Origin of the sequence: Pantoea ananatis PA13 (assembly GCF_000233595.1) — a bacterium.
Lineage (GTDB): Bacteria > Pseudomonadota > Gammaproteobacteria > Enterobacterales > Enterobacteriaceae > Pantoea > Pantoea ananatis.
On record NC_017553.1, the window covers coordinates 1 to 230,686 of the forward strand.

197 protein-coding genes, 9 pseudogenes and 1 riboswitch (1 of these 207 cut by a window edge) are annotated in these 230,686 nt (G+C 52.1%); of the genes and pseudogenes, 111 read left to right on the forward strand and 95 right to left on the reverse strand.

Translation table 11 applies throughout. The annotated features are described in order from the left end of the window. The first annotated feature begins 99 nt into the window (after positions 1 to 99). From PAGR_RS21555 to PAGR_RS21565, 3 genes are all read left to right on the forward strand, one after another. Positions 100 to 1,029 (forward strand): RepB family plasmid replication initiator protein, encoded by a 930-nt coding sequence (locus PAGR_RS21555; RefSeq protein WP_014604568.1) that lies wholly within the window; start codon positions 100 to 102, stop codon positions 1,027 to 1,029. 1,866 nt (positions 1,030 to 2,895) lie between these two features. Beyond that, on the forward strand, positions 2,896 to 4,095 hold the full coding sequence (locus tag PAGR_RS21560) for an AAA family ATPase (protein ID WP_013028020.1): 1,200 nt from the start codon (positions 2,896 to 2,898) through the stop codon (positions 4,093 to 4,095). A 7-nt stretch (positions 4,096 to 4,102) separates the two neighbouring features. Next, complete coding sequence (locus PAGR_RS21565) at positions 4,103 to 5,074, forward strand: ParB family protein (protein ID WP_013028021.1); 972 nt, start codon at positions 4,103 to 4,105, stop codon at positions 5,072 to 5,074. Positions 5,075 to 6,130: 1,056 nt separating this feature from the next. Here the strand turns inward: PAGR_RS21565 and PAGR_RS24460 are convergent. From PAGR_RS24460 to PAGR_RS21575, 4 genes are all read right to left on the reverse strand, one after another. Next, the gene (locus PAGR_RS24460) at positions 6,131 to 6,313 is read right to left on the reverse strand and encodes a hypothetical protein (protein ID WP_444850725.1); all 183 of its coding nucleotides are present in this window, start codon (positions 6,311 to 6,313) and stop codon (positions 6,131 to 6,133) included. 2,272 nt (positions 6,314 to 8,585) lie between these two features. Next, positions 8,586 to 8,822, reverse strand: coding sequence for a hypothetical protein (locus tag PAGR_RS23400; RefSeq protein WP_014333012.1), 237 nt, complete (start codon positions 8,820 to 8,822; stop codon positions 8,586 to 8,588). 396 nt (positions 8,823 to 9,218) lie between these two features. Next, positions 9,219 to 9,593 carry a RidA family protein gene (locus tag PAGR_RS21570; protein ID WP_014604569.1) on the reverse strand — a complete coding sequence of 125 codons (375 nt, stop codon included), beginning with the start codon at positions 9,591 to 9,593 and terminating at the stop codon, positions 9,219 to 9,221. 20 nt (positions 9,594 to 9,613) lie between these two features. Further along, a complete protein-coding gene (locus tag PAGR_RS21575) occupies positions 9,614 to 9,946 on the reverse strand; it encodes a hypothetical protein (RefSeq protein ID WP_014604570.1) in 333 nt (110 codons plus the stop codon). A 335-nt stretch (positions 9,947 to 10,281) separates the two neighbouring features. On the opposite strand from PAGR_RS21575, the gene PAGR_RS21580 reads away from it, so the two are divergent. Continuing rightward, positions 10,282 to 11,010, forward strand: coding sequence for a YoaK family protein (locus PAGR_RS21580; RefSeq protein ID WP_014598206.1), 729 nt, complete (start codon positions 10,282 to 10,284; stop codon positions 11,008 to 11,010). Positions 11,011 to 11,379: 369 nt separating this feature from the next. Further along, entirely contained in the window at positions 11,380 to 11,574 is a 195-nt protein-coding gene (locus PAGR_RS21585; RefSeq protein WP_013028028.1) for a hypothetical protein, read from the forward strand. 88 nt (positions 11,575 to 11,662) lie between these two features. Here PAGR_RS21585 and PAGR_RS21590 read toward each other — a convergent pair whose 3' ends face one another. The 4 genes from PAGR_RS21590 to PAGR_RS21605 all read right to left on the reverse strand — a co-directional run bounded on the left by PAGR_RS21590 (position 11,663) and on the right by PAGR_RS21605 (position 13,283). Further along, on the reverse strand, positions 11,663 to 11,917 hold the full coding sequence (locus PAGR_RS21590; RefSeq protein ID WP_014604571.1) for a biofilm/acid-resistance regulator YmgB/AriR: 255 nt from the start codon (positions 11,915 to 11,917) through the stop codon (positions 11,663 to 11,665). Positions 11,918 to 12,059: 142 nt separating this feature from the next. After that, a complete protein-coding gene (locus PAGR_RS21595) occupies positions 12,060 to 12,347 on the reverse strand; it encodes a hypothetical protein (protein WP_013028030.1) in 288 nt (95 codons plus the stop codon). 169 nt (positions 12,348 to 12,516) lie between these two features. Next, on the reverse strand, positions 12,517 to 12,762 hold the full coding sequence (gene ycgZ / locus PAGR_RS21600; protein ID WP_013028031.1) for a regulatory protein YcgZ: 246 nt from the start codon (positions 12,760 to 12,762) through the stop codon (positions 12,517 to 12,519). Positions 12,763 to 12,992: 230 nt separating this feature from the next. Beyond that, the gene (locus tag PAGR_RS21605) at positions 12,993 to 13,283 is read right to left on the reverse strand and encodes a hypothetical protein (protein ID WP_013028032.1); all 291 of its coding nucleotides are present in this window, start codon (positions 13,281 to 13,283) and stop codon (positions 12,993 to 12,995) included. 358 nt (positions 13,284 to 13,641) lie between these two features. Here PAGR_RS21605 and PAGR_RS21610 point away from each other — a divergent pair, with 358 nt between their 5' ends. From PAGR_RS21610 to PAGR_RS21650, 9 genes are all read left to right on the forward strand, one after another. Next, complete coding sequence (locus PAGR_RS21610) at positions 13,642 to 14,517, forward strand: metal ABC transporter substrate-binding protein (RefSeq protein ID WP_228525948.1); 876 nt, start codon at positions 13,642 to 13,644, stop codon at positions 14,515 to 14,517. After that, positions 14,514 to 15,335, forward strand: a complete 822-nt coding sequence (locus PAGR_RS21615) for a manganese/iron ABC transporter ATP-binding protein (protein WP_014333019.1) — start codon at positions 14,514 to 14,516, stop codon at positions 15,333 to 15,335. Before PAGR_RS21610 ends, PAGR_RS21615 begins: the two co-directional genes overlap by 4 nt. After that, positions 15,332 to 16,192 (forward strand): iron/manganese ABC transporter permease subunit SitC, encoded by an 861-nt coding sequence (gene sitC, locus PAGR_RS21620; protein WP_014604573.1) that lies wholly within the window; start codon positions 15,332 to 15,334, stop codon positions 16,190 to 16,192. The genes PAGR_RS21615 and sitC overlap by 4 nt, the downstream gene beginning before the upstream one ends. Next, positions 16,192 to 17,019, forward strand: a complete 828-nt coding sequence (locus PAGR_RS21625) for a metal ABC transporter permease (protein WP_019106861.1) — start codon at positions 16,192 to 16,194, stop codon at positions 17,017 to 17,019. Before sitC ends, PAGR_RS21625 begins: the two co-directional genes overlap by 1 nt. A gap of 216 nt (positions 17,020 to 17,235) precedes the next feature. Beyond that, positions 17,236 to 17,724 (forward strand): (2Fe-2S)-binding protein, encoded by a 489-nt coding sequence (locus tag PAGR_RS21630; protein ID WP_014333021.1) that lies wholly within the window; start codon positions 17,236 to 17,238, stop codon positions 17,722 to 17,724. Further along, on the forward strand, positions 17,721 to 18,713 hold the full coding sequence (locus PAGR_RS21635) for an FAD binding domain-containing protein (protein ID WP_013028038.1): 993 nt from the start codon (positions 17,721 to 17,723) through the stop codon (positions 18,711 to 18,713). The genes PAGR_RS21630 and PAGR_RS21635 overlap by 4 nt, the downstream gene beginning before the upstream one ends. Further along, entirely contained in the window at positions 18,710 to 21,046 is a 2,337-nt protein-coding gene (locus PAGR_RS21640; protein ID WP_014604574.1) for a xanthine dehydrogenase family protein molybdopterin-binding subunit, read from the forward strand. The genes PAGR_RS21635 and PAGR_RS21640 overlap by 4 nt, the downstream gene beginning before the upstream one ends. A gap of 2 nt (positions 21,047 to 21,048) precedes the next feature. Further along, the gene (locus tag PAGR_RS21645; protein WP_014604575.1) at positions 21,049 to 21,648 is read left to right on the forward strand and encodes a nucleotidyltransferase family protein; all 600 of its coding nucleotides are present in this window, start codon (positions 21,049 to 21,051) and stop codon (positions 21,646 to 21,648) included. Beyond that, positions 21,645 to 22,616: an XdhC family protein gene (locus PAGR_RS21650; RefSeq protein ID WP_014333023.1), complete on the forward strand. Its 972-nt coding sequence runs from the start codon at positions 21,645 to 21,647 to the stop codon at positions 22,614 to 22,616. The genes PAGR_RS21645 and PAGR_RS21650 overlap by 4 nt, the downstream gene beginning before the upstream one ends. A gap of 55 nt (positions 22,617 to 22,671) precedes the next feature. Here PAGR_RS21650 and PAGR_RS21655 read toward each other — a convergent pair whose 3' ends face one another. Next, complete coding sequence (locus tag PAGR_RS21655) at positions 22,672 to 23,808, reverse strand: ABC transporter substrate-binding protein (RefSeq protein ID WP_014604576.1); 1,137 nt, start codon at positions 23,806 to 23,808, stop codon at positions 22,672 to 22,674. Beyond that, complete coding sequence (locus PAGR_RS21660; RefSeq protein WP_088900765.1) at positions 23,795 to 25,924, reverse strand: TonB-dependent siderophore receptor; 2,130 nt, start codon at positions 25,922 to 25,924, stop codon at positions 23,795 to 23,797. Before PAGR_RS21660 ends, PAGR_RS21655 begins: the two co-directional genes overlap by 14 nt. A gap of 500 nt (positions 25,925 to 26,424) precedes the next feature. Here PAGR_RS21660 and PAGR_RS21665 point away from each other — a divergent pair, with 500 nt between their 5' ends. The 5 genes from PAGR_RS21665 (at position 26,425) to PAGR_RS21685 (ending at position 32,113) form a co-directional block, all read left to right on the forward strand. After that, positions 26,425 to 27,303, forward strand: coding sequence for a MurR/RpiR family transcriptional regulator (locus PAGR_RS21665; protein ID WP_014604578.1), 879 nt, complete (start codon positions 26,425 to 26,427; stop codon positions 27,301 to 27,303). Between the two features lie 289 nt (positions 27,304 to 27,592). Continuing rightward, positions 27,593 to 29,569 carry an autotransporter domain-containing esterase gene (locus PAGR_RS21670; RefSeq protein ID WP_014604579.1) on the forward strand — a complete coding sequence of 659 codons (1,977 nt, stop codon included), beginning with the start codon at positions 27,593 to 27,595 and terminating at the stop codon, positions 29,567 to 29,569. Positions 29,570 to 29,777: 208 nt separating this feature from the next. Next, positions 29,778 to 30,650, forward strand: coding sequence for a 23S rRNA pseudouridine(2604) synthase RluF (gene rluF, locus PAGR_RS21675; protein ID WP_014604580.1), 873 nt, complete (start codon positions 29,778 to 29,780; stop codon positions 30,648 to 30,650). Between the two features lie 15 nt (positions 30,651 to 30,665). Then, a complete protein-coding gene (locus PAGR_RS21680) occupies positions 30,666 to 31,181 on the forward strand; it encodes a GrpB family protein (protein WP_014604581.1) in 516 nt (171 codons plus the stop codon). 260 nt (positions 31,182 to 31,441) lie between these two features. Further along, complete coding sequence (locus PAGR_RS21685) at positions 31,442 to 32,113, forward strand: hypothetical protein (protein ID WP_014333033.1); 672 nt, start codon at positions 31,442 to 31,444, stop codon at positions 32,111 to 32,113. A 47-nt stretch (positions 32,114 to 32,160) separates the two neighbouring features. Here PAGR_RS21685 and PAGR_RS21690 read toward each other — a convergent pair whose 3' ends face one another. Beyond that, positions 32,161 to 33,957: a sensor domain-containing phosphodiesterase gene (locus PAGR_RS21690; RefSeq protein WP_014604582.1), complete on the reverse strand. Its 1,797-nt coding sequence runs from the start codon at positions 33,955 to 33,957 to the stop codon at positions 32,161 to 32,163. Between the two features lie 690 nt (positions 33,958 to 34,647). Between PAGR_RS21690 and PAGR_RS21695 the strand changes: the two genes are divergently transcribed. Together PAGR_RS21695 and PAGR_RS21700 are read left to right on the forward strand one after the other, a co-directional pair. Next, complete coding sequence (locus PAGR_RS21695; protein ID WP_014333035.1) at positions 34,648 to 35,841, forward strand: diguanylate phosphodiesterase; 1,194 nt, start codon at positions 34,648 to 34,650, stop codon at positions 35,839 to 35,841. A gap of 486 nt (positions 35,842 to 36,327) precedes the next feature. Then, positions 36,328 to 37,098, forward strand: coding sequence for a DeoR/GlpR family DNA-binding transcription regulator (locus PAGR_RS21700; RefSeq protein ID WP_014333036.1), 771 nt, complete (start codon positions 36,328 to 36,330; stop codon positions 37,096 to 37,098). A gap of 267 nt (positions 37,099 to 37,365) precedes the next feature. Here PAGR_RS21700 and PAGR_RS21705 read toward each other — a convergent pair whose 3' ends face one another. Beyond that, complete coding sequence (locus PAGR_RS21705; RefSeq protein ID WP_014598192.1) at positions 37,366 to 37,605, reverse strand: hypothetical protein; 240 nt, start codon at positions 37,603 to 37,605, stop codon at positions 37,366 to 37,368. A gap of 802 nt (positions 37,606 to 38,407) precedes the next feature. Between PAGR_RS21705 and PAGR_RS21710 the strand changes: the two genes are divergently transcribed. Further along, positions 38,408 to 40,174, forward strand: coding sequence for a sensor domain-containing phosphodiesterase (locus PAGR_RS21710; RefSeq protein WP_013028054.1), 1,767 nt, complete (start codon positions 38,408 to 38,410; stop codon positions 40,172 to 40,174). Positions 40,175 to 40,282: 108 nt separating this feature from the next. On the opposite strand, the gene PAGR_RS21715 is transcribed toward PAGR_RS21710, so the two are convergent. After that, the gene (locus tag PAGR_RS21715; protein WP_014604583.1) at positions 40,283 to 41,713 is read right to left on the reverse strand and encodes a 6-phospho-beta-glucosidase; all 1,431 of its coding nucleotides are present in this window, start codon (positions 41,711 to 41,713) and stop codon (positions 40,283 to 40,285) included. 29 nt (positions 41,714 to 41,742) lie between these two features. Then, a complete protein-coding gene (gene ascF, locus PAGR_RS21720; protein WP_014604584.1) occupies positions 41,743 to 43,191 on the reverse strand; it encodes a PTS cellobiose/arbutin/salicin transporter subunit IIBC in 1,449 nt (482 codons plus the stop codon). Between the two features lie 312 nt (positions 43,192 to 43,503). Here ascF and PAGR_RS21725 point away from each other — a divergent pair, with 312 nt between their 5' ends. Further along, entirely contained in the window at positions 43,504 to 44,511 is a 1,008-nt protein-coding gene (locus PAGR_RS21725; protein WP_014333042.1) for a LacI family DNA-binding transcriptional regulator, read from the forward strand. Between the two features lie 5 nt (positions 44,512 to 44,516). Here PAGR_RS21725 and PAGR_RS21730 read toward each other — a convergent pair whose 3' ends face one another. Beyond that, positions 44,517 to 45,275, reverse strand: a complete 759-nt coding sequence (locus tag PAGR_RS21730; protein ID WP_014598188.1) for a DeoR/GlpR family DNA-binding transcription regulator — start codon at positions 45,273 to 45,275, stop codon at positions 44,517 to 44,519. A 36-nt stretch (positions 45,276 to 45,311) separates the two neighbouring features. Continuing rightward, the gene (locus tag PAGR_RS21735) at positions 45,312 to 46,571 is read right to left on the reverse strand and encodes a DUF1479 domain-containing protein (protein ID WP_014604585.1); all 1,260 of its coding nucleotides are present in this window, start codon (positions 46,569 to 46,571) and stop codon (positions 45,312 to 45,314) included. Positions 46,572 to 46,794: 223 nt separating this feature from the next. On the opposite strand from PAGR_RS21735, the gene PAGR_RS21740 reads away from it, so the two are divergent. Next, a complete protein-coding gene (locus tag PAGR_RS21740) occupies positions 46,795 to 47,616 on the forward strand; it encodes a Cof-type HAD-IIB family hydrolase (RefSeq protein ID WP_014604586.1) in 822 nt (273 codons plus the stop codon). 289 nt (positions 47,617 to 47,905) lie between these two features. Here the strand turns inward: PAGR_RS21740 and PAGR_RS21745 are convergent, their stop codons facing one another. Next, positions 47,906 to 48,592: a RipA family octameric membrane protein gene (locus PAGR_RS21745; RefSeq protein WP_014598185.1), complete on the reverse strand. Its 687-nt coding sequence runs from the start codon at positions 48,590 to 48,592 to the stop codon at positions 47,906 to 47,908. Positions 48,593 to 48,762: 170 nt separating this feature from the next. Between PAGR_RS21745 and PAGR_RS21750 the strand changes: the two genes are divergently transcribed. Further along, positions 48,763 to 49,074, forward strand: a complete 312-nt coding sequence (locus PAGR_RS21750; protein ID WP_014333049.1) for a hypothetical protein — start codon at positions 48,763 to 48,765, stop codon at positions 49,072 to 49,074. A gap of 189 nt (positions 49,075 to 49,263) precedes the next feature. Beyond that, complete coding sequence (locus tag PAGR_RS21755) at positions 49,264 to 50,322, forward strand: diguanylate cyclase (protein WP_014604587.1); 1,059 nt, start codon at positions 49,264 to 49,266, stop codon at positions 50,320 to 50,322. Between the two features lie 98 nt (positions 50,323 to 50,420). Here the strand turns inward: PAGR_RS21755 and map are convergent, their stop codons facing one another. Further along, positions 50,421 to 51,206, reverse strand: a complete 786-nt coding sequence (map, locus tag PAGR_RS21760; protein ID WP_014604588.1) for a type I methionyl aminopeptidase — start codon at positions 51,204 to 51,206, stop codon at positions 50,421 to 50,423. Then, complete coding sequence (locus PAGR_RS21765; RefSeq protein ID WP_013028065.1) at positions 51,206 to 51,448, reverse strand: ParD-like family protein; 243 nt, start codon at positions 51,446 to 51,448, stop codon at positions 51,206 to 51,208. Before PAGR_RS21765 ends, map begins: the two co-directional genes overlap by 1 nt. A 637-nt stretch (positions 51,449 to 52,085) precedes the next feature. On the opposite strand from PAGR_RS21765, the gene PAGR_RS21770 reads away from it, so the two are divergent. From PAGR_RS21770 to PAGR_RS21775, 3 genes and pseudogenes are all read left to right on the forward strand, one after another. Further along, positions 52,086 to 52,379 (forward strand): hypothetical protein, encoded by a 294-nt coding sequence (locus PAGR_RS21770; protein ID WP_033766331.1) that lies wholly within the window; start codon positions 52,086 to 52,088, stop codon positions 52,377 to 52,379. 130 nt (positions 52,380 to 52,509) lie between these two features. After that, a pseudogene (locus PAGR_RS23410) lies at positions 52,510 to 52,711 on the forward strand (methyl-accepting chemotaxis protein); the annotation flags it as partial. Positions 52,712 to 53,144: 433 nt separating this feature from the next. After that, complete coding sequence (locus PAGR_RS21775) at positions 53,145 to 54,245, forward strand: tyrosine-type recombinase/integrase (protein WP_014604590.1); 1,101 nt, start codon at positions 53,145 to 53,147, stop codon at positions 54,243 to 54,245. A gap of 61 nt (positions 54,246 to 54,306) precedes the next feature. Here the strand turns inward: PAGR_RS21775 and PAGR_RS21780 are convergent, their stop codons facing one another. After that, positions 54,307 to 54,702, reverse strand: a complete 396-nt coding sequence (locus PAGR_RS21780; protein WP_013028069.1) for an H-NS family histone-like protein — start codon at positions 54,700 to 54,702, stop codon at positions 54,307 to 54,309. A gap of 1,177 nt (positions 54,703 to 55,879) precedes the next feature. On the opposite strand from PAGR_RS21780, the gene fhuE reads away from it, so the two are divergent. The 4 genes from fhuE to PAGR_RS21800 all read left to right on the forward strand — a co-directional run bounded on the left by fhuE (position 55,880) and on the right by PAGR_RS21800 (position 60,121). Further along, positions 55,880 to 58,093, forward strand: a complete 2,214-nt coding sequence (gene fhuE, locus PAGR_RS21785; protein ID WP_014604591.1) for a ferric-rhodotorulic acid/ferric-coprogen receptor FhuE — start codon at positions 55,880 to 55,882, stop codon at positions 58,091 to 58,093. Positions 58,094 to 58,306: 213 nt separating this feature from the next. Continuing rightward, complete coding sequence (locus PAGR_RS21790) at positions 58,307 to 58,867, forward strand: non-canonical purine NTP pyrophosphatase (RefSeq protein WP_013027794.1); 561 nt, start codon at positions 58,307 to 58,309, stop codon at positions 58,865 to 58,867. Beyond that, positions 58,864 to 59,658 (forward strand): SIR2 family protein, encoded by a 795-nt coding sequence (locus PAGR_RS21795; protein ID WP_013027795.1) that lies wholly within the window; start codon positions 58,864 to 58,866, stop codon positions 59,656 to 59,658. Before PAGR_RS21790 ends, PAGR_RS21795 begins: the two co-directional genes overlap by 4 nt. Before the next feature lie 136 nt (positions 59,659 to 59,794). Further along, positions 59,795 to 60,121, forward strand: a complete 327-nt coding sequence (locus PAGR_RS21800; RefSeq protein WP_014604592.1) for a YebG family protein — start codon at positions 59,795 to 59,797, stop codon at positions 60,119 to 60,121. A gap of 333 nt (positions 60,122 to 60,454) precedes the next feature. Here PAGR_RS21800 and PAGR_RS21805 read toward each other — a convergent pair whose 3' ends face one another. Then, complete coding sequence (locus tag PAGR_RS21805) at positions 60,455 to 60,793, reverse strand: cupin domain-containing protein (RefSeq protein ID WP_014604593.1); 339 nt, start codon at positions 60,791 to 60,793, stop codon at positions 60,455 to 60,457. Positions 60,794 to 60,952: 159 nt separating this feature from the next. On the opposite strand from PAGR_RS21805, the gene PAGR_RS21810 reads away from it, so the two are divergent. After that, positions 60,953 to 62,884, forward strand: a complete 1,932-nt coding sequence (locus PAGR_RS21810; protein WP_014604594.1) for a methyl-accepting chemotaxis protein — start codon at positions 60,953 to 60,955, stop codon at positions 62,882 to 62,884. 55 nt (positions 62,885 to 62,939) lie between these two features. On the opposite strand, the gene PAGR_RS21815 is transcribed toward PAGR_RS21810, so the two are convergent. After that, positions 62,940 to 64,214: a Glu/Leu/Phe/Val family dehydrogenase gene (locus PAGR_RS21815; protein WP_013027799.1), complete on the reverse strand. Its 1,275-nt coding sequence runs from the start codon at positions 64,212 to 64,214 to the stop codon at positions 62,940 to 62,942. Positions 64,215 to 64,744: 530 nt separating this feature from the next. After that, the gene (locus PAGR_RS21820) at positions 64,745 to 65,638 is read right to left on the reverse strand and encodes a LysR family transcriptional regulator (RefSeq protein ID WP_014333059.1); all 894 of its coding nucleotides are present in this window, start codon (positions 65,636 to 65,638) and stop codon (positions 64,745 to 64,747) included. Positions 65,639 to 65,742: 104 nt separating this feature from the next. Here PAGR_RS21820 and budA point away from each other — a divergent pair, with 104 nt between their 5' ends. The 4 genes from budA (at position 65,743) to PAGR_RS21840 (ending at position 69,680) form a co-directional block, all read left to right on the forward strand. Then, a complete protein-coding gene (budA, locus tag PAGR_RS21825; protein WP_013027801.1) occupies positions 65,743 to 66,525 on the forward strand; it encodes an acetolactate decarboxylase in 783 nt (260 codons plus the stop codon). A gap of 16 nt (positions 66,526 to 66,541) precedes the next feature. Continuing rightward, the gene (gene alsS / locus PAGR_RS21830) at positions 66,542 to 68,221 is read left to right on the forward strand and encodes an acetolactate synthase AlsS (RefSeq protein WP_014604595.1); all 1,680 of its coding nucleotides are present in this window, start codon (positions 66,542 to 66,544) and stop codon (positions 68,219 to 68,221) included. A 24-nt stretch (positions 68,222 to 68,245) separates the two neighbouring features. Next, positions 68,246 to 69,019, forward strand: a complete 774-nt coding sequence (locus PAGR_RS21835) for a (S)-acetoin forming diacetyl reductase (protein WP_014604596.1) — start codon at positions 68,246 to 68,248, stop codon at positions 69,017 to 69,019. 223 nt (positions 69,020 to 69,242) lie between these two features. After that, positions 69,243 to 69,680 carry a hypothetical protein gene (locus PAGR_RS21840; RefSeq protein ID WP_014333063.1) on the forward strand — a complete coding sequence of 146 codons (438 nt, stop codon included), beginning with the start codon at positions 69,243 to 69,245 and terminating at the stop codon, positions 69,678 to 69,680. Positions 69,681 to 69,906: 226 nt separating this feature from the next. Here the strand turns inward: PAGR_RS21840 and PAGR_RS21845 are convergent, their stop codons facing one another. Further along, the gene (locus PAGR_RS21845; RefSeq protein WP_014333065.1) at positions 69,907 to 70,380 is read right to left on the reverse strand and encodes a nuclear transport factor 2 family protein; all 474 of its coding nucleotides are present in this window, start codon (positions 70,378 to 70,380) and stop codon (positions 69,907 to 69,909) included. 81 nt (positions 70,381 to 70,461) lie between these two features. Next, positions 70,462 to 70,896 carry a 6,7-dimethyl-8-ribityllumazine synthase gene (locus PAGR_RS21850; protein WP_014604597.1) on the reverse strand — a complete coding sequence of 145 codons (435 nt, stop codon included), beginning with the start codon at positions 70,894 to 70,896 and terminating at the stop codon, positions 70,462 to 70,464. 435 nt (positions 70,897 to 71,331) lie between these two features. On the opposite strand from PAGR_RS21850, the gene PAGR_RS21855 reads away from it, so the two are divergent. Next, on the forward strand, positions 71,332 to 72,039 hold the full coding sequence (locus PAGR_RS21855; RefSeq protein ID WP_014604598.1) for a phage antirepressor KilAC domain-containing protein: 708 nt from the start codon (positions 71,332 to 71,334) through the stop codon (positions 72,037 to 72,039). A gap of 56 nt (positions 72,040 to 72,095) precedes the next feature. Here the strand turns inward: PAGR_RS21855 and PAGR_RS21860 are convergent, their stop codons facing one another. Next, entirely contained in the window at positions 72,096 to 72,893 is a 798-nt protein-coding gene (locus PAGR_RS21860) for a MetQ/NlpA family ABC transporter substrate-binding protein (RefSeq protein ID WP_013027808.1), read from the reverse strand. Positions 72,894 to 73,141: 248 nt separating this feature from the next. Here PAGR_RS21860 and PAGR_RS21865 point away from each other — a divergent pair, with 248 nt between their 5' ends. Beyond that, positions 73,142 to 73,543 carry a cupin domain-containing protein gene (locus tag PAGR_RS21865; RefSeq protein ID WP_014604599.1) on the forward strand — a complete coding sequence of 134 codons (402 nt, stop codon included), beginning with the start codon at positions 73,142 to 73,144 and terminating at the stop codon, positions 73,541 to 73,543. 185 nt (positions 73,544 to 73,728) lie between these two features. On the opposite strand, the gene PAGR_RS21870 is transcribed toward PAGR_RS21865, so the two are convergent. From PAGR_RS21870 to PAGR_RS21895, 6 genes are all read right to left on the reverse strand, one after another. Beyond that, positions 73,729 to 74,409 carry an SDR family NAD(P)-dependent oxidoreductase gene (locus PAGR_RS21870; RefSeq protein WP_014604600.1) on the reverse strand — a complete coding sequence of 227 codons (681 nt, stop codon included), beginning with the start codon at positions 74,407 to 74,409 and terminating at the stop codon, positions 73,729 to 73,731. Between the two features lies 1 nt (position 74,410). Continuing rightward, positions 74,411 to 74,881, reverse strand: coding sequence for a NanQ anomerase/TabA/YiaL family protein (locus PAGR_RS21875; RefSeq protein WP_013027811.1), 471 nt, complete (start codon positions 74,879 to 74,881; stop codon positions 74,411 to 74,413). Positions 74,882 to 74,885: 4 nt separating this feature from the next. After that, positions 74,886 to 76,043 carry a sialidase family protein gene (locus PAGR_RS21880; RefSeq protein WP_014598171.1) on the reverse strand — a complete coding sequence of 386 codons (1,158 nt, stop codon included), beginning with the start codon at positions 76,041 to 76,043 and terminating at the stop codon, positions 74,886 to 74,888. Between the two features lies 1 nt (position 76,044). After that, the gene (locus PAGR_RS21885; protein WP_013027813.1) at positions 76,045 to 77,466 is read right to left on the reverse strand and encodes a sodium:solute symporter family protein; all 1,422 of its coding nucleotides are present in this window, start codon (positions 77,464 to 77,466) and stop codon (positions 76,045 to 76,047) included. A gap of 76 nt (positions 77,467 to 77,542) precedes the next feature. Beyond that, the gene (locus PAGR_RS21890) at positions 77,543 to 78,427 is read right to left on the reverse strand and encodes a dihydrodipicolinate synthase family protein (protein WP_014604601.1); all 885 of its coding nucleotides are present in this window, start codon (positions 78,425 to 78,427) and stop codon (positions 77,543 to 77,545) included. Between the two features lie 19 nt (positions 78,428 to 78,446). Beyond that, positions 78,447 to 79,592: an iron-containing alcohol dehydrogenase gene (locus PAGR_RS21895; protein WP_013027815.1), complete on the reverse strand. Its 1,146-nt coding sequence runs from the start codon at positions 79,590 to 79,592 to the stop codon at positions 78,447 to 78,449. 465 nt (positions 79,593 to 80,057) lie between these two features. Here PAGR_RS21895 and PAGR_RS21900 point away from each other — a divergent pair, with 465 nt between their 5' ends. The 3 genes from PAGR_RS21900 to PAGR_RS21910 all read left to right on the forward strand — a co-directional run bounded on the left by PAGR_RS21900 (position 80,058) and on the right by PAGR_RS21910 (position 84,565). After that, a complete protein-coding gene (locus tag PAGR_RS21900; RefSeq protein WP_014604602.1) occupies positions 80,058 to 81,044 on the forward strand; it encodes a D-threonate 4-phosphate dehydrogenase in 987 nt (328 codons plus the stop codon). A gap of 744 nt (positions 81,045 to 81,788) precedes the next feature. Further along, positions 81,789 to 83,159: a tyrosine phenol-lyase gene (locus PAGR_RS21905; RefSeq protein WP_014604603.1), complete on the forward strand. Its 1,371-nt coding sequence runs from the start codon at positions 81,789 to 81,791 to the stop codon at positions 83,157 to 83,159. A 155-nt stretch (positions 83,160 to 83,314) separates the two neighbouring features. Next, positions 83,315 to 84,565, forward strand: coding sequence for an aromatic amino acid transporter (locus tag PAGR_RS21910; RefSeq protein WP_014598168.1), 1,251 nt, complete (start codon positions 83,315 to 83,317; stop codon positions 84,563 to 84,565). 418 nt (positions 84,566 to 84,983) lie between these two features. Here the strand turns inward: PAGR_RS21910 and PAGR_RS21915 are convergent, their stop codons facing one another. Then, positions 84,984 to 85,178 (reverse strand): hypothetical protein, encoded by a 195-nt coding sequence (locus tag PAGR_RS21915; protein ID WP_013027819.1) that lies wholly within the window; start codon positions 85,176 to 85,178, stop codon positions 84,984 to 84,986. A gap of 740 nt (positions 85,179 to 85,918) precedes the next feature. Here PAGR_RS21915 and PAGR_RS21920 point away from each other — a divergent pair. After that, complete coding sequence (locus PAGR_RS21920; RefSeq protein ID WP_014604604.1) at positions 85,919 to 87,379, forward strand: mannitol dehydrogenase family protein; 1,461 nt, start codon at positions 85,919 to 85,921, stop codon at positions 87,377 to 87,379. Positions 87,380 to 87,420: 41 nt separating this feature from the next. Here the strand turns inward: PAGR_RS21920 and PAGR_RS21925 are convergent, their stop codons facing one another. Then, entirely contained in the window at positions 87,421 to 88,455 is a 1,035-nt protein-coding gene (locus PAGR_RS21925; protein WP_014604605.1) for an alpha/beta hydrolase, read from the reverse strand. Between the two features lie 193 nt (positions 88,456 to 88,648). Here PAGR_RS21925 and PAGR_RS24465 point away from each other — a divergent pair, with 193 nt between their 5' ends. Further along, a complete protein-coding gene (locus PAGR_RS24465) occupies positions 88,649 to 88,804 on the forward strand; it encodes a hypothetical protein (RefSeq protein ID WP_014333085.1) in 156 nt (51 codons plus the stop codon). A 723-nt stretch (positions 88,805 to 89,527) separates the two neighbouring features. Here PAGR_RS24465 and PAGR_RS21930 read toward each other — a convergent pair. Continuing rightward, entirely contained in the window at positions 89,528 to 90,412 is an 885-nt protein-coding gene (locus PAGR_RS21930; RefSeq protein ID WP_014604607.1) for a helix-turn-helix domain-containing protein, read from the reverse strand. Between the two features lie 169 nt (positions 90,413 to 90,581). On the opposite strand from PAGR_RS21930, the gene PAGR_RS21935 reads away from it, so the two are divergent. After that, the gene (locus PAGR_RS21935) at positions 90,582 to 91,487 is read left to right on the forward strand and encodes a DMT family transporter (protein WP_013027824.1); all 906 of its coding nucleotides are present in this window, start codon (positions 90,582 to 90,584) and stop codon (positions 91,485 to 91,487) included. A 20-nt stretch (positions 91,488 to 91,507) separates the two neighbouring features. On the opposite strand, the gene PAGR_RS21940 is transcribed toward PAGR_RS21935, so the two are convergent. Next, on the reverse strand, positions 91,508 to 91,855 hold the full coding sequence (locus tag PAGR_RS21940; RefSeq protein WP_014333089.1) for a gamma-glutamylcyclotransferase family protein: 348 nt from the start codon (positions 91,853 to 91,855) through the stop codon (positions 91,508 to 91,510). Positions 91,856 to 92,187: 332 nt separating this feature from the next. Here PAGR_RS21940 and PAGR_RS21945 point away from each other — a divergent pair, with 332 nt between their 5' ends. After that, the gene (locus tag PAGR_RS21945; RefSeq protein ID WP_014604608.1) at positions 92,188 to 93,846 is read left to right on the forward strand and encodes a methyl-accepting chemotaxis protein; all 1,659 of its coding nucleotides are present in this window, start codon (positions 92,188 to 92,190) and stop codon (positions 93,844 to 93,846) included. Between the two features lie 180 nt (positions 93,847 to 94,026). Here PAGR_RS21945 and PAGR_RS21950 read toward each other — a convergent pair whose 3' ends face one another. The 4 genes from PAGR_RS21950 to PAGR_RS21965 all read right to left on the reverse strand — a co-directional run bounded on the left by PAGR_RS21950 (position 94,027) and on the right by PAGR_RS21965 (position 100,241). Beyond that, the gene (locus PAGR_RS21950) at positions 94,027 to 97,104 is read right to left on the reverse strand and encodes an efflux RND transporter permease subunit (RefSeq protein ID WP_014604609.1); all 3,078 of its coding nucleotides are present in this window, start codon (positions 97,102 to 97,104) and stop codon (positions 94,027 to 94,029) included. Beyond that, positions 97,101 to 98,231, reverse strand: a complete 1,131-nt coding sequence (locus PAGR_RS21955) for an efflux RND transporter periplasmic adaptor subunit (RefSeq protein ID WP_014604610.1) — start codon at positions 98,229 to 98,231, stop codon at positions 97,101 to 97,103. Before PAGR_RS21955 ends, PAGR_RS21950 begins: the two co-directional genes overlap by 4 nt. A 133-nt stretch (positions 98,232 to 98,364) precedes the next feature. Next, entirely contained in the window at positions 98,365 to 99,552 is a 1,188-nt protein-coding gene (locus tag PAGR_RS21960; protein WP_014604611.1) for a sensor histidine kinase, read from the reverse strand. Further along, a complete protein-coding gene (locus tag PAGR_RS21965) occupies positions 99,549 to 100,241 on the reverse strand; it encodes a response regulator (protein ID WP_014604612.1) in 693 nt (230 codons plus the stop codon). Before PAGR_RS21965 ends, PAGR_RS21960 begins: the two co-directional genes overlap by 4 nt. A 105-nt stretch (positions 100,242 to 100,346) precedes the next feature. Here PAGR_RS21965 and PAGR_RS21970 point away from each other — a divergent pair, with 105 nt between their 5' ends. Further along, a complete protein-coding gene (locus tag PAGR_RS21970; RefSeq protein ID WP_080561261.1) occupies positions 100,347 to 101,153 on the forward strand; it encodes a MipA/OmpV family protein in 807 nt (268 codons plus the stop codon). Positions 101,154 to 101,241: 88 nt separating this feature from the next. On the opposite strand, the gene PAGR_RS21975 is transcribed toward PAGR_RS21970, so the two are convergent. Continuing rightward, the gene (locus PAGR_RS21975; RefSeq protein WP_227008748.1) at positions 101,242 to 101,643 is read right to left on the reverse strand and encodes a hypothetical protein; all 402 of its coding nucleotides are present in this window, start codon (positions 101,641 to 101,643) and stop codon (positions 101,242 to 101,244) included. Between the two features lie 59 nt (positions 101,644 to 101,702). On the opposite strand from PAGR_RS21975, the pseudogene PAGR_RS21980 reads away from it, so the two are divergent. Next, positions 101,703 to 102,013, forward strand: a pseudogene (locus tag PAGR_RS21980) (hypothetical protein). Between the two features lie 35 nt (positions 102,014 to 102,048). Here the strand turns inward: PAGR_RS21980 and PAGR_RS21985 are convergent. Then, on the reverse strand, positions 102,049 to 102,435 hold the full coding sequence (locus PAGR_RS21985; RefSeq protein WP_014604616.1) for a bleomycin resistance protein: 387 nt from the start codon (positions 102,433 to 102,435) through the stop codon (positions 102,049 to 102,051). A 536-nt stretch (positions 102,436 to 102,971) separates the two neighbouring features. Here PAGR_RS21985 and arnB point away from each other — a divergent pair. Genes arnB through arnF form a run of 7 tightly spaced genes read left to right on the forward strand, consistent with a single transcriptional unit; the run spans position 102,972 to position 110,325 of the window. Next, positions 102,972 to 104,108, forward strand: a complete 1,137-nt coding sequence (arnB, locus tag PAGR_RS21990) for a UDP-4-amino-4-deoxy-L-arabinose aminotransferase (RefSeq protein ID WP_014333101.1) — start codon at positions 102,972 to 102,974, stop codon at positions 104,106 to 104,108. Then, positions 104,109 to 105,089 carry an undecaprenyl-phosphate 4-deoxy-4-formamido-L-arabinose transferase gene (arnC, locus tag PAGR_RS21995; RefSeq protein ID WP_013027836.1) on the forward strand — a complete coding sequence of 327 codons (981 nt, stop codon included), beginning with the start codon at positions 104,109 to 104,111 and terminating at the stop codon, positions 105,087 to 105,089. Beyond that, entirely contained in the window at positions 105,089 to 107,071 is a 1,983-nt protein-coding gene (gene arnA, locus PAGR_RS22000; protein WP_014604617.1) for a bifunctional UDP-4-amino-4-deoxy-L-arabinose formyltransferase/UDP-glucuronic acid oxidase ArnA, read from the forward strand. Before arnC ends, arnA begins: the two co-directional genes overlap by 1 nt. Beyond that, positions 107,068 to 107,961: a 4-deoxy-4-formamido-L-arabinose-phosphoundecaprenol deformylase gene (gene arnD, locus PAGR_RS22005; protein ID WP_013027838.1), complete on the forward strand. Its 894-nt coding sequence runs from the start codon at positions 107,068 to 107,070 to the stop codon at positions 107,959 to 107,961. Before arnA ends, arnD begins: the two co-directional genes overlap by 4 nt. 5 nt (positions 107,962 to 107,966) lie before the next feature. After that, entirely contained in the window at positions 107,967 to 109,628 is a 1,662-nt protein-coding gene (arnT, locus tag PAGR_RS22010; protein WP_014333103.1) for a lipid IV(A) 4-amino-4-deoxy-L-arabinosyltransferase, read from the forward strand. Then, entirely contained in the window at positions 109,628 to 109,951 is a 324-nt protein-coding gene (arnE, locus tag PAGR_RS22015; RefSeq protein ID WP_014333104.1) for a 4-amino-4-deoxy-L-arabinose-phosphoundecaprenol flippase subunit ArnE, read from the forward strand. Before arnT ends, arnE begins: the two co-directional genes overlap by 1 nt. Next, a complete protein-coding gene (gene arnF, locus PAGR_RS22020; RefSeq protein WP_013027841.1) occupies positions 109,948 to 110,325 on the forward strand; it encodes a 4-amino-4-deoxy-L-arabinose-phosphoundecaprenol flippase subunit ArnF in 378 nt (125 codons plus the stop codon). The genes arnE and arnF overlap by 4 nt, the downstream gene beginning before the upstream one ends. 138 nt (positions 110,326 to 110,463) lie before the next feature. On the opposite strand, the gene PAGR_RS22025 is transcribed toward arnF, so the two are convergent. Further along, positions 110,464 to 112,392: a methyl-accepting chemotaxis protein gene (locus tag PAGR_RS22025; RefSeq protein ID WP_014604618.1), complete on the reverse strand. Its 1,929-nt coding sequence runs from the start codon at positions 112,390 to 112,392 to the stop codon at positions 110,464 to 110,466. Positions 112,393 to 112,961: 569 nt separating this feature from the next. Here PAGR_RS22025 and PAGR_RS22030 point away from each other — a divergent pair. Then, positions 112,962 to 113,501, forward strand: coding sequence for a chorismate mutase (locus tag PAGR_RS22030; RefSeq protein ID WP_013027843.1), 540 nt, complete (start codon positions 112,962 to 112,964; stop codon positions 113,499 to 113,501). A gap of 428 nt (positions 113,502 to 113,929) precedes the next feature. On the opposite strand, the pseudogene PAGR_RS23420 reads toward PAGR_RS22030, so the two are convergent. Then, positions 113,930 to 114,190: pseudogene (locus PAGR_RS23420) on the reverse strand (IS30 family transposase); the annotation flags it as partial. Positions 114,191 to 114,495: 305 nt separating this feature from the next. On the opposite strand from PAGR_RS23420, the gene PAGR_RS24210 reads away from it, so the two are divergent. Next, positions 114,496 to 114,654: a YnfU family zinc-binding protein gene (locus tag PAGR_RS24210; RefSeq protein WP_217267919.1), complete on the forward strand. Its 159-nt coding sequence runs from the start codon at positions 114,496 to 114,498 to the stop codon at positions 114,652 to 114,654. A gap of 157 nt (positions 114,655 to 114,811) precedes the next feature. Further along, entirely contained in the window at positions 114,812 to 123,394 is an 8,583-nt protein-coding gene (locus PAGR_RS22040; protein ID WP_014604619.1) for a glycoside hydrolase family 94 protein, read from the forward strand. A 165-nt stretch (positions 123,395 to 123,559) separates the two neighbouring features. Here PAGR_RS22040 and PAGR_RS24215 read toward each other — a convergent pair. The 10 genes and pseudogenes from PAGR_RS24215 to PAGR_RS23430 all read right to left on the reverse strand — a co-directional run. After that, positions 123,560 to 123,712, reverse strand: a pseudogene (locus PAGR_RS24215) (SMP-30/gluconolactonase/LRE family protein); the annotation flags it as partial. Positions 123,713 to 123,811: 99 nt separating this feature from the next. Then, positions 123,812 to 124,285, reverse strand: a complete 474-nt coding sequence (locus tag PAGR_RS22045) for a DMT family transporter (RefSeq protein WP_029569538.1) — start codon at positions 124,283 to 124,285, stop codon at positions 123,812 to 123,814. A gap of 14 nt (positions 124,286 to 124,299) precedes the next feature. Further along, positions 124,300 to 124,518: a hypothetical protein gene (locus tag PAGR_RS24420; protein WP_014604621.1), complete on the reverse strand. Its 219-nt coding sequence runs from the start codon at positions 124,516 to 124,518 to the stop codon at positions 124,300 to 124,302. 414 nt (positions 124,519 to 124,932) lie between these two features. After that, positions 124,933 to 125,628, reverse strand: coding sequence for an ROK family protein (locus PAGR_RS22055; RefSeq protein ID WP_014604622.1), 696 nt, complete (start codon positions 125,626 to 125,628; stop codon positions 124,933 to 124,935). 18 nt (positions 125,629 to 125,646) lie between these two features. After that, on the reverse strand, positions 125,647 to 127,017 hold the full coding sequence (gene zwf, locus PAGR_RS22060) for a glucose-6-phosphate dehydrogenase (protein WP_014604623.1): 1,371 nt from the start codon (positions 127,015 to 127,017) through the stop codon (positions 125,647 to 125,649). A gap of 17 nt (positions 127,018 to 127,034) precedes the next feature. Continuing rightward, positions 127,035 to 128,039, reverse strand: coding sequence for a phosphogluconate dehydrogenase (NAD(+)-dependent, decarboxylating) (gene gnd / locus PAGR_RS22065; protein ID WP_014604624.1), 1,005 nt, complete (start codon positions 128,037 to 128,039; stop codon positions 127,035 to 127,037). Position 128,040: 1 nt separating this feature from the next. Then, positions 128,041 to 130,542 (reverse strand): glucan 1,4-alpha-glucosidase, encoded by a 2,502-nt coding sequence (locus PAGR_RS22070; protein WP_014604625.1) that lies wholly within the window; start codon positions 130,540 to 130,542, stop codon positions 128,041 to 128,043. A gap of 1,187 nt (positions 130,543 to 131,729) precedes the next feature. After that, positions 131,730 to 132,521 carry an MBL fold metallo-hydrolase gene (locus PAGR_RS22080; protein WP_014333133.1) on the reverse strand — a complete coding sequence of 264 codons (792 nt, stop codon included), beginning with the start codon at positions 132,519 to 132,521 and terminating at the stop codon, positions 131,730 to 131,732. Positions 132,522 to 132,609: 88 nt separating this feature from the next. Next, complete coding sequence (locus PAGR_RS22085) at positions 132,610 to 133,110, reverse strand: GNAT family N-acetyltransferase (protein WP_014604627.1); 501 nt, start codon at positions 133,108 to 133,110, stop codon at positions 132,610 to 132,612. A gap of 39 nt (positions 133,111 to 133,149) precedes the next feature. Continuing rightward, on the reverse strand, positions 133,150 to 133,383 hold the full coding sequence (locus tag PAGR_RS23430) for a putative hemolysin (protein WP_013027857.1): 234 nt from the start codon (positions 133,381 to 133,383) through the stop codon (positions 133,150 to 133,152). Between the two features lie 87 nt (positions 133,384 to 133,470). Here PAGR_RS23430 and PAGR_RS22090 point away from each other — a divergent pair, with 87 nt between their 5' ends. Then, the gene (locus tag PAGR_RS22090) at positions 133,471 to 134,043 is read left to right on the forward strand and encodes an NADPH-dependent FMN reductase (RefSeq protein WP_044042698.1); all 573 of its coding nucleotides are present in this window, start codon (positions 133,471 to 133,473) and stop codon (positions 134,041 to 134,043) included. Between the two features lie 61 nt (positions 134,044 to 134,104). On the opposite strand, the gene PAGR_RS22095 is transcribed toward PAGR_RS22090, so the two are convergent. The 4 genes from PAGR_RS22095 to PAGR_RS22110 all read right to left on the reverse strand — a co-directional run bounded on the left by PAGR_RS22095 (position 134,105) and on the right by PAGR_RS22110 (position 138,671). Then, a complete protein-coding gene (locus PAGR_RS22095) occupies positions 134,105 to 135,040 on the reverse strand; it encodes a flagellin N-terminal helical domain-containing protein (protein WP_013027859.1) in 936 nt (311 codons plus the stop codon). A gap of 684 nt (positions 135,041 to 135,724) precedes the next feature. Beyond that, positions 135,725 to 137,119 carry a flagellar filament capping protein FliD gene (fliD, locus tag PAGR_RS22100; protein WP_014604629.1) on the reverse strand — a complete coding sequence of 465 codons (1,395 nt, stop codon included), beginning with the start codon at positions 137,117 to 137,119 and terminating at the stop codon, positions 135,725 to 135,727. Positions 137,120 to 137,763: 644 nt separating this feature from the next. After that, positions 137,764 to 138,231 carry an RES family NAD+ phosphorylase gene (locus PAGR_RS22105; RefSeq protein WP_013027861.1) on the reverse strand — a complete coding sequence of 156 codons (468 nt, stop codon included), beginning with the start codon at positions 138,229 to 138,231 and terminating at the stop codon, positions 137,764 to 137,766. Further along, entirely contained in the window at positions 138,228 to 138,671 is a 444-nt protein-coding gene (locus tag PAGR_RS22110; protein ID WP_014598335.1) for an Xre family toxin-antitoxin system antitoxin, read from the reverse strand. The genes PAGR_RS22105 and PAGR_RS22110 overlap by 4 nt, the downstream gene beginning before the upstream one ends. Before the next feature lie 385 nt (positions 138,672 to 139,056). On the opposite strand from PAGR_RS22110, the gene PAGR_RS23435 reads away from it, so the two are divergent. Both PAGR_RS23435 and PAGR_RS22115 read left to right on the forward strand, forming a co-directional pair. Continuing rightward, the gene (locus tag PAGR_RS23435; RefSeq protein ID WP_013027863.1) at positions 139,057 to 139,281 is read left to right on the forward strand and encodes a KTSC domain-containing protein; all 225 of its coding nucleotides are present in this window, start codon (positions 139,057 to 139,059) and stop codon (positions 139,279 to 139,281) included. A gap of 153 nt (positions 139,282 to 139,434) precedes the next feature. Next, a complete protein-coding gene (locus tag PAGR_RS22115; protein WP_014598334.1) occupies positions 139,435 to 140,130 on the forward strand; it encodes a hypothetical protein in 696 nt (231 codons plus the stop codon). Between the two features lie 74 nt (positions 140,131 to 140,204). On the opposite strand, the gene rutR is transcribed toward PAGR_RS22115, so the two are convergent. Continuing rightward, positions 140,205 to 140,894, reverse strand: coding sequence for an HTH-type transcriptional regulator RutR (rutR, locus tag PAGR_RS22120; protein WP_014598333.1), 690 nt, complete (start codon positions 140,892 to 140,894; stop codon positions 140,205 to 140,207). Between the two features lie 398 nt (positions 140,895 to 141,292). On the opposite strand from rutR, the gene rutA reads away from it, so the two are divergent. The 16 genes from rutA to PAGR_RS22205 all read left to right on the forward strand — a co-directional run bounded on the left by rutA (position 141,293) and on the right by PAGR_RS22205 (position 157,832). Beyond that, complete coding sequence (gene rutA / locus PAGR_RS22125) at positions 141,293 to 142,384, forward strand: pyrimidine utilization protein A (protein WP_014604632.1); 1,092 nt, start codon at positions 141,293 to 141,295, stop codon at positions 142,382 to 142,384. Further along, positions 142,384 to 143,133 carry a pyrimidine utilization protein B gene (gene rutB, locus PAGR_RS22130; RefSeq protein ID WP_014598332.1) on the forward strand — a complete coding sequence of 250 codons (750 nt, stop codon included), beginning with the start codon at positions 142,384 to 142,386 and terminating at the stop codon, positions 143,131 to 143,133. The genes rutA and rutB overlap by 1 nt, the downstream gene beginning before the upstream one ends. Before the next feature lie 25 nt (positions 143,134 to 143,158). Then, positions 143,159 to 143,545 carry a pyrimidine utilization protein C gene (gene rutC / locus PAGR_RS22135; RefSeq protein WP_013027868.1) on the forward strand — a complete coding sequence of 129 codons (387 nt, stop codon included), beginning with the start codon at positions 143,159 to 143,161 and terminating at the stop codon, positions 143,543 to 143,545. Between the two features lie 35 nt (positions 143,546 to 143,580). After that, positions 143,581 to 144,408 carry a pyrimidine utilization protein D gene (gene rutD / locus PAGR_RS22140; RefSeq protein ID WP_014604634.1) on the forward strand — a complete coding sequence of 276 codons (828 nt, stop codon included), beginning with the start codon at positions 143,581 to 143,583 and terminating at the stop codon, positions 144,406 to 144,408. Continuing rightward, positions 144,405 to 144,995 carry a malonic semialdehyde reductase gene (locus tag PAGR_RS22145; RefSeq protein WP_014604635.1) on the forward strand — a complete coding sequence of 197 codons (591 nt, stop codon included), beginning with the start codon at positions 144,405 to 144,407 and terminating at the stop codon, positions 144,993 to 144,995. The genes rutD and PAGR_RS22145 overlap by 4 nt, the downstream gene beginning before the upstream one ends. Positions 144,996 to 145,064: 69 nt before the next feature. After that, the gene (gene rutF, locus PAGR_RS22150) at positions 145,065 to 145,580 is read left to right on the forward strand and encodes an NADH-dependent FMN reductase RutF (protein WP_372585213.1); all 516 of its coding nucleotides are present in this window, start codon (positions 145,065 to 145,067) and stop codon (positions 145,578 to 145,580) included. A 33-nt stretch (positions 145,581 to 145,613) separates the two neighbouring features. Further along, the gene (gene rutG, locus PAGR_RS22155) at positions 145,614 to 146,960 is read left to right on the forward strand and encodes a pyrimidine utilization transport protein G (protein ID WP_013027872.1); all 1,347 of its coding nucleotides are present in this window, start codon (positions 145,614 to 145,616) and stop codon (positions 146,958 to 146,960) included. A 297-nt stretch (positions 146,961 to 147,257) separates the two neighbouring features. Beyond that, complete coding sequence (gene dgcN, locus PAGR_RS22160) at positions 147,258 to 148,265, forward strand: N-acetyltransferase DgcN (RefSeq protein ID WP_014333151.1); 1,008 nt, start codon at positions 147,258 to 147,260, stop codon at positions 148,263 to 148,265. Between the two features lies 1 nt (position 148,266). Next, on the forward strand, positions 148,267 to 149,232 hold the full coding sequence (gene dgcA, locus PAGR_RS22165) for an N-acetyl-D-Glu racemase DgcA (protein ID WP_014333152.1): 966 nt from the start codon (positions 148,267 to 148,269) through the stop codon (positions 149,230 to 149,232). 15 nt (positions 149,233 to 149,247) lie between these two features. Beyond that, positions 149,248 to 151,113: an ABC transporter ATP-binding protein gene (locus PAGR_RS22170; protein ID WP_013027875.1), complete on the forward strand. Its 1,866-nt coding sequence runs from the start codon at positions 149,248 to 149,250 to the stop codon at positions 151,111 to 151,113. 21 nt (positions 151,114 to 151,134) lie between these two features. After that, complete coding sequence (locus PAGR_RS22175) at positions 151,135 to 152,676, forward strand: glutathione ABC transporter substrate-binding protein (protein ID WP_013027876.1); 1,542 nt, start codon at positions 151,135 to 151,137, stop codon at positions 152,674 to 152,676. A gap of 83 nt (positions 152,677 to 152,759) precedes the next feature. Then, positions 152,760 to 153,692 (forward strand): ABC transporter permease, encoded by a 933-nt coding sequence (locus PAGR_RS22180; RefSeq protein WP_013027877.1) that lies wholly within the window; start codon positions 152,760 to 152,762, stop codon positions 153,690 to 153,692. Continuing rightward, entirely contained in the window at positions 153,689 to 154,573 is an 885-nt protein-coding gene (locus tag PAGR_RS22185) for an ABC transporter permease subunit (protein ID WP_013027878.1), read from the forward strand. The genes PAGR_RS22180 and PAGR_RS22185 overlap by 4 nt, the downstream gene beginning before the upstream one ends. A 2-nt stretch (positions 154,574 to 154,575) precedes the next feature. After that, a complete protein-coding gene (locus PAGR_RS22190) occupies positions 154,576 to 155,619 on the forward strand; it encodes a DmpA family aminopeptidase (protein ID WP_014604637.1) in 1,044 nt (347 codons plus the stop codon). Beyond that, positions 155,616 to 156,440, forward strand: a complete 825-nt coding sequence (locus tag PAGR_RS22195) for a M55 family metallopeptidase (protein ID WP_013027880.1) — start codon at positions 155,616 to 155,618, stop codon at positions 156,438 to 156,440. The genes PAGR_RS22190 and PAGR_RS22195 overlap by 4 nt, the downstream gene beginning before the upstream one ends. Before the next feature lie 474 nt (positions 156,441 to 156,914). Continuing rightward, the gene (locus PAGR_RS22205) at positions 156,915 to 157,832 is read left to right on the forward strand and encodes a LysR family transcriptional regulator (protein WP_014333158.1); all 918 of its coding nucleotides are present in this window, start codon (positions 156,915 to 156,917) and stop codon (positions 157,830 to 157,832) included. Positions 157,833 to 158,014: 182 nt separating this feature from the next. Here the strand turns inward: PAGR_RS22205 and PAGR_RS22210 are convergent, their stop codons facing one another. Continuing rightward, positions 158,015 to 160,072 carry a putative bifunctional diguanylate cyclase/phosphodiesterase gene (locus PAGR_RS22210; RefSeq protein ID WP_013027882.1) on the reverse strand — a complete coding sequence of 686 codons (2,058 nt, stop codon included), beginning with the start codon at positions 160,070 to 160,072 and terminating at the stop codon, positions 158,015 to 158,017. A gap of 398 nt (positions 160,073 to 160,470) precedes the next feature. On the opposite strand from PAGR_RS22210, the gene PAGR_RS22215 reads away from it, so the two are divergent. The 4 genes from PAGR_RS22215 (at position 160,471) to PAGR_RS22230 (ending at position 164,815) form a co-directional block, all read left to right on the forward strand. Continuing rightward, positions 160,471 to 161,493, forward strand: a complete 1,023-nt coding sequence (locus PAGR_RS22215; protein WP_014604638.1) for a LacI family DNA-binding transcriptional regulator — start codon at positions 160,471 to 160,473, stop codon at positions 161,491 to 161,493. 215 nt (positions 161,494 to 161,708) lie between these two features. Continuing rightward, a complete protein-coding gene (locus PAGR_RS22220; protein ID WP_014604639.1) occupies positions 161,709 to 162,614 on the forward strand; it encodes a TIM barrel protein in 906 nt (301 codons plus the stop codon). Between the two features lie 11 nt (positions 162,615 to 162,625). Continuing rightward, entirely contained in the window at positions 162,626 to 163,795 is a 1,170-nt protein-coding gene (locus PAGR_RS22225) for a Gfo/Idh/MocA family protein (RefSeq protein ID WP_014604640.1), read from the forward strand. A 129-nt stretch (positions 163,796 to 163,924) separates the two neighbouring features. Then, positions 163,925 to 164,815, forward strand: a complete 891-nt coding sequence (locus tag PAGR_RS22230; protein ID WP_014333163.1) for a sugar phosphate isomerase/epimerase family protein — start codon at positions 163,925 to 163,927, stop codon at positions 164,813 to 164,815. A 399-nt stretch (positions 164,816 to 165,214) separates the two neighbouring features. Here the strand turns inward: PAGR_RS22230 and PAGR_RS22235 are convergent, their stop codons facing one another. Genes PAGR_RS22235 through PAGR_RS22245 form a run of 3 tightly spaced genes read right to left on the reverse strand, consistent with a single transcriptional unit; the run spans position 165,215 to position 167,961 of the window. Continuing rightward, positions 165,215 to 166,543, reverse strand: coding sequence for an NAD(P)/FAD-dependent oxidoreductase (locus PAGR_RS22235; protein WP_014604641.1), 1,329 nt, complete (start codon positions 166,541 to 166,543; stop codon positions 165,215 to 165,217). 14 nt (positions 166,544 to 166,557) lie between these two features. Further along, on the reverse strand, positions 166,558 to 167,163 hold the full coding sequence (locus tag PAGR_RS22240) for a cupin domain-containing protein (RefSeq protein ID WP_014604642.1): 606 nt from the start codon (positions 167,161 to 167,163) through the stop codon (positions 166,558 to 166,560). 45 nt (positions 167,164 to 167,208) lie between these two features. Next, positions 167,209 to 167,961, reverse strand: a complete 753-nt coding sequence (locus PAGR_RS22245; RefSeq protein ID WP_014333166.1) for an ABC transporter substrate-binding protein — start codon at positions 167,959 to 167,961, stop codon at positions 167,209 to 167,211. 270 nt (positions 167,962 to 168,231) lie between these two features. Between PAGR_RS22245 and PAGR_RS22250 the strand changes: the two genes are divergently transcribed. Both PAGR_RS22250 and PAGR_RS22255 read left to right on the forward strand, forming a co-directional pair. Next, positions 168,232 to 168,882: an amino acid ABC transporter permease gene (locus tag PAGR_RS22250; RefSeq protein WP_013027890.1), complete on the forward strand. Its 651-nt coding sequence runs from the start codon at positions 168,232 to 168,234 to the stop codon at positions 168,880 to 168,882. 1 nt (position 168,883) lies between these two features. Then, positions 168,884 to 169,630 carry an amino acid ABC transporter ATP-binding protein gene (locus tag PAGR_RS22255; RefSeq protein WP_014333167.1) on the forward strand — a complete coding sequence of 249 codons (747 nt, stop codon included), beginning with the start codon at positions 168,884 to 168,886 and terminating at the stop codon, positions 169,628 to 169,630. 537 nt (positions 169,631 to 170,167) lie between these two features. Here the strand turns inward: PAGR_RS22255 and PAGR_RS22260 are convergent. After that, positions 170,168 to 170,497, reverse strand: a complete 330-nt coding sequence (locus PAGR_RS22260) for a hypothetical protein (RefSeq protein WP_013027892.1) — start codon at positions 170,495 to 170,497, stop codon at positions 170,168 to 170,170. Next, positions 170,490 to 172,034 (reverse strand): methyl-accepting chemotaxis protein, encoded by a 1,545-nt coding sequence (locus tag PAGR_RS22265; RefSeq protein ID WP_014604643.1) that lies wholly within the window; start codon positions 172,032 to 172,034, stop codon positions 170,490 to 170,492. Before PAGR_RS22265 ends, PAGR_RS22260 begins: the two co-directional genes overlap by 8 nt. Positions 172,035 to 172,650: 616 nt before the next feature. On the opposite strand from PAGR_RS22265, the gene PAGR_RS22270 reads away from it, so the two are divergent. Together PAGR_RS22270 and PAGR_RS22275 are read left to right on the forward strand one after the other, a co-directional pair. Beyond that, a complete protein-coding gene (locus PAGR_RS22270) occupies positions 172,651 to 173,586 on the forward strand; it encodes a flagellin N-terminal helical domain-containing protein (RefSeq protein WP_013027894.1) in 936 nt (311 codons plus the stop codon). Positions 173,587 to 173,867: 281 nt separating this feature from the next. Next, the gene (locus tag PAGR_RS22275) at positions 173,868 to 175,532 is read left to right on the forward strand and encodes a methyl-accepting chemotaxis protein (protein ID WP_014333172.1); all 1,665 of its coding nucleotides are present in this window, start codon (positions 173,868 to 173,870) and stop codon (positions 175,530 to 175,532) included. 323 nt (positions 175,533 to 175,855) lie between these two features. Here PAGR_RS22275 and PAGR_RS24220 read toward each other — a convergent pair. Next, positions 175,856 to 176,002: pseudogene (locus PAGR_RS24220) on the reverse strand (hypothetical protein); the annotation flags it as partial. A 367-nt stretch (positions 176,003 to 176,369) separates the two neighbouring features. Here PAGR_RS24220 and PAGR_RS22290 point away from each other — a divergent pair. Continuing rightward, positions 176,370 to 177,515, forward strand: a complete 1,146-nt coding sequence (locus PAGR_RS22290) for a lactonase family protein (RefSeq protein WP_014604644.1) — start codon at positions 176,370 to 176,372, stop codon at positions 177,513 to 177,515. Between the two features lie 168 nt (positions 177,516 to 177,683). Here PAGR_RS22290 and uca read toward each other — a convergent pair whose 3' ends face one another. From uca to PAGR_RS22320, 6 genes are all read right to left on the reverse strand, one after another. Then, positions 177,684 to 181,289, reverse strand: coding sequence for an urea carboxylase (gene uca, locus PAGR_RS22295; RefSeq protein ID WP_014604645.1), 3,606 nt, complete (start codon positions 181,287 to 181,289; stop codon positions 177,684 to 177,686). 111 nt (positions 181,290 to 181,400) lie between these two features. Continuing rightward, the gene (locus tag PAGR_RS22300) at positions 181,401 to 182,036 is read right to left on the reverse strand and encodes an urea amidolyase associated protein UAAP2 (protein WP_014333187.1); all 636 of its coding nucleotides are present in this window, start codon (positions 182,034 to 182,036) and stop codon (positions 181,401 to 181,403) included. Between the two features lie 10 nt (positions 182,037 to 182,046). Continuing rightward, positions 182,047 to 182,775, reverse strand: a complete 729-nt coding sequence (locus tag PAGR_RS22305; RefSeq protein ID WP_014333188.1) for an urea amidolyase associated protein UAAP1 — start codon at positions 182,773 to 182,775, stop codon at positions 182,047 to 182,049. Next, positions 182,772 to 183,554 carry an ABC transporter ATP-binding protein gene (locus PAGR_RS22310; protein WP_014604646.1) on the reverse strand — a complete coding sequence of 261 codons (783 nt, stop codon included), beginning with the start codon at positions 183,552 to 183,554 and terminating at the stop codon, positions 182,772 to 182,774. The genes PAGR_RS22305 and PAGR_RS22310 overlap by 4 nt, the downstream gene beginning before the upstream one ends. Further along, a complete protein-coding gene (locus PAGR_RS22315; protein WP_013027909.1) occupies positions 183,551 to 184,366 on the reverse strand; it encodes an ABC transporter permease in 816 nt (271 codons plus the stop codon). Before PAGR_RS22315 ends, PAGR_RS22310 begins: the two co-directional genes overlap by 4 nt. 24 nt (positions 184,367 to 184,390) lie before the next feature. Then, a complete protein-coding gene (locus PAGR_RS22320; protein ID WP_014604647.1) occupies positions 184,391 to 185,449 on the reverse strand; it encodes a putative urea ABC transporter substrate-binding protein in 1,059 nt (352 codons plus the stop codon). A gap of 55 nt (positions 185,450 to 185,504) precedes the next feature. Then, positions 185,505 to 185,603, reverse strand: a riboswitch (guanidine-I (ykkC/yxkD leader). 589 nt (positions 185,604 to 186,192) lie between these two features. Between PAGR_RS22320 and PAGR_RS22325 the strand changes: the two genes are divergently transcribed. Beyond that, on the forward strand, positions 186,193 to 186,852 hold the full coding sequence (locus PAGR_RS22325) for a DUF1345 domain-containing protein (RefSeq protein ID WP_014604648.1): 660 nt from the start codon (positions 186,193 to 186,195) through the stop codon (positions 186,850 to 186,852). 122 nt (positions 186,853 to 186,974) lie between these two features. Here the strand turns inward: PAGR_RS22325 and PAGR_RS22330 are convergent, their stop codons facing one another. Together PAGR_RS22330 and PAGR_RS22335 are read right to left on the reverse strand one after the other, a co-directional pair. After that, positions 186,975 to 187,208, reverse strand: a complete 234-nt coding sequence (locus tag PAGR_RS22330; RefSeq protein ID WP_014604649.1) for a hypothetical protein — start codon at positions 187,206 to 187,208, stop codon at positions 186,975 to 186,977. Positions 187,209 to 187,545: 337 nt separating this feature from the next. After that, positions 187,546 to 187,809, reverse strand: a complete 264-nt coding sequence (locus tag PAGR_RS22335; protein WP_014604650.1) for a hypothetical protein — start codon at positions 187,807 to 187,809, stop codon at positions 187,546 to 187,548. A gap of 531 nt (positions 187,810 to 188,340) precedes the next feature. On the opposite strand from PAGR_RS22335, the gene PAGR_RS22340 reads away from it, so the two are divergent. Continuing rightward, a complete protein-coding gene (locus PAGR_RS22340; protein WP_013027915.1) occupies positions 188,341 to 188,697 on the forward strand; it encodes a cupin domain-containing protein in 357 nt (118 codons plus the stop codon). A 35-nt stretch (positions 188,698 to 188,732) separates the two neighbouring features. On the opposite strand, the gene PAGR_RS22345 is transcribed toward PAGR_RS22340, so the two are convergent. The 6 genes and pseudogenes from PAGR_RS22345 to PAGR_RS22370 all read right to left on the reverse strand — a co-directional run. Then, positions 188,733 to 189,425: an aspartate/glutamate racemase gene (locus PAGR_RS22345; RefSeq protein WP_014604652.1), complete on the reverse strand. Its 693-nt coding sequence runs from the start codon at positions 189,423 to 189,425 to the stop codon at positions 188,733 to 188,735. Between the two features lie 176 nt (positions 189,426 to 189,601). Beyond that, a complete protein-coding gene (locus tag PAGR_RS22350) occupies positions 189,602 to 190,837 on the reverse strand; it encodes a protein-disulfide reductase DsbD family protein (protein ID WP_013027917.1) in 1,236 nt (411 codons plus the stop codon). Positions 190,838 to 190,860: 23 nt separating this feature from the next. Beyond that, positions 190,861 to 191,424: a peroxiredoxin gene (locus PAGR_RS22355; protein ID WP_014604653.1), complete on the reverse strand. Its 564-nt coding sequence runs from the start codon at positions 191,422 to 191,424 to the stop codon at positions 190,861 to 190,863. A gap of 213 nt (positions 191,425 to 191,637) precedes the next feature. Further along, the gene (locus PAGR_RS22360) at positions 191,638 to 192,174 is read right to left on the reverse strand and encodes a DUF4865 family protein (RefSeq protein WP_014604654.1); all 537 of its coding nucleotides are present in this window, start codon (positions 192,172 to 192,174) and stop codon (positions 191,638 to 191,640) included. Between the two features lie 10 nt (positions 192,175 to 192,184). Next, positions 192,185 to 192,592: a tautomerase family protein gene (locus PAGR_RS22365; protein WP_014604655.1), complete on the reverse strand. Its 408-nt coding sequence runs from the start codon at positions 192,590 to 192,592 to the stop codon at positions 192,185 to 192,187. Between the two features lie 9 nt (positions 192,593 to 192,601). Beyond that, positions 192,602 to 192,826, reverse strand: a pseudogene (locus tag PAGR_RS22370) (carboxymuconolactone decarboxylase family protein); the annotation flags it as partial. Positions 192,827 to 193,037: 211 nt separating this feature from the next. Between PAGR_RS22370 and PAGR_RS22375 the strand changes: the two are divergent. The 9 genes and pseudogenes from PAGR_RS22375 to PAGR_RS22410 all read left to right on the forward strand — a co-directional run bounded on the left by PAGR_RS22375 (position 193,038) and on the right by PAGR_RS22410 (position 198,585). Further along, positions 193,038 to 194,033, forward strand: a pseudogene (locus PAGR_RS22375) (IS110 family RNA-guided transposase). A 502-nt stretch (positions 194,034 to 194,535) separates the two neighbouring features. Then, positions 194,536 to 194,850, forward strand: a complete 315-nt coding sequence (locus PAGR_RS22855; RefSeq protein WP_049792177.1) for a hypothetical protein — start codon at positions 194,536 to 194,538, stop codon at positions 194,848 to 194,850. A gap of 120 nt (positions 194,851 to 194,970) precedes the next feature. Then, the gene (locus tag PAGR_RS24040; protein ID WP_193372501.1) at positions 194,971 to 195,615 is read left to right on the forward strand and encodes a hypothetical protein; all 645 of its coding nucleotides are present in this window, start codon (positions 194,971 to 194,973) and stop codon (positions 195,613 to 195,615) included. A gap of 36 nt (positions 195,616 to 195,651) precedes the next feature. Next, positions 195,652 to 196,059: a hypothetical protein gene (locus PAGR_RS22860; RefSeq protein WP_049792179.1), complete on the forward strand. Its 408-nt coding sequence runs from the start codon at positions 195,652 to 195,654 to the stop codon at positions 196,057 to 196,059. A gap of 253 nt (positions 196,060 to 196,312) precedes the next feature. Continuing rightward, positions 196,313 to 196,582 (forward strand): hypothetical protein, encoded by a 270-nt coding sequence (locus tag PAGR_RS22395; protein ID WP_044042702.1) that lies wholly within the window; start codon positions 196,313 to 196,315, stop codon positions 196,580 to 196,582. 154 nt (positions 196,583 to 196,736) lie between these two features. Next, the gene (locus PAGR_RS22400) at positions 196,737 to 197,036 is read left to right on the forward strand and encodes a hypothetical protein (RefSeq protein WP_151243583.1); all 300 of its coding nucleotides are present in this window, start codon (positions 196,737 to 196,739) and stop codon (positions 197,034 to 197,036) included. 451 nt (positions 197,037 to 197,487) lie between these two features. Further along, positions 197,488 to 197,607: pseudogene (locus PAGR_RS24425) on the forward strand (IS30 family transposase); the annotation flags it as partial. Positions 197,608 to 197,812: 205 nt separating this feature from the next. Continuing rightward, positions 197,813 to 198,104, forward strand: a pseudogene (locus tag PAGR_RS24320) (IS110 family transposase); the annotation flags it as partial. A 43-nt stretch (positions 198,105 to 198,147) separates the two neighbouring features. Then, the gene (locus PAGR_RS22410) at positions 198,148 to 198,585 is read left to right on the forward strand and encodes an NUDIX hydrolase (RefSeq protein WP_014604656.1); all 438 of its coding nucleotides are present in this window, start codon (positions 198,148 to 198,150) and stop codon (positions 198,583 to 198,585) included. Positions 198,586 to 198,614: 29 nt separating this feature from the next. Here PAGR_RS22410 and PAGR_RS22415 read toward each other — a convergent pair whose 3' ends face one another. Further along, positions 198,615 to 199,196: a DUF6886 family protein gene (locus PAGR_RS22415; protein WP_014604657.1), complete on the reverse strand. Its 582-nt coding sequence runs from the start codon at positions 199,194 to 199,196 to the stop codon at positions 198,615 to 198,617. A gap of 713 nt (positions 199,197 to 199,909) precedes the next feature. Here PAGR_RS22415 and PAGR_RS22420 point away from each other — a divergent pair. Continuing rightward, complete coding sequence (locus PAGR_RS22420; protein ID WP_014604659.1) at positions 199,910 to 200,788, forward strand: LysR substrate-binding domain-containing protein; 879 nt, start codon at positions 199,910 to 199,912, stop codon at positions 200,786 to 200,788. A gap of 280 nt (positions 200,789 to 201,068) precedes the next feature. Here PAGR_RS22420 and PAGR_RS22425 read toward each other — a convergent pair whose 3' ends face one another. From PAGR_RS22425 to PAGR_RS22445, 5 genes are read right to left on the reverse strand one after another with little or no spacing between them, the layout of a single operon-like run. Next, positions 201,069 to 201,977, reverse strand: a complete 909-nt coding sequence (locus PAGR_RS22425; RefSeq protein ID WP_014604660.1) for a metallophosphoesterase — start codon at positions 201,975 to 201,977, stop codon at positions 201,069 to 201,071. A gap of 11 nt (positions 201,978 to 201,988) precedes the next feature. Beyond that, positions 201,989 to 202,807 (reverse strand): carbohydrate ABC transporter permease, encoded by an 819-nt coding sequence (locus PAGR_RS22430; RefSeq protein ID WP_013027924.1) that lies wholly within the window; start codon positions 202,805 to 202,807, stop codon positions 201,989 to 201,991. Next, on the reverse strand, positions 202,804 to 203,721 hold the full coding sequence (locus tag PAGR_RS22435) for a carbohydrate ABC transporter permease (RefSeq protein ID WP_014333206.1): 918 nt from the start codon (positions 203,719 to 203,721) through the stop codon (positions 202,804 to 202,806). Before PAGR_RS22435 ends, PAGR_RS22430 begins: the two co-directional genes overlap by 4 nt. 4 nt (positions 203,722 to 203,725) lie before the next feature. Further along, the gene (locus PAGR_RS22440; RefSeq protein ID WP_014604661.1) at positions 203,726 to 205,003 is read right to left on the reverse strand and encodes an ABC transporter substrate-binding protein; all 1,278 of its coding nucleotides are present in this window, start codon (positions 205,001 to 205,003) and stop codon (positions 203,726 to 203,728) included. Between the two features lie 25 nt (positions 205,004 to 205,028). After that, positions 205,029 to 206,132: an ABC transporter ATP-binding protein gene (locus PAGR_RS22445; RefSeq protein WP_014333208.1), complete on the reverse strand. Its 1,104-nt coding sequence runs from the start codon at positions 206,130 to 206,132 to the stop codon at positions 205,029 to 205,031. Between the two features lie 500 nt (positions 206,133 to 206,632). Here PAGR_RS22445 and PAGR_RS22450 point away from each other — a divergent pair, with 500 nt between their 5' ends. Together PAGR_RS22450 and PAGR_RS22455 are read left to right on the forward strand one after the other, a co-directional pair. Then, positions 206,633 to 207,220, forward strand: coding sequence for a TetR/AcrR family transcriptional regulator (locus tag PAGR_RS22450; protein ID WP_014604662.1), 588 nt, complete (start codon positions 206,633 to 206,635; stop codon positions 207,218 to 207,220). Next, positions 207,220 to 208,152 carry a DMT family transporter gene (locus PAGR_RS22455; RefSeq protein WP_014333212.1) on the forward strand — a complete coding sequence of 311 codons (933 nt, stop codon included), beginning with the start codon at positions 207,220 to 207,222 and terminating at the stop codon, positions 208,150 to 208,152. Before PAGR_RS22450 ends, PAGR_RS22455 begins: the two co-directional genes overlap by 1 nt. 457 nt (positions 208,153 to 208,609) lie before the next feature. Here PAGR_RS22455 and PAGR_RS22460 read toward each other — a convergent pair whose 3' ends face one another. After that, positions 208,610 to 210,274, reverse strand: coding sequence for a methyl-accepting chemotaxis protein (locus PAGR_RS22460; protein WP_014604663.1), 1,665 nt, complete (start codon positions 210,272 to 210,274; stop codon positions 208,610 to 208,612). A 341-nt stretch (positions 210,275 to 210,615) separates the two neighbouring features. On the opposite strand from PAGR_RS22460, the gene PAGR_RS22465 reads away from it, so the two are divergent. Then, entirely contained in the window at positions 210,616 to 211,173 is a 558-nt protein-coding gene (locus PAGR_RS22465; protein WP_014604664.1) for a GNAT family N-acetyltransferase, read from the forward strand. A 194-nt stretch (positions 211,174 to 211,367) separates the two neighbouring features. On the opposite strand, the gene PAGR_RS22470 is transcribed toward PAGR_RS22465, so the two are convergent. Further along, positions 211,368 to 212,000, reverse strand: a complete 633-nt coding sequence (locus tag PAGR_RS22470; protein ID WP_013027933.1) for a LysE family translocator — start codon at positions 211,998 to 212,000, stop codon at positions 211,368 to 211,370. Between the two features lie 317 nt (positions 212,001 to 212,317). Between PAGR_RS22470 and PAGR_RS22475 the strand changes: the two genes are divergently transcribed. Then, the gene (locus PAGR_RS22475) at positions 212,318 to 213,058 is read left to right on the forward strand and encodes a nitroreductase family protein (protein ID WP_014604665.1); all 741 of its coding nucleotides are present in this window, start codon (positions 212,318 to 212,320) and stop codon (positions 213,056 to 213,058) included. A 60-nt stretch (positions 213,059 to 213,118) separates the two neighbouring features. Here PAGR_RS22475 and PAGR_RS22480 read toward each other — a convergent pair whose 3' ends face one another. From PAGR_RS22480 to PAGR_RS22495, 4 genes are all read right to left on the reverse strand, one after another. Further along, positions 213,119 to 214,660, reverse strand: a complete 1,542-nt coding sequence (locus PAGR_RS22480) for a sensor domain-containing diguanylate cyclase (protein ID WP_014604666.1) — start codon at positions 214,658 to 214,660, stop codon at positions 213,119 to 213,121. A 264-nt stretch (positions 214,661 to 214,924) separates the two neighbouring features. Continuing rightward, positions 214,925 to 216,283: a c-type cytochrome gene (locus PAGR_RS22485; RefSeq protein WP_014604667.1), complete on the reverse strand. Its 1,359-nt coding sequence runs from the start codon at positions 216,281 to 216,283 to the stop codon at positions 214,925 to 214,927. Then, positions 216,276 to 217,880: a GMC family oxidoreductase gene (locus PAGR_RS22490; protein ID WP_014604668.1), complete on the reverse strand. Its 1,605-nt coding sequence runs from the start codon at positions 217,878 to 217,880 to the stop codon at positions 216,276 to 216,278. Before PAGR_RS22490 ends, PAGR_RS22485 begins: the two co-directional genes overlap by 8 nt. Before the next feature lie 24 nt (positions 217,881 to 217,904). After that, positions 217,905 to 218,408 carry a sugar dehydrogenase complex small subunit gene (locus PAGR_RS22495; RefSeq protein WP_014604669.1) on the reverse strand — a complete coding sequence of 168 codons (504 nt, stop codon included), beginning with the start codon at positions 218,406 to 218,408 and terminating at the stop codon, positions 217,905 to 217,907. A 466-nt stretch (positions 218,409 to 218,874) separates the two neighbouring features. Here PAGR_RS22495 and lplA point away from each other — a divergent pair, with 466 nt between their 5' ends. Beyond that, positions 218,875 to 219,891, forward strand: a complete 1,017-nt coding sequence (lplA, locus tag PAGR_RS22500; RefSeq protein ID WP_014604670.1) for a lipoate--protein ligase — start codon at positions 218,875 to 218,877, stop codon at positions 219,889 to 219,891. 87 nt (positions 219,892 to 219,978) lie between these two features. Here the strand turns inward: lplA and PAGR_RS22505 are convergent, their stop codons facing one another. Then, on the reverse strand, positions 219,979 to 220,869 hold the full coding sequence (locus tag PAGR_RS22505) for an ABC transporter six-transmembrane domain-containing protein (RefSeq protein ID WP_029569643.1): 891 nt from the start codon (positions 220,867 to 220,869) through the stop codon (positions 219,979 to 219,981). A gap of 94 nt (positions 220,870 to 220,963) precedes the next feature. Between PAGR_RS22505 and PAGR_RS22510 the strand changes: the two genes are divergently transcribed. From PAGR_RS22510 to PAGR_RS22530, 6 genes are all read left to right on the forward strand, one after another. Next, positions 220,964 to 221,548 carry a TetR/AcrR family transcriptional regulator gene (locus tag PAGR_RS22510; RefSeq protein WP_014604672.1) on the forward strand — a complete coding sequence of 195 codons (585 nt, stop codon included), beginning with the start codon at positions 220,964 to 220,966 and terminating at the stop codon, positions 221,546 to 221,548. A 466-nt stretch (positions 221,549 to 222,014) separates the two neighbouring features. Beyond that, on the forward strand, positions 222,015 to 223,397 hold the full coding sequence (locus PAGR_RS22515; RefSeq protein ID WP_014598279.1) for a diaminobutyrate--2-oxoglutarate transaminase: 1,383 nt from the start codon (positions 222,015 to 222,017) through the stop codon (positions 223,395 to 223,397). A gap of 14 nt (positions 223,398 to 223,411) precedes the next feature. After that, positions 223,412 to 224,878: a pyridoxal phosphate-dependent decarboxylase family protein gene (locus PAGR_RS22520; protein ID WP_014604673.1), complete on the forward strand. Its 1,467-nt coding sequence runs from the start codon at positions 223,412 to 223,414 to the stop codon at positions 224,876 to 224,878. Between the two features lie 129 nt (positions 224,879 to 225,007). Then, on the forward strand, positions 225,008 to 225,139 hold the full coding sequence (locus PAGR_RS24285; RefSeq protein ID WP_258170274.1) for a hypothetical protein: 132 nt from the start codon (positions 225,008 to 225,010) through the stop codon (positions 225,137 to 225,139). Positions 225,140 to 225,183: 44 nt separating this feature from the next. Beyond that, positions 225,184 to 225,654 carry a DUF1203 domain-containing protein gene (locus PAGR_RS22525; protein WP_014604674.1) on the forward strand — a complete coding sequence of 157 codons (471 nt, stop codon included), beginning with the start codon at positions 225,184 to 225,186 and terminating at the stop codon, positions 225,652 to 225,654. Between the two features lie 220 nt (positions 225,655 to 225,874). Beyond that, positions 225,875 to 226,162 (forward strand): VF530 family protein, encoded by a 288-nt coding sequence (locus tag PAGR_RS22530; RefSeq protein WP_014333227.1) that lies wholly within the window; start codon positions 225,875 to 225,877, stop codon positions 226,160 to 226,162. A 79-nt stretch (positions 226,163 to 226,241) separates the two neighbouring features. Here PAGR_RS22530 and mqo read toward each other — a convergent pair whose 3' ends face one another. Further along, positions 226,242 to 227,891, reverse strand: a complete 1,650-nt coding sequence (gene mqo, locus PAGR_RS22535) for a malate dehydrogenase (quinone) (protein ID WP_014598277.1) — start codon at positions 227,889 to 227,891, stop codon at positions 226,242 to 226,244. Between the two features lie 380 nt (positions 227,892 to 228,271). Next, positions 228,272 to 229,216 carry an Rpn family recombination-promoting nuclease/putative transposase gene (locus tag PAGR_RS22540; protein ID WP_014333229.1) on the reverse strand — a complete coding sequence of 315 codons (945 nt, stop codon included), beginning with the start codon at positions 229,214 to 229,216 and terminating at the stop codon, positions 228,272 to 228,274. 268 nt (positions 229,217 to 229,484) lie between these two features. On the opposite strand from PAGR_RS22540, the gene PAGR_RS22545 reads away from it, so the two are divergent. After that, positions 229,485 to 230,686 carry the 5' portion of a sensor histidine kinase gene (locus PAGR_RS22545; protein WP_425026402.1) on the forward strand. 430 nt of this gene lie beyond the right edge of the window, so the window shows 1,202 of its 1,632 coding nt (coding positions 1-1,202); it begins with the start codon at positions 229,485 to 229,487; its stop codon lies beyond the right edge, outside the window.

Below are 230,686 nucleotides of genomic sequence, written 5' to 3' on the forward strand. Positions count from 1 at the left end.
TATTCACTATACACAGTAGAATGTTCACTATAATCAGTGCTAATGTTCACTGTAATCAGAAAACGATCCTTTTTATCCACAGAATGAAGATCTTATCCAATGGCAGATAAAGATAGTGAAAACAAAGCGTTACTAGAGCCTTTTCTGTCTGTGACCAAAAACAGTGGTGAAGTTATTCAGCTTCATCCCAACAAAAATAATACCGTTCAGCCCGTGGCCTTAATGCGTCTGGGACTCTTTGTTCCCACGCTTAAATCCACAGCGCGGGGCATTTCTGGTGCTATGGCTTCAACCGACGCCACCAAAGAGCTTAAAAACCTCTCTCTGGTTAAAGCGGAAGGCTATGAAAAGATTACCATCACCGGTGCCAGACTGGATATGGATAATGACTTTAAGACCTGGGCCGGCATTATTCAGTCTTTTTCCCGTTACCCTACACAGGGTGATACGGTAACCCTGCCTTTTATTGATTTCGTGAAGATGTGCGGTATTCCCTCCGCCAACTCCTCTGCCGCATTGCGTAAGCGACTCGACGCTTCGTTACGCCGTATTGCGACGAACACTCTCTCTTTTGAAGGTAACGGTAAGGCCTATCATACGCATCTGGTACAGTCAGCTTATTACGATCGTGAAAAAGACATTGTTCGCATACAGGCTGATCCCAAGCTCTTTGAGCTGTATAACTTCGACCATAAGGTTTTACTGCAGCTGAGGGCTATCTCCCGCCTTAAGCGTAAAGAATCGGCTCAGGCGCTTTATACGTTCCTGGAGAGCCTGCCGACCAACCCTGCGCCCATTTCTCTTGCCCGCTTACGTATGCGGCTCAATCTTGGCTCAAAGATTACCACGCAGAATCACGTGGTACGGCGCGCGATGGAACAGCTTAAAGAGATTGGCTACCTTGATTACTCTGAAGTCAAACGAGGCCGCTCCGTATTTTTCATCATTCACAGCAGAACACCGAAACTTGATGGAATCAGTAACCTGGAAGGAATCGATACGCTCGATGAGATCGATTTTGAAGACTGAGCCCAACGTTCACTGTAATCAGTACTCCTCGCGTTGCAGTGTCACTTTTGCCAAAAAGTGACACGTATGCCTATCATTTTCGTCTGAATTCTTCAGGCAGTTGGCTGGCCATTCACTGTAATCAGTCGTGTTCACTGTAATCAGTAAAAGTGGACTGGTTCACATATCTACTTTCGCGGTCCATTTTTTTAAGTGCAAACTTATCAATAATTTATAAGTTAGCTTGCACTTACTAACCTTTTTTAGAACACCTCTCTCCATGCGTTTAAACCGCTTTTACTGATTACAGTGAATGTCGGCTCGAAAGCAAACCTCCGCGTCGTCATACTGTTTATAGTGAATTTACTGAGCTTTGTTATTTACAGAATACAGTGGATGTTAGAGTTAACCCATTGTTTAATAGTGTCTTTTTTTACCTCTTTTTTGCTGGCTATTTGCCCTGCCTTTCCTGTTCCAGTTGGGTGCTTTTCCGCTAAAAAAAAAAGTGACAGGGTTAAGCCAGTGCTGATTACAGTGAATGATGTGTGCCGTTTGGGATGAAGCTTCAGCATTTGTCACGAAGTCAGCTGACTACAGTGAACACTTAGCTCATTACAGTGAATGTTGAGATACTGGCAGGTTAAATGAAAATCACGTTTGCTGATTATAGTGAACATCCCATCTGACGCGGCCAGGTTCCGTTTGCAGCCAACCGAATTCCTTTCCTTCTTTTACTGATTACAGTGAATGTTTTACTGACTACAGTGAATCCCCTCTCACCCGTAAGCCCGCCCATGATGAGACGTGGCCTGATTCTGGTCACTGACCCGCGGGTCAGGACTTACGAAGTATACTGATTACAGTGAATGCTCTGACCATGCTGGGGCTGGTGGAAGTAGATTGAGTTGTTTAGCATTCAACCCCGTATGAGGTGTTTGGCTGGATGTGTATTTACTGATTACAGTGAATGTTTGAAACTCAGTCCCATAGCCGTTCTGCGTTTAAGTTAGAGTCTGGCTGTGGGAAAGGCCAGCCTGATGACTCCTCGTAAAGGGGCCATCAAAATGAAAGCGGAAGGTTACTGACTACAGTGAATGCCTAAAGTTACCCATAACTTTTACTGATTACAGTGAATATACTGAGCGCTGCACTTGCTGATTATAGTGAATCCTCTGTTGGCGCCCTGTGAAATGACTCCCCTTTTCTTTCGTTGAAAAACGGGATATGTCACCCTGCCAGTTGCCAGTTGCCAGTTGCCAGTTGCCAGTTGCCAGTTGCCAGTTGCCAGTTGCCAGTCCGTTCAACTCAGTACCCTTTTGTCTACCGGCTTCACAGCAGGGCTACACATCGGCCTGAACTCATGATGCACCCATCCCTCGTTTTACTGATTACAGTGAATCTTTTGCTGACTATAGTGAATCTTTCAGTTTAGCGATCTTACAGCTGCCAACCGGCATGAATCTGTGCTCCAGATATGCGGTTAAATCAGCATATTGGCCTGGCCCTCCTGCTTACGGGTAACACGTATTGGAACTGAATTGATCTCCATCAGGTCTGCAAAAATTCGAATGCATTCATTCACTGATTACAGTGAACGTTCGACACTGTTATTGATGCCTTTTCTTACCAGCTTTTACAGGGGAAAGAATTTGTCAGCCTTATCGTGTGCTGGATCAAGCGTCAAGGTTAAGGCTGTGAAGATGAATGGGCGGTATTTCAAGTGCGCGAGCTCAAGATGTGTCCCGCTCATCACAGTGAATTGTGCGAACAAAGTCACAGAAATCAGGAGTCCTACATTTAACACAGTATTGCGTTGATATGATAACTTGTTGCCTTGTGTGCAGGATTTAGGTATAAATTCATAAATCCTACATATTTGGAGTAAGTATGGCTAACGATGATAGTCAGGTCATGAAAGTTGCTCAGCGTTCCGAACGCATGTTATTGAGCCTTACTGAACAAATTCAGGCACAAAAGCTTGAGTTGCAGGAAAACAGCTACTACCAAATTTATGCCAAGGCGGCTCTGGCTAAACTGCCAAAACTGACTCGCGCCAGCGTTGATTATGCCGTAAACGAAATGGAAGAGAGTGGTTATCAGTTCGATAAGCGCGCTGCCGGTAGCTCGGTGAAGTACGCCATGTCCATTCAGAACATTATTGATATCTATCATCATCGCGGCGTGCCGAAATATCGCGATCGTCACACTGAAGCCTTTACCTTATTTGTGGGGAATCTTAAAGGCGGCGTTTCCAAGACGGTTTCTACTGTTTCTCTGGCTCACGCTCTTCGGGCTCACCCTCACCTTTTATATGAAGACCTGCGCATCCTTGTGATTGATCTCGACCCACAGTCTTCTGCCACGATGTTTTTGAATCACGAGCGTTCTGTCGGGCTTGTGGAGGCGACTGCCGCTCAGGCGATGCTACAAAACGTCACACGAGATGAGCTGGTAAGTGAATTTATCGTTTCATCCATTATTCCCGGTGTGGACGTATTACCTGCATCAATAGATGACGCATTTATTGCATCAAGTTGGGATCAGCTGTGTGCCACTCATTTGCCAGGGCAAAACATTCATTCGGTGTTATACGATAATGTCGTGTCTAAGCTTAAAAAAGATTACGACTTCATCTTCATCGACAGTGGCCCACATCTGGATGCATTTTTAAAGAATGCGATCGCCGCATCCGACCTCCTGATGACTCCAGTCCCACCGGCACAGGTTGATTTCCACTCTACCCTCAAATACCTGACTCGTTTACCAGAGCTGATTGGCATTATTGAAGAGTCGGGAGCCGTATGCCGTCTCCAGGGCAATATAGGGTTTATGTCAAAGCTCTCTAACAAAGCAGACCATAAACTTTGCCACAGCCTTGCTAAAGAAATTTTCGGCGGCGACATGCTGGACGCAACCCTGCCCCGTCTGGATGGTTTTGAGCGTTGCGGTGAGTCGTTTGACACGGTTATATCGGCTAATCCGTCAACCTATGTAGGTAGCAGTGAGGCGCTGAAAAACGCTCGTTCTGCCGCCGAAGACTTCGCTAAAGCGGTTTTTGACCGCATTGAATTTATCCGCCTGAACTGAGGTTTTTATGAGTGCGAAAAGAATAACGATCGGCAGAACCTTCAGCCAGACACCGTTAAACACAGAAAAACTCTCTGATAACCCTTCGCAGACGTTTGTTCTTGCCACAGGAAAACGTGCCGTATTCCGTTTTGAACACATTCCTGCGAATGAGATAGAAAGCAAAACCTTTGTGACCATGGAAACGAATGGTCGCGATCAGTCTGGTCTTACGCCTGACTCACTGCGGGATATTATCCGCACGATTAAGCTTCAGCAGTTCTTCCCTGCCATTGGTGTGATGCAAGGCGAACGTATAGAGATACTGGACGGCTCACGACGTCGCGCGGCAGCACTTTATTGTAAAACCGGTCTGGATATTCTTGTGACCGATGCGGTCATCACTCCGGATGAGGCTCGCAGGCTTGCGCAGGATATTCAGACGGCTCGTGAGCATAATTTGCGTGAAGTCGGGATGCGATTACTGGCGCTCAAAGACGGCGGCTTATCCCAAAAAGAGATTGCTGAAAATCAGGGCCTTTCGCAAGCCAAGGTCACCCGTGCTTTACAAGCTGCCAGCGTTCCCGCTGATTTGATCTCTCTTTTTCCTAATCAGTCAGAGCTGACTTATCCTGATTATAAAGCCTTGCTTCAGGCTGCGGATAAACTGAGTGAGACCGGGCAAACCGTCGAGGCATTGATAAACGCTATCTCGGCTGAAATCGATGTTGTCAGGGCTCGTGATGGTTTGGCTGAGGACGAGTTAAAAAACACGATTCTGAGGTTGATTCGTCAGGGCAGCCAGACGCTTGTTAAAGAACCTGAGAAAGATAAAACCACAGCGGTGGCTCTTTGGTCCTTTGCTGATAAGGATCGATTTGCGCGCAAAAAAACGCGAGGAAGAATGTTTAGCTATGAGTTTAACCGCCAGTCGAAAGAACTCCAGGACGAGCTTGATAAGGTCATTGCTGAGACATTAAAGAAGTATATGACCCGATGAAACATATCAAACCAGGCAAACTGATTGTCTGGTTTTTTATTCCCTCATATTTCCATTATCCCTGTAATATTCGATATCGCTATAGCGAATTTCAGGCTGAAATCGCCAAATAAATAGCCTGAAATTTATCTCTAAGATACTGTTTTTTAAGTGTTTTAATTTACTTTCCCAAAATGAAATTCGCTATATTTCCCGCCTGCCGCCTGCCGCCTGCCGCCTGCCGCCTGTGGTTTTAATGTGGTTGTCTGCCTCGGTGCTAAAAGATTTTTGATTCGACTGACCTGCTCCCCGTTGCTGGCCACAACATGATGTTATAGCAACGCAAGGACATCCCAATGAAGACAGTTTTCGTACGAACAGATCATCAGTATCGCTTGCATAGCCGAGGCTGGCATTCCCTCCCGTAAGCATATTATTTCTGACGCAAACTTTTGCGCCTGGCGTAAGACATTTAATGGCTTGGCACTCCCTGAAGTAAAACGTCTGAAGAAGAGAGAGCCCGTCTCAGGAAGTGACTTGCAGAAGTGATGCCTGAGTGAAGATGCATTACAGGTGGTTGAGCCGATAATACTGACGACAGATCGCAAGTGGGAAGCGGTTGCAGTGAGGTGTGAAGTGATGAGTCTGTCACGACCTCGTGCGTGCACGTATGCTGATTTGTTCCTGTCGACTTGCTGCTATGAGAAGCAGCCTCAGGTGGCAGATGCGAATTTTTCAGGGCGCTCGATTGCGCTGCCACCTGAGCGACGGCGTTTCGGTTAGCGCCGTATAGCGGGAAACTACGGCAACGAGAAGGCCTGCATGTTAATCACAAGTACTTGTGATGCCTTTACCCTCTCAGCGGCCCGGGTGTTAATTGCAGGCGAGGTCGTAGAGTACGGGTTACAGAACGCCTTCCTCTGCTCCGTCTTGCTGCTCCTGGTCTGTCGTGGTCACCGTATTTCGTCATGGACGCACAGGCATCCTGACGCAGAATAAAGTGTTATATCTGCGTTGATGATTTTACCAATGAATACCTGTCAGTTTCTCTTACCTCAGGTATATCTGGCATGCAGGTCACACGTATTCTGGACAGTATTGTGCTATTTCATGGCTATCCGGTAGCGTTAAGACCAGACCAGACCAGACCAGACCAGACCAGACCAGACCAGACCAGACCAGACCAGACCAGACCAGACCAGACCAGACTCTGCACCAGCGTTTACCTGGCGGGCACTGAACCAGTGGACCTTTGCGCATGGCGTTAAGCTTCGGCTTATTCAGCCGGGCGATCAAATACCTATGGGGTTATCGAAAGCTTAAATGGTAGTTTTCTAAAGGCGTGTCAGATTAAGCTCGGGTTAAGCGAAAGTGTTCACCCAAAAAATACATTAACGACTGGCGGAAGGACTATAAGCGTTTCAGCCTCATTCCTGAGTGATTTATCTGACGTCAGCGAGGTTAGCAGTGGGCTGGCAAAATGCTAACAGAGAAGGTAACCCAACCGACATGGCTAACGGTCTATTGTGCTCAATGCTGTGGGGGCAAATCACGTCGATGATTTTTATTGGATGCAGTCTGCGCGATATTTACACAAACAGAGACGGATACAGCAATTTTTCGACGGCATCTCAATTAGCGGTGTTGCTGTGATTGCAATAAGAGATTTAGCAGTGTGTGGATTATCGGTGTCAGGGCGAAAGAGACGCTTTTTTCAACCCTATCTTCATGAAAAATATTGTTTTTATGATGGCGATTTCAGCCTGAAATTCAGTCAGAGATAAAAAGTAATCCCTCGGTTTCTGAGAGAAGTCAATGCGTCAGGGTTTTGCTTTGTTATTTTTTTGAAGACGAACGTCCCGGTCAAACTCTGGTTAAATTGATATACAGAAAATATCCCTTAGTTATCCACAGAAAAAGTGGATAAGTTGAGAAAGCCTTAATGACAGAGACATGCGCCAATCTTTCGCCTTACTGATAGGCGTTTTAGGAGTAAGTAAGTTAAGCACATGGAGTTGGTTTCATGCCCCGATGCTAAAAAACATGTCGCAGTTTGCATCGTGACTCTGGCCTTTCGCTTAAGCGGAACAGATTCACGCCTGGCAATCGGCCTCACGTTGATAACATAACGATTTAGTGAAAACGAGCGCTGACGCGACGACAGAATGCACAGCGACAAGCTGAAATCGGTGCAGTCATCATCCAAAACCCGTTTCAGCCCAGGTATTATTCGAATCAGTAAGAGACAAGGCTGGAGAGCGAAAGCGTTCTGTTAGGCGCTAATGAAAGTAAAAGCCTGATGCTGTACAGCATTTTATCAAATTCGCATCAGTGCCTGCAGGAGGAGAAAACGCTATTCCTTACAGAACCGTGATGCCCGGGCGAAAGCTAACGGCTTCTGGCGTTGGCATGATGTTTTTACTAAATACTATAAGCTGCATTCAGGCCAACCCGACGTTCACTGTAATCTGTAAACGTAGGTCATAGGCTTGATTATCGACTGTGTGTGGCACTGTCACATTTCCATCCATGATGAACAACTGATTACAGTGAATCGGCAACGAGATCCTTTTGAGATTAACTGTTCTGGTTTTCACTCATAACATGCTCATGTTGGCTGAGTTTTGTTTATTTCATCCTGCTGAGGCCACATCCCGCGTCAATCACGGGAATGACTTTCGATACTGATTACAGCGAATCACAACCACTGTAATCAGCAATCGGAGATGACCTGTTTGGCGATTTCAGGCTGAAATTCATACTTATCAATGGGTTTGCTGCATGAAATTGTTGAAAGCAGTCATTATGAAAACAGGCAAGCCTCGCTGGCAAGTGGCCGTTTAGACAGGTTTTTTTGATCGCATCATCCAGGCTTTACATAGGTATCTGGGTTGCAGTGTACAGTGAACGGTTAAGATGCGTTGCTCACCCTGGTTAAAAGTATTCTTCACATGATGGCGGGTTGGGGACAACTGTTTTTAACAGGCTTAAAATCGCTTTAAAGCAGATAAATGACGACTCGCCACGAAGGGAAATCCACGTGGCGGTATTAACGTGTTTTAGCCAAATCGAAGGAAAAATACGTCACTGTCTTCTCAGGACGTCAACGATTTCAGGGGCGAAAATTTGCGACCGTGCCTGATTATTTAACATAATATAAAGGTTTGCCTGTGTTTTTGACGTTCAAAAAAATCATTCATCCTCTGGCTGGTTTTTATTTCCTCTTTCACTGATTACAGTGAATGCCACTTAAACGTTCACTGTAATCAGTAACACCTAAATGTTGGCGATTTCAGGCTGAAATTTACCTTATGCACCTAATGGCAATTTGCGCCACGTATATCAGCCTTGTGTAAATGGGAGTCTTACACGATTTCTATTTATGAGCAGATAGCCACTGGTTCAGCATTCAAGCCGAAAAGCGCGCAGCCTTCCTCGTTAACTGAAACTGTTAAGCCCGGCGTGGAGTGCGACTGGCGTAAGCGTTCACGAAGACAAGGCACAAGCGGCGATTCGACAACATACGTATCTCTCAAGACGAAAATGTCTTTGCCAGCGTGACCGCAGAGTGAAAGCGGTAATGGGTGAAGATGGAGAGATGAGAGTTCAGTGACAATTCATGTGTCATGCGCGTTTCAAGGCAATAATGGTCAGTGGCTATTAGCCAGCACTGAGCTTCAGGTAAGTAAAGGGTAGGGCAGGGGGCTTTGTTACTCAACGATTCCAGAACTTCCACCAGACTACTCAGCATCACTAACGTCGGGGGCATTTATAGCCTTTCAGCACTGTGCCACTTACGCATAAACCTGTTCGTTCAATGCCATCTGACGGTGCGGCAACTGAAGTATAAAACGTTGGGTCAAGGATGAGAGAAGGGAAAGACGATCATAATCAGATGTTAATCATGCCCTATGATCAGAATTTGTTGTGTCTTTTTTGCCGGAATAGATGCCAGGCCTGAAAACATCTGTCGTCATCTGATATATCTGTCGATAACAGCCAGCGAAGGTTCAGGTCGCTCTGCGTGGTTTGAACGGCTTTGCGCGAAATGAAACTTTGCTCCCATTGCCAGTGAGTTGCACTGGATTAAGTACTGTCTCGAACATCATTGCGTTACCTCAATTTCTGGCCTTTTCATAACCCAGAAAATGAGGTTTATAAATGTTCAAAGACCCAGGATTGCGTCGATCTCAATCAGCAAGTCAGGTGAGAACAGAGCACTAACCTGTACCAATGCGCTCGCAGGTAAATAATCACCATAACGTTTAAACAGCACGTTGCGGAGTGCATCAATATCTTTAAAAGAGGTTACAAAGAGGGTGACCTTAATGAGTTGTTGCAGAGAGGTGTTTTCAGCCGCCGCTATGCTTTCCAGCTGATCAAAAATCACTTCAGCCTGCGCCGCGATATCCCCCTGGTTTGCAGGCGTGCCAAACGCAGTTAAGCCTGAGACATAGAGTGTTTGATTGTGGCTGACGGCATGAACATAGGGGGCAGTGACTTCCCCAAGCGAAGCATAGTTTTTCCGTACAGGCATCATAGTGCTTAACTCCCAATGTATTACTTGTTGGTCATTAGCAACTGCGAGCACGCATGATTGCTAAGTGCTGCCTGCTGCTGCTGTTCTTGAGTCAGACTTTTCCAGTTGTCGATCACCCGAGCGGCCAGGCCAGGAACAAAATATATTTTTTGCAACGCATAGTCTGAATTACTGCCTTCTATAACGTTTTTCATGTCTTTCTGCAGCTGTTGCTCATTTTGTTGAGGTACGGCGCAGAGCACAGAAATGTAGTAGTTTTCATCTTCAGCGTCATAATGAGGTGTCAGCCACCACCCCAGGAACCCAACGACAAGGGCGGCAGGGATAAGAAAAGCGGGTTTTAGTACTGTCATCTATCCATCCAGAGTCATTCTTCTCACTGGCCAACAGGGGCATCAGTCCGGTCGCATATCCTGCCATAAATAGCGCTATTAGTTAAATCCTCTGCCTGGATTAGGCTATCGGGTTACACCAGGCACCAGCCCTGGTCATGAGCAGCATAAAAAATATGACCGGCATTGACGTTTTATGAAATCAGTCAATGAAACTATAAAAATCAATACAATTAACAGGTTACAGACCCAGACTTATCTGTATTCACCGCTGAGTTTTTAAAAGCATACTACTATTAGTTGTCTGGAGCCTCAGGATCCAGACTGATATTTATGCACATTTATAGGGGAACCGCGTGCTGATAAAGAAGAAGAAAATACGGTCACATACCGAGGATAGATATCTGGCTCTGGCACTGGCAACGACTGCCGGGATACTCAACGCAATGGCTTTAGGCGCGTTTGGTTTTTTTCCGTCACACATGAGCGGTAATACTTCTCAGATTTCTAACGAAGTTTTCACTTCTGACTTTGATAGTCTGGTTTTCCTTGCGGGTCTGATTTCTGCGTTTGTGATCGGTTGTACCACCGCGAGATTGTTCATTATTGCCGGCGAAAGACGGAAAATCAGAACCATCTTCTGCCTGATCATTCTGGCTGAAGGGTTTGCACTGACGGCAGCCTCACTCTTCGAAAAATGGTTTTATTCACCCAGCTACAACGGTGAAGTATTGTTGATGCTGGGCTTCCTGATGGGCTTACATAATGCGACTTCTACGCAACTGTCGAACGGCCGTGTCAGATCAACCCATATTACCGGTACGCTAACTGACGCAGGCATCGCCTTAGGTTCCTATTTATCATCTTTTATATCCCGGGCAGAACCTTGCGACAGACGATTTGCTCAGAAGCAGCTCTATACACATTTAACCACGGTATTATCTTTTTTAACGGGGTGCATTGTCGGGCTATTACTGTTTAAAACCTATGCATTTAACGCTATGATTGGACTGGGAATTTTCCTCATCGCCCTTGCGGCTGGCGCGATTGTTATTACATTGTATAATGCAAAAAAGCTTTACTAGTTGATTTTTATAAATGGCGGTTACGTGAGATTTTATTTCAGGTGCCGCCATTGCTAGCAGGAATGATTATTTTAAGACTGTATTTTAAAAGTGGTGTAGCAATTTAAATAGAGGGATTAACTTCCAGAATATGACCGGTGAACAAGTCCATAAAATTGACAAAAAGTAATAAAAATTTACGTTTTATCCGATTTAGAAAAGAATAACCATTTCATTAGATTGATCGTGGAAAAATAAAATTATTGTATAATTAAATCAATAATATAAGTAGATTCTACCGCTTCGCTTAAGGTTTATTTCCTCTGCCGGCTTTGTTTTCCTGACTATAAAAGTGTTAGTCTGTATATACATACACCGGTTGGAGGTTATGTGAATAACCATGAAGACAACGACATTCGTGCGCTGATTGGGGCGGTGGTGAGTGAACTTCTGAAGGTAGGTGAGCCCGTGCAGTTTCACCAGATCACAGATGCATTGTTTCGTTTAAGTCAGGACAGCCGAGACAAAAGATTTAAAGTACTTTGCCAGCGCGCAATCCATTTTTTCTCACGCAAAATGCATTAAGAGTGACCTGCAATCTGGCTGCGTTGCAGGTCAACAAACTCACGCTGACTTAGGATAAACGCCCTCACCACAGATGTCAGATGCGAAACTACACACCTGCATCGTCTGGCGTACGTCCTACCACGATTTCAAGAGTTCTGCGTAACAGTTCGATGTGGAACTCATCATCCGTCGATTCGAGTTCTGCGATGAGGTACAGGATGATCGCTTTATTGGTTACGCGTTTTTCGTCACTGACAATATTTCTGATAACTCTGCCAAGCAGCTCAGTCTCCTGAGCAAGATGCTCTCCCTCACTGCGAAAAAACTCGATGATGGCTAAATCTGATGTGCTCTGTTGCATAGTTATCATTCTCTAAGAATCGTCAGTTGCGTCTTAAGGAGTCAGCCGACAAGGTCATTAAGTAGTAAGGGTTACCAGGCATAACACACTTTGATGCCCATCTTTTCTCTCGCTGGCACAGCTTAAATCTTAGACGCCAGCGTCAGTGTTTTTTAGAGCCTTCTGGTGGGCCGTCGTTGTTCAAACGGTGTTTATCGCGCTCGGGAAGATCCACCCGGCGGCGACTGTTCGCTGTGGCCATGCCTTTTTGTACTTCAACAATCGCAACTTTGATGGCTTTCAGCCTGGTTGCGTCCTCGGTTTCACTTGCCATTGCTTCAAGTTGAGCAATAAGTGCATTGCTGGATATCGGACTTTCTGATTTCAGTAAGATCAGAACGGCCTCACCAATCATGACATCCGTTATTTTTTCTTCTTCACTTCTGTACATACTGGCTTCTCTGATTACGAATTTGTAGCCACGCTCCGGCTACGATGACGGGGGACAGCTAACCTTCCCGCGTCAGCTGTGGGCAGTACTATCCCTGTGAGTAAACATGGTACTGCCCGATCAGAAATTACTTCAGGTAACGAATTAATTTTAAAGCGTTAAATTTATATTAGCTTTCGCGACTAAACAGTAATCCAATCAGCTCCTGGTAATGACGTTGCTGCTCTGTGGCATCACAACCGTCGAGACGATGGAGCAATTTACTGCAAATTGCTTTGCGTGAAAGTGTTTGGCCTGCGCGCAGTAGCTCAACAACAATCTCACCCAGCGTTTCCTGCTGAGAGGGCAAATTTGCCTGGCTGAAGTAACGGGCGATGTCGCTGGTATTATCCGGTGCATGTCCGTTCTGACGCATACGATTATCCTCAGGTGGTTAAAATGTACTTTGCCATAGAGCGAAAGTTATACATCTTTCAAAAACTTGTACAGAATTTTGATAGTCTTAACTGGAGTTTTTTGTGCAAAAAATGCTAATTGATTAAAAACAAAGAGTTACAGAGGTGTGAAGTAGGGGGGGATGTCATCAAGCATTGTGCCAAAATTAAGCTTAAAAGTTAACACAATGCGTAAAATGTGAGCATAGAACTATTTTATGACAATGTCATCGCCGTCGTTGTCTGAAGATCCTGAAAACGCTGATTTGCGTGCAGACCAGCCTCTGCCTGAAGTCAGGCGCGAACCAATTTGCCTGAAACCCATCAGCCATTTGGTTGCATCATCGAGCTGTGACAGCCTGGCTTCATCCACTTCAGACCGGGTCATTACTTTAAGCTCATCGACAAGAGACTCCACACTGACGTCCTGATTGATGGCGATCAGGTTCAGAGCGGCTTCTCCGATGATCGTGTTTGTCAGGTGCTGCTGGGAAAGTAACAAAATGACCTCCTTTGCCTTTCATACGACAAGTTTATTTTAGCAAAGCATAGCGTTCCTGTTTTACCCTGCGCGCGCTCAGCGTTGATCCATCCACTTTATGGACCTGCATCAGGACGGTTTCTTCATTATTCGATGGCGCTACACTGCTGGACTTTTACTTTCAGAATAACTAGTTAGCCACTCTGCATTACAAAACTTAAAACTTCCATTCATTTCATTAAAAAACTTCACAAAGTGTTTCTGTGTGAATTTTATAGCCTGTGCTATAAAATTTAGCACGAGCTAAATTATTGGCGCTTTCTTCATTAATCTCAGGATGACGAACATGGTGAGTAAATTATCGGTTTCAACACTTGGCATGATGTTGAGTGTTTTTATTAGCCTCAACAGCTATGCGGCTGATAAATTTAAGGTCGTCACGACCTTCACCGTTATTGCTGACATGGCAAAAAATGTGGCAGGGGAGGCGGCTGAGGTCACGTCAATCACCAAACCTGGTGCCGAAATTCATGAGTATCAACCGACCCCAGGCGATATTAAACGTGCACAGGGTGCACAGCTGGTGATGGCTAATGGTTTGAATCTGGAATTGTGGTTTCAACGTTTTTATCAACATCTCAAAGGCGTTCCTGAAGTTGTTGTTTCAACGGGCGTTTCTCCGATAGGAATAGGGGAAGGACCTTATAATGGCAAACCCAATCCTCACGCATGGATGTCACCGGATAACGCACTGATCTATGTGGATAATATTCGTGATGCGCTTGTAAAGCACGATCCGGCCAATGCCAGCACCTATCAGCAGAACGCAGCCGCCTATAAGCAAAAGATCGTTGCAGCACTCGAACCTGTTCGTAAGCAACTCGCCGCCATACCAGAAAACAAACGCTGGATAGTGACCAGCGAAGGCGCTTTTTCCTATCTGGCACGTGATTTAGGGCTTAAAGAACTTTATCTCTGGCCAATCAATGCCGATCAGCAGGGAACGCCACAGCAGGTTCGGAACGTCATCGATCAGATGAAAAAGAATGCCATTCCCGTCATCTTCAGTGAAAGCACCGTCTCCGATAAACCTGCACGCCAGGTCGCGCGCGAAACGCACGCACATTATGGCGGTGTGTTATACGTTGACTCATTAAGCGCGGCCAGGGGGCCTGTGCCAACGTATCTTGACCTGTTGAAAGTTACCACCCAGACGCTGGTTAACGGCATTCAGGACGGGATGAAAACACCATGAACCCCACAATTGTCGTTTCGGACCTCTCGGTAACCTACCGTAACGGGCATACAGCGTTGCACAACGCCAGCTTTAGCGTGCCAGCCGGGTCAATTGCTGCACTCGTCGGGGTAAATGGTTCGGGTAAATCTACGCTTTTCAAAGCGCTTATGGGATTTGTACCTGCGCGATCGGGCCATATCAGCGTACTGGGATTGCCAACGCGTAAGGCGCTTCGCCGTAGCCTGGTCGCCTATGTGCCGCAGGCCGAGGAGGTTGACTGGTCTTTTCCGGTTCTGGTGGATGATGTGGTTATGATGGGGCGCTATGGACATATGGGCCTGATGCGTATCCCTAAACGGCAGGATCGCGATCGGGTGACTGACGCGCTGGCACGCGTTGACATGCTGGATTTTCGCCATCGCCAAATCGGTGAGCTTTCCGGCGGTCAGAAGAAACGCGTTTTCCTTGCGCGGGCCATTGCGCAACAGGGCGAGGTGATTTTACTGGATGAACCCTTCACCGGCGTTGATGTTCATACCGAGGCCAAAATCATCAGCTTGTTGCGTGAGCTAAAGGAGGAAGGAAAAACTATGCTGGTTTCGACCCATAATCTTGGCTCCGTGACCGAGTTTTGTGATTACACCGTCATGGTTAAAGGCACGGTTCTTGCCAGCGGCCCCACGGCGACGACGTTTACGCAGCAGAATCTGGAGCGCACATTCAGTGGCGTACTGCGCCATGTCATGACTGAGGGCGGTATCACGCAGGTTATCGCCGATCATGAACGTCCGGTTAATGCATCCATGGACACGCATTCATCATGGGGTAAACGATGACCGCGCTCCTTGAACCTTTTGGTTATCAATATATGTTGAACGCCATGTGGATTTCAGCCATGGTCGGCGGGCTGTGCGCCTTTCTGTCCTGTTATCTTATGTTAAAGGGCTGGTCGCTTATTGGTGATGCGCTGTCACACTCTATTGTTCCCGGTGTCGCGGGCGCTTACATGTTCGGACTGCCGTTTGCGTTGGGCGCTTTTTTATCAGGGGGCTTAGCGGCAGGGAGCATGCTGTTGCTCAACCAGCGCACGCGGCTGAAAGAAGATACCATCATCGGCCTGATTTTTTCTTCGTTCTTCGGCCTTGGGCTGTTTATGGTTTCCCTCAATCCCACTTCTGTAAATATTCAGACTATCGTGCTGGGCAATATTCTGGCTATTGCGCCTTCCGATATCATTCAACTGCTTATTATCGGACTGACTTCTGTCGCCATTTTGTTTTTCAAATGGAAAGATTTAATGGTCACCTTTTTCGATGAAAACCATGCTCGCGCCGTTGGTTTAAATCCGGTGCGTCTTAAGATCTTATTTTTCACTTTGTTGGCCGTTTCGACCGTGGCTGCGTTACAAACTGTGGGCGCGTTTCTGGTTATCTGTCTGGTTGTCACGCCAGGGGCAACGGCCTGGTTGCTGACCGATCGCTTTCCCCGGCTACTTGCCATCGCGGTTGCCATTGGCAGCATCACGAGCTTTATGGGCGCGTGGGCAAGTTATTATCTTGATGGCGCAACGGGCGGCATTATTGTCGTTGCGCAAACGTTACTTTTTTTACTGGCCTTCATCTTTGCGCCTAAGCACGGTGTGCTGGCGAATCGTCGTCGTGCCCAGGCGCATGCTGTGCGGGAGACAAGATGATGTGGCTGGAACCTTTTCAGTTTGGTTTTATGAATCATGCTTTACTCATCGCGGCGGTGGTTGCCGTGCCTTGTGCGCTGCTGTCAGTCTTTTTGGTCCTGAAGGGCTGGGCGTTGATGGGTGATGCGATGAGCCATGCTGTCTTTCCAGGCATAGTGCTGGCGTGGATGATGGCATTACCTCTGGCAGTGGGCGCATTCAGTGCCGGTTTGTTTTGTGCTGTCGCCAGTGGCTACCTTAAAGAGAACAGCAGAATCAAGCAGGACACGGTTCTGGGTATTGTTTTTTCCGGGATGTTTGCGGTTGGCCTGATTTTGTACATCGCCCTGAAACCGGAGATCCACCTCGACCATATTTTATTCGGCGATATGCTGGGGATCAGCCAAAGCGATATTTTTCAGACGTTAGGCATTGCCGCTGTGATTGTCGCTGTCGTCGGCCTGAAATGGCGCGATTTCATGCTGTTCAGCTTTGATCCTCAACAGGCTCAGGTGTGCGGGCTTTCGGTGCGTTGGCTGCATTATAGCCTGTTGTGTATGGTGTCTCTGACCATTGTGGCAACGCTTAAGGCAGTAGGGATTATTTTATCGATTTCATTGCTTATTGCACCCGGAGCGATTGCCGTTTTGCTGACGGATCGGTTTTCCCATGCGTTGATACTGGCGACGTTTGTTTCGCTGGTCGTCTCACTCTGCGGGGTTTATCTCTCATTTTTTATTGACAGTGCTCCCGCACCAACCATTGTGGTGCTTTTCGCTCTGGTCTTTATCGTCAGCTTTATCACCACTCACTATAAACTTTCTCGCCTGTCTAAATCCTCCTGCTGATTACTGTGCTGGTCGCCTGAATGAACAGGGCGACCAGCCGTGTTAATTAACGCAATCGTCGTCTTTTTACCTCTTACCCTGAAAATAAGTGCTAAACCTAATGACGTACATACGCATGTAAACATCAGGGTTATCCGGCTTTCCCCGTTCTTATCTCGCCCGTTATGTATAAGTAACCGATCACCTAACCGGCCCTGCAACCATGGGAAAAAGACAATGTCAGAAACAATACCGTTAACGATGCAGGTCAATGGTCAGACCCAACAGATCAGCATCGATCCTCGCGTAACCTTATTAGATGCGCTGCGCGATCATCTTAACCTGACCGGTACCAAGAAAGGGTGCGATCAGGGGCAGTGCGGTGCCTGTACCGTACTGGTAAACGAGCAGCGGGTACTGAGTTGTCTGACACTGGCCGTGCAGACGCAAGGTAAAGCCGTGACCACAATTGAAGGTCTGGAACAGTCCTCGGGTGAACTGCACCCGGTGCAACGCTGTTTTATTGAGCATGATGGTTTCCAGTGCGGCTACTGTACGCCAGGTCAGATTATGTCTGCGGTGGCCTGTATCAAAGAAGGCCATACCGGTTCTGACGACGAAATTCGGGAATATATGAGTGGCAACCTCTGCCGCTGCGGTGCTTATCCTTTCATTCTTGATGCCATTAAACAGGCCGCGGCGGAAATGGCGGAGGAGGCACGATGAATGAATTTCACTGGCAGGTTGCGCAGTCCGTTGAGGATGCTGCTGGCGCCAAACAACATCCCCAAAATCATCTTATCGCGGGTGGGACGACACAACTCGATTTAATGAAATGTGGTGTCTTTACGCCGTCCCGGCTCACTGATATCGCTGGATTACCCAACTTGTCTGCGATTGATTTTGGTCAGGATAACATCACCATTGGCGCTCTGGTCACTATGAGTGAGCTGGCGAATCATCCGGCCTGTGAACGCGAGGCGCCGGCTTTGTACGGCAGCTTATGGCAGGCGGCGTCGCCTCAGATTCGCAACATGGCTACTATCGGCGGCAATTTATGCCAGCGCACACGCTGCGCGTATTATCGCGATCCGGCCACCTTCTCTGCGTGCAATAAACGCGTGCCTGGCTCCGGCTGCGCTGCGCGGCATGGTGTGAATACCAACCACGCTATTCTGGGAAACAGCGACCACTGTGTGGCGGTTTATCCCGGCGACCTGGCGGTCGCTCTGACGGCATTCGATGCAACGGTTGTGGTGCAAAACAGCCAGCAGCAGAGCCGACGCATTCAGATTGAAGATTTCTTTCTTCTGCCAGGTGATACACCCCATCATGAACATGCGTTGCTGGCGGATGAAATCATCGTAGCCATTGAGATCCCATGCTCCCCGGCGCTTAAGCAGTCTCACTATTTAAAAGTCCGCGATCGCACCTCCTACGAATTCGCCAGCGCCAGTGCAGCCGTTGGACTCACGCTTAATCAGGGAATGATCGAAACGGTCCATATTGCTTTAGGTGGTGTGGCAACAAAACCCTGGCGCGCGCGCCGCATTGAACAGGCACTGACAGGACAGCCTTTTGAGCACCAAACGCTGTATGAGGCTGCAGAGCTGATTAACCAGGAAACACAGGCGCTCTCCGGGAATGCGCATAAAATACAGCTTACACCGCGGGTAATCGCACGCGCCTTGATGGCGGCAGGAGAAATCGTATGACCCATGACCAAAACGACCTGCTTCACAGTGGGAACGCCGTGGATTCCACAGGCGATCACAACGAACGCTATCGCCGCGCACCCGCAAGCCTGTCAGGACTGGGAACGCCGCGCACCCGGGGTGATGGTGAGGTTAAAGTGACAGGAAAAGCGCGTTACGCGATCGAACATACACCCGAGAATGCTGTGCACGGCGTGGTCATCCAGTCCACCGTCGCCAGCGGTCGCATCAGACACATGGATACCACTAAAGCAGAAAGCGCAGCGGGTGTTATTGCCGTTTATACGCATCTCAATTCACTGAAAATTCATCAGCCGACGGCAATCGCTGACGGGGGCGCCGCGCAGACAACCTACACGCCGATCCAGGATGACGTGATTATTCACAACGGTCAGAACATTGGCCTGGTGGTGGCCGAAACCTTCGAACAGGCAACTTACGCAGCTTCGCTGGTAGAGATTGACTATGACACCACGCCTGCGCTGATATCACCGACAGATGAAGGGGTGGAACCCAAGCCGCTCCCACCTCAGGATATTGAGATGGGTGATGCGCAGAGCGCCATGAACCAGTCTGAAGTCCGCATCAATCAGCGCTACACGACCCCGCGTGAATACAATATGCCCATGGAACCCCATGGCTGTATTGCACAATGGGAGAACGATCATATGACCGTCTGGGAACCCAGCCAGTGGGTGATGGGCGCCCAGGTCGAAATTGCGGAATGGATGGGCATCTCACCCAAACAGGTGCGTATCATTTCGCCCTATGTGGGGGGCGGCTTCGGTTCTAAGCCCGTGCCTTACACACATGTTGCGCTGGCCTGTGTGGCCTCGCGCGCGCTCAATCGTCCGGTTCGTGTGTCACTGACGCGACCGCAAACCTTCACGGGTTTGGGCGGACGTCCGGCAACCTCACAACAGCTGGAAATGGGGGCGACGCGGGAAGGAAAGATTCAGTCCGTTATCCTGCGCAGTTTTAGTGAGACATCACTTATTGACGTGTTCGCCGAAAACTGCAGCAAGGTCACTGGCCGCATGTATGCCATCGAAAACCTCTCTGCCCAACATCAGGTCAGACCTATTAATACGGTGACGCCTGGCTGGATGCGCGCACCGGGTGAAAACCCCAGCGCGTTCGGTCTTGAAGTGGCGATGGATGAGATGGCTTACGCACTGGATCTTGATCCCCTGGCTTTTCGGCTACTTAACTGGGCCGATCGTGATTACCAAAAAGATCTTCCCTGGAGTTCACGTCGGCTTAAAGAGGCCTACCAAAAAGGGGCTGAGGCGTTTGGTTGGGATAAACGCGTCATGGCGCCCCGATCGATGCGTGAAGGACGCGAACTGATTGGCTGGGGAATGGCCTCGGGGACCTACCCGGTCAACACCATGCCAGCGGAAGCTAAAATTCTGCTTTCTCCGCAAGGTCAGTTCGTTGTGCAATGCGCAGGAGCGGATATTGGTACCGGCACTTACACCATACTGGCGCAAACCGCCGCAGATATTCTGGGCGTTGATTCACAGCGCATTGATGTTGAATTAGGCGATACGCAACTGCCCCGGGCTGGCGTTGCGGGCGGCTCCCAGCTGGCAGGGAATCTGACCGCTGCCGTAGACGATACCGCGAAAAAGCTGCGCGCCCGTTTACTGGCGTTGGCCAGTCAGACCTCAGGTTCCCCTCTTGCCGGCATTTCGCATGACCAACTCACTCTGGCCCAGGGTGGCATCCATCTCACGGCTAAACCGTCTCAGGCCATTGATTTGGGGGCGCTGCTTAAGCTGGCTAACCTTAATGGGCTCAGCGTTGAAGGCGGCACGTTTTCACCGAACATGTCTGCGCAGGAACGGGACAGCGTTACCGGTAGCCTGAATGAAATGAGCCGACCGGATACGGTCTCGGCCCACAGCTGGAGCGCACAGTTTGTTGAGGTGCGGGTGGACGAAGACTTTGGCACCATAAGGTTGAAACGTATGGTCGCGGCCTTCGACAGTGGCCGACTTTATAATCCTAAACTCGCCCGAAGTCAGTGGGTGGGCGGCATGATCATGGGGGTAGGTCAGGCATTACTCGAAGGCGGCATTATCGATCCGCGTAATGGTCGGGTGATTAACAATAATCTTGCCGATTATCTGATTCCAGTGAATGCGGATATTCCCGAGATTACCACCATTGATGTCGGCGAACCTGATTATCAGGCCACCAGCATGGGCGGGAAAACGGTCGGTGAACTGGGCATCGTGGGAGTCGCTGCGGCTATCAGCAATGCGGTTTATCACGCGACCGGTAAGCGCGTCAGGGATTTACCCATCACGCTGGATAAAATCCTTTAAATATGGGTAGCGAGGTTGCCGGGAAGGCGGATGTGAAGACGGCGATTGTGCTCACGGCGGCGGGGATGAGCCGCCGGTTTCGACAGGCAAGCGGCCAGCATAAACTGCTGGCGGTACTGCAAGGAAAAGCCGTCCTCCGGCATTCGCTGGAACAGGCAAGGGCAAGCGGTATGGATATCATTGTTGTGACGCGCCCGGAAGATAAGGCTATTCATGTGCTGCTGGACAACGTGCGTGCTGTTTTATGTGTCAGTCAGGGGCTGGGAGATTCCATAGCAGCAGGCGTCAGCGCCTGCCTGGACTATGATGCCGTCATTATCGCGCTCGGCGATATGCCTTTTGTCACGACTGACAGCTATCAGGCGGTGGAGCAGGCGTTGCATGCTTCACCGCTTGTACGCCCGTGGGTCAAAGGACAGCCAGGCCATCCGGTTGGCTTCCAGCGAGCATTTTTTCCCGCGCTGCAACAGCTTTCAGGCGATACGGGGGCACAACATTTGCTGTTAAACCAGCAAATCCGCTATGTGCCGCTCAGCGATCGGGGCTGCCTGGAGGATATTGATTACCCGGAAGACTTACTGCGAGTAAGGAGCAGCTCATGATTACGCTGGATCAGCGGGTTATCGAAACGGCCTTGAACTGGCATCAGGCGGGACAGGCGATTTGGCTGTGCACCGTACTTCGCACCTGGGGTTCGTCCCCACGCGCGCCGGGGACAATGATGGCGATTAACGCCTGCGGTGATTGCTGTGGCTCGCTTTCTGGCGGCTGCATTGAAGAAGATTTCCTGGCACGTCTGGCGGAAGGGCATTACCGGATAAGCAGCCAGGTTGTCCGATATGGTGATGGCGGACGGCAAACCCGGGTGCAGTTGCCTTGTGGCGGCCGTCTGGACGTGCTGGTGGAACATCTGCTTCCTGACATGCTCAGCGGCGCGTTGTTAAGTGCGATGCATCAGGCGCTTATCGGCCAAACCCGGATGATCAAAAAGTTGTCCGTGGGCGAGCGCGCATCGTGGGAGAGGGTTGCAACGTCGGCCGCGTTACCCGTGCTTAGCTATCAGGACCCCGACATCGTGTTGCCAGTCGGCGCGATTCCTGAACTGTTGGTGGCAGGGTATTCCACGGTTGCGTTTGAATGCATTCGTCTTGGGCAGCTTCTGGGTTTTCATGTGCGCGTCTGTGAGCATCGTTCGGCAATGTTAAGTGAACTGGAGCGTCATTTTTCGGGTGAAGACAACGTGACGATTGTGCCACAGCATCCTGCGCGCTGGCTGGAGTTAAACGGTGCCCATGCTGCTGTCGCTATTGTGTCGTTAACACACGATCCCCGTATTGATGAGTTAACCATGATGGAAGCGGTCAATACGCACGCTTTTTATATCGGCATCATGGGATCGGTAAAAAACAGCGCTAAGCGTAAGGCACGCTTAACGACGATAGCCGGATTGGCTGAGGATGAGCTGGCCAGGATTCAGGCACCGATAGGTTTGGCCATTGGCAGTAAAACGCCTGCGGAGATAGCGTTATCAGTGATGGCCGATATCGTAAGGGTCAAAAACCAACACTGATATTATACCAGCCGGTTCTGGCGGCGCGATGTTCAGTCTGCCGCCAGACCGCGCTTTAAGGCGATGCTTTCTCCAGCGAATAAAAGTAGGTTCCTGAATAGGGAACAGGCAGGAACGTGGTGAATATCTGCTGCAGGGTGTGTTCCGGATCAACGTCTTTAAACCGATCCGGATAAAGGGTTTTAGCAAAAAATTCCGCTGCCGCAACGTGCCACGGGCTGAGATAAAAGTTGTGCCACAGCGCGGCAGCATGACCGTTATGAAGGGCCCGAAGCTGCTTAAGGCCATTTTGTTGCGCAGTCAGCTGGATCAGGGACGCGCGTGTTTCAGCCGAACTGATGGCGGGACCGATCTTCAGATCCGATGAATCGCCGCTGTCTCCGCTACCTGTCGCAAAATAAAAATCCGGATGCGCGACAATCACGGCTTCTTCATTCAGTCGGCCAAAAACGCCAGCCAGGGTTTTACCGGCAATGTTATCTCCCCCTGCCAGCGGCAACACCTCGCCGAGACTGCCATTCACAGCGGTGACGCAACATTCATTGCGGCGGCCCAGGTGGAGCTGTAGCAGCACGGTAGGTTTAGGGCCTTGATAACGGGCAAGGCGCTGCTGAATAACCTGCATATGTTGCTGATAAAACTGGTTGAACGCCGATGCACGCTGTGGCTGATCCAGTACATCCCCAAGGATGGCAACACTCCGCGTGGTGTTTTGCAGTAAATGGACCCGCAAATCGATTTTAACCACGGGAATGTTTGCCGCTTTCAACGCCTTTTCCAGCCGTTGCCCGGCATCACTGCTGCGGGCGAACTCGGGCAGGATCACCACGTCTGGTTTTAACGCAATCACCTGTTCAGGATTAATATCATTTATTCCATCAAAACCTAACGACGGTATGTTGAGCATCTCTGGAAATTTGTGCGCGAAAATATTCCATGTTTGCCGGTCATACTTCTTCAGATCCTGTGGCCAGCCGACCAGCCTTTTGAACGGATTGCCGGGTTCCAGCATGGCGAAGGTGTACAACATTCTGCTTTCGCCGAGAACAATACGCTGAGGACGATCGGGAATATCAACCCGATCGCCATTAATATCAGTAATCGTCTTGCCCCAGGCGACGCTGCTGACTGTCATGGAGAGCAGCAGGAGCAGGAGCCGCCAGATTGTTTTGCAGGGATTAGAATTCAACACGGGCTTGCACCATCAGGTTACGGGTTTCACCTTCACGTACGCGCAGGTTACCGCCGCTCGACGTGTAGTAGTGTTTGTTAAACAGGTTATTAAGATTCAGTCTTAACTGCGTTTTTTTACCCAGTAGCTGATTGTTCCAGGCAATAAAGCCGTCAGCGACAACGTAATCCGGCAAAGAGAAGCTGTTATCCGGATCGCCGGCGCGACTGCCAACATAGCGTGCGCCACCACCTACACGAAAATCACCGGGTAAACTGCGTATCACCAGGTTGTGACTCAGGTAAAGCGCCCCGGCATGTTCAGGTGCATTCTGAAGGCGATGGCCGTTGTTGGCCGGATTAATTCTGTCATCGACGATTTCGGCATTGTCATAACTGTAATTGGCACTGATGTCCCAGTCGGGCGCCACTTCACCATTAACCTCAAGCTCAACCCCTTGAGACCGCGCCTTGTTAATAGGGCGGGTGGTGCCGTTAATGCTCAACGACATCTGCCTTTCATCAATGTTGTAGAAGGCGACCGAGGCGAAAAGGCGAGGGGTGATTTGCCATTTGCTCCCTGCTTCCCATGTCGTTCCCTGTTCGGGTTGACTGACATTGCCCGCATCATCAACATCGGTTGACGGGGTAAAGGATTTACTTATGCTGGTGTAGAGCGAAATATCTGGCGTGATTTTATAAATCAGCCCGGCCTGTGGCAGGAATTTATTCCCTTCATCATCCAGTGTCTGAACGACCGGGTTAAAACCTTTTGAAGCTCGTTGCTCATAATGTTGGTAACGCCCGCCCACGACGGCGATCCAGTCGGACGTCAGCGAAATACTGTCTTTGACATAAACCGAGCGGCTGTGGATACGGTTTAAGTTGTTGGCATTCGCCGTATTCTCTGTCGTGCTGTCGGTGACGGGAGACAGCATGTCATAAACCGGATTGAAATAGTTGAAGCGCCTGTCATTCTTGCCCTGATACTGATGCGCCCGGTAGGTTTGGTTCATTTCATAATCGGTGCCAAACACCAGCGCATGCGTCATGCCAAAAAGTTCCGGATTGCCCAGAACATCCCAGGAAACGTATTTGGTTTTTTGATTAAAGCCGCGATTGGCATCCGCGCGCCGGGTGACAACGCCGCTGGCAGGATCAATGGCCGTTACCCGCACCTCATTATTGTCATAACGGCGCTGATTCCAGCCAAGCGTCAGGCGCGTGCTCCAGCTGTCGTTGAACTGCCAGTCATAATGGGCGTTCAGCGCCTGATTGCGTCCCCAGGCATGATTGGCTTTATCGTCCAGCCGCTGTTTGTAGGGCAGTGAGAGGGGTGAGCCGTTGATAAACGCGGTGCCGCGATCGTAGGGAATATCATAACGATAATCGCTGTAACTGATTAACAGGCTGGCCTTCTCCCCATACCACTGAAGAGAGGGAGCCAGCAGCGAGTGTTCATCACTGCCAAAGTTACGCCAGTAATCCTGGCGTTGTTTTTCCGCGATGAGCCTGAAGGCAACGCCGTTGCCCAGTGGGCCCGTAACATCCAGCGTACCGGCACCGCCGCCTTCGCTTGCGTAGCGGCCACTGACCGCTGAGTGCCAGGAATATTGCGGCTTTTTGCTGATCACGTTGATGATCCCACCGGGATTCTGAATACCGTAGAGTAACGAAGCCGAACCCTTTAGCACCTCGACGCGTTCCGTGGTGGCATCCAGATTGAGTCCCTGGCTGCTGCGGATGCCGTCGCGATAAACAGACCCATCAGAATTACTCCCAAAACCGCGCCGCACAAAGCCATCTTCCGTGCCTGCCAGGGTGTTTGCTTCAGACACGCCACTGACAAAACGCATTGCATCACTCAGGCTGCTGGCCTGGTAGTCATCAAGCTGTTGTTGTGTCACGGTACTGACAGACTGTGCCTCATCCAGACGCGCCACCGGGGCTTTGCTGGCCACGCTGGTGGTGGGGATGGTGTAGCCATCGTGACGATCTGCGTCACTGGTTACCGTCACCGTATTATCACTGACCGCCGCCAGGCCTTTACCCGGGGCAAGCAACGCGCCAGAACACATCGCCAGCATGACTGCCTGCTGGATCCCCAGGTTTTTAATCTCGTTGGAACGTTTTTTCATTATTTTTTCGCTGATCATCAATGACAGAAATAAAGGGAATAACCCTGTGTATTGCGTGTATTTATTCAGCGACGGGCAGATAACCGCATCACCTCGCCCACGCTTTTTTGTAATTGATAATCATTCAATCATTGGCTGATGTAGTAGTAAACAGAAAAGAGAGGGTTTTCACTACATTCTGAAATGTTACCTGGCATGCAGTAAAAGCGGTGCGTGAATGACTTTATATATTGAATTTAATGATTTTTTTAATTCATGCTGGGCGAGTGAACGCGTAAGCTGTCCCAAGAGGAGGATCCTGTGTGCGATAAAATTGCTTGCTGACTACATTGTGCAGGGCCATTATCTGCAGGCGGGAAATGAGAAACATTATCCTTTATCCGGCTTATTGGGGCCTTCTGCATTCATGTTTCCGGCACTCATGTCGCTTCAGGATCAATACGTGCGGGAATAACATCACATGTTTACTAGTGAAAATGATAAGGCGGACGATCATCGCAATGCAGACTAAAAGCCGCGTTGATATCGTGGGTGAGCGTATCCGGTCACGTGAGCATCAACTCTCTCCACGCCTTCTGGCTGTCGCGCATTACATCAATAGCAACCGGGAAACGGTGCTTGACAGCACGGCGATGGATATTGCTGACGCCAATCATACCTCTGACGCCACCGTTATCCGCGCAATCCAGGCGCTGGGGTTTTCGGGCTTACGCGATCTGAAAAAAGTGCTGCAGGCCTGGTTCGGCCCTGGCATGTCGTCAGAGGAGAAGATGACAACCACGGTCAACGACGTAACGCGTGATGTCACCTCGTCAATAGACTTTGTTTTGCAGGGGCATCTTCATGCCTGCCATGTTTTATCCTCTGAGCAAAACCGTCAGGCGCTGGCCGAGGCTACCGGATTGATGATCGAAGCCCGTCAGGTTGCCATTTTTGGCATCAATGCCTCAGGCATACTTGCGGACTACAGCGCCCGCCTGTTAAACCGAATCGGCCTGGCGTCATTCTCACTTAATCGGGCAGGGATAGCGCTGGCGGAGCAAATGCTGGCCTTGCAGCGCGGCGATGTGCTGATCATGATGGCGCAGAAGTCTGCCCACCGTGAGGGAAGCATCGTGGTGCGTGAAGCCAAAAGACTCGGCGTGCCCATTATTTTACTCACGAATGCCACTGACTCCTTTTTTGCCCGCGAAGCGGATGTGGTAATCAACGTTCCACGCGGTGGAGAGAAGGGGCGAATTCCGCTCCATGGCACCGTAATGGTTTGCCTGGAGATGATGATTTTGTCGGTTGCCTCCTCCCTGCCTGACCGCACCGTGAAAACCATGAAAAGACTGCAGGACCTTTACCGCGGGCTTAAGCCTGCGGCTAAAAAATAGCGCCTTCGTTGGGTGTCACACAGCCCCAACCTGATGAGGCCTGTCCACGGCCGCCAGGGTTGACGACATTGCCTCCGTCCTGGCCTCGCCGGGCACGTTTTTCGCGCTCCGGGCTCAGGTGCGGCTGTGGCTGGCACTTTTCGGAATTTTAAAAAAAGTTTTCGTTTTTGCGAGCGCACCCCAGCTTTCACCTGGAGCCTTTCACTCTCAACGGCTATTACTGAGCCGTGATGTTATTTGCTGTTCTTCGATTTATCCATCCTTGTTACATCCCTGAGCGGAGCAAATGATGAAGAGAGCGCGTGTGTGGTTTCCTGTATCCTTAGTGGCGCTGGCCACGGTGAGTGCCCTGACAACACCGCTGCCGGCCATGGCATGGGACAGTCTTACCGTATTCGGTGACAGCCTGAGCGATACCGGAAATGTGGGTCGGTTTACCTATAATTCTGCAACCAATCCGCTGTATGACGAAATCCTTGCGCGGCAGGCAGGGCTTACGCTCCAGCCTTCTTCCCAGGGCGGCAGCAACTACGCGGCAGGCGGGGCCGTTGCCGTAGCCGCTATTAATCCGCAGTTTAATACTCAGGATCAGGTGGCGCGTTACCTCGTATCGACCAACGGTCGGGCCGATCCCAACGGATTATATATTCACTGGATAGGCGGTAACGACCTGGCCGCAGCCGTTGCGCTTCCTCCGCTGGCAACCACCCTCATTGACAACAGTGCCGGTGCGGCCGCCAGTCAGGTGAAAGCGCTGCTCAATGCTGGCGCAGGCACCGTGATTGTGCCGACAGTCCCTAACGTAGGCGCCACACCCGCACTGATCGAGGCGATTCTTCAGCCGTTTAGTGCCGCAGCCGTGTCCGCTGCCTTTCAGTCACTGGATGCTGCCGCAACGCCCAACAGTGCCGCCAGACAGCAGGCTATTGAGGCTGCGTTCAATCAGGCAGCCGGACAACTCTCCGGTGTCCCGGCGGTTCGCGATCTGATTGCGCAGCAGTTATTCGCCGCCTGGCAACAGCTGAGCGCTCAGGCGGCAGCCTTGACGGCGCGGTACAATCAGCTGGAGGAAAACGCGCTGGCAAATACCCAGGGAAATATCGTCCGGGTTGATATTAATGGGCTCTTTAGTGAAGTCATCGACAACCCCGCGGTTTATGGATTGAGTAATACCGCAGGCATGGCCTGTCCGCCCGGAACCTCCTCCGTTGACTGTACCTCATCAACAGCAGGTTTTTCGTCCCAGCAAAATTATCTGTTCGCCGATCGCCTTCATCCCAGTCCGGCGGTACATGCCATCATTGCCGACTACATTCAGTCGATTCTGGATGCACCCGCGCAGGTTGCGGTGCTGACGCAGGCCCCGCTGGCCATGTTGCATGACATGCACAACACACTGGATGGCCATCTTCAGCAGCAGCGCAAGCAACCCGCTGAGGCCGGTCAGTTCACCGTATTTGGCGGTTATGCCGGTCAGCATGCCCGCAATAAAAACGATGTTTTCAATGATGGCGACACCGATACCGCCAACCTGTCTGTGGGCATCGGTTATCAACTGAGCGATAACTGGCAGGCCGGTGCGTTGCTGTCGACCACCAGTCAACGCCAGCATCCCTCTGATCGGTATGATTACCGACTGCGTGGCAATATGGTTGCGCTCTGGAGCCAGCTGCAGCTGATGGATCGGCTCTGGCTTAACGCCGACGTCCACTATGCGGATCTGGATTACGACGCAATAGAACGGCGGATAAAACTTGGACCTGCAACGCGAACGGAGCAGGGAAGCAGCGGGGGTAAACTGATGGGGCTGCGCGTCCAGACAGGCTGGGATTTACCGTTAGGCGAGGTCATCACTACCGGTCCGGTAGCCAGCTATGCACTGGACTACGTGCAGGCAGATGCTTATCAGGAACGGGGCGACAGCAGCAGCGCCATGCGTTTCTCCGATCAAACGCGGCACTCAAAGATTGGCGCAGCGGGCTGGCGTATCGACACCCAAGGATTATGGGTAAACCCCTGGGCGCAGGTCAGCTATAACCACCAGTTTGGCGACACCGACTCAGCCGTGAGCGCGGGGTTAAAATCTACCCGCACCACCTTCCGGCGCACCAGCGCAGGCCAGGATAAAGACTGGGTGGATATGGCCGTTGGCGCCAATGTGCCCTTGGGCGAGACGGTGACCGCATTTGCCGCTGTTTCGACGGTGGTGGGTGACCGTGATTATCGCGACGTCACATGGAACCTGGGCCTGAGCGCTCGTTTTTAAGAGGATGTTGTCGCAGGGACGCGATAAAAGTTTGCTTGCCCATGAACCCGGGCGCTGGACTGCCGGATACCCCGGCCTGTGTCCTGAGGTCATCGCCACGAGATAAATCGTTACCTGGCTGAGGGAGGGTGAACGGCTCAGAAAGTTTGACGGATCCCGCTTCGCAAGCGGGTTTCGGTAAGGTATAGTGCGCGTTTTTGGAGGAACCATGCTGACCCAATCATCTACACGGCTCAATAAATACATCAGTGAGAGCGGAATATGCTCCCGCCGCGATGCCGATCGCTTTATCGAACAAGGCAACGTTTTCATCAATGGCAAGCGCGCGGCGGTAGGTGCCCAGGTCTTTGCAGGCGATGTCGTAAAAGTAAATGGTCAGTTAATTGAGCCACGTGATGAAGATGATTTGGTGCTGATTGCGCTGAACAAGCCAACCGGCATTATTACCACTATGGAAGAAGGCGAGCGCGATAACATCAGTGATTTTGTCAATCACAGCAAGCGCGTTTTCCCTATTGGTCGGCTTGATAAAGATTCTCAGGGCCTAATTTTCCTGACCAACCATGGCGATCTGGTCAATAAAATTTTGCGTGCCGGCAACAACCACGAAAAGGAATATGTGGTGACCGTCGATAAGCCTGTTACCGACGAATTCATCGCGGGCATGGCGTCAGGTGTTCCCATGTTGGGTACGGTAACCAAAAAATGCAAAGTAAAGAGAGAAGCGCCTTACGTGTTTCGTATTACGCTGGTTCAGGGGCTTAACCGGCAAATCCGTCGCATGTGCAAACACTTTGGCTATGAAGTGACTAAGCTTGAACGCACGCGCATCATGAACGTCAATCTTAAAGGGATCCCTTTAGGAGAATGGCGCGATCTCACGGATGATGAACGGGTTGAACTGTTTAAGTTACTCGAAAATTCCTCTTCAGAAGACAAGCCAGCGAAGAAAACACCACAGAAGAGTCCGGCGGCAAAGAAACCGGCAAAAAATGCCGTTAAACAGGGCGAAAAGTCAGAGGATAAACCGGCGTCACGCAAGCGCTTTACCCAGCCGGGTCGTAAGAAAAAAGGGCGCTAGAACGGATGCGCATCAATGAGTCGTTTCCCTTTGATTATCCGTGAATACCGGCCCGAATGGGCGGATCACTTTTCTACCGAAGCTGCCGTTATCGCGGCGGCATTGGGTGAGCATCTTGTGGCTATCCACCACATTGGCCGTACGGCTGTTGAAGGGTTATCAGCCAAACCTGTCATCGATATTCTGGCAGAAGTGATGAATCCTGATGCGCCAACAGCAGAGTCTGGGCTAATACAGGCAGGCTATCAACCGCGCGGAGAAAACGGTATTCCGGGAAGACGCTATTTTACTAAAGGTGTTCAGGCGCGTACCCACCAGATTCATGCTTTTCTCCCGGGGAGTCCGCATATCATACGGCACCTGGCGTTCCGGGGTTATTTGCGACACTTTCCCGCGATTCGCCATGAATATGCTGCGGTCAAATACGCCGCACAACGTGCCTGCCAGGGCGATATGAAGATCTATTGCGCATTGAAACATGATTTTATTCAGTTTCATCAGCAATGCGCACTGGCGCTCTTTCCCTTCTGATTTCTTCCACAGCCTCGCTCTCCATTACCCGCAACTTTTCTGGAATTTTGTTTCTGCCCTCTACACTTTTTCATTCAGCAGCAAGCGCGTACTGGCGTTTGGCGAAAGTGCCTGAAACGATGAGATAAAGCATGTGGGAACAGCCAATGCGTGCGAGAAAGCGTCAGGCCAGTGCCTCAGGCCGCATAATCAGAAGACGCCACCTTTTCAGGATGAAAACGACATGGCAGGATAAGCCAAATTACTAAGGAGTGGGCCTGATGTTACTGAAAGGTATGAATGATCCGTTACTTAAAGCGTATCAGCATCCAAAATCAAGGTTGATGATCAGTCGTTTCAGAGGGTTAGCGGGGGATCGTCGTCTCAGTGACTGGCAGGTTTTTTGTATTCTGGTCAATGGATTTACTAATTACTGGTACGTATTATCCGGTAATTTCAACATCCATGTTGAATATACTAAAACGCGGCAGTTCGATTTCATGCAGGATTTTTTGCATTTTTCTGTCACGCTCGACGGCTTATTAAGCGACGCGCACTTTCGCTGCCCCGATTTTATTTTGCCGCATTATGATGTTCCTTATGAATTTTGCCGCTGGCGCAGCAAGCGTGGTTATGATTCTCCGGTGACGTATGTTGGCAACCACGGTGTTAAATCCCATAAAGGTCTGTTTATTGCCAGTCACGATGCGACGCGAGATGAGTACCTGATGAAATGGGAAGGAACAGTCACGGTTTTTGATAAAGCCTTTTTTAAAATGGGAAGTTTTCAGACTACCTGTGACTTTTTAGTGAATGATATGACAAAAACCATTCGTGAAGGCGTGATCAAGCATTTGAGCCTGTATCGTGACCTGTATAATTATATTTTTCCCTCGCCCGTGGAAGCGCGTATTCAGGCGCGTGACAATAAACGTTATTTGGCAAAGAAATAAACAATCGGCCAGACCTCTCCTCGCAATCCGTTCAGAAGGGTAAACCGTTAGTGTCCGGAAGGCTCGCCAGGTATCTTCCAACGCAGCCAGGCATCCAGTTCAGTTTCGGCCATGGGCTTGATATTGAAATATTCATATGCGACATCATTATCTTGCGGGGGAGCGGCAAGGGGTGACGTCGCGGCGTGAAAGGCGGTTTCATCCGCTAAGACGATCGTATTAAACTCTTTTAAGGCGCTAAAAATACTGTGCGCTATCAGCCGTGAAGTGATTTTTGCATTGATCGCGTTTGCCAGGACGTTATTAAGCTTGATGATGACAGGCGGGCTTTGGCGAAGGTAGCGTATTTTGCTATAGCCTTTAGCGGCATCCTCCCACGACATACTGAATCCCAGACGTCTGAGCATTTCCAGCCCCAGCATGGCGGCCGGGCTGTCAATGATATGCTCCGTTTTCACTATCTTGATGATGAGCAGTGAGACCGGCAGCCCTGCCTTTAGCATTTTCTCCGCCAGCTTTTCTGCAAAAGCGACGTCAGCAACATCTCGCTCGTGAAGACTTATCGTTACAGGTAACTGAATAGGGTGATGCCGGAGACGCTTAAGGCGGCAAATAGCGCGGTCGACCAGCCAAGCTGTGAGCTGTTTGTCCAGCTCTGTTCCCTCAGCCAGCGTGACAAAATTATCTGCCGGCAGGTCGCCGCGCAACGGATGGTGCCAGCGCATCTGTGCTTCAAGGCCCACAGGTTTGCCGCTTTTCAGGCATACCTTGGGCTGGAAAACTAAATGTAAACCGTGATTGTGTCGTAAGGCTTCTGCCAGTTCGCTCATCAGGGTAAAATCTGGCGCACAGCCTGAATCGCTTAATTCATCAAGACGAAACGGCGAGACCTTTTGGTCACTCTCATATTCCAGCGCATTGACTGCTCGTCGGAGAACCTCATGGGCGGGGGCATCACCGGCAACAAAATCTGTTTGCCCGACGCAGGTGGTCAGGGCCATAGTCAGACCATCACCGACATCAGCACTGATTCCATTAAGACGCTCGACCACCCAGCGCGCACTGATGTGGCTGTCAGTATGGGTTAAAATCGCAAAACGCCCGGTGGCGATAGTATAAAGCATGCCGCCACTGATTGGTCGAAGGCGTAAAGGCAGAAGCGTCGCCACATCTTTAAGCAACGACTCCAGCGATGCCATACCTAACGATCGGGATAATTCGAACGCGCGTGACATATCGATACAGTCAATCAGCACCAGACGGCGAGAAGCCGTGTCGTTCAGATTAGCAAGGAGCTGTATATCACGAACAAGACGTTCCCGATTCGCCAGGCCAGTAACCGGTTCGACAAAAGCCGCAGAGTGCCAGGCGTCAAGGAATGCGATAACTAACGCTGCCAGGGATTCAAAGATATTTTTTTGCTGGTTGTCGAAAGGGCGCGGTACCGTATCCGTTACGCACAGCGTCCCCAGCATCAGGCCATTTTTGTTTTTTAGCGGCGTGCCGACATAAAAGCGGATGAAAGGCGCATGCGTTATTAACGGATGATGAGCAAAACGTGCATCACGGCAGGTATCCGTGACAACGACCGTTGCGCCGCCTTCGACCACGTGCCGGCACAAGGCCTGCTCGCGAGATGAATCTTGCAGCTCAATATTATAACTGGCGCGAACAATATGCTGTTCATCGGTCAGAACGGTAATATAACTTCCATGGGTGCCCAGCAGCTGGCTGGCCAGACGCAGAAATTTCTTCAGACCTTCATCCCGGCCGCGATCGGAAATGCTGAGTGCATTTTTTTCACTGGTGCGGTGAGGTTCCTTTTTAGTGTATTCCATAGACATTCCCGCTCCTGCCCGTTTGCTGAATAGAACTGCAAAAAAAGAGTGTACGACAAATGCTGGAAATAAAACCCAATCAATATAAAAGGCAAAAGCAATTAATTTATTTCTTGTGGAGAGTGAGGGTAGGAATTATAAAGTTTTCATGTCTTTTTACTTAATGCAAATTGTATCCGTTTTTTTGGCGTTGTTTTTTGGTTAAGAAGTTTGACGCTGAAATATTATAAATAATAGTGCGGCCATTTTAATCAAGCGTTTCACTTTTATTTTATCATTCAGCCCTAAATTAAATTTCAGATATTGTTCGTTTTTTTTAATGTATACATGCCGGGTTTTATGTCATTTATGCGTTGTGCATTACGCCGCCTGACGAGATGGCACTCAATGGTTACGTCTGCAATGTCAGCTAATACAAGGCATTATCTTGTCTCAATGGCGGGCGGTAACGAGGCGTTAAAGTCAACCTATAAGCCATGTCGGGATCTTTACGGTGAATAGGCACTTTTAAATAAATAACCTTAATGAATAGGTTTCACGACGCCACAAGATTAATCCGGATCGTGCCGCGATGAAGCGTCGTCACCGTAGTATATTAATGTAAATTATTGTGCCTGTTCGCGAACCGATACCTGCATGTTTGGACAATAACTGATAAGCTATCTTCTACAATCACGACGACGTTGGAGCTGCCCTTTGCTGACCACCATTATTTATCGCAGCCACATTTCGGATGACGTTCCTGTTAAGACGCTTCCAGGAATGGTGGATGATGCCAGCATACTTAATGCTTCCCATGAAGTGACAGGCATTTTGTTGTTTAATGGCACACATTTCTTCCAGTTGCTGGAAGGCCCGGAAGAGGGCGTTCTTGCTATTTACCAACGTATCTGTGCCGATCGCCGACATCACAACGTGGTAGAACTGATGCGTGACTACGCGCCATCCCGTCGCTTCGGTAACGCCGGAATGGAGTTGTTCGATTTGCGTGAACACGATCGTTCAACCGTGCTTCAGGCGGTTCTCGATAAAGGCACCTCCAAATATCAGCTGACCTATGCTGACAGAGCGCTGCAGTTCCTGCGTACCTTCGTAGAAGCGCGTGAAAAAGAAAACTACTACGAGGTATTACCGTCAGAATACTGGGAATTCATTCCTGAAGCGCCTGCCTCAAGCGCGGCAAAATCCTCTCCTTCGGGTATCACCTTCCGACCGGTTGTTGATCCCCTTGCCAGGCAGGTGACGGCTATTGAGGCGATTACGGATACGCGCCACAGCGGCAGCGATCCCAATGGGTCGGATAAAAAGTTACATGATGCCGACCTTGATGCCGTGATTAAAGCTTTCGAGATGGCAGGCAGGGCTTGTCCGGATGAAATGACCCTGTATGTCAGCCTGCTTCCTATGACGCTGGTGGTCGTGCCGGACGCCGTTGCCAAAATTGTTGCAACCATCAACGCCTCAGGTCTGGTGCCGGAGCAGGTGGTCATTGGCGTCAGTGAAACCGAAGTTATTTCACGGCTGGAAGCATTTTCCGTGGCTGTCAGGGAGCTTAAAGCCGCCGGTATCAGCCTGTCCGTTGATAACTTCGGTGCGGGATCGGCGGGATTGTCATTACTGACCCACATTCAGCCCGATCGCATTCGTATTGATTCCAGTATCACCACGGATGTTCATCGAAGCGGCCCGAAACAGGCAGTTGTTCAGGCGATCATCAAATGCTGTTCAGCATTAGAAATCACGGTAATTGCCGCAGGCATCGTGAAAGCGGAAGAGTGGATGTGGCTGGAAGCCGCGGGCGTGATCAACTTTCAGGGCAGTCTGTTTGCGTCGCCAGATTCGGGGCAGTCCGATGCGGTTGCCTGGCCAGAATATCGTGACGCCATGTAAGTATGCTCATGCCGTTATAACGGCATAGTCTGAACGTTTATCGGTAATCTATTCCTGGCAGCACGGAACGCTGCTGTTATTCCACTTATGCTCTACGTTCCCGCCCTGTATTATCCTTCTCTCCTACTACGCATTTTGAATTCAGCCTGAATATCGCCATTTTTACCGTTCCGCTATCTTCTATCGCGATTCATTGTTAATCGTCAGCCAGCAAGCAAGAGTGCTGGTGTGGTGTTGCGAAAGGGATGAATAACTATTCCCCGTACTCCGCGACAATATTTAATGTCTCCACTTTTCGTCAGAGAAATTAAAACGATTTTACCTGAACAGTCTGAGCAGGGTGGTCAGGAGGCGGGCGCATAAAGCGGTATTACTCACCAGTGAGCTGAGTTAATCACCTTTCCAGAGATTACCTGGACACAAAAAGCACAGTTTGCGATCATGGCAGCATTACGGAAAATAAAAACCTGTTCAGGTACACATAACATGAAAGAAAACAGTCGCTTAGAATCGATCATGAATTATCTTAAAGGCAACAATCTGGTCACGGTTGAACAGCTTGTTACGGTGACCGGTGCGTCACCTGCGACCATAAGACGCGATCTGATTAAACTCGATCACGAAGGTGTCGTCAGTCGCACGCATGGCGGCGTTACCCTGAACCGGTTTATCCCTTCTCAGCCCACGACGCTGGAAAAGTCGTCGCGCAATCTGGCTGAGAAACACGCGATTGCCCGCGTTGCGGCCAGTTTTATCAAAGCCGGTGATGCGGTGATACTGGACGCCGGTACTACCATGTTTGAGCTGGCGCGACAGATTACCCATATGCCTTTGCGTGTGATCACCAACGATCTCCATATCGCGCTGTTTTTGTCTGAGTTCAAACAGATTGAAGTGACAATTATTGGCGGTCGCATTGATGAAAGCAGCCAGTCGTGCATTGGTGACCACGGGCGAAAACTGCTTAATAATATTCATCCGGACATTGCCTTCCTGAGCGGTAACGGATGGGATGGGGTTAAGGGCGTGACGTCGCCTACAGAAGAAAAGGCCGCGCTCAAACGGGACCTGATCAGGAACGCCCAGCGCCGAATTTTACTGGCAGACAGCTCAAAATACGGCGCATGGTCGCTGTTCAACGTGGTGCATTTGAAGGAGCTTACGGATATTGTCACCGATGCCAACCTGGATAATGAGATCCGGCAAAGGTTGCTGTCAAACCCACTCCCTGCGCTGACGATCGCGGAACCCGTGTAACACGCCGTTGCCTATGGCGGTGTTGCAGACCCATCGGGTGCGGATGAGTGCGTGACGGAACAGCGCGTTAACCGCGTGGCACAGATTATTGCCCGGGCATGGCATCAAGATTTGCCTAGAGGAGCGCGCGGCTGAGAAAGGGTTAAGGGTTTGCGACAGGATAAATGCGTCAGGCAGGTACCAGGGTTGGCGCCAGAACACGACATCGCTGAACCGGCTGATAAAATACGCGCCTGGGTCACGCAACCGTTATCCCGCCAGCGAGCGCTACTCGTCTATCAGGGGTTTGAGATACAAACGTGTATCGCCGTCCTCACCATGTTTTGGGTGCCAGACCATGGCTGCATTTTCATCGCCGATGTAGGTCATCCCCAAAGGTTCTATGACTGCATAGGGCCGCGCGAAAGCTGCCCGGTAGGCCAGTAACTCTTTTGCCATTGCCACAACCTGATGAGAAACGTCGTCGGGGTGGGTGACAATGTGATTCAACTGTTCTTCAGTCAGCATACTTCCATTCCTGAACACCCAGCCCATAAACGAAGCCATCTGGCAGGGGTTTTAAATCTGTTAATTATAGTCAAACGGGTTACCGTCAGCTTTCGTCATTGCTCAACGCTCAATGGACATGACCCATATTGGCTGTAGGGCGTAGCTTACTACGGGAAGGACAGATTTCGAAGGCCTGTTGACAGCGGTGCAGAAGAAAGGAAAGGGCAGCAGGACAGGCGTTACCTTATGCGTCGATAAATCAGACAGAAAAGACGCGACAGCTGGCCTGCGACATCTTCACTATTTATAGCCATATGATCGCGGTTGGTGTTGTTGGCTTCAACAACAGGGTAGCGCGCGTTTTACGCTTGTGCATGAGCCGCCATTTTCGCTTCCGCCCCCTCAGGCCCAGATAAGGAGGCGGTAACGCGTTACACAAAACGATCTGAAGAGATCGCTGACAGAGCGGTAAACGCAACAGCTGAACGCATTTCATGTTATAGCCTGCGGTTATTCAGGCAGGCAGCTGCGCTTTTGATGAGGTGAATGATAAATATGCCCGGAATAATCAGGTCGTTTATTGGCGCGATTGCTTCACTTTGGCTTGCAGTCATGTGTGATATCGACATAGCTGAAAACGCCAGGCGCGAGGCTGACGGCGCGGTTTCTCGTTAAAAATCTTAGAAAAAAGTTCCGGTCATGTTATACAGTCTCGCATAGCCCTTGTTTGCGATAAATCGTCCTTTAACAGGGCGCTAAATATTTAAATTTAGGCTAAATTAGTTTCTGCGTTTTTGCACCCGCACAAGGGGAGGCTGTTGTGCACAATAATCAAAGTGGCAATGACGAAAATCGTCTCAAAGCGGTTAAAGCACTTTTGTCACCTGATGTCACCAGGGATGAGGTGCTGGAAAAGTTTGTTCATCTTGCCGCGCAGGTACTGGGCATTTCAGGCAGTTTTATTTCTATTATTGATGATAAAAATCAATATATTAAGGTTTCCCGTAATTTCAATCTTAAAGAATCCGCACGAGAAGTTTCCCTTTGTCGTCACGTGATTGACGGTGACGGACAGCTCGTTGTGCAGGACACATTACAGGATAACCGCTTTACCTTTCATCCACTTGTTGAGGGTGAGCCGCACATTCGGTTTTATGCAGGCGTGTCGTTATCTAATCTGGAAGGGCTGGTTTTAGGCACGCTTTGCGTGACCGACACAAAGCCTCATACGTTTAGTGATGAGCAACTGGACACCTTAAAGTCGCTGGCAAAACTGGTTAGTTCTTTTCTGGATGCCTGGAATCTTGCCAGTTTCACGGACCTGATCACGCTTTTACCCAACCGGCCCCGACTTATTCGCGACATGCAGCAGTTGGCCGTCAATAATCCCGATCGTCGTTTTCGCCTGATCCTCATCGACTGTCTTGATATTCCACAGGCGTATGAGTTATCCCGTACTTTTGGCATTGCGCCGGTAGAAAACCTGCTCAGACAAATTGCCGGACTGGTCGGTGTTCGTCTTCAACTGCAGTCAGATGACATGCTGTATTCATTTGCGCCCGGCCGGTTTGCGTTAATACAACCTTATCTTGGTGGTTATAATGCGCAAAGCACCGTTGAGGTATTAACCAGCCTTAAAGCAGATTTAGCGGATAACATTACGATTGATATTGATGTTTATACGGGTGAGACAGAGTTTGTTTCCCGCGACATCGATGCGAATGAAGTGGTGCGCCAGGCGGTTAGTGCATTACACGAATGTATCCATCAAAACATGGGCGCCATGACGTTCGATCATGCTTATGATTCGCGTCGCACTGAAGATTTTTTGATTATGAACGATCTGGCTCAGGCGCTTAAAAAAGATGAAGGCCTGTACCTCGCTTATCAGCCAAAGGTCTGTTTAAAAACGGGAAAAACCGTAGGGCTTGAGGCTTTGATCCGCTGGCACCACCCGGAGAGAGGCGAACTGTTTCCGGCCGACTTTATACCGCTGGCCATTAAAACCAACCTGATTTCTGTCCTCACTGACTGGGTTATCGATCGCGTCATTATTCAGCTTAAGCAATGGAACAACGAGTTTGAACTTATCCCGGTATCCGTGAACGTCAGCGAACGTGACTTTTCCAGACCAGAGTTTGCTTCTGGCTTAGCCAGTAAAATGCAGGCGGCAGCCTTGCCGACAGCACTACTGGGCATTGAGTGTCTGGAAAACGAGCTCATTACGGAGAGTGATATCGCCATTAACGGGCTGGAGGCGCTTAAAGCTCAGGGATTTGTTATTTCACTGGACGACTTCGGTACGGGCTACAGTAATATCAGTTATCTGCAGGAAATACCGCTAGATGTCATTAAGGTCGATATGTCTTTAATTGGCCGAATGGATGGCGATCATGCATCAAGAATCATCGTGCGGAGTATTATCATGATGTTGAAAGAGCTGAACTATACGGTACTGGCAGAAGGCGTTGAAACTGAAGCCACGTTGAGTTTGCTGAAGCAATACGGTTGTGATCAGATACAGGGTTACTTCTTTTCGAAGCCGCTGCCGGCCAGCGATATCGAACACTGGTTGCTGCAGAAGTAAATGCCCTGAAGGCGACAGTCGCTGTCACCTGAAAAGCAGGACTGCCTGCTTCAGGGCGTTTTGCCAGCAGCGCTTCAGTCGGCTAAGAGGCTGAAGCGCGCTGTACGATTAATCCAAATCCCTGCCGTTACTTGCTATCACCTTTTTATACCACCAGAAGGACTTTTTCCGCCGCCGGGCCAGCGTGCCTTCTCCACGATCGTCACGATCCACATAAACGAACCCGTAACGTTTGCTCATTTCGCCGGTTGATGCGGCAATCAGATCGATACAGCCCCATGTGGTATAGCCGATAACAGGAATACCGTCTCCGATCGCATCGGCCATCGCCCGGATATGTTCGCGCAGGTAGCTGATACGATAATCGTCAATAATTTCGCCTTTCTCCGTTAACTCATCGCGTGCGCCCAGGCCATTCTCGACCAGGAAAAGCGGCTTCTGATAACGGTCATACATCATATTCATGGTGATGCGCAGGCCAAGCGGATCGATGCCCCAGCCCCATTCACTCCGCTGAATATGCGGGTTGGTGAGGGATTTCACCACGTTTGCCGCGCTGCTATTGTTGTCATTCATCTCGGCCGAAGCACATCGGGATGCATAATAGCTGAACGACACGAAATCGACGGTATGCTTGAGTATATCCGCATCACCGTCTGCCATTTCAATCTGAATCCCTTTTTCGCGGAAAAGGCGCGCAGCGTAGGCGGGATAAGCACCTCGCGCCTGAATATCAATGAAAAACAGGTTTTCACGATCTTTTTGTAGCGCCGCCCAGACATCGTCAGGTTTGCTCGACCAGGGATAAAAATTGCCACCAGCCAGCATGCATCCCACCTGATTATCAGGGTTGATTTCATGCGCGATTTTTGTCACCAGGGCGCTCGCGACCAGTTCGTGGTGAGCTGCCTGATATTTAACCTGCTCACTGTTTTCACCAGGTTCAAACACCAATCCGGCACCCGAAAATGGGCTGTGCAGCATGATGTTAATTTCGTTAAAGGTCAGCCAGTACTTAACTAAACCATCAAATGCGTCAAAACAGGTGCGGGCATAGCGGGCAAAAAACTCAATCATTTTACGATTTCGCCACGAACCGTATTGCGTAACCAAATGCATGGGAACGTCAAAATGGCAGATCGTCACTAAAGGTTCAATGCCATGTTTACGACACTCGGTGAACAAATCACGATAAAAAGCCAGGCCCTGTTCATTCGGCGTGCTTTCATCGCCACGCGGAAAGATACGGCTCCACGCAATTGAGGTGCGAAAGACGGTAAAGCCCATTTCTGCCATCAAGGCAATATCTTCCCGATAACGATGATAAAAATCGATCGCAGTATGGCTGGGATAGAATTCGTCATCGCGCAACTCAACGCGTTTTTCCTGCCCCAGCTTCACTGGCATACGCGTGGGGCCAATGGGGATCATGTCAACGGTAGTGAGTCCTTTACCGCCTTCAAGAAAAGCGCCTTCTGACTGATTGGCGGATAAGGCACCGCCCCATAAAAAGCCTTCAGGGAATGTTGCTTCAGACATGAAATCCTCTTTAACAGGGTCATTAATGATCAGCTGGCGTTAGCCGCTTTCGTTTGTTCGGGGGATGCGCCAGGTTGTGATGGCGCCGGGCGGGTGGTTTCTGGAATATCTTCAAAACCCAGAATCAGGGTAAGAATGAACGACAGCACCACGGAAAGTACCATTACCGCGACAACCCAGACAATCGACAGGGGATTGGTCGGGTCAAAAAACTGGACGCTGGTAAATAAACCCGGTGAAGCCATTGAATGGCTGGCCAGACCGCCTATGCCGGCCACGGCACCGCAGATGAATCCACTGATCAAACTGGCAATCAAAGGGCGTTTTAATCGCACTGCCACGCCGTATAGAGCGGGTTCGGAAATGCCAGCCACAATAGCGGAGGCCGCCGCCGCCAGCGCGGTTTGACGTAATTCGCGGTTTTTTGTTTTAAAGGCCACCGCCAGCGACGAGCCGCCAAGCGATAAATTGGCGCCAATCTCAGAAGGCATCACCATGCCTTCTTTACCCGTTTCGGCAATGGTCTGGATGATGGTGGGAGTAAAAACCCGATGCATACCTGTCATGACCAGCAACGGCCACAGCCCACCCATAATGGCCACAGAAAGCCAGCCCAGATAACCGTGAATAGTGTAAACCAGAGCGGAAATCCCGCTGCCGATCCAGATACCAATCGGGCCAATCAATACAATGGCGATCGGCGCGGCGATCAACACGATCAACATAGGCTTAAGGAAGTTTTTTGTCACTGCAGGGGTGATACGATCCACCCCGCGTTCGATGTGAGACAAAATCCAGGTCATCACCAGCGCCGGTATTACCGTATAGGTATACTTCACCGCCGTAACCGGGATAAAAGCAAAGTCGACGTGTTGTCCCTGTGCGGCTTTAGCCATGAGGTCAATAAAGTTGGGATGTACCAGCACGCCAGCAATGGCGATAGCCAGTGACATATTGGTTTTGAATTTCAGCGCGGCAGACGCAGCCACCATAATGGGCAAAAAGAAGAAGGCACCATCACCTATCACGTTAAGTATGATTAGGGTTGATGAGCCTTTCTCAAATACGCCAGCCATATCCAGTATCATGGCCAGTAGCTTGACCATTGAACCGCCGATAATAGCCGGAATCAGCGGTGACATAGTGCCAACCAGCGCATCCAGAATGCCGGCGCCTACGCTTTTAAGCGTCATTTTGCGTTTTACGGGCGCGGCGCCGTCTGACTGCGGTTCGCCTAATGCCAGCACGGCCTGATAAGCCTTTGCTACCTCATTGCCAATAATCACCTGTAACTGAGTATCGGTATGAACAACGCCCATGATGCCGTCAATGGCTTTCAGGCCGGCAAGGTCAACCAGACGGTCGTCCTTCACCACAAAACGCAGGCGGGTCATGCAATGGGTTACCGCACTGATATTAGTCAGGCCACCCAGCTTACTGACGATAGCCTGTGAAATCTCTGCATAATTTCCTGGCATGATTTTATCTCGTAGGGAAGAGGAAAGTGCGCTCGGGTTTCCGCTCTGGCCGTCGTGTTGTTGTTTTACTTCGCCAGTCAGCCTGCCTTACTCTGCATCTGACCCACGGTGCGGCTAAATAGGAAACCGGTTTCACAAAATCATGAAGAGATTTCACCTTTTAAACAAGAGTGTAAAATAGGCTGATGTTATTTTTGTGATGATAATCACTTTGAGTGGCGAAGCAGGCGGCACGACATTAAGGCTAAATATTTCAAATAATGAAAGGCTTAGGTAAACTCCATTTACTCAGAAGATTCTGGCAGCGATAACATGACAACCATTTCACAAGTAGCAAAACGCGCCGGCGTCTCAAAAGCGACAGTTTCGCGGGTGTTGTCAGGTAAGGGTTATGTAGGGCAGGAGAAGCGGGAACGGGTTTTGCTGGCCATTGCGGAGACAGGCTATCGACCTAATCTGCTGGCACGTAATCTGGCAAATAAAAGTACCCAAACCATCGGGCTGGTTGTAACCAATACACTGTACAGTGGCAACATTTTCAGTGAGTTAATGTCTCACTCTGCCAGAATTATGGAGCAGCAAAATCGGCAGTTGATCCTGGCCGATGGCAAACATACCGCTGAGCAGGAGCGCGCTGCCATCCAGTTTCTGCTCGATTTACGTTGCGATGGCGTTATCATCTATCCGCGTTTTCTCAGCATCGACGAGCTGGATGCGATTATTTCGCAGCACAAGCAGCCTGTGCTGGTCATTAATCGTCGTCTGCGAATCAATGACAGCTTCTGTATTTACAGCGATCAGCAGGCAACCAGCCAGAGGGCCGTCAGTTACCTGATTGAACAGGGCCATCGTAATATTGCATTTATTACGGGATCACTGGATTCGCCGACCAGTCAGGAGCGACTTGCGGGCTATAAAACCGCGCTTCACACCCAGGGAATCGCAGTTAATCAGCAGCTAATTGTGCAGGGCAAATGGACGGCGCAAAGTGGGATGCTGGCGGTGAAAACATTGCTGGCGAGCGGACAGCCCTTTAGTGCTATCGTCGCCAGCAATGATGAAATGGCTATCGGGGCGATCAAACAGCTTACAGAAAATAATATTGCTGTACCTGGAACCGTCTCGGTCATTGGCTTTGATGACATTCCGCTGGCCCCTTATATAACGCCTGCGCTCTCCAGTGTTAAATTTCCCGTTACCGATATGATCAATGACACCATTAATCGACTGGTCTTTATGCTGGATGGCGGTGAATTAACGCCGTTTACTCCCTATCAGGGCAGCCTCGTTGTGCGTGATTCCATTACCGGCATCACCTGATGCCTTTACTGTGCTGAGTCGATCGCGACCTGTATTAACCCGATACCTTGCGCCGCGAGTCCGGCCACCACGTCCTGAGAAAGCCCCTTTTCCGTAATGACGTGACCGGGCTGAAAACCGGAAGACAGGGGATAAGGATGGATCTGCCCGAATTTAGAACTATCGGTCAGAACGTAGCTTTCTGCACCTTTAGCCAGCACGGCATCCACGACATCACATCGCAGCATATCCCGGCCGGTGAAGCCGGTTTCCGGGTGCCAGCCATCTGCACCAATAAAGGCCTTATGGAAGTGCATTTGCTGTACGCAATACCGGGTTAAGGGCCCCGTCATTGATTCGCTGCGCTTTTGCAACATGCCGCCCAGAATAATGACTTCACAGGCCGCGTCTTTAAGCAGATGGCCGATATAATGGCTTACGGTGATTAACGTCAAATTTTTGCGGCTGGCCAGCATACGTGCCAGCAGGGCGTTGGTGCTGCCGCCTTCGATCAATACAGATTCGCCATCGTTAATCCGCCCGGCTGCATAACGGGCGAGCGCCAGTTTTATCCCATAGCGGGTATGCATTCGCACGCCAACGTCGTCGCTGTCTAATGCCTGAGCCGCACCGTGAACCCGACGTAAAACCCGCTTTTCTTCCAGCAGGTTGAGGTCCTGGCGAATGGTAACCTCCGACACACCGGCCAGCTCAGCCAGTTCGCTGACGGCGACGTTGCCTCGGGTATTAACCAGTTCAATAATTTTCTGCTGACGCGTATTCATCATGGTTCTCTGCTCTGACGTTGAGTCTCACTGGTTTCAGGCTAAACCCAGTCCACGTTTACCCACCGAATTGAGATCGGCGAGGGTAAACCGGTTCTTCCAGCCGGCCTCGTAATGTTCAGGCGGAAAATCAGCAGGGGAATGACCCTGCTCAAGTGCACTCGCCACCTGATGCGCATAAGCGCGGTTTTTATCACACATTGGCGCCGCGGGAATATACATAACGTTTCCCCATCCCTGTTGATTTTCAACCGGTGCGACCGCATGAATCAGGTCACAGTGCCACCATACCGAATCGCCTGCGGTGATCGCCGGTACGGAGCATAATCCTTTTACCAAATGCGGGTGCCATTTTTCACTAATCGGGAGTACGCGCCCCGGTTTAACACCGCATAATTCATCGTCAGCGACATCCGATAACAATGGGCGCAGCAGCACATATGCAATGGCCTCCGGTACGGGAACCACGTGCAGTAAGCCCTGACCCGGCATCATATCGGACAGCGCCGTCCAGCCCTGAAACGTCCGGAAAGCCGAGCATTTTGTGGTATCAGGAACATCGAACTCATCCACTTCGCTGCGATGTGCAGCATGCCACGGGTCGTAATGCTCAAGATTGCCGTCGAAAATCGATCGAAAAACGCGTTGGTAAGCGGGCAACAGCCAGCGTTCCAGCGCGCCGGAGTCAGTGTGTGCGCCCAACCCTTTCGAGGTCGTTCCTGGCGGTCGCCGACGAATGCGATCCGGATAGATAAGATTCACGTCCGGATCGAACCATTGCTGGCCCCCGGATTCAAACGTCCACAGGCGATTTAAACATGACTGCACCTGGGCCATTTCAGGACTCTGGCGCGCCTCCATTTGTGCGTGAGACCAGTAAATGGGATAGATTTCAGGGCGGGATGCTTCCAGGCTGCCGAAGAAATTATCGCCCGGGCCGCGGTACTGTGCATCAAACTGATTTTCGTCCAGGTAACGCAGCATGGAGGTATCCCATGCCAGCGCCTGTTCCCGAGGGAAATGCTGCTTAACCACCACACAGCCACGGCGCTTGATGCTTTCTCGGGTTTCAGGCGTCAGCCCTTGGGTGATCTCCTCGGGTGAAATAACCGGCCAGGCGCTGCCGTTTAGCCGCTCTTCCGCTTTTGCGTCGCTTATCGCCTGCTCGGTTCTCTGGCAAACCTGCCTGAATAAGCCTTCAACATCGCCAATCTGCTGACGTATCTGCTGTTTAAACTGGCGGATGGCGGCTGAAATATCCGTGGGTAACGCTGTGTGCTGAAGCTTTACATTCATGACTGCGCCCTTAACAGTGTTTTCATTTTACATATGAAGGTTTATTTCATTTCATTCGAAAGTCAGCACTATGTTTAACAGATTGCTGTTGGTGAAAACCGGAACTGGCGCACAATGTGAGCGAACAGAAGGATTTTTGATGACTGGAATTCTCATTATCCCCTTCAACGAGTAAGCTTAAAAATGAGTGAGCCTGTTCAGGCCGGGAAAAAGGGGGATGACAATGGCAGTAAGGATGATTGCAGTGGATATGGATGGGACGTTTCTGGACGAAAACAAGCAGTACAACGTCCAGCGCTTTTCACGCCAGTACGCCCTGCTAAAGCAAAAAGGTATTCACTTTGTTGTCGCCAGTGGCAATCAATATTATCAGCTACAGCGCTACTTTCCTGACATCAAAAACGACATTGCGTTTGTTGCCGAAAATGGTGCGTGGGTATCAGAAGGCGATGATGAAATTTTTTGTGGTGAGCTGGCAAAGGAAAGCGTGCACCGCGTGTTGGATATCCTGGCAAAAGAGCCGGATATCAGCACTGTCGTTTGTGGACGCAAAGGCGCTTATGTCCATTCTTCAATGCCAGACAGCGTTATTCAGATGCTTAACAATCATTATTACCGACTTGAAAAGCGCGATAATCTTTATGATATCGATGACACCATTTTTAAGTTTTCGCTTAACCTGGCCAACGAAGGCATAGACAGCCTGATGGATCGTCTGCATAACCAGCTCGGTGAAATCGATCATATTATGCACCCCGTATCGAGCGGCTATGGCTTTATTGACCTGATTATTCCAGGCTGTCACAAGGCACATGGTATTGCTTTGCTGCAACAAAAATGGGGCATCAGCGATTGTGAGGTGGTGGCCATCGGCGACAGTGCAAACGATATCGAAATGTTGCGCCAGGCCTGTTTCAGTTTTGCAATGGCCAATGCTGTTGAGTCGGTTTCAGCCGTTGCGCGGTTTAAAACGGAAAGCAATCAGGATGAAGGGGCGCTAAACGTCATTGCCAGAGTGCTGGCGCGCGAATTCCCTTTTGATTAACGCCGCAATGGCGGCTTTTCAATCATGAGCGCGGAAGGGGAGCCTCTTCAAAAACAAACTTAACGTGACGATGTCACTTATTTTGCCTGCTTCTGATCTTTTCGGACTGTATAAGGTGCTGGCAGGGGATGTCAGTGCCGCGCAAAGAAACCGCATGCAAAGACAGGTTAATGGTAATAGTTACAACATACTTTAAATGATTTTCTTAACACCGTTCGGTTAGATCGACGTCGTCTTTGTCTGGGCAAGAAAATCACGGAAAGCCCGGTCCAGGCCGGGCGGGCAGGCATTATTTATCCGCTTTCTTCTCATCCTCAGCGCCTGACGGCTCCGCTTCAGCAACGGACAGCCAGGGCTTGAGGAGTTGAATATCCAGAATGACGTAAACCATCGTGCTAATAAATAACGAAATCACGCTACCGAATACGCCGCTGGTGGTGAAGGTCAGATAGTTATAGATAATCAACCAGGTCAGGCAAATGAACAGGGAAAGGGCAAGCATAATCGATGAGAGTGAATAGTTGCTGGTGCCGGCGCCTTGTTGGTGCGTCAGTTTAAACAGGTTCCCGAGGGTGTATTTTTCCAGCATCAAAATCGTTTTTTGCCAGTTACGGCGTTGGCGTGAACCTGCGCGAACAATAAACAGATACAGTACGGAGATAAAAAAGCCTGAAAAGGCAATCAGTACCGGAACAGCCTCCAGAGCATACTCAATGCTTTTGTGGCTTGCGCCAGCCGGGCTCAGGTCCAGCGTTAATGAGGCACCCAGTGCGGCATACAGAAAAACGAATAGCGCCAAAAAGGTTATCGTGCGCTTCCAGTCCGCCTCTGCTTCGCGGTTCTGTTGCTGGAGGGCGACGGTAAAGGCGCGTTCGATATGTTCAGCCTGAGGTGAGTGCATTTCAATCGCCTCTACCGTTTCATCCAGCAGGGCAGTGATAAAAGGTTTGTGGTCGTTGTGCAGGGGAATTTTCATGACGTCGATTCTCGTTGAAATTTCCGCTTATTTTAGTCTGCCTGAAGGGAAATGATACCTGCTTCACGTGATTAACCTTGTCAGACTGAGCCACTTAACTCGCAGGTAATGCGCTTTGCGAGCACGGCATGATGTACACTGCTTATGAACTCACCACGAGGAAAGCGATTATGAATGACAAGAAAATGATTTCCATCGATCAGTTCAGTGATGAAGAGCGACTCGCCGTTAATGAAGTTCTTCAAAACCTGATGCAGAAGCACCGTCAACGCACCGGCAAAGAACCTGATGCAAAAAAAGAGAAAGAGTTAAACAGCGAAGCTCGTCAGCAGGTCATGGCCGATAAACTTCTTAATGAAAAGTTAAAAGCAGAAAAAGAAAGTAAAAAACCGCTCAGGAAAAAGAAACCCTCTTCGCTAACCGCCAGCGAAGTCGGCGATTTCAACTGGTCCGCCTCAGTGGCTAAAGGCCGCAGAAGATAAAGTAACGCCCAGTCGCGCTAAGGCCTGACGATATAACATGGATCGTTGGGCCATGTGGACCCGGGCAAGTCATCGGCATAAGTCATCATAACGGCAATAAAAAATAAAGGGTAAAAGTCTTAAAAATTAAAGCGCAGGGCGTTTTTTGTGGATAAACTGCGCTAAATATATTGTCAATTACGCGTGCGAATGACCTATTACTCACCTGATGATCACCATCTTAAAATGCGATCCACGCGATTTGTCCGTCGCATGTTTGCCATGCGCCAGCTTGGCACGCTTTTATGTTTTTTGCCGATTGCATCCGTTCTCCTGGAACTGGGGAAAGAACCAGCGATATTGGTATTACTGATTAGCAACGTTCTTATCTGGCCTTATCTGGCATACCGCCTTGCCGTAAAATCACGAGACTCCACCGCGCGGGAGCGTTCAAATTTAACGCTGGATGCCGCATTTGGCGGTATCTGGATTGCGCTGATGGCCGTGAGTCCTATGCCGTCCTTTGTCATCATCGCGGTTTTGATGGCCGACCGTTACGCCGCAGGAGGCTGGCCTCAGCTGCTCTCTGCAGCGCAGGCATTTCTGTTTGCCTTTATCCTGGTATGGACGATTGAAGGCGCGCCGGTTTTGATGGAGTTTAGTACGCGCACAGCGTGGCTTACCCTTCCACTGGCCACATTCTATATGTTGGCACTCAGCGTTGTATCACACAATTTGACGTTGAGCCTGCGTCAGAAGAACCGTGAGCTGGAGAGAATTGCGCTGATGGATCCCGGTCTGGAAATCCCTAATCGTCGTTTGTTCGAACGCCGGCTTGAAAGCGAGCTTTTGCGCACCTTGCGGGGTGACACCAGAGCGTATCTGATACTGATAGATGTCGACCATTTTAAAAACGTTAACGATACGTTCGGTCACGAAGCCGGGGATTTTTTGCTGGCTGAAATTTCCGGCCTGTTACGTGACAGCGTAGGTATGAAAGACATTCCGGCACGGTTTGGCGGAGATGAACTTGGCGTTATCATCCGTGATTCGAATGACGTTGACATCATCAGACTGGCCGAATCGCTTCAAAGAAATATTGGGCAATTACGCCTGCCTGCTTCTGTAACGTTCAGGTGTTCCGTCAGTATTGGCATTGCCAGTGCTGATAAAGCCGACTCAATACATGAGTGGCTGCGGCGCGCTGATAAAGCGTTATATGAAGTGAAACGATCAGGGCGGAATGGCCTGAAATTATGGCGGGCCTGATCCCCAGCGGAACAACGCATCGCGGGGTTCGGTAACGTCCATCCGTAGTGCATCACCAGACCGTCATCAATGCCGCCTCCTCTGAGGCGGCATAAGTATCAGATAGCCGGATAGTCGCCAGTGCCTTCAGGCCAGGGCGTGAGCAGGTCAAAGCCCGTCTCGGTGACGGCGACGGTATGCTCCCACTGGGCAGACAGCGAGCGATCTTTTGTAACCACCGTCCAGCCATCAGAAAGCACACTGGTCCCTGCTTTTCCAGCATTGATCATGGGTTCGATGGTAAAAATCATCCCTGCCTGTAAAGGCATTCCTTCGCCCGGCGTGCCGTAGTGAAGAATTTGAGGTTCGGTATGATAAATCTCGCCGACGCCATGACCGCAATATTCCCTGACCACGGAAAAATCCGCGCTCTCAGCAAGGCGCTGAATAGCGGCGCCAATATCGCCCAGTGTCGCGCCCGGGCGAACCGTTTTAATGCCTGCAACCATGGACTGATAGGTAATATCCACCAGCCGTTTTGCACGCACGGATGGCGTCCCCACAAAATACATTCGGCTGGTATCGCCATACCAGCCATCTTTAATAATGGCGACATCGATATTCACAATATCACCTTCTTTTAATGTTTTGGCCGCCGGGATCCCGTGGCAAACAACATGGTTAACGGAAGTACAGGTGGTACGGGTGTAACCGTGATAACCGATATTGGCGGGCGTAACGTTGAGTTCATTGACAATAAAATCATGACAGATATCGTCCAGTTGCTCTGTCGTGATCCCCGGGCGTACATGAGGGGTGATCATCGCCAGCACCTGGGCGGCAGCGTGCCCGGCAGCACGGGCTTTTTCAATCTCTTCTGCAGAATGGATCTTAACGTTCCCCATTACACTTCTCCTTGTGGGGTTAAATCGGCATGATGTAGTACCTGGCGAATATCGGCACCGCCGTTCATTTCGATGCGGATTAATGTTTGAGCAAGCTCGTGTTGTGTCAGCTGGGGATACAGCTCGGCCAACATGCCCAGTTTTAACCAGTGCTCAGCCTGCGCATTTATTGAGCGGCTCATCGCCTGGCTGGCGATGCGTAAGTTTTCATGCATCAGATCGGATATTTTAACAATGCCCATGCGAAGCCTATATGGAATGTATACGTTTTATATATAGGTTACGCTTTTTGGGGTGACAGTGAAAGCTGAATTAACCGGTCATAAAATGCCTAGAGCGCCATTCTTCCGGTAGCGCGATGAATTTCTAACTTAATGACACAGTCTGAGTGCGTATTTAATCTGTTCTGATCCCGCGCCCTTTATTGGCGTGCCGGGCAGAGTTAGTCTTTGATGTGACCGATCAGCAAAGTCAAACACCATTCTCTGACCGGGTTAAACTTCATAAACCTATGCGGTATTACCCAGGTTAACTTTTCATGTTACTTCGCAGATCATGAACCATAATCTACTGTTGAAAATCTGCGATATTGACGCATCACGCCTGTTCCGTCCTGGCCATCGCGCTAAGGTCTGCAATTCATGGATTGGGTACAATCAGACAGAGATTTGTTTTTGTCTGATTGTTGCTCCTGCTTCAGTTACAGGCCCGGTTGCGGATGTCCGTTGACAAGACGCGGTGTGGATTGTGCAGAGTGGCGGTAATGTGCGGGAGGTTTAACGCAGGCGGTGGTATTTTATCCGGGGCTTTACGCCTTAAAACGGCATCATAAAAGGATTACGCGTGTCCACGTTGCACTTAACCACCGGGATTAACCTTATGAGAGCACTCTTCGTCACAGGCCTGATCTTTGCGCTAGCCGCATGCTCCAGCTCAGTGGGTCGCAATGTTGATACAGCAACCGTTCAGAAAATCAGGCCAGGCCTGACAACCCGAGCGGATCTGATCGCGATGTTTGGCCCGCCTGATACGGAATCCCCGTATCCCAACGGACAACAGTTACTGATGTGGAAATACAGTAAAGCCAGAGCGCTGGCTACCTCGGCAGGTGAAACGCTTACGGTACAGACAAAAAATGGCAAAGTGTTTAACTACACCTTCAGTAAAAGCTGACGTTTTATCCCGATATCTCTGCGCACAATAAAAAACGTGATTGTATTGCCAGGTTAACACAATTGCGGATCTGTGCAGGGAGATAACGTATTCCTCTTCGTTCAGGAGGGATGTGATGAATAAGCCCATCGTGGCAACCGGCACCGGAAAACGTATTCTGAAAATTGTCGGTATGGCCGGTGAGCTGGCCGATGCCATGGATAATATTTCGCTGTCCTTATCAATACAGGCAGGACATTTTTCAGGTCAGTATTGCCGTTAGCCAGATGGATGCTGCCACGCAAACGCACGCTGTATTTGTCGAAGAATCCTCTCCAGTCTCGCAATCTTAATCTGAGCAGATGTACGCTATGGTGAAAACCTCCGCTTAGCGCGCCCGCCCCGTCATTAACGTGTTTCCTGTTGTCTCGTCAGCGATGACGGGGCAACGCCATGTTGCGCTTGCTGCACAGCGCCGCGTAAAGCCCGCCCACATCCTTCGGCGTGTTAAGTGCCGGGCAGTGAACACCTCATTCCCCTCTGAAAATCCCGACGGCAATGCCGATTTGAAGAAAAACGTCTCTCCTGGCGAATGTTACGGGGAAGGGCAGCTTCTCTGCGTAGCGTCGAGGCGTTAACCCAGTCATTGCCGTTTTGCATCTTTGCCTTGATTCCTTTTCAGAATCAGCGTAGCGACGTCTTTGTGACTCCAGACTTAACAGGTCTGGAGTCACAGTCGGCAGAAAGGTAGAATCTGCAATACGGCTTTATTATCTGGGAAGGGCAGTGGCTGAAATCAGCATAAATACAAGGTCGCCGCATGTCGGCCATCACGTCATGGTATGGCTGGAGCAGATCAGAAAGGCTTCGCTGTCTGAAGTCGATAATTTTGGTGACGAGGGCACGGTCGAGCAGGTCATTAAGGTCTGGGTAAAGCTGTCATTACTCGTTACGCGTCGCCGTCCTGAAATCGCGATTTCCTCCCTTCTCCGGCATGTCTTACCGAATATTGGCTCACTCCCGCTGAAGAATCTGACGCGATTACGACTAAACAGACTATATAACATACTGATTTCAGAGGGTAAAAAGGGAGAGGCGCGGCGCGTGTTCGCGTTGACAAAACAGTTTTTATCCTGGGCAGAAATGCAGGGTTATCTTGAGCATTCCCCTGTTGCTTCAATGAAAAAACGTGACATTGCAGGCCGTGCGGCCTCACCGCGCAGTCGACAGTTGTCGGATGCTGAGATTTGGGTGTTCTGGCATGGGCTGGACAACTGGGCACTCTCTGAACAGGCCCGTTGGGCACTGCGGCTTTGCCTGGTGAGCGCGCGACGACCAGACGAGATCGTTCAGGCTCGTAAAGCAGAATTTAATTTACAGTCAGGGCTGTGGAAACAAGGTACGCGGAACAAATCGCAGCGTGAACATACGTTGCCGGTCTCTTCCCTGATGCGCCTGTGTATCGAGTCATTGTTAAAGGCCAGCGATCCTGCTTCGCCCTGGCTGGTACCGGCACCGCGCGATGTGATGCAACCGCTGTCAAAAGGTGCGCTTAATCAGGCTCTGCGACGCATGTTACGCGCACCGCGCGGCCTGGGACTGGAACATTTTACACCACGTGACCTGCGGCGAACGGCACGCTCAAAGTTATCTGCACTGGACACGCCCAACGACGTGGCAAGAAAAATCATGAATCATGCATTAGAAGGGATAGATCGTGTTTACGATACGCACGACTATGTCGTGCAGATGCGCGCTGCACTGGAAAAGTATTCGGAATCATTACAGGTAATTATCAACAGTGATAGTTACCATTTTCTACATCATCGTTATGAAGGCGAAAGGCTGAAATTAGACAGTTCCTCTGTCATGGTCATGAGCCTTTAACGGGACAGTCAGGCTGTTTCCAATAAAAAAGCGGTGTCCTCATCAACACCGCTTAATTATGTCAGATCAGGAAGTCATCGAGAGAACCGCCTGCATCCAGGGCCTTTTTAATAGGCGATGGTGTACGGCCCTGACCTGTCCATGATTTCTTTTCACCGTTTTCGTCGGTATATTGATATTTAGCCGGGCGCGGAGCACGTTTAGCTTTTGTTTTAGTTTCTGTAGGTAAATCCATCAGCTCAGAAATATCGATGCCGTCATTCATCAGCATTTCTTTATATTTAGCCAGCTTGTCTGCTTTTTCACGCAGCAGGGCTTGCTCAGCTTCTTCTTCTTCACGGCGTTCAGCGACAACGACAGAAAGCTTTTCGAGCATCTCATTTAACACATCAAGCTCAATTTCCCGGGCTTGTGCACGTAAAATACGAAGGTTATTTAATGCTTTGAGCGCATCCATTGATTAATCCTTAAATTACAGCGAATATTTTAAACAGAGCCATTCTACGAAAAATATTCCCAGAAGGAAATATCTCTTCAGGCCGAAATGTACAAATTTGTTACTGTAAAGATTATTACTGACTTTCAGAACCTGAGAAACGGCATAAAGTTTAGGAATACATTGATGTTTTAAACATATTTAAACCGCCTCATGCCAATGAAAGGCGAGCAGGTTCTACACAACATGAATTATAGAATCTCTTTTTTAAGTTAAAAAATCAATGAAAATCAAAACCTAATACCTGGCTATCTTGATTTGTCGTCACGTTGTAAACCTGGAATGATGTGATTTGTCTCGTCAGAGAGAAATGATAACGTATAGTTAATAATAGCCACTCTTAAATAAAAACTGGTCTGAGCGGACGAAATGCCTTACTAAAAAAACCGCTATTGAGGATAACGTTTTGTTATATGTAAATCCTGATTTTGATGCCAGACATCCCTCGAACCTTCCATAACCCGACCGTTGCAGCTGTTGGCTGCTTTGCAAAGATGAGAAACGGCTTTACCCGATCTGAGAAAAATAGCATTCCGGATTTCGCAATTACACAAACCCGATAAAGCAACCTGTAACCTGTGCCAGGCTTCATGCCAAGCTGAACGTTTTCTCTGTCAACCCAACGGCCATAAGTCTGTATTATCTGAACATAAGCGAAGCGTCAATAAGGGCAATAACGTTCACATCACCGTTGTCAATAACAGCCTTTACCCATTTTTTCCATATTGTTTAAACCTGCAGTCCACCTGTCTCAGATAATGACCGCATTATATATAAGGAAAAAAGACATAAGCGAGAGTGAGAAATAATTCTGTTCACACAGGGGTAAAACGGATGGCTCAAAAATATCCAGGCCAGCTAATTTCAGCGTTACGTCACGCGCTCGGGTTCAGAAGTACTGTGCCCGACTTGCGCTAAAACATCTGCATTATCAACAGAATACACACATCGGCTTTTCTGACGCTTTTAAAGATAAATGTTAACAATAACTTGCAATGATAATCTAAATGAGTATATTTCTCATTTGTTTTTACATGTTATTGTTTTTGTCCTTATTCCTGATGGCCAGCCCGCACGGTAGTTAACTGGGACTGATGCAGGGCAGTGGCAGCTAAAAAAAAGAAAACGAGGCGTTAGAATGTTTCTGAATATCCCCCTCCTGAACAGGGATCGCGTGAAGGCCACTTTTCCTCTGGTTCCCTCACGCTTATCACTTTTGGCAACCCTTGTGGCAGGCGTATCTTCACATAATGCGTTTGCAGAGACGCCATCGGATGTGAATACGAGCAACCCGACGCTTATCGTTACTGCGGCTGAACAGCCGGTTTCCGAAAATACTTCCTCGGACTACAGCGTACCTGTTACCCGCGCGGGCAATAAGTTACTTTCGACCGTGCGCGATATTCCTCAGTCTGTAAGCATCATCAGCGCGCAGCGCATGAAAGACCAACAGCTACAGTCGTTAAATGATGTTCTCGACAACACCACGGCTATTCAGACGAGCACAGCGGATATGGATCGTAAGACCTATTATTCTCGCGGGTTTTTAATCGACAATTACCTGATTGACGGTATTCCTACTGTATTCGAAGAACGCTGGAATTTGGGTGATGCACAGACGGATAGCGCATTATATGAACGCATTGAAGTGGTCAGGGGTGCAAACGGGTTATTGACCGGTGCCGGTAATCCTTCCGCTGCCGTTAACATGGTACGTAAACATGCCGACAGTCATCAGTCAGAAGGCGAGATATCCGCCAGCTATGGCAGCTGGAATAAACAGCGTTACGTTATGGATGTGCAGTCCCCGTTGAATGCTGCAGGAAATGTTCGAGGCAGAGTGATTGCGGGTTATCAGGATAATAATAGCTTTATTGAGCGTTATGGTGCTGAAAAGAAATTTGTTTATGGGGTGATTGATGCCGATCTCAATGACGCCACCACATTATCTGCAGGCTATGAATTTCAGCAGCTGAATACTGACAGCCCAATGTGGGGCGGTTTACCGCGTTGGTACACAGACGGTAGTAAAACCCATTTTCGTCGCGGCTTTAATACCGCCCCTGACTGGACTTATAACGATAAAGAGAGCAGAAAACTCTTTGCCCGGCTCAAACACACTTTTGCAAGTGGATGGCAATGGACCCTTAACGGCACCCATGATCGGTCAACGCTTAACAGCAAAATGATGTATATCGCCGGCTATTTTGACAAAAATACGGGTGCAGGCGTTTCTCCCTATGCGGATTATCCTGTCGTTGCGGGTACGGGATATAATGCAGCCAAACGTCAAGTCGATGCTGTGGATACCTTTGCCAGTGGGCCTTATCAACTCTTCGGGCGCACCCATGAATTAATGGTCGGTGTTAGCTACAGCAAACAAAAAAACACTTACTACGGTACTTTTGCGAATATCTCGCCAGAAGAATTGGGGAATTTTAACCTTTTTGACGGCCAGTTCCCGGAAACGGATTGGGCGGCGCGCACCCTGTCCCAGCAGGATATTACCCGACAAAGCTCGGGCTACCTTGCCACCCGTATTTCACTGGCGGATCCGTTAAATCTGATACTGGGCGCACGTTACACCCGTTGGAGCAAAAATACGCTGACCAACGATATGGAAAAAAATAACATCACGCCTTATGCGGGTCTGATTTATGACATTGATGAGAACTGGTCAATGTACGCCAGCTATACTTCCGTGTTTCAACCGCAGTCATATCGTGATCTCTCAGGTGCCTATCTGGCGCCGGTTATTGGTAAGAACTACGAAGCCGGCGTTAAATCTGACTGGTTCGACAGCCGCTTGACCACGTCACTCTCGGTCTTTCGGGCTGAGCTGGATAATGTGGCACAGACCACCGGTCGCATTATTCCGGGTACCACCGAGTCAGCGTATGAAGGCAAAAATGGTACGGTAAGCCGAGGAATTGAATTCGAAATTAACGGCGCAATCACAGATAACTGGCAGATGACCCTGGGAGGCACGCGTTATATTGCCGAACAGCGTGATGGCACGGCGGTAAAACCCGACTTACCGCGAACGCAGTTAAACGTCTTTACGCGCTACCGTTTACCCATGTTCCCTGATCTGACTGTGGGTGGCGGAGTGAAATGGCAAACGCACGTCTGGAGCGATAATTCGGCACCGGAAGGAAACGGAACGTGGCGTGCTGAGCAGGGCAGCTATGCGTTAGTCAATTTATTTAGCCGCTACCAGGTGACGAAAAATTTTGCTGTTCAGGGCAATATTAATAATCTCTTTGATAAAACCTATGACACGAATGTTGCGGGGGACATCGTTTACGGTGAACCCCGCAACGTCTCTGTGACTGCCAGCTACCGTTTCTGAAGACGCGGACTTTCACCAGTGAGCGCCTCACCCGGGGCGCTTGCTTCCCCTGCTTTTTCCCCTTCGGCCCGGCGCAAATCGCTGATCCATCACGTTTTGACGTAATTGCCAGGCCAGAAAGTCAGGGATTTGCGCTACACTGACCAGCGTTAATCCTCCATTCTGCCGCTATGATAGCGCTGTCTGAGGCAAACTAATTCACCTGGAAGAAGTATGAAAATCAGATTCCTTTCGGCTAATGAGCAAAAACTGGCGGAGGTGCGTGAAATCCTGGAGCCAGTGGGCGTCGAAGTCTTGCCGATCGCTCGTCGTATTGAAGAAATTCAAACAGAGAATGAGCTGGATTTGGTGCGGGACAAACTCACAAAAGCCTTCTCAATTATTGGGCGTCCTCTCTTCGTTGAGCATACCGGACTTTATCTCGATGGGCTGAATGGCCTGCCTGCGGGGCTGACGCGCATATTTTGGAACCGGCTGGATGCCGATCGTTTTGCCTCCCTCGTTAATGGCCTCGATAGCCAGGGCGTCACGGCCAAAACCGTACTGGGCTATTGTGACGGGCGCAAAATGTATCAGTTTTACGGCGAATTACGTGGCACTATTGCCTCAAAACCGGCGGGCCCGCGTGGTTTTCAGTGGGACTGCGTGTTTATTCCTGAAGGCTACGATCAAACCTTCGCTGAGATGGGCGACAAGAAAAATGAAATCTCAAACCGTCGCATTGCACTGGACCGCTTCGCGTCCTTCTTAAAAACAGCACGAGGCGTGGCATGAAACCTGAACTGAAGCGGGCTTATGACTCCGGTAAGCTGATACTCTTTGCCGGTGCAGGCCTGTCCCGCAATCTTGGCCTGCCAGAATGGCATGAGCTCATTGCCCATCTGGCCAACGAGCTGGGGTACGATCCCAAAATTTTTAATACCTATGGTACGCACCTTTCCCTGGCCGAATACTATAAGCAAAAAAAAGGATCGCTAGGGCCGTTGAGAAGCTGGATGGATCGCGAATGGCATCGACCGGATATTGATGTTCGTAGCTCTGAAATTCACACCATGATCACGCAGGGCAACTTTTCGCGTATCTATACCACCAATTATGACCGCTGGCTGGAAGCGGCACATGAGGCGCACGGTGTGCCTTACTCAAAAGTCGCGAATGCGGCCGATCTGGTGTCATTAACTGAAGACAAGCGCCACATCATTAAACTGCACGGCGACTTTGATGATGATACCTCCATCGTTTTAGATGAAAGCAGTTACTTTGAGCGCCTCTATTTTGATTCGCCGCTGGATATCAAACTGACCCATGATGTCATGGGGAATTCGGTGTTGTTCGTGGGCTACAGCATCAGTGACTTTAATATTCGTCTGCTGTTTTATCGCCTGACCAAAATGTGGGGGCGCACGGGCCTGGCCACTGCGCGCCCCAAGTCGTACCTTTTCACTAACCGCAATAACCCGGTGGCAAAAGAAGTGCTGGGTCAGTGGGGCATTGAAATGATCGTCTCTGAAGAAGACGATCCTCGAAAAGCCCTGGCCGATTTTATGCAAGCGCTTCTGGCGTGATGCGCGGGGCGGGGCTGACCACGTCGTTGTAAAATCTGAACCGCATGTCAGGTTTATCGGGCGTGGTGATTCTTCTCTGGAAAATGCGGATTACTGTGGTATGCTGTATAAATACACAGTATCTGAGGGCAAAACTATGGCTGTTGAGACAAAATTTGTAGTGGTCAGAAAAGGTGAAGAGAAGATGACATTTGCCAACAAAAAAGAGGCTGATGCCTACGACAAAATGCTGGATATGGCGGAAGCGTTCACCGACTGGTTGCTGACTCATCAGGCGGAGATGGGTGAATCTCAGGCTGAAACACTCGGCCTGTTGCTGGCAGAACAAAAAGACGCCGTGCAGCACATTCTTCGCACCAGTAAACTGCCTCAGTCAACCTCAGGCGGTAGCGCCCCTGAAGCGACGGATGCTGATCATGCGCCGCAAAGTGACAAGAAAGTCCGCGCCGTCAAAGCCGCCTGACCGGTTTATGCCGGAAGCCTGCTTCCGGCATAACCACTCTCGTTTCCTGTCTTTTATCCGTCAATGACCGACTCAGCGTGGGTCTTTTGATCCTTCTCAGCGAATCAAATGCGTCACGGCAAAAGCATAGTGATGAAGGTATCTGGCCATGCACGTCATGCAAAGTACATAACCATGCAACCAGCCTGATTTGTTTAGCATGAATGGGTTCCCGGTTCAGTTATGCCTGGTTAGAAGAGGGCACAGACTGCCATTGAATCCCCGTCTATATATTGTTTCATATCAATACTATTCAGATCAGTAACGGATTTCTGCGTATTATTATGGCCATGTTCAGGTCAGATCGGTCCGATCGCCTCGGGTCGTCGGATGGGAAATAACTAAAAAAGTGACACTGTCACTTCCGTCGTTACGTGCCTGATGTTTCGCACCCGGTGAGATCTCAATGCCTTGCTGCGCCTGCAGGAGATGCACAATGCCCTCAATTTCCATCGTCAGCTCTCCCTCTAAAACGAAAAAGAACTGGCGAGACTGAACGTGAAAGTGTCGGGTTTCAGCAGTCGCAGGCGGCATATGTTCATGAATAATGCTTAAATCCTGGCGTTTCAGCAGATGCCAACCATCACAGTTATTTCCCCAAACATAATGTTCTGCGTTGTCTTTCGAAATCATAAATCCTCTTTTTGCCCGCAACGGATAATGTGAGCCGATTCTGGCTTTGATTCATCTTATTAAAGTTAAATTCTGGCGCGCCGATAGTTATTCCAGGGACATGAAAGATTGTATCTGACAGGGTGGTTAATTTAGCCGGTGTATTCCAGGGGAATCAATATGACCACTCAACCCATTAAAAAAACCATGAGTACCCGCACGCAGATGCTTCTTGCGGGCGGCCTGACGATTACGCTTGGGTTTACCGTGACGATTGGTGTTCTGAGCTGGCAGTCGGCAAAAGAACAAAAAACGCTGGCCGAACATTATCTGCAGCAGATCGCTCAAAGTCGCGGGCTGCAAATTCAACAAGAGCTGAGTTATGCCCTTAATATGGCGCACAGCTTAGGCCAAAGTCTGATTGCTCTACCCAAAGCGGGCATTAACGATCGTAAAGTCGCTGACAGAATCATGGAATATTCACTCAGAGCCAATCCTGATTATCTCTCGATGTCTGTGATTTTTGAACCCAACGCGTTTGATGGTCGTGATGCTGAATTTGCAGGTCAGAGCGGACAGCCGCCACAGGGCCGTTATGCCTGGTTTGTTGACCGCGATCAGGCCGGTAATTACGCCATGCATCCGTTACTGTCCTTTTTAACGCCGGGTCAGGGTGATTATTATCTGGTTCCCCAGCAGACAAGAAAAGATACGCTGATTGAGCCCTACAGTTATGCCTACAATGGTATACCAACGTTATTGACCTCTGTAGCCTCACCCATTATCGATCAGGGTAAACTTTACGGCGTGGTGACTTCCGATATCTCCCTTGCCTCACTACAAAAGAAAGTTAACCAGATAAAACCCTGGCAGGACACCGGTTATGCCCTGTTGCTCTCTAACACAGGCAAAGTCGTTTCCTCGCCAGATAAAGATGAGGCGGGCAAAGCGTGGAAGGGGGAAAAAGACAATTTCACCCAGCAAATTGTGGAACATGACGACCCGGTGCTGGGCGAAAAAGCCATGTATACCTGGTATCCGGTCACGGTAGGCAATAGCGATAAGCCCTGGTACGTTGGGATTGTCGCACCGGTCAGCCAGGTGATGGCTGCGGCGAATCGCCAACTTTACTGGGCTATCGGACTAATGCTGGTAAGCATACTGTTAGTCGGCGCGGTGCTGGGGCTCTTGTTCAATCGCAAAGTCATGCGTCCGCTCGGCGGCGAGCCTGCAGAGGCAGCCAGAATAGCGCTGGCGGTTGCGGAAGGTAAGCTCAGTAACCGCTTTCACGTTGCACCGGGCGACAACAGCAGCCTGTTTTATGCGCTGCATACCATGCAAAGCCAGCTGCAATCTATTGTGGGCCAAATCAAAAATGCCAGCGCGTCGGTGCGAGAAGGGGCTAGCGAGATTGCCAGTGGTAACCTCGATCTGGCATCGCGTACCGAACAGCAGGCGGCTGCGCTGGAGGAGACTGCAGCCAGCATGGAGCAAATCAGCGCAACGGTTCGCCTGAATGCCGATAATGCTCAACAGGCCACGAATCTGACCGAAAATGCCACCTCAATCGCCAGCCGGGGCGAAGCGCTGGTTGGGCAGGTGGTGCAGACGATGTCACAGATTGATGACAGCTCGAAGAAAATTGGTGACATTACTACGATGATCAACAGCATCGCCTTCCAGACGAATATTCTGGCCCTTAACGCTGCGGTTGAGGCGGCGCGCGCTGGCGAGCAGGGACGAGGCTTTGCTGTCGTGGCCTCTGAGGTGCGTAATCTTGCGCAGCGAAGTGCGGGCGCGGTGAAAGATATCGCTGCCCTGATTGAAGAATCGAGCGTTCGGGTTCAAAGCGGCGTGAAACTGGTTAACGAAGCAGGCAAAACGATGCATGAGATGACGCAGGCCGTATCGTCAGTGCAGAGCATCATTGATGAAATCGTTTCTGCCTCTGATGAACAGGCGCGCGGTATCGGTCAGGTCACTGTCGCAGTTAACGAGATGGACGGTACGACACAACAAAACGCCGCACTGGTGCAGCAAATGTCGGCGGCCGCCAGCTCGCTGGAAGATCAGGCGCAGCAGTTGGCGCAAACGGTGGAGCAGTTCCGCTAACGCGCGGTAAACCGCTAAAACACAACCCGCACGGTGCGGGTTGTGTTTTCAGTCATTAACCCGGATAGATACCGCGATCTTTACGTGCCATCAGGATACGTTCGCAGGCCACGATATAGGCTGCGGTACGCAACGAGCACGCTTTCTCTTTGGCTTTTTCCCATACGTGAACCATGGCTTCCGTCATGATCTTGTCTGAGCGTTTATTAATTTCGTCTTCGCTCCAGAAGAAGCTGGCCATATCCTGCACCCATTCGAAGTAACTGACTGTCACACCTCCGGCGTTACAAATCACGTCGGGTACAACAATCACACCGCGGTTTGCCAGAACATCATCAGCATCCGGATAGGTCGGACCGTTAGCGCCTTCGAGCACCAGCTTACAGCTCAGGATCTCAGCACGCTCCCGCGTGATTTGTCCTTCCAGCGCGGCAGGGATCAGAATATCCATTTCCGTATGCCAGAAACGCTCTTTCTCGATGTTTTGTGCACCAGGGAAGCCTGCGATCTGCTTGTTTTCAGTCTGCCATTGTGTCAACGCATCCATATCCATGCCGTCAGCGTTGAACAGCGTTGCAGTGTGATCCTGAATCGCCACAACGCGCGCGCCCGCCTGACTAAACAATCGGGCGGCTTCACTGCCTACGTTACCAAATCCCTGTACGGCGACACGTGCGCCTTCAATCTGGATGCCGGCTCGGCCAGCAACCTCACGGCCAGTGACGAACACACCACGGCCGGTCGCTTTTTCACGGCCGAGGGAGCCGCCAAGGTGAATAGGTTTACCTGTCACCACACCAGTCACTGTGGTGCCCAGATTCATGGAGTAGGTATCCATCATCCAGGCCATCACTTTGCCATTGGTGCCGACATCGGGGGCCGGGATATCTTTTTGCGGTCCAATGATGATACCGATCTCGCTGGTATAGCGGCGCGTCAGACGTTCGAGTTCGCCTTCAGACAGTTTAAAAGGATCGACCCGAATCCCACCTTTTGCCCCGCCGTAGGGCAGATTGACAGCGGCACACTTGATGGTCATCCAGGCTGAAAGGGCCATGACCTCATTTAAATCGACATCGGGATGATAGCGAATCCCGCCTTTACCCGGACCGCGTGAAAGGTTGTGCTGAACACGATAACCCTCAAAATGACGAATGGAGCCGTCATCCATTTGCAGAGGAATATCAACAATTAATGCACGCTTAGGATGACGCAAAGTATCAATCCAGCGCGTAAGGTCGCCCAGGTAAGGCGCAACGCGATCGATTTGTTGTAGGTAGGTGGACCAGGCTGAAGTACTACTGTCAGACGCGTAAGATAACTTATCCATACAAAACCTTTCTTATCGAAGTTATTTATTGTGTTGAGCCGTGGAATGACGCGCGCTTAAGCGCGCCGACATAATTTATCATTACCAGAGAAAATATGATGTCGACCAGGCGGTCATTATCCCCATGCTATTTCGATTAACGGTGAATAAGAGTGAATAATATTTCGACTTATCGGCCCCGGATGCGGCTGTTTCGTGCATAAATCAGGCATTGTTAGTGCATAAAACTAAAATTTTATGATTTATCAGTTCTTTGAAGGGAGTCAAAAAGTTAATGAATTGTTTCAAAGGATATTGACTTTGTTGCACCGCCAGGGTGCATAAATATAAGTAATGCGAAGGTTACTTTCACTTATGCGAAGAGGCTAACGGACAATATCTCACGCTTTTATCACCGACGGCAGAGCAGAAAATAAGACGTGCCAGCAACATGCGTTTATTAAAACGGGATGGAACTCAACCGCCAAATTTTTAACCTGAATAAGGAAGACGGCCGTGAGCGGATGAAAAAGGCTGCGAACAGGAGTGCATCAGTTTACGCTCTGACCTTCTGAAATCAGCGACAACAGATGGTTAACCGCTTTAGACGCATTATTCCGCCGCCAGGCAAAAGCCACATCGGTAAAAAGCGTATTGTTGGCGATTTCCCGGAAGCAAATCTGCGGATTCTGCACGCAAACCATCGATTCCGGTATAAGGGCTATACCGCAACCTGCGCCGACCATACCTAAAGAAGAACTGATTTGCGGAGCCTGCTGAAAAGACGATGAGGAGAAACCCGCGCGCAAACAGGCACTGACAATAAGCTCATACAGGCTGGGTGAAACGTCTCGCGGAAAAATAATTAAGGTTTCCTGCACCAGTTCGCTCAGCGCGATGCTGGGTTTTTGTTGCAGAGGATGCGCAGCAGGCAAAGCCAGCAGCATCCGTTCGGTAGAAATGACGCGCAAATTAAACGATTTACTGCTTTCGCAGGGAAGACGAAGAAATGCCGCGTCCAGCAATCCCTCCTGGAGATCCTGAATAAGCAATGACATGTTCTCTTCCCGCGTCATCAGCTCCAGGGCGGGATAGCGATCTTTAAATCGCCGAATAATCTCAAAGACGTTGGGATCAAATGCTACCGAACTGGCAAAGCCTAGCGACATTTTGCCAGAGATCCCCCGGGCAACGCCTTTCGCCTTTTCCAGCGCATGATCGGCGAGTTGAATGATTTCAATCGCATCCGCCAGAAATGTTTTTCCTGCATCCGTCAGTTCCACACCGCGCGTCAGTCGTTTTAACAGCGGCGTACCGATTTCATGCTCCAGTCGCTGAATTTGCTGACTGAGTGGCGGCTGCGAAATGCCAAGCAATTCGGCCGCTCGGGTAAAGTGCTGCGTTTGAGCGACAGCAACGAAATAACGTAGATGGCGCAGTTCCATATTAAAAACGTCTCAAAGTTTACAGGTTTTGCTATTGGATTCTGTCCGCAAACAGGGTCACCATTATGTTAACACGGCTTAACAGTTAACCTACGAGGCATCCGATGAGCAATTTTGTAACTGATTGTTCCTGCGAGGATCAACTAAAAGATACCGTTCAAAAGCTGCGAAAAAACATGCCAGAAAGTGTTATGTATCAAACCTCTTTGATGAGTGCGCTGCTGAGTGGTGTTTATGACGGTGAAACCAGGATTGCTGACTTACTGCGCAAAGGTGACTTTGGTCTGGGAACCTTCAATCAGCTGGATGGTGAACTCATTGCGTTCGACAGCAATGTGTATCAGCTGCGCGCCGATGGCAGTGCCCGGCCTGCTGATCCTGACCAGAAAACGCCATTTGCGGTAATGACCTTTTTTCAACCCCAGCATAAACACGTTTTTGAACGCGCGGTTCAGCGCGATGCGCTGCACCAGCTTATCGACAGCGAAATCACCTCCGACAACCAGTTTTGTGCACTGCGTGTAAGCGGACATTTTTCATCCGTCCAGACGCGTACCGTTCCGTGCCAGTGCCGGCCTTACCGATCGATGCCTGAAGTTCTGGGAAATCAGCCCATATTTGAATTCACGCATCGCCATGGCGAGCTTATTGGCTTCCGCACGCCGCAGTACATGCAGGGTATCAACGTCGCGGGATATCACGAACATTTCATCACAGACGACAGAACCGGCGGTGGGCATATCCTGGATTATGTGCTGGAGCAGGGCACGCTGACTTTTGGTGCCATCAGCAAGCTGGTGATCGATTTACCAGAAAACGCCGACTTTCTTAATGCCAACCTGACGCCGGAAAATCTGGATGATGCCATCCGTTCTGTCGAAAGCTAATCACGAGGCCTGAAATATGAAAACTCTCTCTGATACGACACTCTGGCACTGCGGTGCAGACCTGGTTGTCGCGCAACTTGAAGCGCAAGGCGTCAGCCATGTGTTTGGCATCCCTGGCGCAAAAATTGATAAGGTATTTGATTCCCTACTCGATTCTTCCATTCAGACGATCCCCGTGCGGCATGAAGCGAATGCCGCCTTTATGGCCGCGGCAGTAGGCCGTCTGACGGGTAACGCTGGCGTGGCGCTGGTCACATCCGGCCCGGGCTGCTCAAACCTGGTGACCGGTATGGCTACCGCAACCAGTGAGGGCGACCCGGTGGTGGCTATTGGGGGCGCGGTCAAACGCTCCGACAGCGCCAAGCAGGTTCACCAGAGTCTTGATACCGTATCCATGTTCCGCCCAGTGACAAAATATGCGGTTGAAGTCACCGACTCGTCGGCACTGGCGGAATGTGTATCAAACGCGTTTCGTCACGCTGAACACGGTCGCGGCGGCGGTGCGTTTGTCAGCCTGCCACAGGATATCGTTGATCAGCCGGTCACGGGTAAGGTGCTGAGCCATCACGGCCGCATCACGCTGGGTGCGGCACCGGATGTGATGATTGATGCGGTCAGTCGCGAGATCGCCCACGCAAAAAATCCCGTGATCTTGCTGGGCCTGATGGCAAGCCAGCCTGAGAATAGCGAAGCCATTCACGATCTGTTAAACCGCAGCCATATCCCGGTAACCAGCACGTATCAGGCGGCGGGTGCCGTTCGCCAGGAGCACTTTTCCCGTTTTGCCGGTCGCGTGGGACTTTTCAACAATCAGGCAGGCGACAAGCTGCTGCAACAGGCCGACCTGATTATTACCATCGGCTACAGCCCGGTTGAGTATGAACCTGCCATGTGGAACAGCGGGAATGCCACCTTAATCCACATTGACGTTGTGCCAGCGGAAACGGACAACCGCTATTTGCCAGATGCGGAGCTGGTCGGCAACATCGCCGCCACGCTGCGTAAACTGGCACAAAAGGTCAGCCAGCCGTTACAGCTCAGCAAGGAGGCTGCCAGTATCCTTGAGGACCGTCAGCAGCAGCGGCAGTTACTTGCATTACAGGGCGCGAGCCTGAATCAGTTTGCTCTTCATCCGCTGCGCATCGTGCGTGCGATGCAGGACATTATCAACAGCGACGTCAGCCTCACCGTTGATATGGGCAGCTTCCATATCTGGATTGCCCGCTATCTCTACAGCTTCCGCGCACGCCAAATCATGATTTCTAACGGGCAGCAAACCATGGGCGTGGCCTTGCCCTGGGCGATTGGTGCCTGGCTGGTCGATCCACAGCGTAAAGTCGTCTCGGTTTCAGGAGATGGCGGCTTCCTGCAGTCAAGCATGGAGCTGGAAACCGCCGTCAGGCTCAACGCCAACATTTTACACATTGTCTGGGTCGATAATGCTTACAACATGGTGGCGATGCAGGAAGAGAAAAAATATCAGCGTGTTTCAGGCGTGAACTTTGGGCCCATTGATTTTAAAGCCTATGCGGAAGCATTCGGTGCGGCGGGATTCGCGGTGAACAGTGCCTCCGAACTGGAACCCACGCTGCGCAAAGCGATGGATGTTCAGGGGCCTGCTGTTGTGGCAGTGCCAGTGGATTACGCCGATAACCACTTGCTGATGGGGCAGCTTCACCTCAGCCAGTTACTTTAATTTCAACGGAATAAGGAAACGATGATGAAAATGCGGGTTGCGCTTGTGACAGGTGCGGGTCAGGGCATTGGTGAGGCGATAGCCTTACGTCTGGCAAAAGACGGATTTGCCGTGGCCGTGGCTGATTACAATATTGAAACCGCGTCGCAGGTTGCGGAAAAGATCAAGAAAGATGGCGGCCGTGCGCTGGCCATCAAGGTGGATGTAACAAAACGGGATCAGGTATTTCATGCCGTTGAAGAAGCGCGCAGCGTATTGGGTGATTTTAACGTCATTGTGAATAACGCAGGTGTCGCGCCCTCAACGCCCATTGATGAAATCACCGAAGAGGTCATCAACAAGGTTTACGACGTTAATGTCAAAGGCGTGATCTGGGGCATGCAGGCCGCGATAAAAGCATTCGCGTCTGAAGGTCATGGCGGAAAAATTATTAACGCCTGTTCTCAGGCCGGGCATGTCGGCAATCCCGAGCTGGCAGTTTACAGCTCAAGCAAGTTTGCTGTTCGGGGCCTGACACAAACTGCCGCACGGGATCTGGCACCGGCGGGGATCACCGTAAATGGCTTTTGTCCTGGTATTGTTAAAACACCGATGTGGGCGGAGATCGACAGGCAGATTTCCGAAGCGGCAGGCAAACCCGTGGGTTATGGTACTCAGGAGTTTGCGAAAAGAATCACGCTTGGTCGGTTATCAGAACCCGAAGATGTCGCAGCCTGTGTCGCCTTTCTTGCCGGCCCGGATTCTGATTACATCACCGGACAGTCGTTACTGGTAGACGGTGGCATGGTGTTTAGCTAACCGGAAAAATGTCTGGCGCTACGGCGCCAGACTGCCCGGTATTCTGTCACCTCGCATGAGGTAGGCTGAGATCCTGCATGAAGTTCTGTGAAAAAATAACGCCGCTTACTTTTTCCCTCATTTCCTGACAATTTTAAGAGCATACCGAGCGTTTCCGGGCTTCCATCGTTCAGTGAAACGGCTAAAATAATGCGTTCATTTGCCAGGGAGTAAGACAGCTATAATGCGTTATCGTAATCTTTTTACCGCACTTGCGGTCGCCACAACATTAGCCGGATGCGCCCGGCATCCCGCCGCCAATCCCCCCGCTGCGGCAGCGGATGATTTTACGACCGGACAGACCCAGATCGATGTTTCACACGTGATTACGCGTGCGGATGACGGTTCACATATTTATCTGACGGTAGATGGTAAAGATGCAGGCGAACTGCCCAATGGTGAAAGCAAAATCCTTCATGTTCCCGCGGGTAAACATGAAGTCGGCGGTTATGTGCGCACGTTGTTTGGCCTGGGGCGGGTAACTATTGATCCCCTTGAAGTGACAACGTCACCTGAAGACGTTAAAAAAGTGGCTTATACCGTGACTCGTAATAAGGCGACCTTTGTTGAACAACCTAAACAGAGCGAACCCCAGCCAGCACAGACGCAGGAACAGGGCTAATCTGTCCTGCTAACGCCAGGTCGTGAATTTCACTGCCTGGCGATCGTTCAGATAGCGTTACGACGGCAGCAGGTTATCTCTCTGCTGACGTCGACCTGCCGTGTAGTGCCCGTGACCTCAGTGCTTTATGGCGTTAATCTCGCCCTTGACGACAGCCGTTGTGCTTTTGATGACACATGAGGCACGATGGCAATTTGGATCACCCATAGCGCCTGTTAATGAATGCCTATAGCCCCAGTTCACTGAGAGAGGGATGATCGTCCGGTCGGCGGCCCTGAGGCCAGTGAAACAGTCGCTGACTGTCGGTAATGGCCACGTCGTTAATGCTGGCATGGCGTTTCACCATGTAGCCATTCTCATCAAATTCCCAGTTCTCATTGCCGTAGGAACGGAACCAGTTTGCCTGGCTGTCATGCCACTCATAGGCAAAGCGCACGGCGATACGATTTGAATGAAAACTCCACAACTCTTTGATCAACCGGTACTCTGCTTCCCTTTGCCATTTGTCTCGTAAAAACGCCACAATTTCGGCCCGGCCCGTAATAAACCTATCGCGATTTCGCCATGCGCTGTCGGGAGAATAGGCCAGAGAAACACGTTCGGGATCCCGGCTGTTCCAGGCATCCTCTGCCAGGCGCACTTTCTTTATCGCATCCTGTACATCGTTAAACGGGGGTAAAGGCTGACGTGGTGATTCCATAAGGTCTCCTGAAACGCTGGCAGACTCAGCGACACTTCAGCATTGGAGTGCCGGCTGATGACATTCATGGACGGGCAGGTTTTAGAGCGAAATGGCGTGAACCTGACAAACGGCGCGTGCCGCTTCTTTACCTTTTTTCACAAAATGCTCGGTATAAAAACGCACGAATTCGTCGGCAGGCTGAAAATTATGCGGCGTCAGTGAAACAGAAAACACGGGAACATTGGTAGCCAGCTGAGCCTGCATGAGTCCACTGACCACAGCCTGCGCCACGAAGTCGTGGCGGTAAATGCCGCCATCAACGACCAGGGCCGCACAAACAATGGCGTCAAACTGACCTGTTTGCGCCAGGCGCTGCGCCAGTAAAGGCATTTCAAAGGCACCAGGCACGTCCCAGGTTTTAATTTCGTAAGACGTGCCGCTGTTTTCCATTTCCTGATTAAAGCCAGCCAGGGTTTGAGAAACAATGTCGCTGTGCCAGTTTGCCTTGATAAAGGCGACTCTTAACGGTTGCATAACTTACTCCAGTAAACGTGACATCCGGTGCACGTGAAATCGCAAAACGATCGCATTCTTCCGAATCAAAAATAAAGCTGTCTGATGAGCAGCACAGTAAATTCGCTCAGCACTTCTTGAATCACCTGGCTACCTGAGCGCCGGAGCCGGATGACGTCTCTTGCTTATGGCCGACATTATAAACTGATGTCAATAATCCGTGCTTATCTTTAATCCGCTTTTACCGCCATCCACCGTTACGGACGGCACCGATCTTGCGCGGATCATCCGCCAGAGCGCTGTCGTGTTTTATCCGTCTGGCCAATGCTCGCTTTTTGCGTAACGCTTTCCATTAATGTATCAGCTTAAAAATAGTACTGGATATTTAAACAGGTAATTGTATAATTATTCCACTGCCCGTTGGGTGTTGTCTGGAATGATTAGGGGGTAAAGCCCATGATGATATCGACAGAAATCTTCAAAGCAATGGATCATGCCATTACGATGACAAGCCGTGAAATTGCCCAAATGACCGGCAATACGCACGGCGAAGTTAAACGCTTAATTAAAAGTCTTGAAACGGCGCAGCGCCTTTCTCAGCCGCTTTCAGTCAATCTCTATGAGCGCGAAGGCCAGACGCGTGAGGAGTTCTGCCTGAATAAACGCGACTCTCTGCTGGCTGTCGCCCGACTTTCGCCGGGTTTTACGGCCGATGCGCTCGATCGCTGGCAGGCCCTTGAAGAGCGTGTTCATCTGCCAGATTTTACGAACCCTGCTGAAGCCGCTCGTGCCTGGGCTGAACAGTTTGAACAGCGACGCGCAGCAGAGAAACAACTGGCCGAATCGGCACCAAAAGCCGCTTTTTTTGACCACTTTGTCAACGTTGAAACGTCTCTGGGTTTCCGTCAGTTGTGCAAAATGCTGAAAGCCAAAGAGCCAGATTTTCGCCAGTTCCTGCTGGAGCGCAATATTATGTTCCGTGACAAGGGAGCCTTAAGGCCCCAGCATTACCATCTGCAGGCGGGTTACTTTACACTGCATTCAGGTACGGCGGACAATCAGCATGCTTTCTCGCAGGCTCGCTTTACCGCCAATGGTGTCAGATGGATTGCCAGCCTGTGGGCCGGACATCTCTCTGCTCAACTCAAAGGTGCGGCGGCTTAGCCTCACTTCTAGCGTGGAACAGGCCGCTGACGATGCGGCCTGTTTCAGCCAGCCTTTTACCAGCCTTTGATCGCATCACCTTTGTAAACTTCTTCTGCTTTGGCCGCGACTTCCGGAGACTGTAACGCAGACTTCAGCTTTTGGATTTTATCGCTGTCTTTGTTGTCCTGACGTGATACCAACGCATTGACGTAAGGCGATGAGGCGCTTTCCATAAACAACCCATCGCGACGCGCCGACAGGCCAGCCTGGGCAGAGAAGTTGGTATTTATGATTGAAAGCGTGACATTTGGATCGTCAAGAGTACGGGTTAACTGCGGCGTATCCACCTCAACCAGCTTCAGATGCTTAGGGTTTTCGATGATATCCAGCGAGGTCGGCAAATAGCCCACGCCGTCTTTGAGCTTAATTAAGCCCTGAGCCTGCAACAGCAACAGACTGCGGCCCAGCGTTGTGGCCTCATTAGAAAGGGTAATCGTATCGCCATCTTTGAGTTCGCTGATGTTTTTAATCTTGTGAGAATAGGCAGCGATAGGGAAAACAAAGGTTTTACCGACAACGGCAAATTTGTAGCCACGCTCTTTAGACTGTTCTTCCAAATAGGGGAGGCTCTGAAAGGCGTTGGCATCAACTTCTTTATTGTTCAGCGCTTCGTTTGGCAGTACGTAATCGTTGAAGTTAAGCACTTCAACATCCAGCTGATACTTGTCTTTGGCAATTTTCTGAACTTCCTGCCAGATAGCTTCGTCGGGACCGGTGTTGATCGCCACTTTAACTTTATGATCGTTATCAGGTGAGCAGGCGGACAACAGTAATACGGAACTGGCGATTAGCGCCGTAAATAAACCTTTCATTAGTAGCGATTCCCATCAGTAAAAGATGTCAAAAGCCTAATACAATTTATCCGCCTTGCGTACTGACGCGGCGATATAAGATATAACCATTACTGCATGATTTGTCTAAAAATTCACCGCATGGTCATCAGGCGCTATCCTGGCGTTTTTAACCGCTGGCAGGGTAATTGACGTCGTCGAACACGATCATAGGCTACGTTTAAACACGTTATTCATTTCAGTATTGCCGACGCGAGTCAGGAGAAACCATGTCAGGGAATCATTCAGATAAATCATCAGATAATAAAATCGTTGCCGTACAGGTGTTAAAAAGTAGTGAAGCATGGAACGGTCAACACATTGACGCTTATCCGCAGGGTGAACCCGAACTGACCGTGATGCGCCTGACCATTCCGGCTCATTCTTCGTTACCCTGGCATACGCATCCCATGCCGAATGCGTGTTTTATCCTGTCAGGTACGCTTGTAGTTGAGGATAAAGAAACGGGTGAGCAGCAAACCTTTCAGGCTGGCGAAGCGTTAAATGAAACGGTGAACAGCGCACATCGCGGCTTTACGCTGAACACGCCTGCCGAGTTGGTGATTACCTATGCGGGGGTGAAAGGGATGGAGCTGACCGACCCGCTTCCCGGCGAACCTGAGGAGTTCTAGCGTGAGAATGCCTACCGGTACAGTTTCGGGTTAAACACTCGCTGGAGCCAGTCCTTTGCAGATCGCGTGAACGGGGCAGAAAACCTGATTCAGGGTGCGCATTTGGCATCTGGAATACTGTGTAGGGTCATGGCGCAAAAAAAACCAGCCGGTGAAGGCTGGTTTACGTTTGTATGCAACTCTCATTACGCTTTCAGCGAGGCGCCGCCGCAGATAACCAGTTCCTGGCCCGTAATGGCTGCGGCGGATTCGCTAAGTAGATAACCCACTAGCGAGGCGACTTCCTCTGGTTGAATGAGCCGGCCTATCGGCGGAACCATAGGGGCCGACGACGTACGTTCAGGTCGGGTGAGCATGGGGGTTTCGGTCGCACCAGGCGCAACAACGTTAACGGTGATGTTACGCGGTGCCAGCTCCATTCCCCACGAGCGAACCATGCCAACCAGCGCCGCTTTGGTTGCAGCGTACTGCGAGCGGTTAGCGGCACCTCGCGACGTGCGGCTGCCTATAATGACAATCCTGCTGCCAGGCTGCATCATCGGCACAAAGTGGTTCACCAGGACTTCCGCCGCCTGAACGTGCAACGACCACAGGCGCGCGCCGGCAGCGCTATCAAGTTCGCCTAACGGGGCGGCCACCATCATCCCTGCTGCATGTATCAACGCATCCGGCGTACCGAGTGTGCTGATAACCGACTTAAGCTGTTCCGCATCCGTTAAATCCACGGCAACCCAGTTAAGGTTCGGTGAGGCCATCTCTCCCTGCGTTCTGCTAAGTCCCGTCACTTTCCAGCCGTTATTCAGCAGATGATGGGTGATGGCCTGGCCGATACCGGAACTGTATCCCGTGACGATAGCGTGACACATCTCAGTCTCCTAACATAGATTTTGGCACTTTAAACACCGCTTTGCGGACCGTCATCGGTTCGTTGACCGCGCACAGCGCCTGATGAGGCTCACCGGGCAGAAATACCGCAAAGTCCCCTTTGCGTAGCGTTATGCTCACGGGCCATTCGCGGGGGCGGGTGATGAACAGATCGGGTTTCTTCTCTTCATCATCCGTCTTCGCGACGGACTGCGTACCGGCGTTGATAATCTCTTCGCCTTCCAGCATCACCTGAATATCCGCCCAAAGATGGTGATATTCGGTGTGCCGTAACGCGGCATCTTCGGTAGTGGCCTGCTGAATATTACAAAACCACGCAACATTTTCTGGCTGCCATTTACCGATATCTTTTGCTGCCAGTGCCTCAAACGTGCATGAGGGTAAACGGAGCAGGGCCAGTAAGGGTTCAGGTAATCCTGCCAGGGCCAGGTTGTTCAGGTTTCCAACAATCATCAGATTACTCCTTCACCCACTCAGGCGTGACGCGCGCGTATTTAATTGCCTGACGAAAATAGGTATAAGCGATATGCAAAGTCCCCCCAGCATCCTGCTTGATGCTGGGATAGGAAAATTCACGGTTGCGTTTTTCCTGAGAGTTATTGGTCATACAGTATCCATCGCCTTCATCGAGGTTTTTCTGCCATGGCCAGGTCTTGCCCCCATCCGCTGAAATAGCCACGGTCATGGGCGCGCGCGGTGCCCCCCAGAATGCGGTACGGCCCGTCGTTTCCGGCTCTTTTCTGCCATCACCGTCATCGATCTCATCATATAGAGAGGCACGACGTTCTGTGGCCCCGGCCGCACTCATATTGTTAAATACCAGCGCCAGCTCGCCGCTGTGCAGCGTCGTCACCTGAATAGAAGAGTTGTTGTTAGGTAAAACAGTGGCCTCGGGCGATGACCAGGTTTCTCCGCCATCGGTGGAGCGGCTCAGATAGATATGATCCGCCCAGCGGCTGCGGTAAAGGGCAACCAGCGAACCATCCTGCAAAGCGGTGATATTCATGTGTACACACCCCAGGCTGTCTGGCACGACCACATCTCGCCAGCTTTTGCCCTGATCAGACGAAATTTTCACCGCGCTGATATCATCATTACCTACCCATTTTTCACCTGGCTGGGTGCGGCAGTAGAACACGGGCAGTAACCAGTTACCGTTATCCAGAACGGTAATGGGCTGACGGATAAAGGTGCCTGGCTTATCTAACAGCGTATCGATCGGGCCCCAGGTTTGGCCAAGATCGCTGGACTGACGGTATCGGACAATCGCCGTATCCTGATTGCCGGAGATCTGCGCCGTCCACAATAGCCAGAGAACATTATTGGGCGCGAGAAACAGCACAGGGTTTTGCTCAGACCGCGTGGGATCGTCAGACAGTTTGACGGCTTCGCTCCAGGTGTCAGCGCCTGCCGGCAAGCGAGAGCACCAGACGGAGATATCGGCAATCCCTTCCTGTGTTCCGCCAAACCAGACGCAGAGCAGGGAACCATCCTGCAGTGGCAAAATATTGGCGGCGTGGTTTTGCGGGCATGACGAAGGCAACATTGCCGTCATTACTCGACCATCTTTTTCCCATGGCTTCAGATGGCCATCACGAATTACGGTTACGGTCATTTTATTCTCCTTTGCTTGCTGCATTTTTTGCCTCTTCAGCGGCCTGGGTCCGGGCTTTACTTGGGATCATATGGTCAATAGCCATAATCAATGCCGGTGTCAGTAGCGCGATATACATGTTGTTGATACCAAAAGGATCGCCTAACAGATACCAGATGGAGGTCACCACACAGGCGCCCACCAAGCCCGCATTTGCCCCACGCGTACTTCTGTAGAACGGCGCGTAGAAGGCAATCACCGCAACAACGGTGATAGACAGACGAATAGCACGTGTAAAGAAAGAGAGTTTTAAGACTTCAGGCACGAACAGAACAAAAATCAACGGCAGGAAACCAATCAACAGTGATAACCAGCGCGTTGTTTTAAATTCCTGATCGGGCGTCGGTTTGAAATAAGGCACATAGAAATCTTTCACCACCAGTGAGGCGATCGCCAGAGCGACGGTACTGACGCTGACAAAGATGGAGGCCACCAGCGAGGTCGTTACCAGACCCGCCAGCCAGGGGTTCATGTCCTGCAAAAACACCGGCATGGCGTACAGGCTGTTAATCTCTGGATGCAGGTACTTTGCGGCCACACCGATCACCGCAATCGCCAGTGCAATCGGCATACAGAACAGGAAAGCAATCCACGTGGAGCGCTGTGCAGATTTCACGTCTTTAGTTGAGGAGATAGCCTGAATAACAAACTGTGTGCAGAAAATCGAACCAATAGTACCGATGAGCCAGGCAACGATGGTTGATACGCCGATATTACCATCCCAGGTCCAGTAATAGGCGGGCATTTCGTCGATCATAGGTTTGAAGCCGCCCGTTTGCGACAGTGCAAACCACAAAATAGCCAGAATACCAAAATACTTCAGCGCGCTGTGCAGCATGGTGACCCAGGCAATTCCCTTTAAACCACCAAACGCAAAGTAGAAGGTACTGACGATAGCGGTGATAAACGCAGCAATGGGCAGGGTAACGTGTAAGACCGTCGCGATAGCGGCGGCACCACTCACATAATTACCCACGTTTACCAGCAGCAGGGCATAAATCATAATCAGTGAAATGATATTCTTGGTACTGCTACCGTATTTTTCAGCGATGGCGCCCGAAATGGTAATTTTGCCGGTGTTATAAATACGTTTAACCAGAATCATACCAAATAACGGAAAACCGATTGCCGCACCAATAACAGACCATGACGCGGCAATACCGCCTTCAAAAGCGGCCTGCGCGGTGCCGATGGTCGACTTTGCCCCTATATATTCTGACATCAGCAGAATACCAACAATAAAGGCGGGCATGGCGCGTGAGCCTTCCATAAAATCGCCAGAGTTTTTACTGCGTAAGCGAAACGTTAGCCAGGTGGTAAATAAAATATAAGCCACCACGATGCCAATAATTATCAGGGTGTCCTGAGCGTTGAAAGTTTTCATTATAGCCTCAGATATAACAAGATAAATTCGGGGAGCACAGCGACTCCCTGTCTTTACGTTTTATTACTTCTTATTATCATTTCAGGTACAGGTTGATGATTCTGCGGATTTCATCTTCCTGTGCGGTATCAAAGTGAACGGCATAACGGCTTTCGCCCACGTTATAACCTAAAATCTGCAACGCTTTTTTAACTGCTGCGGGTGAAAATGCCACTTTATAAAGGTCTGTGCGTAAGCCCGTGACCTGCTCTTGCGCCAGCCGCGATCCTTCACGATCTCCGGCATGGAAGCGAGACCAGATAGCATTGATTTGACGCGGCGCGACGTTAGCCAGGCCTGAAATACAGGCTGAGCATCCCTCGACATAGCCCTGGTGAATCAGTGAGTCCGGACCGTTCAGAACATCGAAGTCTTTACTGTCCTTAACGGCATCCAGATAACCTTTCAGGCTTTCATAGCTTCCGGCGCTGTCTTTCACGCCAATAATATTCGGGTGTTCAGCAAGTGTGCGGGCCGTTTGTGGCTCGATCGTATTACCCGTCCTGGCCGGAATGTTATACAAAAACACCGGAACGGAAAGGGCATCCGCAATGGCCGTGTAATGATGAATGAGTTCGCGCTGATTAAGCGGCACAAAATAAGGCGTAATCACCGAAACTGCGTCCACGCCCAGTTTTTCGATTTGTTTGCCCAGCCGAATGGTTTCGCGGGTGGAAATCTCACCAATATGCGCCACAACGTTTGCGCGCCCCGATACTTCATTAACACAGGTTTCAGTAACAGTGAGTTTCTCTTTCTCATTAAGGACAAAAAACTCACCGTTAGTGCCGCCACAGAAAATACCGTTGCCCGCATTAAGTTGGCGAATAACCTGACGCTTAAGTTCATCAAGGTTAAGTCCGCCTTCTTTATCAAAAGGGGTAACAATAGCTGTTAACACACCTTCAATTTTCTTACGCATTACCCACTCCTTTTTTAAATTAAATCCTGGGGAAAAGTGTCCGGTAAATTGCAGCCACATCCTGATGGCTGACTACGCAAGGCGAATTGTTCATCAATCGCTTCACGTTCAGAGCCGCTTCACTGAGGGAATCGATATCATCGGATGGCACACCCAGGGCTTCCAGGTTATCAGGCAGGTTGAGGCGTTTGACTAATTTGGCCAGATAGTCAACCAGCGCATGTGATTTCTCTTCCTGACTCAGCGTGGTATCGGCTTCCGGGATCAGATCCCAGACGTTGGCAAATTTCTCCACCGCAAAGGGCCGCACTACTTTCATGCAGGGCGCCAGCAGAATGGCGTTAGCGACACCGTGAGGCAGATGCCAGGTACCGCCTAAGGGATAGGACAGGGCATGAACAAGATGGGTACCGGCATGGGCAATGGCTGCACCGCCATAATAAGAGGCCCACAGCATTTCCAGCTTGGCTGTCAGGTTATGCGGTTCATTAACGGAGGTTTCCAGATGACGGAATAATTTATACAACCCCATGAGTGCAACATTGTCACCGACAGGATTCGAAATCGTCGCGGTGTAGCACTCAAGTAAATGGCACAGCGCATCAATTCCCGTTGAGGAGGCGATATGCGCGGGCATGCTGGTTGTCAGCTCAGGTATCAGGGCAACATAATCTGGCAGCATGACAGGCGAAATAATACCGACTTTGGTATTTTGCTCGGGAATGGCCAGAATGGCATTTGGGGTCGATTCCGATCCTGTGCCCGCAGTAGAAGGAATGAGCAGCGATGGCAAGCGTGCTTCAATTTTCTGACCGTCCAGCAGAGCCTTGAGCGAAGGACGGGACGCATGGCATAAAACCGAGAGGAGCTTCGCCACATCCAACACGCTTCCGCCACCAACACCCACGACCAAATCATAGGCCTTACCTGCCGTGCGCGTCAGCACTGTTTCAACGTCAGTATGCGTCGGCTCTGCCGGAACATCGTCAATGAGCTCTACCTGACGAGCATCCTGCCCCAGTAGCGTGAGGATCTGCGCTGTTGCCGGCAAATTCACAATGTTTTTATCTGTTAAAACCAGCAGTCGTTTTCTGCCCGCCACGACGGGCGCCAGTGCGTTTATCGCATGAGAACCGCTTAATATCGTGCTGTTAATTATGGCCACATTCTTCTCCCCGTTTATGACTGAAATTCATCATGCTGCTGTAGCGCAATCACTCAGCGACTAAATTTATAAATAAAATGGCGCTTTATTAAATTGATCTTGCTCACATATAATCGATTGTGATTGAATATAATCAAATGATCGAGCGGGTGCTTTGCACACCTGGTCGCTGTATGTAAATGCGCCTTTAGCTGAAGCCGTCAGTGAGCAGCACGCGATTTGCTGCCTGGTGCGTGTTCCGTTGGTGATGCGCAGCGCACCGTCAAATGCGGTATTACTCAGGTGCGGAGATTGCGACGGCATCGTGCGCGACGGGATTCAGAATTGAGGGCCGGGCGGGTGATTGTGCGCCATACAGATACTTTCCCGGTCGCGGCCGGAGTCTGACTGTATTGATTAAAGTCGGTGTTTTCGGAGATGAAACCACCCTTTCAGAAATATTGAGCTTCGTTGAGGAGAAAACAGGTGACGAATACTGTTGCTATAACAATGGGAGATCCTGCCGGGATCGGTCCTGAAATCATTATTAAAGCGTTAGCCGAAGGTGCATTGAATGGTTCACCCGCGGTTGTTATCGGCTGCGCTGAGACTTTCCGCCGCATACTGGCCATGAACATCACACCTCAGGTTGAACTCCGGGTGATCGACCAGGTTTCTGAGGCACGGTTCACGCCCGGCATCCTTCATATTATTGATGAGAAGGTGGCGCATCCCGAAGCGTTGCAATGTGGTGTGGTTCAGCCAGAAGCCGGTGATGTGGCCTACCGTTGCATCAAGCGCGCGACCGAAATGGCGCTGCGTGGTGAGGTAAAGGCGATTGCGACTGCGCCGCTGAATAAAGAAGCGCTGCATCTGGCAGGGCATCACTATCCGGGCCATACCGAATTACTCGCGAAGCTAACGGACACCAAAGATTATTCGATGGTGCTCTACACCGATAAACTGAAAGTCATTCATGTCACCACACATATTTCCCTGCGCAAGTTTCTGGATACGCTGAGTCAGGCGCGGGTGGAAACGGTGGTCAGGATTGCCGATACCTTTTTACGCCGGGTCGGTTTCAGCCAACCGCGTATTGCGGTGGCAGGAGTAAACCCACATGCGGGTGAAAATGGTCTGTTTGGCGATGAAGAGATCCGTATTCTGACGCCCGCTGTCGAAGCGATGAAAGCGCAGGGCATGGATGTGTACGGCCCCTGTCCACCGGACACCGTTTTCATGCAGTGTAACGAAGGCATGTACGACATTGTTGTCGCCATGTATCACGATCAGGGGCATATTCCGCTTAAGCTGCTTGGCTTTTACGACGGGGTGAACATCACGGCAGGATTGCCTTTCCTGCGTACTTCAGCCGATCACGGTACGGCATTTAACATCGCCTGGACAGGTAAGGCTAATCCGGAGAGCATGGCGATATCAATTGATATGGCCATGAAGATTACCCGGGAGTAATAATTTATCGAAAGCTAATGCTTTCTGGTCACTCAGGCGATGGCAAGACATCGCCTTTTCTTCACCGGGCTGAAGCGTCATCGCTGTCCACAACCCATCCACCTCAACACGTTACCTCCACTTCGCTTGCAAATGACTACGAGCAGATAGTCATGCTCTATTACATAAGTTCTCTTTATTTAAGTTTTGATCGGCAGCGACCTGCCTCAGTGGGATAATATGAATGGATTGTCTCAGTGCTGTAGCGACTTTCTTATTTCAACGTCATTAACATTCGCCGCTCAGTTAATAACTCGGAGATGTACATTGAAGTTTACGGATTTTAAGCAACCGGTGTGATTATTCATTTTTTAGGTGATCGCTGCCTCATATTATCTGGTTAAAAATTTCACATTTATTACCTATAAAGAAAATGGAAAGATAAGTTTTCATTGTTATCAACCTTAACCGACTTTTCTGTTTCTGTATGACCGACGGCCGTTACGCTAACGCTATGAATATTCAGCATGCATGGCCGATCTTTTTTTGATGTTTAATCATTTTTACGTTTTATACATTGTCAGAAAGGCGCGCATAGTGACGCGGCTATTTTCATCGCATGATAAATCCCGCATGATGGTGTCGTATTATTTCCACCTCAATTCTGAGGTTATTGTTATATCTTCCTGTGCATTTCATCTATGCACCAGACTTATTCGACGCGCATTTTTCTGCGTATGAAAATGGATAACTGGAGAAATAAACATGAACTATCCTGCCGAGCCTTTCCGTATCAAAAGTGTTGAAACCGTATCAATGATCTCACGCGATGAGCGTGTTAAAAAAATGCAAGAAGCGGGCTATAACACGTTTTTACTGAATTCAAAGGATATCTACATCGATCTGCTGACAGACAGCGGTACAAATGCCATGAGTGACAAGCAGTGGGCAGGGATGATGATTGGTGATGAAGCCTACGCAGGCAGTGAAAACTTCTACCATCTCGAAAAAACGGTGAAAGAGTTGTTTGGTTTCAAACACATCGTTCCAACCCACCAGGGACGCGGGGCGGAAAACCTGCTCTCGCAGCTGGCCATTAAGCCCGGTCAATATGTCGCAGGAAATATGTACTTTACAACAACCCGCTTCCATCAGGAAAAAAATGGCGCAACCTTTGTGGATATTGTCCGCGATGAAGCACATGACGCCAGCCTGAATCTCCCCTTTAAAGGTGATATTGACCTGAATAAATTAGCGACGCTCATTAAAGAAAAAGGCGCCGAGAACATCGCCTATATCTGCCTTGCGGTCACCGTGAATCTGGCGGGTGGGCAGCCCGTTTCAATGGCAAATATGCGCGCCGTACATGAAATGGCCAGCACGTATGGCATTAAGATCTTTTACGATGCCACCCGTTGCGTTGAAAATGCCTATTTTATCAAAGAGCAGGAGGCGGGCTACGAGAACGTCAGTATCAAAGATATCGTGCATGAAATGTTCAGCTATGCCGACGGGTGCACCATGAGCGGTAAAAAAGATTGTCTGGTGAATATCGGCGGCTTCTTGTGTATGAACGATGAGGAGATGTTCTCAGCGGCAAAAGAGTTGGTTGTCGTTTATGAAGGTATGCCGTCATACGGCGGGCTGGCCGGTCGGGATATGGAAGCGATGGCTATTGGGCTACGTGAAGCCATGCAGTATGAATATATTGAACACCGGGTCAAACAGGTGCGCTATCTGGGCGATAAACTCCGTGAAGCCGGCGTACCCATTGTTGAACCGACGGGCGGACATGCGGTATTTCTTGATGCTCGTCGTTTCTGTTCACACCTGACGCAGGATCAGTTCCCTGCGCAGAGCCTGGCAGCCAGCATCTATATGGAAACCGGCGTGCGAAGTATGGAACGTGGAATTGTTTCCGCCGGTCGCAGCAAGGAAACGGGGGAGAACCATCGCCCCAAACTGGAGACGGTACGTCTCACTATTCCACGCCGTGTTTACACTTACGCGCACATGGATGTTGTTGCCGATGGCATCATTAAACTGTACCAGCATAAAGAAGATATTCGTGGTCTGACGTTTGTTTATGAACCCAAACAACTTCGCTTCTTTACTGCGCGTTTTGACTTTATTTAATACAACCCTGGCCCCGCAGGGGCCCTGTTTCTCTCCTATCGCCCTTCCTTTATTTCAGACCTGCCGCCATGGCAGGTCTGCAGTCGAACCGTTATTATCCAGCGGATTCAGAATGACGCCAAAATGATAATAAAGAGTCAACAGGAGAATTTCTCATGGTTATTAAGAAAACAACACCCGGTTTAATGAGTGGAACGATGCTTATCATTGCCACCGTCATAGGTGGCGGAATGTTCTCACTGCCGATTGCTATGGCTGGCATATGGTTTCCAGGCGCATCAATTATTTTAACGCTCATTGCCATAATGATGCTGTTAACCGGACTGATGCTGGTTGAAGTCAATCTCCATTATGGCGGTGGTGCGAGTTTTAACACCTTCACACAGGATTTATTAGGTCATAAATGGAATGTTGTGGTGGGTATCGCATTTGGCTTTGTCTTGTATATTTTAACTTATGCTTATATTTCTGGCTCTTCTGCTGTCATCTCTCAGACGGTAGAAAAATACAGCGGATTTTATCTTCCAGCCCGCTTATCTGTGATCATCGTAAGCGTGTTGGTCGGTGGCATCGCATGGTACAGCTCACTTTTGGTTGGTCGTATTACAACGGTGTTAATTATCGGGAAGTTTGTTGCCTTTTTTGCTACCTTCTCTGGCCTGATATGGCATGTCGAAGGCGCTAAACTTATTGACAGTGCCGCCTGGGCGCTGCCTGACACGCAATATCTGCCTTATATTTTAATGACGCTACCTTTCTGCATCATCTCTTACGGTTTCCACGGCAACGTGCCCAGTCTGGTGAAGCTGTATGGCACTCAGGGGGTTAAGAATATCACCCGGTCGATTTTTATTGGCACGGCTTTCGCTCTGCTGCTTTACATATTCTGGTTGGTCGTCACCATGGGCAATATCAGCCGCGCCGATTTTTCGCCCATTATCGCCAAAGGGGGGAATATTGATGTATTTGTCGAGGCAATAGGGGGCTTATTTACCAGCACGTCTATGGATCTGATCCTCACTTTCTTTGGTAATTTTGCGGTAGCCAGTTCATTGCTAGCCGCGACGCTGGGGCTTTTCGATTATATTGCCGATCTGTTTCATTTTTCAGACGACCGTTCTGGCCGGTTTAAGACGGCCCTGGTAACGTATTTGCCACCCGCTGTCGTTTGTTTCATCCTGCCCGGTGGCTTTGTCTATGCAATTGGCTATGCCGGTCTGGCCTTTACGATCTGGAGCGTTATTCTGCCGCCTTTTCTTGTGAAAGCGGCCCGCAAGCGTTTTCCCACTGCAGTCTATACCGCACCCTGTAATAACATGATCCTTAATCTGGTTATCGTGGTGGGGGGATTCGTTTACCTGACGGTGGTACTTGATGTATTCCGGCTGCTGCCTTCGTTTAGCTAAAGTGAAGCGAGCGCGATGTGTGCACCTTATCACCATCACCATCCTCTGCTCTCGTGCTGCCTGATTAGCCCAGTGTCCCTTGCCGGGGGCTGAGCGACTCACGTCTTCCACACTTCTCAGGCTTCAGCCGCGATGCTCCCACGGACAAGCTGGCTGAAGCTCAGTGTCAGGGCTCAGTGAGCCCCGATCGACAAAGCGTATAACGACCTGTTATTCAAGGTGTGATGACAGGCAGCAGGCTAAAGGGTAATACCCTGTTGCTGCAGTCGCGTTGCGCGGAATCTTACCTGAAGGCAAACATGCATCTCTTCATGGCAACATCCTGAGATGAGGTCTGAGCAATGTGAATTGGGGTTTTAACAAGAGCGGCCCTCATTAAAACCAGTCAGAGGGCCAGGAGAGATCGGGACAGTGGTATTTATTTTGCTGATTTATTATTGATTTTTACTCGTTCAGTTAACAGACTGGTTTCAAGATCAGAAAAATTCAGGGTTCTCAAGAAGGCAGGATTAATATTCTTACAGGGTAACAGTCGGGTATCACCAAGGTTATTGACAAGAATGAGGTAAGGATTTGTTCCTTGCATATCAATCACAGAGTTCAATTTCCACATAATTTCCTCCTTGGTTCATGGATGTCATGAACACAGCTGGAATTATGCGTGGTAATCCGCCGGAAAAATGAGGAATCAGTGCTACCTGATGCTCTGTTTCCCTCATGGTAAGCATTAAATTATAAATACTTGATGTACATCTATGTCATTAAATTGTCACAATGAAAGCCATCGCGAATCGCGTAAGAAATAACTAACTCAAACTTGATCGGACCGACGATGAAACAGTGTTGTCATAATGGAGCTAGTTATGAAGGGTTCATTTTCCTGCATCACAAGTTTTGAATAAATTTGAATTTATTTTACATGACGCCCTGTCAGGCATTACGCCTTTTTCCGGATATAAGCATTTTTCGCCAGAGACGGTGCTGTCTCTGATTACTTATGTCTTAAAATATTAATAACATATAAACCACCAATTTAACCTCATGGAAACAGGCTTGTGAGGTGTATTCCTTAAATGCGTGTTATTTATTTCGCTATCTCATCCCAGCACATGTCACAATTCAGGTGTTGCTTCTGGTATGGTAGTGGACTTGCATATTTTCATAGCGATAATCTTGGTTTTGACGAAAAAATTGTTCAACGCACAATCTGCAATCCACTAATTGATCATTTTGTCGCGGCGGTCATTTAATTTTAATTACCTTTTTTTCATCAATGCTGTTATGTCACGCAAGGACACAGCGAATCATGCCGGAAATAACCAAATAATAAATTTAATTAACAGTGAGATTACAATGCCAAATAAATTACTCAGTGCTAACGCCACCGTTCCACAGTGGGATCGCCATAATCTGGTTCCGAGAATCGTTCATCTCGGATTTGGTGCGTTTCACCGTGCCCATCAGGCTGTCTATGCAGACGTTCTTGCTGCTGAACACAGCAGCAACTGGGGTTATATTGAAGTCAATCTTATCGGCGGTGAGCAACAGATTGCCGATCTCAAGCGTCAGGATTTTCTCTATACCGTGGCAGAAATGTCCGCCAGTGCGTGGTCAGGCAGGGTGGTTGGCGTCGTCAGGCAGGCGCTTCATGCGCAGGTTGATGGCACTGAAGCCGTGCTGGAGGCGCTATGCCAGCCGCAGGTTGCCATTGTGTCGTTAACGATTACCGAAAAGGGCTACTGCCACGCGCCCGCGACAGGCGAACTGATGCGTGACCATCCCCTCATCGTAGCTGACTTAGCACAGCCCCATCAGCCCCATTCCGCCCCAGGCATCATCGTTGAAGCGCTGGCCCGCCGCAGAGCGGCGGGGTTAGCCGCCTTCAGCGTCATGTCCTGCGATAACATTCCTGAAAATGGCAGGGTGATTGCCGGGGTCGTTTGCGCCTATGCGCGGCAATGCGATCGCGAACTGGCAAGCTGGATCGAACAGCACGTCACTTTTCCCTCTACCATGGTGGATCGTATCGTACCCGCCGTCACCCAGGAAAGCCTGAATAAAATTGCGCAGGTAACAGGGGTGCAGGATGCTCTGGCGGTGGCCTGTGAACCCTTCAGGCAATGGGTGATAGAGGATAACTTCGTAGCCGGACGTCCTGAGTGGGAAAAGGCCGGCGCAGAACTCGTTAACGATGTTGTCCCGTACGAAGAAATGAAGTTGCGCATGTTAAACGGCAGCCACTCATTTCTGGCCTATCTTGGTTATCTGGCGGGCTATGAACATATTTGTGACTGCATGGAGGATCCCGATTTCAGACGGGCAGCACGAACGTTGATGCTGCAGGAGCAGGCACCGACATTGCAAGTTAAGGGCGTGGATCTGACGCGTTATGCTGACCTGCTGATCGCGCGCTTTGAAAACAATGCGTTAAAGCACCGTGCCTGGCAGATAGCCATGGATGGCAGCCAGAAACTTCCTCAGCGCTGGCTGGACTCGATTCGTTGGCATCTCAGAAACGAAAGTGATTTTGACCTGCTCGCCCTGGGCATTGCCGGTTGGATGCGCTATGTCTCAGGCGTAGACGAGCAGGGAAATCCGATTGAAGTGATCGACCCGTTATTACCCACTTTGAACGCTGCTGTGGGATCCAGTGCTGATGGCGAGGCGAGGGTGAAAGCATTATTAGGTGTCGATGCCATTTTTGGTGAGGCGCTGGCAAATAATGCGTACTTTGTGGAGCAGGTAACCCGTGCCTATCAGCTTCTGCTTGATAAAGGGGCGAAAGGCGCGGTAGCCGCTGCCGTTGCGCATTAATCTTCAGTGAGGCAAGCCACGGGCAGTGGCTTGCCTGGCGATTACAGGTTATCGTTTGGACGGCCAGATTGGTCGGCAACGACGCCCGTATCTGGTTTGAGTTCGCGCGTAAACCAGCTTACGACTTCCTGGATAACCTCCGGCTGGTACCAGGTGAGGTCGGCATGCTCTGCCCCTTTCACCACAACGTAGTCCACTTTCTCACCGGCTTTCCTGAGGGCATCAAACAGCTGCGCACTTTGATGGGGCGATACCAGAGAATCTTTATCACCGTGCATAATCAGGAAAGGCGGCTTGCTGTTTCGTAAATGTCCCATAGGGCTGGCATGCCGTGCTTTTGCCGTGTCGTCCATGATGCTTGCGCCAGCAAACTCACGAAAGGCTGGACCGTGCACCAGCAATGCCTCGGTTACCGCAGGTGACTGATGAACTTTTTGAATTTCATCGGCATAACTTTCGCCAATGTTAAGGAGGTCGGATATGCCATATAGCGTTGCCACTGCCTGCACATCAGAGGATTTATCGGTGAAATCACCGCGATCAAACGCCGTTTCCCCCTGTGTGGTGCCGAGCATTTGCACAAGCCATCCCCCAGCCGAATCGCCGAGTACACCAATGCGCGCGGGATCAATGCCGTATGTCTCGGCATGTTGTCGCAAATAGCGCACTGCCGCTTTACCATCATTTACCGGAGCCGGGAAGGTATTCGGTACAACGCGATATTCCGCAGCGGCCACAACAAAGCCAGCCTCTGCCAGCGCCATACGCATCTGGATGTACTTATCGTGATTGGCACTGGTAAAACCGCCACCGGGAAAATAAATGATGGCGGGTTTAGGCGCGTCGGTGCGGGGCACTAACAGCGACATATGGAGCGGCCTGGTCTCTCTTGCCGTCGTGATTTGTGAATAAACGATGCCACTTATGGCATCTATCTGATTGCGTGTTGGTTTGACCTGAATAACCTTTGCACCCTCACGATAACCCGTCAGATCGTTATGCTCTGTCGCCATCGCGCTCCCCATTGTCATCATTACTGCTAACCCACCAATTAAAAAATTGTGGCATAGATTCATAATTTTTCCCCAGACGTTGAGAGAAATGCTCTCAATTGAACAAAAAAACCTGCATTGAGGCTGTCATTTTCAGCAATCAGACGGTAATGCATAAACGGCAAAGAGAAGTTGAGCGAGATTATGAAAGCCGGATTTTGGGGGAAAGATTGCGGAGTGATGAGGCGCGAGCCAAACCTTGTGGCGGTCTGGCCCGATGAGATTAGCGAATGACGATGGTAAGCAGGATAAAAACGACTGCGATAGCTACCACCTGAATAAAAATCCGATCAAGCGTGAATTTACGCATAGCGTCACCTCACGGCGTGAGTATTTGCCAGATACCCAATCCTGTCAGGATCAGGCCGGTTAAAAGAAAAATGAACGAAATTGCGCTTTCAGATGAAAACTTCATGATGTGCTTCCTTGTCATTATGATGACGGTTAATCGCATCCGTTGATGTGAACATTAACGTCACCTGGTGAGACAGCGTCCGGCTTCTGCCTGTCAGAAACCTATGCCGTTATCCCGGCCCGAGTGCGCTGATGTTTCGGCGGCAGGCACCTCTTTATTACGCCGCTCGATATCAATGTTGCATCAGGTGATAAGTCTGACGGTTTAACGATAGACGGTAAGCCTCTTTATCGGCTGATTTTGGCGTCATGTTCCTGTGCGGCTATCCGCATGCATGGCGACTCCAGCCTGCTGTTAACGCTGCTCGTGTAGGAATAACTGCTGCGACAGCAAGACATCGCGTCAATAAGGCTTACAGCGATTGCACTCGCTTTGCGGGAGGAGGGAATAGCGCGTTTTTGAACAGTAACATGACAACAGTCCTCATTCGTTAACTGCTGGCTGACCAGAATGGCGATTGTCATGCGGGTAATCATGGTCGGCTTTGCGAAACAGCCATCCGAACCTTCAATCACGCCGATACCATGAAGCCTGAATGAATGCGTGCCTAGTATAATCAGGATGCAACGTGAGTAAAGCCAATACCTGTGGGTGAGTGAGGATAGGTTTAAGTTACTCAGACATGAAATTATCGTTGCTGATTTCCGGTCACGGTTATCAGCCCTTACCAGTGCCTCTGATTCAGGGCGCTTTCACGCCATTCGCCATTCGCAGTTGCGAAGGGGTCAAGCCTGTCACCTGTTTGAAGCGGTGGCTGAAATGACTTAGCGAACTAAAGCCAGTATCCAGTGCGATTTGCGTCAACGGCAGCGAGGTTGACTGCACCATCTGCTGTGCTTTTTCCATGCGGCGCTGCATGACGTACTGATGCGGCGCAATACCGAGCGACTGGCGAAACATCCTGGCAAAATGGTACTCACTCAGGTTTGCCTGAGTGGCCAGTGCATCAAGCGTGAGGGGCAATGCCAGGTGCGCATCAATAAAAGCCAGCGTATTGCGTAATACAAAGGGGGCCAGTCCACCCGTTACCGTCGGAGGCCGCCACTGAACGCTGGAATAGTGCTGGATCAGATGAGTTAATAACAGGGTGCTGGCAGTGCTCAACATGAGGTGATTTGCGGGCTGCTGCCAGTCACAGCTGAGTAAGAACTGGCGATACAACGTGGTGATACTGGCATCACTGCAAAATATTTTCTCATCCAGGGCAATCGACAGCGGGCTGCGATCCCATATTTTCTCGCCCACATCGCGTAAATGCTCATCTGTGCAATAGAGATGCACAAAAGAGAGGTTATTACGTACGTCCCATGTGGATTCGCTCTGCTGCGGCATCAGGCAGAATTTATCTGGCCCACCGCCGTTTCGCCAGCCGGAAGCGGTTTTATGGTAACTCTCATAGCCATCGGCAACATACAGGCTTAGCGTGTGATGGTTACTGTTTACGGTAATCCTGTCTTGCTTGTTGTGCCACGCTGCCAGCCGGATGCCGGAGTTAAGCATGACCGATTCGCGCAACACAGCTTTATTTTGACGCAGTATTTCAAACGTGTCGTAAACGCGAGACATAACTCTTTTCCGCCCGTTCATCAGAGGCTCAGTCTAGGGCGAGAGCCGGCAGGTAGCCAGATCTGTATCGTTAAAATGCGCAAGATTTTGCAAATCAGACGCAGGTTCATAGAAGCGTGCGTCCTCATCAGTTGGGACACTGTGTTCTGCTTCGTTTAAAGGAAAAAGCATGAACGCATTACTCTATGCTGTGGTCGTGGTTATCTGGGGTACAACCTGGATTGCCATCTTTTTGCAACAAGGGCCCGTTGATGTCACGGTGTCCGTTTTCTGGCGCTTCGCCATAGCCAGTATTTTATTGCTGACGCTCCTGCAGATAATGGGGCGCCTGCGCAGATTATCGCCGCGCGATCATCTGTTTTGCGCTTTGCAGGGCTGCTGTGTATTTTGCTTTAATTTTTGGTGCTTTTACACCGCCGCCGGTTATATCAATACCGGTTTAGAGTCCGTGATTTTTTCCATGGCGGTGCTGTATAACGCAGTAAACAGTTATCTGTTTTTTGGGCAGCGCCCCCAGCCGCGTTTCTGGTTTGCGGTCACGCTGGGATTAACGGGCATGATCCTGTTGTTTTGGGACGATCTGCACATCAGCGGCGCAAGCGGTGGACTGTGGCGAGGCATCGGCCTGTCGGCGTTGGGCACGTTTGGCTTTTCTCTGGGCAACATGATCAGCCTGCGGCATCAGCGCAGACAGCTGGAAACCATGACCACTAACGCCTGGGCTATGTTATACGGCGCAATGGTCATGGGCATTATCGCTCTACTTCGTGGCGTGAGTTTCTCACCGCTCTGGACACTGAGCTACCTCAGTGCCTTGCTATATTTGTCCATATTCGGTTCGGTCATTGCGTTTTGGGCGTATTTCACCCTGGTCAGACGTACGGGCGCCGCTAAAGCCGCATACACAACACTGATGTTTCCGTTGGTTGCCCTCACCTTATCGACGGTTTATGAAGGCTATCACTGGCAAAGCCACAGCGTGGTGGGATTGCTGATGATCCTGGGCGGTAACCTGGTGATGTTCGGACGTCCCTTGCGCTGGCCAAAACCGAAACCCATGCCGGGCACGCTATAAAGCAGTGATCAGATAAGGCGTTATTCACTGGCTTGCGGAATGCTCTGCGGCTGAAGTTGATATATCCATGCGGTGACACTGTCACCGTTTTCCAGGGCCACCTTAACGCTGATCCGGTCATAACCCTCCTCAAATTCATCCAGCATCGGCCAGTGTAGGTACAGATTGTCCGAGGAAAAAAGAAAGCCCTGCACTTGTGGCCCGCGATCGTCCACAACAATACCGGGGAAGCCTGCAGCCGCGCCGCGCCCTTCAGTAAAAAAAACGCCCCGGACAACTCCGGCCTGCCAGGCGCCACCGATGTTCTCCAGAAGAGAGGCGTTACTGCGGCCCGGACACAGGGTGCCATAAACAAACAACCTTTCCATATTCGTCTCTGTCACAAAAACTGCCACCTTACCTGTCTGGAATGTCGTTGTCATCAGGCAGGGGCGATCAGGTCACGAGTCTGTATATCAGGCTGATAAACAACAACCTTATGCAAGGCAACGCGCAAATAGAACAGGGTTTAATCGCTAAAGGCTGAGGCAAGTCATTATTTTTTATTCCCGTCAGCGGTTGAGTGACTTAGTCTTTATTTTCTATTTATCAAGTTTTAGAAATTAAATATATCTCTGATTAACAGGTAAAGCTGGTTTGTACTGTGCCGATAAGAATGCATTGCGATAACCTTTTTTCAATTTCACACTCAGGGGCTTTTATGACTATTACCCAGCGTTTGGTGCTGGCATTTTCATTGCTGGCGTTATCACTTTGTGCGCTCGTTGCTGTTTCATTATCCGTGATATCCGGTTTCCAGTCGCGCTTTGAATATGTTCAGGTGAATGCGATACCCAGCATTAAAGATCTGAACAAGTCAATCAGTGCAACTAACCAGCTCGGGCTGGCATTGTATCGTCATCAGTCGATGGCCGACAGCGCGAAACAGTCCGCAGCTGAAGATAAAATCAATGGCATTCTTGATAATATTAAATCGCTGAATGACTACTATATGGCGAATGATATTTCCAGTGATGAAGATAAAGCGATGACGGTACAGGCGCAACGTAACCTTGACGCGGTTCGTAGCACGCTTCCGGCATTTCTTGCAGCTTCGCGCAGTCACGATAATGCCCTGTCGCTAGAACAGCTTCAGGGCGAAAACGGCATTGGCGCCGCTGCCCGCAAAATGGAGTCTGACTTCACCAAACAAATCGATTTGAATATTAAAATTGGTGATGGATTAAGAGCAGAGAATAACCGTATTTATTCACAGACGTTTTGGATGATGACAAGTGCATCCGTGCTGGTTATTGTGTTACTCGGCCTGTTCTCTGTCAGTATTATTCTGGGAATTAAAAGAAGCCTGACCAGCATTAAAGATACGATGTCGACCGTCAGTAATAACCTTAATTTAACCTGTTCAGCGCCTGTCCTCAGAAACGATGAAATAGGCCAGACCGCATCAGCGTTTAATGATTTGTTGAAACGTGTATCCACCACTCTGATGTCTGTGAACCATTCAGCGCAATCTGTCAGTACGGGCGCGACGCAAATCGCAGCGGGCAATGAAGACCTGTCATCGCGTACGGAACAACAGGCGGCTTCACTGGAAGAAACGTCAGTCAGTATGGCGACGCTGAGCGATACCGTGCGTCAGAATGCGGAAGGTGCGGTACAGGCCAGCAATCTGGCAAATAATGCCAATACGCTGTCCAAACAAAACGGCTCCGCAGTCAGTCAAATGTTGACGACGATGGGCGACATTCGCGGCAGTTCTGCCAAAATTTCTGAAATCACCGGGCTTATTGAGGGGATTGCTTTCCAGACCAATATCCTGGCGCTTAATGCCGCGGTAGAAGCGGCACGTGCCGGTGAACACGGTAGGGGGTTCGCGGTCGTCGCCTCTGAGGTCCGTAATCTGGCACAGCGCTCTTCGTCCGCAGCCCGGGAGATTAAAGATCTTATCAACGTGTCAGTTTCACAAGTTGAGCAGGGCCTTGAGCAGGCAACAAGCGTGGGCAGCAATTCAGACAACGTCAGCAATGCTATTCAACAGGTCGCTGATTTAGTCAATGAAATTGCGGCCGCTACGGCCGAGCAGAGTAAAGGCATTGAGCAGGTTCATCTGGCCATCGGGCAAATGGATGAAGTGACGCAGCAAAACGCCTCACTGGTTGAAGAAGCGTCTTCGGCGTCTAAATCTCTGCAGGAGCAGGCAGAAACGCTGTCGAGACTGGTTTCAACCTTTAAGGTTAATGACAGTGTCACCCAGGTTGCTTCACCAGCCAGTGTGCCGGTGAGCCCGTCAGTACCCGCATTGAAAAGGCCGGATTTGAAAGCAGTCAACGTCGATAAGGTTAACTGGGAAAGTTTCTGATGCCTTCTTTAGGGATCTAAGCCCGCCGGTGCCTGCTGGCGACAAAAAGCGCTGTGTACGACAGCGCTTTTTTATTGCCCGATGCACGTCTTTTCTGCCAGTAAAGCGGGTGAGCGTGTCGCTTGTTGTCCTGGGTAACAGGCAGGCCTGATCAGGCCCCCTGTTACTGCCGGTTATCACTCACTGATCTTGCACCTGATTCTGACGGCGTCCTTCTCTTTGCATGACCAGGCTGAGCGAGGCCGGTAACAGCGTTAACGTGACCAGCGTTCCGGTGACCAGACCGCCGATAATGGCGTACGCCATTGGCCCCCAGAACACCTGCCGGGAGATGGGCAACATGCCGAATATCGCCGCACAAGCCGTCAGTAATATTGGTCGGGCGCGATGAATAGCCGCGTGATAAATCGCCTCGTTGTGCATCATGCCTGCCTGAGTATTACTGTCCACCTCACTGATCATGATCACCGCGTTACGGATGATCATGCCTGCCAGCGCGATAATCCCTAACAGCGCAACAAATCCCATTGGCGTTCCACTCGGCAACATGGCGATAACGATGCCGGGTAAGCCGAAAGGGGCCATCAGCAGCGCCAGCAACATTCTTGAGAAGCGTTTCAACTGCAGCATCAACAGGATAAGCATCACACTCAGCGTGACCGGCAACACCGCAAACACCGATCGGTTACCTTTATCCGATTCGGCGACGGTACCGCCTTCTTCAATATGATAGCCGGCAGGCAAGGACGCGCGGAATGTATCCAGTTCGGGCTTCAGCTGATCTGAAACGTTTTCAGCACGCGCCGTAGGGGCAATATCGGTTTGCACCGTAATGTAAGGCTGGCGCTGACGTCGCCAGATAACCGGATCCTCAAGCTGCCATTTCAATGTCGCAACCTGACCCAGTGGGATTTTCTGTCCAGAGGCGGTATCCAGCATCAGACCGTTGAGGATATCGGTATTTTGCCGTTCCTCATCGTTTCCCCTGAGCACCACATCAATCAGTCGGTTACGATCACGGATCGTGGTTACCGTACTGCCTGACGTCACAGTATTCAGCATGGAGGCAATGCTTTCAGAAGAGACACCAACCGCACGCGCTGCCGTCTGATTGACATCAAGTCTGATAACCCGCTCGGGTTCACCTGCTGTCATATTCACCTCACGCGTATTTGGCGATCGTGACAGCTGTAAGGCCAGTTTTTCCGCAATTTCACGAACCTGCCTGTAGTCGGGGCCTGTAACGCGGTACTTTAGCGGCCAGCCAATCGGTGGCCCCAGTTCAAGGGGCGAAACGCGCGAGGTGATATCACTAAAGTCACGTGCCAGGATGTGATCCAGCTTGTTGCGTACTCTGTCACGAGCGTCAAGGCTCTTCGCAACCACCACCAGCTGGGCAGTATTTTCATTGTCCAGCAAGACCTCCATCGGCAAATAGAAACGTACCGCGCCAGAGCCGACATAACTGGAGAAATGATCGATGTCGTTATCGCTGCGTATCAGGTTTTCCAGTTGTCCGGTTCGCCGGGTGGTTTCGGTTTGAGAGGCATTCGCGGGCAATGTCAGGTTCACTAACAGCTCAGGGCGGTCTGAAGCGGGGAAAAATTCCCCCTGCATCAGCGTTGTGCCGAAGATCCCCATGCCCAGCAGCAGGAGGGCGAGAGTGACCGTCGTCCAGCGATATTTAAGCGTTTGATCGAGCAGGCGGCGATAAAATCGGCCCATCAGCCCCGGCTGTTTGTGCGTTGCGTGGGCGCTATCGGTCAGCAGCCAGGTGCCTGTCACGGGTGAAAACAGAATAGCCACCACCCAGGAGCAGAGCAGAGAAATCAAGACAACCGCAAAAAGCGAGTAACAATATTCGCCCGCGCTGGAGGCGGCAAAGCCCACTGGGATAAAACCGGCTATCATCACCAGCGTGCCCGTCAGCATAGGGAAGGCCGTGGTTTTAAACGCAAATGTTGCCGCCTGCCATTTGCTGTCGCCTGCTTCAATGCGTGACACCATGGTTTCCACCGTGATCATCGCATCATCAACCAGCAGCCCGAGTGCAATAATTAAGGCGCCCAGTGAAATACGTTGCAAACCTATCCCTGCAAACGTCATTCCAACAAACGTCATAGCCAGCACCAACGGGATCGCCGCCGCGACCACCAGCCCCGCCCGAAAACCCAGCGAAAAAAAGGATATCGCCAGGACAATGATGACGGCTTCCGCCAGCACCTGAACAAATCCGCTAACCGCCGTTTTGACGACGGTGGATTGATCGGCGACTTTTATCATATTGATACCATGCGGTAACTGGCTGGCGATAATTGCCATCCGCTGATTGAGTGCCTGGCCAAATCTGAGCATGTTGCCAGAAGGGGCCATGGAAACCGCCAGCCCAATGGCGGGCTCACCATTGACACGAAAGGTGGAAGAGGGTGGCTGTGAGGGCTGAAGCGAGATCGTCGCAATATCCGACAGCGGGATAAAGCGCTGACCAATGCGCAGTGTAACCGCCTCCAGGTTTGCCACCGTCGTCAGCGCACCGCTGACACGAAGCGCAATATTCTCTTTATCGGTGCGTATTTCCCCCGCGGGCGCCACGGCATTCTGCGCCGTTAATGCATCGCTGACTTGCTGAAGCGTAAGGCCCATACCATCCAGCTTCCTGGGTGAGAAGGCGATAACAATCTGCTCCTCCTGTTCACCCAACAGGGTAATTTTGCCCGTGTCAGGCACATCCATCAGGTCACGACGAATATTATCGACCTTATCGCGCAGTTCACGTGGGCTGAAGCCATCGGCGGTAAAACCATAAATGGTGCCAAACGTATCACCAAACTCATCATTGACGCCTGGGCCCTGAACGCCTTGCGGCAGGCTTGGGGCGATATCCTGCATTTTTTTCCGGATCTGGTACCAGATGGTTGGAACCTGTGCCGGGGGCGTATCATCGCGCAGATTAACAAATATCACCGTCTTGCCAGCCCGCGTTTCACTTTCAATAAAATCCAGCGAAGGCGTTTCCTGAAGCTTTTTTTCCAACGTATCGGTGACCAACTGCATGGTGTCTTCGACCGTGGCGCCAGGCCACTGTGCCGACACCACCGCCGTTTTAATCGTAAAGGCGGGATCTTCATTACGCGGCAGATCGATGTAGCTGAGAACACCCGTCGTCATCACTAACAGCATAAAGAAGATCACCAGCTGCTGGTGCGCTAGCGCCCAGGCGGACAGGTTAACGCCGTGCAGAGTGCTGTCCGGTTTCATTTGTCGTTCTCCTCAAGCCTGACGCGCTCGCCTGGCAGCAATGTTTTTACGCCTGCGGTGACCACGCGCTCGCCCGGCTGCACGCCAGCGCTGAGATAGATCTGCTGTGCATCAAACCGCGTCAGTTGGATGGGCCTGACCTGAATCTGCTGGGTTTTGCTGTTAACGACGAAGACGGCAGGCCGCTCCCCGGCTCGCGTGAGTGCACTGGCTGGCAGCGCAATGACCTGGTCCACTTTTCCGGGAAAAGTGCCCAGTACCGTTGAACCCAGTGCCATATCGGCTGGCGGATTGGTCAGCGTCACGCGAAGCCGCCAGGTGCGGGTTTGTGAATCGGCCTGCGGGCTGATATCACGAAACTGCCCGTCCGCCTTCAGCGCAGGATTGGATAACAGCGCGATCCGGATCGGCGTGGTTGTCGCCTTTTCTGTGAGTGTAGGTTCGGCGAGGTCAAACACGGCATCGCGCTTGCCGTCGGCTGCCAGCGTCATGACCGTCTGCGCCGCACTCACCACCTGCCCGGGCTGAACGTTTATCGAGGTGATCACGCCGTCACGCGGTGCGGTGAGCTGTGTCCAGGCCATATTATCGCGCGCATTTTTAAGCGCAGCCTCACTGCTTTGACGGCGGGAAACGGCGACCTGCCAGTCACCTTGCGCGCTATCTAACTGCGCGCGGGAGATGGCACCGCCCGGCATGAGCAGCTTCATACGGTGAAGCGTGAGAGCGGCAACGCGCTCCGATGCCCGTGCACTGTTGAGATCGGCCGTCGCGCTGCTGAGCTGATTTTGGGCAGCGTTACTCTCTAATGTCGCAAGCACCTGACCTGCGGTAACGTGCTGACCCATATCGGTCGTTCGGGCGGTTACCCGACCCTCCAGTCTGAACGCTAACGCTATTTCTTCGTGCGCCCGGATCTCACCCGTTTGCGTCATAAGACCGCCACTGGAAAAAGGCGGTACCGTCAGGGTACGGACGGGACGTAGCGTGTCCCGCTGGGCAGGCTTTTCATCTCTACACCCTGCAAGTATCAAGATGCCCACCACGAACAGTGGCGGTACAGCAGCGTTGAAGAGGGTGAGGTGGCGCAGCGCCTGGCGAGCAAAACAAGGAATAAAATCTGTCATAGCCGGATTCCTTAAATGAGACAGCCTCATTTAACGTGGCTTATGTCCAGAATCCTTTTATGAATCATCAAGAAATGGTCAAGGTCAGCAAAAATGCCTGGCGCAGGGCGCGCAGGCTTCACTTTTGCCGGTCCTACTCTGCTGGCAGGCTTTCTATTATGGGTAGCGTAATCATGATGTGTAATCCTCCTTCAGGCGGCAGGCTGGCACGGATAGCACCGCCGTGAGCCTCAACGATGGCTTTCGCAATAGACAATCCCAAACCGCTCCCGCCAGAATGACGGGCCCGGGAGGAGTCTGCCCGGGTGAAACGGTCAAACATAACGCTTAAGAACTGAGGATCGACACCCGGACCATAATCACGAAACTGCAGGGTGATGGCGGAGTCTGGGGCGTGCGCATCAATGGAAATTCGCTTGCCTTCGGCCGCATAGCGCAATGCATTCTCCATTAAAATCGTGATCACCTGACCGAAGCGGAAAGCATCGCCCGTATAAGGCAGCGATGTTGGTGACTGAACATCTATTTCCACCTGCTTAGCCTCCGCCTGTAGCGCCAGCCAGGAAGCCCTTTCCCGCACCAGGTCAGTAAGATTAAACCGGGACAGATTCAGGCTCAGCTGACCGGCATCGGCTAGCGACAGCAGATGGAGCTCGTCTGTCAGCCGGCTCAGTTGCGTCAGCTGCTTCATAATCATGGAAAACTGCCGAGGTTCGGGTTCAAACACGCCGTCCACAATGCCCTGTAGTCGCCCCATGGCCGCGGTTAAGGGCGAGCGGAGTTCATGGGCAATCGCAACATGTGAGGCTTTAAGTTCACGCTCATAGCGCGCCAGCTGCTGGGTCATCAGGTTAAAGTCATCGGTGAACCGCACTAACTCCTGCGGCGCGCCTTTTACCTGACCGACCGAGGTGCTGAATTTTCCCCGTGCGACATCACGCGCCGCGTGCGCCAACTGGCTGAATTGTTTTGCCAGCGGCAAGGCAAAGCGCAATCCCATCACCACAAAAAAGGGAATAATGAAAGCGACCAGCACGGCTACGGTAATCCAGTCCGAAGACGCAATAGAAGGGTCGGAAAAGCCAACGCCCCACCATTGATCGACGATCTGATGAAAGCGAGCCGGATCCTGCTCCGGATGCAGGCGCAGTTGGGAAAACTCTGCCCAGAGTGCGGCGGGCATACGGTAGTAAACCCAGAGTATTTGCAGGGCAAATCTCAGCCACATGCAAAAGGCGATAAGAATCACGCCGCCTAAGCCGAGAATCAGTATGCGGATACAGATCCAGCGCCACATTGAATCGTTGCTGTCTGGCTTCATGGTTGTCTGAACCTGTAACCCACGCTGCGCACTGCGGGTAAAATCTCCGTCATCCCTGCGGCCTCAAGCTTGCGGCGGAGATTGTAGACGTGTGTATCAACGACGCGTTCAAGCGCATCACTCTCTGGCAGACAGTTCTCGAGCAAAAACAGTCGGCTGAACGGGCGAGTGGGTGCGCGCATTAAGGTCACCAGAATGGAAAATTCCGTCGGTGTCAGATCGAGTCGGTGAGTGCCTTGTGCATTGTTAACCACCGCGGTCAGGGAGTCAGGATCGACCTCCAGCCCTGCCCAGCATAGCTTATCATCCGCCACTTTCGCTTGCCGCGCGCGGCGCAGTACGGCCTGAACGCGCGCGACCACCTCGCCGGGATGGTAGGGTTTAACGACATAGTCATCTGCGCCATAGCGCAACGCGCCGATTCTGTCTGGCGCGTCTCCCATCGCGGTTACCATAATAACGGGCGTGTCACCGCTGCGTCTGATCGCGGCCAGCACTTCGGTGCCATTCATCACCGGCAGCATGACGTCCAGCAATATCAGGTCAGGTTGCCAACGCCCGACCTGTTCCAGCCCCGTCATGCCGTTACTGGCGACCATCACGTCATAGCCATCACGTTTCAGATAGGCTTCCAGTACGCTGGCGGCATCGGCGTCATCTTCAATAATCAGTACGCGTTTTGTTTTCATTTGGGCCACCTTGACCGTTTCTCCATCGTTTCCTGGGCTTTTGTTGACATGCTGTTTTTATACTCCAGCCTGGTCGCGACAATGTCGCCTTCATGACACCACCTGATGAGATCAAGCAAAGTGATAATAACCGGAAAACATGCGCTTCACATGGTCAGTTTAATGCTGACGCTAAGTGTTCTGAATGCCAGGGCAGATGACAGTTCTGCGCCGGAAAACAGCCTGACAGTGGGTTTGGCGGCAAACAATGCACCACGTTACAGCGGGGCGAAACAGCATCACTGGCAAGCCGTTCCGGTTATCCAGTGGCGCGAGGGGCCGATATTTTTTGATTCTCAGAAAGGGATAGGTTACGACTTACAGGCTGAAAACGGCCTTTACCTGGAGCATACACTGGGATTAAGTCTGGGTCGCTCAGACCGTGATTCGTCGTGGCGAGCAGGGGACGACAGCCTGAAAGGCATGGAGAATATCGATCCGGTTGTCAATACCGCCCTGGCTCTCGGTTGGTCGGTAACGCCCTGGTTTATCGTGGAAGGAAAAGCGACGCTTCCTCTAAGCGACAGCCAGGGTGTTCAGTATCAGACATCGGTCACCCTCATTCCATGGCAGACGAAAAGTGACACTGTAGCATTGCAGATAGCAGGACTGTTTGGGGATGCGCGCTATATCAACACGTTTTACGGGGTAAGCAGGGAGCAGCATGTCCGAAGCGGGTACGCCGATTACACCGCCCATGGCGGCTTCTATGGGACGGATGCCAGTGTGACATGGAGCCATCAGTTTGCTTCAGGATGGGGAACCAGTTTAATCGGCGATTACAGCTGGCTGGATAAAAACGCGGCGGACAGTCCAATTGTCTTCCGCCGCGGGGGGGCCTCCGTGACGGCGGCAATCACCTACTCATTCTGACAGGCCAGACCAACAGGATTGTCTGACGGCTGCGGGCGCTGAGTTCCTGTGAGGGTTAAGCCAACCCCCAAAACAGGTCTGTCAGCGCTTAACCTTTATGGCATGCAATCCGGTCATAGCCTGTTGGCGATTTCTTTGCGGCTGCTTTGCGCTTTTTGCTGTTGATCTTAGGCAGCCAAATCCTGAACTGCTCAGCCAGCAGTCTCGCCTGTTGTTCATCAACCGTCCGGCAAATAAACAGCTTACTCTTGGTCTGATGCGTCACATCAGTGGCATAAATTTCGTAGCTGCTGCCGCGCTGATCGTATTCGATGTCGGTGAAATGCATGTGTGGCCACAGGCCAGTTCTGACCTCAAATTTGCTCAATTCCATGTTTGTTACCGTTAAGTTATTGCTGTGATTAATGTCGTTATCCCTGGTCGGGCCAGTAAATGTAGAACAAATTAGGATTTGTGCCAGTGCGAGGCAAAATTTTTCCGTATTTTTCAAGAGTAATGTGTAAAATCAAGGTATTACCCTCTAATGCAGACTGGTCTTAAGGAGAAAAAATGATTGTCAGGACATGGCACGGATGCGTTCCGCGAGAACATGCCGAAGGGTTTGCCCGCCATCTACAAAAGACGGGTGTTGAGCACGCCCTGGCGACGCCAGGGAATAAAGCCGCTTTCGTGCATCAGGAAGCGCAGGGAGAGTGGCAGCATTTTTTTCTGGCGACGTACTGGGAGGATTTAACTGCAGTGAAAAAGTTTGCGGGTGAAAATTACCACGTCGCCGTGACCTGGCCGGATGATAAGGCCTTTGCCTTAGTCTCTGACCCCTATATTTCCAGCATCAGGTGAGCGAAATCGTGCCGCTGTAAATGCTCAATATCGGTGCACCCGTCGGTTGATGAAATCAGCCGACAGGCTGACAAAAGCGGAGAAGATAGCCGTCGGGGTCCTGAACCAGGAACTCTTTTTGACATTCGACGCGTTCGCCCGTGTCGTAACAATTTTCGCGTAGCGGCCGAAAGAGGGGCGTACTCAATCTGAGCAGACGACTGTAGAGCGTCTCGATGTCCGGAACGTCAATCTGTAAGTTTATTCCTCGTCCCAGAGGATAGGCCATTTCAGCGGTGAGCCAACCGCCTTCGTGTACCTGTTCAATCATTAGCTGTACTTGACCATAACAGAGATAGGCAAAGTCAGGATTCTCGCGCCTGATTCTCACCTTAAAACCGATCGCCTCCACGTAAAAAGCCCAGGATGCCGCAAAATCCGTCACGGCAAGTTCAGGCACCATCGGGTTCCAGTATTGAGTGGCTGAGGTTTCATTGGGACGCATGGTTACGGGTAACACCCTGAATTTCAATAAAATTGTGGTTAAGTGAAATTTTCTGTCGAATAAAGCGGGCCAGACGACTAATAAATAACGCGATTCACCTCTGTGACTTTCCCCGATCGTAGCGATTCTGTCAATTTTGTCCTCAGCCTTTTTTGAACGCCAAACTGTCTTTTTAGTACCTTCACGCAACTGTCAAACATATCTGTTTATTTAATGTGATTAGTCTGGTAAAAGTGAGAAATATCATGTCAATTTGTTAATTTCTCAAGGTGTTTAATGTTTGGTTAAGGTTCCGGGCGTATGATTTGAGACCGGTGTGAAATAAATATTTTTCTAATGTTTTATTTCTCTTGCCAGATTTTTGTGATTTTGCCTGTTTTTTGCCGATTTTGACGACGTTTGATGAACGTTCAATTGCATTTTTCTCACTTTTGCATTTCAAAATTCATCTCAGTTTGTAGAAAAACGGCAAAACAGTTTAAGGATATTACTTGATGGCGTTTCTTCCGTTTTCCCGCCCATCTCTGGGTGAAACTGAACTGTCTGCAGTACGTGATGTGTTTGCATCGGGATGGATTACTACCGGGCCAAAATGTGCAGAACTTGAGCGTGCATTCTGCCAGCTGACCGGAAATCAACACGCTATCGCCGTGACTTCCGCCACCGCCGGTATGCACGTCATGTTGATGGCGCTGGGCATTAAGGCAGGGGATGAGGTTATTACCCCTTCACTGACCTGGGTTTCCACACTCAACATCATCACTTTACTGGGTGCCACACCGGTCATGATCGATATTGACGTCGATAACCTGATGGTCACGCCTGAAGCCATTGAAGCGGCAATCACCCCAAATACCAAAGCGATCATCCCTGTCCACTACGCTGGCGCACCCGCCGATATCGATGCCATTTATGCTATTGGCAAACGCCATGGCATTCCGGTCATCGAAGATGCGGCACATGCGGCCGGCACGTATTACAAGGGCAAGCATGTTGGCGGGCATGGCAATGCTATTTTTTCATTCCACGCTATCAAAAATATGACCTGCGCCGAGGGTGGTCTGGTCGTGACCGACGATGCTGCCCTTGCCGATCGCATCCGTAGCCTCAAATTTCATGGCCTTGGCGTCGATGCCTTTGACAGACAAACCCATGGCCGTCAGCCGCAGGCGGAAGTCATCATGCCCGGCTTTAAATACAACCTGCCTGATATCAGCGCGGCCATTGCGCTGGTCCAGCTTGAAAAGTTGCCTGAAATCAACCAGCGCCGCGCGGCCATTGCGCAACGCTATCTGGAGGCGCTGAAAGATACGCCCTTCAAGCCGCTGGTTCCGCCCGCCTGGTCGCACCAGCATGCGTGGCATCTCTTCATCATCCGTGTGGATGAGCAGGCATGTGGTTTCTCTCGCGATGCGCTGATGCAGAAGCTTAAAGAGCAGGATATCGGAACCGGCCTCCATTTCCGCGCGGCCCACACACACAAATATTACCGCGAGCACTATCCGCAATTATCGTTGCCCGCGACTGAGTGGAACAGCGAGCGCATTTGTTCGATTCCGCTGTTTCCCGACATGACAGATGATGACGTTGAACGCGTTATCAGCGCACTACGTGAACTGACTGGGGTTTAAATGTTCGACGATAAAGAGATTGAAAAAGTATCGGTAGTGATCCCGGTCTATAACGAGCAGGAAAGTTTACCGGCATTAATTCAGCGCACGAATGATGCCTGTAAAAGTCTTAATCTGGACTATGAGATCCTGTTGGTTGACGACGGGAGCCAGGATGCATCAGCCGTAATGATTGCTGACGCCGCCTCGCTGCCGGACAGCCATATTGTGGCTGTGCTACTCAACCGTAATTATGGCCAGCACTCCGCGATCATGGCGGGCTTCAGTCACGTCAGCGGAGATTTGATTATCACGCTGGATGCAGACTTGCAAAATCCACCTGAAGAGATCCCGCGTCTGGTGGCTGCCGCCCAGGAAGGCTATGACGTTGTGGGCACCGTTCGCCAGAATCGCCAGGACAGCTGGTTCCGCCGTCAGGCATCACGCACCATCAACCAGATGATTCAGCGCGTGACCGGAAAATCGATGGGTGATTATGGTTGCATGCTGCGGGCTTACCGTCGCCACATCATTGATGCCATGCTGAACTGCCACGAGCGCAGCACGTTTATTCCTATTCTGGCGAATACCTTTGCACGACGCACGATCGAATTGCCCGTCACTCATGCTGAACGTGAGCACGGCAGTTCAAAATACAGCTTCATGCGCTTAATCAACCTGATGTATGACCTGGTGACCTGCCTGACCACGACCCCGTTACGTATGCTGAGCGTGCTCGGCAGCCTTATTGCGCTGACTGGTTTTGCCTTCTCCGTGGTGTTAATTCTTCTGCGACTGTGTTTCGGAGCAGCCTGGGCCGGTGATGGCGTCTTCGTGTTATTTGCCGTGCTGTTTATTTTCATCGGCGCGCAGTTTATTGGTATGGGGCTGCTTGGCGAGTATATCGGCCGTATTTACAACGATGTTCGTGCCAGACCTCGCTATTTTATTCAACGTGTTATCAATCCTCAGAAAGACCGTTCTGTACAGGAAACCGAGTAATGAAAACTATCGTCTTCGCTTATCACGACATGGGTTGTGCGGGCATCAATGCGCTGTTAAAAGCGGGCTTTACCATCAGCGCGATCTATACCCATGCCGACACGGCGTCAGAAAATCACTTTTTTGGCTCAGTGGCGCGAATCGCGGCTGAAAATTCTATCCCGGTTTATGCCCCGGAAGAGGTTAACCATCCTCTGTGGATCGATCGCATCAAATCGGCTGAACCCGATGTGATTTTCTCTTTCTATTACCGTAACCTGCTGTGCGATCAGATTCTGAACAGTGCGAAGCAGGGTGCCTTTAACCTTCACGGCTCACTGCTGCCAAAATATCGCGGACGCGCACCATTAAACTGGGCGCTGGTCAACGGAGAAACCGAAACCGGTGTCACTTTACACCGCATGGTTAAAAAAGCGGACGCGGGCGAGATCATTGCTCAGCAGCGTGTCGCCATCGCCGATGAAGATAACGCACTGACGCTGCACCGCAAGCTGGTTGACTGCGCCAGCGCGCTTCTTGAAAGTGCTTTACCTGCCATGAAACAGGGCAACATCGTTGGCACCCCGCAAAATGAAGCGGACGCCACGGTCGTGGGCCGTCGTACGCCAGAAGATGGCCGGATTAACTGGGCGCTGCCTGCCAGCCAAATTAATAATCTGGTGCGTGCGGTGACCGATCCGTGGCCGGGCGCGTTTGCCTTTGCCGGCACCACCAAATTCGTGGTCTGGAAAGCAAAAGTACTCTCCACCCCGCATAACGTCAGGCCCGGCACCGTGCTGTCTGCAGAGCCATTTGTCGTGGCCTGTGGAGAAGGCGCCCTGGAGATTCAGACCGGCCAGACCGCAAACAGCGTGTATATGAACGGTGTTCAGCTGGCTCAGCATCTGGGCATGGTGAATGGCGCACTGCTTTATTCACAGGCCGTTGCAGCCGTAAAACGCCGTACCCGTGTCTTAATTCTGGGTGTGAACGGGTTTATCGGTAACCATCTGACCGAACGTTTGCTGCAGGATGACAATTTCGAAGTCTTTGGTCTGGATATCGGTTCTGATGCGATTAGCCGGTTTGTCGGACATCCACGCTTCCAGTTTGTTGAAGGCGACATCAGTATTCACTCTGAGTGGATTGAGTATCACATCAAAAAATGTGATGTGATACTGCCCCTGGTGGCCATCGCAACACCGATTGAATATACCCGTAATCCGCTGCGCGTTTTCGAACTGGATTTTGAAGAAAACCTCAAAATTGTCCGCGACTGCGTTAAATACGGCAAACGCATTATTTTCCCCTCGACGTCTGAAGTGTACGGCATGTGTACCGATGCGAATTTCGATGAGGATCACTCAAATCTGGTCGTGGGTCCGATTAACAAACAGCGCTGGATTTATTCCGTTTCCAAGCAACTGCTGGATCGCGTTATCTGGGCTTACGGGGAAAAAGAAGGGCTGCGCTTTACCCTGTTCCGTCCTTTCAACTGGATGGGCCCGCGCTTAGACAACCTGAACGCGGCGCGAATTGGGAGTTCACGTGCGATCACTCAGCTGATCTTAAACCTGGTGGAAGGATCGCCCATCAAGCTGTTTGATGGTGGTCGCCAGAAGCGTTGTTTTACCGATATCAGCGACGGTGTCGAAGCGCTGTTTAAAATTATTGAAAACAAAAACAATAATTGCGACGGACAAATCATCAACATCGGTAACCCGGATAACGAAGCCAGCATCAAAGAGCTGGCTGAGCGTCTGCTGGAAAGCTTTGAACGTCATCCGCTGCGTGCCAGCTTCCCACCGTTTGCCGGCTTCCGCGAAGTGGAGAGCAGCAGCTACTACGGCAAGGGCTATCAGGATGTTGAACACCGTAAGCCATCAATCCGTAATGCTAAACGTCTGCTCGGCTGGACGCCTACCGTGGAAATGAACACCACGATTGATAATACGCTCGACTTCTTCCTGCGTACCGTTGAGCTTCAGGACGACAAGGAATGAGAAAGGTTGGTCTGCGTGTTGATGTAGATACCTGGCGCGGGACAAAACTTGGCGTCCCCGCGCTTCTGGATCTGTTCAATAAACATGATCTCCAGGCGTCGTTTTTCTTTAGTGTCGGACCCGACAACATGGGACGCCATTTATGGCGTCTGATGAAACCACGCTTTCTGTGGAAAATGCTGCGCTCACGCGCAGCATCCCTTTATGGCTGGGACATTCTGTTAGCCGGAACGGCCTGGCCAGGAAAGCGGATCGGGGCAGGGATGAGCGATATCATTCGCTCAACCGCCGATCGCCATGAGGTCGGTCTGCATGCCTGGGATCATTTTGCCTGGCAAACCTGGGCGGGCGTCTGGAAAGCGCCGCAGCTCATTCAACAGATAGCGTTAGGGCGCGATGCGCTGGAAGCCATAACAGGACAACCGGTGACCTGCTCAGCGGTGGCCGGATGGCGCGCTGATGGTCGCGTAATCCAGGCAAAAGAAACGTTTGGCTTTCAGTACAACAGCGACTGCCGTGGTACCAGGCCGTTTCGCCCACAGTTAAGAAATGGCGAGCTGGGTACGGTTCAGATCCCTGTCACCTTACCGACATGGGACGAGGTCGTCGGACCCACGCTCAGCGCCGAACGTTTCAACGACTACATTCTGGAAAAAATTCAGGCTGACCAGGGCACGCCGGTTTATACCATCCATGCCGAAGTGGAAGGTATCAGCCAGCTTAGTGCGTTTGATACGTTGTTGCAGCGCGCCCGTGAGCAGGGAATACAGTTTTGCCCGCTGAGCGAACTCTTACCTGCAGACCTCGAAACCTTACCGGTGGGTAAAGTGGTTCGTGGTCATATCGCTGGCCGGGAAGGCTGGTTGGGTTGTGAGAATTTAACAAGGTAAGCACCATGACTGCCACCAAAAAGACCCTATTACTGGTTTCACTTTTTATCCTCTATTATTTAGTCCCTCTGGAGTTCCGTAATCTCTGGCAACCTGACGAAACACGTTATGCCGAAATCAGCCGGGAAATGCTGCAAAACGGTAACTGGATTACGCCGCATTTCTTCGGTCTGCGTTATTTTGAAAAACCGATAGCCGGGTACTGGTTCAACACCGTAGGTCAGGCCATTTTTGGCCACAATAACTTTGCGGTCAGGATTGGTTCGGTCTTCTCAACGTTGATGAGCGCAGTGCTGATTTTCTGGCTGGGCTGCCGTATTTTTGCGCAGCGCAGCGTGGCGCTAACGGCCAGCGTGATCTTTTTAACCTCGCTGCTGGTTTACGGCGTCGGAAGTTACGCGGTGCTGGACCCGATGCTGACATTGTGGATGGTGGCCGCTATGTGCAGCTACTGGTATGCCAGTGAGGCACAAACTAACCCGCAAAGGGTCGTGCGTTATCTGCTGTTAGGGCTGGCCTGCGGTATGGGCTTTATGACCAAAGGTTTTCTGGCTCTTGCCGTACCGGTGATAGCGATCCTGCCCTGGGCCATCTGGCACCAGCGTTTCCGCGAACTGGTTATTTTTGGCCCGCTTGCCATCGTCAGCGCGGCATTAATCAGTGCGCCCTGGGCGATCGCGATTCAGCAGCAGCAACCTGACTTCTGGCATTACTTTTTCTGGGTCGAGCATATTCAGCGTTTTGCAGAAGAGAATGCCCAACACAAAGCGCCTTTCTGGTATTACGTGCCCGTCCTGATCGCCGGTGCGCTTCCCTGGCTGGCGCTGCTGCCTGGCGCATTGCGGTCGGGCTGGCGCGAACGCAAACAGTCTCCCGGTGCGCTTTATCTCCTGAGCTGGGTGGTCATTCCGCTGCTGTTTTTCAGTATCGCAAAGGGCAAACTGCCAACGTATATCCTGCCCTGCTTTGCGCCGTTGGCCTTGCTGATGGCCAGCTATGCCTGGCAAAAAGCCCGCCAGAACACGCGAGTCTTTACCATCAATGCGTGGATAAATATCGTATTCGGTACGGCCTGTATTATTGCGTTATTAGCCGTATTTGCGCCCTGGGGTTTGAGTCATCGACCGCTCTATGGACCGCATCAGTTGCTGGCGCTGTCTATGGCCGTGTTGTCCTTTGCTGGCTGGGCAATTGCGGGGCTTTTCAGCCTGAAATCGCCACAAAGTCGTTGGCTGGCAGCGGCACTAAGCCCGCTGGCTCTGGCACTCTGTGTGGGTTCGGCCATTCCTGAAGGCGTTGAAAACACGAAGCAACCTCAGGTGTTTATTCGCAGCATTGAAAGCAGCCTTGCCAATAGCCGCTACATATTAAGCGATAATTCAGGCGTCTCTTCTGCGATTGCCTGGACGTTGCAGCGTAGCGATATCATTGCATACAGTCAAAAAGGCGAACTGCAATATGGCCTCAGCTTCCCTGATGCGCATTCCTCCTATGTCAGCAGCGAAGATTTCCCGCAGTGGCTTAAGGCACATCGTAAAGCGGGCAATGTCTCATTGATTTTAATGCTGGATCGTGGAGAAGCGACGCCAACAGACTTACCGCCTGCGGATGCTGTTTACCGTAACGGTCGGATGCTTTTGCTGCACTATAACCAGGCTGATGAGTGATGAGTTTGTTGTTGGTCCTGCTGACCAGTCTGCTTACCTGTGCCGGTCAGCTCTGCCAAAAGCAGGCGGCGCGTCAGACCAACCGGGCACGACTTACAGGCTGGCTGGTTGCCAGCCTGGCGCTGCTGGCGCTGGGGATGGTCGTCTGGCTGTTGGTGCTGCAGCGGTTGCCCGTCAGCCTGGCTTATCCAATGCTGAGTATTAATTTCATCCTGGTCGCGCTGGCCGCGCGCTTTGTCTGGCAGGAAAGAATGACCCGCTGGCAGTGGATGGGCACCGTACTGATTGTGGTGGGCGTGGCCATCATAGGGAGTTACGCATGAGAGGCTACCTGCTGGCACTGTGCAGCGTCTTACTGGTGACGCTGGCCCAGCTGATGCTGCGCTGGGCAATGCACCAGTTGCCCGCGCTGCCGATGTTAATAACGCAATACGCGCTTTACTGGCTACCGCTGCTGGTGCTGTGTGGCGGTTTAACGGCGTATGCCTGCTCGATGGTGAGTTGGTTTTTAGCATTGCGCCACCTGCCGCTGAGCCGGGCTTATCCGCTACTGAGCATCAGCTACGTGCTGGTGTGGTTGCTGGCGATCAGCCTTCCGCTGTTTGCAGAGCCGTTCCATGCGGGCGCGATGGCGGGGGTATTTCTGATCCTGGTGGGTTTACTTTGTCTGTGCGTCAAGCCAGGAAAAACGAGCTGAAAGCACGGTTTCGCTCTGAGCCATGTCAGGCAGTTAACGTCTGGCTATGCCGAAAGAGCAGGGGCAGGGTTGGCGAACCGCGTTGATGCGTATCAAACACAAACGCCGGCATTATGCCGGCGTTTTTTATCATCACAGTCAGAACGTTTCCCAGTTACCCTCAGCTGGACTGGGCTGACGAAGAGAGACAGGCGCTTTGGTCACAGATTTTGCTGTGTTGTGGCTAACGGCCATTCCACTCTTGTTCGCGGGCAAACGGAACACGGCGACCGTTTTTTCCAGCTCTTCTGCCTGAGACTCCAGCGAGCTGGCGGCGGCTGAAGACTCTTCAACCAGTGCGGCGTTTTGTTGTGTTGTGGTATCCATTTCTGTCATTGCCTGAGCAATTTGTGATATGCCGCGGTTTTGCTCATCGGAAGCCGCCGCGATTTCGCTCATGATGTCCTTCACCTGCGTGACGGACAAGACTATTTCATCCATCGTCGATCCCGCCTGATCGACCAGCGTGGACCCTTCGTTAACACGATGCAGTGAATCACGGATCAGCGTCTCGATTTCCTTCGCCGCCACAGAACTGCGCTGCGCAAGATTTCTGACTTCGCCGGCGACAACTGCAAAACCCCGACCTTGCTCGCCCGCCCGTGCCGCTTCAACAGCTGCGTTCAGCGCCAGAATATTTGTCTGGAAAGATATTCCATTGATTACGCTGATGATTTCGCCAATTTTACCTGAGCTGGTTGTAATGCCTTGCATGGTGGTGACTACGTTACGAATGATGTCACCGCCCCGTCCGGCATTCGCCGATGCTTCCGTTGCAAGCTGGCTGGCATGGTGCGCGTTTTCAGCATTTTGCTTAACGGTGGAAGTTAACTCTTCCATACTGGCAGCGGTTTGCACCACGGCGGCAGACTGCTGCTCAGTGCGCGATGACAAGTCCATATTACCGGCGGCGATCTCAGAAGAGGCACGCGCCACACTGTTCACTCCGTCGCGCACGTTGGTGATGATGTTTTGCAGACTTTCGTTCATCACGCTGACCGCCTGCATCAACTGGCCCAGTTCGTCGCGCCGCGTGGTTGAAAGCGTGGCGGTAAGGTCGCCTTCAGAGATGCGCTGAGCCACGCTCAACGTTTCTTTCAGCGGTACCGTAATGGCGCGCGTAATACGCCAGGCAACCAACAGGCTGAGCAGGATACACAATGCGGCAACGACGGCGATCTGACGTTCAGCGTTAAGTAGAGCGCTGGTAGATTCAGATGCCTGGTAGTCAAAGAGCTCAGCCACAGATGTATTTAACTTTTCGGCCACTGCACTGAGTTGTGAAGAGGCAGCGGCCTCTGCACCCACGGCAGTCATATAGTCCGTGAAAGCCTGCTTTAATTGCGTCAGATCCGTTTTTTGCGTATTAAGGACCGTCTGGATCTCAGGAATGGCGAGCGCCGAAAGCTGAGTTCGGATCTGCTCAATGGACGTAATATTACCGTAAATTTCGACTTTACTGGCTTCAGTGGGCTTGTCAATAAAGCGCTCGACGTCACCGGCGACCTCCTTCAGTAATGAGGCTAAGCGTAATACCTGCAGCATTGCCTCTGGCTGAGCGGGAATATTCACCCCATCAAGACTTTGCCCAAGCGTGAGCAGATCGTTACCCTGAATAACCGCAGAAGCCGCAAAGGTCTTTTTGGAGGCGAGATAGAATGCCTGGCGCAGGGTTTGATAGCTTTGTAACGCGCTCCCCAGAACGTCAAGCTGTTGTTCACCCTGAGCGTTCCAGTCAAATTTCTTTAACGTGTCAAAATGGGCGCTTAATTCGTTGAGTGCGCGGGCGTTGACCTGAGCATACTGCTCGTCTTTCGTGTACTGATACAGTAAACGGTTCATGCGCGCTTTACTGAGTGTATTGACCATGTTGACGGTAACGTCTTGTTTTGCTGAATTCTCTTTAATGCTCTGGAAACCTTTAAAGGCCAGAAGCGCTATCGCGAGGGTCGCAACGATAAGCACGCCAAAACTCAACCCCAGCTTTTTTCCTATTTTCATATCGGAAAACGTACGTGTAATAAACATAATTTCACCCTGACAGGAAGGAAAAAGAAAGCGTGTTTTGCAGCCTGTATTAACCCCACACTGCTTAATGAAACTTATCGACTACCACCATGAAAACTTTAAAGACAATTTGAAATATAAATTCACAACTGTGACATCAGTCTGTTTAGGCGCTGTTTTACGACTTTTTTATGGTTTAGTATTAACAGTTAAGCCCATAATAGTTAGGGGGCGAATAATTTAAGCAGGTTTTTTGCTGACTTTTTTTTACATTTGAAACCAGAAAAAATATAAAATTTAAAAATCTTTACCAAGAATAAAATATTTTAAAATCAATAAGTTGGTTAATCTGCCTTCCGGCGGGTATTTATTAACATCTTAAAGATTTGATAATCACCCCTGAAACTTAAATTCGCAGAAAAAATACGTTACTTTCTCTTAACATCGCCAGCTTAGTGATTAACATTCTAGTTATAATTTGTATTAGTTAATTACAGAGATTAAATAATATTTCTATGAAACTCGCTCCCTGAGAGGTACGTTTAATCTGATTAATCTTTTTCAACTATTTGGAAACAGGCTAACCAAACATGCAATATATGACCTTTCTTCTTGCTGCATTAATTTTCTGCGGCTCTGCCGCCGCCGCGCCAGCGTCAGAACCCGTTTCACTACTCTCTCGGGCACTGCATGAGAGAATGCTGTTAATGAAGGATGTTGCAGCCTTCAAAAAAACGCACAATAAGCCGATTGAAGACCTGGCTCGGGAACAGGATGTGTTAGCCGAAGCCAAAGAGAAATCGGCAAAAGCTGGCCTCGATCCACAGTCTGTGACCGCTTTTTTTCAGGGACTGATGGATGCAAGTAAAGCGATTCAGTATCGTTATCTGGCAGACTGGTTGAGTGCTCCGCATGCCGTCCCACCCGCCAAAGATCTGGCAGAGTTGCGCCAGCAGATTAATCTGTTAGACGGACAGATTTTGCAAGCCATCAACCAGCAGCTGTCACAGGGTGGTTTTACCAAAGGCGATTTAGCTCAGCTACATCAGCAGCTAAATGTCCAGCATCTGAGTGATAACGACATCAATAACGTTTTGCTGGGGCTGGAGCACATTCGGCTCAAAAAATAACGGTCCGCCGCGCGCGGCGGAATGCACGTCCAACATCCTTGAACGTCTTCTCATACGTTTGCAACGTGACAGGTTGTCTACCTTAACGGGTACCGCAATTTTTACTCTAAGAATCCTTAACTCCCCGAAGCGTCAGCAGGAAGTTGACGCTTCGTAACCCGGCAATTGCGCCTTTCGCGGTGAAAGCACGCTCATCCGGGTTACCTGCGTTTCTTCATTGCTGAAAGCCTGCAGGGCTGTTTAAAGAAAGGTAGGGAATGTCACGATTTATATGGCTGTAGCCGACTACGTCGGGCGTAAGGGGCCGTTCATCATCTGCGCCATCTTTTACGTCCTCTGGCGCCGTCATGCCGCTTAAGCGCCATTCGAAACACGGCTCTCACTGCAGGGGTTAATTCAGATTAAAACGTCCGCTTTGTGCTGTGAGTTCAACCGATAGATGCAACACATTTATTGAACCCTTCTGCGGGTGATTCATAGTCTGGCGTTTTTCTCGGTCTTTCGTTGAGCTGCCTGGCAACACTGTTTAGTCTTTGCTGGCTGTGAACCGATAAGTCAGTTCCCTTTGGAAAATATTGTCTGAGCAACCTGTTCGTATTTTCATTTGAGCCACATTGCCAGGGGGATTGAGGATCGCAGAAGTAAATCTGGATGTCTGCTGCTACAGTAAACCGGGTGTGGCGGGTCATCAGTTCTTAAAGGATCCTCACCCCTGATTGTTTAGAGCGTTGATACTCTCGGAAGCGCTTAAAAACAGGGCATAAATAACCGTCGCAAGCACTTTTTTTTGACAGTCAGTAAAAAACTGAGGTTTTTAGCAATAATATTTTTTTTAGAAAAAGTATGAAAGTGACGCCTTTTTCCAGGGGCAAAATTAAATAATCCTCCCACTTTATGTCACTGCTCACTTGCAGGCAGGTAACAACGAAACAAATCGATTGGAAATTAATCAACTGTGATAGTATGAGTTTCATTCCTCTAAAGGGTAACCACCATGTCTCTTCTCGATTACGCCAGGAAGTTCATGAGTGCTCCGTCCACGGTAGTCTGTCCTGCCTGCGGTTTAAGTTCCTCCCAGCCTGCCTCAAAGATTCGCCTGAAACAGGCTATGCTTTGTCCGGGATGTAAATCTCTCTTTGTCTCTCCACGTTAGCACCTGACTTTCAGATCCGACGATCTTCCCTGTTATACCGTAAAGACCTGGACCTGCAGCTGATAAATCCCTGATGCCTTACGCCCATCCTGAGAGAACGTTTCTGAACTGATTTCTCAACTGCTCCTGCGCGTTAATGTCGCATGAGAGCAAGACTATGAAAATAAATCCTGGGGCATGGTTTCGCCGCGCCCGTATCATGGCAAAAGCGCCAGGGCGCGCATCGTTTTCTTCCAATGACCCTATGGGGGAAAACACTCCGCGCCCGGAGCTGTTCTCAACGCCTCAGCTTGAGCGTTATGGTCAAAAGCTGGCGCATACGCATAAATTGTCGCCGGACAAGATGCCGTACTACCTGCTCAAACGATTAAGTGATAACGAAGCCGTTATTACACAAAACTGTTACACCCTTAACGCCGGTAAAAAAAACAGCATTATGCCCGCTGGGGAGTGGTTGCTGGACAACTACTACCTGATTGAGGAGCAAATTCGCAACGTCCGCCAGCACTTGCCGACCAGCTTTGGCAAAGGTCTTCCTTCACTCGCGTCTCCGCACCCTTGTCCGCGTATCTATGATATTGCTACCGAGGCGGTTGCGCATGGTGACGGACGCTGGGACACCGCCAGTCTGACCAGCTACATCGGCGCCTACCAACAGGTCACGCCGCTGACGTTAGGGGAAGTCTGGGCGTTGCCCGGTATGTTGCGACTGGCGCTGATTGAAAATCTGCGTCGGGTCAGTATTGAGGTGGTTCAGGCTCAGCAGGAACGCAGCCTTGCTGACAGCTGGATAACGCGGATGACCGACTGCGCCGAACATGCGCCAGCTGACCTCATTCTGGTGATCGCCGACATGGCGCGTTCCCGACCGCCACTGAGCAGTGCCTTTGTCGCGGAAATGGTTCGTCGTCTGCACGGGCAGGGGAATGCGCTGGCATTACCCTTGGGCTGGGTAGAACAACGCCTTGCCGAGCAAGGCCTCACAACCGAGTTACTGATCCATCGTTTCAACCAACAGCTTGCGGCCAGTCAACTTTCCGTCAGCAACAGTATTGCCGGGTTACGCCTGCTCAATGAAACCAACTGGGCTGATTTCGCCGAAAACATTAGTGTGGTTGAGCAGACGTTACGTCGCGATCCGGCGGGCATATATTCCTGTATGCATTTTGATACCCGCGATCATTATCGCCATGTGATTGAGATTCTGGCCCGGGAAAGTCAGCTCAGTGAGCCCGACGTGGCAAGCCGCATACTGGCGTTGTCAGCAACAACCCAACCGGGCATGCCCTCTCATCACATTGGATATTATCTGATGGGAGAAGGGCGGCGTCAGTTAGATCACCATTTGTCGGTGGCGAGCTCTGGCCTCAAACGCTTACGGCACAGTCTCAACAGATATCCTCTGTTATCCTGGCTTGGGAGCATGAGCCTGTTAACCACGGCGGCCACCGCCGCAATATTGTATGACACAGCGAGTCTGGGCATGGCCTGGTGGTTGTTACTGCTGGCTTTACCTTTGATTGTGGCGTTGAGTCAGTTGGTCAGCGATATACTCAGTGAAGCGACGACCCGCTTTCGGACTCCCCGACCGCTGCCACGAATGGACTTTTCTGACGGGATTCCGGTGACATCCTCCACGCTGGTGGCGATCCCCTGCATGCTGACGAGTCACGCCGGCTTCAGCACGCTCCTCACAAGCCTTGAAGTGTGCTGGCTTGGCAACCAGGACGATAACCTCTGTTTCGCGCTTCTTACCGATTTTGCTGACGCGGCGACTGAAAGTACGGATGAACAACGCGCACTGTTTAGTCAGGCGATGTCAGAAATGCACCGGCTTAACCTGCGCTATCCTTGCCGCCATCAGCGCTTTTATTTGCTCCACCGCTCGCCTGAATGGAATGCATCGCAGGGGATCTGGATGGGTTATGAACGCAAACGGGGCAAGCTGGCGTTGCTGAACAGCTGGTTACGTCATCCAGACACGCAATTTTCCAGCGTTGCGGGCATGCCCGCGAACCGCTTACCCGGACAGATTAAGTATGTCATCACGCTGGACAGCGACACGCTCCTGCCACGTGATACCGCGCATAAGCTGGTCGCAACGATGGCGCATCCGTTGAACAAGCCGGAATACGATCCACGATGTCAGCGGGTCGTCAAAGGATACGGTATTTTACAACCGGGGCTGGCAGAAGAGATGCCGCGTAACGGTCAGGGCCGCTATGCCGCGATGCGCAGCAGCGTACCGGGTAATAACCCTTATTCCATGATGTCTTCAGATATCTATCAGGATCTGTTTGAAGAAGGCTCCTTCGTCGGCAAGGGAATTTACGACGTGGATATTTTTGTCCAGGCCACGGCCAACACCTGCCCGGAAAATCTGGTGCTCAGTCACGATCTTCTGGAAGGATGCTATGCCCGCGCCGGGCTGCTGAGCGAGGTCTTACTCTACGAGCAGTACCCGAACAACTATCTGTCCGACGTCGCACGCCGTACGCGCTGGATCCGTGGCGACTGGCAACTGCTTAACTGGCTTAAGCTGCGGGTCCGAAAAGCGGATGGGACGCGGGATAAAAACCCATTGTCAGCGCTCTCTCGCTGGAAGCTGTTTGATAACCTGCGCCGCAGCCTGGTCGCCCCCGCATTACTGGTGCTGCAGTTTAGCGCGCTGCTGTGGGTGCCGAATCCGGGATACTGGCTGGGCGTTCTGGCCCTGGTCTGGCTGCTGCCTGCTGCGCTCTGTATCCTTATCGATCTTGCCAACAAGCCGCATCGTCGTCCTCTGAGGCAACATCTGGTGCTGGTTACGGCGGGGGCACTGAAGCGACTTTCCCGGATCGGACTCAATTTTATTTTATTACCCCATGAGGCGGGCTATTCGCTGTATGCGATCGCCGTGACGCTCTGGCGCCTTGGCATCAGCCAGCGCAACCTGACGCAATGGTCCAGCCACAGTCCGGACAGCCTTCAGTCCCAACTTTCTGCCTTTCGTTTTTATCGGGTAATGTGGCTGAATGTGGCTTGTGGTGCAGCACTCACGCTTCTGACGCTGCTACTGGCGCCACAATGGCTGACCCTGGCCCTGATCATCAGCCTGTCATGGTGCCTGGCACCGCTATTATTGAGTGGACTGAGCCGCCCGCCAGCGCGTAAGGCGTTTCTGCCTGACCCGCAACAGAAACGACTTCTGCGTCAGACCAGCAGAGAAATCTGGGCGTTTTTCGAGACCTTCGCGACGGCGCAGGAAAACTGGCTTCCCCCGGACAATTATCAGGAAATCCCGGAGCCAAAAATCGCGCATCGCACGTCACCCACCAATATCGGACTGTCCTTGCTGGCGAACCTTACGGCCTGGGATTTCGGTTATCTCTCTGGCGCGGATGTCCTGCAGCGCATCACGCAGACGCTCGACACGCTGGATAAGATGGAGCATTACCGGGGACATTTGTATAACTGGTATGACACCCGCACGCTTGCGCCACTCAGCCCGCGTTATGTTTCCAGCGTTGACAGCGGCAATATGGCCGGCCACTTACTGACACTGCGCGAAGGGCTGTCAGCCATGCGTCATCAGCCCGTTTTCAACGGCGTACGCCTACTGGAGGGGCTGAATGATACTCTGCATGTGCTGGAAAAATACTGGGGCCATAACGCGCCAGCCAGCCTGGGCGTGCTGCGCACGCAGTGCCTTAATGCTGCATCGTTACCTTCAGGGCAGTGGTTAAGCGAACTCAAAAAAATGCAGGTGCACGGCAACGAACTGGCCCGGCTGACTCAGGAGGAAAGCCGCGTGGTGGTGCGCTGGACGGCGCATCTGGTTAGTCAACTGCAGCAGCTCTGTGATGAATGGACGACGCTGCTTGGCTGGCTACCGGTGACATATCATGCACAGGCCCTGCCTACGCTGAGTGAGCTGGCTGGCGGAATCACCCTTGAAGCGGTTATCGCGCCGACAGCCGTTATGACCCAGGCCCGGCGGCGACTGGCGATTATCAGCGAACTTGAACAACGTCTCGCTGACCATGCGCGAATGGATTTTACGTTTCTGTATAACACGGCTACCAGCATGCTAAGTGTGGGCTACAACTGCGATACCAACACGCTGGATAAAAGCCACTACGATCTTTTGCCTTCAGAAATCCGCCTGACCAGTTTTGTCGCTATTGCGACGAATCAGCTGCCGCTTAAAAGCTGGTATGCACTTGGCCGACTGTTTACCACCATCGATCGTGAAACTGCCCTGATGTCCTGGAGCGGTTCAATGTTTGAATATCTGATGCCGAATCTGGTGATGCCAACCTGGCACGGCAGTCTGCTGGATGAGATGAGTAAATCTGCGGTAATCAGGCAGATAAACTGGGGCAAAGAGCGTGGCGTGCCGTGGGGCGTCTCTGAGTCTGGCTACCATGCGTTTGATGTTCAACATAATTATCAGTATCAGGCATTTGGCGTACCCGGCCTTGGTCTCCGGCGCGGACTCGCCGACGATATGGTGGTAGCCCCTTATGCCACGCTGCTGGCGCTGTTGGTTTCACCGCAAAAGGCCTGCGACAATCTGCTCAGGCTGCAGGAAAACGGCGCGCGCGGCGAATATGGTTTTTATGAAGCGTTGGACTATACGCCATCGCGACTGGCAACCGGGCAGCTTTTCCTGGTTGTTCAATCCTGGATGGCGCACCATCAGGGCATGGCTTTCCAGGCGCTGGGGCATCTGCTGCTTGATGCCCCTATGGCCGGGCGATTCATGTCGAGTCCAGCGTTCAGATCGGCCAGCCTGCTGTTACAGGAGCGCGTACCCGATGAGGTTGAACTCTACAGCCCGCGTCGTCATTTTGAGTCCCATGAGGGAAGAATTAAGCCTGTGCGCTATGAACCGCGAATCTTCACGCATGCGGATACGCCGACCCCCGAGATACAATTATTGTCCAACGGGCATTACCATCTAATGATAACGCCAGGCGGTGGGGGATACAGTCGCTGGAACAACATCGCATTGACACGCTGGCGCAGCGACAGCACCCGTGATAACTGGGGAACGTTCTGCTATATCCGGGATCCGCTCACTGACGAGGTGTGGAGCAATACCTGTCACCCTCTGGGGGCCAGTGCGGACATCAGCGATGAAATCATCTTTACCGATGCGGGGGCCGAGTTCAGGCGCGTGCTCGGCTCGCTCAGCGTGAAAACCCGGGTTGTGGTCTCACCGGAAGATGACATCGAACTGCGTCGTGTCACCCTGATGCATCGAGGCCGAAGCCCACGAACACTCGAGCTGACGACCTATGCTGAAGTGGTGCTTGCCTCGGACATCAGCGATCAGGCGCACCCGGCGTTCAGCAACCTGTTTATTCAGACGGAAGCCGATCCCAGGCATGATGCCATTTTGTGCCACCGGCGTGCACGCTCGCCGGATGAACAGAGCCCGTATCTGTTTCATATGATGGTGGTGCATGGCGATTGTTCAGAGAACGTTTCATTCGACACCGACAGAGCGGGATTCATCGGCCGGGGAAAAAGCCCGGCTGATGCCCAGGCGGTCAGCATGAACGGGCCGCTCAGCAACACGTCCGGCGCCGTGCTGGATCCGATACTGTCGATACGCCACGCGATTACGCTCCAGCCCGGACAGCCGGTGACCATTGATATCGTTTTTGGCGTCAGCGAAAACCGTCAGCAAAGCCTCGCGCTGATGGAAAAATACCGCGATCATCCTATCGCCGATCGCGTGTTTGAACTGGCCTGGTCCCACAGTCTGGTTGTGTTACGGCAGATGAATGCCAGCGAAGATGACGCAACTTTGTTCAACCGCCTCGCCAGCGCGGTACTTTATCCCTGTCAGGAACTGCGCGGTGACGAACAGGCCATCAGCCGAAACCGACGTGGTCAGTCGGGCCTGTGGGGTTGGGGGATCTCAGGTGATTTGCCGATTGTGCTGATCAGCCTGACCAGCGAGGAAAAAATTGCTTCTGTCACCACGCTGATTCAGGCACATCGCTACTGGCGACTGAAAGGGCTGGAGGTGGATCTGGTGATTCTTAATAACAGCCCTGGAGGCTACCAGCAGGCGCTGCAGACGCAGATTATGGATTTAATCTATGCCGGTTCTGAAGCCAGCCTGTTAGATAAACCCGGGGGGATTTTTGTCCGTAACGGTGAGCATTTGTCTGCCGAAGACAAGCAGTTGCTGATGAGCGTGGCCTGTCTGAGCCTGGACGATCGCGCTGACGGCATCAATGAACAACTTAACCAGCGTATTCACGCAACAAAAAAACGCGTCAGGCCTTTTGTGCCCTCGGTGACGTCAGAGAGCAATCATCACGCCGACTGGATACCGGAAACTCACCTGTTGCGCCATTTCAATGGATACGGTGGCTTTTCTCAGGATGGTCGCGAGTATCAGATCCTGCTGAGAGAAAACCAACCGACGCCAGCGCCCTGGTCAAACGTGCTGGCAAACGAGAACTTTGGCAGCGTGATTTCTGAAGCAGGCCAGGCCTACAGCTGGTTCGAAAATGCGCACGAATATCGCTTAACGCCGTGGGAAAACGATCCGGTAAGCGATCGTAGCGGGGAGGCATTCTATCTGCGTGATGAAGAAAGCGGCGCATGCTGGTCACCCATGACCCTGCCCGTGCGCGGTCAGGGCGATTATCTTACCCGCCACGGTTTTGGTTACAGCGTGTTTGCCCACCGTGAAAATGGACTGGACAGCGAACTGACAGTCCTGGTGGACGAGCAGGCGCCGGTTAAGCTTGCAATACTGAAGCTCAGCAACCATTCGGGCCGTACACGCAAATTGTCTGTCACCGGCTACGTGGAATGGACACTTGGGGCAACGCGCAACCACTCTGCTGCACATATCATCACGCATTCGCCCGGCCTCGCGGGGGGAAGTGCGGTCATGGCCAATAACTTCTACGGTGCTAATGGCGGGGAACGCACCGCCTTTTTCGCCGTTAACGATCCTCAGAGTACGGTAACGGGCGACCGCCGCGAGTTTATCGGGCGTAATGGTTCACTGCGCGCCCCGGCCGCCATGACGCTTCGCAGACTCTCGGGTAAAACGGGAGCCGGGCTTGATCCCTGTGCCGCGTTACAGTCGACAACCTCCCTTATTGACGGTGACCAGAAAACCTATGTTTTTGTCCTCGGCGTGGCCGATAACCCGGCACAGGCACAGGAAACGCTTGCCCGTTTTCTGCATGAGGATAATGCGCGTCAGGCGCTGAATCAGGTTCACCATTTCTGGCACAACGTGCTTGATAAGGTCGTTGTGCAGACGCCCGACAGCAGCGTTGATTTGCTGGTAAACGGCTGGCTGCTGTATCAGACATTAGCCTGCCGCATCATGGCGCGCAGCGGCTACTATCAGTCCGGTGGGGCATTTGGTTTCCGCGATCAGTTGCAGGATACGCTGGCGCTGAGCCACGTTGCACCGGAGCGACTGCGCAGCCAGATCCTGCTGTGTGCCTCACGGCAGTTTATTGAGGGGGATGTGCAACACTGGTGGCATCCTCCGCAGGGTAATGGCGTGCGAACCCGCTGTTCGGATGACTACCTGTGGCTTCCGCTTGCGGTTTGTCACTATGTGGATACAACGGGAGATACTGGCGTGCTGGCGCAGCAGATTCCCTATCTTGAAGGGCGTCCGCTCAAGCCCGGCGAAGAATCTGTTTATGATACGCCCGTTATCAGCCACCTCGAAGAGACGTTGTGGCAGCACTGCGTAAAAGCGATTGAGCGGGGGCTAAACTTCGGCCAGCACAGCCTGCCGCTAATGGGGGCAGGTGACTGGAATGACGGGATGAATCTGGTCGGTATTGAAGGCAAAGGTGAAAGCGTCTGGCTCGGCTTTTTCCTCTACGATATTTTGCAACGCTTTGCGGCGCTGGCTGAACAGCGCCAGGATGAAGGCGTGGCAGCATTGTGCTATTCAGAAGCGCTGAGCCTGCAAAAAAATCTCGAATCTTACGCCTGGGATGGTGCATGGTATCTCCGCGGCTACTTTGACGATGGTACGCCGCTGGGGACAAGAGAATCGCAGGCGTGCTGGATCGATGCGATTGCACAAAGCTGGTCCGTTTTGTCCGGCGCAGCTGATCCAGTGCGCAGTGCGCAGGCTATGCAGTCACTCGACAGCTATCTGGTGGATAACGATGCAGGATTGATCAAGTTGCTAACGCCACCGTTTGATGGTCATGGTCCTAATCCCGGTTACATACAGGGTTATCTTCCGGGTGTGAGGGAAAACGGCGGGCAGTACACGCATGGCGCCATCTGGGCGGTCATGGCGTTTGCCCGGATGGGACAAAAAGCGCGAGCGTGGCAACTATGGTCAATGATCAATCCGGTAAACCACACGCTGCAGACTGAAGGCGTTAACATCTACAAGGCGGAGCCCTATGTGATGAGTGCAGATGTGTACAGCGTTGCACCTCATACCGGCCTTGCCGGATGGAGCTGGTACACCGGTTCCGCAGGCTGGGCCTACCGTCTGGTGACTGAAGAGTTACTCGGAATAAAACGGCACGGAGAGACGCTGGTTATTCGCACTCACTTACCTGATGACTGGCCTTCGATCAGCCTGACCTATCAACACGGGGGCAGTCAGTATTACATTAGGATTTCTCGTCACGACGGTGAACCTCGAGTGACTATGGATGGCACGCTCCTGCCGGATGACAGCATTCCTTTGCGGGATGATGGACAAAATCACAATGTCGATATTATTCAGTGCTGACCGTCCGCTCTGTGCCAGAAGCGGACCTTATAAACACTAAGGTTCGATCGTTTAGGGGCAGTCTATGGAGAGTTATTATAGTGAGAACTCATCACGACCGAAGAAGATCGTAACAGATTCAGCCCCCTTGAGAGCGCAACATATAAATCAGTTGTGGACAATCCATCCGAGGCGTTCAGGCAGAGGCCAGCGCATGACTTCGCCGGTCTCTTCCTGAAAGGCAAGCATCAATATCTGTCCAGTAAAGTCTGCATGTTCTTTGGGACCAGAGGGGCACTCGCCCAGCAAATTGCTGACATGGGCTGCTACTGAAAATATGTTATTTCTCCAGGAGGATAAAAGTTGCGAGGGTGAACGAACCGAAGGTCAGGGACGTCTGCGACTGGACATACGTCCCTAACCAGCAGTGTCGCTTGGTTAATACAGAAAATGCTCGGTAAGCCGGTCGCCAAAAAGCATGATGCCGAGCCCGGTCAGCATGACCAACACGCCGCCCATCTTGATGAGCGAAACCGGCTGTCTTATGGTGCCCAACAGACCAAAATGGTCGATCACCTGTGATGAGAGCAACTGTCCGACAATCGCCAACCCGAGCGGGGCTGAAAAACCGATTTTTGGTGCAAGTACCACATAGCTGAATAACGCACAGGCACCGATCTGTCCGCTCGCCAGACTCCACAGAGGCTGTGAAGGGATGGCAGCAAGGGCGGTGAAAACCCCTCCACGTAGCAGCGAGTAAACGCCGAGGCTCAACGCCGAGGCCGTGAAGGAAAATAACGCGGCGGTGACCGGGTCGCCCCCGAGCCCTTTTGCAAGCTGACTGTTCAATGTTGTCTGCAGGGTAATACCCAGACCTGCTGCAAAAGCCAGTACGTAATAAATCGCGCTCATGCTGTTCATCTCAGTTAGTTTGCCTGCACCAGCGGCAGGAATTTTTCCGCAAAGATGTCTGGCTCATACCCTGCTGCCGAAAAAAGGTATTCACGTGATTCATCAATGGCTGCGCGAAGGCGTTCACTGTCCACACCCGCTTTCCCGGCTAACGCCGTCTGAAATGCAGAATGGAGGTCGGAGGTAAAAAACACCAGATGGCGGGGTGTAAAGGTATTGATCCCGTCGAACATAAATTCAAACACCTTGCCGGTTTCAGGGCTAAGGAGGCCGCTGAAAGGATAGCGCTGGCGCAGGTCTCCGACGTTTTCCGGCGCACACCTGGTCTGTCAATGAGCTCGGGAGATGTCATCAGGGCGTGATGAAGCCGGGTGATGAGCCTGACAATGACGTTTGGGTTTGGCTCCCGCTCAATACGAATCCCCATGTCTATAAGGGTTTGGCAAGGGGGAACGCATGATGGAGTTATGGCGCGCATAGCGCCCTCGCTTTTTTGCTTCTGTTGTGTAGATAAAATGCGCGTCTGTGGAGGAGGATGGGGGCATTTTTTTCAGGCGGGCTGAACCATGATGGTTGCTGCTGCTCCGCCAGAAAAAAGGCTATTCGTGATTCAGGAAAATATTTCCCATCGAATCAACGCTTTGAAATCAAGTAATTAAGCTCGGATCGTTCCAGAGACGAAATCCCCCCTCGAATGCCAGTGTGTTGTCGCCTTTCCGGCACTTTGGCGGGAGTGAGTCAAGTTCATCTACGTTTCCTCCGCCTAAAACCACGTAGTCAGGCTGCAACGCGGTGGTCAGCATTTCCACCACGTCAAAAACCCGCGCCTGCCATTTTTTGTTCCCCTTTTTTACCCGGTAGGCTTCACCTACGTAGTGTTCGTAGCTATTGCCTTTGCGATAAGGTAAGTGAGCGATCTCCATGGGCTGAGCGACGTTTTCGATGATCATCGCAGCCCCTAGTCCCGTGCCAAGACCGAGGAACAGCATGCGTCCGCCCTGATAGGAACCCAGCGCCTGCATCAGGGCGTCGTTGACGATACGAACAGGGCAGCCAAATGCGCCTGCATAGTCAAACCCCACCCAGCCCTCACCGAGGTTGGCGGGCTCCCGAATGGGTTTATTGTCCGCGACGGGACCCGGAAATCCCATCGCGATCACATGATAGGACATGCCTTCAGCCAGGGTCTTAACCGCGGCAACCATGTCTGCGGCCGACATGTTTTTTCCACTATCTGCCTTCTTTTTTACCCCGCCAGTGCTGGAGAGGATCTTCACATGGCTTCCGCCGATGTCGATGGACAAAACAACATGATCTTTCTTTTTTTTAGTTTGCCGCGTCATTGGTAATTCTCCATAGGCTCAAACGGGATCGACCCAGCCGCCGGGGGGCATAAAGTCCGCCATAGCGGCAGGCCCCCAGGTTCCTGGTTTGTAGGCAGGTGGAACGGTTTTATCCTTCAGTATAGGTTCGACGATTTTCCAGGCCAGCTCTGCTGCATCCTGCCTGGTGAAAAGCTGACGATCGCCCGCCATGGCATCGCCAATCAGCCGCTCATAGGGCGCCATATCGCCCAGACCATCGTCCAGCGCGGTGAGTTCGACCGCTTCACCCCGCATCTTTTCGCCGGACGCCTTGCGTCTCGCGCCAATGCCGATCGTAATATCCGGGCCGAGGCGAAAGCGGATATAGTTGGCGGGCTCGTCGGTAATTTCATCGAAAAGGGTAACCGGCGGTCGCCTGAAGCGCACAACCACTTCCGTGGCATGCGCGGGTAAATTTTTCCCAGCACGGATATAGAAGGGAACGCCACTCCAGCGCCATGTTGTAATCTGAAAGCGAACCGCAGCGAAGGTCTCCGTCGGAGAAGACGCGGCGACACCCGGTTCATCGGTATAGCCTTCAAACTGACCCCGAACCACGTCATCGTCTGACAGAGGCGGCATGGCCTTTAACACCTGGACTTTCTCATCAACCAGATCGTCGGATGCGCCGGAGGAGGGCGGTTCCATGGCAAGTAACAGAAGCACATTAACCAGGTGATTCTGGATCACGTCACGGATACAGCCAACTTCGTCATAGAATTTGCCGCGTCCCTTGATGCCGAAGTCCTCAGCCATGGTGATCTGAACGCTTTCGATATGTTCGCGATTCCATATGGGTTCAAGGAAGCTGTTCGCAAAGCGAAAGTAGAGGAGGTTCTGGATAGCCTCCTTGCCCAGAAAGTGGTCGATGCGGAAAATCGCGTCCTCATCGAAAACCTTGTGCAGCACCTCGTTCAGCTGCTTTGCCGAAGCGAGATCGCGGCCAAACGGCTTTTCCACCATAAGTCGGGCGTTTTTCGCGATACCGGCCTCTGCCAGCCCCCCCGCAACCGTTTCGAACAGGGAGGGGGGAATGGCAAGGTAGTAGAGCGGGTTATGATGATCGGCAAGCGCCTCGCGCAGCCCGTCGAATGTTGACTGAGATCGATAATCGCCTGAAACGTAGGAAAGCCTGTCCGCCAGTGCGGCAAAGACCGCCTGATCGACCACATCGACATGTTTTTCAACCGCCTCTTTTGCACGCGCGATCAACTGGTCACGCGTCCAGTCTTCAAATGCAACACCGATAATGGGCGTACTGAGCGTTTTACGCTTCACCATTGCATAGAGAGAAGGGAATATCATCTTGTAGGCAAGATCGCCGGTGACACCGAACACTACCAGCACATCTGATCGTTGCTGCGCCATCGCTGTGTACCTCCGCGTTACCTGGTTTTTTCCAAATGGCCGCCGAAGGCGTGCCGCATGGCTGAGAGGACTTTTTCGGCAAACAGTGCTTCGCCACGAGAAGAGAAACGCCCGAAAAGAGCAGACGCGAGAACCGGAGCAGGAACGCCCGTGTCGACAGCCGCCTGCAATGTCCAGCGCCCTTCACCGGAATCAGACACGCGGCCATCATAATGGTTGAGATTCGGGTCCTGTTTCAACGCCTCGGCTGTCAGATCCAGCAGCCAGGAACCGATCACCGAGCCATGTCGCCATACCTCTGTAACGGCGGGAAGATTGATATCAAAACGATAATATTGCGGACTGGAAAGGGGCGCGGTTTCCGCATCAGCCTCCCGCTCGCCGGTTCCGCTATTGGCGGCCTTTAATATGTTCAGGCCTTCGGCATAGGCGGCCATGACACCATATTCAATGCCATTATGTACCATCTTGACGAAGTGTCCGGCGCCTGCTGGCCCGCAATGAAGATAACCTCTCGGCGCCGTGCCCAGGGCCGCATCTTCCGCAATGTTCTGACCGGCACCGGGCGCAAGCGACGCAAAAATCGGGTCCAGGCGCTTCACGGCCGCCTGCGGGCCGCCAATCATCAGGGAGTAGCCACGCTCGAGGCCCCAAACGCCACCCGATGTGCCGACGTCGATATAGTCGATTCCGAGAGGTGAAAATTCCCCGGCGAGGTCGATAGCTTCACGGTAAAAGGAGTTGCCCCCATCGATAATAGCGTCGCCCTTATTCAGCGCTGCTGCGAACTCCCGCGCAATCTTTGGTGTTATCGCCGCGGGGAGCATGAGCCAGACCGCGCGCGGCGCCTCCAGCTTCGTAATCAGATCGCCAGGGGATAACGCGCCGGTTGCGCCTTCTTTAACCAGTGCGTCAACGTTATCGGCGTTCACGTCGTAAACGACGCATTCGTGGCCCTGTTTAAGAAGGCGACGTACCATGTTGGCGCCCATGCGGCCGAGACCTACCATTCCAATCTGCATATCATTCTCCATTGCCAATGCGGGTTTGATCGTTCGGTTCATTTACGACGTGAACGGTAAAATCGGTGTTTTCCCAATGTTCAACGTCAGGCCAGTAAAAGGTAAAGACAACACGGGTTCCTGCGGTTTCGTGCTGTACAGGCAGGTCCACATAATAGGTTCCAAGCCCCGAAGAGCGCGCCGGGGAGTCAGAAACGGTAGCCCAGTCATCCGTACTCCAGTGCACCAGGGCGTTCGCTTCCGTTTCCAGCCTCAGTTGCTTCCCGACAGGAAGGGAGGATACGCGGTTGTTAAAGCGCCATATGCGCAAATGCGATCCGGTCTTATTTCTGATATAGCGTTCAACGCCTTGGGGTGGCATATCGAAGACCGCGCCATCGCGAAGCGATCGCAGCAGTTTAATATGTTCGGAATGTGCCCAGACAAGCGGCATGGCGCTACCGGAAGGACGCCCGAAGAACAGCGCCTTATCGGGAATATCGGGGCCGTCCCATACCTGTTCCGGTAACAGCCCGCCCGAGCCTGCCGATTTTTCCAGCGTGGCCAGGAGCGCCTCAGCCGCGTCGTGCCTGCCCGCTGCCAGCTCGTAATGCGCGCGTTCGCCCGCCAGCAGAGGCCATGGACGCCCCTGGCCGATACCGTCGAACGGCGCGCCGTCTGCGTGTTCGCCATAGCCATCACCGGTGTACCGATACCACAATGGCCCCTGAGGTAAATCGACCCGAAGACTGTGGTCAATAGCCTTTATCGTATCAAGGATGTGCGGGTCGTCCGCTGCACGCAGGCCGAAACGCACCAGTGCCAGGGCATCCGGGCTCAGCACATCAGCGGTCGGCAGAAGCGCCCGATCCGGTGTCTGGTTGCGAATCTCGGTATTGCCGGATGCGCTGACCTCATCCGTTGCGCCCGACGGCGCGATGCGGACATAGTGACCGGAAATGCCAATCGAGGTGCAAAAATGGGGATCCCCGGCAAAGGTCCATTTTTCAATCTGCTCATTCCAGCAGTCTGCGGTTTCTCGCAGGTGGTTTGCCGCCGCTTCATCTCCGTCTATCGAAAGCAGATCCGCGGCGGCAAGCAGTGCAGCGATCTCGACCGCCAGGGTAAACGGACTGTAGCCTGAGTCTTCCTCCCAGCGGTCCTCCGCGGTCGCCGGGCCGTTGGTCAAAATGTAGCAGGCCGCGCGGCGTAGCATAGGCATAAAGCGTTTCTGCGCTTTATTGTCGAGATAGCCGAGTCTGCGCAGCATATCCATAAGCAGAAGGGGGAATGCACACTCATCCATCTGGATGCCTGGCCAGTAGGGTTTTCCATCCAGCCACAGGTTCTGTGGCCAGCGCCCGGAGGGCTCCTGAACACGACGGAGATATTCCAGAATGGCGAGTGCCTGGTCGGCGTCGCCTGCGGCCAGGAAACCCCCTGCCGTTTCGACCAGGTCTCGCGGCCAGACCAGATGATAGCCGCCAAGATCGTCATCGCCCTTCGAAAATCCCCAGGGTATCGTCAGGCTCGCGACAACGGCGCCGGGACAATCAGCGGCTCTGTGCGAGGCCAGTACCGCCGTTGAAACCCGGTATGTATTGACGCCGTTTCGCGCTTCTTGATCGAGTGGAATGAGCCTGTCCTGCCACGCTTGCCAGTTGCGAATATACCCATCGCGCGCTTTATCAAAGCCCGCGTTAAGACTGGCGGTTGCCGCCGCTGCGGCCTCGGATTCCGTTTGGCCGAAACCAATAGCCAGCGTGGCTTCACTGCAGGCGCTGGTGAACGCCAGCTCTCCGGCAAGCGCGACATTGCCATCGTCTGCCCGCCGGTATTGGTTCACAAGGCGTCCCTGTTCTTTAAGCTGCTGCCAGCCGTCTGACATACCGACAAACCCGGCGCTCATTGCCGTCCAGGGGATGTCGCAGACGAGCGCCAGATAGCGGGAGCGGCCGGTGGCGAAAAGCACTGGCTTATCGTCAAATTCGCCGATCCAGGCGGCGTTCATTTGTCCGGCATTCACCAGATGGGGAGCGAGCAGTGCGGTGACGGTGTAATGCTCAACGTTCCCCTTCAACGCGGTGAAACGGACCCGCTGCAGCACACAGTCACGGGCCGGATCAGTAATGATGTCCTTCTCAAGCCTGTAGAGGCCGTCACGCGCCGTGTTGGTGATGGTGAAGGCCGGAATGCCTGGCGAGTGGGGTCGGGTTTCGGTCAGGCAGTCGCGCTTTTCTTCGGAGAAATAACCTTCAGGCCCCGTGATAACGAAGACGCAATCGCGGGTACAGGCGCTGTCAACGCGTGGATAATAGATTTCGTTGAGAACGCCGTGGCTCAAGGTGAACCAGACGCGCGAGTCTGATGAAAGGGCCGTGCCGATTCCGCTCTTGGCACTCGATGTCCATCGGGCTTCAATTCCTGGCCTTCCCGGGGCGGCGTCAACGCCTGCGCGTAATGGCGGGTCGTCATGCTTCATGCACGTTTGCAACGGGACGGCGTCGCTGTCAGCGTTTGACATTTTTAGGATACCTTGGCGGTCTGCGTAAAAAATCTAGACGACGACGTTGCGGAGTAAATCCTGGCTTCATGCGGCGGCTTTTCTGTCCCGGGGCAACCCGGTTCACCTTGCGCCTGAGCAATGTAGAACCAAACTCCAAGATTTATATAGCGCTGATAGTGTGTTGAATCAACCATCCCTATCAGCGCAGCAACACCGAAAATTATTCACGACAAGACGACTTTTCGCCGCTCACCTTCATCCGCACATGAACGTCTTTCTCACTGACTCATTAACCGCCGCGACCCGCTCCCCTTCATCGCGCGGACACTAAACCCGCGCCCCATCTCTGGGTAGCCAGGGCGACGATGCGCCTTGCTTCAGACGAACCCGACTGATGCCCGGCAGCGCAAGAACGTGCGTCCTGATAGCACCGCTCTCCCGTCTGGATTTTCAGCTAAACGCATGAAATCACATCATTTAAAGGGCTTTGCCCGACTACGTCGGGCGTACGGCGCTGAGCCGCATCTTTGCACTTATCGCTGTAGTCCTGGTCAGGCTAAAGGTCTGGCTCAACGATCGCTTTGTGCCCGTAGCGGACGTGATAGCAGGGTAGGTCAGATATCTAATGTACAAGGCCCGATCGGGCAAGGCAGCGTGAGATACCCTGTGGCCAGCTACGTTGAGCCTGGCAGGTAAATCGACAGTGCGCCCCTGCGTAATGTCTTTTTTTGCAATGTCTAAAAGCAGAAAACTTACATCGTGTTACGACATAAACCCCATCGCTAAAGGTGACTGTATGTCACAGCCGAAAATGACAGATGCTGATTACATCTTGCTGGCCAACTTCCGCACGGAACTACGCAGATTTATTGCCTTTAGTGATAGTCAGGCACGCAATGTGAGATTGACACCACAGCAACATCAGGCGCCACTGACTATTTGGGTAGCGCGAGAAGCAACGGCAACGGTGGTTAGGTTGCAGAGCGGCTGATTTTAAAACCGCACGGCGCGTCTGGGCTGATTAGCCGCCTGCAGGACGCCGGGCTCATCACTCGTCAGGCCGATGAATCGATTGACGCCTCAGGCGGAAGCCTTGCTTGAGGCGCGCGCTGGCGCATATCGACGTGCGCAAAACGCGAAAACCTTTGCAGGTAGATCTGGTCGATGAGCTTGATGGCTGACAGCGCTGGAGCTGTCCGCCGCGGTTAGCGTAAACAATCGATATATTTTTGCGCCGACTGCTTCACCACACTGCTGGCATCGGCAATAATATCGCGCCCTTCAAATGCGCTGTAAAGTTTCCTGAAATCATAGGGTTGAAGTCGATTGACGATCGCAGTGATTGTCGCGGCGGGTAAAGGAAGCATATTGGGATAACTCCACATAAAAGAGACTGCGTTTGACCCTGCGCTAACCTGCACGATATCACCAGACAGCACGATGCCATCCTCCTTTGCCCAGTGCAGCACGGTTCCACCTTCAAAGTGTCCTCCCAGACGTAACAGTGTCACATCAGGCATGAGGGTTTTTGCCTCACCTTCCCACAACCGCAGATAGGGGCTGTCACGCATAATCCACTCGCTGTCACTGGCGTGCAGGTAAATCGGGGCATCAAAGACCGCTGCCCAGTCTTGCATGGTGCTGTAGTAATGAGGATGAGAAACCGCAATCGCGCTGATGCCGCCCAGGGCACGAACGATGTCAATCGTGGCATCGTCAAGATCAGGAATGCAGTCCCAAAGTACGTTGCCCTGCGCGCCCTTTACAAGAAAGGCCCGCTGGCCAATAGCAAATTCAGGAACCGTTTGCAGGCTGAATAATCCCTTTTCCAGCTGAGACCATTTATTACTGTGGGCCGCATGCAACGCCTCAGGTGAAATCCACTGTTGTCCTGTTGGCGGGACATACTGACGTTCGTCCTCACAGATTTTACAGCGATCAATGTGAACATCCTGCTGTTGATAAGACGTGCCGCACGTGAGGCAAATTTTGATCATCCTGCGTTCTCCCTTAACCCTTTCAGATTAATTTTAGAGCCTGTATCAGGTGCAGGTTTCAATTTGTGCCATAGGGCGTGAAGGACAATTAATGGCTGTAGACCAAAAAGTGGACGTTGTTGATGTAAAACTGCGCCACCTGGGTCATGCCAAGACGCTCGTGCGCCTGAATTGATCGACGATTATCAGCCTGGATAAACAGCACCGGGGCCTTAGTACCGTAGTGACTGCGCAGTTCATCGTACAGACGCAGCAGCAGGCCCTGACCGCGGGCCCGGGTGCTGATGCAGGCCGGGCCATAAATCCAGCACTGCTTCCCGGGCGGCCAGGCGCGCAACATGGCGTTCACCACCTCCGGGCCTTGCCGGAATGATGAGGTGCTAAATAACACGCCGGCAATCCCTGCCGCACACTGCGCGACTGCCACTATGGCGCCGGGGTGATTCAGCATGCCGGCAACTTTTTCGGCGGGGAAATCGCCATTCAGCGTGCCGCCATTGCCCGCTGCGTTTTCCTGAAGCAGTGCCGTGATGCCTGCCAGGTCATGCGTCGTTGCTTGCCGGACGAGATAGTTATCCGGGGTAGGCATAATGCGATACTCCCTTAAAGATGATGCCGCCGTCCGGTTTTACGGGGTATTGCGGCGGTACAATGCCCACTCATCTATGCGCTCTCCCGAAGGCAAGGTACAGTATCCCTCTTCGCCAGCCGCTGTTTTCACGCTGTCAATTTTGCCGCCGACAGCAAGGCAATGTTGGGATGCAGGATTAGCCAGCTGTGATGTCGATGTTTCACGCGGTGAGGGTGAGGACAGACAGCCAGAGAGCAGCAGAGAGAGTAAAATCGGTAAAAAGGTTCTCATATAACCTGCTTGTTGTTGAAGAGCGCATTCACATGCTATCCGGATTTATCGGGTAAATCATTATAGCCACTCAAAAGGAGAAGGATGATGTCTGACAAACCGTTAAAAATCGTCACGCTGCTGGGAAGCCTGAGGCAAGGCTCGTACAACGCCATGATCGCGCGTGCACTCCCACAGCTGGCGCCAGAGGGGATGACCATAGATGCACTGCCATCCATTCGGGATATTCCACTGTACGATGCGGATCTTCAGCAAGAAGAGGGATTCCCCGCCACGGTTGACACGCTGGCTGCACGTATTCGCGAGGCTGATGGCGTTATTATCGTCACACCCGAATATAACTACTCCGTGCCTGGCGGTTTAAAGAATGCCATTGACTGGTTATCTCGCGTACCGAATCAACCTTTGGCGGGAAAACCGGTGGCGATTCAAACCAGCTCCATGGGCGCTATTGGTGGAGCACGTTGTCAGTATCACCTGCGTCAGATTCTGGTATTTCTCGATGCCATGGTGCTGAACAAGCCGGAATTTATGGGTGGGGCGATCCAGAATAAAGTCGATGAGCAGGCCGGGAAGGTGATTGAGCAGGGCACGCTGGAACATCTGGCAAAACAGTTAGCCGCGTTCAGTGATTTTATTCGCAGGGTAAGCGAGAGGTGATTTAAGTTAATCCTCTGAGAAGAACCACGCTCTGCAAAAAGCGTGGTTCTTAAATTGTCGATTAACGAAGTAAAGACAGCATAGTCTGAGGTACCTGATTGGCCTGGGCCAGTACCGACGAGCCCGCCTGCTGCAGAATCTGCGCGCGTGACATGTTCGACACTTCCGTCGCATAGTCCGCATCCTGGATACGGCTTCGTGCTGCAGTCAGGTTAGTCACGGTGTTATTCAGGTTACTGATTGTAGACTCAAAGCGGTTCTGAGATGCACCCAGCAGGCTGCGCTGACTGTCGACGGCCTTGATGGCTTTATCGATATCCGCCAGTGGGGTGCTGCCTGATGCGGTGCCACCACTACCGCCGGTTACGGCACCCTTCAGCACGTCAAAACCAATAGCCGCAGTGCTACGGGCGGTTCCGTTAACTGTCTGGCCAGTGGTCACGCTGGTATTCTGCACGGTGCCTGACGAGGCGTTACCGGCCGCAGCAAGATCGAAGCTGTCACTGGAACTCAGAGTGATACCGATAGTCTGGCCATCCTGCGCACCGACCTGGAAATTGTAAGTGCTGCTACCCGATCCTGTGTTGAGGACTTTAAGACCGTTGAAATCTGTCTGCTTGGTATCGCGGTCAATCTCCTGCATACGCTGGTTAACTTCAGCCTGGATTGAGTCAATATCAGATGCTGAGTTGGAGCTGTTCTGAGCCTGAACAGTCAGGTCACGGACACGCTGCAGGTTGTTGTTTATTTCATCCAGTGCACCTTCAGCCGTCTGAGACAATGAAATACCGTCATTGGCGTTACGTGCGGCAACCGTCAGGCCGTCAATATTCGATGTGAAACGGTTAGCAATCGCTTCACCGGCCGCGTCATCTTTGGCGCTGTTGATACGCAGGCCTGATGACAGGCGCTCGATAGCCGTACCCAATGATGACTGTGACTTATTCAGGTTGTTTTGAGTAATTAACGACAGAACGTTTGTGTTGATCACTGACATGGTAAATTCCTTCTTATAGAAACGTATTATTTACGCCTTATTATTATCGAGCTTACTACGCCAAACTTTAATGAAAAGACGCCAGTTAAGATTAATTAGTGAATGGTTTTTTTTACAGGGCGGTGAAGTTGTAAATACAGAAAAAACTCAGAAAAAAGTTATTATAAGCACACACAAACTTCAATCAGAAGAATAACTTTTTAAAGGTTAAAAACCTTTTGTTACAGCATTTATCATCAAAAAGCACAGATGATTAAATATTTACATTATTAGCCGCATGGTATGATGAGTCATGTTTTTTCTGTAACACAGCCTCTCATTAAGGAAATTACATTAACTCTCCCTAATTAAAAAGTAAGATATATCATTATCCGGCATTACGATGATAATAATTATTTTTTTACATTTCCCCACAAGAAAGACAGACGTCCGTAGTCAAGAAAATTGCTGGCAGCGTTAAAACCAGTTTGTCATGAAAAACGACGGGAGTTCAGCCTTGGCTCTCATGCCCGGGGACATCGGTTAGCGGACGGGTAATAATGTTGAACGGGTTTCTCGTGTTCAGCTTAAGCAGAGAAGGGACGAACGGGGAACCGGTCTGGGAAAAGACAACATCAAACGGCAGCGCGCTGATGGCAAGGTGTACCATCAGCGCGGAAGATAAAAATTTCGGCCAAACCAGAATTACATTTTTGCGAACTGTGCAGAGAGGTAATCCCCCGTCTGCGTCATTGAAGACACCAGCGTACTCAGATTGGTGAACTCCGTTTTATACTGCGCCATGACCGCGGTGATCTGATCATTAACGTTGTTATATTGATCAGACAACTGTTTTAGCGAGGTATTAATCCCTGTCGTCGCGTTTGATACCGTGCCGTTGCTGGCTAACATATCATTGAGTCTGTTGGTCACCTGCGTCGCGAACCCCGTAGTTTTGCCATCACCGGTCAGAAAACTTAAAACATCTGCAGGCTGATTGGTTAAGGCGGCATTCAGCTTGGTGCTGTCTACCGTCAGGTCACCTTTATCGTCCTGGGTAATGCCGAGTTGTGAGAGTACCTGAATGCTTCCGCTACCCTGAGGATCGGAAAACTGGCTGCGCAGGCTGGTCTGGATATTCATTAACGTATTATCCCCCAGCAGATCGCCATTATCGGTACTTGGCGCCTGGCCTTCCTGCACGGGTGTATAATTTGTCTGATCTGCAATGGTTTTTTGCAGGGAATTATAGGCATCAACGTACGTCTGAATCGCCGTCGCCATAGGCGTGGTATCCGTGGCGATAGATAAGGTTTCAGGGGAACCGCTGTTAACTTTATTCAGATTCAGTGTGACCCCTTCAGGCGCATCGGTGACGATGTTGCTGCTGCGCGTGATAGACAAACCGTTTATCTTCAACTGAGCATCCTGAGCAGCAACCTGCTGTGTCATGCCGTTATTACTGCCGCCACTGCTGTAACTGATATACTGTGACAGCGTCGAGTCATTGGTGCTGACGGTCATCGCATTCGCGGTACCACTATCACGTGCGGTCAGGGACAAATAGTAGGTGTTATCGTTTGCCATAATCACGCTGGCATTAACGCTACCTTGCTGCTTGTTAATTGCATCACGGATATCTGTCAGGCTGGTCTGATCCTGGTTTAAGGTCACGGTCAGCGGCGATTTCTGCCCAGACTGGCTGATGGTAATCGTACGTGATGCCATGCTGCTGTCACCGAGATCGGTACTTTCGCTGCTGGCGGACTTAGAAAGCAGAGACTGCGCGGCGGCGAGCTGATCGACCTCAACGGAATAGTTTCCGGCTGCGGCACCGCTGGCAAGCGTGGCAGTAAAGGCGGTATTTGAGCTGGTGACTTTGGTTGTGGCAATGCTCGAGGCATTTTCCAGCGCAGAGGCGGCCGTTTGCAATTTCGACATTGAACTCTGAACCACGCCCCAGGCCGTCAGCTGCGCATTATAAGACGCCTGCTGATTAGTAATCGGTGTCAGTTGCGCCTGCTCAGCTGACTGTAAATTATCATATAACGTGTTGAGGTCGAGGTTAGTACCAGCGCCAAGTGTGCTTATGCTTGCCATATTCTTGTCCTGATGAAGTGACACCAGAATTAAAAATACAATGCATTAATCAGGGGTTTTTCTGATTTTAAATGTTGTTGCAAATCGGTTTATTGTCATTACTTAACCATCAATTTTCTGTTAAGGAGGTAAAAAATTGTTAACGCAATAACAATTTGAAATTCTTCCGGGGCGGTTAATTTGGCTTTTGAATAATCTACATCGGTGCCGTCTGCAAACACATCAGCGATTAATCAGTCATTTAGCCAGCATCCTCCACCTTAAGCCAAATTCATTTTTCCTAATCATCATGGCTCAGTTATTCACTCTGCTTATCCTGTTTAAACCACGATCGACGACAAATTGATGCAAAAAACGGAAAAATACTTAATGCAAATTATGCGGTATCCTGAAAATATCCGTCGCTAATCAATGCGTTTACAACCGGGCCAGAAAGGTGGATGACTGCTTTTTATTGCGTATTCTTCCCTGTTTCCGGTAAAAAATATTTTCGCTGCGCGTTAAGTTTACGATTGTTACATCCATTTACGGCAGCGATCGAAACGTTAACAAAGGTGCACGTTGAAGCACATATCGCAAAGCGGAGCCCAACCCGATGTCAGGGCGCAGGGCGACGTGAAGAGGTGCATATTAATGCGTCGGCTTTATACCTGTCGGGAAAAACGTGCGTCAAAAAGGAAGGGGATGTTTACCGCCTGTCTGACGATCGCACTGAATTCAGGATGCTCGGGATTGAGAAGATAATTCGATTCCACGGGCGAAAGGGCACTGGGCACGCGCAGTGCGACCGATCCCCCGCTTTGTATCCAGGCATCACCAAATAAACGCAGCGCTGCAGGCGCTTCCGGTGCGGCCCAGTCGTCAGGCAGTTGCTTGATATCAATCCATTCAATCAGCCTGTCGGGAACGTCAATGCTCATGAGGGTAAAAAAGTCCAGCACGCTGGCGCTTTGCAGATGGATAAGCGTCTCCAGCATGGTGAGGGAAGCAGTTTCAGAAGCGTAGACCATCGATACGCCGACGCTGTTCCAGCGTCCGCCGCCTTCACGGGCACCAAAACCGCTCCAGGCCGACCCCAGATAGCGCGTTTTGGTCATGCGATAGAGCTTCAAGAATACACACCGTGTTCAAGCCGGGTAATGAGTTTCAGCACTTCATAAGCACCGGTTTCTGACGCAACCAGATCGGCCGGTTTTTTATTGCCTAAGGCGCGCGCAGGCTCATTGAGCCACTGCCGTGCCTTTTCTTTATCACCCTCAAACAGCTCAACCGCACGATCCATCACGCGAATAAAACGCACCAGCCGTTCGCTCTGCTCCGCAGTAAAGCGGCTTTTAACGCCGCGGGTGAAGGTTGAGCCCGCAATGCCGGTCATACGGCGCAGTTCTGCCTGAGAGATTTGCGCCCAGGTGACAATGCGACTGGCTACCGTGCCGTCCAGACCATCATCGATTTGATCCATCAGCATCACGCCGTCAGCACTGCTCAGGCCAGCAAATTGCCATAGACGATCCGGTTCTGCAGCGGATACGGGTAAAGTGAACTGTTTCATCATCACCTCCATTTGGTTGTTCTATTATAGCCAAATGGTGATATCGTTCAATCAGTTATTGATGCACTGTCATCATAAGAAAATAAAGTCGTTTTATCATTTCTCTGGCTGCAGACAGAGAAACGAAGTTATACCGCCTTGACGGTCAGCGCCGGGGCTGACAAGAAAACGTAAAGCGTGGCTGAAAACAAAGGAAAAACGGCTACGAACGACGCATTTAGCTGGACGTCATTACAGGTACACCATGGTCAGTGTGGCTTCTACAGGCAGGGCATCATTTTTTAATATGGCAAGATTTTTACCCAAGGCAACTCTTATCGATGACTGTGTTATATTGCCGCTCTTAAACGCAGGTACTGGGCTCAACCGATAGGGACTATCCGTTATGAAACGACACGATATTAATTCTTCCTCCCTTTTCCGCAGTGCGGGATTCGACCCGACGTCAGGCGTACTGGAACTTGAATACCGCAATGGCACCTGCCGTCGCTGGCTTGCCGTGCCTGCTCATACCTATCAGGGATTCTGTGCTGCCCTCGATCAGGACGCTTTTTTCCGCGAAAGTATCGACAACCGTTTCTTCTCCATGTATCAAAAGAGTGATGCCTAAGCGCATTGCTGAAGCCCTGAAAACATTGACCGCCGTCACCGTTTTCAGGGCATTGACGTGGCAGGGATAACCAGACACATTCGGGTCTGCCTGTTGCTGGCTGCCAGTATTATCCCTGCAGGCTGATCTTTCTGTCTGCGCAGTGAGGTAACGATGAAAAAATCGCTTATCCGCGTTTTTTTAAGTTTAGTCACCCGCATGGCTGTGGTACTCGTTGCACTGACAGGAATAACGGTTGCCGCCGAAAACATTCCCTCGTCCGCGCGCTCCGCTGAGCAACCCTGCTGTGGTCCCGTCACGCCTGCCGCTCAGGCGATCCTCACCGTGCTTGATCGGTCGGACGTTGAGCATTTATGGCTCAATCATCATCATGTCAACTGGGAAACCGGTCAGCCTGACAAGCCGGATGACTATTCAGGCCCCGGCAATCATACTCACTGCAGTGCGTTTGCGGCGGCCATGGGGGCCCGGCTGGGTGTGTATATGCTCAGGCCACCAGAGCACAGCCAGATATTGCTGGCAAGCGCGCAGACACGCTGGTTCGACAGTCAGGAAGGGCGTCAGGCGGGCTGGATTAGGGCGGCCGATGCACTACATGCACAGCAGCTTGCTAACCAGGGAATGCTGGTCGTGATTTCCTATGAAAGCCCCGATAAGCACAGGCCTGGCCATATCGTTATTGTCCGACCTTCATTAATTACGCTGGCGAGATTGCGCGCAGAGGGGCCTTACATCACCCAGGCCGGAACCCATAACCTGCTTGTCGGCAATGCAGCCACTGCGTTTGCGGGCCACCCGGGCGCCTGGCCTGACGGCGTGAAGTTTTTTGCGCACGCATTACGGCAATGACGCCGGGAGAGATGCGAGGCCAGTTTAGCCTGTGGTGTAAACGGCCTGGAACAGTAGCGTTCTGCCCGCCATTTTTACGCCCGAATCTGAATCCCTTCGGTGATGATGTGCTGGACACTCTTCACCGTTTGTTCAAAAAACACAGGATCGCTGAGTGTTTTACCGGTAATCGCCTCAACCTGCACACCAAAATCTGCGTAATGCTGAGTGGTGGCCCACAGCATAAAAATCAACTGCATCGGATCGATGGGTGCGATCAACTCATCTTTAATCCAGCCGCGAATCACGTCCGATTTATCCTCCACCAGCGTTTTCAGGCTGCCGCCCAGCTCCTGTTTCAGCAGCGGTGCGCCCTGAACCATCTCCAGACAAAATAATCTTGAGGCCTGAGGATGGTCACGGGAGACGCAAAGCTTCAGACGAATATATTCCCGTATTGCTTCCAGAGGATGCTGATCGGACTGCAGTGCTTTAAGCGGTGCCAGCCAGATATCCAGCAGCCCTTTGAGCACCGCAATGTATAAATCTTCTTTCGAGGGAAAGTAATAGAACAGATTGGTTTTCGAGACATCCGCGCGTTCAGCAACCTGCTCAAGACGGGTGCCGTGAAAGCCATACAGTGAGAAGAATTCCAGTGCAGCGGCCATGATAGCGCCACGTTTGGCAGCAACCGCTCGCGAACGTCGCGTCACAGATTTTGATGGCGTTTTCGCGGCGAGGTTTTCTCCGGCGTCAGATCCCGGGTTTTCGGACAATGGCTTCACAACATTTCCCTGATACACACAACAAGGCCAAAAGCATAACAAATAGGCATTAAGGCGACTATCGTCATACGCGTTATTTATAAACACAACCTGATAACAACCTAGCACAACCAATATTTAACAAAACTGCACCATTTGCGCTCAACTCTGCCTAATTAACGTGCAGTTATTTTTGATTAAATGGTCTGTTTTAGACCATTTACTCCATTATAAATCTACATAATCCTATAACATTCTGTTTTAAATGACTTTTTAAAAACTGGCATCCGCTTTGCAAATGTCCTTACGTCAGGAGATTTCAGCACGGTGCAACAGGAACCCGCAGGACGCACTTAAGCCGCGCAGAGATTTTCGCAAGCCCTTGTTGTCGTCCCAATTATTTTCAATCGAGGTGAGCTATGAAAATCGGTGTCTTTATTCCTATCGGTAACAACGGTTGGCTAATTTCAGAAACTGCGCCGCAGTACAAGCCAACCTTCGAACTGAATAAAACTATTGTGCAGAAAGCAGAGCACTACCATTTCGACTTCGCGCTCTCGATGATCAAACTGCGCGGCTTCGGCGGTAAAACGGAATTCTGGGAACACAACATGGAGTCATTCACGTTGATGGCCGGTCTGGCCGCCGTAACGTCCCGCATTCAGCTCTACGCCACCGCCGCCACCCTGGTCATGCCACCGGCAATCGTTGCGCGCATGGCTGCCACAATTGACTCCATCTCCAACGGCCGGTTCGGCGTGAACGTGGTAACCGGCTGGCAGAAACCGGAATACGAACAAATGGGCATGTGGCCTGGCGATGACTATTTTTCCCGCCGCTACGATTACCTGACCGAATATGTCAGCGTACTGCGCGATCTGTGGGGAACAGGGCACTGCACGCTTGACGGCGAATTTTTCAAAATGGATGACTGTCGCGTCAGTCCACGCCCGCAAAGCGAAATGAAAGTCATCTGCGCCGGACAAAGTGACGCCGGCATGGCGTTTTCCGCCAAACACGCCGATTTTAACTTCTGCTTTGGCAAAGGCGTCAACACGCCAACCGCTTTTGCACCTACCGCAGCCCGCATGAAAACAGCGGCTGACGCTGAAAACCGTGACGTGTCCTCTTACGTGTTGTTCATGGTGATTGCCGATGAAACCGACGAGGCCGCGCGCGCCAAATGGGAGCTGTACAAAGCCGGTGCTGATGCGGAAGCCCTGTCATGGCTCACCGACCAGAGCAGTAAAGATACCCGCTCCGGCAGCGATACCAATGTTCGCCAGATGGCCGATCCCACGTCAGCGGTCAACATCAACATGGGGACGCTGGTCGGCTCCTGGGCCAGCGTCGCCAGAATGCTTGATGAGATCGATACGGTTCCCGGTGCGGGCGGCGTATTGCTGACTTTTGACGATTTCGTCGAAGGTATTGAAAACTTTGGTCGTTACATCCAGCCGTTAATGAAAACGCGCCAGCACATCGGCATTGAGCAGAAAGAGGTCGCATGATGAACATTGTTGAAAATCAAACCGTGGTTCGCCGCGCGCCCGATAATGCTGGCGAGGAAAGGGTGCTGGCCGCGCGTCCTGAAGCCATTGGTTTCACCCCGCAGCAGACGGCGCTTATTGTGGTGGATATGCAAAACGCTTACGCCTCACAGGGCGGTTATCTTGATCTGGCAGGCTTTGACGTGTCTGCCACCGCGCCGGTCATTGCCAATATCAAAGTGGCGATTGCCGCTGCTCGCGCGGCAGGCATAAAAGTGATTTTTTTCCAGAACGGCTGGGACAATCAGTATGTCGAAGCCGGGGGCGCGGGCTCGCCCAACTTCCATAAATCCAATGCGCTGAAAACAATGCGCAAACGTCCCGAGCTGATGGGCAAACTGCTGGCGAAAGGGGACTGGGATTACGAACTGGTCGATGAACTGCAGCCCCAGCCAGGCGATATTGTGCTGCCAAAACCACGCTACAGCGGCTTCTTTAATACCCAGTTGGATAGCCTGCTGCGCAGCTACGGCATTCATCATCTGGTTTTTACCGGCATTGCCACCAACGTGTGCGTCGAATCCACCCTGCGTGACGGCTTCTTTCTGGAATATTTTGGCGTCGTACTGGAAGACGCGACACACCAGGCGGGCCCCGAGTTTGCGCAAAAAGCCGCGATTTATAACATCGAAACGTTTTTTGGTTGGGTCTCCAGCGTAAGCCATTTCTGCGACGCGGTGGGTTACAAAACTGAACAAAACGCGGCCTGACCGCTTGTGAAAAGGACAATTAACGATGCCTAAACGCGCCATTATTCCAGCCGGCAGCGGTGTTCCGCTGGCGCCATTTGTTCCCGGTACGCTTGCCGATGGGGTCCTGTACGTTTCCGGTACTTTGCCTTTTGATAAAGACAACAACGTCGTACATGTGGGCGATGCGGCAGCACAAACCCGCCATGTACTGGAGATCATCAAAAGCGTGATCGAAACCGCAGGCGGCAGCATGGATGACGTCACCATGAACTCGATTTTTATCACCGACTGGGCGAATTACGGGGCAGTGAATCAGGTCTATGCGGAGTATTTCCCGGGTGAAAAACCGGCAAGGTTCTGCATTCAGTGTGGGCTGGTGAAACCGGATGCGTTGATCGAAATCGCATCGATTGCCCACCTTGGCAAATAATCTGTTCGGTGATGTATTTCATCTGAGGAAACAGTATGTATTACAAGGTATTGGGTCAGCAAAACGCTGATGCAGAAACCGTCGTGCTCTCCTCGGGTCTCGGCGGTTCCGGGGGATTCTGGCAGCCTCAGCTGGCGATGCTCTCGGCGCATTTTCGGGTGGTGGTCTATGACCAGTACGGCACCGGCGCCAGTCAGGGTAGCGTACCCGCCGGTTACCGGATGGAGGATATGGCCGATGAGCTGGCAGGCTTACTTAACGCGCTGAATATCAGCCGCTGTCATCTGGTCGGTCACGCACTGGGCGGCATTATGGGTCTGCATCTTGCCCTGCGTTATCCCGCGCTGCTGCAAAGTCTGGTGGTAATTAATGGCTGGACAGTCCTTAACAGCCAGACGCGCCGCTGCTTCGACGTCCGTCGGAACCTGCTGCTTAACAGCGGCGTAGATGCCTACGTGCAGGCGCAGCCGCTGTTTCTGTACCCGGGTGACTGGCTTTCTGAACATGAAGCTTTCCTGCAGGAAGAGCGCCAGCATCAGGTGACGAACTTTCAGGGGATGGAAAACCTGCTGCATCGCCTGCAGGCGCTGATGGACTCCGATCTGACCACCTCGCTCAAAGGCGTCATCGCGCCGACCCTGGCGTTGAGCGCTAAAGATGATTTGCTGGTGCCCTGGTCCTGTTCAGCCGATCTCGCCTCGCGTCTTCCCCATGGCGAGCACCTGCAAATGGGCTACGGCGGACATGCCATGAGCGTAACGGACCCCGATACGTTTAACCCGATTTTACTGGACTGGCTGCAGCGGCAGGCTTCGCATCCATCCGGAACACCGTCTGATTTCATACCTGTGGAGATGCCATGACCGAAGCATTAACCGCCAGCGCGCTGGCCACGTTGTTCACCGAAGCCCGCACCCATAACGGCTGGCTGAATAAACCGGTAACAGGCGAACAACTCAAAACGATTTACGAACTGGCGCGCATGGGGCCGACCTCGGCGAACTGCAGCCCGGTGCGCATCGTATTTATTCAGAGCCAGGAAGCGAAACAACAACTGGCGCCGGCACTTTCCAGTGGCAATCTGAAGAAAACGATGACCGCTCCGGTGACGGCGATTATTGCCTGGGATCCGGAATTCTATGAGCTGCTGCCTGAACTGTTTCCGTCCGGCGATGCCCGTTCATGGTTCACCTCCAGCACACAGCTGGCACAGGATACCGCGTTCCGCAACAGCAGTTTACAGGCTGCGTATCTGATTATGGCCTGTCGCGCGATCGGCCTGGATACCGGACCGATGTCCGGTTTCGACAATGCCAAAGTTGATGAAACCTTTCTGGCGCAAGAAGGCTGGAAATCGAATTTTCTGATTAACATTGGTTACGGCGACAGCAGCAAAGTCTATCCGCGCGCACCGCGCCTGGACTTTGACCGCGCCTGTCGCGTGCTGTAAGCATCACCGATCATGACTGAGGACACGAGCATGCAATCAACCCTGAACGCCACACTGCCCGCGACCGACATGCCCCTTGCTGAAAAAGAAGCTGCCGTTGAGAAACAGGAATACCGCAATGCCATGGCGCGCCTCGGCTCTGCCGTCAATATCATCACCACTGACGGCTCCGGCGGTCGGGCAGGTTTCACCGCCTCTGCTGTGTGCAGCGTCACCGATACGCCACCGACACTGCTGGTGTGCCTGAACCGTTCTGCGTCGGTACATCCGGCGTTTATACAAAATCAGGTGCTGTGCGTAAACACGCTGGCCGACAGCCACGAATCACTTTCTAATTTATTCGGCGGAAAAACGCCGATGGAACAACGCTTCGACGCCGCCGAATGGACAGATCTCGCCACCGGCTCCCCGATCCTCACTAACGCGCTGGTGTCATTTGACTGCAAGGTCACGCAGATCACCCGGGTCGGTACCCACGATATTATGTTTTGTGAAGTTGTTGCACTCCGTTGCAACGATGACTGCCACGGACTGGCGTATTTCGACCGACGCTATCATCCGCTGATGCGTCAGATAGCCTGTTAACTCAATCCGCATTCAACTTAGTAAGGATCGTACATGGCACATTCCTGGTTTCCGCAATGGCGTAAAAGAGAAGGTAATCTGGATGGCGCGGTGATCGCGCCGGATGAACGGCTACCGTTTGGCGCGACGGTGATCATGGGACTGCAACACACGGTGGCGATGTTTGGCGCCACGGTACTCATGCCATTGCTGATGGGGTTTGACGCCAATATGGCGATCCTGATGTCGGGCATCGGCACGCTGCTGTTCTTCCTGGTCGTAGGCGGGCGCGTGCCGAGTTATCTCGGTTCCAGTGCTGCATTTGTCGGGTTAGTGATTGCCGTGACCGGCTACAGCGGCCACGGCACGAACCCGAATATCGGCGTCGCGCTGGGCGGGATTATCGCCTGTGGCCTGATTTACATGCTGATCGGTTTTGTCGTCATGGCGGTCGGCACGCGCTGGATTGAGCGCCTGATGCCGCCGGTGGTGACCGGCGCGGTAGTGATGGCGATTGGACTCAATCTGGCGCCGATTGCCATAAACAGCGTATCCGCTTCATCGTTTGACAGCTGGATGGCGGTGATGACGGTGCTGTGTATCGGATCGGTGGCGGTGTTTACACGCGGTCTGGTACAGCGACTGTTACTGTTGCTGGGTCTGGTGGCGGCGTACCTGATTTATATGGCGATCACCAACGGCCTCGGGCTGGGCACGCCGGTGAATTTCAGCGCCGTGGCGCAGGCGCCCTGGTTCGGCGTGCCCACCGTCACTACGCCGGTATTCAGCACGCACGCTATGCTGATGATTGCGCCGGTGGCGGTGATCCTGGTTGCGGAAAACCTTGGCCATATTAAAGCCGTGGCGGGGATGACCGGTAAAAATCTCGATCCCTACATGGGCCGCGCCTTTATCGGGGATGGCCTGGCGACCTTGCTTTCGGCTTCGGCGGGCGGCACCGGCGTGACAACCTATGCCGAAAATATCGGCGTCATGGCCGTCACTAAAATTTACTCCACGCTGATTTTTGTCGCCGCCGCAATCATGGCCATTGTGTTGGGTTTTTCGCCTAAATTTGGTGCCTTGATCCACACCATTCCTGGCCCGGTGCTCGGTGGAGCATCCATCGTGGTATTTGGCTTGATTGCCGTAGCTGGCGCCCGCATTTGGGTACAAAACCACGTTGATTTGGGCCTGAATGGCAATCTCATCATGGTGGCAGTTACGCTGGTACTGGGCGCGGGCAACTTCACCCTGAGCCTGGGCGGCTTCAGCATGGGCGGCATCGGCACCGCGACCTTTGGGGCGATTTTACTCAATGCTTTCCTGAGCCGCAGCAAAATGGCAAAGACGCCGGCTGAGATTGAGGCAGCCACAGAAGCGGCGCTGAGAGAGCCGTAACCTTTTATTGCTTCGTCTGTCGTCAGTGGGTGTTAAGGGTGCCTGGTGATCGTTGCATAACACTAACCAGGCATTTTTCACCGCCTTTGCGCGCCTGACATATTATCTTTTCCTATGAATTCCCCCGCAAACTGAACTGATTTTCGCCCTGATCCCTGAATTAACGTGGGTGCCATAACCTTTTCATCTGACTATAGCCTGCGGTTATATCCTCCAACTAAACAAGCATTCGTCACCTTTTGAAGCGCATGAAATAGTGGGTTCAGAAACTTACCTTTGTCTGAAACGAGAAATATCATGCTAATTCCACAACCCTATTTACTTTTTCTTGGCGATGTCACCGATCCACTCGCGGCGAAAACGGCGCGCGGTATTCATATCTGGCGGCCGGAGCAGTGCGTGGGCGAAATTAAACTCCCGGGCTGTACTGTCAGCCTGGGTCTGGATGAACTTGACATCATCAGCGCCAAAGCACGCGGCGCGAAAACGCTGGTGCTCGGTACTGCTAACGCAGGGGGCTATCTGCCAGAACACTGGCTGGATACGGTGAAAAGTGCCATCAAAGCAGGCATGAACGTTGCCAGCGGACTGCATCACCGTCTGGTGGACGAGCCCGAACTGGTGACGCTTGCCCAGACGTTTGGTGTTGAGCTTTTTGACTTACGCCATATGCGTCCGACGCTGAGCGTTGGCAGTGGTAAGAAGCGGACAGGCAAACGGATACTGACTGTTGGCACTGACTGCTCCGTGGGCAAGATGTACACCTCACTGGCGCTGGAAGCGGCGATGCGTGAGCGCGGAATGAAAGCGGATTTTCGCGCTACAGGTCAGACAGGGATTCTGGTGGCGGGTGAAGGGATTGCCGTGGATGCGGTCATCGCGGATTTTATTGCCGGTGCGGCCGAAGCGCTATCACCCGCGAATGATGAGGATCATTGGGACATCGTTGAAGGGCAGGGGTCACTGTTCCACCCCTCTTACGCAGGCGTCAGTATGGGGCTCATGCACGGTGCGCAACCTCACTGGTTGGTGATGTGCCATGAAATGGGGCGCCCCCATATGCGCCATTTACCTCATCAGCCAATGGTCAGCCTGAAAGACTGCGTTGAAGCCAATCTGCGCGCTGCCCAGGTGACCAGCGCGTCCGTCCAGCTGGCGGGGTTTGCCATTAACACCTCAAATTACACGGAAGACGAAGCGCGCGCCTATTGCGCCGAAGTCAGCGCAGAGTTTGGTTTACCGGCTACGGATCCTGTGCGTTTTGGCATCGACGAGATCGCCGCACTGCTTCAGGCGCGGGGGTGAAATGAGACAGTTGCAGATTGACGTGGTGGAACTGCCGCTGGCACGGCCCTTTGCTATTTCGCGCGGTACGCGTACCGCCGTCACGGTTATCCGGGTCACGCTGGAGCAAAACGGTTTCATTGGGCGAGGCGAATGTACGCCCACGGCGCGCTACGATGAAACGCCAGACAGCGTTCAGGCCGAGCTTGAGGCAGTGCGCGCTGACGTTGAAGCCGGCCTGAGCCGTCATGATCTGCAACACCGCTTACCCGCCGGTTCCGCGCGCAACGTGCTGGACTGTGCGCTGTGGCGACTGGATGCCGCCCGCGCCAGTCAAACGCTATGGCAGAAAAGTGCACGTCCTCAGCCACGCTCGGTGATCACGGCGGAAACCCTCAGCCTCGATACGCTGGAAAATATGGCGCTGGCGGCGGCGGATGCCGTATCGCGTGGCGCCATCCTGCTCAAAATTAAGCTCAATCGTGATGCGGTTCTGGAAAAGGTGGCGGCCATTCGCGCTGCGGCACCGCGCGCCACGCTGATTATCGACGCTAATGAGGCCTGGTCGGGAATGGACCTGGAAAGCCTGCTGGCCGCACTTCAGGGCTATAACATTGCTATGGTCGAGCAACCGCTTCCCGCCGGTCAGGATCAGGACCTGCAACGTTTTCATCATCCGGTTCCCGTTTGTGCTGATGAGAGTTGCCATACGCGCGAGGATATTGCCGGACTGCGGAACCGCTACGAGATGATCAACATCAAGCTGGATAAGTGCGGTGGCCTGACGGAAGCGCTGGCGATGGTAGAAGAAGCACAAAAGCAGAATATGCGCATCATGGTCGGCTGCATGCTGGGCTCATCACTGGCGATGGAAGCCGCATTGCCGGTGGCGGTTAACGCAGAGCACGTCGATTTAGATGGCCCTATCTGGCTTGCTGCCGACAGTTCTCCTTTTTTGACCTACTCCGAAGGCCGTATCTGGCTATAACTCTACGAGGCGACGATGACGGACACACGACTCACTTCTTCTGCCAACAGTGCCGCCGGTTCATCACCCGTGCTTGATATTCGGGATCTCAGCGTCTCATTTCGTGGGCGCAGCGGCGAGAATCAGGCACTAAAAGGCATCAGTTTTGCCATTAATCCGGGCGAAATTGTCGCCGTAGTGGGTGAGAGTGGCTCAGGGAAATCAGTCACTTCTTTGGCCGTAATGGGCTTACTGGCGAACAGCGGCCGTATCGATCGCGGCAGCATGCAGTTTCGCGATCGTGGCGGAAAAGTACATGCGCTGGAAACACTGGATGAAAATCAGCGCCGCACGTTGCGTGGTCGTGAAATGGCGATGATCTTTCAGGAGCCCATGACCTCGCTGAATCCGGTGCTGCGCGTCGATGACCAGCTCACTGAAGCGTTACGCGATCATCAACAGTGCGACAAGAAAGAAGCGCATGCGCGCGTGCGTGAATTGCTTCGACAGGTGCGTATTGCCGATGTGGATCGTGTCATGAAAAGCTATCCGCACGCGCTCTCAGGCGGTATGCGCCAGCGGGTGATGATTGCGCAGGCGCTGGCCTGTGATCCGCAACTTCTGATTGCTGACGAACCTACAACGGCGCTGGATGTTACCGTGCAGGCGCGCATTCTGCACATTCTGCGTGAGCTGCAACGCGAGAAACAGATGGCGGTGCTGTTTATCACTCACGATATGGGCGTCGTGGCTGAAATCGCCGATCGTGTCGTGGTCATGCTGCGTGGCGAAGTCGTCGAACAGGGCAGCGTCGCAGCGGTTTTTGCAGCCCCGCAGCACCCTTATACCCAGGCTTTGCTGGCGGCGGTGCCGAGACTGGGCGACATGCGCGAATATGCGTGGCCGCAACGCTTTCCGCTGCTCGGCACACAGAATACCGTCGAAAATGAACAGCATACCGCGCGCTACGACACCGCGCCGTTGCTCGATGTGCGTGGGTTGAAAGTCTACTATCCCATCCGCAGCGGCATCTTTTCGACGCTCACGCATCATGTCCATGCGGTTGAGCAGATTGATTTCAGTCTGTGGCCAGGTGAAACCCTGGCGATCGTGGGCGAAAGCGGCTGCGGCAAATCGACGACCGGCCGTGCGCTGATGCGCCTGATCAACAGTGACGCCGAAAGCATTCACTTCGAAGGGAAAGAAATCTCTCACCTGAAAGAGGCAGCATTCCAGCCGCTCCGCCGTGAAATTCAGATGGTGTTTCAGGATCCCTACGCCTCACTGAACCCTCGGCTTACCGTGGGTTTCACCATTGCCGAGCCCTTGCTGTTACATGGCATGGTGTCCTCACTGGAACAGGCTTCGCCACAGATAGATGCGTTGCTGAAGAGCGTTGGTCTGCTGCCCGAGCACGCGCGTCGGTATCCACATGAATTTTCAGGTGGTCAGCGCCAGCGTATTGCCATTGCCCGCGCCATGGCCCTGAAGCCCAAAGTGATTATTGCTGATGAAGCGGTATCGGCCCTTGACGTCTCCATTCAGGCGCAGGTGGTGAACCTGATGATGGATCTGCAGCAGCAAACGGGCGTGGCGTGGATTTTCATCTCTCACGATATGGCGGTCGTCGAGCGCATTGCCAACCGTGTGGCGGTGATGTACCTCGGCCAGATTGTGGAGCTTGGGCCGCGTCAGTCGGTATTTAATCAGCCGCAACATCCTTATACCCAACGCCTGCTGGCCTCCGTGCCGGTGGCGGATCCCGAGAACCGTCAGCCCCGTATTATCGATGACAGCGAAATCCCTTCGCCGTTAAGAAAAGTGGGCGAAACGGTCACTAAACCCCGTTATCGACAGGTTGCGCCTCAGCACTGGGTCGCTGACGGCATTGCATTGCGATAATTCAACGACCAGGAGATTTTTATGAAAACGCTGTTTCGCCGTACTTCACTCGCCCTCGCATTGACGACGACGCTGGTCATGACTGCACAGGCACAGGATCTGCGTATTTCAATGTATGCCGATATTACGGGGCTGGATCCGCACGATACCTCAGACAATGTCAGCTATTCGGTGCAGAGTGGTATCTTTGAACGACTGTTTCAGTTCGATCCACACATGAAGCTCCAGCCCTGGCTGGCCACCGGTTATACCTCAAATGAAAATGCAACGGAGTTTACGCTGACGTTGCGCAAAGGCGTCACCTTCCAGGATGGCACACCTTTTGATGCGGAAGCCGTCAAAGCCAACCTTGATCGCCTGGCAGACCAGAAAAAAGGGCTAAAGCGTAACAGCCTGTACAAAATGATCGATAAGGTTACGGTGCTGGCACCCGATCAGGTAAAAATCGATCTTAACCAGTCGTTTGGTGCCTTTATTAACACGCTGGCACATCCTTCCGCAGTGATGTGGAGCCCGTCCATTCTCAAGCAATATCCAGACGAAGCCCAACTCCGGTTGCATCCGGTGGGTACCGGTCCGTTTAAATTTGTTGACTGGACACCGGGCAAAGCGGTCACGCTGGCGAAGTATGACGGTTACTGGCAGCAGGGATGGCCAAAAGTCGATCATGTTATCTTCTCACCCAGCCCGGAAGATGCAACACGCGTAGCCGCGTTGAAGTCAGGTCAGGTTGACGCAATCTGGCCATTGCCTTCAGATCTGATTGCTGCCGTGAAGCAAGACAGCAACCTCTCTGTTCAGCGCGATCCCAGCATTTATCTTTATTACATGGCGATTAATACGCAGCACAAGCCACTGGCAGATGTTCGCGTGCGTCAGGCAATCAACTATGCGATTGACCGTAATCTGTGGCTGAAGGTGGCTTTTGCCGGTTTAGGTAAACCTGCCACATCCGCCATGCCCGAAGGTGTCCAGTTTTATCAGAAACAAAACGATCCTGATTATCACTATGCGCCGGATAAAGCCAAAGCGCTGCTGAAAGCGGCGGGCTATCCGAATGGTCTGGATCTCAAACTCTGGGTTACGAATGCAACGGCCAGCGTGCGCGCCGCTCAGGTACTGAAAGCGCAGCTGGGCACGGTGGGCATTCGAGCCACAGTAACTCCGATGGATTCCGGCACGCGCAACGCTAAGTTATGGGGCGTACAGGACCCGAAAAAGGCGGAATTTGATCTGTACTATGGTGGCTGGTCGACGTCCACAGGCGATGCCGACTGGGCGCTGCGTCCGCTGTTTGCCACCGAATCCTGGGTGCCCACCTCCTACAATGTCTCCTATTTCAGCAATCCTGATGTAGACAAAGCCATTGCCGCCGGGCTGGCAACGGCCGATCCGGCAAAGCGTGGTATCGCCTATGCGCAAGCACAGAAACTCATATGGCAGGATGCACCGGTGGCATTCCTTGGTACGCCAGACAATCTCGTTGGCAAACGCCGCACCCTGAATGGTGTTTCCATGCTGCCTGATGGCAATTTGCTCTTCACTCAGGCGTCGTTTAAATAAGACGCGGATTGCTCTCACGTCCCTTTCCCTTGCAGGGCAAAAGGACGTGAGGGCACCCGTCACAGTGCATTTCAAGGAATGGCATGTTTGCATACATCCTTCGCCGATTACTGGAGATGATCCCGGTTTTGCTGGTGGTCTCGCTGCTGGTTTTCGGTTTTATCAAGCTGCTGCCGGGCGACCCGGCGCGCATCTATGCTGGACCGGATGCGCCCATTGAGGCGGTTGAAGCGGCGCGTCAGCACCTTGGGCTTAACGATTCGCTGCCACAGCAGTACGTCCACTGGATCGATAGCCTGTTACACGGCGATCTTGGCACCACCTACCGCACCCAGCAACCGGTGCTGCAGGTGATTAAACAGGGCTTCATGCCAACGCTTTGGCTCGCCTTAGCGGGGTTTGCCTGGTCCGTGATTCTCGGCCTCGTACTTGGCGTTCTCGCGGCACTGAAGCGAGGAAAATGGCAAGACTGGACGCTGATGAGCATGGCGGTGGGCGGTATCTCAATGCCTGCTTTCTGGCTGGGTCTGTTGCTGATCCAGTTCGTCGCGATGCCTTTTGGGCTGTTCTCAGTCAGCGGTTTCAACAAAGCCAGTGATATTGTCCTGCCCGCCATCACGCTGGGTTCGTCAGTGGCGGCAGTGATGGCTCGGTTTACCCGCTCAGCCTTCCTGGAGGTGGCGCAGGAAGATTACGTGCGGACCGCCAAAGCCAAAGGACTGCGTAACCGCCTCGTGACGTGGAAACATGTGATGCGTAATGCACTCATTCCGGTGATTACCATGCTCGGTTTGCAGTTCGGTTTTCTGCTGGGCGGCTCCATCGTCGTGGAGAGCGTCTTCAACTGGCCGGGATTAGGCTGGTTGTTGATTGAGTCGATAAAAGCGCAGGATCAGCCGGTTATTCAGGCGCTGGTGATGCTGTTCGTGTTTGAATTTATTGTCATTAATCTGCTGGTCGATCTGCTTTACGCGGTCGTCAATCCGGCGATTCGTCTGCGACAGGAGCCGAGATGAGTATTCAATCGCTGACTGAAAACCCGCCTCAGGTCATCCGTTCGCCGTGGCGCGATTTCCTGCATGCCTTTGTGCGTAATCCTCTGGCGCTGGTCTCAGGCGGATTTGTACTGTTGTTGATCGTGGTGGCGATCTTTGCGCCCTGGCTGGCCCCCTGGGATCCGATGGCACCAGACTGGATGGCGTTGTCGTCACCGCCCAGCGCGGCACACTGGATGGGAACCGACGAGCTGGGGCGTGATCTGCTCAGTCGCATTATCTATGGCGCGCGTATCTCGCTCTATGTCGGCGTGCTGTCCGTAACGCTCGGCATGATTGTCGGTGTGGTGTTGGGTTTACTGGCAGGCTATTACGGCGGCTGGGTCGATATGCTGATCATGCGCGGCGCCGACGTGTTATTCGCTTTTCCCGGCATGTTACTGGCCATTGCGGTTGTCGCGCTACTTGGAACCGGCCTGAACAATGTGATCATCGCGGTCGCGGTGTTCAGCGTACCCGTTTTTGCCCGTATTGTGCGCGCCTCGACGCTGTCATTGAGACAGGCCGCCTATGTGGAAGCCGTTCGCTGTGCCGGTGCACCCGATCGCATCATTATCCTGCGACATATTTTGCCCGGTACGCTTTCCAGCGTGATTGTCTACTTCACTATGCGCATCGGCACCAGTATTCTCACCGCAGCGGGCTTAAGCTTTATTGGCCTGGGGCCGGAGCCGGATGTGCCTGAATGGGGTAATATTCTGGCGATGAGCCGGAGCATGATGATGGCTGGCGCATGGCACATGAGCGTGTTTCCGGGGCTGGCGATTTTTATCACGGTGCTGGCGTTCAACCTGCTCGGCGACGCGCTGCGCGATACGCTCGACCCGAAACTGAAGAGCTGACCATGGATTTTCAACAATTGCAGCGCGATCTGCTGCTAAACCACTGGCGTCACGCGCGTACGTTGGGACAGCCGCGCGGCGCTTGCGGGCCCGGCAATCGAATCAGCGATGTTGCCGGCGTGCGCGTCGGACATTACACGCTGAATGATGGAGAAAGGCAGACTGGCGTCACCGCTATCGTTCCGCCGGGCGACAATGTGTTTCTCACGCCGCTGCCGTGTGGCGCGGAAGTCCTCAATGGCTTTGCAAAACCGGTCGGGCTGGTACAGGTCGAGGAGCTTGGCGTGTTACAGACGCCGATTCTGCTCAGCAACACGCTGGCGGTGGGCACGCTGTTTACCACGCTGGTCCGGGATGCCATCCGTCGTAATCCGGAGCTGGGACGGACCTTGCCCACGGTAAATCCGTTGGCACTGGAGTGCAACGATGGCTGGCTTAATGATATCCAGTCGTTGTCCATCAGCGAGGCGATGGCGCAGGCGGCATTGCGCACGGCCGCCGCCGATTTTGCACGCGGCAGCGTCGGGGCAGGGCGCGGGATGAGCTGTTTTAGCCTGAAGGGCGGGATCGGCACGGCTTCTCGTGTTATTCCCTCGCTCAACGCCACGCTCGGGGTGCTGGTGCTGGCAAATTTTGGTTCGCTAAGCGCACTAACGCTTGACGGTGTGCGACTCGGCGACATGATAGCGCCGCTGCTGGCCGGGCAACCGCCGCAGCGTGATGCCGGCTCTGTCATCATCGTGATGGCCACGGATGCGCCACTGGATGCGCGTCAGTTGAAACGCATTGCCCGGCGTGCCGGCGCCGGCCTTGGACGGCTGGGCAGCTACTGGGGCCACGGTTCAGGTGATATTGCCGTGGCGTTCTCAACGCAACCCCTGCCGCAACCGCCTCAGGATGACCAGCTGGAGCCGCTGCTTGCCGCCGCGGCAGATGCAACCGAACAGGCTGTTCTGGATGCCTTGTTGAGCGCGGAGGCCGTCACCGGCTTTCGTGGTCACCATCGGCCCTCACTGACTCAGATTCTGGACAAATTAACCGCATGAAAATTTTTATCTCTGCCGATATTGAAGGTATCGCGGGCGTCATGCGCCCGGAGCACTGCACACCAGGCAACCCGGAATATCAGATGGCCCGGGGGCTGATGGAACAGGAAGTCAATGCCGCGATTGAGGGCGCGTTCGCGGGGGGCGCAACGGAGGTGGTGGTCGCCGACAGCCATGCGCAAATGACCAATTTACGTGCGGAAAATATTGATCCACGCGCCCGACTGGTGCAGGGTAAACCTCGCGGTCTGTCGATGGTTGAAGGGATCGAGCAGCAGACGTTCGACGGATTATTTCTGGTGGGCTATCACAGCGCAGCAGGCGAACCTGGCGTACTGGCGCACACCATTAACGGCCGCGCATTCTGGCGTATCCATATCAATGGCCTTGTGATGGGGGAAACCGACATTTATGCCGCCGCTGCCGCTGAACAGGGTACGCCTCTGTTGTTGGTCACCGGCGACGATCAGCTCCAGAGCTGGATAGCAGAATATTATCCCACGGTTGATTACGTCTGTGTAAAACGCGCCATTTCCCATACCTGCGCGGAATCCATCAGCCCCAAAGCGGCACAGCGCGCAATATGCGCCGCGGCAAGCGCCGCACTGCAGCATTCACATCAGGCAAGCACGACTCGCCTGGCCGCGCCTTATCGCATGCAGCTCCAGGCCAGCAAACCCGTGCTGGCCGATCTGTTTAGCCTGATTCCCGGTGTCACGCGCATCGATGCGGTTACCGTGGAGTATCAGGCGGAGCGGATGGGGACGTTGATCGGCTTGCTCAGTGCCTTTTCCTATCTGGCGAGTACCCAATCGTCATAAGAGGATGTGCGTATCGGCAGCGGCAACGTTAGCGCGCCTGTTCTGCTGCCCTGAAACACCGCTGCCATACAGGACTACCCATCGGCCAGCCGCGCGGCTGGCCATCCAGCGATGTCGCTTCCGTTGCACCACGATGGGGCGAACGCCTGTCCTGACAGCGTTTCCATTCTGTCCGGCCCGGAGGTGCAAAAACCAGCGCGGCAGAGCCCATTTCATCTCCTCTCTTCAGACGCAGTCATCGACTCATACCGATAGCCAGATGAAGGTCGGCGACTCAGCCACCGTCAGCTTTACGGTACAAATTTTGCAAGAGAGCAGGGATTGCCATGTAATAACCTGGGGTTTGGGCTCTGCCGGAAAGCGGTTGCAGGCTTTCCCGTAAAGTTGCGGTGTTGGCAGTCTCATGCAGGCACTGCTGTAAAAGGGTGGTGACAACGGCCTGCGGTCAGGTGAATCCAGTTAAGGTGAATAATAATGCGGCTCCGTCACATAGAGGTATTTCAGGCCATCGTACAGACCGGTAGCATCAGCGCTGCAGCGCGCTTGCTGAATGTGTCCCAGCCGAATATCAGCCGCGTGCTGAATCATGCGGAACAGCAATTGGGTTTTGCACTGTTTGAGCGACGGATACAGGGAATGAGCGTCACGGCGGAAGGGCGACGCCTGCTGCCCGAAGTAGAAGATCTTTATCAACGTTTGCAATCCATTACTCAACTCACCGAACAACTTCGACGCGGCGAAGGGCAGATAGTCCGCGTGGGTGCGGCTCACGCGTTCGGTCAAATGGTGCTGGCACCCGCATTGGTCACCTGGCGACAACAGGTGGCCTCGGTCAGTGTCGAACTGGTCACGGAGCACTTCAAGACTTTGTGCCAAATGATTCTGGAAAATCAGCTTGATTTCGCCCTGGTGTTTGGTCAACAGGTGGATGCAGACCTTTTGGCTGAACCGCTGTTCCAGTCTTCCATGGTGGCGCTGCTGCCGCTCAATCATCCCCAGCATGAACCCGTTTCGCTGGAATGGTTATGCAGCAATAATCTGCTGATGATGCAGACCCAGGATCCGCTTGGGCGCGTATTACACCGCGCGCTGCGCGATAAAAAGCTGAATCCCGCTGTGTCACTGTCGATTAAAACCTATTCGGTGATTGCGGATATGGTCCTGGCAGGCGGCGGCGTGGGCGTCGTGGATCTGTTCACGGCATGCCGCTATGCCGACCAGCTAAAATTGCTCCCCGTCGCGCAACCGTTGCCGTTTGAAGTGATGCTGATCAGCCGTCGTGATAAACCCCAGTCACAGTCCACTCTGCAACTTAAGCAGGTAATACGTAACAGGCTGTGGGAGATTGCCCGACAGTGCGAAGCACAGTTTCTGGTTGAGAAAGCAAGCTAAAAACGGCTTCTGGTGAATCTGGTGGTACACCTGCTATCGGCAAAGGTTTGCGTCACTGTTTTGCCTTTTGAAACCTGTTCTGGTCGTCCCGGTGCAGTCATGGATACTTATTTCTTTTAAAGACATCCGGCGCTTTCTGTCCCCGTCAGTTGTTCCGGCAGGGACTGAGAAGGGCACACACTTTACTTCTGAATCCAGCAAGGGCCCGGCCTGCCAAAGAGGTATCCCTGCAGTAACGGACATTCATTCGTCTTTAGCCACTCCGCCTGTGCAGGCGTTTCCACGCCCTCTGCGGTCACTTCAACCTGGAGTTGACGGCAGAGTGAAAGAACGGAGCTGACGATGGCTGCCGCTCCGGAGTCCAGGTGCAGATCGTTGATAAACGACCTGTCTATTTTTATCCTGCTGAACAGTCCGGAACTGAGGTGGTTCAGTGAAGAAAAGCCCGTACCAAAATCATCCAGTACGATATGAATTCCGGTATCCCTGAACCTGCGAATCATTTCGTAACTGCCTTCGGGGTTGTCGAACAGCGCCGACTCGGTGATTTCGAGCTCCAGCCGGTTTGGGTGCAGCCCACTCTCAATAAGAACCGTTTTCACCCTGTTGGCCAGCTGTGGATCACGAAACTGACGGGGCGAGATATTAACTGCCACGCGTTCGTGCCCTGACCACTCCGCCATATCGTTGCAGGCTCGCTCAAGCGCGAATGCGCCAATATCATGAATAAGCCCGGTTTTTTCAGCAAGCGGGATGAACACGTCAGGCGAAACATTTCCCCTTACAGGATGATTCCAGCGCAGCAGGGCTTCATAGGAAACCACTTCCTCACTGATGCTGCAGACGACGGGCTGGTAAAAAATCTGCAGCTCACCGTTCTCCAGCGCACCACGCAGGTCATTTTCCAGGCTAAAGCGCTCTGCCGCCGAACTGGCTAGCTCATCGGTAAAAATTACCCAGCCTTTGCGCCCGGCTGACTTGGCAGCGTAGAGGGCGATATCGGCTGCCGATAACATGCTTTCGGCATCTCGCGCATAGCCCGGAAAGAGGCAAACCCCGAAGCTGCAACCCGAGGTGACTTTCCGCCCTTTCAGCATGAAGGGCTCCTTCAGGACCATCGTCAGGCGCGATGCTGTTTCGCTTGCGTCTTCTGCCGAGCTAATGCCGGGCAAAACGGCAACGAACTCGTCACCGCCCGTGCGGGCCAGAATGTCGCCCGGGCGCAGGACTGACAGCAGCCGTGCTGAAACCTCAATGAGCAAGGTATCGCCCGCCGCGTGACCCAGAACGTCGTTGACGCTTTTAAACCGGTCTATGTCAGACACCATGACCGCAAAGGGTTCGTCACCGTCCAGAAGCGTTTCAAGCTCAGGCATCAGGCCACGGCGGTTGAGAAGCCCTGTCAGCGGATCATGAAGGGCCAGATGGTTCGCTCTGACCGCAGCTTGATACTCTGCCGTGACGTCCAGTATGGTATACAGGAGATAGTCATCTCCGCCGCCCGAATTCAGCCTTTCGGCGGAAATCCGTAGTGAAAATTCCGGCTCATTATCGCCCGAAGAAACCGTTTCACTAAAGCCCTGGTCGGGAAGGAGGTCAAATGCCTGCCTGAACACAGCCGCGAGATTGTCTGGCAGGCCCGCAGGCAGGGCGGTTCGGGTATTCCCACTGCGTACTCGTTCTTGCAGACAGGACAAATTCATGGCCGTCGGGTTCGCGCGTATGATGTCTCCCGATGCAACGTCACACAGGATGAGCGCGCAGGGCGTGTGGCTGAATACGGCGTCGAGCACCTTATTTGTGTCTGATAACTCGGTTTCCCTTTTCAGGATAACTTTTTGAGCGATGCGGAGCGCCGCCCTTTCCTGATAGCCTTGTGAAACGTCCCGCACGATTTTGATAAAGGCCGCATTATCTTCATCGGACGGATTGAGAAATTCTATTTCAACTGATGCCCGAAACGCGCTGCCGTTTTTGCGCAGGCGCCAGCCCTCTCCTGTGAACTTGCCGCGCTCACGGGCCTCCCTCAGGTTGGCCTCAGGGATATTCCTGGCCTGCTCATCTTCATCATAAAAAACCGAAATATGCTGCCCTCGGATATCGCGGCTATCCCATCCCTTGATCTCACGGCATCCAAGATTCCAGCTCATCACTTCTCCGGTGGAAGACAGCAGATATATCGCACAAAGAGACGTTCTGGCCACGGCGGCCCCCAGTTGGTCATTGGTTACGGATTTCATGTGGCTATCCTTGATGAGTTCATCGACCTGTTCGGAGATGATCTGGCGTTAAAAACGATTATCGGCGCCGTTAGCCAGAAACAGAGACAAAAATTTGTAAAAATTTAGTTAGAGGCCATATTACGCCACCTGTCTGGACCAGCCCAATCATAATGCACACGGGACTTAGCAGCGTTCGCTTTTCGCTGTAGAGTCAGTCGTTTCACGCACAATTAATTTTTTAAAAGTCTGCCGCAAGTGACTTAATGCAAATCCAAACAGCGCTATCTGCTGTACGCATTCCGGAGGCACCGATCTCACCAATACGGTTATCATCCCGCAAAAAGCGCGGAAGCCTTTTGCCGCTATCCTGTTTATGTGTTTAGATTGATAGAAATCTATCATCACCAGGCTGAGTAATGAAAAAAATCTCTATGTCAGCGGTGGCACGAGCAGCCGGCGTGGGCGTCGCTACCGTGGATCGCGTGCTTAACAACAGAGCTTCTGTTAAACAGGAAACCCGGCAACGGGTCCTGCGCGCCGCTGAAGCCTTAGGCTACCGTGAAGACCTCATTAAGGTCATGACGCCGGACGCGACAGCGGCCAACATCCCCGTGCGCATCGGGTTCATTCTGCTGCCCAATAATTATTCTTTTTATCAGGTACTTTCAGAAGAAATCAGTCGATGCGCAGAGGGAAAACTGGCGACGAAACCGGCGTTTATGTGGGCCGATATTCACGCTGTGGAGAACGTCGTATCGTCTCTGGAAGCGCTGGCAGAACGCGTTGATATCATCGGGCTTGTTACTCTGGATCATCCGCTTATACGACATACAATTAAGCAGCTTTCCGCCTCAGGGGTGCAAATTTTCACGTTGTTTTCTGATCTTTCTCCCTGTGGTCAGGCGGGCTATATCGGGCTGGATAACCTCAAAGCAGGACGTACGGCGGGATGGTTTGCTGAACGCATGACAGAAAAAGAAAGTGTGATTGGCGTGCTACTGGGTGACCACCGTTTCAACTGCCAGGAAAGCTGTGAAATAAGCTTTCGTTCATACCTGCGTGAAAACAGAAAAGATGCCGTGGTTCTGGAGCCTCTCCAGACGCTTGAATGTATCAATGGGGGCTATCTGGCCGCGACGCAGCTGCTGAAAGACAACCCATTCATTACAATGATTTATGCGCCATGTGGTGGTGTGGAAGGGGTGATTAAAGCCGTTTCTGAAAGCCCGCGGGATGATATAAAAATTCTCTGTCATGGTCCGTTTATCGGCGATGAAATGGCGCTGATTGAGGGACAGATCGACATCATGATACGTCACCGCATTGATGCCGTGGCTGAAAAGATCGTCTCTGTTTTTATCAGCAGATATCAAGAGAACGATCGCAATCCGGTTTACGTTACCCTGCCTTTCGATCTCATCACTCGGGAAAATATCTGAATCACTCCGGCTTCTGCCGAAGGCTTACGCAGCCTGCATTTGATGTAAAACAATCAAATAAATGATATAAAAAAATCATGATCGCTATCAAATAACTCACTTCGAAGGGTTGCCGGTGTTAAAAAACCGGCGCAATACTGCGCGCATTGAGCCAGACGATTGCCGTCGGGGCGCTCAGTGTTCATCAGTGTTGCCGCATCCGGAGAAAAAACATCATGACGATTTCCATCGCGACTGCGCCCTGCAGCTGGGGAGTGGATGACCCGAAGAATCCTTTTCTTCCCCCCTGGCAGAGCGTGCTTAAAGAAGCCGCGCTTGCAGGTTATAAAAGCCTGGAACTGGGGCCGTGGGGATATTTGCCCGTCCAGCCGGATGCGCTAAAAGCTGCGCTTGCCGAATTCCAGCTGTCGATCGTTGCTGGCACCCTTTTCGACGATTTGGTGAGTGAAGAGAACTTTCCGGCCATGATCGCGCTGACCCATAAAATCTGTCACAACCTGAGCTTCCTTTCCGAACAGGGCAAACCTACACCTTATCTCGTCATCATCGATTTCGGCGATCCTGAACGGGCAGCCACAGCGGGCCAGTCTGAAAAAGCGCCACGACTGAACGACAGCGACTGGCAGACCATGATGAGACATATCACCGTTCTGAGTGAGATCGCCTGGAAAGAGTACGGTGTCAGACCGGTCATTCATCCCCATGCAGGCGGCTGCATTGAGTTTGCCGATGAACTTGAAAGGCTGGTTCGCGATATTCCTCATAGCGTTGCCGGCCTTTGTCTGGATACCGGCCATTTGTATTACGCCGGCATGGATCCTGTTGCTGCGCTGGAACGTTACTGGGACCGGATTGATTACCTTCATTTCAAAGACGTCAACGAGGTTGTCTGGCGTCAGGCCATCAAACAAGGGCTGGATTTTTTCACCGCCTGTGCCCAGGGCGTCATGTGCCCACTTGGCAGCGGCGCTATCAACTATCCCGATGTCCACGCATTTCTGCGCCAGCGCCATTATCAGGGCTGGATCACTATTGAACAGGAAAGGGATCCGCGTGATGCGGACACCAGCCTGCGTGACGTCACAGCAAGTCTGCACTATCTGCACTCAGTCGGTTTTTAAGGAGAAAGGTCATGATTAACGGCATTAAACCGCTTAAAAATTCACTGCGGTGGGGCATGGTGGGCGGCGGCGGTACCAGTCAGATTGGCTACATTCACCGTTCATCAGCACTCCGCGATAACACATTTACCTTAGTTGCCGGGGCGTTCGATATTGATGCTGCACTTGGCCGCGCCTTTGGTGAAGCTCTGGGCCTTTCCCCGGACCGGTGCTATGCCGACTATGAAACCCTGTTTGCATCAGAAGCAAAACGCGATGATGGCATCCAGGCTGTCTCGATCGCCACACCCAACAACACGCACTTTGCGGTCTGCTGCGCAGCGCTTGAAGCCGGTCTCCATGTGATATGTGAGAAACCGCTGTGCTTTACGGTGGAAGAAGCTGAACATCTGGCGAAGCTGAGCCGGGAGAAAAAGAAGATCGTCGGCGTGACCTACGGTTACACCGGTCATCAGCTCATCCTTCAGGCCAGAGAGATGATCGCGCAGGGATTACTGGGTGACATCCGCATCGTCAACATGCAGTTTGCACACGGTTTTCATCACGAAGCCGTTGAACAGAATAACGCCAGCACCAGCTGGCGCGTCGACCCGCGCTTTGTCGGACCCAGTTATGTTCTGGGTGATTTGGCGACCCATCCGCTGTGTATCGCTGAAACCATGGCACCTGAACTGAAAATCAGACGGCTGCTTTGCTCACGCCAGAGCTTTGTGAAAAGTCGGGCGCCTCTCGAAGACAACGCATTTGTTCTGATGGAATACGAGAACGGCGCAGTGGGAAATCTGTGGGCCTCTGCCGTCAACTGCGGATCAATGCATGGGCAGAAAGTCCGCATCGTTGGCTCCAGAGCCAGTATTGAGTGGTGGGATGAGCAGCCAAACCAGCTGCGTTTCGAAATTCAGGGTGAGCCGGTGCGCATTCTGGAAAGAGGCATGGACTATCTGCACCCGGCTGCTCGTGAAGATGACCGGATAGGCGGCGGTCATCCGGAAGGACTTTTCGAAGCCTGGTCGAATCTCTACCGACGTTTCGCGCTGGCAATGGATGCAACCGATCGGGGCGACGACGCATTCCTGAAAAACTTTTGGTATCCCGATGTCCATGCCGGCCTGGCTGGCGTCAGATGGGTGGAAAACTGTGTCCGTTCAGCCGACTCCGGCTCGGTGTGGGTGGAATGCTGAGGTCCTGGTCGTGAGAACCGGACTCAGCCTGTCACACAGGGTTGAGAACGCCTGACATTCGATCCGTTTAATGATTTTCGCTGCCTGAACCCGACTCAGGCAGCAAGAGACAACGCAAAGGTGGCATCAATGAAAATCGCTTTCGATGTAGATGTAATCAAAGATCTGGGCATCACCAAAATGGTCCAACAGGTGTCGGAATGGGGATACAACTACATTGAGCAGTCTCCACATCCGGAAATTAACCCTTTCTATAAGCATCCTCGTGCCAGCCGCGAGATCATGGCTGAGTATAAAAAGGCGCTGCGCGAAACAGGAGTGGAAATTTCATCGTTTATCTGTGTTTATCGCTGGTCTGGTCCCGATGAACTGCGCCGACAGGCGGCCGTTAAAAACTGGAAACGTATGGTGGAGATCGCCGTCGAAATGGGCGTACAGGTCATCAATACCGAACTGGCGGGCGATCCTAATCAACCCGAAATCTGCGATGAAATGTTTTACCGCTCAATGGAAACGCTGCTTCCGCTGTTCGAACGTGAGGGTATCCGTGTTGAAATTCAGGCGCACCCGTGGGACTTCTGTGAAGAGAGCGATGAGACTGTCAATATGGTCAAGTCGTTCAGGAGTGATAACGTTAAATATGTCTACAGCGTTCCTCATACCTTTTTCTATGATAAAGGAAAAGGCGACGTAGAGAAGATGCTCCGTCATGCCGGACACGATCTGTCCCATGTTCTTATTGCCGATACCATGAACCACACGAAGCATTGCCGTTACATCGTTAACCCACCAGGCGTGGATGCCACTATTCATCAGCACGTTGGCATCGGCGAAGGCGAAGTAGATTTTGACACGCTGTTCCGAACGTTGCGTGAAATGAAGTTTGCAGAGCAGACGTTCAAAGTAGGGGGAGAGCCTATTGTGGCCGCATCGCTTTTTGGTTATCCGGAAAAAATGAAGTATCAGGCCGTGGAAACCCGCGAGCGGATAGAGCGAGAATTGCTTACGCCTCATCCATGAGTGATGTGCCCGGTGACATGTAAAATTGCTGCCGGGCTTTAAAATATGCCTTCCCAGTATTTGCATGCCAGCGCCTTCCTGTAGAGCAGGCCATAATCAGCACCGTTGAAGCCGCACAAAGGTCGGGTGCCCCTTTGTCGTACTCGCCTGCTTGCCGCTGCGTTCAGCGATTTTACGCCTTTCTCTCCGATAATGACCGATGACCTTTTCTCTCACGCCTTACCACAGAAGGCTTAATCAGAATCAGGGAATGAGGGCTGATTTTTACACTGTGCAAATTAAGCTGGCTCAGAAGGGGGCAACCGCCCGGTAGATCACTAACAGATCGTCGCTATGTTGACGAGAGAGGCCAATGCAGGCCATGCGCTTTCGCATAGCCTGTCTCTGTGGTCTGCACCGCTACATCATTTGTGGCTGGCGAATAACGTTACCTTTATCAAAGCGTGAGAGCCGGTAGGGGGCAAGGTCGGTATAAACGGGCTTGTTCGTCATCATCTGCGCACACAGCAGTCCCGCACCTGGCCCGATGGCAAAACCATGACCACTAAAGCCAGAGGCAATAAACATGCCCGGGATCTGGCTCACTTCATCAATAACCGGCACCAAATCCGGTGTGGTATCAATCCAGCCCGCCCAGGCATAATCGACTTTTGTTCCCTCCAGCGCGGGGAACAAGCGGATTAATTCTGCCAGACCATCATTAACGATGCGTTTATCCGGCGTGGGATCGAGAACCCGGATTTTTTCAAAAGGGGAAGGCGTGTCATGAGACCAACTCCCCGAGGCTTCAGGGCCTGAAAAGAATGAGCCATTCAGCCGGATTTTCAGTTTCTTTGCCACTTTACTGCGGAACATAGGATAAAACTTTGCGGCATATCGGATGTTCTGCGGCGCCAAATCGATCTGGCCCAGGCCCGGAACGGCAACGGTATAACTGCCATCCAGACGGCGACGAACACAGAGTTGCGGCGTGCTCAGACAACCTTTTACAATTTCCGGGGCGGCGGTTGTTTTAAACACCGTGCCCAAAATATTGGCGGCGGGGAGTTCAATCCCATATTGTCTGCAAAAACGCGAGCTCCATGCACCGCCGCAACAGATCACCCGGCTGGCTTTGACTAACCCGCGCTCTGTCCAGACGCCAGAAACGCGTCCGGCGCTGATATCCAGTGCCCGTACCGCGCAACGCTGGAAAATGCTGGCACCCAAATTTTGCGCACCTTTTGCGATGGCCGGTACCGCCTGTGACGGTTCTGCGCGTCCATCCGTCGGCGACCACACGCCGCCACGCCAGGCTGTTTTGTCACCAATACGTTCCTGAGCCTCACGCGCGGACAACAACTGGCTGGTAAAGCCAATCTGCTTTGCCTGCTGGCCCCATTTTTCCCAACGCGCCAGGTCAGCGTCATTTAGCGTGCCATACAGGATGCCGTTGCGCCTGAAGCCCAGATCCATTCCGATTTCAGTACTGAGTTCATCCCAGCGCTGCAGGCTTCGTATCGCCATCGGCAACTCATGCAAATCACGGTTCTGTTGGCGCACCCAGCCCCAGTTTCTACCTGACTGCTCACCGGCAATCACGCCTTTTTCAAACAGCGCAACAGATACGCCTTGTTTAGCCAGTTCATATGCCGTTGACGTCCCCACAACGCCGCCCCCTATTACAACAACATCGACGGAGGTGGGGAAGAGGGTGCTGTCATTAACGCTATCGACCTTAATTCGCATGAGTTAACCTTGTTTCAAATATGATGTCGGGGCGGAATATGCATAATCCACAACACACGGGCTTCGGTATCGCTGTCGTTAAAAATGTTATGCGGCAGATGGCTTTTAAACTGAAAGCTGTCGCCCGCTTCGATGAAGGTCGTTTCACCATTCACCTCAAGCGCAAGCCGGCCCTCCATGACCACACCTGCTTTTTCACCTATCCCCGTCAGCATCTCTTCAGAACGCGTGCGGGGAGGGATGCTGATATACATGAACTGGATATCGTGTTCGCCGGACGGCGATAACATCTCTTTGCTAATGCCCTGCTTGCCAACCTGAAAATGCGGTCGCTCACGCCAGCGACGAACATAGTGTTCAGCACCTGGCCGCATCACCTCATGCTGTTCAAGAAAAGCGGTCAAGGGGACATTCAAGACCACCCGAAGCTGCTCCAGTACCCGTACCGTCGGGTTAGCCAGATTACGTTCAATCTGGCTAATTGCCCCTGCCGACACATTGGCCTGTTGCGCCAGTTCTTTGATAGTCATATTGCGAGACTTGCGTATTAATTTTAACCGTACGCCAATATTGATCTCGACGGCACTCAGATCCTCAGAGTGCATTAACGCTGTTTTCATCACCATGTTCCTTAAGGTTTCGTGCCTCCGTGCATGAAAGCGCGATTAGGGCATTCCCCACTTAGCTTTGATTTTTTGCAAAGTGCCATCCGCTTTCATCGCCGTCAGGGCGGTATTGATATCGGCAAGCAGCTTATCGTTGCCTTTTTTCACACCAAAGGCCATGGGCGCGATATGCTCGGGCTTATAACCATCCACCACATGCATGCCTTTGTACGCGCCTGATTTTTCCTGATATTTCATGATCGGGTAATCGTTCATGCCCGCCGCGATACGACCCAGCGACAGATCACGCATCATGTCTGCCGGACTGTCGTACACTTTCACCTCTTTCGGGATACCGCTCTTGATCAGAGCCTGCGTGTAATCGGTGCCTGTCATGGTGCCAACGATGTCACCTTTCAGATCCTGCTGAGAGCGATAGACTTTTTTGTTGTCATCACGCACAACCAATCCGGGTCCGAATGCGGTGACCGGCTGTGAGAACGAGATACGTTTTTCACGCTCGGGTGTTGGTGTCATCCCGGCCACGATCATGTCAATTTTGCCAGCAATCACAGACTGAATCAGCGTAGAGAAGGGCACAGCCGTAAAGTTAACATCCAGGTGCTGACGTTTAGCCACTTCGGCAGCCACATCCGGCATGAAGCCTTCAATCTTACCGGTTTTCGTATCCAGAAATGTCGTTGGCGCACTGGAGGGCGGCGAGCCTGCCGTTAGTGTGGCAGCGTGCGCACTGTAAGTGACACCGAGGGCAACAGACAATAAAGCCATAGTAACGTGCGACCGAATAGACATCACTCACTCCTGATTAACATGCGAACAATTAACTTCACTATAATGAAATTAAATCCCCTCCTGTCAATCTTTTCTTTTTAAAAATGCTGCGCCTCACAAATTAACATAAAACCCTTTGATTTCGGGGCAAAGTGAGCCTTCAATCCATTTTGTTACATGAATAAGTTAATGCTATGACGTCATCCGATGAAAAGTTTGACAATATTTACGGGTAGCCATATTCATTAAAATGAATTTTAGCCTCACACTCAACACCGGCGGGAGCGCATAATGGACTGGAGCAGTATTCACGTTTACCTTCCCTTTCTTTTGCAAGGGGCGGAAATGACAATTTATATCACGATCTTGTCCTTGCTCATCAGCACGCCGTTAGGTCTGGTGTTTGCTGCCGCAAAAATGTGTCCTTTTAAAATCATCTCCTGGCCCGTGAGCGTCATCATCAATATCACGCGTGCCTTACCGATGATTGTGGTGCTGTTTTATATCTATTTCGTTTTCCCCGATATCGGCATTACCCTGACATCGTTTCAGGCCAGCGTGGTCGGTATCGCTTTCTGCTTTTCTACCTTCCTCGCAGAGATTTTTCGCTCGGGTATTGAATCGGTCGATCGTGGTCAGCTTGAAGCGGCGCGCTCGATGGGCATGAGCTTCTTTAAAGCGATGCGGCGCGTCATCCTGCCTCAGGCTTTTCATGTCGCGCTGCCGCCGTATAGCAATACGCTGGTGATGATGCTGAAAGATTCTGCGCTGGCATCAACGATTGCGGTTACCGAAATGACCCGGCAGGGACAGCTTCTGGCCGCCTCAACCTTTGATAACACCACCGTATATACGCTGGTGGCGTTACTTTATCTGACGTTGTGCATGCCACTGCTGGCTTTCACTAAGCACCTTGAAAATCGTCAGAAAAAAGGAGCCTGAGATGATTGAAATTCGTGATGTCCATAAGCGGTTCGGTGCTGTCGAAGTGCTGAAAGGGGTAAGTTTCCGCGTCGATGAGGGCGAAGTGGTATGCCTGGTGGGGCCCTCCGGTTCCGGAAAATCGACTGTGCTGCGCTGTATTAACGGGCTTGAAACCTATGAAAGCGGCACCATTCGCGTGCTCGACCAGCATGTTGACAGTAAAAGTAAAAATATCAATTCGCTTCGGCGCCAGATAGGAATGGTTTTCCAACGATTTAACCTCTTTCCGCACCGTAGCGTGCTGGAAAACGTGATGGAAGGTCCGATTTACGTTAACGGTGAATCGCGCAGTAAAGCCGAAAAGATAGCCAAAGAGTTGCTGGAAAGAGTAGGACTGGCCGACAAAGTCTCCGCCTGGCCGTCGCAGCTTTCCGGTGGTCAGCAGCAGCGCGTGGCCATCGCCCGAACGCTGGCATTGCAGCCGAAAGCCATTCTTTTCGACGAACCGACATCAGCACTGGATCCGGAGTTAGTCGGCGAGGTTCTGCAGGTCATGCGCAACCTGGCACAGCAGGGAATGACCATGATCGTGGTCACGCATGAGATGCAGTTTGCAAGAGAGGTCGCCGATCGCGTCTGTTTCCTGCACAGCGGACAAATTGTGGAGCAGGGCCACGCTGAACAGGTGCTGTTGCGCCCTCAGGAGGCGCGCACGCAAGATTTCCTACGGCGGGTTCTGGGAACATCTGCGTCCGGAACAGGATGAGACGGGAGCAATTCTGTCACTCCTGAGACTTTTTAGCGCCTCAAGAAAGGGCATGACGCGCAAACAGCGGATTGATGACGTTACCGTGCAGATACACCCGCCTTGCTGATGGCCACAATCAGCGCGGTTCCGCCGAATCCCCATCCCCAGAATGTTTTCGCAGACTTAATTTTCCTGTCACAAGCGCCTTTAGCATTGTCAGTTCCCTGTCTGAATCCGGTTATATTCGGTCAACGACAGGCTCAAACAGAAACTTTCCTGACATTCTCTTTGAAGACACGCTACCAGACCGAAAGGATGGCCGCGTGTGCGTGAGGCCCGTCAGGTACGGGGAAAGCGTGTCCGGAGAAGGATAACCGTGCAGCTTCCGGATGATGCATTTACCCGGCATCAGTCGTCGGACAAAAAAAGGCCCGTCAGCATGAACGCGACGGGCCAGCACGGAGGCGACGAAAATATTTCTGACAACAGACACATCACAACGGAGTAACGTTAACCAATATTCTGCGAAAGACGTATTTCAGCTGCAGGGAGAGTTTATCGGGGCTTGCTGCCATTCTCTCTGGCCTGGTGCTCCAGGCATCTTATAAAATTCTCTATTATCTGCACAGAGTAAGTTATGGCCAGCAACTCTGCCGTGAGCTGGACATCCATACGCATCAGCGTCTCCATGACGCCGGGCTTGCTGAGGACCGGCTTCATATTTTTTACCCGGTCCATCAGATGTGTCCAGTTATTGATAAAGGTGTCCGGGTCAGCATAGGTTCCATCCCTCAGTTGCGTGTAAATCGCGTCAACATCCGCTTTCATTAGCCTGACGGCCTTAATCAGTCTTTCCTCGTAAGTGGGCTGGTTTTCATCAGACACGGAACGTTTCCACCATACCTCTCAGCGCATGCGCCTGCTCAGACAGTGACTGCGAAGCCGAGGATGACTCCTCGACCAGCGCCGCGTTGTTCTGCGTCACGCCGTCCATCTGACTCACGGCAACACTCACCTGCGAAATGCCCTGCATCTGCTCTGCGGACGCCAGGGAGATGTTATCCATCGCCTCAGCGAGCTCACCGACCAGGCCGACCACCTTCTGGATACTCTGTCCGGTCGATGAAGCTACGCCGACGCCGCTTTCAATCTGATCGACGGCCTGCTCAATCAGCGTCTTGATGTCCTTTGCGGCCGTCGCGCTGCGCTGTGCCAGCGTACGCACCTCTCCGGCTACCACGGCAAATCCGCGTCCCTCTTCACCTGCGCGGGCCGCTTCCACCGCGGCGTTCAGTGCCAGAATGTTGGTCTGGAACGCGATGCCCTCAATCACTGACGTGATGTCGCGGACTTTTGCGGCACTCGCTGAGATGTCCTGCATGGTCACTGACATGCGCTGTACGTCCGACCCGCCTGCGTGAGCCAGCTGCGCGGTCCCACGGGCGGACTCTGCTGTCTGCTGCGCACTGGCCGCGTTGCTCTTCACCGTGGCGGTCAGCTGCTCCATGCTGGCGGCCGTTTCCTGCAGCGCAGCCGCCTGCTGTTCGGTGCGGGATGACAGTTCAGTATTACCCTGCGCGATTTCGTCCGAGGCGAGGGCCACAGAGGCAGAGGTCTCTTTAATCTGCGACACCAGGCCGCGCAGGTTGGCCTGCATGCTGTCAAGCGACGCCAGCAGGCTGGTCGTGTCGTTGCGGCGAAGCACGACCGGCGATGTGAGGTCGCCGGCCGCAATGGTGGCGGCCAGTGCCTGCGCCTGGGCAGGCTCACCGCCCAGCTGGCGCATTAGTACACGGACAACCAATACACAGGCCCCGACACTGATGAAAATGGATGCACCGGCCAGAAGGATCAGGATGAGAGATGAGCGTGAAGTTGAAGTGCTGTTCTCCTTCACCTCAGCAAAGCTTGTCTTCTGCTGTATCCCTGTCACAACCTGCAAATCGCTGAGCATTTTATCCTGCACGGGCTGGACCTCTTTTGTCAGACACTCAAAGAAGTCTTTATCGCGATTGGCCAGGCCAAGCTGACTGGCCTTTGCAAAAATGGCAAAAAAAGAGGCCTCTGTATCGGTCAGTCTCTTGAAAGCGTTCCGTCCTGCCGGAAGAGAATCGATCTTCAGCAAGTCACCAAGAGCCTGGCGGTTAGCGCTATATTGCGCCTGAGTTTTCTGCATGCGCTCTGCTACGGGTTTCATTGCCACAGGATCGCTCAGCAGCCCAAGCGTTCTGACGTCTATGGACATCTCTCTCAGTTCACCGAGCATGTCCTGCGCAATTTGGTACTTTTTCATTTTGATGTTTACGATCCTGTCCATTCCTTCCCGGGCTTTATAGAGCGCATTCAGCGCAGTACCGGTGCAGATGATGAACAGGAAGATAAGCAGGCCGAAACCTGCAGCAAGGCGAGTCGATATTTTCATGTCTTTTCTCGTTATATAGGGCGTTCTGGTGTTGGTTAATCTTTGCCGGACGTCAAGAGCAGTCCGACCGGATTAATCCTAGATGGGTTTTTGCATTTAGTGCTTATTTCGCCCCAGTATTACTGAGAATAATCTGAAAAAAATTGTTTCTGCGTACTTCAATTGCCTGCGCAACGGCTTTGCCTGACGTCGGAATCTGTCATCTCAGTCACGTCCAGCCCCACTGATGGGGTTGCCTTCAGAAAACCCTTATGATGAGAAATCCGTCACGCACAATAAGTTGATTGAGAGACTAAACATCCTTTTCCAACAAACATCTCTCCCCGATCGAAAAGCCGCGATAATCCGTGCCATTACTCTACTTACCTGAGTCCGTGACCAGACAATCCCGGCTTGACGTGAAATGAATGCCCCTTTTTAGGAGGCGCAGGCCATCTGGGCTGATTGACAGGTGGTCAGTAAAAAGAGGCCTGTTGCATGGTCAACATGACACATCGTCAGTATGTCAAATTGATTCCAGTGATAAATGATCGACCTGCGTCACAATTAAAGAAAGCAACTATCGTGACGATAACGTTAGGGCGTGATTTGCACGCTTTGACTACAGGGAGTCAACATGGCCGTTATCAACACAAATACGCTGTCACTGGTTACGCAGAATAACCTGACAAAGTCACAGTCTTCACTAGGCACGGCGATTGAGCGCCTGTCTTCCGGTCTGCGCATCAACAGTGCAAAAGATGATGCAGCCGGTGAGGCCATCGCTAACCGTTTCACCTCCAACATCAACGGGATGACCGTTGCCGCCCGCAATGCCAACGACGGTATTTCGCTGTCGCAGACCGCCGAGGGCGCGCTGACTGAAATTAACAATAATCTGCAGCGAGTTCGTGACCTGACCGTTCAGGCGCAGAACAGCTCTAACTCAGCCTCGGATGTCGACTCGATTCAGGCTGAAGTTAACCAGCGCATGCAGGAAATCGACCGCGTTACGAAACAGACTGATTTCAACGGTATCAAAGTGCTGAACACCGGCTCCGGCAGCACCACCTACAATTTCCAGGTGGGCGCAAAAGACGGCGAAACTATTGGTATTGCGCTGAGCTCAAGCGACGGTTTTGACCTGGCTGCAGCGGGCAACGCTTCTACAGGCACCACTCAGAATACCAGTTCTACGACAGGCCAGACGGTCAACGGCAATGCCCGCACCACGTCAGCCATCGGCTTCGACGTGCTGAAAGGGGCTGTCACCGGCGGTTCAGGCGGCACAGCGTCAGGTACCACGCCACTGGCCGACATTGATAAAGCCATCAAAGCGGTCGATAACCAGCGCAGCCTGCTGGGTGCCTCGCAAAACCGTTTCGAGTCCACCATCAGCAACCTGAACAATACCGTGACAAACCTGACCGCGGCCCGCAGCCGTATTCAGGATGCGGATTACGCGACGGAAGTGTCGAACATGTCCCGCGCGCAGATCCTGCAGCAGGCGGGCTCTTCTGTACTGGCCCAGGCCAACCAGGTGCCACAGACCATGCTGTCACTGCTCCGCTAATAAACGCTGAGGAACTGGATGCTGTCTGATGCAGTTCCTCACGATTTCGTCCCGCTCTGTAACCAGAAGCGGGCAAAACCCTGATTCTCGTCGCGGTGGAAATGTCAGGTTGAACATGGGATGTGGGGCGGAGTAGCACTCTGAACACGCCATCAAGATGCTTAAGCAGGGCTATGGACTGATTTAAGAACACCATCTTGCCAAACGCCCGTATTATCGGCTCCCGGCACGAAGCCGTTTTCTTTACTGTTTCATTTTCGAGTGTTAACCGAGGAAAGATAATGAACAATATTAAAATCGGCGTCCGTCTCGGTGCCGGATTTGGCTTTATCCTGCTTCTTCTCATCGTTATTACCCTGGCCGGTTTAATGCGTATCGACTCACTGGGCGACACCGTGGATAAACTGGCCGGCGATCGTTTTGACAAGGCTACCGCTGCCAGTAATCTTCGCTTTTACGTTACTGATATGAGTCGTATGGTTCGCAGCATCGCGCTTGTCGACGATCCGGCGCAAAAAGAAAGACTGAAACAAAATTATGAGCAGGCCCGCACCCGGCTTGAAACGGCTTTCAACAAAGTCGATCACATACTGCACGCTCCCAGAAGTCGCGAGCTGATTGACGTCATGAAAAAAGCAGGGAAACAGTATCTATCTTATTCTGAGCAGGCGGTAAAACTGGGTATGGAAGGCAAGCGGGATGAGGTGACGCAACTACTCACCGGGCCGGCTTATCAGGCTCAGGATGAATACACAACGGCCATCACGGACCTCGCCAACTTCCAGGGGGAGCAGATGAAGACCGCGGGAGCTAAAGCCGCGTCAGAGCAGCGCAACGCCGTAACGTTACTCGTTTCACTCAGCCTGGCTGCCATTGTACTGGCAGCAACGCTCGCCTGGTTTATTACCCGCAGTATCGTCAGGCCCGTCAATATCGCACTTGAAGCGGCGGTAAGGGTTGCTGAAGGTGATCTCACTGCAGAGGTGCCGGTGAGCGGACGAGACGAAACCGGGAAACTGCTTGAAGCTATTCGTGGCATGCAGCATTCCCTGGTGCAAACCGTGAGTGCCGTTCGGGCGAATGCGGAAAGCGTTGCCGCAGCAAGCCTTCAGATAGCTCAGGGAAACACCGATCTGTCACAGCGCACTGAAGAACAAGCCAGCGCGCTGGAACAGACCGCTGCCACGATGGGTGAACTGGGTGTCACGGTCAGGAATAACGCAGATAATGCCAGCCAGGCCGCCACGCTGGCCGTTACGGTACGTGAGATTGCCCGGCAGGGTAATGACATCACTTCAGATATCACCGATACCATGAAGGGCATAGGCGAAAGTTCAGGGCGCATTGCGGATATCACTTCAGTGATAGACAGCATCGCTTTCCAGACCAACATTCTGGCGCTCAATGCCGCCGTCGAAGCTGCCCGCGCGGGTGAGCAGGGTCGCGGCTTTGCCGTTGTCGCTGGTGAAGTTCGTTCACTGGCGCAGCGCAGTGCGACTGCTGCGGGTGAGATTCGTCAGCTCATTGAGGCCAACGCTCAGCGCGTCAGTGAAGGCTCAACGCTGGTAGCGCGTTCTGCTGGCACGATGTCTGCCGTTGTTTCTTCGGTGGGCCAACTCACTGACAGGGTGGAGGAAATTACCGCCGCTACTGCTGAACAGGCGCGCGGCATTGAACAGGTCAGCATAGCCGTGACGGAAATAGATGACGTCACGCAGCAGAATGCTTCACTTGTGGAAGAGTCTGCCTCTGCGGCAGCAAGCCTGCGTGAACAGGCCGATCTGCTAATGCAGTCTGTATCCGTTTTTACACTTTCAGATCATTCATCCTCCGCCGTTAAAACAGCACTTGTTGCGCCCGTAACGGTTACCGCATCCCCGACGACGCATGACAATTCCATGCGATCAAAAGAGACAACGCTGGAAGAAAACTGGACAACATTCTGAGCATGCCCCGATGTGAGGGGGTAAGCAGGCAACGCTACGTGAATTCTGTATAACCCGCAGGGGTTCTGTGCGCCAGTTTTCACGTAGCGCGCCCGGTGATTAACGGGCTTCAGGTCCAGAGGGGACGAAGGTGAGGTCCCGGTTCGTAACCGGGTACGCGGCGGGATGTCTTATTTAACATAATTAGTATTATGCGCATTTATCATGTAGCGGCTAAATTCAGATGTCCGCCTCTGGCTGTATTGAGATGTCCGCATTATCGTCCTTTTTCCAGGGTTTCCCGGCTGAGGACGCAACTGATGACGGCTTAGGATTCGGAGTGCTGAGAGCATGAACAGACGTTTGGCCCCCATACGTCTTGCCAGCCAGCTGCTAAGCGGTATGACCAACATCAGGCCCAGGATGTAGACATTACTTATCCATGCCAACTGGCTAACGGGTAGTTGGAGTACTTGCCTCTCCTGTGACATATCTCACCCCCTGCCAAAACATTTCCGTTTAGTACTGGAAAAATACTCTCTGTATCCGGCCAGACATTGCTGATAATTTGTCCAGACTCTGGTTTAACTTAGCTGACACAACGCTTAACGGACGCATCAGAAAACGAACAGCATCAACGTAAGGCTTCGTGCCACGAGGGGCCGTTTCTGACATTTCAAAAAGCGACACGACTAACAGCAAACGAATACCGCTCATCTCCCTTTTCTGGCAACCGTTTCGACGTGAAGAAAGAACGTATTACTGAAACGCGACGCTCTGCCCTTTTGCTTACTAAGTATTCATTGCCCGGATGTTCAGGCGACCGTAAAAATTAACCACACTGACGAGTAGGGAAAAATGATGAATAAAACGATTCTGGCGGTAGCCGCCGTTGCAAGTGCTTCGGCCATTGTGCCGCTGATGGCTCAGGCATCTTACGCGTATGTGGGTACCTATAATCCCAATGGCGAAGGGGTTTATCGATTTATCCTCAATGCGCAGGGTGAACTGTCGGGAAAAACATTGGTGAGTCAACTGCCCAACCAGGCACAGATGGTGGCGTCAGCGGATGGTAAACATCTTTATGTGGCGAGTGAGACCGAGAAAGGTAGCATCACCGCTTATCAGATTGGTACGGACGGTTCGCTCACGGCATTAAATCAGGTCGACACGCAAGGCAAAGGACCGGTGTACCTGTCCCTGACACCCGATCAGCGTTACCTGTTGGTCGCAAATTATGTCAGCGGCAGTATTACAGTGTTTGCGGTGACGCCAGAAGGCAAGCTGAGTGAGGCTGTCGATCATCATCAGGACAGCGGCCCGGCTGGCGCAGGCAAACCGGCCGCAGCGGTAGAAGGCAGCTTTGCCATCAGCGATCACAATGGTCCGCATGCTCATATGGTCGCCAGCGATCCCACGGGCCAGTTTGTTTACTCGACGGATTTGGGGCTGGACCGCATTTACCAATACCACCTGAATAAAGACGGTACCCTGACGCCCGGCAAACCCGCATGGATAAACGCCTCGTCTGCCGGTGCAGGCCCCCGCCATTTCGTTTTTAGCGCTGAGGGTCATGCGCTCTGGTTAGTGAATGAAGAAGCCTCCACACTCACACATTACCTCATTAATCCGCAAAGCGGTGCTTTGCAGGAAAAGGCCACGGTTTCTACGCTGCCTGCCGGTTATAAAGGCACCAGTTTTGCAGCCGGGTTAGTCATTGATAAGGGCGGGAAAAATCTTTACGTCGCCAACCGTCTGCATGACAGCATTGCGCACTTTGAGGTCAATGCAAACGGCACACTGACGCATAAAGATGATGTGTGGACGCGCGGGGATTATCCCCGAACGCTGACATTATCCCCTGATGGCAGCATGATTTACGTGATGAATCAGCGTAGCGATAACATCACCAGCTTCAGGGTGGATAAAGCGAGTGGTGCCATCAGCTTTACCGGGAACTATGTTGCCGTAGGCGCGCCTTCACAGATGGTTATTGTTCCCTGAAACATTGATGCAGATAACATGCACGTCACGCTGTGGTGCGTGTTACCGACGCAGCGTGCAGGTGCACGAGAAGGTCAGTCTCGCGCACCTGCCCGTTCAAGATCACTAACGGGCATGATCGATAAGCACTCAGGCCCAGCGATTATCGCTGCCAGTGCCAACGCAAAATCAAGTGTTATCCTCCACAATCACCGCAACCCGCTGTCCGGCGCGCACGGCACTGCCTGGCTGTACGTTAACCTGCTGGATGATCCCATCGCAGGGTGCCAGCAACGGAATCTCCATTTTCATGGATTCCAGCACCACCAGAACATCCCCCGCCTGAACCCGACTTCCCACCGTGGTTTGCACTTGCCAAAGGTTGCCGGAAACCGGGCTTTCGACACCCTGCTCGCCCTGCTGTAGCGGTGCATCACCGCCCTCTTCTGCCACGTTCTCCTGGCTGTCGAAATGGGCCTGACCACTGGCGATCCAGCGATCGCGTTCCGCATTGAACGCCTGTTGCTGGTGGTCACGAAACGCCGCGATGCTTTGCGCCTCATGAGCGAGAAACTGCTGATAATCACTCAACCGCAGCGTACTGGGCTCAATGCGCAGCGGATAACGCCCCAGCGGGAAATCGCGGCGGATTTGCACCAGTTCCTCGGCGGATACAGGGTAGAACCGCAGTTGATCAAAGAAGCGCAGCAGCCAGGGTTTCCCCGCAAAATCAGCAACCTCTCGATAGCGATTCCACATCTGAAGCGTGCGCCCCACAAACTGATAGCCGCCAGGTCCTTCCATGCCGTAAACGCAGAGGTAAGCGCCGCCGATACCCACCGAGTTCTCTGCCGTCCAGGTGCGCGCCGGGTTGTATTTTGTGGTGACCAGGCGATGGCGCGGATCCAGCGGTGTCGCAACCGGCGCCCCCAGATAGACATCGCCCAGCCCCATAACCAGATAGCTGGCCTCAAACACCGTCTCCCAGACCGCCTGTTCGTCAGGCAGATCGTTAATGCGGCGAATGAATTCAAGGTTACTGGGGCACCACGGTGCATCAGGGCGTACCGTCGTCATGTACTTTTCAATCGCCTTGCGACAGGCGGGATCGTCCCAGGAAAGCGGCAGATGTACTACGCGAGTTGGCACCTGCAGATCATCACTCAGGCAAACCCTGAGCCACTCGCCGCGTACCCAGTCCAGCAGCGCGTCATGGGTGAGGATTTCAGGCTGAAAATGGATCTGCAACGAACGAATCCCGGGCGTGATATCAATCACCCCGTCTTTTGCATGCGCTTCCAGCGCCTGCATCAGGGCATGAATGCGAAAACGCAGAACCAGATCCAGCTCCGGCTCCCCGGCTTCGAGTAGCAGATGCGTATCGCCAGAAATTCGCGCGACCAGACGCTTATCGGCCTCACCGCAGGTCATCACGATCGGCGAGGTCAGCGGCGCAGGTTGCCAGGCTGTCGCCTGGCCACAGAGCGTTGCCAGTTCCTGGCCTCGCGCTTTAGCCAACTGGCGCGCGGTGGTTAAATCCACCGAGGTAAAGCGCACTTTATCACCGGCTTTCAACTGCCCTAACTGCCAGAGATCGGCTTCGATGACTGTGACCGGACAAACGAATCCCCCGAGGCTGGGTCCATCCGGGCCCAGAATCACCGGCATATCGCCGGTAAAATCAACCGCACCTACCGCGTACGGATTATCGTGAATGTTTGACGGATGCAGTCCGGCTTCGCCCCCGCTGTCTCGGCTCCAGATGGGCTTGGGCCCAATCAGGCGGACGCCCGTGCGGCTGGAGTTAAAATGCACTTCCCATTCCGTGGCAAAAAAAGTGGCGATATAGTCCGGCGCGAAGAACTCCGGCGCACCGTGTGGACCATAAATTACCCGTAGGGTGCGGATCTGCGGGAGATCCGTGCGCAATGCCTCAGGAAGTGCCACGCCAGCTTCCGTTGCTGTCTGTGGGGCCAGGTGCAGCACATCGCCGCTACGCAGTGCGCGTCCGGCGTGGCCGCCAAACTGGCCAAGCGTAAAGGTGCTTTTACTGCCTAAATACGTTGGCACCTGAATGCCGCCGCTCAGGCAGAGATAGCTTCGCACGCCCGACCCACTCACAGCACCCAGCTTTAACGTCGCCCCGGCGGGAATGGTAAAAACACAATCCATCGGCACGGGCTGGCCATCCAGGGTAGCGCTCAGTGGTGCACCGCAGATGACGGCCTGGATGGCGGTATTGAATTTCAGAGTGGGTCCGGTGAGGGTAATTTCCAGTGCGGCTTCCCCCTCGTCATTGCCCAGCAGCCGATTGCCTGAACGCAGGGCGCGGTCGTCCATCGGCCCCGATGGCGGTACGCCGACCGCCCAGTAGCCCAGACGGCCCGGATAATCCTGCACGCTGGTTTGTGTACCGGCGGCTAGCACCTCAACCGTCGCTGCCTGATAACTCAGCTGTTCCAGACAACGGGTCCAGGGTTCTCCCTGAACAAAGGGCGCAAACGCTAAAATTTGCTGCAGATAGAGGCGGTTGGTTTCAACACCGTATAAACGCGTTTCTGCCAGCGCCTGCGCCAGTGTGGCAATGGCCTCCGGGCGGCTGGGCCGCCAGGCGATCGTTTTCGCCAGCAGCGGATCAAAAAAGGGCGGCACTTCGCAACCGGCTTCAATCCAGTGATCAATGCGCAGGCGAGCATCCTGTTGGTCGGGAAAGGCAACGTCTGTCAGCAGGCCCGGTGAAGGCTGAAACTGCCGTGCCGGATCTTCCGCATAAATGCGTGCCTGGATAGCATGGCCTTGTGGCGCAAGCCCGGCAACCAGCTCGCGCAGGGGCGGCAAGGTGTCCGCAGCCAGTTCAATCATCCATTTCACCAGGTCAACGCCCCAGACCTGTTCTGTTACGCCATGCTCGACCTGAAGGCGAGTGTTGACCTCCAGGAAGTAAAATTGTTGGTTCAGGCTGTCATAGACAAACTCCACGGTGCCCGCGCTGCGATAGTTCACTGCTTTACCCAGCGCAACTGCCGCCTCGCAGAGCGCCTGTGCCATGCCTTCAGGCAAATTGGGGGCAGGTGTTTCTTCGATGACCTTCTGGTTACGCCGCTGCACCGAGCAGTCACGCACGCCCAGCGCGATAACGTCTCCTTGCCCGTCACCAAAGATTTGCACCTCAAGATGACGTGCGCGTTCGATATAGTTCTCGAGAAACACGCCGGCATCACTAAAGTTGTTCTGCCCCAGCCGCTGCACGGTATCAAACGCTTCCGTCAGTTCATGCGCATCGCGACAAACGCGCATGCCAATCCCGCCGCCACCCGCCGTACTTTTCAGCATCACCGGATAACCAACGGTCTCGGCGACGCGGCAGGCTTCGGCGGCATCGGCCAGTAATTCGCTGCCTTCCAGCAAGGGCACACCTTCAGCTTTCGCCAGAGCACGGGCCGTGTGCTTCAGACCAAAAGTCCGCAACTGCTGTGGCGTTGGGCCAACAAAAATCAGCCCTGCGGCCTCGCAGGCCTCAGCGAACCCGGCGTTTTCAGAGAGAAAACCGTAGCCCGGGTGAATCGCCTGTGCACCGCTTTGCTGCGCTGCGGCAATAATTTTTTCAGCGGCCAGATACGTTTGTGCCGCCGGGCCGTCGCCAAGGGACAACGCTTCATCGGCACCACGAATATGCAGGCTGCCCAGATCGGCCTCGGCATAGACAGCCACCCCCTTGACCTGCATGGCGCGCAGGGTGCGCAAGATGCGGCAGGCGATCGCACCGCGGTTAGCAATCAGTAAGGTATCAAACATAAGCGGAACTCTCAGGAAAGCGGGTCGTCCCGCAGAAAGTCGACATGTCCCCTGAGGCCGTCCCCGGGGCTTCTCCTGTTCAGGCGTGCGTATTGTTCAGTCGCACCAGGCTCAGTTCCATACCAATACCTCGGCGGGCGTGGGATTCCAGCCGTTACAGGGGTTATTCAGCTGCGGACAGTTTGAGATTAAGACCACCGCATTACACTCGGCGCGCAGTTCAACATATTTGCCGGCGGCGGAAATACCGTCTTCAAAGGTCAGTCCACCCTGCGGCGTGACGGGAACGTTCATAAAAAAGTTGATGTTGGCGCCGATATCGCGTTTATGCAGGCGACCGTCATGCAGGCAGGCACAAAGAAAATTATCCCGGCAGCTGTGCATATAGCGCTTGTCGTGAGCATAACGTACCGTGTTACTTTCCTGCGCGCAGGCACCGCCCAACGTATCGTGGCGGCCACAGGTATCGGCGACAATAGTCAGCAGCGGATTGCCCATATTCGAGTAAAGTACGCTGCCGGTGGTCAGGTAAGCATTACCCTGACGGCGCAGCGTACGCTGGGGATCGTAACGCTCGCGCGGATTATCTGCGTTGTAGAACAGCGTATCGATCGCCTGATTCCCTTCCAGGTCGAGCAGACGCAATGTTTGCCCTTGTTTGACCTCAAACAGCCAGGGTTCGCCCGCCGGAATCACATGACGGTAAACCGCATCCTCTGGGCGGCGGTCGCTGGAAATAATCATCATCGCTGACTCCTTACAGGGCAAAAAGTTGGGTGTTATGTATCGCGCGCTGATTTTCATCGCGGATGAACAGCGCTTCGGTGGTAGCCTGTACGTCATCGGCCTGATACCAGCTCAGCTGGATGGGACGCGGTGCATAGTCAGGGGCAGGATCCATTGGATGGGGGAGCGCGGTCAGGACGATCAGCACGTCCATTGGGGCAAACAGCTCAACAACATCCCCTGCGCGGCTATGTTCGGTATCGAAGCGGAAGCGGCCATCTTCATCGACGGTGACTTTGCTAAAGAAGTTAACGACCATGAGCAGATCTTCAAGACCCAAATCCCATTTGCCCATCTCGACCAGCAGATTATCGACTCCATTGCGGTAAAACCCATTCCGCAGCTCCTGATAGCGCCCTGCGCCATATTTTTCGCGCGTTTCCGCCGCGTTAAGTACGCCCCCAAACGGATCGTGCCAGCCACAACTGTCCGCCACGATCCCGGCGAGTACGCGGCCCATATCGGAATAAAAACAGTGGCCGGTAGTGAGCCGGGCCGTATGCTGGCCCTTCAGCGTATCCGGTAGATTAAGGCGTTCACTTTTCTCATGCGGATTAAGCATCATCATGCTGACATTCGCGCCGCCATCAATATCGGTCAGGCGCAGGATGTGCCCTTTGCGCAGAATGAATGAGGTGTGCGCCCCGCCGGGAAGCCGCTCTTCGCGCAGGCTGGGCGCTGAGTGAAAACGTGCCGTCATTGCTGTCTCCTTAATGCATAAACGTTGTCTTTACTGTCTGTCATCAGCTGTGCCATTCGCGCCTCATTCAGCGGAATGTCGTAGGTGATACGCGCCCCCCAGGCATGAGGGGCCTGGGGATCGTGGCGGACTTTGTCAAATACCAGTAGCCGTGTACCCAGGTTGAAGCCTTCGGTAAGATCGTGGGTGACCATAAAGACCGTCATTCGGGTTTCACTCCACAGTTGAAGCAGCAGCGCGTGCATGTCTTTGCGGATACCGGGATCCAGTGCGCCAAAGGGCTCATCCAACAACAGCACTCGCGGTTGCATGATAAAAGCCTGGGCAATTGCCAGCCTTTGCTGCATTCCGCCGGAGAGCTGTGCCGGATATTTATCCAGCGCATTTCCCAGCCCTACTTTGTCCAGCATCTGTCGTGCCTGCTGCCGGGCCGCGCGTTTTCGGGCGCCGAACAGGCGACCCGACAAGGGCGAAGCAGGCAGTTCGAGCCCTATCGCGACGTTATCCAGTACATTGAGATGGGGAAACACGGAATAGCGTTGAAACACGACGCCGCGGCTGCGGTCGGGTTCTGTCGCCAGTGCCTTACCATCCAGGGTGATCTCTCCCCGGGTGGGTTTTTCCTGACCCAGCAGCAGGCGCAAAAACGTCGACTTCCCGCAGCCCGATGCACCGACCATAGAGCAGAACTCGCCCGCCTTAACCTGCAAATTGATGCGTTCCAGCACCACGTGGTCGCCGTACTCCTGCCAGATATTGTCGATACTGATAAAACTCATTCCCGGCCTCCTTCCGCCCATGGGAAACAGGCGTTGTGCAGCTTGCGCAGGCCCAGATCCATCAGCCAGGCCAGCAGCGTGATCCAGATGACATAGGGGATAATCACATCCATCGCCATGTAGCGACGCACCAGGAAAATGCGATAGCCCAGCCCGGCGGTCGCCGAAATCGCTTCGGAGGAAATTAAAAACAGCCAGGCCGATCCCAGAAGCAGCCGTACCGAGGTGATAAGCCGTGATAACAGCTGCGGCAGCACGACCCGCAGCACGACCGTCCAGCTATTGGCTCCCAGGGTTTGCGCTTTGATTAACAGTTCCGCCGGAATTTCCCGTGCCCGCTGTTCAAGATCGCGTGCCAGCATCGGCGTAATGCCAATGACGATGAGCATGACCTTCGACAGCTCATCCAGGCCGAAAACAATAAACAGCACGGGCAGAATCGCCAGCGGCGGCACCATTGAGACAACCGTCATCAGGGGTGACAGTGCGGCGCGGGACATCGGAAAAACGCCCGCGGCAATGCCGAGGCACAGGCCAATCAGCGAGGAGAGCGCCAGCCCCATGAGCAGACGGCTCAGGCTGATAAACGTATCGGCCCACAGCAGGTATTCGCCACTGCGCTTATCTGGCGTGAAGGCCATCCGATCAATCGCCTCAATCATCTGCGACAGTCCGGGCAGCAGTTTGTCCTGCGGATTGGCCTCCAGCCGCACCGCTGATCCGATAAACCAGGCGGCGATGATCAGCACGAAGGGCAACAGCATTAGCGTCAGGCGCATGCCCTGGCGGGGATAGCGGTTGATGTAGCGCATGACATGAACTCCCGTGGTCAGTGGTTACAACTTGCCCGCAGCGGCCAGCTTAAGATAGCTGTCGTCAAAGCGCAGTTTGCTGTTAGCCCTATCGCCAACGGTGACGTTGCCCGGGAATGTCATGCCGATAAAATCAGCGCTCTGTGCGCCCTGACCCAGCAGACCTTTGTCAAACGAGAAGTTCGCCACGCGTTGCATGGTCTTTGGCAGATCAGGCGAAGAAATAAAGGCCAATGTCTCAGCAGGCGTCCAGAACAGATGCGTTGTTTTAAGCTGAGCCTGATAGCCCGCGAGGTCGGTACCGGAATCTGCCGCCATTGCACTCAGCGCTTGTTTATCACCCGCCTGCATTTTTGCCATCATTTCAAACCACGCACCGGTCAGCGCTTTGCCGAGGGCGGGGTTATCTTTCAGCGTTTGGGTGTTCACGACCATCATGTCGATGAGTTCACCGGGCACCTGGGTGGAGCTAAACACTTCGGTGGTTTGTGGCGTCTTTTTGATGACGGACAACTGCGGGTTCCAGGCTACCGCTGCCCGCACATTGCTGGTGCCAAAGGCCGAGACGATATCCGCATCGGAGGTATTAACCACTTTCACATCTTTTTCCTGCAGCCCGGCTTTTTCCAGTCCGCGAACCAGGAGATAGTGCGATACCGAGAGTTCGGGCAGATAAACCGACATACCTTTCAGATCGCTGAGTTTTTTATTCATCCCTTTTAGCACGACGCCGTCGTTGCCATCGGAATAGCTGCCGGTGATGAGTGCTGTCGAATCTACCCCACCTGCCGCCGGGATAGTCAGCGCATCCATGTTGGTCATGGTGCAGCCGTCAAACTGCCCTGCCGTGTACTGGTTGATGGATTCGATATAGTCGTTGAGTTGAACAATATTGATTTTGATGCCGTATTTGCTGGCCCATTTATCAATAATTTTTTCATTGCTGATGGTGCCCCAGGGCATCCAGCCCGCATAGATCGTCCAGCAGATGTTGAACTCTTTTTTAACCGTGGCGAAGGAAGAAAAGCTGATCAGCAAGGTGAGTGACAGCAAAAGCGTGCGGATGAACGGCGTTGTTTTCATGGTTAACCTCTGGTTGGCACAAAAAAGGAGCAGCGCGACACCTGACGGTGCTGCTGTCTCCCGGGCTTTTGTCCCGCCGTGTAACCTCTCAGAGGTCGCCAGCTCTCGGACCAGACATTCACCTGCGTGAACCGGAACCCTAGCCAGCTATTTAATTCAGATTATGTGTTGCGCTGCTTACCGATCAAGTTTTTGCAATTGACGTGCCAGAATTAATGACAATAAAAATCAGTGATTTAGCATTATTCCTGGTGACGAAGCACCAGAATGATGAGTGACCGGGGGGCATTGCACATAATCAGTGCCGACTGGAACACGAAATATGCTGTGCAGTCCTTACATCATAAGCATCAGCGCGGTTTCTGGGCGACGTTGCAGCGGTAGTGTCCATCCTGACGAGGCGTGACGGTATAACGCCTGACGCAATACCGCTGACGGCGCGATGTGCTTTAATCCTGTAGATGTCGCGCGGCCAAAGGGGAGCCACTATTACGCGATAGCCATCCTTGTAGCTTAAGGGAACGTACACGCTTTCAACGGTGACCATCCGCACTTCTCGTTTGTTGACCCTCCATTACTGCTGTTAATGCCCGCACGCGGGTATGGCAATGGCGTGCTACACAGAGACTGGCTTTGCGTTCTGCCGGTTCTTTAACCCACCATAAACGTCGCGCGTTTTTTGCAGCAGGGTCATCCGGCCTGCACTACAGTTAACTGACTCAGTAACCAGCAAAAACACGACCATGTCCTCTTCCCTTCGCTCAAATCTGTTTGCCCGGTTGCGCCTGCTGATCTCTGTGGTGGCAGGTCTCGTCTGCTATGTTTTACTGCCTGAGCATCTGGGGCAAATGCAGAGACTGTTAATCAGTTGGAACGTGCTGGCATGGCTCTATCTGTGGTTTATCTGGTTTCGCATGTTGCGTACCGCGCCAGATGAGATTAAACGAATCGCCCAGATGCAGGATCAAAGTGCCGCGCTGGTGCTGGGGCTGGTCATCGTGGCCTGTATGATCAGTATGGTGGCCATCATGAGCGAGCTTCCCACGTTAAAAAGCCTGACGGGCTCGTCGCGGGCCCTGCATCTGCTTTTGACTGCCATGACGCTCATCGCCTCATGGGCCTTACTGCCCAGCGCATTTGCCATGCATTATGCCCATCAACATTATCTCCATCGTAGCCATCAGGTTACGCCACTGATTTTTCCGGAGAAGCCCGTCAGCCCGGGTTACTGGGATTTTCTCTACTTCTCTTTCACCATCGCGGTGGCATCCCAGACGGCGGATGTGGCGACGGGCACGACAGAAATGCGCAAGATCGCCTTGTTGCAGTCGGTTATCTCTTTTATTTTTAATCTGGCGATTCTGGGACTGTCCGTGAATGTGGCAGCCAGTTTGTTAAGTTGAGAGTCTGCCTGCGACGATAGCCAGCAGAGAAGCGCATTGACTGTTACGGGAATTTACCGCTTAAAGCCTGTGCGACGGGAAGCTGCACCCTCTTTGAGAGGGTGCAGAGACTGCGAGAAAAATTAACCGCCCTGCTGCTGTTGCCCTTGCTGTTGACTGGCCGCTTCTTTCTGTTTCTTTTTGGCCATATGATGTCCAACAGCGCAGCCTGCTGCGGCCCCAGCGACACCGTGATGTTTAAGATGCCCTGCCACGCCGCCCACGGCCGCGCCCTTTAAACAGCCTTTGGCTTCAGCTTGTGAACTCATCGCCATGAGCAGACCCGCGGTAACAAGAACAACTGACAATTTTTTCATCGAATGACTCCCTGATAAATAGCGAATACGCATTAATGTCTACTGAGCATAGTTAATCAGGACGCTTCTGCTGGCCGAAGTCAGTAAATCTTGAAACCGTTTACCCGCCGTTAAGCATTTAACGTTCCGGGAGTAATAGCGATATCATAACAGGCGTTTTTTAGCACAATATTCAGTCCTTAACGCTTATCGATAACGATGGAAAGGAGATGTAAGAGAATATAAAAAACTGCACATTACTCAGTAAGACGTCCAGCTTTTGAGATGCAGTTCGTTGAGGGGGTTGAGCATAATTAAAAGGCTAAACAATCAGTTCAGGATGTAAAACCGAGCAGGTTCAGGACATATCATCCTGAGTTTCATCGTGTGGGCAAGGTTCGCCGGTGTCATCACAGGCAGGATTAATGCGCAAACCGCCTGAAGGCTTTTGATGAGCAGCAAGTTTGATGTTCCCCGCACTGCCCGCATTGTTCTTTTGCAGCGAAGAAGCTGACTGTTGTTCATGTACAGATACAGCCAATGCTGCATTCTGAAAGGTAATCAAGGTCGCGATGGTGAACGCCGTTGTTTGCAGTGCCATTTTTACGGATAACATTTTCATAACTTGCCCTTTAGAGATTACGCCAGGAAGGACAGAACGATTAGCCGTTCTGCTCTGTGCTGTATTCAAACTCAGCAGTGTGAAAATAGAATCTTTATATTTCCATTTTAAGACGGACCTGATAAATCAGATTAACCCTTGCCAGCCTGATGCAGAGAGCTCCAGGCGTAGGGAAATAATAAAGATTAAAATCATTATCTTATTTACCTCATTCTGCTCGTTGATATTGCAACCCCCCCTTACTTACACATTTTTCAGATCCTGACTGAGCAGAGCATTAACCAATGACGAGCGGATGAGCGGTAACTGGCTGCACTTTCTCTCAAACTGTCTAAACCTGGCATCGATAGCACCATACTCAAAAACCTGTGTAGGCTGCGGCCAGAAATTTCATGCTTTTAGGGCAATGTATTCTGCGCATAACTTTCATGCCGAAGCGTTTAAGACGCGCTTTGTTTTTCTGTTTTTGTATACGCTGACGTATCAATTCAGACCACGCTGCATCGTTAACGACTGCTCAGGAAGCATGAAATGAAAGTACAAAAACTTGATCAACCCGCTTCAATCAAGACGCTGGAATCATGGGGGACCGTTGAGGGCCTTCCGGGATCGCCCGAGATTGCACTGGCCGGGCTGCAGACGGTGATCCCCGGTCATGAAAATACAGATATGGGCATTTTTGAATGTACGGCGGGCAGTTATCGTCGCGGCGTTAAGCAAGCAGAGATGATGCATTTCCTGTCAGGAACGGGTTCCTTCACAGCGGATGGCGAAGCACCACAGCATTTCAAACCTGGCGATACCTTGTTCTTTGAAGCGAATACAGAAGGGACATGGGTCATGGAGACCACCATGCGCAAGCTTTATGTGATTTTCGACACCCTGTAAAAGTTCGATCACTGATTCATCCCACTGAGGATGAATCAGGACAGCATAAAATCGACGGCATCGTTCGCATGAATGCGCGTTGTATCGAATACCGGTAGCGCGCTTTGTGCTTCTGAAACCAGCAAACCAATTTCCGTGCAGCCAAATATGACTCCTTCTGCACCTTGTGAAGCCAGTTCCTGTATCACCTCAAGATAAAACTGGCGGGAGCCTTCCGTAAATTTCCCCATGCAGAGTTCATCAAAAATGATTTGGTTGATGACGTTACGCTGTTCTGCCGGTGGTACCAGGGTAGCAATTGAGAATTGTTTATTCAGGCGGCCCAGATAGAAGTCCTGCTCCATGGTATAACGCGTGCCCAGCAAGGCTACTCGGGTCATGCCTTTGCTCGTTATCGCCCTGCCCGTCGCATCCGCGATATGTAAAAAAGGCAAATGACAGCGAGATTCAATCGCCCCGGCAACCTTGTGCATCGTGTTGGTACATAAGACGATTGCGTCTGCACCGGCGCCCGCCAGCCCCACGGCCGCCTCAGCCAGTAGTTCACCAGCCCGATCCCAGTCGCCACTGCGCTGGCAGGCTTCAATTTCATGAAAATCCACGCTGTGCAGAAGCAGCTTTGCCGAGTGTAAACCGCCTAATTTGCTTCTGATTCCCTCATTGATCAACCGATAATAAGGGAGCGTTGATTCCCAGCTCATGCCGCCTATAAGGCCGATTGTTTTCATCACTCTCCTTTGAAATACATCACTGCCAAAGCCTGTCGAGGATAATAAAACTGCGCGTTGCCTGAAAGGATTATGACGGGTTAGCCGCGTGTTTTCAGGCGTTGCGCTAACCCGTTACCGCCAGAGCCTTGCAGCCGCCGGGCAGCGGAAATCCAATGCCCGGCAGGGATCTACCATCACGTTTTATTGCCTTTTTCACTCGCCTGCTGTAATGCCGTGATGACGATGCCCGGCGTTAACACCTGAGGCAGGACAACGGGTTTTCCGCCGTCAGCAGGATAAACCACATACAGCGGCAAACCGCCACGGCCAAAGTCACTAAGTGCCTGCTCAACATCCGGATTGTATTTGGTAGAGTCCGCAATCATATAAATGGTGTTGGTGCGCGCCATGGCCGTCTTTACTGCCTGGGTTGACAGCGAGGTACGTTCATTAACCTGACAGGTAATGCACCAGGAGGCGGTAAAGTTCACCAGAACCGGTTTACCCTGGCCTTTTATAGCGTCCACATTTTGGGGCGACCATGCCACCGCAGCCGCTGCCACAACATCCGAAGAATCAGGGGCTGCCGTTGAGGTTTTCAGCGTAAATAACGGTGGTACCAACAGGATAATTACAACAGCTGTGGCGATGTGCAGAGCCCAGTGCCGCCTTCCCATCATCTGCCGCTTCTGAGCCAGGCCATACAGCCAGGCGGCAAAACCCAGCAGCAGGCAACAGGTCAGTATCGCTGCTAGCGCCGTCGAGCCAGCCTGCCGTTCCAGCACCCAGATTAACCAACCCGCCGCACCCAGCATCGGAAACGCCAGGCCATGTTTAAGGGTGATCATCCAGGCACCCGGCGACGGCAGTATTCGGGCAACGACAGGGAAAAAGGAAATCAAGGTAAAAGGCGCAGCAAAGCCCAACGCCAGAGAAAGAAAGATAATAAAGCTGATAACAGGGGGCTGTACAAGCGCATAACCTATGGCGCTGGCCATAAAGGGCGCGCTGCACGGGGTAGCAACAACAATAGCCAGCGCCCCCGTTAATGCGGACCCGGTCAATCCACCCCGCTCGCCCCCGACTTCGCCGGCCCGCTGAAGTGATAATCCCACCTCGAACAGGCCAAACAGATTAAGTGCGGATGCCAGCATCACCAGAACCAGCAACGCAATCACCAGCGGTGACTGCAGTTGAAAACCCCAGCCCACTGATGACCCACCGAATCTCGCCAGCAACAGCAGACCAACCAGTAACATCATGGTGACCACTACGCCAGCCAGAAAAGCGAGCCCTTCTGCACGAGCCTGTGCGGGCCTGGCGTGATGCCGTATCAGACTCAATGCCTTGAGCGAAATGACCGGGAACACACAGGGCATGAGATTAAGTATGATGCCGCCCAGAAAAGCGGCGGCGATAGCAGTCAACATGATTTATCTGTCCAGATCGGGAATTAAGCCGGGTTGGCCTGGCGGTATTTTTTCACGGCATCCAGCGTTTTCTGAATGTGTGATTCTGGATTTTTATCCGTATAACTCAGCAGGATTTTGCCATCCGGTGCAATAACATAAGACGTACGATCGGAAAGCGTTTTACCTTTCATCTCCATCGTACTTTTGTATTCTGCAGCCACTTTTGCGCCTGGATCGGCAGCAACGGTGAATTTATCGCGGCATTCAAGTTTAGAAAATTTCTCAATCTGGTCAGTATTACCCGCGGTGACGCCGATTACCGTTGCGCCCTCTTTTTTAAAGTCATCTGTCGCTTCTGCAAAGGCATGCGCCTCTAAGGTACAGCCTGCACTAAACGCCGCCGGGAAAAAATAAAGAACGACCGGGCCTTTTTGCAGTGCCTGCTGTAAAGAGAAGGTGGTTTCTTTACCTGCCAGTGCGGCTTCCAGTTTGAAATCCGGCGCCTGTGCACCCACCGGCAGTGCCGCGAACGCGGAGGTCATTGGAAGGCTCAGTGCCAGTAATGATGCAGCCGTCAGCATTTTCAGGTGATTCTTGATACGCATTCTCTTTTCTCCGTCGACAAGCAGGCATAAGTGCCCCTTGCACGTTAATACTAGGTTCATTCACTAAAAATGAAAAAGTTTGCGTCATGGAATAACGCGATAGCGTCACCAGAGCGTTAATGCAAACGTGTCTGGCATCTACAGTAAGATAGTCTTACAACCGATCATTTAGATATGCGGTTAGGCGATAATTTTGTGTCAGACGGTAAATATTCAGGGAACAGAGAGATGCCCTACCTGATAACGCTGAAAATGGCCCGAATCTTGCGCGGGCGCCGTTGTCCAGAGACAAAAATCTATGTGGCGCCAGTGAAAGGTATCCAGAGCCGATACGCGTGCTAACGCCCCGGCTTGTTTTGGGGGCTGTGTTAACCCGGCGAGATCGGCGTAAGCAGGAACGGTGCTGACGTTCAGGGAAGCAAAACCGGCTTGAACCATCTCTGGCGACAGCCTGGCCGATAAGACCGGGAAGGTATGCACCTGCGGCCAGCCAAAATCCTCAGTAAGCTTTTTAAAACCTGCCCCAGACAAAAAACAGTGCATGCTCTCTGCGTCCTGCCAAAGATAAAAGGGCGCATACACATTTTCATCCGTGTTTGTGGGACCTTTGGCTTTGCACGCATAAAGCCAGGCTTTGAATATGAGACCAGGAAATCCCCCCATCTTATATCCGTTGTCATCAATCCGGCGTTGAATAATCGTCATGTCGTAATCGGCGGGAAGAACAAAACGGTATTGCATAGCAAGCATGGTTTTCTCCTTAAAGTTGGGGAATATCCACCAGGTCAAACATCTTCCCATGACTAAAAGACCAGTCTTCTGGCTGAGTGAAATGAAGAACGATCATGACATCATGGGGTTTTATACCCATCGATTTTTCAAGACGCCGGATGAGATCCTGATAAAAGGCCTGTTTCTGCTGCGTATTACGCGTTTTACCTGCGGTAATGGTAAACAGAAGAAAGTCATTGCTGCGGCCCGCCTCAGCACCACAAAGATAATGCCGATCAAAAATCCGGCTGTGCGCGTCATAACAATCAAAAAACTGAAAGCAGTCTCCGCGCGGTACGGAAAATGAAGCTTCAAGCGATTGCTGTAACGCAGCAGAAATTTTCTCTCGCCACTGCTGAAAACGCGCTGTTGAGATGGCTATATGGCTTACAGGCATCGGTATCCCTCACTCAGGCTGTGTGTTTTTGAAGACGGTCAACGCGGAAACGGCGTTGGGCCAGCCGCAATAAAAGGCAAGATGCGTTATCACTTCGATAATTTCATCGTCTGAAATGCCATTTTGGCGAGCAAATTCCAGATGCCAGCCCAGCTGTTCATTTCGATACAGTGCAATGAGGGCGCTGACCGTAATCAGACTTCTGTCCCGCAGTGAAAGCCCGTCCCGCTTGTATCTAACCATACGTGGTGATTAGCTACCACCACTGAAGCAGAGTGAGCCGGTCCCTTCCCTGAGGACGGTTTAAATACCGATCCTGCCTGGCAGCACATGGCCCTCCGCTTCACCTTTCACGCCAGCACATCAGGTTGAACGGTTACCGGGAGCACGACTCCGAATGTACAAGGCGAACAGGCGTGACGGTTAATGTGAGAGGAGTGAAACCATGTTTCCAGTCGGTATTGATGTCAGTAAAGAAACGCTCGACCTCTGTATGCTTTATGACGGCATGAAAGGTCGCGTCAAAACACGGAATATCCGCAACGACAGCAGCGCGGTTGCGCACCTACTTCGCTGGCTCAGGCTTCAGCACTGCGGTCCGGAGGATGTTCATGTGGTGATGGAGGCCACCGGCGTGTATCACGAACGGCTGGCCACGGCCCTGCACGATGCGGGCTTTTATGTGTCTCTGGCCAACCCTCACCGCAGCCGGGAGTTTGCCCGAGGCATGGGGATAATGACCAAAACGGACAAGGTGGATGCGTATATGCTGGCCTGTTATGCACTGCTGAAAAAACCGCATCGGTGGGAGCCTCCCGCAGCGGATATCAGACATCTCAGCGCACTTCTGCGCCGGCGGGATGTAATACTCGCTGACGCCGTGCGTGAGGAAAACCGGCTCGAAAAATATCAGTCTAACGAAACGCCTGCAGATGTCGTCAGTTCATGCATCAGGATGGCGCAGCTGCTCCGTGAAGAAGTGAGAAGTATTGAACGACAGGTTAAAGCGCACATTCAGGCCAGCCCGGACCTGAAACGGGATTATGCGCTGCTGACGTCGATTAAATCTGTCGGGCCCCAACTGGGGATGCACATGCTGGTTGTGCTCCGCAGCCATCACTTTGAATCAGCAGACCAGGCGGGTGCCTTTCTGGGCGTGGTGCCAGTCGAGAAGCGCTCGGGCACGTCGGTTCGGGAACGTCCACGCATGTCTAAAATCGGCCCGCCTCAGTTGAGAGCCAAACTTTACATGTCGGCTCTGTGCGGGAAAATTCATAACAAACGTATGCGTAATATCTACTAGGAGATGTGCCTGCGGGGCAAACCTAAAATGGTAGCTATCGGTGCACTGATGCGAAAACTGGTTCACTGGTGTTATGGCGTCCTGAAGACGGGAACGGCTTTTTGTGACGGAGGTCCCCGTGCTGCGTTAGATACCTGACTCAGGTTGAGTTGACACTTTAGTGACTGAAGCGCTTATGAGGGTAACCGGACGTAGTCTGCTATGAGCGAAAAGCGTACGTTGCTAACAGTCTTCTGTGTTAATTATCAGGGAGCAGGTCAAAGTAGCTGCTCTGGCTTTATTTTTTTGTGCAAAAAAGTTTAAACACTGAAGAGAGTGAATATTTAATTTTTTAACTGTTTAAGTGCATAAAGTGCGGGGAGGAGAAGTTAAAGCTTAGTAATCTAATTATTTTTATCTTATTGATATGATGCTTTATTATTAGTCTGAATGCAGTGATGTGTTGTAATTTTTATTTAATAGTCGTGTTGATTGTTGCATATGGAAATGTATAGAAATAAATTAAACATTAATGAAACATTAAATTCAGTTTTTGTAAGTATATTCCCAGGCCCGGCTTAAGATATTTTTATATTGCAGTCGATTTACATGTGATTTTCCGTAATGCATTCCCGTTTCTGTCAATGAATACGAGGCAATTATGAAAAAAAGTAAGTCTGCAATATTCCTGTTATTTGCGTTCTCCGGTTTTGCCAGCGCTTCTACTGTCAGCCATCTCAGTTTCATCCAAGAGAGCCCTCATCATGCGCGGGTTCAGTTTATAAAAGTGGGTGATGCCAACGGCGGGCCCGGCGGTAACGGCGGCAGTGGTGATAATTCACCGGGGGCGCGGGGCGGTGACGGTGGTAATAATTCGGGCAACGACAGCGGAAATGATAACGGGAATAACAACGGCACCGGAAACGGGGATGGCAGCGATAATGGCGGTGGTGACGACGGCGGCGACAGCGCCTGAGATGTGACTTAAAGAATTTAATTCAGGCCTGGATTACAGGCCTTAAATAAAGAGGTCGTCATGAAAAAAAGTAACTCCTTGCGAAACACCCTTATCCTGACAGTTACGTTAAGTTCAGTTTTGTCTGCATACGCCCATTCCAGCGAGTTCGGCAACGGCCATATCAGGAAGCATCATCATCATCATAATTCAGCCGGCAACAGCGTCGGGGATGCAAACGGAGGACGCGGTGGCAACGGTGGTAGCGGAAATAACACTCCGGGTGGCCATGGCGGAGACGGAGGAAAATATGGAGGGAATGGCGGCAACGGTCAAAACGGGGGCGCACAGGATAATACTCCGGGGAAGAACGGCACTGACGGGCACGACGGAATCAACGGCCAGGACGGTGCCGGCGTGACAAGGCCTATACGCTACGAAACGGGTGCAGCCGTTCTGAATGGCCCGCAGTTCATCCTTACAGCCAACGGCGGTAACGGCGGTAACGGCGGCAGCGGGCCGAACGGCGGTAACGGTGGGAGCGGCGGAAACGCCGGAAGTGGCAGTAATGCAGACGGCGGCGACGGCGGGAACGGGGGGCAGAATGGTGCCCAGGGCGGCGATGGCGGCAACGGAGGAAGTGGAAACAACTCCTCGGGTGGTGATGGTGGCAACGGCGGGAATGGTCAGAATGGCAGCGCTGACGGAGGGGACGGAGGGAACGGCGGCAGCGGCAACAACTCCCCCGGCGGGGACGGTGGTGACGGTGGTAACAATCAGGCCTGATTCATCACTTCCGGTCATTAACACGAGGAAACAACAATGAAAAATAAAATAAGGAAATTCCTGCCTCTTCTGCTGTTGTCTTTATTCCTGCGCCCGTTAACCGGCATCATGCCCTTGATAAGTTCAGCGTTTGTGTTCACCGCAACCACGCATTACGCGCTGGCCGACGATGGAGACGGCGGGGATGGTGGCAATGCCTCCGGTGATGGCAACGGTGGCGATGGGGGCAATGCCGGGGACGGGTCAAACGGTAATGGCGGTGACGGCGGTAACGGCGGACAGAACGGAGGAAACGGTGGTAACGGGGGAAGTGGTGCGGGGGACGGAAACGGTGGGAACGGGGGCAATGCCGGCCCGGGGGGGAAAGGCGGTGAAGGGGGGGCTGGCGGTCCGGGTGGACATGACGGCTCTCCGGGCATGAGTGGTGCGGAAAGCAGGCAATAACCTCTAAGGCTGGCCTGTAAAATCATTGACCGTTCCCGTATATGAACGTCAGAAAAGTTTTTTCACAGCTGAAATGCCGTTTTGGGAACCCTGCGAAATATATCAGCTAGGTCTGAATAAAAGGATTTTGGTAAATGTGTATCGATTAACTCTACTTACTGAAACTAAACGTTCCGGCTAACCTGATATCAGCCATTCATTTTACATAACAGGATATCTGCCGGTTTTAATTGATTTACACAAGGATATATTTATGAAAAAGCAAACCAGAAAAGTCCTGCCGTTACTTCTTTTGTCCGTATTCCTTCGCCCTGTAACGGGTGTTATGACTCTGATCAGTTCAGCTCTTCTCTTCACCGCGACGACCCATTCCGCACTGGCAGATGATGGCGACGGCGATAACAATTATGACGGCGATGCCAGCGCTACTCAGGGGGGAGATGGGACGAGCTCAAATGATCACGACGGAGGTGACCATCAGGCTGACTATCCTGCCGACGGAGGAAGTGGGGGTAACGGCTAAGCCTGATACAGCCAGCGCCAGACGGTCCTTCATTTTTGAAACATGAACTTATTTTCAGGCTTAGCGCAGTACCTTAATTCAGGCTGTTTTTATTACAGTGAACGGGAGTGAAGTTCTGCTTGATACCTTTTACCCCATAAATGATCACGAGGTAATGATGAAAATACGTCAGTCAGCAGCTTTTTTATTTCTGATCTTAACCGGTGTATCCCGTGCTGCCCCGGTCATTCACACCGATTTTAAGCCAGCCCAGCATCCCCTTTTAATTTTAGTTAAAGGATATTCAGTTACTGCCGTTGGGGTTGGTCTGAATGACGATAACGGAAGTACAGACCCGGGTGGCAATGAAAGTACAGACCCGGGTGGCAATGAAAGTACAGACCCGGGCGGCAATGAAAGTACAGACCCGGGTGGCAATGAAAGTACAGACCCGGGTGGCAATGAAGGAACATGATTACGCCGGTGTGAAAAGAATAAACAGAAGAACCGTACAGACGAGGATACCAGCCTTCCGGCATATGTTTTTACCTGGTGACGTATCCCGTTTCAGAACTGCTTGCATGAATGGGTGCGGAAGCTGAATGGCCGCTGATGCGGCCTGTTTTATTTCTCAGCGTTAAATAGGGATTTTTAGCTGTAGTTTGGATAGAAGTGGGTTCAGTCGCACACTCTCCTCCGTTAATGCCCTTGCTGCCACTGTTCTTTTCTGGCCAGTGGCAGCAGTGAGCACCGGCTTGCACCTGAGGAGGTGACCTGCTCCCCGTTGATTAACACACCGCTATGTTAGTAATGTCCGCTTCTGGCTGTGAGTTCAATGGGTCGATGCAACGCTATCCTTAATCAAGGGGGACGTTGCCATGAAACGAAGAACTCGGATTAACTACACGCCTTAACAGAAGGCATTTATCTGGGACAAATATAAGCAAGGTGATTCCCTGCATGATATCGCCAGAATGTTCGACAGATTTCACTCTTCTGTTATGCCTACAATCCACCAGGCAGGTGGCTTGTATCTAACCATACGTGGTGATTAGCTACCACCACTGAAGCAGAGTGAGCCGGTCTTCGCCCTTAAGGTCAGATATTGACGATCGCTGAACCTTCTTTTGCAGCATATGGCCCTCCGCTTCACCTTTCACGCCAGCACATCAGGTTGAACGGTTACCGGGAGCACGACTCCGCATGTACAAGGCGAACAGGCGTGACGGTCTATGTGAGAGGAGAGATATCATGTTTCCAGTCGGTATTGACGTCAGCAAAGACACGCTTGACCTCTGCATGCTTTATGACGGCATCAAAGGCCGCGTTAAGAAACGTAATATAAAAAATGATCGCAGTGCGGGTTGAGCGCATACTTCGCTGGCTCAGGCTTCAGCACTGCGGTCCGGAGGATGTTCATGTGGTGATGGAGGCCACTGGCGTGTATCACGAACGGCTGGCCACGTCCCTGTGCGATGCAGGATTCTTTGTGTCTCTGGCCAACCCTCACCGAAGCCGGGAGTTTGCCCGTGGCATGGGGATTAAATAGGCTGTAGATTCAGTAACTAAGAGGTCGCAACATAACTATGAGTCGTGAAAGATATAACCTATCCGTTGCAGTGTTTGTTTTGCTTTTACGCGGGGATGAACTCTGCATGCTTCGAAGGGCTAATACTGGCTGGATGGACGGTTGCTTCAGCTTGCCTGCCGGTGGATTAGAAAAGGGAGAAACTCTTTCAGCTGCTGCATCCAGAGAGCTTAAAGAAGAAACAGGTATTGAAGTGTTGCCTTCAGAATTAATACTTGCGCACAGCATGCATGTTTGGACAGATAACCGTTCATGGATGGGACACTACTTTATCTGCAGAAAATGGACCGGAGAACCTGTCCTTGCTGAGCCTGACAAACACAGCAAAGTTGAATGGAAAATAATATCGGCACTGCCTGAAGAAACAATACCCTACGTCAGGCAAGCTGTTGACGCAATTAACTCTGACGAAAATTACTCAGAGTACGGCTGGTAGCTTGAGGGCCTGACCTGTCAGTTATACGTTTATAAAATAATCTGGCGGCCCGGCTTAGAATGCGTCCAGCCTGGTTTTCCCCAGTCTTGTGCGTTTCTCAATCTGATGCCGCTGGCGTGAAGTGATGTCAGCCATACACTTTTGAGCGGCGTAAGCCTTTCCATTACCCTAAGCGTTATATTGCGCAATGCAAGTTCAGCATTAAGGTTGGAAATCACTTTCAGGCCAGTTGGGATAACATCAGTTCGTGATACCCACATACCGACTTCTCCTGTTGGTTCAAAGCCATCTACAGGCAATTCGTATCTGTAAATTTTGCCACTCAGAAAGCGTGATAACCATGCATGCTCGATACAGGCTACTGCAGTGGTACGGGAGTCTCTGCCCATCCATTGTTCGATGTCCACTTTGCATGTGTCAGGTAATGGCCAGAATACGATGCGTGGGCACTCACGAGGAAAAAGATAAAGTAACTCATGCGCTTCATCCGTAGCCCATATCAGTGACCCGTTTAGCCATTCCTGTCCGGGAGGGCGATCAACATGAACTCTTAACTGGCGAGGTTTGAATATAGTGATATCAGGGCTGTCGCTGAAATGGAAAAGACGCACTTAAGGCTCCTTTTAAAATGTATCCAGCACTCCTGATAGAGCATTTTGAGTAAAACAGGCTTCCTTCATATGAACGATTTTTTACCTTAATTTTTTGAGGCATGCAGAGAGTTCCGGTCTGAAGCTGGATGTGCGAAACGTTTGATTCTGGCACATAGTGGACGTTTTAATCTGAATTAACTCCTGCAGTGAGAGCCGTATCCAGAATGCCGCTTAAGCGGCATGAAGGTGCTAGATGACGTAAAAGGGCGCAGAAGCTGAACGGCGCCGTACGCCCGGCGTAGCCGGTTACAGCCCTATAAATCGTGCCCTACCCTACCTTTCCCTGAACAGCTTTGCGGACTTTCAGCAATGAAGAAACTCAGGTAACCCCTTTTAACCCCGGTGAACGGGCTTCGCGGCGCGTGCGACGTGAAGGGCGTGATTTCCGGGGCCTTGGCGTCGGCAGCTTGCTGCTGACGCTTAGGGGGGTGTTCATCAAAACTTTCAGCGATGGATGCGGAACTTAACACGGTAGCTGCCAGATATCGCCAAATAAGACCTCTTCACTGAGACGTGCCAGCTTGGGTGCTATCCCGGCCATATTCTCCCGACTCACCTTTATCGTGTTCATTTTTGTTTCTCCTTGAGGATGTGGTAGAAAGATAGGATGCTTTGACGATCTATAAAATCAGAAATATTGGGACCCTGAATCCCATAAAACGGGATGAAAAATGGCGAAAAGACCCGTTACGTTCGATGCTGAAACATTACGAACCTTTGTCACCGGTATTGAGTTGGGAAGTTTTGCTGCTGCTGCAGAGCGCCTGGGGCGTTCAACATCGGCGGTAAGCGCTCAGCTTAAAAAGCTTGAGCAGCAGGCAGGCGCCGCGCTGGTGCAAAAGTCAGGACGACATCTGGTCCTTACTGCCCAGGGGGAAATGATGCTTGCCTATGCGCGCAGGCTGATGAGTCTCAACGACGAAGCTTACCAGGCAGTGAAATCGGTGGGCATCCGTGGCGAGGTTCGGCTGGGATTGCAGGAAGATTTTGGAGAATCACTTCTCCCCTCTCTTCTTGGGCAATTTTCACGTGCGCACCCCGACGTTCAGGTCTCCGCGACCGTGACCCGCAACAAGCCTCTGCTAGATGCAATACGTCACAATGAACTTGATGTTGCACTGAGCTGGCAGGGTGACGAGAGCACCGCTTACAGCGAGTCGCTCGGGTCATTACCACTCTGCTGGATTGGCGCAAAAGATTTCGATATCGGCGCATTTATCGATCGGAACCGACCTCTGCCGTTACTGGTTTTTGAAGCACCCTGTCTGATGCGTAGCGCGGCGACAGCGGCCCTGGACAGCATGAATATCCCCTGGCGCATTGCGTTTACCAGCAGAAGCCTGAGTGGGATATGGGCGGCCGCGGCGGCCGGGCTCGGAATGACGTTGCGAACACAAACGGGCATGCCGTCATCACTCGCGATATTTGACCAGCAAAAATTGCCAGATACTGGCGCGATTGGCGTTCGTCTGCATCAGTCTGAAAAAAACGTATCAGCCGCAGCAGCCTCGCTTTGCCAGATGATAAAAACGCACTTTCATGGCACATAAGCCAACTACCGCGCCTGAAGAAATCCAGCCAACAGACAGCATCAATCAATGACCGGACAGGCAGGTATTTCTGGCGGTTGAGGCTGAGCACAGGGCTGTCAGATTGTGGTCGTTTAAACAACGCCCTGCTTTTTGTCCGGCCCGGCTTTGGCACCTTTCCTGCTTGCTGCGCTAATCCTGACGCGGGCACCTGAGTAAGGCCAATTACAGTATGCTGTAACTAAAATCGTTACAGAAGATACTGTGCCTACACTGTTGTGACATTCATCGCCAATGCTGTTTACCCCCGGCTTATCTCTCCACCATAGCCTTTTACGCTGAGCGTATCACCGTCTGCTTCCACCCACGCGAAGGGCACGTCTAGAGGGCCGTCGAGCATGCCCTTCATGATAAAAAAGTCGGTGTCCAAAATACGGGCATAGCCTCCGCGATGATCGTGTCCGGCAAAACAGGCGCGCACCCGGTAGCGGGTGAATAAATTAACCAGCGCGTCGGCGTTCATTAACATATGCGTATTCCCGGGAGCCAGCGGATAATGCCCGAATACCACGATGCTTTCTCCGCACTGCTGTGCCGCCTGTAACTGCTGCTCTATCCACACCAATTGTTGCGCGCACACGGCACCGTTCCAGGGCTGCGCGTGGGGTTGATGCTCATGTTGCAGCCGGGCCAGCAACGCTGCCGCCTGTTGGCGATCGGTGCCGTTGAGCGCATTGCAGTAAAGACTCATATCATTGCCATCGTAGACAATGAAGCGCCAGCCGTTAAAACGGAAAGCGTAATAGCTCTTGGGTAGGGGAACCTTACCTTCAAGTCGTGTGGCAATCGTCTGCGCATCATGATTACCCAGCACCACGGCATGGGGATGCTTTAATTCTTGATATACCGGCAATACCGCAGCATAGCTGTACCAGTCGCGATCGACGAGATCGCCCAGGGTCACCACAAAATCGAGCGGCTGCGCGTTGAGCGCCGTGATGGCCTGGTGCAGTTTTTGTAGTCCGTTGCGATAGTAAAGATGGTTGTCAACATCCGGTTCGATATCCGCATATTGCGGGTCGGCGATCAAACCAAAACGAACAACGTTGTTCCGCGCAGGTAAGGGACGCAGCAACGGCGGTTGATACAGCGGTGCGACGTCCGCCAGCAGTTCGCGCTGCTGCAGACTAAGCGAGTGAGGCGTTAACATTGGCGTTCACCTTAACGTATACCGGCACGCATGAAAGACTGAATAAACTGACGCTGAAATATCAGAAAGAGCAGCAAAAGCGGCAGCGTTGTCATCAATGTTGCTGCACCAATAAGCGCCCACTGCACGCCCTGCTCTGGCGCGGAAAATAGCTGCAGCCCGACGGTTAAGGGCCGTACCTTAACCGAGTCGGTAATCACCAGCGGCCAGAGAAAATCATTCCAGTGAAAGCTGACAGAGACTAACGCAAAGGCGATATAAATCGGTCTGGCCAGCGGGATGTAGATCTTACGTAAGATATAAAACCGGCTGGCGCCTTCCACGATCGCCGCCTCTTCCAGCACTAAGGGGATGCTTTTAAACGTCTGGCGCAGCAGGAAGATGGCAAAGGCAGACGCAAAATACGGTAAGGCAATGCCGGTCAATGTATCGCGCAGGCCCAGTGCGCCAATGGTTTTATAGTTATTCAGGATCAGCACATCGGGGCTGATCATGAGCTGCAATAGGATAAGGGCAAACAACATGCCCGAATACTTCAGGCGAAAACGGACCAGTGCGTAAGCCGCCATCGTGGCCAACACCAGTTGGACTGTAACGATCATCATCACCAGCAAAATCGTATTCATGAAGTAACGGGCAAAGGGGGCAGCATGCCAGGCGTTAATAAAATTTTGCAGCGTCAGCGGCGCAAAAAGCCGGAAGCTGCCCTGCTCTGCCGCGGGATGCACCGCAACCCACAGCGCCACCAGGATAGGGAGCAGCCATAGCAGCGCCGCTAACCAGATAATCAGATTCAGGCCGAGGCGGCCAACAGAAAAGGAAGGCTTCATTGATAATGGGCTCGTTTATCCATCAACTTAAATTTAACTAGCGCAATCGCCGCCAAAATCAGCAGCAACACCACGGTCATGGCCGCCGCTGCCGGTAAATCCCAGTAACTGAATGCTGTGCGATAGATGTAAAACAGCAGCAGGCTACTGCTGTTGTCCGGGCCGCCGTTCGTCATCGCAATAACCTGATCGACGATGCGAAACGCATTCATGGATGCATTGATCAAGACAAATAACGTGGTCGGCATCAGCAATGGCCACTGGACGCGCCGGAAGAAATAGCCCTTTGATGCCCCTTCGATTTCCGCCGCTTCACGCAGGCGCGGATCAATCTGCTGCAGGGCAGCAAGATAGAAAATCATAAAGAAACCGGCCTCACGCCAGACGGAGACCGCCATCAGGCACCACAGGGAGGTGCCCGGCTCGCCAAGCCAGTTAACCGGAGCAATGGAAAACAGCGACAGAAGTTTGTTCAGTAAGCCCAACTGTGGCGTGTAAAAAAACAGCCACAGGTTAGCAATCGCAATCATTGGCAGAAGAGAGGGAATAAAAAAAGCCGCACGTATCACGGCGTTAGCCGCCAGTCGTCGGTTAACGGCCAATGCCATGAGCAGAGCCAGCATCACCGCCAAAGGGATAGTGACCAGGGCATAGAGCAGATTGTTCCACAACGACCGGATAAACACATCGTCATCCAGCAGCGCAGCGTAGTTATCCAGCCCAACAAACTGGGCCGGATGACCGTTACGTGAGGCGCTGAACAGACTTTCCCACACCGTCGCCAGAGCAGGATAATGGGTAAACAGCAATAAAAAACCCAGTGCCGGTAAGATCAGCAAATAGCCGCACAGCTGTAATGATCCGACGCCTGAGCGTAAAGCAGGGGATGCTGTTCCAAGTGTGTTCATCGCCATCGTATTACTGGTAAGCCTTCAGCAAACGATCGGCCTGCTTCTGGGCGGATTCCAGTGCTTCTGCCGGTGTTTTCGTCTGGGTTATCGCGGCTTCAATGGCGTGGTTCAGCGCCTCCTGAATTTGCACGCTGTTATAGGTCGAGAGTTCTGGCTGGGCATAGTTAAGTTGCTCACGTGCCACCAGCGCCTGCGGAACCTGTTTCACATAGTCTTTCATGGCTGGCGTTTCCCAGGCGGCGGGTGAAGTCGCGACATAACCGGTAGCAATACTCCAGCGAGCAGCCTGTTCAGGGGCGGTGACCCAACGGATAAACGCCATGGCGGCTTTCTGCTGTGCCGGGGATGCATTTTTGAAGACATACAGATTACCGCCACCGGTCGGGCTTCCGCGCTGTGTCTTTTCAGGAAGCATCGCGACACCAAACGGGAACGTCGCATTTTTACGCACCACGCTCAGATTACCCGTGGTGGTCACCATCATCGCGGTTTTGCCACTCAAAAAATCTTGTGGCGTGGTGCCCCATGCAACGGCGCCTTTAGGTGAAACGCCCTCTTTTTGACCGAGATCGGTTAGCCACTGTAGCGTTTCAATGTTCCCGGGCGTATTAAAATACACGGCCGTGCCCTTGCCATTATCAAGATGCGCGCCATTGGTCGCAGCAAACCCCTGAAACACCCAATAGCCATTTGGCGTAGTCGGGATTTCAATGCCCCACTGGCTGACGTTTTGCCCGTCTTTCACGACCAGCTTTTTGCCAAAGTCCACCACCTGCTGCCAGTTCGCAGGCGGCGTATCAGCATCCAGACCCGCTTTTTCAAACGCCTGCTTATTCCAGTACAGCACCACGGTCGAGCGCTGAAAAGGAACGCCCCAGACTTTTCCATTGATATGGCGTAAGAAAGCAGGATAGAAACTGTCGATCCATTTCTTACCCTCATCGTCTTTGGCCAGATCGCTGGCCGCGACAATCGCCCCCGCATCCATCAGTGAATAAGCTTCGATATCGCCAATAACGGCCATTTGTGGCGCATTACCGCCACGAAAAGCGGTCAATGCTTTGGTCACCGTCGTGGCGTAGTCACCGGTATAGACCGGCTGAATACTGACTTCGGGATGAATTTTTTCGAAATCGGCAACCAGTGCTTCAACGGTGTGGCTGATCTCGCCTCCCACTGCGATGGGATAATACATTTGCAGTTTTACCGGATCGGCAGCAAAAACTGACGCGCTGGTTGCGATAAGCAATGCAGGAAGCAGATGTGACAGACGAATAGCAGACATGATTTTCCCTTAGGTAAAAAGATCGTTAAACCGCGTATTTTTTGGACGAAACAGACATCAGCTGTTCTGCATGCAAACAGCGTTTACCGCTATCGGTGGAAAACAGGTATTGCTTATCAGCAGGCCATTGCAGCCCCACCAGGCTTCCCTCACTGAACCGTTTCATTCCTGCTACCGTCACCGTTAATGTTTCGTGGCTGTGAGCAAGCTGGCACATTAATAAGGTATCAGCCCCCATATATTCGTAACTCACCACGCTGGCCGTCAGCACCGCGCCATCAGCGTTAATAAGCTGAATATCTTCAGCCCGAATGCCCAGACTGAGTGCGCCGGCGGTGAAACCTTCGACGACAGGCTCCCTGAGCGGACTCAGATAGTGGTTCGCGTTGTGGCAGGCGAGCGGCAGGATGTTCATGGGCGGTGCGCCAATAAACTGTGCCGCGAACACGCTGGCAGGGTTGTTGTAGAGATTATCAGGTGTGTCGTGCTGCTCAATTCGTCCCGCGTTCAGCAAAATAATGCTGTCCGCCATGCTCATGGCTTCTGTCTGATCGTGGGTGACATAGATCATTGTCAGACCCAACTTCTTCTGTAAGGCACGGATCTCACGGCGCATGCTTTGGCGTAGCTTGGCATCAAGGTTAGAAAGGGGTTCATCCATCAGGCAGAGCGTATTGTTGGCGATAACGGCTCGCCCCAGTGCCACCCGCTGTTGTTGACCACCGGACAACTGGGACGGCAAGCGATCCAGCAACGCCTCCAGTTCCATCAACTTACTGACCCGACTCAGACGATCGGCAAACGTGAGCTTATCTTCACCGCGGGCTTTTAAGCCAAATAACAAATTTTCTTTAACGCTCAGGTGAGGAAAAAGCGCATAAGACTGAAACACCATGGAGAGCTTGCGTTGGGAGGGGGGCAAATGGGTGATATCCACATGATTGAAACTCACCGAACCCGTGTCGGCCGTCTCCAGGCCGGCAATAGTGCGCAGCAGCGTCGATTTACCACAGCCTGAAGGCCCCAACAGAGCAACGAACGTCCCTTCGGCGGCGTCAAAATGGATATTATCCAGTGCGATTTTCTCGCCCCAGCTCTTGGTGATGTGATGAAGCGCCAGATGGCTCATACATGCGCCGCTTTGCAAATAAGAATTGCAGTAAGCTAGCCGAGAAAAATGAACGATTTATGGCTGAAAAATGACAGAAAAAAGATGCACCCATTGATTAATCATGCGGGCTTATCCTTCCCTGCCTTACCAGGCCGCCGTCGCGACCGAGCTTTTCTCTTGTTCCTGACAGCGAATGAACGCAGAAAGCGGCATCCTGACAACCTGTCGTGCCCAAAAGTGACGTTGAACGTCTTGATTGACCAGCCGAGACTGCATGCGATTCTGCTGCACGACAGGGCCAGGGCTAACGTAATACGTTTGGCGGCCCCCCGGATGCTATAAGAAATGACCAGACGCATGCAAAGCGCCAGAGACTCACACAACGTCTCGGAATCCTCGCTGCAGCCACAGAGAAAGGGCTGCAACGACTGTTCACTGCTGGAAACAGACACAGGTTGAATATTTCCGCTTAGTAGGTAGACTGGTATACATACATACCGCTAACAAAGGTTATCGTCATGCCAACTCAATCTGCCAACGCAGAAACTGCTTATGATAAGTTGCTCAGTGCGGCGCGCGTGCTGTTTTACAACCACGGTATTAACGGGACAGGTATCGATGCCATCGTAAAGCGGGCCGGGGTCGCCAAAAAAAGCTTATATAACAACTTTGCCTCTAAAGATGAGCTGGTCGCGATTTATCTCAGGGTTCGTCACGAGGAATGGCTTGCCTTGTACAAAAATCGTCTGGACCTTGCCATGACGCCGAAAGAACGGGTACTGGCCGTATTCGCGGCTTATGAGGACCATGCTGAATTTGCCTATGAAAACGGATTTCGCGGATGTGGCCTGCTGAACGCAGCGGCAGAGTTGCCCGCCAGCGCGCCGGGACGACAGGCCGTTCGTGAGCACAAGGAGGAAGTGGAGGCGATTCTGACCGCGCATCTCACAGATTTGATGATGGGAGATGCAGAAAGCGCGCGCAAAATGGCGCGGCACTTCGCTTTTCTACTGGAAGGCAGCATTTCACGAGCCGGGCTGGAAGGTAACAGCGACTGCGTGAGTCAGGCCAGTGTGATTGCTGAACAACTGATGGAGGCATACTGATGCCTGCATCCGGACACCAAACGGGTGGCGCAACGGCCGTCATTATCGCGGCTGTGCTCTGGGGAACGACCGGTACAGCCGCCACCTTTGCCCCGGCTTTAAGCCCGCTCGCCGTGGGCTCGGTGGCAATGGGCATCGGTGGACTGTTCCAGGGACTTATCGCTGCAACCCCGCTTATTCGACAGCGGCGACTGATTTTTCGGCATTGGCCTTTTCTGCTGACGGGTGCCCTCGCAGTGGCGGTTTATCCGCTCGCTTTTTATGCGTCTATGCGTTATGCCGGGGTCACTGTCGGCACTGTCATTTCCATCGGCTCTGCCCCGCTACTGTCAGCCCTCATTGAGTACCGTCTTGAAGGCGTACGCCTCACAAAGCAGTGGGCAGGCGGTGCCGCTACAGGGCTTGCCGGCATGATCCTGCTTTGCCTTGCGGAAAGCGGTGGGCACAGTACTGGACAAGGTTCTGCAATGACGGGCATTACGCTGGGGCTGCTGGCTGGTTTTACCTATGCCCTTTATTCGTGGTCTGCGCGGCGGTTAATGCAGGGCGGCATAGCTCCACGCGCGGCAATGGGGGCGACCTTTGGGGCGGGCGGTATCCTGCTTGTCCCTGTCCTTCTGATGACCGGCGCACCGCTTCTGGAAACCTGGAATAATGCCGCCGTCGGGATATATATGGCGCTGGTTCCAATGTTTCTGGGATATCTCTGCTATGGCTACGGACTGGCGCGCATCCCGGCCAGCATGGCAACCACGATCACGCTGCTGGAGCCGGTCGTCGCCGCTCTGCTGGCCGTTCTGCTTGTCGGGGAAAGGCTGCCGCTTTCAGGTTGGGCCGGTGTAGGACTCATTATTGCCTGTCTTGGTGTGATCACCTTTCCAGCGGGCAAGCGCGCCTCCCCTTCAGCCCAGCGCCGGGCTGATAACCTTTAATCTGGGGACAGGAAAAAAGAAGGAAAAAGCGGCCTTCGATGCATTCTGGGCTTTCGAGATACGCACGGGCGCTCTCATTAAGCTTGAGGAAAGCAAAATCCGCCTGGAGAATGATAACTGACTCCGTCCCTGAACCTGAGCGGAGGTGTCCTGTGGCGCCTGTATCAACGATAACGTCCAGGATTTACAGGGCCCCAGGGTAATCTGCATAGTCAATCCGGGTACGATGAAGACAGGACCAGAGAAATCGAATGTTCTGCTGCCTGGCGTCTCCGAGGGTTCAGGCGGGACGATACCTTTCGCTTTTTGCTCATGGCTGACATTACCAACATCAGCAGCGATGTCTCAGCCCTCTCGGTCTGCCCTTATCAAATATAAAACGCCTGTTGCAGGGCATCAGGCGTTTAAAAGCTGCCAGATTTCGATCCTTATCAGAACCTTTTATGGCCTACTTTTATCAGAACTGCTCCCAGTTTTGATCCTGTCCGCCAACCACTGCGGTCTGCGGTTTCTTAAAAACCGGCGACGATACCGCTGCGGCGCGGTTTTGCTCCCGATTATTACTGGATAACTGACCCGCAAGCGTAATCGTGAAGGCACCCACTAAATGACCCAGCGTGGAGGCCTGATCTATCAGAGAACGCGATGCTGCGGAGGCCTGCTCAACCAGTGCGGCGTTTTGCTGTGTCGCACCGTCCATCTGATTTACGGCCTGATGGACCTGGCTGATGCCTTGCGACTGTTCTCCGGCGGCTACGGATATTTCATCCACCAGATCAGTGACCTGCCGCACCGCATCATTCATGCGTGACATGTTAGAGCCTACCCCTTCCGCCTGCTCAGAACCGGCCTCGACAAAGCCCATTGATGACTCAATCAACTCCTTGATTTCACGAGCTGAAGAGGATGAGCGCTGTGCAAGATTACGAACCTCACCCGCCACCACCGCAAATCCCCGCCCCTGCTCACCAGCACGTGCAGCCTCAACGGCGGCATTCAGCGCCAGGATGTTGGTCTGGAAGGCAATCCCTTCAATGAGTGCAATGATGTCAGTGATTTTGGCTGAGCTTGCCCTGATGTCACTCATAGTGGACAGTAGTGTGCGGACACGACCAGCACTGTCTTCTGAGATATCCCGGGCGTTTTTCGCCAACTGACTGGCAAGACGCGTATTTTCAGCGGTCTGACGGACGGTTTCGCTAAGCTCGGACATACTCGCTGCTGTCTGCTCCAGGGAGGCCGCCTGCTCTTCCGTACGGGAGGACAGGTCTTCATTACCCGCCGAAATCTGTGCAGAAGCAGAGCTTACCGACTGAGCTGAAGCTTCCACCTTAGACAGTGAATCTGAAACATTCTCAATCAGATGGTTGAAGGCTCTTGCCGTCAGGCCGATTTCATCATGACGTGACTCATCAACCCTGAGAGTCAGGTCGAGTTTTTCACTGGCCTCTTCCATGGTCTGACGCATGCCGTTCAACTGGCGGCGTATAGACATGATGGTTTTGATCGTGAAAAAACCCAATACAAGGATGACGGCGCCAGAGCCGGCAATCAGTCCCCATAGAGTCGTATAGTAGATATGGGTATTGGTTTCATCCAGTTGAGTGCCGATATCAATATTTATCTGCAGTTGCTTACGGTAACTGCTTGTAAGCGTGCGAATGGCTTCACTCAGATTTTTACTGCTTTCATCTGAGTTCGCCGTCGATGATGACTGGGGAATCCTGTTGATCTGCAGGAAAGGCAGCAGCCTGTCATGAATGTTTTTAATCATGACGAACGCCTCTTTGGTCAGCCGCAGATCTTCGTCGCTGGATATATCATTCTCAAGATAATGCTGATTGAGGGTATTAAGGCGCTCAACCGTTTTGTTCATTTCTGATTCAATTTGCCCCTGCCTGGCAGGATCTTTTGCGCCCTGATAGTCGTATAGCTTAATGAGAAGTTCATTGTTCTCATCAATCAGTACGTTTAAGTCGATGATCGAAGGTATGGCGTTAATCTGAACGTAGTGAAAGCGATACTGGAAGCCAGTAACGACCACGATGGAAATAATAACCATAGAAACGAGAGAAGCTGAGAGCAGAGAAAACGTAAGATAAAGTCGCTGTGAAATTGTCATAACTCACCCTGTGTGTGTTTAAAAAATAAAAAACCAACGCTCAGTAAATCGTCGAAATCAACGAAAACTTGATTTTTTTAGAGAGAGGCTGGTGAGTTATGGAGATGAGTAGAGTGAGAATGTGCAGGGCCTGAACATAAACGTGAATATAGCGTAAAACCTACGGCTAACAAAGCCGCGAAAGGCTGCTAAAGTTTCGCTTTCTGCTGAATGTGGACATTGCGCAATAAGCTGGCTGTTTTTTGCCTGAATGGGCACGGCTCACCCTTTTCACTCTGTTAGGCTAATGCAGCTTTTCATCGCTTATGATAAAAAAGATAACCCGCACTAAGGAGATTTTTATGTATCTGGATGATATTCCTTCTTCTTTTCGGCAGCATGACATGCTTTATCTGACAGCACCCGACCTGGGCCGTACAGAAGAAATGCAACGAAAACTGAATACGTTCAGCTCACTTCATCATGAGTTCTTACTCTGGTCTCCGGGTTTTCACTCTATTGATTCAGTTGAGAAAAACATGGCAGATGCCGCAGATAACTTCCTGAATGACAGAGACGAATATAAGTTTTTAATCATTGAACGCAAGTCAGATGAACTCTTAGGCTGCATAAGCTTGTTCATCCGCAATCAGGCTATCCCTTACGTCGAAATCGGCTACTGGCTTGCAACCAATGCACTGGGCAAAGGCATCATGCCCGAAGCGTGCAAACTGGCCACTAAAATAGCCTCCGATTTTTTGCACGCAAAGAGAATTGAAATTCGTGTCGCGGGACGTAATGTGCGGAGTCAGTCCGTTGCATTAAAATGCGGTTTCAAACTGGAAGCCAGACTGGTTAACGAGCGCCTCGACAGCATGGGAATGACTGACGATACCTTGATCTACAGATATGGCGGTTGACTCTCCCCTTCCTGTGAAGTCAGCCTTTCGCTGAGCGCGGCTCTAGACTGTTACGCATGTCCGCTTTATGCCGGGACGGGTCGTTACCCTCAAATCAACCCATCTGTGTCCTCTCACCCACGGTTTCCCTTTTCGGCGAGCGACAGGAGAAAGAACGGATGATTAAGCGCGCCCAGGGTAAACAGTCAGGCTGCTTATTTGGTGAATGATGAGGAGATTAGTTTGATACCCAGTATGCCCAGAACCGCTGAGGAGACGCGATCAACTGACGTCTTGATACGTAAATATACCTGACGCGGTTTCTCGGCAGACAGCGCGACAGAAACGATGGAGTACCAGACAAAATCGATCAAAAAGCTCATCAGAGGGATGACGACATAAAACAGTAGCGGGATATTTTTAGGCAAAAGGGCACTAAAAATAGAGGCAAAGATAATGGCTGTTTTGGGATTGCTCAGTTGCGTTAACAACCCATCTCTGAATGTTTTTAGCCATGTCTTGCTGTGCCCATTTTGTCCATTCAACGCGAGGTGTACAGGCTGAGATGCACCTTTGAAGATGTTAAAAGCCAGCCATAATAAGTAAAACCCGCCCGCCACCTTCATAACCACAAACAGTTCCGGCACCAAAAGTAGCAGCCTCTGTAGCCCAAGCATCGCGACCAGGGCAAAAATCGCAGCACCAACGCCAGTGCCTAAAGCGGTCACGATTCCGTGAAGACGAGAATGCACAACAGCATTTCTGGCAACATAGATAAAGCTTGGGCCGGGGCTTATCACCCCCATAATCAGAACGGCAGCAATGGCCATAAGGCTTGAAATCAACATCCTGGACCTCGGTAGGGAATAATCAGAGCGGCTATTCTAAAGGAAATGATCCGTTTTCACAGGGTGGATTGTGTTGTCTCCGGGATTCGAAAACGAAACAGGCCCGCTGAAGCAGCTTCTTGTTCGTCACCATCGTTCATCGCTCACCACCCAGGCGCATCTGTTTAATACCTTTGCTCGTTACCCACGAACAGCCTGACTCACCTGTTAAATTTGTTATTAATCGGCAGCTTAAAGCCAGTGCGGTTAAAGAGGTGCCAGTCTGTATTTGCTATCCTTGGGAAACGAATTCTTGGGTTACCCTTTTTGGAGCAATAATGAGCGATATTATTAATCTGTTCACCAGCCATAAAAGTGAGCGCAGCTTTACCGATAAACCTGTTGACGATGCCATCCTTGATCGCATTATCAGCACCGCCTATCGCGCCCCTACCTCCGTTAACTCACAACAGGTTTCACTGGTCGTTACGCGGGATGCCGCTCAACGTCAGGCCATTTCAGAGATTGCCGGTGGACAGCCCTGGATTGCCAAAGCGCCCGTTTTTATCACCGTCGTTCTCGATATGCATAAATCCCGGGTCGCCATGGCGGCTGTGGGCAAAGAGCAGGTTGCTCAGGACAGCATTGAAAGTATTGTTTCTGGCGCGACTGACGTAGGCATTGCACTAGGCAGTATTATGGCCGCTGCGCGGGCGGAAGGTTTAGGCATCGTGCCCATCGGGGGAATTCGCCGCGATCCGGACGCGATGATCGAACAGCTTAATTTGCCGGAATATACTTTCCCTGTCGCGGGCGTCGTTATCGGTTACGTCGACCAGCCTGCTTTCCAGAAGCCGCGCCTGCCTCTGCAGACCTTCCGTCACGAAGAAAGCTATCACACCGAAGGTCTGGAACAGCAGATCGCCGCTTACAATGCCGAAATGGTTCAGCACTGGCAAGCCACCGGGCGAGCAGACGGCGAAAGCTGGAGCGACAGCGTGAGCGGATATTATCAGCACATCTATTTCCCAAAAGTCCTGCCTGCACTGCACAAACAGGGATTTGGTAGCGACAAATAACCGTTATTCGTCCGGGCAATGCCCGGGCGATGTCTTTCCCTCTGGCTCAACTCTCACAGGCTAACCCCTTGCCCCGTTTCGCCCCTCGTGTTTGGCACGATAGAGCGCTTCATCCGCCCGTTTAATTAATCGTTCCGCCCTTTCTGGCCCTTCCCCTGCCACCGTTGTTGCCACGCCGGCACTCAGCGTGACGCACCCGGTTTCCAGCCCTGTCGAGCTGTGCGGTATCGCTAACTTCCTGACGGCCTCAACCACGCTTGAGGCTATTTTTAACGCATCCGCGGCGCAGGTGTCGGCTAACACGATGGCAAATTCTTCTCCGCCATAGCGTGCGGCGATATCGATGCGGCGCTGGGCAAACGTCTTCAGTAAGCGTCCTACTTGTTGTAAACAGGCGTCACCCGCGACATGGCCGTAGGTATCGTTGTAGCGTTTAAAATAATCGATATCGAAAAGGATTAATGATACCGGCCCACCGCTACTGCGGCCGTGCAGCAGGCTTTTTATCAGAAAGTGGTCAAAGTACCGGCGGTTAGCCAGCCCCGTGAGCCCATCGCCGTTTGCCAGATTCTCCAGTGAATGATTCGCTTCGGTCAGTTCATCCCTGAGATGGGTTAATTCAATTTGATAGCGTAAGCTACGTTTGGCCTCATGCCGTATCAACATCCACAGCAGAATAATCGCCATCAGAAGCACCAGGCTTAATACTACGCCCTGAACCCGGCTTTCGGCCCAGCTAATCAAAAGCCCCTCTTTGTCGAATCCTGCAGCGACAACCAAGGGGTAACGGCTTGAACTGGCGAAACCAAAAATGCGGGTTACGCCGTCAACCTTCGCTTTCCACTGGCCGCTGCCGCGTTCGGCATTGGCTAACAGCTGGTGAAAAAGCGGGCTGGAGGAGAGATTTTTACCGATGTAGCTGTTCGACAAAGGACGAGCATAGAGCACAGTGCTGTCTGCCAGCATCAGCGCCAGTAAGTCCTTGGGACCAATAACAAAATAATCGTAGTAGTGACGAAAGTAATCGATGCTCACCGTGGCAAGGAGTACACCACGGAATCCCTGGTAGTTATCACTGACGCGCAGCGAAACAGGAATAACGTAGCGGCCCGAACTGCGGCTTCGTAATGCAGGCCCCACGTGCAGGCTGTTGCGTGGATTGTTGCGATGATAGCTGAAATACTCCCGGTCGGCGTTATTTCCTGAAAACGAGTGCATTAACGAACTGGCGACCCATCGCCCCTGCGCATCGTAATAGAAAATACCCTCCAGCTGCGGCAGGCGGCTCTGTAACGTCCGCATGATGTCGTTGAGGGTTGAGACATCTCCGCCCGTCTCTGCCTGAGACTCGATTTCACGCTGGACTTCACGCAGCGACAGTTCCGTTTGCAGAAAGGTATCTTCGGCCTGACGGGCCTGAGCCAAAGAAAGATCAATGGCGCGTTCTTCAGTGATACGAACCGTTCTTTGCCAGTCCTGGTAAAGCGTCCAGACATTGATCACAATAACGCCAATCGTCAATAAACTTCCCGCCAGGGTAATGCTTCTGAGCAGTGGTGAAAGGCGCATCATCGCCGCATCTTTTTTTCGACGTAATTCCATGCTGGTTAACCCTTCTCTCGCCACGAGATAATGCAACATATCAGAAACAACGTGTTATCAATAACATCCTGACAGGCCATTTATATCTGCTGTTTTCAGTTTAGATTAAGACAGGAACGCCAGCCTCGCCTTGCGCCTGTTCAGAGTACAGGCAGCAGGCTCTGATAGCAGGCTGATGGTGCCAGCCTCACCGGTCGGGCGTATCGGGGAACGCGCAGATGTCGCGGCAGCCTCCACGTCATCCATGACATGGAGAAGGAGAGGTTAACGTCGGCGGCGCCACCACCAAAACAGCAGCAGTCCGATCGTCAGCACAACTACTGCCAACCCTGCGCGGGCTATCGGTAAAAGCAGTGACGGCTCGCCGCCCTGACGCAGTGATTTCACCCGTTCCGGGGTAATGCGCACGGCACTGTTGCCTATATCCTGCATGACATAATTCGTGACGTCGGCAATTTGCGTATTATCCAGCGTATGGGCAAAACCAATCATGCCCTGACCGTTTGCGGGCCAGACACCTTCAAGCACGGCCATGGCAACGTTATCGGCCGTAGGCTTTTCCAGGATCGGATGTTTACTCAGGGCAGGTAAACCATTCAGGCCCTGTCCCTCAAGGTTATGGCAGGCGGCACAGTTGTTGCGGTATACGCGCTCGCCATCCGTTAAATCGGACAGCATGTCTGGCGTATCATCTCCGGTCACCGGCGTGAGTCCGCTAGCCGGTTCCTGAACATCTGAATCCGCGTCAGCCTCGCCTTCTTCCTGATCGGCGGCAGGCATCAGGTAGGTTGCTATGGCCGCCCGATCTTCCGGCGTCATACGCGAAAAACTCTTGTCTATCGCTTCAAGCATCGGCCCCGCCGCCGTCGCACCGTTATCGGCGTGACCGCTCGCCAGATAAGCTGCCAGCGATTCCCGTGACCACTGATCGTCACTCTGTAAGGTATTGGCGGTGATGTCAGGCGCAAACCACGTCCCTAAAGAGGCGCCCTGTAACGATTTGCTCTGCTGCTCAGCCATTAAAAAATTGCGCGGCGTATGGCAGGTGCTGCAGTGCGTTAGCCCTTCGACCAGGTAAGCCCCCCTGTTCCATTCCGCGGACTGGCTGGGATCGGGCTTGAAGGGTTTTGTGTCCAGGAAGAGGAAATTCCACGCCGCCATACTAAAGCGAAGATTAAACGGAAACGGCAAATCGGTTTTTTCTGGCTGGCTATCGACCGCTTTCACACCATGCATAAAGTAAGCATAAAGCGCAGACACATCGCTATCACTCACTTTGGCATAGGCGGTGTAAGGCATAGCCGGATACAAATGACTGCCATCGGCACGAATGCCTCTTCGTAGCGCATCGGCAAACTGTTTTTCAGTGTAGTGACCAATACCGGCTGTTTTCGAGGGCGTGATATTGGTGCTAAAAATAATGCCTAAAGGGCTACCGATGGCATGGCCGCCGCTGAACGGCGCTTTGCCTTCCTGTGTGTGGCAGGCCGCACAATCCCCAGCCACAGCAAGATATTCCCCTCGTTTTATGAGGTCAGTCTGGCTTTCCGCCCACGCGCTACTCTGAGTTGCAGTCAGCATTAGCAGCGTGGCGGGCAGCAATCGGCTCAATCGCTTACCCATGCTGTGTCTCCTGCAAAATCTTATCAGCGGTACGCAGCGCAAGCGCCATGGCGGTGAGCGTGACATTACAGGTGCCGACCGTTGGCATCACGCCGGTACCGACCATAAACAGGTTTTCATGATCGTGCGCCCGTCCCCAGACATCGGTTACGCTGGTTGCCGGATCGAGTCCCATCGACAACGTACCGATGATATGTTGACGGTTCGAAAATTTACCGCTTTTGCTGTGTCGGATATTGGTCGCACCCAGTTTTGCCGCTATCGCATCGTAGCACTCTCGCGTTTTTTCCGTGCCCTTCTGCACATAGTCATCCACATCCCAGAACAGCGCAGGCGTGGGTAATCCTAATGCATCTTTATTGCTGCTTAGGGTCACGCGGTTATCGGGATTGGGGAGCTGTTCCAGCGCATTTTTAATGCTCAGTCGGCGGGCCGCACGAAAACGAACCTGCTCCTGGAGTTTTTTACCAAAGTACCCCTCTTCCAGCACTTCCTTCGTCACCGCCGCCACCTGTGATGCATTGGAGATATCCAGACGGAATGGCGCATGTTCGCGGCGGAATTCGCCGTCTCTGAACTGCCCTATTGAACAGGGACTGACAGGTCCGCGTCCGGGCCAAATCTCTTCATCCACGTCGAAAGTGACGCCAATGGCGGGATGGTCGCAGAGATTACGGCCAACATTGTCACGGGCATTGCCAATCCCGTGCGGAAATTTATCGCTGGTCGACATCAGTAAAAGCTTTGGCGTTTCAATCGCATTGGCCGCCAGAACAAATGTCTGTGCCGTAATGCGATGGCTGGTTTTATTCCAGTCATAATAGTGGGCGGCAACAATCCTGCCCTGCGCGTCATGCTCAAGCTTATACACGACCGCCTCGGTGATCACCTGAACGCCTGTGTCCTCAGCCTGCTGAGCGGCCAGACCGCCGTGATACTGAGCATCAATCGGACACACCGGCATACAGTTGTTGTTACCGCAGCAGGCCGGGCGACCATCGTAACTGCGACTGTTGCGTCCCGTGCTGTCGTCCAGCACGCTGAAGTCGGGTGCCAGTCTGGCCGTGACGCGTTGCTGAAGCCATGAAGCCGGCACGCGCGCCATCGGAAACGGTTTACTGCGTGGCGAGCCGTTATCAGGTGAACCGCCGACGCCGGCAATGACCTCAGCCTCATAGTAATAGGGCTCCAAATCCTGATAGCCGATCGGCCAGTCTTTGCCCACGCCATAAAGGGTATGCTGCTGAAAATCATTTGGCACAAAGCGCCATAGCTGAGCAGCCCAGTGCCAGCTGGTGCCGCCAAAAATACGGATGTATTGCGCATTAAACGCCTGCGGACCGAGCTGTTGCAGATAATCATTAGGCTCAGGCGTATAGCGTGGCTGAGGTGCCATGGGAGAAAAGGGATAAGGTGACATAAAGTCAGACTTAAAGGCGGAACTGCGAAAGCGCTCGACCAGTTCATCGCGCCCAATTTTCGGCCCGGACTCAAGTAATACAACGGATTTACCCGCTTTGGCCAGTCGGGTAGCCAGCAAAGCGCCATTTACGCCCGCGCCTATCACAACGACATCCGCCGACTCATTCTTCTTCATTGATGACATTACTCATAAAAAGGATCACGGTTGACTCGCCCAGCTGCCGCAGACGCCATAGGAGAAGCTCGGCGGTACCAGTTTGTCATTCACAATTTGATTCGCGAGCGTGTTTATGTAGGTGATGTAGCGTGCATTTTTGCCTTTGCCCACAACCCCGGTGTACCAGCCGCTCAGGATAGTGCCCGCCAGCTTCGCGCTACCTGCGTCACTCTCAGCAAACGGCAGGCGTTCCTGTTGCAACAGATCGGGCTGATGGGTCAGCAGGTTACTCAAACGCAAAAGCGCAGAGGAGAAATTCTTTTGGGTCTGACTCAACGTGTCATACAGCGCAGCACCCACGGTTTCGTTAAGTTCATCCTGCTGGGTAAGCTGCTGAGAAACCTGCATAAAGATATCCAGCTCATCTGTCTGGGCATCGGGCTGGGCGGCGTTGAGGCGAGCAAGAGGGAGCAGATGTCCGGCAGCGCTGGTTACAGCAACCAGACCGACCATCTTCAGCACGCGTCGGCGTGAATAGTGATTCATCATATCTTCCAGTAAAAGCCACCTGTCGCTGGCAGCAAATCAGCCTGCGTAATACGGATTATTATGCTGGCAGCGCGCATAATATTTGGGCCAGGATTCACAGCCATTCCCTGCCGCGTTCGCACCTGAAGCCACTGGTTAAGCGCCAATTCAACAGCATAATGGGTGGTGAGTCTGCCATCTGCCGCTTTCAGTCTGCGGGATCATGAACGTCTCTTTCTCAATGATCCACTGGTAATTAACTAAATGTTAACAATCCGCTGAGGATAAACCAGATAGTTGCTTGGGTTATAAATATATTAAATCGATATTAAACAAATTTGATACGAAGCGGAACTGAGAGCATGCTGGCCCATGTGGCATTTTCAGGCTATGGAGGGCGATCGTGGTCTTTGAAGCGGAGTGAAGTAAACTGCCATTCTGCCCTGCTGCAGCGGCACACGTTCTCAAGCAAACGGAGTTGATCATGCCCCCATTACGTTTACTGTTATCAGAATCGAACGATCCCTGGTTTAACCTGGCGGTAGAAGAGTGTATTTTTCGCCAGATGCCGGCTAACCAGCGCGTACTGTTTTTGTGGCGTAATGCGGAAACGGTGGTCATTGGTCGGGCGCAGAACCCGTGGAAAGAGTGCAATACACGTCGTATGGCAGAGGACGGTATTAAGCTGGCGCGACGCAGCAGTGGAGGCGGCGCCGTGTTTCACGATCTGGGCAACTGCTGCTTTACCTTTATGGCGGGCAAGCCAGGTTACGATAAAAGTGTCTCAACCGCTATCATCCTGCAGGCACTGGCAACGCTGGGCGTCAATGCGCAGGCTTCAGGACGAAACGATCTGGTGATCGACACCGGTGACGGCGTGCGCAAAATATCCGGCTCTGCTTATCGCGAAACGCCCGACCGTGGCTTTCATCACGGCACAGTTCTAATTAATGCCGATCTGTCGCGCCTGGCTGATTATCTTAATCCCGACGTGAAAAAGTTACAGGCGAAAGGCATCGCCTCCGTGCGAGCACGCGTGACAAACCTGCAAACGCTGGTGCCCAATATCAGCTACGAACGCCTTTGCCATGCCATCACGGAAGCCTGTTTTGAACACTTTGCCACTCGCTGTGAACCCGATGTTATTTCTCCTGATAACCTGCCGGATCTGCCGGGCTTTGAACAACAGTTTGCCCGTCAAAGCAGTTGGGCGTGGAATTTTGGCCAGGCGCCAGACTTTTCGCATCTTCTGGATCATCGCTTTGTATGGGGCGGCGTGGAGATACATTTTGATGTTGAACGGGGCGCCATTAGCCGCTGTCAGATATTTAGCGACAGCCTGAACCCTGCGCCACTGGAGGTGCTGGCCTCCCGCTTACAGGGTGCAGCCTATCAGCCTGACGTTATGGCTCAGCATGTAGAAACGTTGAAAACGGACTATCCGCTGCAGCAGCACGAACTGGATGAGCTTGCACAATGGCTGGTGACAAGTCTCCGCTGACAGTCCGGTGAGCGAGGTAGCGTTTTCCCGGCTCAGCAGCAGAAATGGGCCGCGTCAGACGATTGCCTGCGGCTGCCCAGGTTCAACTTAGCTTCCCGTATTGACGCGTTTGCCGATATCTTTCAGTTGCGAATATTTTTCAAGCAATCGCGGTCCGTCATCCAGGCTCATGGCAAACATCCACAGATAGGTCATGACCGAATAGATGTGCCCTGCGTCACCCATCCCTTTACGGGTCATGGACAGGATGGTAAAGGCAAACAGCAGCGCCGCTGCTGTACCTATCGTTATAAAACCTAACGCCTCGCGATCGGATAGCCCTATGCGTAATCGCGCCAGTACGCCGTAGTGTTTCGCCAGAGCGGGTGCCTGGGCAACGGTGACCAGGCTAACCTCTTTTTCAAGCCGGTTATTCAGACGGCCAAACAGCGCTTCGTTCTTGCGCGAGAAGCCCGGCAGAAAGCAGGCAAGTATCAACAAAATGATCAGACAGCCCACGCCCGTCCAGAACTCAATTACCAGAAGCATAATGGCTGCGCCGCTAATCGATGCCAGAGAGGTGATCAGCGTTGGCAGATGCAGCTCAAAAAAATCGACAAACTCACGTGACAATGTCACGCGAGCGGCGATAGTGGAAGCATTTTGCTTCTCGTGACGTTGTGCCACGATAACCGGCACGGCCAGTTCGGCATAAATACGGGCGAAGGTGCGGGTATCAACGCTGCGTCTTGCGGCGCCTATTGCCCACATTGCAAAGACCATGACCGCATAAAGCACAGCATGAAGCGCCTGCCCGGTGACAATGGCGTTAATGGCGAACCCGGCTAACAGCGGATAAAGCAGGTAGGTAACGTTTTCCGCCACCACTAACAGCAGGGTAAGAAAGAGCTTTTTACTGTGACGACGTCCCAGCATCTTGAGGGTGGCAATGGCATTTTGCGGCGCCGTCTCCGGCGTTATTGTTTTGTGAGAACACATGATTTTCTTTTGGTAAACGGTTAAAATTGAGCGGTCGCTCAATAGCCAGCGCATCGTATTTGAGCGATTGCTCAAAGTCAATCCAGGAGTCACAATGAAAGCATCAACGGCAACGTCTGGAGAAACACGCAAAGAGACGATTATTGCGGGCGCCATCGCGCTGTTTATCGAGAAGGGAATTGAAAAAACCACGACACGTGACTTAACGGAATCGCTGGGTATTTCACGCAGCCATATTTATCACTACTTTCCTGACTGGCACACGCTCACCCTGACTGCGCTGGAGCACTATATGCAGCGCGAGTTGGATGATTTCACCCTTGAGCTGGCCGCGCTGGATCCTGTGCAGCAACTACACTCTATGATTGAAGGCCACATTCCTGACACATCAGATTCAGTCTGGCGGCTTTATGCTTCCTTCTGGCAAATGGTCAGCCATAATGCCGATTACGCTGAACTGGCCGACAAGATTATCGCCGGTTGGGATGCGTTGCTCTGCAAGATTATTCGCGCGGGCGTTGAACAAGGGTGCTTGCATACGGATGATGTGGCACGCAGCGCACGCCAGCTTAACGCCTTACTCAACGGCTACGCCGATCTGCTGAGTATTACGTCTTCACCCTCGCGAATTGAGCAGGCGTTGGCCGACATTCACCACTTTGTGCAATTTATGCGTTAACGGAGCGGGAAGTCAGTAAAGCGCCGTTTTCATCTTTATTGCCATTAATTAAATGTTAAATAGAAGTTATACGAATGATGTGCAGTACGGTTTAAATGTGTCATTCAAATGGCGCGCGTTTTACATTTTGTGGCTTGATTAATCTCAAATTTTATCGCTTATTCGCGCAGAAATGCTTGCTAACACACTTTATTTTTCTCGCCCAGACTGATGCTGAAATGCGATAAGCAGGTGTTTTTTGGCGCTTTATTGTTTACAGGTTTTGATAAAAGTGGCTGCCCTGACCGTTAATTTGGGTCTAAGTCGCTGGTTTATAAAGTAAATACATTAACAAATCCTCATAAAATTAATCATTGAGTCCTGTGATAAAAACCAATATATTGGCCGCGTTTTTAACACTAGCTCTAAATTTTATTCACTTATCCAACTGCAGCGTGATGCCACGCCCGGTTGTAGGAGAGATATGATGACGGATAAAGTCCGTATTGATAGTTTGAATGCGAATACATTAAACGGTAACAATGAGTCTTATCTGGCCCGCCAGGCCGAGTTTGAATCAAATGTTCGAAGTTATCCGCGTAAATTACCATTAGCGATTGCGAAAGCTAATGGTGTCTGGATCACAGACGTCGAGAACAAACAGTATCTTGACTGTCTTGCCGGTGCCGGAACGCTTGCGTTAGGTCATAATCACCCTGACGTACTGCAAAGCATCCAAAATGTCATTACCAGCGGCTTGCCGTTACATACTCTGGATCTGACCACGCCACTCAAAGATGCGTTTTCAGAATACCTGCTCTCCCTGTTACCGGGTCAGGGCAAAGAATACTGCCTGCAATTCACCGGTCCTTCCGGCGCGGATGCCGTTGAAGCCGCTATCAAGCTGGCGAAGAAACATACTGGCCGTTCAGGGGTGATCAGCTTCTCAGGGGGTTATCACGGCATGACGCACGGTGCGCTTTCTGTCACCGGTAACCTGTCACCGAAAGAAGCCGTTAACGGCATGATGCCTGAAGTGCAGTTTATGCCTTATCCGCACCTGTACCGTTGCCCGCTGGGCATTGGTGGTGACGCGGGCGTAAAAGCGCTGACCTACTACTTCGAAAACCTGATCAACGACGTTGAAAGTGGTGTGCGCAAACCTGCGGCCGTGATCCTCGAAGCAGTTCAGGGTGAAGGCGGCGTGAACCCTGCCCCGGCTGAATGGCTGCAGCGCATCCGTAAAGTCACCCAGGAACACGGTATTCTGCTGATTCTGGATGAAGTTCAGGCAGGTTTTGCCCGCACCGGTAAATTCTTTGCGTTCGAGCATGCCGGTATTGAGCCCGATATCATTGTAATGTCAAAAGCCGTCGGCGGCGGTTTGCCGCTTGCCGTGCTGGGGATCAAAAAGCAGTTTGATGCCTGGTCACCTGGCCACCACACCGGGACATTCCGTGGCAACCAGCTGGCCATGGCAACCGGCCTGACCACGCTGAAGCTGCTGAAAGAAAACAACATCGCTGGCAGCGTCGCTGAAAAAGGTGAGTGGCTGAAAGGCAAACTTGCCGAACTGCAGAAACGTTATCCTGCCATCGGTAACGTTCGCGGTCTTGGCCTGATGATCGGTATTGAAATGGTCAAGCCGAACGAAGCGCAGGATCATATGGGTTGCTACCCGGCCGATGGCGATTTATCGGCTCTGGTTCAGAAGAAATGCTTTGAAAACGGTCTGATCCTTGAGCGCGGGGGACGTCACGGTTGCGTATTGCGTCTGCTGCCTTCCCTGTTGATCAATCATGACGAAATGCAGGTTTTCCTGGATAAGTTCGAAAGCGCCCTGCTTGCCGCTGGCGTCGAAGCAGTTTGAGTGGAGTAAATTCGATGTCACGGTCAAATCCGATTCTGGCGTCCTCAGTGCAAAGCACTGAGGCTTACCAGCAGGCTATCGCACAAAGCAGTGCGGCAGTGGTTAAGTGGCTGGAACAGCCTGAAATGTATCAGGGTAAAACAGTTGCTGAACTGCGCGAACGTATCCAACTGGACTTTAATCCCGAGGGCCTGGGCAACCAGGCCGCCATTGAGCGCGCGATTGAGTATTTCCTGAAAGACAGTCTGTCGGTCCATCACCCACAGTGTGTGGCGCATTTGCACTGCCCGAGTCTGGTCATTAGCCAGGCTGCCGAGGTGCTGATTAACGCGACGAACCAGAGTATGGATTCCTGGGATCAGGCGCCTTCTGCCACCCTGATTGAAATGAAGCTGATTGAATGGCTGCGTTCACAGGTGGGTTATCAGGCAGGCGATGCCGGCGTGTTCACCAGCGGCGGCACCCAGAGCAATCTGATGGGGCTGATGCTGGCGCGTGATGCCTTCTTTGCCCGTCAGGGCCATTCTGTTCAGCAGGACGGGCTGATCGGCGATCTCAGAAAGATCAAAGTCTTTTGTTCAGAGAATGCCCACTTCTCCGTGCAGAAGAACATGGCGCTCCTCGGCCTGGGCTACCAGTCCGTGACGTTAGTGAAATGCGATGAGTTTGCACGCATGGACATGACCGATCTGGCTGACAAACTGGCACAGGCGAAAGCCAATAATGAACAGGTGCTGGCCATTGTCGCGACAGCAGGCACCACCGACGCCGGTGCTATCGATCCGCTGCGTGATATCGTCAAACTGGCCGCAGAGCAGAAAATCTGGGTGCACGTTGACGCGGCCTGGGGCGGTGCATTGCTGCTGTCAGAGAAGTATCGTCATTATCTGGACGGGCTGGACCTGGTGGATTCCGTTACGCTGGACTTCCACAAACAGTTTTTCCAGACCATAAGCTGCGGTGCTTTTCTGTTAAAAGAAGCCCGTCACTATGAGCTGATGCGCTATCAGGCGGCATACCTGAACTCTGAGTTTGATGAAGCACAGGGCGTGCCGAATCTGGTTTCGAAATCGTTGCAGACCACCCGTCGTTTTGATGCGCTGAAACTGTGGATGGGGCTGGAAGCCCTCGGTCAGAAGCAGTACGCCGCCATTATCGACCATGGCGTAACGCTGGCTCAGCAGGTGGCGCAGTTTGTTGAGCAGCACGACGCCTTGGAACTGGTTATGAAACCTCAACTGGCGAGCGTCCTGTTCCGTTATCGTCCACAACAGATGGCGGAGTGGAGCGATGCCGACGTTGCGCTGTTCAATCAGCGTATTGGCGATGCTCTGCTGGAATCAGGTCGCGCCAACGTTGGCGTGACCGAGCATAACGGCGTTACCTGTCTGAAAATGACGTTGTTAAATCCAACCGTGACGCTGGAAGATATTACCGTCCTGCTGGCACTGCTTGAGAAAACAGCCCAGTCATTACGCTAAGTGCTTCATCATGCCGGTGACAGTGTCACCGGCATAGCGCTTTTATTTCCCATGCTGCTGGCGCATAAGTCCGCTGCACCCTCCCTCTGAATGCCTCCCTGCCCCTTTAATCAACAGGTTATCATCTGTTTGGACGTCACGGCGTTGATGGACTTGCCGTTTGCAGATCTCTTTAAGGCGAAGAAAAAGCGCAGCACCTATGGGATATCGCGCACCACTGGCGTGATCATCTCCGTGGCCGAAAACAGCGAGAACGGCTGACGCAGAAACGTTATCGTCCTTCTGTTGATAACCGGAGGATCACAATGACCTATCAAATCTCAGGCCTGAAAGCCGATGCTTTCACTCACCTTTACGGACAGAACGAGCGCTATTTAAAACAACATGGCGTAATGAGACTGAAAGTAGAAAACGCTCCTGGCTATCCCGACAGAATTTCACTGCGTGATATCCCGGCGGGTGAAACCGCGCTGCTGATTAATCATCTCTATCAACCGGCCCAAACGCCTTATTATGGTTCTCATGCGATCTACCTCTGGGAGCACTGTACCCAACAGGGCATTTACATTAATGCATTACCCCCGGTCATGACGCACCGGCTTCTTTCGTCACGGGGCTTTGATGCGCAAGATTTACTTATCCAGGCAGACGTCTGTGAAGGAAAAGCAGCAGACGAAATGATAACGCACTTTTTTAGCCACCCGACGGTGCGCTATATCCAGGTCCATAACGCCAGGCAAGGATGTTATTCCTGCCGGGTAGATCGTTGTGACTAACGGGCCCGGCAGTGACCGGGGGAAGGCGAAAGGTGCGCTTCGTCTGTTTTGTTCCCGAAGTCGGTGAGGCGCAGAGAGTGAAATGATACAGCGCGCTCAGATAGCCCAGGAATGCGTGCAGCAGATTTTCAGAACAGACAGCGAATATGTTCAGTCAGCGCTTGCACCCTGAGGCACCATACTGCAGGATCGGTTTTTTACCGCATTTATCGGAAAGACTATGACCGTTCACGCCTCTAAAGATCCCCTGCATGGCGTTACGCTTGAAATGCAGGTCAACAGCCTTGTCGCACAGTATGGCTGGCCTGAACTGAGTAAGCGCATCAATATTAACTGTTTTAAAAACGACCCCAGCGTGAAGTCCAGCCTGAAGTTTTTACGCCGTACGCCGTGGGCGCGGGCAGAAGTGGAAGCGCTCTATCTGGCTTCGCTGAGTGAATCTCAGCCGGATTCTGCGCCCCCAGCCAGTGATGATCCCTGGGCTAACTGGCGCGAAGATAAAACCTGAAAACGTGTTAACGCCCTTCTAAACAAAAAAAAGCCCGCGTCACGGATGGCGCGGGCTTAGTTTCGTTCAGATGACCGTATTACAGCGCCATATCGTGCTTCGCCGAGGCTGGGGCTTTTTCGCTGTTAGCAGCGGGCGCTTCAGTTGGCTGATTGCCCATCTGAATAACCGGCGGCTTGGTCAGCTGCAGCGTTGCTGCCGTTTCATCCCAGACCTGCTGTGTGAGCGCAGGGTTGTCGTTCAGTTTCTGGCCGTAAGCAGGAACGATTTTACGGATTTTTTCCTGCCATTCTGCTGACTTGAATTGTTCAGGGAACAGTTTCTGCATCACATTGATTGCGATAGGTGCAGCCGTGGATGCGCCAGGCGATGCACCCAGCAATGCGGCAACGGTTTTCTGCTGATCGGTCACAATTTCCGTACCCAGTTTCAGCACGCCGCCTTTATCCGCATCCTTTTTGATGATCTGCACGCGCTGACCGGCCTGAATCAGTTTCCAGTCTTCTTTCTTCGCTTCAGGATAGTACTCTTTCAGCGCGGCAAAACGGTCATCATCGCTCAACATAACCTGACCGATCAGGTATTTGACCAGGTCAAAGTTATCCATGCCTACGTGGGTCATCGGCATAAAGTTGTGGGTGGTCGTTGTGCTCAGTAAATCAAACAACGAACCATTTTTCAGGAACTTGGTTGAGAACGTTGCGAAAGGTCCAAACAGCACGACACGCTTACCATCAAGGTAACGGGTATCCAGATGCGGAACCGACATCGGTGGCGCACCCACGGAAGCCTGACCATACACTTTTGCCAGATGGCGATCGGCAATCGCGCTATTCTCTGTCACCAGGAAGGATCCCCCTACCGGGAAACCTGCGTAATTGTCGGCTTCCGGAATACCGGTTTTTTGCAGCAGTTTAAGCGCACCGCCACCTGCACCGATAAAGACGTATTTCGCGTCTACGGTACGTTCGCCGCCATTTTTGGCGTCTTTAATGGTAACGTGCCAGGAATTATCACTGTTACGTTTAAAATCGGTCACTTCCGAAGAGGTTTCCAGGCGGAAATTATCGTTCTTCTTCAGGCTGCCAATTAACTGACGGGTGATTTCACCATAGTTAACGTCGGTTCCTACTGGCGTCCAGGTAGCAGCCACTTTTTGTTGTGGATCGCGACCTTCCATAACCAGCGGCGCCCACTGCGCGATCTGCTTGTGATCGGTTGAGAACTTCATGCCCTGGAACAGCACAGTTTTCTGCAGTGCGGCATAGCGTTTCGTCAGATAATCAACGTTATCGCCCCAGACAAAGCTCATGTGCGGCGTTGAGTTAATGAACGAACGCGGATTATTTAACACGCCGTCTTTAACCTGAGAGCTCCAGAACTGACGAGAAATCATGAAGGCTTCGTTGATTTCCAGCGCTTTGGTCACGTCAATAGAACCGTCTGCACGCTCTGGCGTGTAGTTCAGTTCCATGTTGGCTGAGTGGCCGGTACCGGCGTTGTTCCAGCCGTTAGAGGATTCCAGCGCTACGCCATCAAGTTTCTCAACCATGATCTGTTTCCAGCCCGGTTGCAGCTCTTCCAGCAGGGTGCCCAGAGAGGCGCTCATGATACCGCCGCCAATCAGCAGAACATCTGTTTTTTCTGGTGAATTTTCAGCGTGGGTCACTGAAGAAACGAGTAACGCTGCAAGCGACAGTGCAGGTACAAATTTAGTTGATTTAATCATTAGGGATCTACGATTTCGTGGAGAACTAGTTAAAAAAAGTTCCGAAACTTTAAAATATTGTTATTTCGTAGTTAATATGAAAATAGTTAAAAAATTAAAAGACAGGGTTTTGCAGTTAATTTAGTTACAAAAGATTAACTTTGTTATCGATATATTTTAACCACACAATAAAGGGGCGTTTCGAAATATACAATGCCCTAACACAAATATTCTCTGTGCGACGAATAAACGGAAATGGCGGCGCCTGACCGGAAAGTGGGGTTATTTACTGCGACAAACGTGCATTAACATGCACGGAACAGGATGAGGCGGTTGACGAATAAGTATGGGCAGTACACGCAACCTGATGTCCCTGAACGATACGCCTTCAGGGACATGGATTAGTGGCGAATCAGCGCCAGTTCGTCTTCACTCAGACCGGTCATCTTCATAACCGTCTCACGGTCAAGACCGCTTTGAAGCATAGTGCGGGCGATTTTCAGCGTCGCTTCGCGCTCTCCCTCTGAGCGGCCTTCTTCGCGACCCAGTTGGATGCCTTTTTCCATGCCTTTTTCCATGCCTTTTTGTTCGAGCTGCTGCGCAATGGTCATCAGTACATCTCCGTGTTGCGGCACGCGATGTGCCAGTTCTCTTACCAATGCTTCGGCGTCGGCGGTTTCTCCCGCCTGCACGATATAGTGTATCAGCGATACGACCTGTGATGAAGAAAGATAGCCCGCCAGTAAGACCGGGACAAGCTTATCAACCAACTCCGCTAAATCGCGCTGGTGGATATGTTTCTGAAGCAGGGTTAACGCGGCCATACTGCGGTGCTCTGCAATCTCCTCGTCAGGAATAATCGTGACATCCACCAGCGGAAAAGCCGTGCTATAGAGCCGGTTGGCCAGCGCAGGATCGGTAAATTCATCCAGCCAGCGCGTGGAATAAGGATAAGGACGACGTTTCCCGGTATAGAACAAGACAGGGATGACCAGCGGCAATTTTTTATGGCCGGCTTCAAGGTGGCGCTGCATCGCCGCCACGGCATAACGCAGCAGCCTGAATGCCATGTGCTTATCCGGTGAGGACTGATGTTCAATCAGGACGTGAACATAGCCGTCATCGCCTTGTGCGGTTTTCAGGCTGTACAACACGTCGCTGAAATATTGGCGAAGATCATCTTCAACGAAAGATCCGGATTCGAGTTTTAACGTGCTGAGATCGCACACGGCCCGTAATTCCGCAGGCAGGTGCAATTCCATAAAATCACGCGCAATCTCTGGCTGCGTAAGAAACTGGCGGAAGGTGGCATCGTGAGGCGTGGGTGTACTGTTTTTTTTCTTCATCTGTCCTGACTCTGCAAGCGCAACCTGGCGTAATGCTCACCGGCGCGAAAACGAATATGTCGATTCACACATACATTTTGTCCAGCACTCTCTGATTTACCTGCCATGCTGTCAGTATGATTTACAGGCGTTGTCCGTCATCATGCCAGATATCCACGGTTAAAAGCACGCTAACCTGCTTAATTTACTGGATTTCAGGCGCAAACTGTACTGGTGCGACGACTTCGCGTATGTTGCAACGCGTACCTCAACACATCTGATGCTGACTATGAATGACTACCGGCCACAACGATCGTTAAAGAAGCGCCCAATGAAGCTCAGCACCCTGTCGTCATTGATGATGGCGGCCGTGCTGATGACCGTAATATTAAGCGTCCATCTGCTTTATTACATCCAGATCGATAACTTCACCCGTTCGCATTTGAAAGATAAAGCGATGGCGGTGGCGCGCACTCTGGCCGACAGCCCGGAGATTCAGCAGGCCCTGACGCGGCCAGACGGAAGCACCATCATTCAGCCGATCGCGCAGGCAACGCGAAAACGTAACGATTTGCTGTTTGTCGTCGTCACCGACATGCGCGGTATTCGCTTCTCTCACCCGAACCCTGAAGTGGTTAATCAGCACTTTGTCGGGAACGATATTGAACCGGCGTTACGCGGCAGGGAGAATGTCGCGGTGAATCATGGCGTACTGGTTGAGGCGCTCAGGGTATTTACGCCCGTTTTCAATCAGGCGCATCAGCAAATTGGCGTGGTGGCAATTGGGATCTCGGTGAATGACGTCGCGGCGCAAATTGCGAAAAGCCGCTGGAATATTCTCTGGACCGTGCTGTTTGGCGGGCTGGTTGGCATGCTCGGCATATTAATCTTAGTGAAACGCTTAAAGCACATCTTACTGGGATTAGAGCCGTATGAGATTTCCAGCTTGTTTGAAGAGCGTCAGGCTATTCTCGATTCGATTAAAGAAGGTGTGATTGCGGTTGACGATCAATCCCGCGTCAGCCTGATTAATCAGGCTGCGCAGCAGCTGTTAAAAGAAACCACCCGCGAAGCGTTTCTGAGCGGTGACCGCGTGCCGGAAAATGCACAGATGCTGACGCATTTACGCGATGCATTGCACGAAGGCAAAGCCTCTTATGACGAAGAGCTGAACGTACGCGGCAAAATACTGATCAGTAACACCGTGCCGGTGCGCAGTCGTGACAGTATTATTGGGGCAGTGAGCACATTCAGGGATAAAACAGAAATCAGCCAGCTAATGCAGCGTCTCGACGGCATGGTAAACTATGTCGATGCACTGCGGGAGCGATCCCATGAATTCATGAACAAGCTGCATGTGATTCTTGGTCTGCTGCACATGAAAAACTATGCGCAGATGGAAGAGTACATCCTTAAAACGGCCAATAACTATCAAACGGAAATAGGTTCGCTGCTACAGAAGATTAAGTCGCCTGTTATTGCAGGCTTCCT

Coding starts and splice junctions, on each gene's coding strand:
- PAGR_RS21555 (WP_014604568.1), top strand. CDS start 100: ATGGCAGATAAAGATAGTGAAAACAAAGCGTTACTAGAGCCTTTTCTG.
- PAGR_RS21560 (WP_013028020.1), top strand. CDS start 2,896: ATGGCTAACGATGATAGTCAGGTCATGAAAGTTGCTCAGCGTTCCGAA.
- PAGR_RS21565 (WP_013028021.1), top strand. CDS start 4,103: ATGAGTGCGAAAAGAATAACGATCGGCAGAACCTTCAGCCAGACACCG.
- PAGR_RS24460 (WP_444850725.1), bottom strand. CDS start 6,313: ATGCGCAAAGGTCCACTGGTTCAGTGCCCGCCAGGTAAACGCTGGTGC.
- PAGR_RS23400 (WP_014333012.1), bottom strand. CDS start 8,822: ATGCCCCCGACGTTAGTGATGCTGAGTAGTCTGGTGGAAGTTCTGGAA.
- PAGR_RS21570 (WP_014604569.1), bottom strand. CDS start 9,593: ATGATGCCTGTACGGAAAAACTATGCTTCGCTTGGGGAAGTCACTGCC.
- PAGR_RS21575 (WP_014604570.1), bottom strand. CDS start 9,946: ATGACAGTACTAAAACCCGCTTTTCTTATCCCTGCCGCCCTTGTCGTT.
- PAGR_RS21590 (WP_014604571.1), bottom strand. CDS start 11,917: ATGCAACAGAGCACATCAGATTTAGCCATCATCGAGTTTTTTCGCAGT.
- PAGR_RS21595 (WP_013028030.1), bottom strand. CDS start 12,347: ATGTACAGAAGTGAAGAAGAAAAAATAACGGATGTCATGATTGGTGAG.
- ycgZ (WP_013028031.1), bottom strand. CDS start 12,762: ATGCGTCAGAACGGACATGCACCGGATAATACCAGCGACATCGCCCGT.
- PAGR_RS21610 (WP_228525948.1), top strand. CDS start 13,642: ATGATGTTGAGTGTTTTTATTAGCCTCAACAGCTATGCGGCTGATAAA.
- PAGR_RS21615 (WP_014333019.1), top strand. CDS start 14,514: ATGAACCCCACAATTGTCGTTTCGGACCTCTCGGTAACCTACCGTAAC.
- sitC (WP_014604573.1), top strand. CDS start 15,332: ATGACCGCGCTCCTTGAACCTTTTGGTTATCAATATATGTTGAACGCC.
- PAGR_RS21625 (WP_019106861.1), top strand. CDS start 16,192: ATGTGGCTGGAACCTTTTCAGTTTGGTTTTATGAATCATGCTTTACTC.
- PAGR_RS21630 (WP_014333021.1), top strand. CDS start 17,236: ATGTCAGAAACAATACCGTTAACGATGCAGGTCAATGGTCAGACCCAA.
- PAGR_RS21635 (WP_013028038.1), top strand. CDS start 17,721: ATGAATGAATTTCACTGGCAGGTTGCGCAGTCCGTTGAGGATGCTGCT.
- PAGR_RS21640 (WP_014604574.1), top strand. CDS start 18,710: ATGACCCATGACCAAAACGACCTGCTTCACAGTGGGAACGCCGTGGAT.
- PAGR_RS21645 (WP_014604575.1), top strand. CDS start 21,049: ATGGGTAGCGAGGTTGCCGGGAAGGCGGATGTGAAGACGGCGATTGTG.
- PAGR_RS21650 (WP_014333023.1), top strand. CDS start 21,645: ATGATTACGCTGGATCAGCGGGTTATCGAAACGGCCTTGAACTGGCAT.
- PAGR_RS21660 (WP_088900765.1), bottom strand. CDS start 25,924: ATGAAAAAACGTTCCAACGAGATTAAAAACCTGGGGATCCAGCAGGCA.
- PAGR_RS21665 (WP_014604578.1), top strand. CDS start 26,425: ATGCAGACTAAAAGCCGCGTTGATATCGTGGGTGAGCGTATCCGGTCA.
- PAGR_RS21670 (WP_014604579.1), top strand. CDS start 27,593: ATGAAGAGAGCGCGTGTGTGGTTTCCTGTATCCTTAGTGGCGCTGGCC.
- rluF (WP_014604580.1), top strand. CDS start 29,778: ATGCTGACCCAATCATCTACACGGCTCAATAAATACATCAGTGAGAGC.
- PAGR_RS21680 (WP_014604581.1), top strand. CDS start 30,666: ATGAGTCGTTTCCCTTTGATTATCCGTGAATACCGGCCCGAATGGGCG.
- PAGR_RS21685 (WP_014333033.1), top strand. CDS start 31,442: ATGTTACTGAAAGGTATGAATGATCCGTTACTTAAAGCGTATCAGCAT.
- PAGR_RS21690 (WP_014604582.1), bottom strand. CDS start 33,957: ATGTCTATGGAATACACTAAAAAGGAACCTCACCGCACCAGTGAAAAA.
- PAGR_RS21700 (WP_014333036.1), top strand. CDS start 36,328: ATGAAAGAAAACAGTCGCTTAGAATCGATCATGAATTATCTTAAAGGC.
- PAGR_RS21705 (WP_014598192.1), bottom strand. CDS start 37,605: ATGCTGACTGAAGAACAGTTGAATCACATTGTCACCCACCCCGACGAC.
- PAGR_RS21715 (WP_014604583.1), bottom strand. CDS start 41,713: ATGTCTGAAGCAACATTCCCTGAAGGCTTTTTATGGGGCGGTGCCTTA.
- ascF (WP_014604584.1), bottom strand. CDS start 43,191: ATGCCAGGAAATTATGCAGAGATTTCACAGGCTATCGTCAGTAAGCTG.
- PAGR_RS21725 (WP_014333042.1), top strand. CDS start 43,504: ATGACAACCATTTCACAAGTAGCAAAACGCGCCGGCGTCTCAAAAGCG.
- PAGR_RS21730 (WP_014598188.1), bottom strand. CDS start 45,275: ATGAATACGCGTCAGCAGAAAATTATTGAACTGGTTAATACCCGAGGC.
- PAGR_RS21735 (WP_014604585.1), bottom strand. CDS start 46,571: ATGAATGTAAAGCTTCAGCACACAGCGTTACCCACGGATATTTCAGCC.
- PAGR_RS21740 (WP_014604586.1), top strand. CDS start 46,795: ATGGCAGTAAGGATGATTGCAGTGGATATGGATGGGACGTTTCTGGAC.
- PAGR_RS21745 (WP_014598185.1), bottom strand. CDS start 48,592: ATGAAAATTCCCCTGCACAACGACCACAAACCTTTTATCACTGCCCTG.
- PAGR_RS21750 (WP_014333049.1), top strand. CDS start 48,763: ATGAATGACAAGAAAATGATTTCCATCGATCAGTTCAGTGATGAAGAG.
- PAGR_RS21755 (WP_014604587.1), top strand. CDS start 49,264: ATGACCTATTACTCACCTGATGATCACCATCTTAAAATGCGATCCACG.
- map (WP_014604588.1), bottom strand. CDS start 51,206: ATGGGGAACGTTAAGATCCATTCTGCAGAAGAGATTGAAAAAGCCCGT.
- PAGR_RS21765 (WP_013028065.1), bottom strand. CDS start 51,448: ATGGGCATTGTTAAAATATCCGATCTGATGCATGAAAACTTACGCATC.
- PAGR_RS21770 (WP_033766331.1), top strand. CDS start 52,086: ATGAGAGCACTCTTCGTCACAGGCCTGATCTTTGCGCTAGCCGCATGC.
- PAGR_RS21780 (WP_013028069.1), bottom strand. CDS start 54,702: ATGGATGCGCTCAAAGCATTAAATAACCTTCGTATTTTACGTGCACAA.
- fhuE (WP_014604591.1), top strand. CDS start 55,880: ATGTTTCTGAATATCCCCCTCCTGAACAGGGATCGCGTGAAGGCCACT.
- PAGR_RS21790 (WP_013027794.1), top strand. CDS start 58,307: ATGAAAATCAGATTCCTTTCGGCTAATGAGCAAAAACTGGCGGAGGTG.
- PAGR_RS21795 (WP_013027795.1), top strand. CDS start 58,864: ATGAAACCTGAACTGAAGCGGGCTTATGACTCCGGTAAGCTGATACTC.
- PAGR_RS21800 (WP_014604592.1), top strand. CDS start 59,795: ATGGCTGTTGAGACAAAATTTGTAGTGGTCAGAAAAGGTGAAGAGAAG.
- PAGR_RS21805 (WP_014604593.1), bottom strand. CDS start 60,793: ATGATTTCGAAAGACAACGCAGAACATTATGTTTGGGGAAATAACTGT.
- PAGR_RS21810 (WP_014604594.1), top strand. CDS start 60,953: ATGACCACTCAACCCATTAAAAAAACCATGAGTACCCGCACGCAGATG.
- PAGR_RS21815 (WP_013027799.1), bottom strand. CDS start 64,214: ATGGATAAGTTATCTTACGCGTCTGACAGTAGTACTTCAGCCTGGTCC.
- PAGR_RS21820 (WP_014333059.1), bottom strand. CDS start 65,638: ATGGAACTGCGCCATCTACGTTATTTCGTTGCTGTCGCTCAAACGCAG.
- budA (WP_013027801.1), top strand. CDS start 65,743: ATGAGCAATTTTGTAACTGATTGTTCCTGCGAGGATCAACTAAAAGAT.
- alsS (WP_014604595.1), top strand. CDS start 66,542: ATGAAAACTCTCTCTGATACGACACTCTGGCACTGCGGTGCAGACCTG.
- PAGR_RS21835 (WP_014604596.1), top strand. CDS start 68,246: ATGAAAATGCGGGTTGCGCTTGTGACAGGTGCGGGTCAGGGCATTGGT.
- PAGR_RS21840 (WP_014333063.1), top strand. CDS start 69,243: ATGCGTTATCGTAATCTTTTTACCGCACTTGCGGTCGCCACAACATTA.
- PAGR_RS21845 (WP_014333065.1), bottom strand. CDS start 70,380: ATGGAATCACCACGTCAGCCTTTACCCCCGTTTAACGATGTACAGGAT.
- PAGR_RS21850 (WP_014604597.1), bottom strand. CDS start 70,896: ATGCAACCGTTAAGAGTCGCCTTTATCAAGGCAAACTGGCACAGCGAC.
- PAGR_RS21855 (WP_014604598.1), top strand. CDS start 71,332: ATGATGATATCGACAGAAATCTTCAAAGCAATGGATCATGCCATTACG.
- PAGR_RS21860 (WP_013027808.1), bottom strand. CDS start 72,893: ATGAAAGGTTTATTTACGGCGCTAATCGCCAGTTCCGTATTACTGTTG.
- PAGR_RS21865 (WP_014604599.1), top strand. CDS start 73,142: ATGTCAGGGAATCATTCAGATAAATCATCAGATAATAAAATCGTTGCC.
- PAGR_RS21870 (WP_014604600.1), bottom strand. CDS start 74,409: ATGTGTCACGCTATCGTCACGGGATACAGTTCCGGTATCGGCCAGGCC.
- PAGR_RS21875 (WP_013027811.1), bottom strand. CDS start 74,881: ATGATTGTTGGAAACCTGAACAACCTGGCCCTGGCAGGATTACCTGAA.
- PAGR_RS21880 (WP_014598171.1), bottom strand. CDS start 76,043: ATGACCGTAACCGTAATTCGTGATGGCCATCTGAAGCCATGGGAAAAA.
- PAGR_RS21885 (WP_013027813.1), bottom strand. CDS start 77,466: ATGAAAACTTTCAACGCTCAGGACACCCTGATAATTATTGGCATCGTG.
- PAGR_RS21890 (WP_014604601.1), bottom strand. CDS start 78,427: ATGCGTAAGAAAATTGAAGGTGTGTTAACAGCTATTGTTACCCCTTTT.
- PAGR_RS21905 (WP_014604603.1), top strand. CDS start 81,789: ATGAACTATCCTGCCGAGCCTTTCCGTATCAAAAGTGTTGAAACCGTA.
- PAGR_RS21910 (WP_014598168.1), top strand. CDS start 83,315: ATGGTTATTAAGAAAACAACACCCGGTTTAATGAGTGGAACGATGCTT.
- PAGR_RS21915 (WP_013027819.1), bottom strand. CDS start 85,178: ATGTGGAAATTGAACTCTGTGATTGATATGCAAGGAACAAATCCTTAC.
- PAGR_RS21920 (WP_014604604.1), top strand. CDS start 85,919: ATGCCAAATAAATTACTCAGTGCTAACGCCACCGTTCCACAGTGGGAT.
- PAGR_RS21925 (WP_014604605.1), bottom strand. CDS start 88,455: ATGAATCTATGCCACAATTTTTTAATTGGTGGGTTAGCAGTAATGATG.
- PAGR_RS24465 (WP_014333085.1), top strand. CDS start 88,649: ATGAGATTAGCGAATGACGATGGTAAGCAGGATAAAAACGACTGCGAT.
- PAGR_RS21930 (WP_014604607.1), bottom strand. CDS start 90,412: ATGTCTCGCGTTTACGACACGTTTGAAATACTGCGTCAAAATAAAGCT.
- PAGR_RS21935 (WP_013027824.1), top strand. CDS start 90,582: ATGAACGCATTACTCTATGCTGTGGTCGTGGTTATCTGGGGTACAACC.
- PAGR_RS21940 (WP_014333089.1), bottom strand. CDS start 91,855: ATGGAAAGGTTGTTTGTTTATGGCACCCTGTGTCCGGGCCGCAGTAAC.
- PAGR_RS21945 (WP_014604608.1), top strand. CDS start 92,188: ATGACTATTACCCAGCGTTTGGTGCTGGCATTTTCATTGCTGGCGTTA.
- PAGR_RS21950 (WP_014604609.1), bottom strand. CDS start 97,104: ATGAAACCGGACAGCACTCTGCACGGCGTTAACCTGTCCGCCTGGGCG.
- PAGR_RS21955 (WP_014604610.1), bottom strand. CDS start 98,231: ATGACAGATTTTATTCCTTGTTTTGCTCGCCAGGCGCTGCGCCACCTC.
- PAGR_RS21960 (WP_014604611.1), bottom strand. CDS start 99,552: ATGAAGCCAGACAGCAACGATTCAATGTGGCGCTGGATCTGTATCCGC.
- PAGR_RS21965 (WP_014604612.1), bottom strand. CDS start 100,241: ATGAAAACAAAACGCGTACTGATTATTGAAGATGACGCCGATGCCGCC.
- PAGR_RS21970 (WP_080561261.1), top strand. CDS start 100,347: ATGAGATCAAGCAAAGTGATAATAACCGGAAAACATGCGCTTCACATG.
- PAGR_RS21985 (WP_014604616.1), bottom strand. CDS start 102,435: ATGGTGCCTGAACTTGCCGTGACGGATTTTGCGGCATCCTGGGCTTTT.
- arnB (WP_014333101.1), top strand. CDS start 102,972: ATGGCGTTTCTTCCGTTTTCCCGCCCATCTCTGGGTGAAACTGAACTG.
- arnC (WP_013027836.1), top strand. CDS start 104,109: ATGTTCGACGATAAAGAGATTGAAAAAGTATCGGTAGTGATCCCGGTC.
- arnA (WP_014604617.1), top strand. CDS start 105,089: ATGAAAACTATCGTCTTCGCTTATCACGACATGGGTTGTGCGGGCATC.
- arnD (WP_013027838.1), top strand. CDS start 107,068: ATGAGAAAGGTTGGTCTGCGTGTTGATGTAGATACCTGGCGCGGGACA.
- arnT (WP_014333103.1), top strand. CDS start 107,967: ATGACTGCCACCAAAAAGACCCTATTACTGGTTTCACTTTTTATCCTC.
- arnE (WP_014333104.1), top strand. CDS start 109,628: ATGAGTTTGTTGTTGGTCCTGCTGACCAGTCTGCTTACCTGTGCCGGT.
- arnF (WP_013027841.1), top strand. CDS start 109,948: ATGAGAGGCTACCTGCTGGCACTGTGCAGCGTCTTACTGGTGACGCTG.
- PAGR_RS22025 (WP_014604618.1), bottom strand. CDS start 112,392: ATGTTTATTACACGTACGTTTTCCGATATGAAAATAGGAAAAAAGCTG.
- PAGR_RS22030 (WP_013027843.1), top strand. CDS start 112,962: ATGCAATATATGACCTTTCTTCTTGCTGCATTAATTTTCTGCGGCTCT.
- PAGR_RS24210 (WP_217267919.1), top strand. CDS start 114,496: ATGTCTCTTCTCGATTACGCCAGGAAGTTCATGAGTGCTCCGTCCACG.
- PAGR_RS22040 (WP_014604619.1), top strand. CDS start 114,812: ATGAAAATAAATCCTGGGGCATGGTTTCGCCGCGCCCGTATCATGGCA.
- PAGR_RS22045 (WP_029569538.1), bottom strand. CDS start 124,285: ATGAGCGCGATTTATTACGTACTGGCTTTTGCAGCAGGTCTGGGTATT.
- PAGR_RS24420 (WP_014604621.1), bottom strand. CDS start 124,518: ATGTTCGACGGGATCAATACCTTTACACCCCGCCATCTGGTGTTTTTT.
- PAGR_RS22055 (WP_014604622.1), bottom strand. CDS start 125,628: ATGACGCGGCAAACTAAAAAAAAGAAAGATCATGTTGTTTTGTCCATC.
- zwf (WP_014604623.1), bottom strand. CDS start 127,017: ATGGCGCAGCAACGATCAGATGTGCTGGTAGTGTTCGGTGTCACCGGC.
- gnd (WP_014604624.1), bottom strand. CDS start 128,039: ATGCAGATTGGAATGGTAGGTCTCGGCCGCATGGGCGCCAACATGGTA.
- PAGR_RS22070 (WP_014604625.1), bottom strand. CDS start 130,542: ATGTCAAACGCTGACAGCGACGCCGTCCCGTTGCAAACGTGCATGAAG.
- PAGR_RS22080 (WP_014333133.1), bottom strand. CDS start 132,521: ATGATCAAAATTTGCCTCACGTGCGGCACGTCTTATCAACAGCAGGAT.
- PAGR_RS22085 (WP_014604627.1), bottom strand. CDS start 133,110: ATGCCTACCCCGGATAACTATCTCGTCCGGCAAGCAACGACGCATGAC.
- PAGR_RS23430 (WP_013027857.1), bottom strand. CDS start 133,383: ATGAGAACCTTTTTACCGATTTTACTCTCTCTGCTGCTCTCTGGCTGT.
- PAGR_RS22090 (WP_044042698.1), top strand. CDS start 133,471: ATGTCTGACAAACCGTTAAAAATCGTCACGCTGCTGGGAAGCCTGAGG.
- PAGR_RS22095 (WP_013027859.1), bottom strand. CDS start 135,040: ATGTCAGTGATCAACACAAACGTTCTGTCGTTAATTACTCAAAACAAC.
- fliD (WP_014604629.1), bottom strand. CDS start 137,119: ATGGCAAGCATAAGCACACTTGGCGCTGGTACTAACCTCGACCTCAAC.
- PAGR_RS22110 (WP_014598335.1), bottom strand. CDS start 138,671: ATGAAACAGTTCACTTTACCCGTATCCGCTGCAGAACCGGATCGTCTA.
- PAGR_RS23435 (WP_013027863.1), top strand. CDS start 139,057: ATGAAACGACACGATATTAATTCTTCCTCCCTTTTCCGCAGTGCGGGA.
- PAGR_RS22115 (WP_014598334.1), top strand. CDS start 139,435: ATGAAAAAATCGCTTATCCGCGTTTTTTTAAGTTTAGTCACCCGCATG.
- rutA (WP_014604632.1), top strand. CDS start 141,293: ATGAAAATCGGTGTCTTTATTCCTATCGGTAACAACGGTTGGCTAATT.
- rutB (WP_014598332.1), top strand. CDS start 142,384: ATGAACATTGTTGAAAATCAAACCGTGGTTCGCCGCGCGCCCGATAAT.
- rutC (WP_013027868.1), top strand. CDS start 143,159: ATGCCTAAACGCGCCATTATTCCAGCCGGCAGCGGTGTTCCGCTGGCG.
- rutD (WP_014604634.1), top strand. CDS start 143,581: ATGTATTACAAGGTATTGGGTCAGCAAAACGCTGATGCAGAAACCGTC.
- PAGR_RS22145 (WP_014604635.1), top strand. CDS start 144,405: ATGACCGAAGCATTAACCGCCAGCGCGCTGGCCACGTTGTTCACCGAA.
- rutF (WP_372585213.1), top strand. CDS start 145,065: ATGCCCCTTGCTGAAAAAGAAGCTGCCGTTGAGAAACAGGAATACCGC.
- rutG (WP_013027872.1), top strand. CDS start 145,614: ATGGCACATTCCTGGTTTCCGCAATGGCGTAAAAGAGAAGGTAATCTG.
- dgcN (WP_014333151.1), top strand. CDS start 147,258: ATGCTAATTCCACAACCCTATTTACTTTTTCTTGGCGATGTCACCGAT.
- dgcA (WP_014333152.1), top strand. CDS start 148,267: ATGAGACAGTTGCAGATTGACGTGGTGGAACTGCCGCTGGCACGGCCC.
- PAGR_RS22170 (WP_013027875.1), top strand. CDS start 149,248: ATGACGGACACACGACTCACTTCTTCTGCCAACAGTGCCGCCGGTTCA.
- PAGR_RS22175 (WP_013027876.1), top strand. CDS start 151,135: ATGAAAACGCTGTTTCGCCGTACTTCACTCGCCCTCGCATTGACGACG.
- PAGR_RS22180 (WP_013027877.1), top strand. CDS start 152,760: ATGTTTGCATACATCCTTCGCCGATTACTGGAGATGATCCCGGTTTTG.
- PAGR_RS22185 (WP_013027878.1), top strand. CDS start 153,689: ATGAGTATTCAATCGCTGACTGAAAACCCGCCTCAGGTCATCCGTTCG.
- PAGR_RS22190 (WP_014604637.1), top strand. CDS start 154,576: ATGGATTTTCAACAATTGCAGCGCGATCTGCTGCTAAACCACTGGCGT.
- PAGR_RS22195 (WP_013027880.1), top strand. CDS start 155,616: ATGAAAATTTTTATCTCTGCCGATATTGAAGGTATCGCGGGCGTCATG.
- PAGR_RS22205 (WP_014333158.1), top strand. CDS start 156,915: ATGCGGCTCCGTCACATAGAGGTATTTCAGGCCATCGTACAGACCGGT.
- PAGR_RS22210 (WP_013027882.1), bottom strand. CDS start 160,072: ATGAAATCCGTAACCAATGACCAACTGGGGGCCGCCGTGGCCAGAACG.
- PAGR_RS22215 (WP_014604638.1), top strand. CDS start 160,471: ATGAAAAAAATCTCTATGTCAGCGGTGGCACGAGCAGCCGGCGTGGGC.
- PAGR_RS22220 (WP_014604639.1), top strand. CDS start 161,709: ATGACGATTTCCATCGCGACTGCGCCCTGCAGCTGGGGAGTGGATGAC.
- PAGR_RS22225 (WP_014604640.1), top strand. CDS start 162,626: ATGATTAACGGCATTAAACCGCTTAAAAATTCACTGCGGTGGGGCATG.
- PAGR_RS22230 (WP_014333163.1), top strand. CDS start 163,925: ATGAAAATCGCTTTCGATGTAGATGTAATCAAAGATCTGGGCATCACC.
- PAGR_RS22235 (WP_014604641.1), bottom strand. CDS start 166,543: ATGCGAATTAAGGTCGATAGCGTTAATGACAGCACCCTCTTCCCCACC.
- PAGR_RS22240 (WP_014604642.1), bottom strand. CDS start 167,163: ATGAAAACAGCGTTAATGCACTCTGAGGATCTGAGTGCCGTCGAGATC.
- PAGR_RS22245 (WP_014333166.1), bottom strand. CDS start 167,961: ATGTCTATTCGGTCGCACGTTACTATGGCTTTATTGTCTGTTGCCCTC.
- PAGR_RS22250 (WP_013027890.1), top strand. CDS start 168,232: ATGGACTGGAGCAGTATTCACGTTTACCTTCCCTTTCTTTTGCAAGGG.
- PAGR_RS22255 (WP_014333167.1), top strand. CDS start 168,884: ATGATTGAAATTCGTGATGTCCATAAGCGGTTCGGTGCTGTCGAAGTG.
- PAGR_RS22265 (WP_014604643.1), bottom strand. CDS start 172,034: ATGAAAATATCGACTCGCCTTGCTGCAGGTTTCGGCCTGCTTATCTTC.
- PAGR_RS22270 (WP_013027894.1), top strand. CDS start 172,651: ATGGCCGTTATCAACACAAATACGCTGTCACTGGTTACGCAGAATAAC.
- PAGR_RS22275 (WP_014333172.1), top strand. CDS start 173,868: ATGAACAATATTAAAATCGGCGTCCGTCTCGGTGCCGGATTTGGCTTT.
- PAGR_RS22290 (WP_014604644.1), top strand. CDS start 176,370: ATGATGAATAAAACGATTCTGGCGGTAGCCGCCGTTGCAAGTGCTTCG.
- uca (WP_014604645.1), bottom strand. CDS start 181,289: ATGTTTGATACCTTACTGATTGCTAACCGCGGTGCGATCGCCTGCCGC.
- PAGR_RS22300 (WP_014333187.1), bottom strand. CDS start 182,036: ATGATGATTATTTCCAGCGACCGCCGCCCAGAGGATGCGGTTTACCGT.
- PAGR_RS22305 (WP_014333188.1), bottom strand. CDS start 182,775: ATGACGGCACGTTTTCACTCAGCGCCCAGCCTGCGCGAAGAGCGGCTT.
- PAGR_RS22310 (WP_014604646.1), bottom strand. CDS start 183,554: ATGAGTTTTATCAGTATCGACAATATCTGGCAGGAGTACGGCGACCAC.
- PAGR_RS22315 (WP_013027909.1), bottom strand. CDS start 184,366: ATGCGCTACATCAACCGCTATCCCCGCCAGGGCATGCGCCTGACGCTA.
- PAGR_RS22320 (WP_014604647.1), bottom strand. CDS start 185,449: ATGAAAACAACGCCGTTCATCCGCACGCTTTTGCTGTCACTCACCTTG.
- PAGR_RS22325 (WP_014604648.1), top strand. CDS start 186,193: ATGTCCTCTTCCCTTCGCTCAAATCTGTTTGCCCGGTTGCGCCTGCTG.
- PAGR_RS22330 (WP_014604649.1), bottom strand. CDS start 187,208: ATGAAAAAATTGTCAGTTGTTCTTGTTACCGCGGGTCTGCTCATGGCG.
- PAGR_RS22335 (WP_014604650.1), bottom strand. CDS start 187,809: ATGAAAATGTTATCCGTAAAAATGGCACTGCAAACAACGGCGTTCACC.
- PAGR_RS22340 (WP_013027915.1), top strand. CDS start 188,341: ATGAAAGTACAAAAACTTGATCAACCCGCTTCAATCAAGACGCTGGAA.
- PAGR_RS22345 (WP_014604652.1), bottom strand. CDS start 189,425: ATGAAAACAATCGGCCTTATAGGCGGCATGAGCTGGGAATCAACGCTC.
- PAGR_RS22350 (WP_013027917.1), bottom strand. CDS start 190,837: ATGTTGACTGCTATCGCCGCCGCTTTTCTGGGCGGCATCATACTTAAT.
- PAGR_RS22355 (WP_014604653.1), bottom strand. CDS start 191,424: ATGCGTATCAAGAATCACCTGAAAATGCTGACGGCTGCATCATTACTG.
- PAGR_RS22360 (WP_014604654.1), bottom strand. CDS start 192,174: ATGCTTGCTATGCAATACCGTTTTGTTCTTCCCGCCGATTACGACATG.
- PAGR_RS22365 (WP_014604655.1), bottom strand. CDS start 192,592: ATGCCTGTAAGCCATATAGCCATCTCAACAGCGCGTTTTCAGCAGTGG.
- PAGR_RS22855 (WP_049792177.1), top strand. CDS start 194,536: ATGAAAAAAAGTAAGTCTGCAATATTCCTGTTATTTGCGTTCTCCGGT.
- PAGR_RS22860 (WP_049792179.1), top strand. CDS start 195,652: ATGAAAAATAAAATAAGGAAATTCCTGCCTCTTCTGCTGTTGTCTTTA.
- PAGR_RS22395 (WP_044042702.1), top strand. CDS start 196,313: ATGAAAAAGCAAACCAGAAAAGTCCTGCCGTTACTTCTTTTGTCCGTA.
- PAGR_RS22400 (WP_151243583.1), top strand. CDS start 196,737: ATGATGAAAATACGTCAGTCAGCAGCTTTTTTATTTCTGATCTTAACC.
- PAGR_RS22410 (WP_014604656.1), top strand. CDS start 198,148: ATGAGTCGTGAAAGATATAACCTATCCGTTGCAGTGTTTGTTTTGCTT.
- PAGR_RS22420 (WP_014604659.1), top strand. CDS start 199,910: ATGGCGAAAAGACCCGTTACGTTCGATGCTGAAACATTACGAACCTTT.
- PAGR_RS22425 (WP_014604660.1), bottom strand. CDS start 201,977: ATGTTAACGCCTCACTCGCTTAGTCTGCAGCAGCGCGAACTGCTGGCG.
- PAGR_RS22430 (WP_013027924.1), bottom strand. CDS start 202,807: ATGAAGCCTTCCTTTTCTGTTGGCCGCCTCGGCCTGAATCTGATTATC.
- PAGR_RS22435 (WP_014333206.1), bottom strand. CDS start 203,721: ATGGCGATGAACACACTTGGAACAGCATCCCCTGCTTTACGCTCAGGC.
- PAGR_RS22440 (WP_014604661.1), bottom strand. CDS start 205,003: ATGTCTGCTATTCGTCTGTCACATCTGCTTCCTGCATTGCTTATCGCA.
- PAGR_RS22445 (WP_014333208.1), bottom strand. CDS start 206,132: ATGAGCCATCTGGCGCTTCATCACATCACCAAGAGCTGGGGCGAGAAA.
- PAGR_RS22450 (WP_014604662.1), top strand. CDS start 206,633: ATGCCAACTCAATCTGCCAACGCAGAAACTGCTTATGATAAGTTGCTC.
- PAGR_RS22455 (WP_014333212.1), top strand. CDS start 207,220: ATGCCTGCATCCGGACACCAAACGGGTGGCGCAACGGCCGTCATTATC.
- PAGR_RS22460 (WP_014604663.1), bottom strand. CDS start 210,274: ATGACAATTTCACAGCGACTTTATCTTACGTTTTCTCTGCTCTCAGCT.
- PAGR_RS22465 (WP_014604664.1), top strand. CDS start 210,616: ATGTATCTGGATGATATTCCTTCTTCTTTTCGGCAGCATGACATGCTT.
- PAGR_RS22470 (WP_013027933.1), bottom strand. CDS start 212,000: ATGTTGATTTCAAGCCTTATGGCCATTGCTGCCGTTCTGATTATGGGG.
- PAGR_RS22475 (WP_014604665.1), top strand. CDS start 212,318: ATGAGCGATATTATTAATCTGTTCACCAGCCATAAAAGTGAGCGCAGC.
- PAGR_RS22480 (WP_014604666.1), bottom strand. CDS start 214,660: ATGGAATTACGTCGAAAAAAAGATGCGGCGATGATGCGCCTTTCACCA.
- PAGR_RS22485 (WP_014604667.1), bottom strand. CDS start 216,283: ATGGGTAAGCGATTGAGCCGATTGCTGCCCGCCACGCTGCTAATGCTG.
- PAGR_RS22490 (WP_014604668.1), bottom strand. CDS start 217,880: ATGAAGAAGAATGAGTCGGCGGATGTCGTTGTGATAGGCGCGGGCGTA.
- PAGR_RS22495 (WP_014604669.1), bottom strand. CDS start 218,408: ATGAATCACTATTCACGCCGACGCGTGCTGAAGATGGTCGGTCTGGTT.
- lplA (WP_014604670.1), top strand. CDS start 218,875: ATGCCCCCATTACGTTTACTGTTATCAGAATCGAACGATCCCTGGTTT.
- PAGR_RS22505 (WP_029569643.1), bottom strand. CDS start 220,869: ATGTGTTCTCACAAAACAATAACGCCGGAGACGGCGCCGCAAAATGCC.
- PAGR_RS22510 (WP_014604672.1), top strand. CDS start 220,964: ATGAAAGCATCAACGGCAACGTCTGGAGAAACACGCAAAGAGACGATT.
- PAGR_RS22515 (WP_014598279.1), top strand. CDS start 222,015: ATGACGGATAAAGTCCGTATTGATAGTTTGAATGCGAATACATTAAAC.
- PAGR_RS22520 (WP_014604673.1), top strand. CDS start 223,412: ATGTCACGGTCAAATCCGATTCTGGCGTCCTCAGTGCAAAGCACTGAG.
- PAGR_RS22525 (WP_014604674.1), top strand. CDS start 225,184: ATGACCTATCAAATCTCAGGCCTGAAAGCCGATGCTTTCACTCACCTT.
- PAGR_RS22530 (WP_014333227.1), top strand. CDS start 225,875: ATGACCGTTCACGCCTCTAAAGATCCCCTGCATGGCGTTACGCTTGAA.
- mqo (WP_014598277.1), bottom strand. CDS start 227,891: ATGATTAAATCAACTAAATTTGTACCTGCACTGTCGCTTGCAGCGTTA.
- PAGR_RS22540 (WP_014333229.1), bottom strand. CDS start 229,216: ATGAAGAAAAAAAACAGTACACCCACGCCTCACGATGCCACCTTCCGC.